The organism is Dyella sp. 2RAB6 (assembly GCF_052115385.1).
Lineage (GTDB): Bacteria > Pseudomonadota > Gammaproteobacteria > Xanthomonadales > Rhodanobacteraceae > Dyella_D.
Window position 1 is genome coordinate 1 of the sequence record NZ_JBFRGP010000009.1, and the last position, 170,128, is coordinate 170,128.

Annotated in this window: 140 protein-coding genes and 2 tRNA genes; 62 read left to right on the plus strand and 80 right to left on the minus strand. The window is 66.5% G+C overall.

Annotated elements, in window-relative coordinates; all coding sequences use genetic code 11:
- Positions 1-123: 123 nt before the first annotated feature.
- Positions 124-546, minus strand: a complete 423-nt coding sequence (locus AB4083_RS14110; RefSeq protein WP_441608670.1) for a hypothetical protein — start codon at positions 544-546, stop codon at positions 124-126.
- The gene (locus tag AB4083_RS14115) at positions 546-1,286 is read right to left on the minus strand and encodes a hypothetical protein (RefSeq protein WP_441608671.1); all 741 of its coding nucleotides are present in this window, start codon (positions 1,284-1,286) and stop codon (positions 546-548) included. The genes AB4083_RS14110 and AB4083_RS14115 overlap by 1 nt, the downstream gene beginning before the upstream one ends.
- 364 nt (positions 1,287-1,650) lie before the next feature.
- Between AB4083_RS14115 and AB4083_RS14120 the strand changes: the two genes are divergently transcribed.
- The gene (locus tag AB4083_RS14120; RefSeq protein ID WP_441608672.1) at positions 1,651-2,661 is read left to right on the plus strand and encodes an AAA family ATPase; all 1,011 of its coding nucleotides are present in this window, start codon (positions 1,651-1,653) and stop codon (positions 2,659-2,661) included.
- Positions 2,662-2,707: 46 nt separating this feature from the next.
- Positions 2,708-5,251 (plus strand): S8 family serine peptidase, encoded by a 2,544-nt coding sequence (locus AB4083_RS14125; protein ID WP_441608674.1) that lies wholly within the window; start codon positions 2,708-2,710, stop codon positions 5,249-5,251.
- A 177-nt stretch (positions 5,252-5,428) separates the two neighbouring features.
- Here the strand turns inward: AB4083_RS14125 and AB4083_RS14130 are convergent, their stop codons facing one another.
- The 4 genes from AB4083_RS14130 to tpiA all read right to left on the minus strand — a co-directional run bounded on the left by AB4083_RS14130 (position 5,429) and on the right by tpiA (position 7,806).
- Positions 5,429-6,304, minus strand: coding sequence for a tyrosine-type recombinase/integrase (locus AB4083_RS14130; RefSeq protein ID WP_441608675.1), 876 nt, complete (start codon positions 6,302-6,304; stop codon positions 5,429-5,431).
- A gap of 176 nt (positions 6,305-6,480) precedes the next feature.
- Positions 6,481-6,565: transfer RNA gene (locus tag AB4083_RS14135), tRNA-Leu, on the minus strand.
- 13 nt (positions 6,566-6,578) lie between these two features.
- Positions 6,579-7,034: a preprotein translocase subunit SecG gene (secG, locus tag AB4083_RS14140; protein ID WP_441608677.1), complete on the minus strand. Its 456-nt coding sequence runs from the start codon at positions 7,032-7,034 to the stop codon at positions 6,579-6,581.
- Positions 7,035-7,056: 22 nt separating this feature from the next.
- Positions 7,057-7,806, minus strand: a complete 750-nt coding sequence (tpiA, locus tag AB4083_RS14145) for a triose-phosphate isomerase (RefSeq protein ID WP_441608679.1) — start codon at positions 7,804-7,806, stop codon at positions 7,057-7,059.
- A 132-nt stretch (positions 7,807-7,938) separates the two neighbouring features.
- Here tpiA and AB4083_RS14150 point away from each other — a divergent pair, with 132 nt between their 5' ends.
- On the plus strand, positions 7,939-8,751 hold the full coding sequence (locus tag AB4083_RS14150; RefSeq protein ID WP_441608681.1) for an SDR family NAD(P)-dependent oxidoreductase: 813 nt from the start codon (positions 7,939-7,941) through the stop codon (positions 8,749-8,751).
- 1 nt (position 8,752) lies between these two features.
- Here the strand turns inward: AB4083_RS14150 and AB4083_RS14155 are convergent, their stop codons facing one another.
- The 5 genes from AB4083_RS14155 to orn all read right to left on the minus strand — a co-directional run bounded on the left by AB4083_RS14155 (position 8,753) and on the right by orn (position 13,608).
- Positions 8,753-9,238, minus strand: a complete 486-nt coding sequence (locus tag AB4083_RS14155) for a hypothetical protein (RefSeq protein WP_441608682.1) — start codon at positions 9,236-9,238, stop codon at positions 8,753-8,755.
- 136 nt (positions 9,239-9,374) lie between these two features.
- The gene (locus AB4083_RS14160) at positions 9,375-10,322 is read right to left on the minus strand and encodes an isopenicillin N synthase family dioxygenase (RefSeq protein WP_441608684.1); all 948 of its coding nucleotides are present in this window, start codon (positions 10,320-10,322) and stop codon (positions 9,375-9,377) included.
- Between the two features lie 123 nt (positions 10,323-10,445).
- Positions 10,446-11,798 (minus strand): phosphoglucosamine mutase, encoded by a 1,353-nt coding sequence (gene glmM, locus AB4083_RS14165; protein ID WP_441608686.1) that lies wholly within the window; start codon positions 11,796-11,798, stop codon positions 10,446-10,448.
- A 304-nt stretch (positions 11,799-12,102) separates the two neighbouring features.
- A complete protein-coding gene (folP, locus tag AB4083_RS14170; protein ID WP_441608688.1) occupies positions 12,103-13,014 on the minus strand; it encodes a dihydropteroate synthase in 912 nt (303 codons plus the stop codon).
- 33 nt (positions 13,015-13,047) lie between these two features.
- Complete coding sequence (gene orn, locus AB4083_RS14175; RefSeq protein ID WP_441608690.1) at positions 13,048-13,608, minus strand: oligoribonuclease; 561 nt, start codon at positions 13,606-13,608, stop codon at positions 13,048-13,050.
- Between the two features lie 119 nt (positions 13,609-13,727).
- Here orn and sbcB point away from each other — a divergent pair, with 119 nt between their 5' ends.
- Both sbcB and AB4083_RS14185 read left to right on the plus strand, forming a co-directional pair.
- On the plus strand, positions 13,728-15,179 hold the full coding sequence (gene sbcB / locus AB4083_RS14180) for an exodeoxyribonuclease I (protein ID WP_441608692.1): 1,452 nt from the start codon (positions 13,728-13,730) through the stop codon (positions 15,177-15,179).
- A gap of 12 nt (positions 15,180-15,191) precedes the next feature.
- Entirely contained in the window at positions 15,192-15,878 is a 687-nt protein-coding gene (locus AB4083_RS14185; protein ID WP_441608693.1) for a DUF2461 domain-containing protein, read from the plus strand.
- A gap of 109 nt (positions 15,879-15,987) precedes the next feature.
- On the opposite strand, the gene AB4083_RS14190 is transcribed toward AB4083_RS14185, so the two are convergent.
- Positions 15,988-17,301, minus strand: coding sequence for an MFS transporter (locus tag AB4083_RS14190; RefSeq protein WP_441608695.1), 1,314 nt, complete (start codon positions 17,299-17,301; stop codon positions 15,988-15,990).
- A 335-nt stretch (positions 17,302-17,636) separates the two neighbouring features.
- On the opposite strand from AB4083_RS14190, the gene aqpZ reads away from it, so the two are divergent.
- Entirely contained in the window at positions 17,637-18,335 is a 699-nt protein-coding gene (gene aqpZ, locus AB4083_RS14195; protein WP_441608697.1) for an aquaporin Z, read from the plus strand.
- A gap of 85 nt (positions 18,336-18,420) precedes the next feature.
- Here aqpZ and AB4083_RS14200 read toward each other — a convergent pair whose 3' ends face one another.
- The 3 genes from AB4083_RS14200 to ligA form a co-directional block, all read right to left on the minus strand.
- On the minus strand, positions 18,421-18,582 hold the full coding sequence (locus AB4083_RS14200) for a LiaI-LiaF-like domain-containing protein (protein WP_441608698.1): 162 nt from the start codon (positions 18,580-18,582) through the stop codon (positions 18,421-18,423).
- Positions 18,583-18,704: 122 nt separating this feature from the next.
- Entirely contained in the window at positions 18,705-19,691 is a 987-nt protein-coding gene (epmA, locus tag AB4083_RS14205) for an EF-P lysine aminoacylase EpmA (protein WP_441608700.1), read from the minus strand.
- Entirely contained in the window at positions 19,688-22,072 is a 2,385-nt protein-coding gene (gene ligA, locus AB4083_RS14210; protein ID WP_441608701.1) for an NAD-dependent DNA ligase LigA, read from the minus strand. Before ligA ends, epmA begins: the two co-directional genes overlap by 4 nt.
- Positions 22,073-22,196: 124 nt before the next feature.
- Here ligA and AB4083_RS14215 point away from each other — a divergent pair, with 124 nt between their 5' ends.
- Entirely contained in the window at positions 22,197-22,820 is a 624-nt protein-coding gene (locus AB4083_RS14215) for a phosphatase PAP2 family protein (RefSeq protein WP_441608848.1), read from the plus strand.
- Between the two features lie 130 nt (positions 22,821-22,950).
- Here the strand turns inward: AB4083_RS14215 and rnk are convergent, their stop codons facing one another.
- Positions 22,951-23,373 carry a nucleoside diphosphate kinase regulator gene (rnk, locus tag AB4083_RS14220; protein ID WP_441608703.1) on the minus strand — a complete coding sequence of 141 codons (423 nt, stop codon included), beginning with the start codon at positions 23,371-23,373 and terminating at the stop codon, positions 22,951-22,953.
- 173 nt (positions 23,374-23,546) lie between these two features.
- On the opposite strand from rnk, the gene AB4083_RS14225 reads away from it, so the two are divergent.
- The 3 genes from AB4083_RS14225 to AB4083_RS14235 all read left to right on the plus strand — a co-directional run bounded on the left by AB4083_RS14225 (position 23,547) and on the right by AB4083_RS14235 (position 26,889).
- Complete coding sequence (locus tag AB4083_RS14225; protein ID WP_441608704.1) at positions 23,547-25,025, plus strand: MFS transporter; 1,479 nt, start codon at positions 23,547-23,549, stop codon at positions 25,023-25,025.
- Between the two features lie 37 nt (positions 25,026-25,062).
- Positions 25,063-26,271, plus strand: a complete 1,209-nt coding sequence (locus AB4083_RS14230) for a cation:proton antiporter (RefSeq protein WP_441608706.1) — start codon at positions 25,063-25,065, stop codon at positions 26,269-26,271.
- Between the two features lie 222 nt (positions 26,272-26,493).
- A complete protein-coding gene (locus AB4083_RS14235; RefSeq protein ID WP_441608708.1) occupies positions 26,494-26,889 on the plus strand; it encodes a hypothetical protein in 396 nt (131 codons plus the stop codon).
- A gap of 33 nt (positions 26,890-26,922) precedes the next feature.
- On the opposite strand, the gene AB4083_RS14240 is transcribed toward AB4083_RS14235, so the two are convergent.
- The gene (locus AB4083_RS14240) at positions 26,923-28,338 is read right to left on the minus strand and encodes a cryptochrome/photolyase family protein (protein ID WP_441608710.1); all 1,416 of its coding nucleotides are present in this window, start codon (positions 28,336-28,338) and stop codon (positions 26,923-26,925) included.
- A 109-nt stretch (positions 28,339-28,447) separates the two neighbouring features.
- On the opposite strand from AB4083_RS14240, the gene AB4083_RS14245 reads away from it, so the two are divergent.
- Positions 28,448-28,537 (plus strand) — tRNA-Ser (locus AB4083_RS14245).
- A gap of 319 nt (positions 28,538-28,856) precedes the next feature.
- Positions 28,857-29,861 carry a DUF2268 domain-containing putative Zn-dependent protease gene (locus AB4083_RS14250; RefSeq protein WP_441608712.1) on the plus strand — a complete coding sequence of 335 codons (1,005 nt, stop codon included), beginning with the start codon at positions 28,857-28,859 and terminating at the stop codon, positions 29,859-29,861.
- A gap of 107 nt (positions 29,862-29,968) precedes the next feature.
- Here the strand turns inward: AB4083_RS14250 and AB4083_RS14255 are convergent, their stop codons facing one another.
- From AB4083_RS14255 to AB4083_RS14290, 8 genes are all read right to left on the minus strand, one after another.
- Positions 29,969-31,744, minus strand: a complete 1,776-nt coding sequence (locus AB4083_RS14255) for a S41 family peptidase (protein ID WP_441608713.1) — start codon at positions 31,742-31,744, stop codon at positions 29,969-29,971.
- Positions 31,745-31,786: 42 nt separating this feature from the next.
- Complete coding sequence (gene serS, locus AB4083_RS14260; RefSeq protein WP_441608715.1) at positions 31,787-33,067, minus strand: serine--tRNA ligase; 1,281 nt, start codon at positions 33,065-33,067, stop codon at positions 31,787-31,789.
- Positions 33,068-33,182: 115 nt separating this feature from the next.
- Positions 33,183-33,758 carry a hypothetical protein gene (locus tag AB4083_RS14265; protein ID WP_441608717.1) on the minus strand — a complete coding sequence of 192 codons (576 nt, stop codon included), beginning with the start codon at positions 33,756-33,758 and terminating at the stop codon, positions 33,183-33,185.
- Between the two features lie 89 nt (positions 33,759-33,847).
- Entirely contained in the window at positions 33,848-34,474 is a 627-nt protein-coding gene (locus AB4083_RS14270) for a 2-hydroxychromene-2-carboxylate isomerase (RefSeq protein ID WP_441608718.1), read from the minus strand.
- Positions 34,475-34,534: 60 nt separating this feature from the next.
- Positions 34,535-35,866, minus strand: a complete 1,332-nt coding sequence (locus tag AB4083_RS14275) for a replication-associated recombination protein A (protein WP_441608720.1) — start codon at positions 35,864-35,866, stop codon at positions 34,535-34,537.
- Between the two features lie 207 nt (positions 35,867-36,073).
- The gene (locus AB4083_RS14280) at positions 36,074-36,739 is read right to left on the minus strand and encodes a YoaK family protein (RefSeq protein ID WP_441608722.1); all 666 of its coding nucleotides are present in this window, start codon (positions 36,737-36,739) and stop codon (positions 36,074-36,076) included.
- Between the two features lie 10 nt (positions 36,740-36,749).
- Positions 36,750-37,409 carry an outer membrane lipoprotein chaperone LolA gene (gene lolA / locus AB4083_RS14285; protein WP_441608724.1) on the minus strand — a complete coding sequence of 220 codons (660 nt, stop codon included), beginning with the start codon at positions 37,407-37,409 and terminating at the stop codon, positions 36,750-36,752.
- 83 nt (positions 37,410-37,492) lie between these two features.
- Positions 37,493-39,823, minus strand: coding sequence for a DNA translocase FtsK (locus AB4083_RS14290; protein ID WP_441608725.1), 2,331 nt, complete (start codon positions 39,821-39,823; stop codon positions 37,493-37,495).
- Positions 39,824-40,118: 295 nt separating this feature from the next.
- On the opposite strand from AB4083_RS14290, the gene trxB reads away from it, so the two are divergent.
- From trxB to aat, 4 genes are read left to right on the plus strand one after another with little or no spacing between them, the layout of a single operon-like run.
- Positions 40,119-41,078 carry a thioredoxin-disulfide reductase gene (gene trxB / locus AB4083_RS14295; protein ID WP_441608727.1) on the plus strand — a complete coding sequence of 320 codons (960 nt, stop codon included), beginning with the start codon at positions 40,119-40,121 and terminating at the stop codon, positions 41,076-41,078.
- Positions 41,078-41,752, plus strand: coding sequence for a DsbA family protein (locus AB4083_RS14300; protein WP_441608728.1), 675 nt, complete (start codon positions 41,078-41,080; stop codon positions 41,750-41,752). The genes trxB and AB4083_RS14300 overlap by 1 nt, the downstream gene beginning before the upstream one ends.
- 24 nt (positions 41,753-41,776) lie before the next feature.
- The gene (locus AB4083_RS14305; protein ID WP_441608730.1) at positions 41,777-42,985 is read left to right on the plus strand and encodes a GNAT family N-acetyltransferase; all 1,209 of its coding nucleotides are present in this window, start codon (positions 41,777-41,779) and stop codon (positions 42,983-42,985) included.
- Between the two features lie 2 nt (positions 42,986-42,987).
- Positions 42,988-43,722: a leucyl/phenylalanyl-tRNA--protein transferase gene (gene aat / locus AB4083_RS14310; RefSeq protein WP_441608732.1), complete on the plus strand. Its 735-nt coding sequence runs from the start codon at positions 42,988-42,990 to the stop codon at positions 43,720-43,722.
- A 115-nt stretch (positions 43,723-43,837) separates the two neighbouring features.
- On the opposite strand, the gene AB4083_RS14315 is transcribed toward aat, so the two are convergent.
- Positions 43,838-44,482, minus strand: a complete 645-nt coding sequence (locus AB4083_RS14315) for a cysteine hydrolase family protein (RefSeq protein ID WP_441608734.1) — start codon at positions 44,480-44,482, stop codon at positions 43,838-43,840.
- Positions 44,483-44,592: 110 nt separating this feature from the next.
- Between AB4083_RS14315 and AB4083_RS14320 the strand changes: the two genes are divergently transcribed.
- Complete coding sequence (locus tag AB4083_RS14320) at positions 44,593-45,555, plus strand: GlxA family transcriptional regulator (RefSeq protein ID WP_441608735.1); 963 nt, start codon at positions 44,593-44,595, stop codon at positions 45,553-45,555.
- A 176-nt stretch (positions 45,556-45,731) separates the two neighbouring features.
- Here AB4083_RS14320 and AB4083_RS14325 read toward each other — a convergent pair whose 3' ends face one another.
- From AB4083_RS14325 to ispG, 3 genes are all read right to left on the minus strand, one after another.
- A complete protein-coding gene (locus AB4083_RS14325; protein WP_441608737.1) occupies positions 45,732-46,538 on the minus strand; it encodes an HD-GYP domain-containing protein in 807 nt (268 codons plus the stop codon).
- Positions 46,539-46,625: 87 nt separating this feature from the next.
- Positions 46,626-47,333, minus strand: coding sequence for a class I SAM-dependent methyltransferase (locus tag AB4083_RS14330; RefSeq protein WP_441608739.1), 708 nt, complete (start codon positions 47,331-47,333; stop codon positions 46,626-46,628).
- 18 nt (positions 47,334-47,351) lie between these two features.
- Positions 47,352-48,611: a flavodoxin-dependent (E)-4-hydroxy-3-methylbut-2-enyl-diphosphate synthase gene (gene ispG, locus AB4083_RS14335; protein ID WP_441608741.1), complete on the minus strand. Its 1,260-nt coding sequence runs from the start codon at positions 48,609-48,611 to the stop codon at positions 47,352-47,354.
- Positions 48,612-48,842: 231 nt separating this feature from the next.
- On the opposite strand from ispG, the gene AB4083_RS14340 reads away from it, so the two are divergent.
- Positions 48,843-49,574, plus strand: a complete 732-nt coding sequence (locus AB4083_RS14340; RefSeq protein ID WP_441608743.1) for a Crp/Fnr family transcriptional regulator — start codon at positions 48,843-48,845, stop codon at positions 49,572-49,574.
- 67 nt (positions 49,575-49,641) lie between these two features.
- On the opposite strand, the gene AB4083_RS14345 is transcribed toward AB4083_RS14340, so the two are convergent.
- From AB4083_RS14345 to AB4083_RS14355, 3 genes are all read right to left on the minus strand, one after another.
- Positions 49,642-52,089, minus strand: a complete 2,448-nt coding sequence (locus AB4083_RS14345; protein ID WP_441608745.1) for a heavy metal translocating P-type ATPase — start codon at positions 52,087-52,089, stop codon at positions 49,642-49,644.
- Entirely contained in the window at positions 52,086-52,511 is a 426-nt protein-coding gene (locus tag AB4083_RS14350) for a heavy metal-responsive transcriptional regulator (RefSeq protein WP_441608747.1), read from the minus strand. Before AB4083_RS14350 ends, AB4083_RS14345 begins: the two co-directional genes overlap by 4 nt.
- 196 nt (positions 52,512-52,707) lie before the next feature.
- The gene (locus AB4083_RS14355; protein WP_441608749.1) at positions 52,708-53,592 is read right to left on the minus strand and encodes an alginate export family protein; all 885 of its coding nucleotides are present in this window, start codon (positions 53,590-53,592) and stop codon (positions 52,708-52,710) included.
- Positions 53,593-53,603: 11 nt separating this feature from the next.
- Between AB4083_RS14355 and AB4083_RS14360 the strand changes: the two genes are divergently transcribed.
- Positions 53,604-54,134 carry a LysR substrate-binding domain-containing protein gene (locus AB4083_RS14360; protein WP_441608751.1) on the plus strand — a complete coding sequence of 177 codons (531 nt, stop codon included), beginning with the start codon at positions 53,604-53,606 and terminating at the stop codon, positions 54,132-54,134.
- Positions 54,135-54,221: 87 nt separating this feature from the next.
- On the opposite strand, the gene AB4083_RS14365 is transcribed toward AB4083_RS14360, so the two are convergent.
- Together AB4083_RS14365 and pdxR (AB4083_RS14370) are read right to left on the minus strand one after the other, a co-directional pair.
- A complete protein-coding gene (locus tag AB4083_RS14365; RefSeq protein WP_441608753.1) occupies positions 54,222-54,683 on the minus strand; it encodes a hypothetical protein in 462 nt (153 codons plus the stop codon).
- Between the two features lie 56 nt (positions 54,684-54,739).
- The gene (pdxR, locus tag AB4083_RS14370; RefSeq protein WP_441608754.1) at positions 54,740-56,218 is read right to left on the minus strand and encodes a MocR-like pyridoxine biosynthesis transcription factor PdxR; all 1,479 of its coding nucleotides are present in this window, start codon (positions 56,216-56,218) and stop codon (positions 54,740-54,742) included.
- Between the two features lie 122 nt (positions 56,219-56,340).
- On the opposite strand from pdxR (AB4083_RS14370), the gene AB4083_RS14375 reads away from it, so the two are divergent.
- A complete protein-coding gene (locus tag AB4083_RS14375) occupies positions 56,341-57,513 on the plus strand; it encodes a hypothetical protein (RefSeq protein WP_441608756.1) in 1,173 nt (390 codons plus the stop codon).
- A gap of 137 nt (positions 57,514-57,650) precedes the next feature.
- Here AB4083_RS14375 and AB4083_RS14380 read toward each other — a convergent pair whose 3' ends face one another.
- From AB4083_RS14380 to AB4083_RS14390, 3 genes are all read right to left on the minus strand, one after another.
- Complete coding sequence (locus AB4083_RS14380; RefSeq protein WP_441608758.1) at positions 57,651-60,092, minus strand: protease pro-enzyme activation domain-containing protein; 2,442 nt, start codon at positions 60,090-60,092, stop codon at positions 57,651-57,653.
- Positions 60,093-60,675: 583 nt separating this feature from the next.
- Positions 60,676-61,098: a hypothetical protein gene (locus tag AB4083_RS14385; protein ID WP_441608760.1), complete on the minus strand. Its 423-nt coding sequence runs from the start codon at positions 61,096-61,098 to the stop codon at positions 60,676-60,678.
- A gap of 12 nt (positions 61,099-61,110) precedes the next feature.
- Positions 61,111-61,326 carry a DUF3820 family protein gene (locus tag AB4083_RS14390; protein WP_441608761.1) on the minus strand — a complete coding sequence of 72 codons (216 nt, stop codon included), beginning with the start codon at positions 61,324-61,326 and terminating at the stop codon, positions 61,111-61,113.
- Between the two features lie 255 nt (positions 61,327-61,581).
- On the opposite strand from AB4083_RS14390, the gene AB4083_RS14395 reads away from it, so the two are divergent.
- The 5 genes from AB4083_RS14395 (at position 61,582) to AB4083_RS14415 (ending at position 66,715) form a co-directional block, all read left to right on the plus strand.
- Positions 61,582-62,565, plus strand: a complete 984-nt coding sequence (locus AB4083_RS14395) for an alpha/beta hydrolase (RefSeq protein WP_441608849.1) — start codon at positions 61,582-61,584, stop codon at positions 62,563-62,565.
- Positions 62,566-62,654: 89 nt separating this feature from the next.
- Positions 62,655-63,386, plus strand: a complete 732-nt coding sequence (locus AB4083_RS14400) for a DUF3348 domain-containing protein (RefSeq protein WP_441608763.1) — start codon at positions 62,655-62,657, stop codon at positions 63,384-63,386.
- A 10-nt stretch (positions 63,387-63,396) separates the two neighbouring features.
- The gene (locus AB4083_RS14405; protein WP_441608765.1) at positions 63,397-65,493 is read left to right on the plus strand and encodes a DUF802 domain-containing protein; all 2,097 of its coding nucleotides are present in this window, start codon (positions 63,397-63,399) and stop codon (positions 65,491-65,493) included.
- Positions 65,490-66,131 (plus strand): OmpA family protein, encoded by a 642-nt coding sequence (locus AB4083_RS14410; RefSeq protein ID WP_441608766.1) that lies wholly within the window; start codon positions 65,490-65,492, stop codon positions 66,129-66,131. Before AB4083_RS14405 ends, AB4083_RS14410 begins: the two co-directional genes overlap by 4 nt.
- Positions 66,132-66,142: 11 nt before the next feature.
- Positions 66,143-66,715, plus strand: coding sequence for a DUF2894 domain-containing protein (locus AB4083_RS14415; RefSeq protein ID WP_441608850.1), 573 nt, complete (start codon positions 66,143-66,145; stop codon positions 66,713-66,715).
- A 159-nt stretch (positions 66,716-66,874) separates the two neighbouring features.
- Here the strand turns inward: AB4083_RS14415 and AB4083_RS14420 are convergent, their stop codons facing one another.
- Positions 66,875-67,939 (minus strand): LacI family DNA-binding transcriptional regulator, encoded by a 1,065-nt coding sequence (locus AB4083_RS14420; RefSeq protein WP_441608768.1) that lies wholly within the window; start codon positions 67,937-67,939, stop codon positions 66,875-66,877.
- A gap of 338 nt (positions 67,940-68,277) precedes the next feature.
- Here AB4083_RS14420 and AB4083_RS14425 point away from each other — a divergent pair, with 338 nt between their 5' ends.
- Genes AB4083_RS14425 through AB4083_RS14460 form a run of 8 tightly spaced genes read left to right on the plus strand, consistent with a single transcriptional unit; the run spans position 68,278 to position 76,695 of the window.
- Positions 68,278-69,480 (plus strand): Gfo/Idh/MocA family protein, encoded by a 1,203-nt coding sequence (locus AB4083_RS14425; RefSeq protein WP_441608769.1) that lies wholly within the window; start codon positions 68,278-68,280, stop codon positions 69,478-69,480.
- Positions 69,477-70,679, plus strand: coding sequence for a nucleoside permease (locus AB4083_RS14430; protein WP_441608770.1), 1,203 nt, complete (start codon positions 69,477-69,479; stop codon positions 70,677-70,679). The genes AB4083_RS14425 and AB4083_RS14430 overlap by 4 nt, the downstream gene beginning before the upstream one ends.
- A gap of 49 nt (positions 70,680-70,728) precedes the next feature.
- Positions 70,729-71,610 (plus strand): TIM barrel protein, encoded by an 882-nt coding sequence (locus tag AB4083_RS14435; protein ID WP_441608771.1) that lies wholly within the window; start codon positions 70,729-70,731, stop codon positions 71,608-71,610.
- Positions 71,611-71,644: 34 nt separating this feature from the next.
- Entirely contained in the window at positions 71,645-73,342 is a 1,698-nt protein-coding gene (locus AB4083_RS14440) for a GMC oxidoreductase (protein WP_441608772.1), read from the plus strand.
- Between the two features lie 11 nt (positions 73,343-73,353).
- A complete protein-coding gene (locus AB4083_RS14445; protein ID WP_441608773.1) occupies positions 73,354-73,944 on the plus strand; it encodes a gluconate 2-dehydrogenase subunit 3 family protein in 591 nt (196 codons plus the stop codon).
- A gap of 3 nt (positions 73,945-73,947) precedes the next feature.
- Positions 73,948-75,003 carry a sugar phosphate isomerase/epimerase family protein gene (locus tag AB4083_RS14450; protein ID WP_441608774.1) on the plus strand — a complete coding sequence of 352 codons (1,056 nt, stop codon included), beginning with the start codon at positions 73,948-73,950 and terminating at the stop codon, positions 75,001-75,003.
- Positions 75,000-75,893 carry a hydroxypyruvate isomerase family protein gene (locus AB4083_RS14455; RefSeq protein ID WP_441608775.1) on the plus strand — a complete coding sequence of 298 codons (894 nt, stop codon included), beginning with the start codon at positions 75,000-75,002 and terminating at the stop codon, positions 75,891-75,893. The genes AB4083_RS14450 and AB4083_RS14455 overlap by 4 nt, the downstream gene beginning before the upstream one ends.
- 19 nt (positions 75,894-75,912) lie before the next feature.
- The gene (locus AB4083_RS14460) at positions 75,913-76,695 is read left to right on the plus strand and encodes a 3-keto-disaccharide hydrolase (protein ID WP_441608776.1); all 783 of its coding nucleotides are present in this window, start codon (positions 75,913-75,915) and stop codon (positions 76,693-76,695) included.
- 83 nt (positions 76,696-76,778) lie between these two features.
- Here AB4083_RS14460 and AB4083_RS14465 read toward each other — a convergent pair whose 3' ends face one another.
- Positions 76,779-77,675: a LysR family transcriptional regulator gene (locus AB4083_RS14465; RefSeq protein WP_441608777.1), complete on the minus strand. Its 897-nt coding sequence runs from the start codon at positions 77,673-77,675 to the stop codon at positions 76,779-76,781.
- Between the two features lie 100 nt (positions 77,676-77,775).
- Here AB4083_RS14465 and AB4083_RS14470 point away from each other — a divergent pair, with 100 nt between their 5' ends.
- On the plus strand, positions 77,776-78,588 hold the full coding sequence (locus AB4083_RS14470) for an agmatinase family protein (protein WP_441608778.1): 813 nt from the start codon (positions 77,776-77,778) through the stop codon (positions 78,586-78,588).
- Here the strand turns inward: AB4083_RS14470 and AB4083_RS14475 are convergent.
- On the minus strand, positions 78,579-80,528 hold the full coding sequence (locus AB4083_RS14475; protein ID WP_441608779.1) for a peptide-N4-asparagine amidase: 1,950 nt from the start codon (positions 80,526-80,528) through the stop codon (positions 78,579-78,581). The genes AB4083_RS14470 and AB4083_RS14475 overlap by 10 nt on opposite strands.
- Positions 80,529-80,936: 408 nt before the next feature.
- Between AB4083_RS14475 and AB4083_RS14480 the strand changes: the two genes are divergently transcribed.
- The 3 genes from AB4083_RS14480 (at position 80,937) to AB4083_RS14490 (ending at position 86,389) form a co-directional block, all read left to right on the plus strand.
- Positions 80,937-82,130: a phosphatidylinositol-specific phospholipase C1-like protein gene (locus tag AB4083_RS14480; RefSeq protein WP_441608780.1), complete on the plus strand. Its 1,194-nt coding sequence runs from the start codon at positions 80,937-80,939 to the stop codon at positions 82,128-82,130.
- 126 nt (positions 82,131-82,256) lie between these two features.
- Complete coding sequence (locus tag AB4083_RS14485; protein ID WP_441608781.1) at positions 82,257-85,001, plus strand: TonB-dependent receptor; 2,745 nt, start codon at positions 82,257-82,259, stop codon at positions 84,999-85,001.
- A gap of 56 nt (positions 85,002-85,057) precedes the next feature.
- On the plus strand, positions 85,058-86,389 hold the full coding sequence (locus AB4083_RS14490; protein ID WP_441608782.1) for a histidine-type phosphatase: 1,332 nt from the start codon (positions 85,058-85,060) through the stop codon (positions 86,387-86,389).
- Positions 86,390-86,492: 103 nt separating this feature from the next.
- On the opposite strand, the gene AB4083_RS14495 is transcribed toward AB4083_RS14490, so the two are convergent.
- A complete protein-coding gene (locus tag AB4083_RS14495) occupies positions 86,493-87,419 on the minus strand; it encodes a Dyp-type peroxidase (protein ID WP_441608783.1) in 927 nt (308 codons plus the stop codon).
- Between the two features lie 104 nt (positions 87,420-87,523).
- On the minus strand, positions 87,524-87,790 hold the full coding sequence (locus AB4083_RS14500) for a hypothetical protein (protein ID WP_441608784.1): 267 nt from the start codon (positions 87,788-87,790) through the stop codon (positions 87,524-87,526).
- A 210-nt stretch (positions 87,791-88,000) separates the two neighbouring features.
- Between AB4083_RS14500 and AB4083_RS14505 the strand changes: the two genes are divergently transcribed.
- Positions 88,001-88,903 carry an RNA polymerase sigma-70 factor gene (locus AB4083_RS14505; protein WP_441608785.1) on the plus strand — a complete coding sequence of 301 codons (903 nt, stop codon included), beginning with the start codon at positions 88,001-88,003 and terminating at the stop codon, positions 88,901-88,903.
- Positions 88,904-89,020: 117 nt separating this feature from the next.
- On the opposite strand, the gene AB4083_RS14510 is transcribed toward AB4083_RS14505, so the two are convergent.
- From AB4083_RS14510 to AB4083_RS14520, 3 genes are all read right to left on the minus strand, one after another.
- A complete protein-coding gene (locus AB4083_RS14510; protein WP_441608786.1) occupies positions 89,021-89,422 on the minus strand; it encodes a cupin domain-containing protein in 402 nt (133 codons plus the stop codon).
- Between the two features lie 27 nt (positions 89,423-89,449).
- Complete coding sequence (locus AB4083_RS14515; RefSeq protein WP_441608787.1) at positions 89,450-89,929, minus strand: carboxymuconolactone decarboxylase family protein; 480 nt, start codon at positions 89,927-89,929, stop codon at positions 89,450-89,452.
- Between the two features lie 112 nt (positions 89,930-90,041).
- Positions 90,042-90,806: an SDR family oxidoreductase gene (locus AB4083_RS14520; protein WP_441608788.1), complete on the minus strand. Its 765-nt coding sequence runs from the start codon at positions 90,804-90,806 to the stop codon at positions 90,042-90,044.
- 175 nt (positions 90,807-90,981) lie between these two features.
- Here AB4083_RS14520 and AB4083_RS14525 point away from each other — a divergent pair, with 175 nt between their 5' ends.
- The 4 genes from AB4083_RS14525 to AB4083_RS14540 all read left to right on the plus strand — a co-directional run bounded on the left by AB4083_RS14525 (position 90,982) and on the right by AB4083_RS14540 (position 94,192).
- Complete coding sequence (locus AB4083_RS14525; RefSeq protein ID WP_441608789.1) at positions 90,982-91,569, plus strand: TMEM175 family protein; 588 nt, start codon at positions 90,982-90,984, stop codon at positions 91,567-91,569.
- 119 nt (positions 91,570-91,688) lie between these two features.
- A complete protein-coding gene (locus tag AB4083_RS14530) occupies positions 91,689-92,687 on the plus strand; it encodes a LysR family transcriptional regulator (RefSeq protein WP_441608790.1) in 999 nt (332 codons plus the stop codon).
- Between the two features lie 223 nt (positions 92,688-92,910).
- On the plus strand, positions 92,911-93,672 hold the full coding sequence (locus AB4083_RS14535) for an SDR family oxidoreductase (RefSeq protein WP_441608791.1): 762 nt from the start codon (positions 92,911-92,913) through the stop codon (positions 93,670-93,672).
- 28 nt (positions 93,673-93,700) lie between these two features.
- Positions 93,701-94,192 (plus strand): Ohr family peroxiredoxin, encoded by a 492-nt coding sequence (locus AB4083_RS14540; RefSeq protein ID WP_441608792.1) that lies wholly within the window; start codon positions 93,701-93,703, stop codon positions 94,190-94,192.
- A 9-nt stretch (positions 94,193-94,201) separates the two neighbouring features.
- On the opposite strand, the gene AB4083_RS14545 is transcribed toward AB4083_RS14540, so the two are convergent.
- The 4 genes from AB4083_RS14545 to AB4083_RS14560 form a co-directional block, all read right to left on the minus strand.
- Positions 94,202-94,486, minus strand: coding sequence for a hypothetical protein (locus tag AB4083_RS14545; RefSeq protein ID WP_441608793.1), 285 nt, complete (start codon positions 94,484-94,486; stop codon positions 94,202-94,204).
- A 98-nt stretch (positions 94,487-94,584) separates the two neighbouring features.
- Complete coding sequence (locus AB4083_RS14550) at positions 94,585-95,001, minus strand: hypothetical protein (RefSeq protein ID WP_441608794.1); 417 nt, start codon at positions 94,999-95,001, stop codon at positions 94,585-94,587.
- A gap of 143 nt (positions 95,002-95,144) precedes the next feature.
- Positions 95,145-95,495, minus strand: coding sequence for a GIY-YIG nuclease family protein (locus AB4083_RS14555; RefSeq protein WP_441608795.1), 351 nt, complete (start codon positions 95,493-95,495; stop codon positions 95,145-95,147).
- On the minus strand, positions 95,495-95,827 hold the full coding sequence (locus AB4083_RS14560) for a DUF2239 family protein (protein ID WP_441608796.1): 333 nt from the start codon (positions 95,825-95,827) through the stop codon (positions 95,495-95,497). The genes AB4083_RS14555 and AB4083_RS14560 overlap by 1 nt, the downstream gene beginning before the upstream one ends.
- A gap of 221 nt (positions 95,828-96,048) precedes the next feature.
- On the opposite strand from AB4083_RS14560, the gene AB4083_RS14565 reads away from it, so the two are divergent.
- Both AB4083_RS14565 and AB4083_RS14570 read left to right on the plus strand, forming a co-directional pair.
- On the plus strand, positions 96,049-96,990 hold the full coding sequence (locus AB4083_RS14565; RefSeq protein WP_441608797.1) for a bifunctional helix-turn-helix transcriptional regulator/GNAT family N-acetyltransferase: 942 nt from the start codon (positions 96,049-96,051) through the stop codon (positions 96,988-96,990).
- A 35-nt stretch (positions 96,991-97,025) separates the two neighbouring features.
- Positions 97,026-97,631, plus strand: a complete 606-nt coding sequence (locus tag AB4083_RS14570; RefSeq protein ID WP_441608798.1) for a DNA-3-methyladenine glycosylase I — start codon at positions 97,026-97,028, stop codon at positions 97,629-97,631.
- Positions 97,632-97,749: 118 nt separating this feature from the next.
- Here the strand turns inward: AB4083_RS14570 and AB4083_RS14575 are convergent, their stop codons facing one another.
- Together AB4083_RS14575 and AB4083_RS14580 are read right to left on the minus strand one after the other, a co-directional pair.
- A complete protein-coding gene (locus AB4083_RS14575) occupies positions 97,750-98,544 on the minus strand; it encodes a MipA/OmpV family protein (protein ID WP_441608799.1) in 795 nt (264 codons plus the stop codon).
- Positions 98,545-98,591: 47 nt separating this feature from the next.
- Positions 98,592-99,143: a (2Fe-2S)-binding protein gene (locus AB4083_RS14580; protein WP_441608800.1), complete on the minus strand. Its 552-nt coding sequence runs from the start codon at positions 99,141-99,143 to the stop codon at positions 98,592-98,594.
- 169 nt (positions 99,144-99,312) lie between these two features.
- Between AB4083_RS14580 and AB4083_RS14585 the strand changes: the two genes are divergently transcribed.
- Both AB4083_RS14585 and AB4083_RS14590 read left to right on the plus strand, forming a co-directional pair.
- On the plus strand, positions 99,313-99,978 hold the full coding sequence (locus AB4083_RS14585; RefSeq protein WP_441608801.1) for a response regulator transcription factor: 666 nt from the start codon (positions 99,313-99,315) through the stop codon (positions 99,976-99,978).
- Positions 99,978-101,408, plus strand: coding sequence for a HAMP domain-containing sensor histidine kinase (locus AB4083_RS14590; protein WP_441608802.1), 1,431 nt, complete (start codon positions 99,978-99,980; stop codon positions 101,406-101,408). The genes AB4083_RS14585 and AB4083_RS14590 overlap by 1 nt, the downstream gene beginning before the upstream one ends.
- Before the next feature lie 114 nt (positions 101,409-101,522).
- On the opposite strand, the gene AB4083_RS14595 is transcribed toward AB4083_RS14590, so the two are convergent.
- Entirely contained in the window at positions 101,523-103,085 is a 1,563-nt protein-coding gene (locus AB4083_RS14595; RefSeq protein WP_441608803.1) for an alpha-N-arabinofuranosidase, read from the minus strand.
- A gap of 696 nt (positions 103,086-103,781) precedes the next feature.
- On the opposite strand from AB4083_RS14595, the gene AB4083_RS14600 reads away from it, so the two are divergent.
- A complete protein-coding gene (locus AB4083_RS14600; protein ID WP_441608804.1) occupies positions 103,782-104,753 on the plus strand; it encodes a hypothetical protein in 972 nt (323 codons plus the stop codon).
- Between the two features lie 134 nt (positions 104,754-104,887).
- On the opposite strand, the gene pdxR (AB4083_RS14605) is transcribed toward AB4083_RS14600, so the two are convergent.
- The 8 genes from pdxR (AB4083_RS14605) to wecB all read right to left on the minus strand — a co-directional run bounded on the left by pdxR (AB4083_RS14605) (position 104,888) and on the right by wecB (position 119,188).
- The gene (pdxR, locus tag AB4083_RS14605; RefSeq protein ID WP_441608805.1) at positions 104,888-106,321 is read right to left on the minus strand and encodes a MocR-like pyridoxine biosynthesis transcription factor PdxR; all 1,434 of its coding nucleotides are present in this window, start codon (positions 106,319-106,321) and stop codon (positions 104,888-104,890) included.
- A gap of 155 nt (positions 106,322-106,476) precedes the next feature.
- Positions 106,477-107,424 (minus strand): thioredoxin family protein, encoded by a 948-nt coding sequence (locus AB4083_RS14610; RefSeq protein WP_441608806.1) that lies wholly within the window; start codon positions 107,422-107,424, stop codon positions 106,477-106,479.
- Positions 107,425-107,524: 100 nt separating this feature from the next.
- Positions 107,525-110,614: a TonB-dependent receptor gene (locus AB4083_RS14615; protein ID WP_441608807.1), complete on the minus strand. Its 3,090-nt coding sequence runs from the start codon at positions 110,612-110,614 to the stop codon at positions 107,525-107,527.
- Between the two features lie 268 nt (positions 110,615-110,882).
- Entirely contained in the window at positions 110,883-111,362 is a 480-nt protein-coding gene (locus AB4083_RS14620; protein ID WP_441608808.1) for a YdaS family helix-turn-helix protein, read from the minus strand.
- Positions 111,363-112,033: 671 nt separating this feature from the next.
- Positions 112,034-112,930 carry a DUF4434 domain-containing protein gene (locus tag AB4083_RS14625; protein WP_441608809.1) on the minus strand — a complete coding sequence of 299 codons (897 nt, stop codon included), beginning with the start codon at positions 112,928-112,930 and terminating at the stop codon, positions 112,034-112,036.
- Entirely contained in the window at positions 112,927-115,824 is a 2,898-nt protein-coding gene (locus AB4083_RS14630) for an NfrA family protein (protein ID WP_441608810.1), read from the minus strand. The genes AB4083_RS14625 and AB4083_RS14630 overlap by 4 nt, the downstream gene beginning before the upstream one ends.
- Positions 115,821-118,058 carry a glycosyl transferase family protein gene (locus AB4083_RS14635; RefSeq protein ID WP_441608811.1) on the minus strand — a complete coding sequence of 746 codons (2,238 nt, stop codon included), beginning with the start codon at positions 118,056-118,058 and terminating at the stop codon, positions 115,821-115,823. The genes AB4083_RS14630 and AB4083_RS14635 overlap by 4 nt, the downstream gene beginning before the upstream one ends.
- A 17-nt stretch (positions 118,059-118,075) precedes the next feature.
- Positions 118,076-119,188, minus strand: a complete 1,113-nt coding sequence (wecB, locus tag AB4083_RS14640) for a non-hydrolyzing UDP-N-acetylglucosamine 2-epimerase (protein WP_441608812.1) — start codon at positions 119,186-119,188, stop codon at positions 118,076-118,078.
- Between the two features lie 403 nt (positions 119,189-119,591).
- Here wecB and AB4083_RS14645 point away from each other — a divergent pair, with 403 nt between their 5' ends.
- The gene (locus tag AB4083_RS14645) at positions 119,592-121,373 is read left to right on the plus strand and encodes a DUF2334 domain-containing protein (protein WP_441608813.1); all 1,782 of its coding nucleotides are present in this window, start codon (positions 119,592-119,594) and stop codon (positions 121,371-121,373) included.
- A gap of 70 nt (positions 121,374-121,443) precedes the next feature.
- On the opposite strand, the gene AB4083_RS14650 is transcribed toward AB4083_RS14645, so the two are convergent.
- Together AB4083_RS14650 and AB4083_RS14655 are read right to left on the minus strand one after the other, a co-directional pair.
- Positions 121,444-122,997, minus strand: a complete 1,554-nt coding sequence (locus AB4083_RS14650) for a right-handed parallel beta-helix repeat-containing protein (RefSeq protein ID WP_441608814.1) — start codon at positions 122,995-122,997, stop codon at positions 121,444-121,446.
- 229 nt (positions 122,998-123,226) lie between these two features.
- Complete coding sequence (locus tag AB4083_RS14655) at positions 123,227-123,697, minus strand: hypothetical protein (RefSeq protein ID WP_441608815.1); 471 nt, start codon at positions 123,695-123,697, stop codon at positions 123,227-123,229.
- Between the two features lie 601 nt (positions 123,698-124,298).
- On the opposite strand from AB4083_RS14655, the gene AB4083_RS14660 reads away from it, so the two are divergent.
- Entirely contained in the window at positions 124,299-124,766 is a 468-nt protein-coding gene (locus tag AB4083_RS14660; protein WP_441608816.1) for a nuclear transport factor 2 family protein, read from the plus strand.
- A gap of 49 nt (positions 124,767-124,815) precedes the next feature.
- Here the strand turns inward: AB4083_RS14660 and AB4083_RS14665 are convergent, their stop codons facing one another.
- A complete protein-coding gene (locus AB4083_RS14665; RefSeq protein WP_441608817.1) occupies positions 124,816-125,166 on the minus strand; it encodes a DUF3147 family protein in 351 nt (116 codons plus the stop codon).
- Positions 125,167-125,241: 75 nt separating this feature from the next.
- On the opposite strand from AB4083_RS14665, the gene AB4083_RS14670 reads away from it, so the two are divergent.
- The 4 genes from AB4083_RS14670 to AB4083_RS14685 all read left to right on the plus strand — a co-directional run bounded on the left by AB4083_RS14670 (position 125,242) and on the right by AB4083_RS14685 (position 131,171).
- Positions 125,242-125,625, plus strand: coding sequence for a hypothetical protein (locus AB4083_RS14670; protein ID WP_441608818.1), 384 nt, complete (start codon positions 125,242-125,244; stop codon positions 125,623-125,625).
- Between the two features lie 64 nt (positions 125,626-125,689).
- The gene (locus AB4083_RS14675; RefSeq protein WP_441608819.1) at positions 125,690-126,967 is read left to right on the plus strand and encodes a TolC family protein; all 1,278 of its coding nucleotides are present in this window, start codon (positions 125,690-125,692) and stop codon (positions 126,965-126,967) included.
- Entirely contained in the window at positions 126,964-128,061 is a 1,098-nt protein-coding gene (locus AB4083_RS14680; RefSeq protein ID WP_441608820.1) for an efflux RND transporter periplasmic adaptor subunit, read from the plus strand. The genes AB4083_RS14675 and AB4083_RS14680 overlap by 4 nt, the downstream gene beginning before the upstream one ends.
- Positions 128,061-131,171, plus strand: coding sequence for an efflux RND transporter permease subunit (locus AB4083_RS14685; protein ID WP_441608821.1), 3,111 nt, complete (start codon positions 128,061-128,063; stop codon positions 131,169-131,171). The genes AB4083_RS14680 and AB4083_RS14685 overlap by 1 nt, the downstream gene beginning before the upstream one ends.
- 140 nt (positions 131,172-131,311) lie before the next feature.
- Here AB4083_RS14685 and AB4083_RS14690 read toward each other — a convergent pair whose 3' ends face one another.
- From AB4083_RS14690 to AB4083_RS14700, 3 genes are read right to left on the minus strand one after another with little or no spacing between them, the layout of a single operon-like run.
- Complete coding sequence (locus AB4083_RS14690; protein ID WP_441608822.1) at positions 131,312-131,665, minus strand: hypothetical protein; 354 nt, start codon at positions 131,663-131,665, stop codon at positions 131,312-131,314.
- A 29-nt stretch (positions 131,666-131,694) separates the two neighbouring features.
- On the minus strand, positions 131,695-132,462 hold the full coding sequence (locus tag AB4083_RS14695) for a LytR/AlgR family response regulator transcription factor (RefSeq protein ID WP_441608823.1): 768 nt from the start codon (positions 132,460-132,462) through the stop codon (positions 131,695-131,697).
- Positions 132,455-133,699, minus strand: a complete 1,245-nt coding sequence (locus AB4083_RS14700; RefSeq protein ID WP_441608824.1) for a sensor histidine kinase — start codon at positions 133,697-133,699, stop codon at positions 132,455-132,457. The genes AB4083_RS14695 and AB4083_RS14700 overlap by 8 nt, the downstream gene beginning before the upstream one ends.
- 359 nt (positions 133,700-134,058) lie before the next feature.
- On the opposite strand from AB4083_RS14700, the gene AB4083_RS14705 reads away from it, so the two are divergent.
- Positions 134,059-136,011 (plus strand): MGH1-like glycoside hydrolase domain-containing protein, encoded by a 1,953-nt coding sequence (locus tag AB4083_RS14705; RefSeq protein WP_441608825.1) that lies wholly within the window; start codon positions 134,059-134,061, stop codon positions 136,009-136,011.
- A gap of 66 nt (positions 136,012-136,077) precedes the next feature.
- Here the strand turns inward: AB4083_RS14705 and AB4083_RS14710 are convergent, their stop codons facing one another.
- Positions 136,078-136,551, minus strand: coding sequence for an Lrp/AsnC family transcriptional regulator (locus AB4083_RS14710; RefSeq protein WP_441608826.1), 474 nt, complete (start codon positions 136,549-136,551; stop codon positions 136,078-136,080).
- Positions 136,552-136,715: 164 nt separating this feature from the next.
- Between AB4083_RS14710 and ald the strand changes: the two genes are divergently transcribed.
- Together ald and AB4083_RS14720 are read left to right on the plus strand one after the other, a co-directional pair.
- Positions 136,716-137,834 carry an alanine dehydrogenase gene (gene ald / locus AB4083_RS14715; protein WP_441608827.1) on the plus strand — a complete coding sequence of 373 codons (1,119 nt, stop codon included), beginning with the start codon at positions 136,716-136,718 and terminating at the stop codon, positions 137,832-137,834.
- A gap of 189 nt (positions 137,835-138,023) precedes the next feature.
- The gene (locus tag AB4083_RS14720) at positions 138,024-139,229 is read left to right on the plus strand and encodes a hypothetical protein (RefSeq protein ID WP_441608828.1); all 1,206 of its coding nucleotides are present in this window, start codon (positions 138,024-138,026) and stop codon (positions 139,227-139,229) included.
- 237 nt (positions 139,230-139,466) lie between these two features.
- On the opposite strand, the gene AB4083_RS14725 is transcribed toward AB4083_RS14720, so the two are convergent.
- The 10 genes from AB4083_RS14725 to AB4083_RS14770 all read right to left on the minus strand — a co-directional run bounded on the left by AB4083_RS14725 (position 139,467) and on the right by AB4083_RS14770 (position 158,242).
- Entirely contained in the window at positions 139,467-141,902 is a 2,436-nt protein-coding gene (locus tag AB4083_RS14725) for a GH92 family glycosyl hydrolase (protein WP_441608829.1), read from the minus strand.
- A gap of 46 nt (positions 141,903-141,948) precedes the next feature.
- The gene (locus AB4083_RS14730) at positions 141,949-143,397 is read right to left on the minus strand and encodes a glycoside hydrolase family 125 protein (RefSeq protein ID WP_441608830.1); all 1,449 of its coding nucleotides are present in this window, start codon (positions 143,395-143,397) and stop codon (positions 141,949-141,951) included.
- Complete coding sequence (locus tag AB4083_RS14735; RefSeq protein ID WP_441608831.1) at positions 143,394-146,045, minus strand: beta-mannosidase; 2,652 nt, start codon at positions 146,043-146,045, stop codon at positions 143,394-143,396. The genes AB4083_RS14730 and AB4083_RS14735 overlap by 4 nt, the downstream gene beginning before the upstream one ends.
- A 158-nt stretch (positions 146,046-146,203) precedes the next feature.
- Positions 146,204-147,559: an alpha-L-fucosidase gene (locus tag AB4083_RS14740; RefSeq protein ID WP_441608832.1), complete on the minus strand. Its 1,356-nt coding sequence runs from the start codon at positions 147,557-147,559 to the stop codon at positions 146,204-146,206.
- Positions 147,560-147,674: 115 nt separating this feature from the next.
- Positions 147,675-150,575 (minus strand): TonB-dependent receptor domain-containing protein, encoded by a 2,901-nt coding sequence (locus tag AB4083_RS14745; RefSeq protein ID WP_441608833.1) that lies wholly within the window; start codon positions 150,573-150,575, stop codon positions 147,675-147,677.
- A gap of 85 nt (positions 150,576-150,660) precedes the next feature.
- A complete protein-coding gene (locus tag AB4083_RS14750; protein ID WP_441608834.1) occupies positions 150,661-152,874 on the minus strand; it encodes a glycoside hydrolase family 20 protein in 2,214 nt (737 codons plus the stop codon).
- The gene (locus AB4083_RS14755) at positions 152,871-153,917 is read right to left on the minus strand and encodes a glycosyl hydrolase family 18 protein (protein ID WP_441608835.1); all 1,047 of its coding nucleotides are present in this window, start codon (positions 153,915-153,917) and stop codon (positions 152,871-152,873) included. Before AB4083_RS14755 ends, AB4083_RS14750 begins: the two co-directional genes overlap by 4 nt.
- Entirely contained in the window at positions 153,917-155,557 is a 1,641-nt protein-coding gene (locus tag AB4083_RS14760) for an alpha-L-fucosidase (RefSeq protein ID WP_441608836.1), read from the minus strand. Before AB4083_RS14760 ends, AB4083_RS14755 begins: the two co-directional genes overlap by 1 nt.
- A complete protein-coding gene (locus AB4083_RS14765; protein WP_441608837.1) occupies positions 155,532-157,124 on the minus strand; it encodes an alpha-L-fucosidase in 1,593 nt (530 codons plus the stop codon). The genes AB4083_RS14760 and AB4083_RS14765 overlap by 26 nt, the downstream gene beginning before the upstream one ends.
- On the minus strand, positions 157,124-158,242 hold the full coding sequence (locus tag AB4083_RS14770; protein ID WP_441608838.1) for a glucokinase: 1,119 nt from the start codon (positions 158,240-158,242) through the stop codon (positions 157,124-157,126). The genes AB4083_RS14765 and AB4083_RS14770 overlap by 1 nt, the downstream gene beginning before the upstream one ends.
- 305 nt (positions 158,243-158,547) lie before the next feature.
- Between AB4083_RS14770 and AB4083_RS14775 the strand changes: the two genes are divergently transcribed.
- The 6 genes from AB4083_RS14775 to AB4083_RS14800 are packed head-to-tail and all read left to right on the plus strand — an operon-like array spanning position 158,548 to position 164,711.
- Positions 158,548-159,576: an aldo/keto reductase gene (locus tag AB4083_RS14775; RefSeq protein WP_441608839.1), complete on the plus strand. Its 1,029-nt coding sequence runs from the start codon at positions 158,548-158,550 to the stop codon at positions 159,574-159,576.
- The gene (locus AB4083_RS14780) at positions 159,573-160,448 is read left to right on the plus strand and encodes an amidohydrolase family protein (protein ID WP_441608840.1); all 876 of its coding nucleotides are present in this window, start codon (positions 159,573-159,575) and stop codon (positions 160,446-160,448) included. The genes AB4083_RS14775 and AB4083_RS14780 overlap by 4 nt, the downstream gene beginning before the upstream one ends.
- 37 nt (positions 160,449-160,485) lie before the next feature.
- The gene (locus AB4083_RS14785; RefSeq protein WP_441608841.1) at positions 160,486-161,232 is read left to right on the plus strand and encodes an SDR family oxidoreductase; all 747 of its coding nucleotides are present in this window, start codon (positions 160,486-160,488) and stop codon (positions 161,230-161,232) included.
- 10 nt (positions 161,233-161,242) lie between these two features.
- Positions 161,243-162,109, plus strand: coding sequence for a fumarylacetoacetate hydrolase family protein (locus AB4083_RS14790; RefSeq protein ID WP_441608842.1), 867 nt, complete (start codon positions 161,243-161,245; stop codon positions 162,107-162,109).
- Positions 162,110-162,155: 46 nt separating this feature from the next.
- The gene (locus AB4083_RS14795) at positions 162,156-163,487 is read left to right on the plus strand and encodes an enolase C-terminal domain-like protein (RefSeq protein WP_441608843.1); all 1,332 of its coding nucleotides are present in this window, start codon (positions 162,156-162,158) and stop codon (positions 163,485-163,487) included.
- Positions 163,488-163,502: 15 nt separating this feature from the next.
- The gene (locus AB4083_RS14800; RefSeq protein WP_441608844.1) at positions 163,503-164,711 is read left to right on the plus strand and encodes an alpha-hydroxy acid oxidase; all 1,209 of its coding nucleotides are present in this window, start codon (positions 163,503-163,505) and stop codon (positions 164,709-164,711) included.
- 255 nt (positions 164,712-164,966) lie between these two features.
- On the opposite strand, the gene AB4083_RS14805 is transcribed toward AB4083_RS14800, so the two are convergent.
- The 3 genes from AB4083_RS14805 to AB4083_RS14815 all read right to left on the minus strand — a co-directional run bounded on the left by AB4083_RS14805 (position 164,967) and on the right by AB4083_RS14815 (position 169,678).
- Entirely contained in the window at positions 164,967-167,741 is a 2,775-nt protein-coding gene (locus AB4083_RS14805; RefSeq protein ID WP_441608845.1) for a TIM-barrel domain-containing protein, read from the minus strand.
- Between the two features lie 377 nt (positions 167,742-168,118).
- Positions 168,119-168,949, minus strand: coding sequence for a hypothetical protein (locus tag AB4083_RS14810; RefSeq protein WP_441608846.1), 831 nt, complete (start codon positions 168,947-168,949; stop codon positions 168,119-168,121).
- A 264-nt stretch (positions 168,950-169,213) separates the two neighbouring features.
- Positions 169,214-169,678: an SRPBCC family protein gene (locus AB4083_RS14815; protein WP_441608847.1), complete on the minus strand. Its 465-nt coding sequence runs from the start codon at positions 169,676-169,678 to the stop codon at positions 169,214-169,216.
- Positions 169,679-170,128: the final 450 nt, after the last annotated feature.

Sequence of the window (170,128 nt, forward strand, 5' to 3'; positions counted from 1 at the left end):
AACGAGATCTTCGGGCTTCTGATAGTTGGCTAACAGACTGCTAAGCAGCTCGTCGGGCACTTCGTGTTTGCGTGGACTCATGGTGTCTCCGGGTCAGATGGCAGTTTCCTGCCAATGCCCCGTTTACACAAAATCTAGGATAGGCCCCACAACGTCAACGACGTCCAGTAACTCCGAATCAGTCAAATTCTCCGCCACATCCAGTATGGAATCTTCAACAGCAGTTGGCTGCCTCTCTTCCAGCAGAAGAGTCGCAGTCATGATGCCAATCATTCGCGGCCCAACTTCTTTGGATCGAGACAGACATACGCGCCGATAGGCTTCAAATACCGCCTCGGTGTTGGCCTCTTTCGCCATCATGCGGTTCAGCACATCGTTCAGTTCTTCCTCGGGCACGCCATGATCCATTTCAAAGCGCACCGCCTCTACCAAGGCCTCCAAGAACCGATCAGCGCGGTACTTGGACCATCGAGCGATCACGCGATCTTTAATCAGAGCGGCTCCCGCCTTGAGCAGCTGCCCTCCCACCAGCGACGACAGTGTCATCAACCCTCCTCAACCACAGCACGAGATGGTCCGTTCTCTATCTGACGCATATCGCTCACCTCTAGAAAGGCAAAGTCGATAGTCTGCCTCACAACGCGAAGCGCGGTCTCATAGCACATAGTTCCAACACCGAAGAACAAGAAAATGAGGACGCCGCCAAACAGGCGCGCCGTTGCCTCTTGCCTTACCGCGTAAGATACATCGGTCGTGAACACCCAATGCGACGCCGCCCAAACAAGGCCAGCCCAGCCAATACCGAGAGCCCAGTTGATGCGCGTGATCCGCTGATTGGCCGCCGAATCCAAGGCCGCCACACCTGATTGGAGTAACTTGATCGTGGCCTCGTCCGCGGCGATGGCATGGATGTGCGCCGCCAGGCTGGCGATCTGCGGAGGGCGAATGCTCAGTCGGGTCGAGCGGCTGGGGAGACGGAAGATGACCGAGCCGGCGGCCATCAACCCAGCGACCATCCAACCGTCAGATGAGTGGAAGCTTGCTGGCGAACCACCTCCAGTCACCCAGATGATCGCAGCAAGGATGCACCACCAAACGGGCACCAAGAACAGGCCAAATCCGAGAGTTGCAAGGCGTTCCTGTACACCGACAAGAAGGAACCACGGCACATGCACGACAGCATCGAGCGTGGTTTCCACCGACTTCCAACGGGATTTGACGCGCGGACCAATCACCAAGCGCTCTGCCTCCCGCACGATGGAGACGGTTTCTTCAAAGATGCCCATGTCCCTTCCCCTGGCCTGTCTTCCTGTACAGCCCATGATGGGGTTACCCCCTCCAGGTTGCCATAGGGCGATCGCAGGTCTTGCGCCTGTTGGCCGGTAATGGCTCCAAAAGGACAAACTCCCCTTCAGATAGGGATACCGATGTCACCCAAGACGATGACGGCCTATCGAATGGAGCTCGGGAGCGACCCCGATCCTGTCTCCGGAATTGAGCGGCTCAGCCCCTACGCTGCCCGCCGCCCTCAATCCGGTTAAAATGCCCTGGCGAGGATGGGACCGTTCAGTTAGTGTTTTGAGCGCCCGACCCCGCCCTCAATGTGGCAGCAAACGGTGTTTTACACCCACAGAAACGAAGGAGGCGCCCATGTCCAATAAGCATCTGCTCGCGCTCCTGAATTCGCACATTGCGGGCGACGAAGAGCAGTTCCTTTCTATCGCTCTCCAAGCAGCCGCCCAAGAGGCACGCCAGGGGCGTGTGGACGAGGCCGAGAAACTCAAGCGCCTGGTGCAAAAGGCACGGGACCAGCAACGGACCGGCCGGCCAGCCGGCGGTCAAACGCCAATTCCGCTGGCTCGCCCGCGAGGTGAGTTGCAGGGACTGATCGAGAGCGCGTACCCCAAGATTGCCCTTTCGAGCATGGTGCTTTCTGATGAGGTGCGAGACCGACTGGTCCGCGCGGTCAATCAGCAAAAGCAGCGCGCCATGCTGCGAGACCACGGGCAGACGCCGACCACGCATATGCTGCTGGTCGGCCCTCCGGGCACCGGTAAAACCATGACCGCCGCCGCACTGGCGGGCGAATTGAACCTACCGTTGTTCACGGTTCGACTCGAATCGCTATTCAGTCGGTTCTTGGGTGAAACCGCCGGAAAACTTCGGTTGATCTTTGATCAGTTATCGCAGACACGTGGCGTCTATCTTTTTGACGAATTCGACGCGATCGGCGCGCGCCGCGGTGACCCGAATGATGTCGGCGAGATCCGGCGCGTCCTTAACTCCGTGCTCGCCTTCATGGAAGAGCCGAACAGCACGGACAGCCTCGTTCTTGCTGCCACGAACCACGTGGAGATCCTGGATGAAGCCCTCGCGCGCCGATTTGACGAGGTGATCGGGTACGAACTTCCCGACCGCGCTGCGGCACTTGCGATCATTGAACGTCGGCTCGGCAAGTTAAAGCCACCTACGCGCTCCTGGTCCTCGATCACGCCCGCCCTCGGTGGACTGAGCCAGGGCGAGCTTGTTCGCGCCGCTGACGCGGTGGTTAAGGACGCCATCCTCGAAGGGGCGCCCAAGATTTCGGCCGCCGCTCTCAAGCAAGCGCTTGAGAATCGCCAGACATTGAAGAATAGGTTCCGCCGTCATACACACAGCTAGGAGGCGTCGGCGTGAAGAGGACAGGGTCGTTCGGAACTAGGCTGGCATGACAGAACCCGAGGATTTTGGGGCGCGCGATCGCCAGCACCTTTCGATCAACGCATTTCGTGAGAGAGCGCAATACGAGTTCCCTTCGCGACAGATGCGGCGCACGCCGCTTCGTGACGATTACGCTGCGCACGCCAACGCGTTGCTTGGTCAGCTAACCCGGGCATTTGGCGATATCCCCGCACGCACGGACGCCCCCCGCCTTCACGTGGATGGGCTAAAGCCGGGCACGATGGTCGAACTGGCGACGCGACCACCTGCGGCAGGATCCCGGTCGAAGGCCGTGAAGATCCCGGCGAACCTGGACTTCCCTACCCAACAGATTGCTGTGCTTCGTACGGATCGCCGAGGCGACGGCTCAGAGAGTGCGGTCCTGTTCGTGCCCGACGATGCACGCGCCTTTCTTCAGCAGCGCATTGTCGCCTACGGCAACGACCCGGGCGAGGCGGCCAGGACCGATCTCGAGCGTTTCGAGGTCATCGAAACCATTGCCGCGGCGCCCATCGCCTCTTTGTTTGTCGGCCACGTCGATCTCAGCGATACCACCATCGCCTGGTGGGAACTCTGGCTTCCCGGTGGCCCCGACCGCGCGGCACGCATGGCGACACTCGCGCGAGACGCCAACTTGGACGTTCACTCCGACCAACTCGTCTTTCCCGAGACAACCGTCGTCTTTATTCACGCCTCGGCAGGAAACATTGCCGCGTTTGCAGAGCGTTTGCCCGGCGCCGTCACCGAGATTCGTCCGGCAACGGGCAGTATCGAGCCCTTCCTTGATCATTCGACCGGGGGAACGGAACCGGCAGACTGGATCGCGGAGCTGGTTCGGCGTGTGGTGCCGCCGCCTCACGATGCTCCCGTTGTTTGCGCACTGGACACCGGTGTGGCCGGCGCTCACCCACTCGTACAACCGGGTCTCCGAGGCGCATGGGCTTATGACGCCGCTTGGGGAACCGACGACCATGATCCCGATGGCGGCCACGGAACGGCGATTGCGGGGCTGGCCCTCTACGGTGACCTTGAGCCTCACATGAGCACGACAGGCCCCGTGGTCCTCAGCCACGGGGTGGAATCCATGAAGCTGCTTCCACCTCATGGATTTCCCGCCACAAAACCTCCGAGCTACGGGGTTGTGACTCAAGGCGCTGTGGCACTGGTGGAAGCCGAACAACCGGCTGCCAGGCGATCTTTCTGCCTCGCCACATCCGCCACCGACTTCTCGCCTGCCAGGCCATCCAGCTGGAGCGGCGCGCTCGATCAGATTGCGGCAGGCTCCCTGCCCGGTGACGTGGCTGAAGACGTCCCGGCAAGCCAATCGCCAAAACGGCTGCTCCTCGTTGCAACGGGAAATGTCGGCGGCGGTATGTTGGTGGACGTCATGGCATCACAGCCCATCGAAGATCCATCGCAGAGCTGGAATGCCCTGACCATTGGTGGCTTCACGCGCAAAGAGCAAGTCCCTACCCCGCCGCCAGCCTACCAACCAGTGGTACCGGCGAATCACCGCAGCCCCTACAGTCGCGGCTCTCAAGCACTACCCGACGACTTGACCCCGATTAAACCGGAAGTCTTGTTCGAAGCCGGCAACATGGTGTCGGACAACACCGGCTTCTGCGCGTGGCACCCGGCCGTTTCGCTGCTCGCACCAGGCTCGGATGTGACTAACGAGCCCCTCGTTCCGTTTTGGGCGACGAGCGCAGCAGCCGGTATGGCAGGACACTTCATCGGTCGCCTGCATGCGGCCCATCCGGATCTATGGCCGGAAACCCTGCGGGCCTTGACCGTGGATGCCGCCGCATGGCCGCAGCCCATTCGCAAACAATTGATCGGCACGGGCGCGCATTGGAAAACGGGAACGAAGAGTCAGAAGCAGAAGATTCTTCGTGAAGTCGGCTACGGCGTCCCCGATATTGAGCGGGCGATGTGGTCAGCTCGCAACGACATGAGCATGATCGCTCAAGCAGAGATTCAACCGTTCGCCATCGGCGCGGATGGTCGCACCGCCGTGTACAACGAGATGCACTTCTATGACTTACCTTGGCCAAGGCAAGCCTTAGAACAACTGGAGAATGAGGTTGTCACCATGAAGGTGACACTCTCCTACTTTATCGAACCCAACCTCACCGGGAAGGCCGCGACACGCCCCAATACCTATCGCTCGTTCGGCCTGCGATTCGCGATGAAGAAGCGTACCGAAACGGATGCCGCGTTTCGGGCACGCGTCAATGCAGCCCAAGAGCGCGATGAATCTACGAGCGAAGGTGAATCGGATTTCTGGTTGCTCGGATCCAAGGCCATACAGGCAGGATCCCTTCACAGCGACCTCTGGCGCGGCCATGCGATCGACCTAGCCGGTCACGATGCGATTGCAATCTACCCTGTCGGCGGCTGGTGGAAATCGCATATTGGCCAGCGCCGCATGGAAGACAAAGGTCGCTATTCGCTAATCATTTCGATTTCTGCCCCGGGGTTGGCCATCGATCTCCACACGGAAGTAGCCAACCTCGTGACGACCAAGGAGATTGAGATCGACCTTGGTTGAGTGTGGCATCACCGACCAGCCACCGCCCTCTAGCCAAGACGCTCCATGCGCACGCCATTCCAGGCCGCTCGTTTGATGCGCGCTCGCACGCATAAAAAACACTAAGGATCAATGACTTATAGAAAATCAGCGACTGATCTTAGGTGGCGACCGAGTGACGAACGTTGGCCCACGAACTCATGCGAGGCCAACGCCAACAGAGTTGGAGAAAACCCTGTCGGGACCGCCACGTGATCGAAACACTACTGCTGAATAGCCATCACCACGTATGAACACACCCTCTCGTCGCCGAACAAGCACATCGACCGAACCATCGCTGGGATGCGCATGAATGGCTCGCATAACCTCACCTAGCCTGCCGTCGTTATCGGTCACAGCAGGCATATGACCACTGCGGTATGCCGGCAGAATGCGATCGAGCCGCAAACGGCTTTCATCAGAACGCAGCCCCTCATTGATTGCATGATCAACGATGCTCCCAAGATACTGGCGCGCTTTGCGAGCCAATTGCGGAGTCTCTTGGACCATCCCCACCAGGACAGGGCGTACGTCTTTCGTCTCTAATCGACGCATGTCCAAACTACCTAGCTCGGGCACGAGGTACGAATCCAAGACAAGGCGTGCCTTTCGATAGGTTTCTGTCGCCCAAGTCAAACGCTTCTCGGCCATCCAGCGCCCAGATACAAAGCGAAATGAAGCGTGCTCAATCTCAGCGCGAAGCTCTGTCTCAGCCACCAGCCGTGAATCCGTCGCGGCATCTATCTCTTGGCGAGCCTTACGAAGGCCAGCGGTAGTCTTCCCATGCTTAGCATCGCGCTGCACTTCCACGGCTTTGACACGCGCTTCAGTTAACGACATTTCCGGGTAATGACCAACCGTCGCAGGTGCAGGACGCGAACCATCCGGTAGACGGTAACGCACGCGCCAGGCCTTCAGTCCAGCAGGACTAATCCAGAGCACCAGTCCGTTTCCGTCCGAGAGGAAGTACGGCTTGTCCCTGGGCCTAGCTTTCCGGACCTGGAGCTCTGTCAATGACGCGGCAAGACGCGGCATGGCTTGAGACCTATTTGGGTATATAGAGAGTAAATTGTACCCAAAATTATACCCACTGATCCTGGATTGCCCTGGACAGGTCAGAGCACCCCTGGACAACGGACAATAAAAAACCCCGCATTTACGCGGGGTTATCTACGATTCTGGACTGTTATGGACAGTTTCAAATCTTTCATTGGTGCCCAAGGGGGGACTCGAACCCCCACGACTTGCGTCGCTACCACCTCAAGGTAGTGCGTCTACCAATTCCGCCACCTGGGCAGGTGTCTTGCTGTTACTTCTTTTCCGGAGTCGCCGGCTTGGCCGGGGCGGTCGCCGCCGGGACGGTCGCGGTCTGGGCCGGAGTCGTCGCTGCGGGGACTTCGCCTGCCGGCTTGGTGGCCTGCGGGATTTCCGCGTTGGCCGGCGCCGAGGGCTGCGCATTCTGCGTGGCGGCCGGCGGGTTGGCAAGGCCGGACATCACGCCCAAATCCGCGCCGCTGTTCTGCGGCGTGCCGCCGTGACGGCTCAGGTAGATACCCATGCCGAGGCTGAGCAGGAAGAACAGCGCGGCGAGCACGGCGGTGGCGCGGGTCATGAAGCTGGACGAACCGCGTGCGCCGAAGACGGTGGCGGATGCGCCGCCGCCGAAACCTGAACCCGCGTCGGCACCAGCGCCGCGCTGCATCAGGATCAGCACGATCATCGCCGCGGCGATCAGGATGTAGAAGACGCTGAAGATGACGAACATGGTTTCCAGTGGGTCCGTGCGCTTAGTGCGCTGCGGCGCAGATCGCGAGGAAATCGGCCGAGGTCAGACATGCACCTCCGACGAGCCCCCCGTCTACGTCCGACTGCGCGAACAATTCCGCGGCGTTGGCCGGCTTGACGCTGCCGCCATAAAGCAGCCGAGTAAGACGGGCGATCATAGCATCCTCCCGGGCCAGTTGGCTACGGATGAATCCATGCACTTCCTGTGCCTGCTCCGGCGTGGCGGTGCGCCCGGTGCCGATGGCCCAGACCGGTTCATAGGCAATGACCGCGGTGTCGAAGCTGGCCACGCCATTGAGCGCCAGCACGGCATAGAGCTGGCGGGCGATCACGGCTTCGGTCTCGCCGGCCTCGCGCTGCGCCAGCGTCTCGCCCACGCACAGCACCGGCGTGAGGCCGCCGGCGCGGGCGGCGGCGAACTTGCGTGCGACCAGCTCGTCGCTCTCGTGGTGGTACTGGCGACGTTCGGAATGGCCGACCAGGGTCCACTGCGCGCCGACGTCCTGCAGCATCGCAGCGGAGACTTCGCCGGTATACGCGCCCTGCCCCTCATGCTCGCTCACGTCCTGGCCGCCGAAGCCAAGGCCGGAACCGGCATGCTGCGCGGCCAGCTCGGCGATATAGGGAAACGGCGGGAACACCACCACGTCGGCCGCTGCCGGCAGGCCGGCGGCGATCTCGCTCGCGAGTGCGGAGGCCATCGAGCGGCTGCCGTGCATCTTCCAGTTCCCGGCAACGAGCTTCTTGCGCATGGCGCGTCTCCCTTGGTTCAAAACGCGGCAGCTTAGCGAGCGCTCTTGAGCCCGGCAACGGCGCGCCGCGCTGGCGCGTTCGGCCGACTGCCAGCAAGATCGCGGTCTCCATAGCGCACCGAAGGAACCGGCATGCCGCAGTCCCGCCCCTTGAGCCTGATCACCGGCGCATCCGCCGGCATCGGCGCCGCCTTCGCGCGCGAACTGGCCGCACGCGGCCACGACCTCGTGCTCACCGCGCGCCGCACGGATCGATTGGAAGCGCTGGCGGAAGCCCTGCGTGGCAAGCATCACTGCACGGTGACGGTATTGACCGCCGATCTCGCCGATCCCGCCGCACCGCAACAACTCGCAGCCGCCCTGGCCGAACGCAAGCTCGACGTGGACTGGCTGATCAACAACGCCGGCTACGGCCTGCCCGGCACCTTCGAGGCGAATACCTGGGAGGACCATGCGGCCTTTATCCAGGTGCTGATGACCGCGCCCACCGAACTGGCGTGGCGCCTGCTGCCCGGCATGCGTGCACGGGGGCATGGCCGCATCGTCAACGTGGCCTCGCTCGCCGGCCATGTGCCCGGTACGGCGGGACACACGCTGTACGGCGCGTCCAAGGCCTATCTGATCAAGTTCTCGCAATCGCTGGCGCTGGAGAACCGCCACCTCGGCGTACATGTCTGCGCGCTGTGCCCGGGCTTTACCTGGTCGGAGTTCCACGACGTCACCGGCACGCGCGAGCTGATGAACCAGATGCCGCGCTTCATGTGGCAGACCGCCGAAGCGGTGGTGCGCGAAGGCTGCGATGCGGTCGAGCGCGGCGATATCGTGCGCGTCACCGGCCGCGTCAACCGCTTCATCAAGGGACTGGTGAAGCTGATGCCGGACCGCCTGGGGCTGGCCTTGTCGGCGCGCGAATCGCGGCGCTACCGGCAGACCGTCGGGCATTGATTCACTGGCGCTTGCAGGTCAGCGTATCGCCGAGCGCAAAGCTGCCGCCGCGCATCATTTGCCAATCCACGCGCAGCGTGCCATCGGCCGCACGCACGTAGACGAACTTCTGCGCCGGCTGCACTTCCGGTGCTGAAGTCCATGTCAAGGTGTCGCCATCCCAACCGGTGGCACTGAAGCGCCGCGCGCCGCCGAAGTTGTCGACGATGGCGGCGTTGAACAGCCTGGCCTTCGCGTCGTACGTCCACGCTTCCACCGCGCGATAAGTGTTCGGCGCGATGTCGTCGTGATGCTTGAGCACACCGGCACCGCCGAGGTCGGTGTCGAAGCGGATCGTCGAGGCGATAGTCTTGCCGCTGGCGGGAAATACGCCCGCGCAATGCCAGCTGCCCAGCAGGGGTTCCATCGCATGCATGGCCGGCGGCGCATCCGCGGCGCTGGCGACGCCACCCAGCAACGTCAAAGCGAACAACAGCGCAACACGCATCGCGGCATCCTCCACTCGAAGTGCCGCGAGGCTAGCGGACTCCCGGCCGGCGCGAACCGACCGGAAGTCATGCCTTGCCGTCAGATCAACCCGATCAAATCAGCCCGATCAAATCAACCCGATCAAATCAACCCGATCAAATCAGCTTGATCTCGCGCAAGCGCTCCAGCAAATACTCGTGCGAGGTGATCGAGGTATCGTAGCGGCGCGGATTGTCCGGCGTGATGCACTGCGGCAGCGGATCCAGCACCACGTCAGGATTCGGATGCAGGAAGTACGGCACCGAATAGCGCGGCTTGCGCGCATTGGCGTTCTGCGGGTTCACCACGCGATGGGTGGTGGACGGATACACATGGTTGGTCAGGCGCTGCAGCATGTCGCCGATATTCACCACGATGGCGTCGCCCTCGGTGGTGATCGGCAGCCACTCGCCCTCGCGGGTCAGCACTTCCAGGCCCTCGGCACTGGCGCCGACCAGCAAGGTGATGAAGTTGATGTCCTCGTGGGCGCCCGCGCGCACGTTCGGGATGTTCTCCTCGGTGATCGGCGGGTAATGGATCGGACGCAGGATCGAATTGCCCTGGTCGGTCTTGTCCTCGAAGTACTGCTCCGGCAGGTCGATATGCAGGGCCAGCGCACGCAGCACGCGAGTGCCGAGCTGGTCCAGCGCCTCGAACAGACCGTAGCCGTACGGCTTGAACGCCGGCACTTCCTCCGGCCACAGGTTCGGCGCCATCACCTCGGCGAAGCGGGAATCGCGCGGGATCTCGCGGCCGACGTGCCAGAACTCCTTCAGGTCGGCGTACTTGCTGTCCTTGGCGGTCTCCACCTTGAACGGGGTGTAGCCGCGCGCGCCGCCGCTGCCGGGCACGTGGTACTTCCGCTTGGTGTCGTCGGGCAGCGCGAAGAACTGCTGGAACGCCTGGTAGGCGTTATCGATCAAGTCCGGCGCGATGCCGTGGCCGCTGATGCCGCAGAAACCGTATTCGCAGTAGGCCGCGCCCAGCTCGGCGACGAAGGCCTCGCGGTCGGTGTCGTAACGGCGGATGTCGAGGGTGGGAACCCGTTTGACGGTCGTATTCATGTGTCGTGATCCACAGGTAGGCGTGCGGTCGATTTGTCGAACCCGCCACCGCAGGGGCGGGGCACGTCGGGCCAATCCTTGGCGACCTGGGCAGGGCTGGGCCTTACGACCTTCCCCGCTGGCTCACGAGCGTTCGGCTGCGGATTTTACGACCTCCGCCAGCTGCTCCGCCATCCGCCTTACTTCCGCCTCGTCGGCGGCCTCCACCGTCACCCGCACCAGCGGCTCGGTGCCGGAAGCGCGCAGCACCACCCGGCCGCGGCCGCGCAGGGCCTGCTCGGTCTCGGCCAGCGCCTGCTTCACCTCGTCGCTGTGCAGCGACTCGCGCGCGCCGTTGGCGCGGACGTTGATCATGATCTGCGGCATCTTGTACAAGCCCTGCCGCGCCTCGGCCAGGTCGCGCCCACCGAGTGCCTCCAGCACGGCCAGCGCCGAGACGATGCCGTCGCCGGTGCTGGCGCGGTCCAGGCACAGGATATGGCCGGAGGTCTCGCCGCCGAGCTGGCCGCCGTGCTCCTTCAGCTTCTGCAGCACGTAGCGGTCGCCGACGTTGGCGCGGATCAGGTCGACGTCGAGCGCGCCCAGTGCCTGCTGCAAGCCGTAGTTGCTCATCAAGGTGCCGACCACCGGCCCCTTCAGGCGGCCCTGCGCGGCCCAGGCGCGGGCCAGGATAAACAGCATGTCGTCGCCGTCGGCCAGCACGCCTTCGCGGTCCACCATCTGCACGCGGTCGCCGTCGCCGTCGAAGGCGATGCCGATGTCCGCGTGGTGTTCCAGCACGGCCAGTTGCAGGGTCTGCGGATGGGTCGAGCCGACGCCGCGATTGATATTGAAGCCGTCCGGCTTGTGGCCGATGGCGATCACCTCGGCGCCCAGTTCGGCGAACACCTTCGGCGCCACCTGGTAGGTCGCGCCGTTGGCGCAGTCCAGCACGATGCGCATGCCGCGCAGGGTGAACTCGCTGTCGATCAGGGTGCGCTTGCAGAATTCGATATAGCGTCCGCCCGCATCGTCGATGCGGCTGGCCTTGCCCAGGCGCTCCGGCGACTCGGTGGTGAACTCGGCATCGAGGCCGTGCTCGATCGCCAGCTCGACTTCATCCGACAGCTTCTCGCCGGTGGCGGAGAAGAACTTGATGCCGTTGTCCTGATGCGGATTGTGCGAGGCGCTGATCACGATGCCCGCCTGCGCGCGCAGCGAGCGGGTGAGAAAGGCCACCGCCGGGGTCGGCATCGGGCCGAGCAGGCCCACGTCCACGCCCGCCGCGACCAGGCCCGCTTCGAGCGCGGCCTCGAACATATAGCCGGACACGCGGGTGTCCTTGCCGATCAGCACCTTCGGCCGCCCTTCACGGCTGTCGCGCGCCAGCGCCATGCCGGCGGCGCGGCCCAGGCGCAGCATGAAATCCGCGCTGATCGGCCACTGGCCGACCGGCCCGCGAATGCCATCGGTGCCGAAATATTTGCGTTCGCTCATGGGGATCCTTTCATCGCGCCGGATGGCGCGGTTGGTTGCTTTGAGCCTGCTCAGTGTCTCCGCGTGGCCCGCGTTGCCATTGAGTGGCCGTCAGGTGGTAGTGCGTGGCGCCGGCTTGGCCGGCTGCCAGGCCAAGCCGCGCGCTGCCGCATGGCGGCCACTCAATGGCAACCCGGAGGGCAGGCTCTGGGTGCCCGCCATCCGGCGTCATCGCTCGGTCGTGTACGGACGTACACTCCGTCGCTCTTCCTTGTCTGGCGAGCACCCAGAGCCTGCGCGAGCCACGCGGAGACACTGAGCAGGCTCACTCGTCGTCCGGCCAGCGCGGCGCGGCCGGACGCGTGTCCTTGCGCACCGCGGGCTCCCCTGCAGCCACGGCGTGCCAGACAGCCAAAGCATCGACCGTAGCGGCCACATCATGTACGCGCACCATACGGGCGCCACGTTGCACGGCGATGAGCGCCGCGGCCACCGAGCCCGCCGCGCGCTGCGCCGGATCCTCGCGGCCGGTGAGCTTGCCGATCATCGATTTGCGCGACAGGCCCACATAGCAACCGCTGCCCAGGTTGCCGAAACGCTCCAGTGCGCGCAGCAAGGCCAGGTTGTGTTCCAGCGTCTTGCCGAAGCCGAAACCCGGATCGACCAGCACCCGCCGCTTGTCGATCCCCGACAGCTCGCAGGCGAACAGCCGGTCGGTGAGGAAGCGGTGCACTTCGCCGACCACGTCGTCGTAGCGCGGGTCGTCCTGCATGCCGCGCGGCTCGCCCAGCATGTGCATCAGGCACACCGGCACACGCAGTTCGGCAACCGCATCCAGCGCGCCGTCGCGGCGCAGTGCGTAGACGTCGTTGATCATGCCGGCGCCGGCGGCCACCGCCGCGCGCATCACTTCCGGCTTGGACGTGTCGATCGCCAGCGGCAGCGAAGTGCGCGCGGCGAGCTGCTCGAGCACCGGGATCACCCGGCGCAGCTCTTCTTCCAGCGGTACGTCGTCCGCACCGGGGCGGGTCGATTCGCCGCCGACGTCGAGCATGTCCGCACCCTCTTCCGCCAGGTGCAGGCCGTGCGCGACCGCCGCTTCGGTGGTGGCGTGGCTGCCGCCGTCGGAAAATGAATCCGGCGTGACATTGATGATGCCGACCACGCGCGGACGGTCCAGCACCAGGGGTCGGCCGGCGCAGTCGAGCACGGTGGCGAAAAGATCGGCGGCGGACATGGTCACTCCTGGCTCAAACCTGCGGCGCGGCGGTCAGCCCGCGCCGCCCAGCGCACCCATGAACTGGCGGTAGTAGCGCAGCTCCTCGATCGAGTCGCGGATATCCGACAGCGCGGTATGCGCAGATTCCTTGCTGAAGTTCTTGCAGATGCTCGGCGACCAGCGGCGCGACAGCTCCTTGAGCGTGGACACGTCGAGGTTGCGGTAGTGGAAATAGCGCTCCAGCCGCGGCATCTGCCGGTGCATGAAGCGGCGGTCCTGGCAGATCGAGTTGCCGCACATCGGCGACTTGCCGGCCGGCACCCAGGCCTTGAGGAAGTCCACGGTAGCCGCCTCGGCCGCCGCATGGTCGTCGGCGGAAGCCAGCACCTGCTCCCACAGGCCGGACTTGCGGTGCTGGTTGCGGTTCCACGCATCCATCGCCTCCAGGCGCTCCACCTCGTGGCGGATGGCGAACACCGGGCCCTCGGCCAGGATGTTCAGCTCCTTGTCGGTCACGATGGTGGCGATTTCGAGAATCGAGTCGTTATCGGTATCCAGACCGGTCATTTCCAGATCGATCCAGATCAGATTTTCTTCGTTCGCTAGGCTCATGCTCCCTCCTGGGCGCGCAGTCTAGCAGCAGCCGGCGCCCGCCCTGGGCGGTGTATGCCCATTGGCCTGCCGTCCTGTGCAAGCGGACACACCTGGACGGCCATGCGATCATCCCCGGCATGCAGACGTTCTTCTGGCACGACTACGAGACCAGCGGCGCCGACCCCTGGCGCGACCGACCCCTGCAGTTCGCAGGCATCCGCACCAGCATGGATCTTGAGATCGTCGGCGAGCCGGTGATGTTCTTCGGCAAGCCCCCGCGCGAGATGCCGCCCAGCCCCGAGGCCTGCCTGATCACCGGCATCCTGCCCCAGCAGGCCGAGCGCGACGGCGTGGGCGAGGCCGAGTTCGCCGCGCGCGTGCACGAGCAGCTGGCCGCGCCGGGCACCTGCGGGGTGGGCTACAACTCGCTGCGCTTCGACGACGAGTTCACCCGGCAGATGCTGTACCGCAACTTTCATGAGCCCTACGGGCGCGAATGGGAACACGGCAATTCGCGCTGGGACCTGATCGACCTGGTGCGCATGTGCGCCGCGCTGCGCCCCGAGGGTATCGCCTGGCCGACGCGCGAGGACGGCACGCTCAGCTTCCGGCTGGAGCACCTGGCCAGCGCCAACCACCTCACCCAGGAACGCGCGCACGATGCGCTTTCGGACGTCCACGCGCTGATCGACCTGGCCCGGCTGATCCGCGTGCGCCAGCCGCGGCTGTGGGACTGGCACTTCGCGCTGCGCCGCAAGCAGAAGGTGTTCGAGCTGCTCGACATGGTGAACATGACGCCGGTGCTGCACGTGTCCTCGCGCTACCCGGCCAGCCGCTTCTGCCTGGCCATGGTCGCGCCGATCGCGGCGCATCCGACCCGGCCCGGCGAGATCATCGTGTACGACCTGTCGGCCGATCCCGCGCTGCTGCTGGCGCTGGACGAGGAGGAGATCGCCGACCGCGTGTTCACCGCCCGCGCCGACCTGCCCGAAGGGGTCGAGCGCATCCCGCTGCGCACGGTGCGCGCCAACCGCTCCCCGGCACTGGCGCCGCTGTCGGTGCTCAAGGGCACCGACACGGCACGCCTGCAACTGGACGTCGAACGCTGCCTCGCCAACCGCGAGGTGCTGGCCGCCGCCGACGGCCTGGCCGAAAAGCTGCGCCGTGTATTCCAGCGCGCCGGCGACCTGCCGCCGCCGGCCGATCCGGAGCTGGCGATCTACGGCGGCTTCCTGCCCGACGCGGACAAACGCCTGCTGGCTGAGGTGCGCGCGACCCCGCCGGAGCAACTGGGCACGCGCGCCTTTCCGTTCCGCGATCCGCGGTATCCCGAGCTGCTGTTCCGCTACCGCGCGCGCAACTGGCCGCAGACCCTGGCGCCGGAGGAGCGCGAACGCTGGGATGCGTTCCGCCGCGACCGCCTGTTCAAATCCACGCCGCTGACTAACCTGACCCTGCCCGACTACTTCGCCCGCCTCGCGCAGCTGCGCGCCGAACTGGCGAACGACACCGGCAAGCTCGCCCTGCTCGATCAACTGCAGGTCTGGGGCGAACAGCTCGCCGCCGACCTCGCGCCCCTGCCCGCCTGACCCTCACCGACCATGGCCAACGCTTACTTCACTCCTGCCACGTTCCGTTTTCTGCGCGCCCTCGAACGCAACAACAGCCGCGAATGGTTTCTGGCGCACAAGCCGGAATACGAACGCGACGTGCGCGATCCGTTCCTGCAATTGATCGCCGACATGCAGGCGCCGCTGAGCAAGCTCAGCGCGCACTACCGCGCCGACTCGCGCAAGAACGGCGGCTCGCTGTTCCGCATTCATCGCGACACGCGCTTTTCCAATGACAAGCAGCCGTACAAGCCGTGGCAGGGTGCGCGCTTTTTCCACGAGCGGCGGCATGAGATTCCGGCACCGTCGTTCTATGTGCATATCCAGCCGGGCGATTGCTTTGCCGGCGGCGGCATGTGGCATCCGGAGTCGGATGCGTTGAAGCGCATCCGCGCCTTCCTGGCCGACAATCCGGCGGCGTGGAAGCGGGCGACGCAGAGCAAGACGTTCCGCGAGCACTTCACCTTCTGGGGCGAGGCGCTGACGCGTCCGCCACGGGGCTTCGATCCGGCGCACGAGCTGATCGAGGATCTCAAGCGCAAGGATTTCGCCGCGGGCGAAGGCTTCGACGAGAAGCTGGCGTGCTCGTCGGAGTTGCGGCCCTGGATGGTGGAAACCTATAAGCGCCTGGCGCCGATGATCGATTATCTGTGCGCCACCCAGGAATTGGATTTCTGACCAGACATCCGCGTAGGTTGGGGTGAGCCGCAGGCGAACCCCAACATGGCGATGCGGACGGTGATGTTGGGGTTCGCCTGCGGCTCACCCCAACCTACGCCGTGTGCCGTCAGCGCTCGTGGAACTTGCGCTGCGTCGTCAGCAGATACAGCGCGCAACCGATCCCGATCACCGCCGTCAGCGCCACATAATGCGCCGGCGCCATCGCCCCCAGCTTCACCGCCAGATAAGCGATCAACGGCGGCGTAGTCGCCCCGAACACCGCATACGCGATGTTGTACGAGAACGACAAGCCGGAGAACCGCACCGCCGGCGGAAACGCCGCCACCATCACCGCCGGCACCACGCCGACCACGCCCACGCTCAGCCCGGCCAGCGCATACAGCAGCATGAAATGCTGCGCGCCCTGCGCCAGATCGCGATACAGCAGATAGGTGGTGACCAGCAGCGCCGCCGACCCGACCAGCAGGGACCATCCGCGCCCGAACCGGTCCACCGCCACGCCACCGGCGATACAGCCGAAGCACAGCATCAGCGCGGCCAGGCTGTTGCCGTGGAAGGCCACCGTCTGCGGCAGGTGGAAACTGCTCTGCGCCAGGGTCGGCGTCATCAGGATCACTACCACCACCGCGGCGGTCAGCATCCAGGTCACCAGCATGCTCAGCAGCACGCCGCCCAGGTACTCGCTCATCACCCGCTTCAACGGCAACTCGCTGGCCAGCTCCTTGCGCTCGCGCATCTGCGCGAACACCGGCGTCTCGCTCAGCCAGCGGCGCAGCCACACCGCGAAGAAGCCGAACACGCCGCCCAGGATGAAGGGCCAGCGCCAGGCATAGGCCAGCACGTTCTCCGGGCCCATGCCGCTGATACCCGCGGCGACCAGCGAGCCGATCAGGATGCCGGCGGTAAGCCCCGAGGTGAGGCCGGCGCAGGCGAAACCCACGCGCCCGGGCGGTGCATGCTCGGCCACGAACACCCAGGCGCCCGGCACTTCGCCACCGATCGCCACGCCCTGCACCACGCGCAGCAGCAGCAACAGCATCGGCGCCAGTACGCCCAGTTGCGCATAGGTCGGCAACAGGCCGATGCAAAGCGTGGGCAGCGCCATCAGGAACACGCTCAGCGTAAACATCCGCTTGCGTCCCGTGCGGTCGCCGAAATGCGCCATCACGATGCCGCCCAGCGGCCGCGCCAGATAGCCCGCGGCAAAGATGCCGTAGACCTGCACCTGCGCCAGCCACGGCGGCATATCGGCCGGAAAGAACAGCTGGCCCAGCACCTTCGTGAAGAACACGAACACCACGAAGTCGTAGAACTCCAGCGCGCCGCCGAGGGCAGCCAGGGTCAGGGTGCGCAGGTCGTTGCGGTTCAAGCGGGGGGCGGGAGAGTCCAGCGGCGGAACGGACGGAGCGGCTTGCGTCATCGTGAAGACGGCGTGGCGGGAAGGAGTCGGCGGAACATAGCACCCGCCCTCGCGAAATACTCACCTCTCCGTCATTCCGGCGCAGGCCGGAATCCAGTAGCGAGGCGCTATGTGGCGGAGTGAAAGTCCCGACCGGGCTTCTGTACGTTTCCGCGACCATCCAGCGGTACCGCCACTGGATTCCGGCCTGCGCCGGAATGACGAGCCATGGGCCCATGTTCCAAAGACCGCACCATTTGCGTAGGCTAACGCCGCGCCGGACAGGACGACCGGGGCTGTAGGGGCAACAAGAATTCTTTGATCTTCCCTTCCCGCCTTCGCAAGGAGACCTGCTCATGAGCATTGGCAAGCGTTTGACCGCCGAATTCTTCGGCACTTTCTGGTTGGTATTCGGCGGCTGCGGCAGCGCGGTCATCGCTGCGGCGTATCCCGACCTCGGCATCGGCTTCGCCGGCGTGGCGCTGGCCTTCGGCCTGACCGTGGTGACCATGGCCTACGCCGTGGGCCATATTTCCGGCGGCCATTTCAATCCCGCCGTCACCGTGGGCCTGTGCGCCGGCGGCCGTTTCCCGGCCAAGGACGTGGTGCCCTACATCGTCGCCCAGGTGGTCGGCGGCATCGCTGCCGGCGCCGTGCTGTACCTGATCGCCAGCGGCAAGGCCGGCTTCGACGCCAGCGCGGGCTTCGCCTCCAACGGCTACGGCGAGCATTCGCCCAATGGCTATTCGCTGCACGCCGCGATCGTGGCCGAGCTGGTGCTCACCGCGTTCTTCCTGCTGGTGATCCACGGTTCCACCGACAAACGCGCGCCGGCCGGCTTCGGCCCGCTGGCGATCGGCCTGGCGCTGACCCTGATCCATCTGATCAGCATCCCGGTCACCAATACCTCGGTGAACCCCGCGCGCAGCACCGGCGTGGCGATCTTCCAGGGCAGCTGGGCGCTGCAGCAGCTGTGGGTGTTCTGGCTGGTGCCGCTGATCGGCGGCGCCATCGGTGGCCTGATCTACCGCCACCTGCTGGAAAGCAAGGACTGACAGCAAGGACCGACGGAAACGAGAAAGGCCGGGCGCCTGCGCATCGGGACGATGCTCCAGGCGCCCGGCCTTCGTTTTGTGCGGATCAGCTGGGGCGGCGGACCATCATGCCCACGCCCAGGGCGATCAGCACCAGCGGCCACCAGGTGGCGAACAGCTGGCCCAGGTGCAGGTCGAGGCCGAGGTTGCGCAGCAGGAACAATGCGCCGATCGCAATCAGGATAATGCCGGGTGCGCTGGGTTTCATCGAAGTCTCGCGGTGGTTAAGCGATGGCGGCCACTCTGCCACAAGAGCGTAGGTTGCGGTGAGCGCAGCGAACCCCAACACCTTCGCAACGTTGGGGTTCGCTGCGCTCACCCCAACCTGCGTCAGGCTTCGGCGAACGGAAACGCCAAGACGTCGGCGATGGCATCCGTCCCCGCCAGGCACATCAGCAAGCGCTCCATCCCCAGCGCCACGCCGGCGCAATCGGGCATCGCATCCAGCACCGCCAGCAGCGGTTCGTCCAGCGGGATCTCACGCAGCCCACGCTCGCGCCGCAGCGCATTGTCACGCTCGAAACGCTGGCGCTGCTCAGCGCCATCGTTCAACTCGTGATAACCGTTGGCCAATTCATAGCGCCCCAGGAACAGCTCGAAGCGCTCGGCCATCGGCGGATCGCCGGGGCGGATGCGCGCGAGCGCGCACTGGCTGGCGGGATAATCGTGGATCACCGTGATGCGGTCGCGCGGGAACGCCGGCTGCAGCTTGTGGGTGATCAGCAGGTCCAGCCAATCGTCGCGGCCCAGCCCGTCCGGGCCGATGCCGTACTCGGCCAGCGGCGCGCGCAGCTCGTCGATCGGCGCATGCAGCGGGTCCAGGCCCAGCTCGTCGAGGAACAGCTGGCGATAGCTCTCCACCACCACTTCGGCGCGCCGCCCGGCCATGGCCAGCGCGCACTCCACCAGCGCGATGCTTTCTTCCATCAGCTGGCGATGGTCCCAGCCCACGCGGTACCACTCCAGCATGGTGAACTCAGGGTTGTGCCGCCCGCCTGCCTCGCCGTTGCGGAACACCCGCCCCAGCTCGTAGCAATCGCCCACGCCGGCGGCCAGCAGGCGCTTGAGCGGATATTCAGGCGAAGTACGCAACCAGCGCTCGCGCGGGCCGGCATCGACATGCCCGCTGAAAGTAGCGCTGAAGCTTTCGATATTCGGATCGGTATTGCCGGCCGCCGACAGGATCGGCGTCTCCACTTCCAGCACGCCGCGCTCGGCAAAGAACTGCCGCAGCAATGCATTGAGCTGCGCGCGCAGGCGCAGCGAACCGCGGTCGAGCGGGAGCTGCACGACGCGCGCGGATTCCTTCGCCGTCATGCGCCGCCCTCGTGTTCGGCCAGCAGCGCCAGCAGGCGCTCCTCGTCCCACACGTCCACGCCCAGCTCCTGCGCCTTGTCCAGCTTGGAACCGGCCTCCTCGCCAGCGACCACGAAACTGGTCTTCTTCGACACCGAGCCGGAAACCTTCGCGCCCAGCGCTTCCAGCCGCTCCTTCGCTTCATCGCGGGTCAGGCCGGTCAAGCTGCCGGTGAGCACCACGGTCTGCCCTTCCAGTGGCGCCGCTTCGGTCTTGGCCGACTTCGGGATCGCATCCAGCAGCCGCTGCATCGCCGCCTCGGCATGTTCCAGGGCCTTAAGGTTTTCCTTGTCGGCGAGGAACTGCTCCAGGTTGGTCGCCGCCGCCGTCGGCACACCGGCCACCACCCAATGCGGAGCGCCCGCATCCACCAGCTGCTTCAAGCTGCGGTAGTGCTGCGCCAGCAGTTGCGTGCTCTTGGGACCGAGCTTGTGCACCTTGGCGGTATCCAGCAGCACATCCAGCCCCAGCTTGCCGCGCAGCTTCGGCGACGGCGCGCTCTCGTCGGCCAGCACGATGCCGGAGGCGAGCAGGTCGTCCACCACTTTCTGGTTGCCCTGCTGCGCGAAGAAGCCGTCGATGGAACGCGCCACTTCGTCGCCGACATCCGGCAGCACGCGCAATACCGGTGCGGGCGTCGAGCGCACCAGCTCCAGCCGGCCCAGCCAGAGCGCCAGCGTCTTCGCCGTGCTCTCGCCGATATGCATGATGCCCAGCCCGTACATGAAGCGCGGCAGCGTGCTTTGCTTGCTCGCCTCGATCGCCTCCAGCAGGTTCTCCGCCCACTTGGTGGCGACCTTGCCCTGCTTGACCGTCTCCGGCGTAGTGCCGTCGCGCTCGTCGGCGCGGCGCTTCATTTCAAGGAAATCGTCCAGGGTCAGCTGGTACAGATCGGCCGGCGTATGCACATAGCCGAAATCCACCAGCGCATCGACGAAGCGTTCGCCGATGCCTTCGATATCCATCGCACGGCGCGCGGCGAAATGGATCAGCGCCTCCTTGCGCTGCGCGGCGCAGATCAGGCCGCCGGAGCAACGCCACACCGCCTCGCCTTCCTCGCGCAGCAGCTCCGAGTTGCACACCGGGCAATGCGCCGGCATCTGCCACGGCTTGGTGTGCGGCGGGCGCAGCTCGGGCATCACCCGCACCACTTCCGGAATCACGTCGCCGGCGCGGCGCACGATCACCGTGTCGCCCACGCGCACGTCCAGCCGCGCCACCTGGTCGGCATTGTGCAGGGTGGCATTGCTGACCGTGACACCCGCCACCTGCACCGGCTTCAGCCGCGCCAACGGCGTGGCGGCGCCGGTGCGGCCGATATTGATCTCGATCGCTTCGACCGTGGTGGTCTGTTCCTGCGCCGGGAATTTGTGCGCGATGGCCCAGCGCGGCGCGCGCGAGACGAAGCCCATGTCGCGCTGGCCGGCGTAGTCGTCCAGCTTGTAGACCACGCCGTCGATATCGAACGGCAGGCTGTCGCGCTTCTCGCCGATGCGGCGGTAGTAGGCGAGCAGCCCCTTGAAGCCCTTGGCCGTGCCCACCTCATGCGAGACCGGGAAACCCCACTCGCGCAGCTTCTGCAGCGTGGCCGAATGGGTATCCGGGATCTGGCCGCCCTCGACCACCCCGATGGCGTAGGCGAAGAAACTCAGCTTGCGCTTCTTGGTGATCGCCGGATCGAGCTGGCGCAGCGAACCGGCCGCGCCGTTGCGCGGATTGGCCAGCACCTTCTCGCCGTGTTCGCGGGCCTGTGCGTTGAAGGCCTCGAAATCCTTGCGCAGCATGATCACCTCGCCGCGCACTTCCAGCACGCGCGGCCAGTCCTTGCCGTGCAGGCGCAGCGGGATGGCGCCGACCATGCGCAGGTTGGCGGTGACGTCCTCGCCGGTGGCGCCGTCGCCGCGGGTCGCGCCCTGCACGAACACGCCGTTCTCGTAGCGCAGGCTGATCGCCAGGCCGTCCAGTTTCAGTTCCACCGAGAACACCGGCTCGCGCCGCTGCAAGGTCTGCTCGATGCGCCGCTCGAACTCCGCCACCTCGCGGAAGCGCTCCAGCTCGGTGTCGCCGTCCTGCTCGAAGGCATTGCTCAGCGACAGCATCGGCAGCGCGTGCTGCACCTCGGCGAAGCCGCCCACCGCGCGGGCACCGACGCGGCGCGTCGGCGAATCGGGCGTGGCCAGTTCGGGGTGCTCCGTTTCCAGCGCCTCCAGTTCGCGCAGCAGGCGGTCGAACTCGAGGTCAGTGATCTGCGGATCGTCGAGCACGTGGTACTGGTAGTTGGCGTGCTCGATCCGCTCGCGCAGCTCGGCGGCGCGGACCTTAGGTTCAGATGAATGGCTCATGCGGGGCTCCTCATGCCGCGCAGTTTACTAAGACAACCGCAAGCCACGCGCTTTAGCCTCCATCCGGCTTCACCCATCCATCAGGGGCAACCAAGACCACCCGCAAGGAGGTCCGGACGTGCTCGTGTCCAAAACAGCTCCCGCCCTGCTCATCGCCGCCCTGGCCCTGCCCGCCGCCGCCCATGCCGCCGGCGGTCCGTTCGGGATCGACCACACCTTGCATTTCGACAACAGCGGGGTGTGGAAACGCAGCAACCAGCAGATCGTCTACTACGGCACCCTCGCCTCGGTCGCCGCTGGCGCCCTGTGGCTGGGCGACCGCGACGAGATGGGCGACACCCTGTGGCGCTCGGTCGACGCCATCGTCGTAGCCGGTGCCGGCGCCCAGGCCCTGAAATGGACGTTCCAGCGCGAGCGGCCCAGCCAGAGCCGCAGCCCCGACCGGTGGTTCAAGGGCTTGCATGCGCAGAGCTTTCCCAGCGGCGAAGTGGCGGCGATCAGCGCCGCGGTGACGCCGATCATGGTCCATTACGGCGACGAACACCCCGCCGTGTATGCGCTCGCCCTGCTGCCGGTCTATGACGCCGTGGCGCGCATGAAGGTGCATGAGCATTGGCAGAGCGACGTGCTGGTCGGCGCAGCGATCGGCGTCGGCGTGGGGCTATGGGCGGAGCACCGGAAGTCGCCGTGGATCGTGAGCTTGTTGCCGGGCGGGTTCCAGGTGGGGTTTGCCAAGCATTGGGATTGAGTGCGTTCACATGCCCTGCACGGACCTGGCTCGGGCGTAGGTTGGGGTGAGCCGAAGGCGAACCCCAACTTCGCTCTCAGGTGGCCGCATCGTTGGGGTTCGCTGCGCTCACCCCAACCTACTCCATCCCTCAGCGGTGGTAGTCGCCGGCCGCCTCCGGCTGGTATGCGATATCCACCACACGCAAGCGCCGCCGCTTGCCGTCCGGCATCGGCCAGTCGATGTGCTGGCCCTTGGCCAGCCCAAGCAAGGCGCTGCCCACCGGAGCGAGCACCGACACGTGCCCCGCCCCACCCGCCGCGGCCGGATACACCAGGGTCAGCTCCAGGCGCTCGCCATGGCGCTCGCCTTGGCTCTCGTCCTGCGCCGTCACGCGCGAATTCATCGTCACCACGTCCGGCGGCATGTCCTGGGGCGCGCGCACCTCGGCCCGCTCCAGTTCTTCGCGCAGGGCGGCATGGCCCTGGGCCTGTGCGGGCGTCATGCGCTCCAGCAAGGCTTCGATGCGATCCAGATCGCGGCTGGAGATGACGATGGGTGGCTTGATGCTCATAACAGTGCTCCTTGTACAGTGGCGTTCCCGGCGCGCAAAAAATTCGCGCCGGGCACTGGAAGCGCCCGGCGCGAGGGAATGGGTGGCCGTCGAGCGGCCGCATGAAACGGCGATGACTTTGGCCGCCGCAGGCATGAAAAGCAAGTTGCCATAGCAGCTATCATGTGCAGGTCATGTCCGATACCTCCGCAGCCACGGAAGTGCCGCCCGAACCGGGCACGCCCAACCCCGGCGTGCCGCCCGCTCCGCCCGCCGCTCAGCCTCCCGTGCCGTCGCGCGAGCGCTACCGCGGACTGATCTGGCTGGTCGCCGCCTCGTTCTTCATGCAGGCGCTCGATTCCACCATCGTCAACACCGCCGTGCCGGCGATGGGCGAGGCACTGGGCGTTGCGCCGCTGGGCATGCGCATCGCGCTGACCAGCTATGTGCTGACCCTGGCCATCTTCATTCCCGCCAGCCCGTGGATGTGCGATCGCTTCGGCACGCGCCGCATCTTCGCCGCGGCCATCGCCATCTTCACCATCGGCTCGCTGCTGTGCGGCATCTCGCAGACCCTGCCGCAGCTGGTGGCGGCGCGCGTGCTGCAGGGCCTGGGCGGCGCCGCGCTGATGCCGGTGGGCCGCTACGTGCTCGTGCGCAGCATCGACAAGCGCGACTTCGTCGGCGCGATGAGCACGGTCGCCACCGTCGGCCTGCTCGGCTCGGTGATCGGCCCGCTGCTCGGCGGCGTGCTGGCGGAATACACCTCGTGGCGTTTGATCTTCCTGATCAACGTACCGGTCGGCATCGCCGGCTTCTGGATGAACCGCCGCGAGATGCCGGACTACCGCCTGGCCGAGCCGCATCGCTTCGATCTCTCCGGCTTCATGCTGTTCGCGCTGGCCTCGGCCATGCTGCTGACTGCGTCCGAAGTGGCCAGCGGCGGCGGCGGGCAATGGCTGCAGATCGCGGTCAGCGGCGTGCTCGCGCTGGTCTTCGGCAGCATCTACGTGTGGCACAGCCGGCGCACCGAATACCCGGTGGCCGACCTGAACCTGTTGCGCGTGCGCAGCGTGTGGGTGTCGCTGGCCGGCAACCTGTTCACGCGGCTCGGCGTGTCCGGCATGTTCCTGTTGCTGGTGCTGTTCCTGCAGGTCGGTTGCGGCTGGTCGCCGACCATGGCCGGCCTGATGATGGTGCCGCAGGCGCTGGGCTCGATCTGCGCCAAGTGGGTGATCAACCGCCTGCTGACGCGGATGGGCTATCGCCGCTTCCTGCTCGCCAACACCTTGATCGTGGCCGTGCTGATCGCCTCCTTCGCCCTGCTGGGCAAGGACTCGCCGATGTGGGTGATCGCGCTGATGGTGTTCGTCTACGGCGGCTTCATGGGCCTGCAGTACACCGCGATGAACACGCTGATCTACAACGACCTCGACGTGAAGTACGCCTCGATGGCCTCGTCGATGGCCTCGACCGCGCAGTACCTGTCGATGAGCTTTGGCATCGCACTCGCCTCGCTGCTGATGGAAGCGCTGCTGCAAGGCCACGCGCACGACGACTACGTGCTGTCGTTCCGCTGGACCGTGCTGCTGCTGGGCATCGTCACCGCCACCGCGAGCTGGGTGTTCAGCCGGCTCGGCCGCGATGCGCCGAAACGCGGCGCGAGCGTGTAGCATGCCCCGGTCACGCTAGACCGGAAGGAATCGAAGCATGCACCACGCGGCCGACATCCTGCTTACGCTGTTCATCGTCTTCGTCGCCGCGCAGATCGGCGGGGAAATCGCGCAGCGCCTGAAGCTGCCCGGCGTGGTGGGCGAGATCGCCGCCGGCTGCGTGGTCGGGCCATCGCTGCTGGGCTGGATCACGCCCGAGCAGATCGCCACCGGCACGCCGCTCGACGTGCTTGCGGAAATAGGCGTAGTCCTATTGCTGTTTGCCGTGGGCCTGGAGACCCGGCTCGAAGATCTCAAGAAGGTCGGCAAGGTCGCCTTCCTGGTCGGCATCCTCGGCGTGCTGATCCCGTTCGGCCTCGGCGGCGTGTGGGCGCATGCGAGCGGCTACGACTGGGGCAAGTCGCTGTTTATCGCCGCTGCCTTCGTCGCCACTTCCGCCGGCATCACCGCGCGGGTGCTGCAGGAACTCAATGCACTGCAGCGCACCGAGAGCAAGGTGATCCTCGGCGCCGCCGTGATCGACGACATTCTGGCCATGCTGTTGCTGGGCGTGGTGGTGTCGATGCAGGGCGGCGGCGGCTTCAACGCGATGCACCTGGTCACCACCCTGGTCGGCGCGATCGGCTTTATCGCGGTGATCGGCTTCGGCGGCGCGCGCGCGATGCGCTGGAATTCGAGCTGGCTGGACAAGCCGCACAGCCAGCACTCCGCGCTGGGCATCGTGCTGGCGCTGTGCCTTGGTCTGGCGTACGTGTCCACCCTGTTCGGGCTGGCCGCGATCATCGGCGCCTTCCTGGCCGGCATGATCGCCTCGGAGACGCGCCAGCAGCACACCCTGGAAAAACAGGTGCAGCCGCTGCTGGCGCTGCTCACACCGTTCTTCTTCGTCATCACCGGCAGCAAGATCGACCTGCAGCAGCTGGCCAGCGCAGATGCGCTGCTCACGCTGACCATCGTCACCGTCATCGCCATCATCTCCAAGCTCGCCGGCGGCTTCCTCGGCGCGCTGTCGCTGGGCAGGCGCGGCGCCACCATCGTCGGCTTCGGCATGGTGCCGCGCGGCGAAGTAGGCGTGGTGATCGCCAGCCTCGGCCTGGCTGCCGGGGTGTTCAGCGATCGCACCTACGCGATCATCGTGGCGATGTCCTTGCTTACCGCGATGGTGACGCCACCGGTGCTGGCGGTGCTGCTCAAGCGTGGCGACGGTGCCGCCGCCAACGTGGCGGAGCCCGACACGCGCGGTTGACCCCGCCTCCTTGGCGTGGGCGTGCGCAATTCCACACGCCTCCGTGAAAGAAAGCACCCTATCGGAGCAGCTCCTTTGCCGCCAAAACGGCCGAACAGCGCGGCGAACCGCGCTTGATCGAGCTGGCACGGCTTTTGAATCCCTCCTTGGAAACCGCCGAGGGAACGGGAGTTCATGCCTTGGGGTGGATATCCATATGACTTTCAAAGGAGCAGAACAGCCGTGAGTAAATCCTGGAATTACTTCAGCAGGATCCCGGCGTCAGCCGCGGCCAAGCATCTCGCCGAAACCGCGGAGGAGGCCATCGACATCACCCTGGGTCGCAAAAACATTCCCCACACGAACTCCGTGATCAAGCCGACAGGCCATTACCAAAGCGGCGGATCCCACTATGTAAGCGGACGAGGCTGGAACGTGATCGCCGGCCCGAAAAAAAATTGGCAGCCCGAATTCGTGACCATAGAGGAGCGCGGGTATCAGATCGACAAGTTCAAGACCACCGGCCCCGGTCATCGCGAAGGTCCCGCCAATGCGATAACACCTTACGTACGCAAGCCGACCTCGATCGCCTTACGACATAGATCGACCGACCCCGACAACTTCGAGGAAGACACCTAGCGATGCTCTGATGGTTGCGCCCGGACCTTCAGCTCAGCCGCGCCCGCGCATGGCCTGATAGGCGGCCAGCGCGGCGTTGCGCGAGTCCGCCAGGTCGAGCATCGGTGCCGGGTAGCCGCTGCGCGACAGCAGCGAGGCGTCCTTCCACGGCTCATGCAGCAAGGGCAGCGGCGCGTCCTTCAGTTCGGGCAGCCAGCGCCGCAGATAATCCCCTTGCGGGTCGAACTTCTGCGCTTGCGCTACCGGATTGAACACGCGGAAGTACGGCGCGGCATCGGCGCCGCATCCGGCCACCCATTGCCAACCCAGCGTGTTGTTGGCCAGGTCCGCGTCGACCAGCGTGTCCCAGAACCAGCGCGCACCGTGATGCCAATGCTGGCGGAGATTCTTGGCGAGGAAGCTCGCCACCACCATGCGCACGCGGTTGTGCATCCAGCCGGTGTGCCATAGCTCGCGCATGCCGGCATCGACCAACGGAATGCCGGTGCGGCCGTGGCGCCAGCGTTCCAGCAGCGCGTCGTCGGTATCTGCCCAGCGGAAGTTGGCAAAACCGGGATTGAAGTTCTCGCTGGGCGTTTGCGGGAAATGGAACAACAGGTGATGGGCAAACTCACGCCAGCCCAGTTCGCGCAGGAAGGGTTCGAGATCCGGCCGGCGCTTCGCATCGCGCCCCTGTGTTTGTCGATGCAGGATGTGGTGGATCTGGCGTGGCGAGATCTCGCCGAAGTGCAGGTGCGGCGACAGCCGCGAAGTGCCGTGCCGGGCCGGCAGGTCGCGCAGGCGGGCGTAGCCGTTGAGTGCGTCGTCCGCGAACAGTTCCAGTGCTTCGAGCGCGCCCTGCTCGCCCGGCCTCCAGGCTTCGTGCAGACCACCATCCCAGCGGATCCGCGGCAGCAGTTCCAGCGACGCCAGCGACACCTTGCCTTGCGCGGACGCGAAGCGCATCGCCGGGACCGGCAGCGGCTCGTCCGGCGTCAAGCGTGGCCGTACCGCGCGCCAGAACGGAGTGAACACGCGATACGGACCGTTCTGCTTGGTGGCGACCTGCCAGGGCTCGACCCACAATCCCGCATTGAAACTCTTCGGCTCGATACCCTGCTCGCGCAGCGCCGTCTTGAGCCGCTTGTCGCGTTCGATCAACGCGGGTTCGTAGCAGCGGTTCCAGTACACGGCGGTGGCGCCGACGGCGCGGCATGCGGCGACGAGGTTGCCCAGGGTGTCGCCAGCGCGGATGTGCAAATCACCACCATCACGCTCCAGGGCAGCGGACAACGCGGCCAGCGAATGATGCAGCCACCAGCGGCTGGCCGCACCGCCCGCCCAGGCCCCCTCCTCGTCCGGCCCATGCACATAGACCGGCAGGATGCGCTCGTGCTCCGCGCAGGCGGCGGCGAGCGCGGGGTTGTCGGCCAGGCGGAGATCGCGGCGGAACCAGACGAGAGCGGTCATGGGGCGGAAGCCTGCGGAGGAGCGATGCTTATCGCCCAAAGCAAGCCCCGATGCCAATTCTGCTAGGATGTCGCCGCTTTCGCTGTCCTGGACAGCCGACAACGCTTACGGAGAGATGGCCGAGCGGTTTAAGGCACCGGTCTTGAAAACCGGCGAAGGGTCAAACCTTCCGTGGGTTCGAATCCCACTCTCTCCGCCAGATACGCAAAGGCCCCCGCACGGGGGCCTTTGCGTATCTGGCGGAGAGAGTGGGTACAGAGAACCGGTTGCTCGGCTCCGCCGAGCAACCGGTTCGACGAATTCGCCGGGAGCGAATTCGGACAGCCGCAGGCTGGCCCCGCAGCGCGCAGCGCGGAGGGGTTCGGCCCATGGATGGGCCGAACAATCCCACCCTCCACGATCACGCAAACTCCCCCGCACCGCACTCCGCCTCTAAACCCTCCAGCCTCGCCATGCATCCCACCCCGACGCCCATCCCCGGCGCCGCTGCAAGCCCGGACATCCTGGAGGAGAACAGCATGAAGCTCAGGCTCTACCTCACCGCCCTGTTGACTGCCATCGCGCTCGCATCAACCTCATGGGCCGCCACCCCACCCTCCACCCCACCACGCGTAATCGACGACGACCTGAACCGCTTCTGGGCAACTTACGACGCCATCCGCAACCTCGACGACCCAACCCAGCAACAAGCACAATTCCAAGCCCTCTACGTCGACAAAGGCACCCCCGGGCTAGCCGCCTTCATGCAAGCCAAAGGCTACACAGCAGCAACCTACGTGCAGGCGATCCGCCAATACCCAAAATACTGGGACAGCATCCGGCCACGCGTTCCACTCGTACGTCAATCGCTGGTCAGCCTTGACCGACATCTCGAACGCTTCCACCAGCTCTATCCGCAACTTCGCCCCGCCACCGTCTACCTGGAAATCGGCGCGCTACGCTCCGCCGGCACCACGCTCGACGACAAGGTGCTGCTCGGCGCCGAAATGATCGCCGGCAATGCCAATACCGACACCTCGCAGATGCCCGAACGCCTGCAGCGCTTCTTCGCCGGCTATTTCGCCAGCGGTCCGCTGGACAGCCTGGACCTGCTCGCCGTGCATGAATTCGTGCACACCCAGCAACGCGGCGAACGCCAGACCCTGCTCGCGCAAGCCGTGTATGAAGGCACCGCCGACTTCGTGGCCGAACGGGTGACCGGACGCCTGCCGAAACTCGCCTACATCACGTACGGCCCCTCGCACGACGCGGCGATCAAGGCGGCCTTCCAGCACGACATGACGGGCGAAGACTTCAGCCAATGGCTGTACAACTCGACCGAGAACCCGTTCGGCACCCGCGACCTTGGCTATTACGTCGGCTACGCCATCTGCGCGGGCTATTACCAGAAGGCGACCGACAAGCAGGCCGCGCTCAAAGCGATGCTCGAGCTGGACTACGCCGATCCCGCGGCGGTCAAGGCTTTCGTCGATGCATCGGGCTATTTCGACGCGATGGCAAAACCGGAGCATCGAGCCGGCTGATCGTTCAGCACCCGATCGCCGTCCAAAACAAAAGCCCGGTCAAACCGGGCTTTTTTCTATTGCCTGCTCATTGATTTTTTGAACCGGCGAATCTCCGCCCGCCCCTTTCACTTTGCCGCCAGCAATGCTCCTGCCGCGCGCTCCAGGGCGCTATCGCTGCCCCGCCGGATACTCTCGATCGTCGGTGAAACCGCGATGGCGGGGCGCAGCCCCACACCCTCGAAAGCCGTCCCATCCGGCGCACGGTCATTCCTGGTGCAGACCCGTGCACTGCCGCCACCGGGTAGCGGAAAGAACAGCGGCTGCCCGGTGCTTCCCGCTGTGGTCTCGCCCACGGTGATGCCACGATGCATCGCACCGAACATCGCGACGAAATCCTCCGCCGCCGAAAACGTCCGCGCACTGGTCAGCACCGCCACCGGCACGTCGACGTGATGCGCCGGATCGGCCGGCACCTCGAACGGAACCACGTCGGTCCATCCCGGCAGCACGCCACGCGCGCGGTCAGCCGCGGCGTAGCTTCGGGTGCGGATCAGCGGGCCGCGGATCGGTTCCCGCGCCAGCAGCTGCAGCAAGTCCACGGGGGTGCTGCCGCCGCCGTTGGCGCGCACGTCGATGACCAGGCCCTTGGCCGCATTGACCTGCGGCAGGTTCGCCAGCAGCGCCTTGGTGCCTTCGGTGTCCTCGAACTCATCGATGGTGAGGACCGCGATCCCGTCCGGCCTCAGCTTGAACGAAGCTCCGCTGGTCTTGAGTTTCGAGTGCTCCGCCAGCGTAAGCCGGGTCAGCACACGTTGTTCTTCCTTGCCCTCGGCATTCCTCGCGGTGACGTGGACCTGGCTGCCGGCGCGCCCGCTGAGCAACGCATAGTCGAAGCTGCGCACCTGCAGATCCTGCGCCGTCGAAGCGCTCTGGTAAGGCGCAATCTCGCGCTCCGCATAGCGGCGCGGGTCTTCGCCATCGATCTTCACCAGCACGTCGCCGACACGCCAATGCTGTGCGGATAACGCCGGATCATCGATCCCCGTCACCACGACGGCGTGCTCCACCCACTGCGTGTGCAGCCCGGGCCGGCCATAGAAGGCGTCACGAAGGGGCTCAGGCGGATAGACGTTGGTGTGGCCGTCCTTCAACAATGCGGCGAACTGCATCAGCACGCGGTAATACTGTTCGGTCGACGTCGTCGCGCGCACCTTGGGCAGGAAGTCCAGGTAGGTCTGGTTCCAATCCAGCTCGGGTTGGCGGTCGAAGAAGGCGAAGTTGAAGCGCGCCTCCGACCACACGCTGGACAGCCCCGCCACCTTCGCGTCGTCGCTCAGGTTCGGCGCGAACGGCAGGTCCTGGCCGGGCTGGCGCGCCCACAGCCGCTCCTGACTGCGTGCCGCCTCGACCAGTTGCTTGAAGCGCGGATCGTCATGCAGCGATGCCAGGTCGGCATTGGTGGCCAGCTGCTGCGCCGAAACGCTGCCGCCCCTGGCTTGCGCGGCCATGAGCGCATCCATGGCTTTTTCCTTCTGCCCGGCAAGCGCCGCATCGCATGCGAGCTGGTACATGGCGGCGTTCCAATGCCAGTCCATGCCGTTCGGGCCGGCCGTGTAGAACGGCTCGAGGATCGCCGCGGCCGCGGCGTATTGCTTGGCCTGATGCAGCTGCAGCGATTCGATATAGCGCCCTGGCAGGCTGGCCGGCGTCGCCGGCGATGGCTGGGCTGCGGCAGTGAGCACGGAGCCGCAGCTAATGAAAAATACAATCCGAGCCAAGCTTCGCATCTGCGTCTTGATCATGTCGTCTTCGCTGTTCGAATGGCTCGAAGCTTTGCCTGAGCCATCCCCAGCCGACGGCCCCCCTTCAACATCTTCCTTGAAAGCGATGTCGTGGCCCATAAGAAAAAAGCCCGGCGCAGGCCGGGCTTTCTCGTCACAGGCTCAGGCGATTTTCTCCGCCCCGTGCAGGTAAGGCTGCAACACATCCGGCACCGTGATCGAGCCATCCGCGTTCTGATAGTTCTCCATCACCGCCACCAAGGTACGCCCGACCGCCAGGCCCGAGCCATTCAAGGTATGCAGCAACTCCGGCTTGCCGGTGGCGGGATTGCGCCAGCGCGCCTGCATGCGGCGCGCCTGGAAATCACCGCAGTTGGAGCACGAGGAAATCTCGCGATAGGTGTTCTGGCTCGGCAGCCACACTTCCAGGTCGTAGGTCTTCTGCGCCGCGAAACCCATGTCGCCGGTGCACAGCAGCACCTTGCGATACGGCAGGCCCAGCTGCTGCAGCACCTTCTCCGCGTGGCCGACCATTTCCTCGAGCTGCGCCTGCGACTGCTCGGGCGAGGCGATCTGCACCATCTCGACCTTCTCGAACTGGTGCTGGCGGATCATGCCGCGCGTATCGCGCCCATAGCTGCCGGCTTCGGCGCGGAAGCACATCGAATGCGCGGCGAGGCGCATCGGCAGCGCGTCGGCTTCGACGATGCTGTCGGCGACCAGGTTGGTCAGCGCGACTTCGGCGGTGGGAATCAGGTAACGCTTGCTGTCGCCCACCTGGGTCGAGAACAGGTCGTCCTCGAACTTCGGCAACTGCCCGGTGCCCTGCATGGTCTCGGTGTTGACGATCAGCGGCACGCTGCATTCGAGGTAACCGTGCTTGCCGGTGTGCAGGTTGAGCATGTACTGCGCCAAGGCACGATGCAGTTGCGCCAGCTGGCCGCGCAGCACGGTGAAGCGCGCGCCGGACAGCTTGGCGCCGGCATCGGCATCGAGCCAGCCATGGCGGGCGCCGAGGTCGACGTGGTCCTTCACCGCGAAGTCGAACGCGCGCGGCGTACCCCAGCGCAGCTGTTCGGCGTTCTGGCTCTCGTCCTTGCCCTGCGGCACCGACTCGTGCGGGATATTCGGAATGCCCAGCGCGATCTGCGCGATCTTCGCCTGCACCTCGTCCAGCGCGTGCTCGTTGGCCTTGAGCTTGTCGCCCAGGCCGGCGACTTCCGCCATCAGCGCGCCGACATCCTCGCCCTTGGCCTTGGCCTGGCCGATCGCCTTGGAGCGGGTATTGCGCAGGTTCTGCAGCTCCTGCGTCTCGGTAGACAACCGCTTGCGTTCGCTTTCCAGCGCTTCCACGGCGGCTACGTCGAGTTCGTAGCCACGGGCATCCTTAAGGCGCGCGGCCGTATCGGCCAGGCGCGAACGCAACAGGGCGGGGTCCAGCATGATGGGTCCGGGTGATGGCTAGTGAACGGCGGATTATGGCGGCCGGGCCCGTATTGCCGCAATGCGGCAGGCCGCGGCGCGCCCGCGCCCGCCGCGGCTTGCGAGGTGGTGCGGCTTAAGCGCCGCGCCGCTCCGCGCGGCCCAGCCACCAGGCCATGGCGGCGCCGGCCAGCAGCCAGCCGATCACCTGTTCCGTCAGGGCGGCCAGGGTGAAGTCCAGCGGGAAGCGGTACCAGTTCCAGTACGGCACCATGGCGCTGAGCCAGGCGAACAGCGCCGCCGCCACCGCGACGCCTAAGCGCCTGCGGAAGCCGAAGGCGGCCAGCCCCATCACGAAGGCCAGGACCAGCGCGGACAGCGTGTCCGAGGCCCACTGCCGGCCGAGCTGCGGCCCCATCTGCATCAGGTCCTCACCCTGCGGCATGTAGACGATCCAGGCGTACGAGGAGGAACTGGCCTTCTCCGAATAAGCCTTGACCGCAGCAGGGTCGGACATCCTGGCCGGATCGAAGGCCGGCAGGATATAGACGCCGGCCTGCATCCCCAACCCCTGGTGCAGGCTGTCCAGCACCACGTTTTCGGCGGCCGGCTGGCGTATGCCGGTCTCGCCCAGACCCAGCGCCATATGCGCCACGGCGCCCCAGATAAACATCACGATGCCGCCGATCAAGGCAGCCACCAGTACGCGCATGTCCGTCCCTCCCCCGGTGAGTAGCGCTGCGGTGGCCGGAATCTATGCCCGCGCGCCGAAGCCTCGCAAGGGTGGCCGCAGCAGGCGGCTCAAAGGCGCGAGGCGCCGATCGGCAAGGTGGCGACGCGGTGCATTTCCGCTTCGTCCCACAGCGCCGGATCGCGCAGATAGGCCAGTGCGAAATCGTGCGCATCGCCGCCCCAGAACAAGCGGCCGTCGATGGCCAGGGTGGGCACGCCGAAGATCTCGTCGGCCATGGCGGCCTCGAAGTTGGCTTTGAGTTGCGCTTTCACCGCGGGATCGGCGATGGCCGCTGCCGTGTCCGCGATGCCAAGTTCCCTGGCAACCGGCGCGAGCGCTTCGGCCGTATCGGCCGCCCGCCCCTGCCCCCAGATCCATTCGAAGATCGCCTCGGTGGCGCGCGCATCGCTGCCGGCGGCGATGCACAGGCGCAGCGCGGCCAGCGGATTGAACGGATGCGTCGGCGGAAAGCACAGCGTCTGCCCGCTCTCGCGTGCGCGCCACAGCACGTGGCGATAGACGAATTCGCGCTTGGCGGGAATCTCCGCCGGCCCCTTCTGGCCGACGCGATCGAGCACGCCGGCGAACAGGATCGGGCGCAGCGTCACCGGGTGGGTCTGCATCAGTTCTTTGACGCGCGGCCACTGCAGCCAGGCGAACGGGGAGACGAAATCGAAGTACCAGACGATGGACATGCGATGGCCTCGAACATGGCGAAACGGAAGCGCCCGCGCGGGGCGCGGAAGGAAAACCGCCTACTTGCCGCGCGCCTGCCGCCGCGCTTCGCGCAGGCTCAGCAGTTTCTCGCGCAGCTTCAATTCCAAGCCGCGTTCGACGGGCGCGTAGAACTCGGTGCCGTCCAGCGCATCCGGCAGGCATTGCTGGTCGAGCGCGATGCCGCCTTCGGCGTCGTGGTCGTACTGGTAGCCGGTGCCGTAGCCCAGGCCCTTGAGCAACTTGGTCGGTGCATTGCGCAGATGCATCGGCACGTCCAGCGTGCCGGTTTCGCGGATCACCGCGCGCGCCTGGTTGTAGGCCATGTAGGCGGCATTGCTCTTGGGCGCCATGGCCAGCCAGATCGCCAACTGCGCCAGGCCCAGTTCGCCTTCGGGACTGCCCAGGCGCTCGTAGGTATCCCACGCATCCAGCGCCATGCGCCAGGCGCGCGGCTCGGCCAGGCCGACGTCCTCCACCGCCATGCGCGTCATGCGGCGCGCCAGGTACAGCGGGTCCACGCCGCCGTCGAGCATGCGGCACATCCAGTACAGCGCGGCATCGGGATCGGACGAGCGCACCGATTTGTGCAGCGCCGAGATCTGGTCGTAGAACTGCTCGCCGCCCTTGTCGAAGCGGCGGGTGCGATCGGCCAGCACCTGCTCCAGCGTGGCCTGGTCGATGCGGCCGTCCTCGGCCAGCTCGGCGGCGATCTCCAGCAGGGTCAGCGCGCGGCGCACGTCGCCGTCGGCGGCGCGGGCGATCAGCTGCAGCGAGGCATCGCTGATGGTCAGGCCCTGCCCGCCCAGTCCGCGCTCGGTGTCCTCCAGCGCGCGCTTGAGCGCACCGACGATATCGTCGACCGACACGGCTTCCAGCACGTGCACGCGGCAGCGCGACAACAACGCGGAGTTGAGTTCGAACGACGGATTCTCGGTGGTGGCGCCGATGAAGATGATCACGCCGCGCTCGATATGCGGCAGGAACGCGTCCTGCTGCGCCTTGTTGAAGCGATGCACCTCATCGACGAACAGCACGGTGCGCCGCCCCTGCGCGAAATTGCCTTCGGCCTCGGCCAGCGCCTTGCGCACTTCCGGCAGGCCGGACAGCACGGCGGAAATGGCGCGGAAATCGGCGTCGGCATAGCGCGCCACCAGCAGCGCCACGGTGGTCTTGCCACAACCGGGCGGGCCCCACAGCACCATCGAATGCACGCGCCCCGCTTCGAGCGCGCGGCGCAATGCCTTGCCCGGCGCGAGCACGCGTTGCTGGCCCACGATCTCGTCCAGGCTGCGCGGCCGCATGCGCTCGGCCAGCGGCTTCAGCTCGTCGGATTCGGGGAAGAGGTCGGGGGAGGAACCGCGGGCGGACATAGGGGGAATGATAGCGCGGGACGTGCGGCATGGCGCCGGCCGGATTCACCACCTCGTCATTCCGGCGCAGGCCGGAATCCAGTAGCGACGCCGTCTGATGTTCGTCGAAAGGCCCAGCAGCGGTGCCTTTGGGTGCGCTCACTCCATGTAGCTCTTCGCTGCTGGATTCCGGCCTGCGCCGGAATGACGGGCGTGGGTTGCCCCTTCCTAATCGGCCAGGTGGCGATGGCGATAGATCGCGTACGCCAAGCCGATCGTGCCGGTCATCGCCGCCGGCAACAGCAAGGTGCGCTCCGCCATCACGCCAAATGCCAACGCACCCACCGCGCTGCCCGCGATAAAGCTGCCGGCCACCAGCACGCATACCTGGATGCGCAAGCGGTCCACTTCCAGCCCGCGCAGGCGGTGGCCAAGGTAGATGCCGAGGTCGGTGAAGATGCCCGAGAGATGCGTGGTGCGGAACGTTGCGCCGCTATACGTGCTGGCCATGGCGTTCTGCAGACCGCAGGCGATCGAAGCGAGGTACAGGCCGGCATCGTTGCCGGCGTGGATCAACGGCACCGCGGCAAACAGCAGCGCCGATTCCACCATCAACGCGACGCCATACCGCCGCCCGAGCTTCAACGTGTGCTGCTGCACGATAAACCCGCTGAGCACCGCGCCGCCGAGAAACGCCAGGATCGCCAGGGCCCAATGCAGCAGCTCGCCGCGATTGCCTTCGGCCGCCGCCACGCCCATCAGCGTGGCAGTACCGGTGAGGTGGGTAATCGCCTGGTGGCGAAAACCCATGAAGCCCACCGCATTGATCATCCCGGCGATAAAGGCCAGCAAGCCTCCACCGATCCACGCCCAGCGTGGCAGCTGGCGCAGCATGGGAGCCGGATCAGTCCTTCAACGGCTGCGTCTGGATCACCGGCGCATCGCCGATCACATCCGCGCCCTTCGGCGGCACGAAGTTGAACGTGGCCGGCGCGATGCTGGGATTGCGCTGCCAGTTGGCGAAGCGGATCTCGGTCACCGCGCCGAGCTGGTCGCGGAAGGTCATGCGCGCCAGGCCGTTGGCGTCGAAGCCGAGGTCCGCGTAGTCGAACTGCGGATCCTTGGCGGTGGAAGTCAGGCGCAGCCAGGCCAGGCCGTCGTGCTCGCCCTGCTCGGTCACTTTGAAGTCGCGGTCCATCTGCTTGAGATCGGTGAGCACGGTCAGCGGGCTGTGCGCTTCCTCGGTGCTCTGCACGCGCACGGTGACCTGTTCCAGGTCCGGGTCGTACAGCCAGACGCGGCTGCCGTCGGCGACGATGGTCTGCTTGTACGGCGTCAGCGTCTCCCAGCGGAACTCGCGCGGCGCTTCCAGCGACAAGGTGCCGGAGCTGCTCTTGCCCTTGTTGCCATTGGCATCGGTGAGGACCTGGGTGAACTGGCCGGTCAGCGCATGCAGGCCGGTGGCGAAGCTGTCCAGGCGCGCGCGGGCCGGACCGGCGGCGGCATGGACGGCGCCGGCGGCGGTGAAGGCCAGCGCGGCGCAGAGAGCGAGAAAACGGTTCATGGGGGTCCCTGATTTTTCTGTCGCGTCGTGTGGCGAGTGGCGGCGGAGTGTGCGCCGCGCTCGCTTAATGAGCAGCTTAATGCTTACTTCGGCGGCGGCGGTGCCAGCACTTCGCGGTTGCCGTTGTGCTGCGGGGCGCTGACCACGCCGTCCTGTTCCATCTGTTCGATCAGCCGCGCGGCGCGGTTGTAGCCGATGCGCAGGTGGCGCTGCACGCCGGAGATGGAGGCGCGCCGCGATTCGGTGACGATGCGCACCGCCTTGTCGTACAGCTGCGCCTCGGCGTCGCCGCCTTCCTCGCCGTCCTGCGGCAGGCCGGAGTCGTTGATGAACTTGCCGTCGCTGGTCGCCTGCACTTCCTCCAGCACGCCTTCGATGTACTGCGGCGCGCCCTGCGCGCGCAGCCAGGCCACCACGTGGTGCACCTCGTGGTCGTCGACGAAGGCGCCGTGCACGCGCTCGGGCGTGGCGGTGCCGGGCGGCAGGTGGAGCATGTCGCCGTGGCCCAGCAGCGCTTCGGCGCCGGACTGGTCGAGGATGGTGCGCGAATCGATCTTGCTCGATACCTGGAAGGCGATGCGGGTGGGGATATTGGCCTTGATCAGGCCGGTGATCACGTCCACCGACGGGCGCTGCGTGGCCAGCACCAGGTGCACGCCGGCGGCGCGCGCCTTCTGCGCCAGGCGGGCGATCAGCTCTTCGACCTTCTTGCCGACGATCATCATCATGTCGGCGAATTCGTCGATGATGATCACGATGTACGGCAGCGGCTCCAGCGGCTCGGCCGCCAGGTTCGGCATCTCCGGGTTGGGGCGGAACAGCGGGTCCAGCAGCGGCTGGCCGGCGTTCTCGGCGTCCTTCACCTTCTTGTTGAAGCCGGCCAGGTTGCGCACGCCCACTGCGGCCATCAGCTTGTAGCGGCGCTCCATCTCGGCCACGCACCAGCGCAGCGCGTTGGCGGCTTCCTTCATGTCGGTAACCACCGGCGCCAGCAGGTGCGGGATGCCCTCGTAGACCGACAGCTCCAGCATCTTCGGGTCGATCATGATCATGCGCACGTCCTTGGCGCTGGCCTTGTACAGCAGGCTCAGCACCATGGCGTTCACCGCCACCGACTTACCGGAGCCGGTGGTGCCGGCCACCAGCAGATGCGGCATCTTGGCCAGGTCGGCCACCACCGGGCGGCCGGCGATGTCCTTGCCCAGGGCCAGCGCCAGCGGCGACTTCATCAGATCGTACTTCTCGGAGCGCAGTATCTCCGACAGGTACACGATCTGCTTCTTGGCGTTGGGAATCTCCAGGCCGATCACGTTCTTGCCCGGGATCACGTCGACCACGCGCACGCTCACTACCGACAGGCCGCGCGCGATGTCCTTGTCCAGGCTCGACACCTGCGAGCCGCGCACGCCGGCGGCGGGTTCGAGCTCGAAGCGGGTGATCACAGGGCCCGGATACACGCCCACCACCTTGGCCTCGATGCGGAAGTCCTTGAGCTTCAGCTCGACCTGGCGCGACAGCACTTCCAGGGTTTCCTCGGAATAGCCCGGACCCTGCGGCGGCGCCTCGTCCAGCAGCGACAGCGGCGGCAGCTCGCCGGCCTCGGAGGCGCCGGTGAACAGCGGGATCTGCGTCTCGACGCGGGCGCGCTCGCTCTTGGGCGCCGGCGGCGGCTGGGCTTCGATCCGTACCGGCTCGCGCTTGGCCTGCTTCACCGCCTCGACCTTCTTGACCACCTCGCGCTCGGCGCGCGCCTGGCGCGCGGCCAGCACTTCGGGGGCTTCTTTCAGCTTGCCGCCGAACCAGCCGGCGATCTTCAGCATGCCCTGCCCGGTCAGGTCCATCAGCTTGAACCAGGACAGGCCGGTGGCCAGGGTCACCGCGATCAGGAAGATCGCCAGCAACAGCAGCGGCGCGCCGGTACCGCCGAACGCCTGCAGCAGGCCGCGGCCCACCCACATGCCGATGATGCCGCCCACGCCCTGGGGCAGCACCGGCTCGTCGTGGAACTTCAGGTACAGCAGGGCCGGCGCGGTGATGAAGAAGAACACCGAGCCGATCAGCCGCAATGAGGGTTCCCACGGCTGCACCGTGCGCACCCCGCGGTGGCGCAGCACCTGCACACCCAGCCCCAGCAGCAGCAACGGGAAGCAGTAGGCGACCAGGCCGAAGATGTAGCGCAGCAGGTTGGCGATATTGGCGCCGACCGCGCCGCCGAAGTTGCGCGCGTGCTCCACCGTGCTGGCATGGCCCCAGCTGGGGTCCTGGTCGTTGTAGCTGAACAGGCAGACCAGCAGATACAGCGCCAGCGGCAGCAGCAGCAGCGCGCCGGCCTCGCGCAGACGGCGCTTCAGCTCCTCGCTGAGGCCGCTGGGTTCCTTGTTCTTGTCTTTCTTGACGTTCGCGCTACGCGCCACCGTATTCCTCACGTGCCGGCCCTTGAGGGACCAGCTTCTACTGCTTCGCCTGGGCAAAGGCCAGGACTCCAGATACCTCGCTACCGCCCCCCGCGGTCCCGCTACGGGCGGGGTGGGCCGCCAGGCCCGCCAACCGCCGGTTGCCGGTTCAGCCGCCTTGAATCACGCACCCGTCTTCCCCATCCTGTCGGGCTCCAACCTTTCGCCGGAGCCTTGAACCGGGGTGAGGAAACCGCCGTAAAGGGCGGATCGAATAGCAATTCCAAGCTGCTGATAACACCGAAGGATTATAACCATGAGCACCTCCAAGCACAGCCGCCTGCTGATTCTCGGTTCCGGCCCCGCCGGCTACACCGCGGCCGTGTACGCTGCCCGCGCCAACCTGAAGCCGACCCTGATCACCGGTCTGCAGCAGGGCGGCCAGCTGATGACCACCACCGACGTGGAGAACTGGCCGGGCGACAAGGCGGTGCAGGGTCCGGAGCTGATGCAGCGCCTGGCCGAGCATGCCGAGCACTTCGAGACCGCGATGGTGTTCGACCACATCCATAGCGCGGACCTGGGCCAGCGCCCGTTCCGCCTGAAGGGCGATTCCGGCGAGTACACCGCCGACGCGCTGGTGATCGCCACCGGCGCCACCGCCAAGTACCTGGGCATCGAGAGCGAGGAGCACTTCAAGGGCAAGGGCGTGTCGGCTTGCGCCACCTGCGACGGCTTCTTCTTCCGCGGCCAGGAAGTGGTGGTGGTCGGCGGCGGCAACACCGCCGTGGAAGAGGCGCTGTACCTGTCCAACCTGTGCAGCAAGGTCACCCTGGTGCATCGCCGCGACAAGCTGCGCGCCGAAAAGATCATGCAGGACAAGCTGTTCGAGAAGGCCGCGGCCGGCAAGATCGAGCTGGTGTGGAACCACGCCGTGGCCGAAGTGCTGGGCGACGCCAGCGGCGTCACCGGCGTGCGCGTGAAGGACGTCAACAGCGGCGCCACCCGCGACATCGAAGCCACCGGCTTCTTCGTCGCCATCGGCCACACCCCGAACACCGGCATCTTCGAAGGCCAGCTCGAGATGCACGACGGGTATCTGAAGATCCGCAGCGGCCAGGAAGGCCTCGCCACCATGACCTCGGTGCCGGGCGTGTTCGCCGCCGGCGACGTGGCCGACCACGTCTACCGCCAGGCCATCACCTCCGCCGGCTTCGGCTGCATGGCCGCGCTGGACGCCGAGCGCTGGCTGGACCAGCAGACCCCGGCATCCTGATGAGCACCTCGCCCGCCACCCTGCATTACGCCACCCTGCATTACATCCATGACCCGCTGTGCGGCTGGTGCTACGGCGCCCAGCCGCTGGTCAGCGCAGCGCTGGCCATGCTCGGCAACCGCCTGGAGCTGCGCCTGCACGGCGGCGCGCTGTTCGCCGAAGCGCAGGAGCTGACCCCGGCGATGGCCGAGCACATCGTGCGCGCCGACGAGCGCATCGAGGAAATCAGCGGCCAGCCGTTCGGCGAGGCCTACACCGAAGGCCTGCTGGCCGAGCAAGGCACCGTGCTGCATTCGCTGCCGCCGATCGCGGCGGTGCTGGCGGCCGGGCAGCTCCATCCCGATGCCGCCTACCCGATGCTGGTGGCGATCCAGCACGCGCACTACCAGCGCGGCCTGCGCGTGGTGGAAGCGGACGTGCTGGCTGAACTGGCGGAGGAACTCGGCCTCGACGCCGCGCGCTTCGGCGATGCGTTCGCCAGCGCGAACGGCAGCGCCACCATCGAGCATGTCCAGGCCAGCCGCCGCCTGCTCGGCGAAGTGGGCGGCCAGGGCTTTCCCACCCTGGTGCTGGAAGTCCAGGGCGTACGCCAGGTGCTGCCACACAGCCAGGACTACGGCCGTCCCGACGCCTTCGTCGACCGCATCGCGGCCCGCCTGCCGGCGGTGCACTGAATGAAGCGCGGCCATCGTTCCCCGATGGCCGCCGACCGGTCCGGCCTGCTCAAATCCGGCGTGCTCGAAGCCCGTTTTCATCCGCGGATCGAGGAGATCCCCGCAGCCGCGTGGGATGGCTTGCGCACGGACCGCAATCCGTTCCTCTCGCACGCCTTCCTCGCCGCGCTGGAACGCACCGGCTGCATTCGCGAGGACTGGGGTTGGCAGGCGCATCACCTGGGCCTGTACGAAGAGCAGCAACTGGTCGCCGCGGCGCCGCTGTACATCAAAGGCAATTCGCACGGCGAGTTCGTATTCGACTGGAGCTGGGCCGCGGCGTGGGAGCGCGCGGGCGGCGACTATTACCCCAAGCTGCTCAATGCCGTGCCCTACTCGCCCGTGCCGGGCCCGCGACTGCTCGCCGGCCATGGCCCGGAAGCGCCGGGCCGGCGCGCGCTGCTGGTCACGGCGATGCGCCAACTGGCCGACGCACATGGCCTGTCGTCCATCCACGCCAACTTTCTTGCGCCCGACGACCTGCCCGCTTTCGACCAGCACTGGCTGGCGCGTTCGGATGTGCAGTTCCACTGGCTCAATATTGATAAGAGCGGTCTTGATAAGAGCGGTCGCGGCTACGCCGGCTTCGAGGATTTCCTCGCCGCGCTCAATCACAAGAAGCGGAAAAACATCCGCCAGGAACGCGCCCAGGTGGCCCGCGCCGGCCTGCACCTGGAATGGCGCCGCGGCGACAGCCTGAGCGCGGACGAATGGCGCCAGGTGCACCGGCTTTACGAGCGCACCTTCGACGCCAAGGGCAACCACGCCGCGCTGTCGCGCGAGTTCTTTCATGCCCTGGGCGAAGGCGAACTGGGCGCCGCCACGCACCTGGCCCTGGCCCGCGACGGTGCGGGCATGGCCGCGATGGCGCTGTTCCTGCAAAGCGACGAAGCGCTGTACGGCCGCTACTGGGGCAGCCGTATCGAGGTGCCGGGCCTGCATTTCGAGCTGTGCTACTACCAGGGCATCGAGCATGCGATCCGCGCCGGCCTGCAACGTTTCGAACCCGGCGCCCAGGGCGAACACAAACTGGCGCGCGGCTTCCTGCCGGTGCGCACGCATTCGCGCCATTACCTGGCCGATGCCAGCTTCCGCAAGGCCGTGCACGCCGCGCTTGCGCGCGAGACCGAAGCAGTCGACGCTTACGCCGCCGACCTGCTCGAACACAGCCCGTACGCCCACCGCGACGCCTGACCATGATCCGTCTGCCCCTGCTCGACGCCGCCCATCCCGAGCAGTTCCCCGATCCCGGCCACGCCATGGCCGACCCCAACGGCTTGCTGGCCTTCGGCGGCGATCTCACCCCGCGCCGCCTGCTGGCCGCGTACGCGGGCGGCATCTTCCCCTGGTACAACGAGGACGAGCCGATCCTGTGGTGGTCGCCGGATCCGCGCTGCGTTTTTCATACCGACCGCCTGCAGGCCAATCGCAGCCTGCGCCGGCAGCTCGGGCGCAAGCCCTGGCGCATCACCCTCGACCATGCCTTCCGCGCCACCGTCGAAGCCTGCGCGGCGCCGCGCTCCGGGCAGCTCGGCACCTGGATCGTGCCGGCGATGGCGCACGCATATACCCAGCTGCACGACCTGGGGCATGCGCACAGCGTGGAAGTCTGGGAGGGCGAGCGGCTGGTCGGCGGGATCTATGGCGTGACCGTGGGGCGGCTGTTCTGCGGGGAGTCGATGTTCAGCCGTGAAAGCGGCGGCTCGAAGCTGGCCTTGCTCGCGTTGGGACAGTTGTTGCAGCGCTGGGACTATCCGTTGATCGATGCGCAGGTGACGAACAACCATCTGCTGAGCCTGGGCGCGGTGGAGTATCCGCGCGATCACTTCCTGAAGACGGTGCGGCAGCTGGTGAAGTTGCCGGGGCAGCCGGGGAGCTGGAAGGAATTTACGCCCTTGGTCGAAGAGACGATGGCGACCTTGCGCCGCTGATGTCCGGCGTAGGTTGGGGTGAGCCACAGGCGAACGCCAACGTTGCGATGCGTTTGGAGGTGGTCATGTTGGGGTTCGCCTTCGGCTCACCCCAACCTACGCCGGTCGATAAGGCTCAGGCTGCCTTCGCTGCGCGCAGCTTCCGCGCGTTCGCATACGACTCCAGAATATTCTCTCGCACCGGCGCTTCGCCGGTGGCCAGGCAACGCTCCCACTCTTCCACGCTCAGCACCGCAGCGAAACGCGATTGCTCCACCACCGCGAACACGCGATGGATTTCCTCGGCCGTCGCATAGCCCGCACGGTTGGCATACGACACCGCACCGGAGGCGTCGTGCAGGAATTCCACGGCGATGCCGCGATCGAAAGCGTGCTTGATGGTGGTGTCGTTGCAGTTGTGGGTCATGTAGCCGACCACCGTCAGCGTATCGATGCCCCGCGCCTGCAGCCAATCGCCCAGGCCGGTCTCGGCGAAGGCGCTCGGCAGCGGCTTGCCGAACAGCACGTCGCGCTGGCGGCGTTCCACTTCCGGATGCAGCGTCCAGCCGTGGCTGCTTTCGGCGAAGGCCGGCGCATCGGACGGCGAATCCTGGCGGATCACGATCACCGGCATGCCCGCGGCCGTGGCGGCGTCCATTGCGCGGACGATCTTCGGCAGGCTGTCGCTCACCGGCGGGTATTCGATCTGCAGGTTGCCGTCGAAATATTCGTTCTGCACGTCGATCACGATCAGTGCGCGGCGGGGATGCCTGGCAGTCATGGCACAACTCCTGGGTGTGGAAAAGGTGTGGCTATGCTGCGCTCCGGGCCACTTGTGCGAGAGTGGCCTGAAGGACAATCATCGCTGTGATCGGGCCAACCGGAATCCCCATGCGCAAGATCCGTATCGCCGTGGTGGCGTTCAACGACATCCTCCCCTTCCACCTTTCCGTGCCCTGCGGCGTGTTCGCCGCGGTGCTGCGCGATGAGAAGTCGCCGTTCCGCCTGCGCGTGTGCTCGGCCGAAGGCAAGCGCGTGCGCAGCGCCGCGGGCTTCATGATCGCCACCGATTACGGGCTGGAAGAACTGCGCAACGCCGATATCGTGATCGTGCCCTCCTGGCGCAGCGCCGAGGAACGCCCGCCGGAGGCATTGCTGGAAGCACTGCGCCGCGCCGCCGCGCGCGGCAAGCGCATCGTCGGCCTGTGCATGGGCGCCTTCGTACTCGGCCATGCCGGTCTGCTGGATGGCCGGCGCGCCACCACGCACTGGGTCGCCACCGACGAACTGGCGGCAAGCTTTCCCACCACCGAGGTGGACCCTGACGTGCTCTACGTCGACGCCGGCCAGGTCGTCACCTCCGCCGGCGTCGCCGCCGGCATCGACTGCTGCCTGCACCTGGTGCGCCAGCTGCTGGGCAGCGAGGCCGCCAACGGCATCGCGCGGCGCATGGTGGTCTCGCCGTTCCGCCATGGCGGGCAGGCGCAATTCATCGAGCAGCCGGTACCGAGCATGGCCGGCGACGAGCGCATGGCCAGGCTGCTCGACGACGTCCGCCGCAAGCTGCACCAGCCGCATAACCTCGATGAGATCGCTGAGCGCGCGGCCATGAGCCGGCGCAGCTTCACGCGGCATTTCCGCCAGCTCACCGGCAGCAGCTTCGGCGATTGGCTGATGGCGCAGCGGCTGAGCGAGGCGCAACACTTGCTGGAAACCACCGCGCTGCCGCTGGATCGCATCGCCAACGCGGTGGGATTGGGTTCGCCGGTGACGCTGCGGCAGCATTTCCAACGTGCGTTCCGTACCTCGCCGGCGAATTACCGGCGGACTTTCAATGCAGGCAAGGCTGCTTGATGTAGAGCCTCTCTCCCACCGGGAGAGGGGTTGGGGTGAGGGTACGGGCGGAGTGGTGCACTTCACTCCGCCCGTACCCTCATCCGGCTGCCGCCACCTTCCTCGCTCCTCAGAGCCGCGCACATCCCTGTGCGCTCCCCGCGTGCTCCCGGGGGGAGAAGGGTTTCAAAGGGGAATTAGTCCTCCAGCCCCACCCGCTTGACGCTCTCGTAGTTGGCCAGAAACAGATCGACCAGCGCCGGATCCAGCTGGCTCCCCGCGATCTTGCGCAGATACGCGATCACTTCGTCTTCCGGCCACGCCGGCTTGTACACCCGCGGAAAACTCAGCGCGTCCCACACATCCACCACGCTGAACACCCGTGCCGCCAGCGGGATCTCCTCGCCGCGCAAGCCGCGCGGATAACCGCCGCCATCCCAGCGCTCATGATGGTTGTGCGGAATCTCGCTCGCGTCGCGCAGGAAATCCACCTGCTGCAGCAGCTCGAAACCCACCTGCGGATGCGTGCGCATCACCACGATCTCTGCCTCGGTCAACGGACCGGGCTTGATCAGGATCGCGTCCGGCAACGCCAGCTTGCCGATGTCGTGCAGCAGTGCGCCGAAGCGCGCCTTGCGCAACTCCTCGCCGCGCAGCCCGGCCAGCCGGGCCAGCGCCACGGTCATGCGCATCACCCGGTCGGAGTGGTCGCTGGTCTCCTTGTGGCGGATGTCCATCGCGTGGACCAGGGCGCGCAAGGCCTGTTCGTTGCCCTTCAGCAGCAGCCGGTTGGCGCGGCCGAGGCTGCGCAGGTCGCGGTCGATCAGGATATAGAGCAGCACGCCGGTGACGATGACGAAGAGCGTTCCTTTCAGGCTCTGCATCAGGCTGAGCGTGTCGGTGTCCTCCACGAACAGACGCAATACCCGGTTGGACAACCAGATCCACAGGCTGGCCACGATCACGTACGCCAGCACGGTGCGTGCTTGAGGCTTCAGTCTCATCCGACTTCCCCTTGCCGCCCCGGGATACTCCGTCCCGGTAAGCGAGAGGTTCGAGCTTACCGCCATCCGCGCAGGAAGGAACGTGCGTCAGCTGCTGGCGGGCGGGCGCCGGGGCGGCAGGGGCTCGAGCACGAAGACGATCGAGGCAGGCCGCCCGCTGTGCGGATGCATGGGCTCATCGATGCGCGCCACGCGCAATCCGCACGCCGCGAAGGTATCGAGCCAGCCACCGAGCGTGCGGAAGTACCACGGCGCCGCGCGGCCGAAGCCGTCGCCGCAGCCGGCCCAGGAACCCTCGCGCCAGCCGTCCTGGTAAGGCAGCTCGCCGCAGGCGACCAGCGGATGCAGCGTCTGCACCAGCAAGGCGCCGGCGGGTTCGAGCAGGCGCGGCACCGCGGCCAGCACGGCCTCGGTGGATTCCTTGCCAAGCAATGAAAAGTTGCAGATCACCACGTCGGCCTTCGCCGCCAGTTCGCCCGCCGCGATCCGCGCATAGCTCATCGTCTCGAAGCGTCCGCCGCCCTGCGCACGCGCGGCCTCCACCAAGCCAGGCACCGCGTCGACACCCAAGACCTCGACACCATGCACCGTCAACGCGCGGGCCAGCCAGCCTTCGCCGCAGCCGAGGTCGATCGCACGGCGCGGCGCGCGCGACAGCACGGCTTCGACGATGGCGCTGTCGGTCACCAGCCGGCGGCTTTCGATGCGCCGCTCGCGCACGGCATCGGTCCACGGCCCGGCGTTGCGGTGCCAGACCTCCAGGATGGTTTCTTCCGGCGGCGGATGGTCGCTCAAGGCATCCGCTCCGGCGGCTCAGGCGCCGCGCGCGGCGTAGCGCCTGGCCACGTAGTCGTCGAGGATGCCGATGAACTCTTCGGCGATGCGTTCGCCGCGCAAGGTCATCGCCTTCTCGCCGTCGATGAACACCGGCGCGGCCGGTGCCTCGCCATTGCCCGGCAGCGAGATGCCGATATTCGCGTGCTTGGATTCACCCGGGCCATTCACCACGCAACCCATCACCGCCAGGGTGAGGTTCTCCACGCCGTCGTACTTAACGCGCCACTCCGGCATGCGCTCGCGCACATGCCCCTGCACCGCCTTGGCCAGTTCCTGGAAGAACTCGCTGGTGGTGCGCCCGCAACCGGGGCATGCGGTGACCAGCGGGGTGAACGCGCGCAGGCCCATGGTCTGCAGCAGCTCCTGCGCCACCACCACTTCGCCGGTGCGCGGGGCGCCCGGTTCCGGCGTGAGCGAGATGCGGATGGTGTCGCCGATGCCTTCCTGCAGCAGCACCGCCAGCGCGGCGCTGGACGCGGTGATGCCCTTGGAACCCATGCCGGCCTCGGTCAGGCCCAGGTGCAGCGCGTAGTCGCAGCGCCGGGCCAGGTCGCGGTACACCGCGATCAGCTCCTGCACGCCGGAGACCTTGCAGGAAAGAATGATGCGCTCGCGCGGCAGGCCCAGTTCCTCGGCGCGCATGGCCGAATCCACCGCCGAACGGATCAGCGCCTCGCGCGCCACCAGCGCCGCGTCCCACGGCTGCGCGCGCGTGTGGTTCTGGTCCATCAGCGCGGCCACCATGCTCTGGTCCAGCGAACCCCAGTTGGCGCCGATGCGCACCGGCTTGCCGTACTGGATGGCCTTTTCGATGATCGCGGCGAACTGGCTGTCCTTCTTCTTGCCGAAGCCGACGTTGCCCGGATTGATGCGGTACTTGGCCAGTGCCTCGGCGCAGGCCGGCTCCTGCTCCAGCAGCTGATGGCCGTTGTAGTGGAAGTCGCCGATGATCGGCACCTCCACCCCCATCATCTCCAGCCGCTCGCGGATGCGCGGCACCGCGGCCGCGGCGGCCGGCGTATTCACCGTGATGCGCACCAGCTCGGAGCCGGCGCGAGCCAGCTCGGCGATCTGCCTGGCGGTGCTGGCCGGGTCCTCGGTGTCGGTATTGGTCATCGACTGCACCACGATCGGCGCGCCGCCGCCCACCGTCACCTTGCCGATGCGCACGCCGACGCTGGGGCGGCGCTGCTCGGGCTCGGCGGTGCGGGGGGTGGGAGAAGACTGGTCGCTCATGGGGAAACCGGCTGGATAGCTGAAGAAGGCGGCCGCGGCGTGGAACCCCGGCAACTGGCTTGCAAGGATACTTCAAGCCGGCTGGCGGCTTCATGACCCTGCCGTCGCCATTTAGGTGCTGTCCCAGGGCTTGGCGCGGCGCGAAGCCGCGCGGCATAAGCGCGCACAGGCGCGGCGCGGCGGCCTGCGCGGCTCATCATTCACGGCATTGCGGAATGAGGAGAAACCGGCATGCCGGTCGCCGATGCCATGCAAATGCCCGCGGCCGAACTCGCGCCGACCCGCTGCAGCGGCTGCGCCCATCTGCCGGCCTGCCAGGCCGCCGGCTATGGCCGGCCGGAACTGCACGGCCTGCGCTGCATCGCCGAACGGGTGGGCCTGCTGCGCGACGGGGAATATCTGTACCGCCCGCTCGCACCGTTCCATGCGGTGTATGCGGTGCAGGCGGGCATGGCCAAGACGGTATCGGTCGACCGCGCCGGCCGCGAGCGCGTGCTGGCCTTTCATCTGCCGGGTGAGCTGTTCGGGCTGGATGCGATCTGGCTCGGCCAGCACGACAACGCCGCCATCGCGCTGGGCCGCACCCAGTGCTGCCGTTTTCCGTTCGCCGCGCTGCGCGACCTGGCCAACCGGCAACCGGAGGTGCAGGCGCATCTGCTCGGCGCGATGAGCCGGCTGATCCATCGGCAGTCCCTGGATGCCGCCGACCGCTCGGCCGAGGAGCGCATGGCGGCGTTCCTGGTCGATCTGCATGAGCGCCGCGTGGCGCTCGGCTGCGCCGGTGCACTGCTGCCGCTGCCGATGTCGCGTGCGGACATCGGCAACCATCTGCGGCTTGCCACCGAAACGGTGAGCCGGCTGTTGGCGCGGTATCGCGATGCGGAGTTGTTGCGGGTGACGCGCACCGGCGTGGAGCTGCTCGACGTCGATAGGCTGCGACAGGTAGGTTGGGGTGAGCCCTAGGCGAACCCCAACGTAGCGATGGCCGTACCGGTGGCAATGTTGGGGTTCGCCTGTGGCTCACCCCAACCTACGCAGGCTTGGCTCGGCTCAGGCGCAAGGCATTGCCTACCACCGACACCGACGACAGGCTCATCGCCAGCGCCGCTACCATCGGCGACAAGCTCAGGCCCAGCCACGGATACAGCACGCCCGCCGCCAGCGGCACGCCCAGTGCGTTGTAGACGAAGGCGAAGAACAGGTTCTGGCGGATATTCGCCACCGTGGCCTGCGACAGCGCACGCGCGCGCAGGATCGCGGTCAGCTCGCCCTTTACCAGCGTCACCTGCGCGCTCTCGATCGCCACGTCGGTGCCGCCGCCCATGGCGATGCCGATATCCGCCGCAGCCAGGGCCGGCGCATCGTTGATGCCATCGCCCGCCATCGCCACGCACCGGCCTTGCGCACGCAGCTCGTTCACCACCGCGGCCTTGTCGGCCGGCGAGACATCGGCATGCACCGCGTCGATACCCAGCGTCTTCGCCACCGCCTGTGCGGTGACCTTGTTGTCGCCGGTCAGCATCACGATGTGCAGGCCGGCTTCGCGCAAGGCCGCGATCGCCTGCGGCGTACTCGCTTTCACTGGATCGGCTACGGCCAGCAGTCCGGCCAGCGCGCCATCCACGGCGAGGAACATCACGGTGGCGCCCTCCTCGCGCAGTACATCGGCGCGCTGTTGCGCGTCTTCGCCGATCACGATGCCCAGCGTCTCGAACAAGCGCGCATTGCCCAGCGCCGCTTCGCGACCCAGCACCCTGCCCTGCACGCCACCACCGGTGAGCGTGCGGAATGCCTCCACCGCCGGCACCTTCACCCCACGCGCCTCGGCGCCGGCCAGGATCGCGCGGGCCAGCGGATGTTCGCTGGGACGTTCCAGCGCCGCCGCCACCGCCAGCAGCTGATCCCACGGCAGCGCGCCGGTGCTCAGCACATCTTTCAGCGTGGGCTTGCCCTCGGTCAGCGTGCCGGTCTTGTCCAGCACCAGCGTGTCGACCTCGCGCAGCGTCTCGATCGCCGCCGCGTCCTTGAACAGCACGCCTTCGTGCGCGCCACGCCCGCTCGCCACCATGATCGAGATCGGCGTGGCCAGGCCCAGCGCGCACGGACAGGCAATGATCAGCACCGACACCAGCGCGATCAGCGCATGCGCCAGGCGCGGTTCCGGTCCCCACACGGCCCAGGCCGCGAAGGCCAGCACGGCCACCGCCACCACCGCCGGCACGAACCACGCGGCCACGCGATCGGCCACGCGCTGCAGCGGCGCCTTGCTGCGCTGCGCCTGCGCCACCAGCGCGACGATGCGCGACAACAGCGTGTCCGCACCTACTTTTTCCGCGCGCATGGTCAGCGCGCCATCCTGGTTGACCGTGCCGCCGGTGATGCGGTCCTCCGCGCGCTTGGCTACCGGCAGCGCTTCGCCGGTGAGCATCGCCTCGTCGACATGGCTTGCGCCGTCCAGCACCACGCCGTCCACCGGCACCTTCTCGCCGGGCCGCACGCGCAGCACGTCGCCGGCCTGCACGTCTTCCAGCGGCACGTCCTGTTCGCTGCCATCGCCGTTGACGCGGCGCGCGGTCTTCGGCGCCAGGCCGAGCAGCGCTTTCAACGCCGCGCCGGTGCGGCGGCGCGCGCGCAGTTCCAGGAAATCGCCCAGCGTGACCAGGGTGACGATCACCGCGGCCGATTCGAAATACACGCCAACCCGTCCGTGCGCATCGCGGAAGCCGGCGGGGAACGTGTCCGGCAGGAAGAACGCCACCATGCTGTACAGCCACGCCACGCCGGTGCCCAGCGCAATCAGCGTGTACATATTGGGCGACCACGGCCGCAGCGAACGCCAACCGCGCACGAAGAACGACGCGCCGCCCCACAGCACCACCACGCTGGACAGCAGCGCCTCGGTCCAGGCCGCCACGGCGTCCCACGGCATCGGCAGATGCCAACCGAACAAGTGCGGCCCCATCGCCAGCAGGAACACCGGCAAGGTAAGCGCCAGCAGGGTCCAGAAGCGGCGCGACAGGTGGCGCAGTTCGCCGCCGTCGTCCGCGTCCAGGCTGGGCATCATCGGCTCCAGCGCCATGCCGCACTTGGGGCAGTCGCCGGGGCCGATCTGCTGCACTTCCGGATGCATCGGGCAGGTGTAGATCGTGCCGGGCGGCGCGGCGGGCGCCTTGGGGCGTTCGCCCAGATAGCTGGCCGGGTCGGCGAGGAATTTTTCGCGGCAGCGGGCGGCGCAGAAGTAATAAGTGTGGCCTTCGAAATCCGTGCGGTGCCTGGCGGTATGCGGGTCGACGGACATGCCGCAGACCGGGTCTTTCACGCTGTGGTGCGCGTAGTGGTCGTGCGAGTGATCGTGGTGCGCATGGTTATCGTGAGCCGACGGCTTGGCGTGGCAACAACTCGCGCTTGCCGATTCCGCTGCCGCCACTTCCGCCACCTCTGCCTGCGCGCCGCAGCAACTCTTTTCCTGCGCGCTCATGCCTGATCCTCTGCGTCCGACAGCGCACGCAGGATCGGGCACTGGTCCGGCGAACCATGCCCCGGACAGGCCTCGATCAATTCCTCCAGCCCGTTGCGCACGCGCGTCAACTCGGCAATGCGCGCATCGATCGCCGCGAGGCGCTCCTGCGCCCGCTGCTTTACCGCCTTGACGCCACGATGCCGATCCGCCGACAGCGCCAGCAGGTCGCGGATCTCCTCCAGCGTAAAGCCCAGATCCTTGGCGCGCCGGATAAACCGCAGCTGCCGAACCGCGCCTTCGTCGTAGCTGCGATAGCCGGAAGCCCGCCGAACAGGCTCCGGCAGCAGTCCTTCGCGCTCGTAGAAGCGGATGGTGTCGATATTCACACCGACGCGCTTGGCGACGGCACCGATGGTCAGGGAGGGGGTTTGGGTGTCCATGGGGCAAAGTCTAGACCATTGATCAAGGTCTAGAGTCAAGCCTCATCGAGCGATCCAGGTGTCTGTCGAAAGCCCCTGACCCTGGCACTGGCACCTTTAACCTTGGCACTGGCCTTTAACGATGGCACTGGACTGCTGTCGGACGGGATATGTCGAGAGCCCTTAGAGACGGCCTTGGACGTCAGCAGCCGCACGGCTAGAACCTGAAGGTCGCCTGGGTACCGGCCATCCTGATCGTGCGCGCTGGCCCGGTGTCACGAATGAATGGACCGGGATCAAAAACACTAAGCGACGCGGTCAAGTTGAGCTCTGGTGTCGCCTGCCAGCTTGTGGCCAGTTCGATCTGTTTGCCGATAAAGCGGGAGTCGCTTTGCCGACCGCTGCGCACCAGCAACCCCGAGATTGCGTAGATTCCATCAGCGGTACTCTGACGCCAGTAGGCCACCGCGGTGAGCGATACTGCGACATCCTTGTGCGGATGCATCGAGAACGAAGGGCGCACGTGAATGAGATTCCGCGGGCCGATCGGCGATAGCGCTCCAAAATACTTCCCGTTCGGAAAAAGCGAGTTCAGCGTTCCCAACCTCGGATCGTTTGGATCCTCGTCACCCGAGACGATATCGGCGGTGAGAGCAATCTCCGGTCGCAGCGGAGTGCTCCGGAAGCGATACCCCGTCTCGGCTCCTGCACCCCACGCCTTCGAGCGGTGACCTGCAAATGTGCCGAGCTGTAACGCCGCCTCGAGGTTCCAGTGCCAGGCGCCGTCGTCTCCGAAGATTCTGGAACCAAAGGTATGCGCCAACTGCTTGCCAGCGCCCTGGTCGAAAATAGCGTTTCGGTCGCGCAGACCGATGTAATAGACGTCGAACCCGTTCAAATGCATCGGGTCGAGCCACTGCGTGGCGTAAATCCCCCAAACTGCTTTGTTGTGCGAGCGCCGGTCGTTGAATCCCCCGAGTCGCGTGTCGACCGGTTGAAGGTAGAAGCCGGATAACTGACGCGTCTCGCCGGTGAGGATCGCTTCAAATCCGTCAAAGGGCAGCGGAACGCCGGTTCCATAACCGCCACGGCCCGCGATCACGCTCTCCTCAGGTGCATCTCGACATCGTCAGTGACGGCAGGCTCAGCGATATCACTGCAGGGGGCTTCGATGCAGGCATCCGCTTGGCGGAAGCCGTTCCACAGGACATGGTGGCCATCCCCGTCTCGAAAGAGGTGCGCTTTGCGGCCATTGCCTCGCCCGAGTACTTCGAACGACGCGGATACCCCCAGGTCCCGCAAGATCTGTATCACCACGATTGCATCCGCTTCCGGTTTGAAAGTGGTGCCATCTACCGATGGGAGTTGGAGTGCGAGGGCGTGGTTGAAAGGATCAACCCTTCCGGGCCGCTTACCTTGACGGACCAACCGCTGATGGTGGAGGCCGCCATCGATGGCATCGGCATCGCTTTCGTGCCTGACCACCTGTCGACCGCGGCACTCAAGGACGGCCGGCTCCAACGCGTTCTGGAGGAGTGGTGCCCGTCTTTTCCAGGCTTATGCCTGTACTACTCAGGACATCGCCACTTATCGTCCGGCCTGCGAGCGCTGATCAACATGATGATGGAAGCGTTGCCAGGCTAATAGACACGCTTGCAGACGGGAGCAGTCAAGCCGGCGACATTCCACCTCCCGCACGCTTTTTGCGCGTCTCGAAGGACTGCGAAAAACTCAATCAAAGAAGAATCCGGCTTTTCTCAATATGTCCCCGACACCCTGCTGGCTCAGATAGCAGCGACCGTCGGCCTGGATGACCTTTCCCGAGTAGCTGTAGACCAACGACGCCTTGTCGCCGATCTCGACGAGTACATCTTCCTGCCCCACGGGGCAGTCGCCAGGTGTTGCGCCGGACAGGTGATCCAGCAAAGGCTTGAGGAACATGCGGCAGTTTCCCCCGCAGCTTCGGAAAACCCGCAGCGTCGAAGCTTTCTTGAAAGCCTCGCCTTGAAGCGAGTACCTGCCTGCACTCGCGACTACGTAAAAAGATACCGACTGGACATCGCCGGCGATGGCGCCGAGTTGCACCGCTTCATCCTTGGCTGTTCGATACTCGGCATGAGCCGTCGCTGCCAGCAAGGAAGCGACCAGCCAACCGGCGAACATCAACATGGGTTTGTGGTCGTAGGGCTGCACCTGGTCACCTTACCGCTTCTGCACCTTTCCAGTGAATCGGATCAACATCAGCCACCTTATGCCGTCGGCGCCACCCACGCCCGCGAACGCAGGCGCTGGAGTGCCCTGGCCATGCGCCGTACCGCTTCGTCCAGTTCCTGCTCGTCATGGTAGGAAAAGCCCAGACGCATGAACGAATCGTCACGGTGCGAGCAATCGAACTCGCGCGAGCCGCGGAACGTCACGCCTTCGCGTTCGGCCTCGCGCGCCCATGCGGCGACATCGATTCCATCCTCCGCGTGCACCCAGAGCGCCAGGCCGCCCTCCGGAACGCGAAACTCGACGGCGCCGGCCAGATGCCGCGTCAACGAAGTCGCGAGCGCATCGCGGCGGCAGCCATAGGTGTGTCGCATACGGCGCACGTGGCGCAGTAGTTCGCCGTCCGCGAACAACTCCGCGATCGCGCACTCCACCGCCGCATCGCCCTGCGCATCGGTGGTGGCGCGCAGCGCGACCAACCGCTGCAGCACCGCGGGCGGCGCAACGACGAAGCCGGTGGCCATGCCTGGCGCAAGCAGGTCCGCCATCGAGGCGACATAGATCACGTTGGCACGCGCGGGCCCCGCGGCCATCGGCAGAATGGGCTCGCCCTGGTAATGAAACTCGTGATCGTAGTCGTCCTCGATGATGGCGAAGCGATGCCGCAGCGCCAGTTCGGCCAGGCCAGCACGTCTCGATGGCGACATCACCGCCGCGGTGGGAAATTGGTGGTGCGGCGTTACCAGCACCGCGCGCACGCGTTCGTGGGCCAGCACGGTCTCCAGCGCATCGACGTCCAGCCCATGCTCATCGACGGCCACCGGCAACAGCCGCGCACCGGCCAGCTGCATGATGTTTCGCGCCGGCGGATAGCCGAACGCCTCGATCACTACGTTGTCGCCCGGCGTAATCAGGGTGCGCGCTACCAGGTCCAGGCCCTGCTCGATGCTGCGCGTGATCAGGATGTCGTCCGGCGAAGCCAGCAGGCCGCGGGTCCGCGTGAGCATCGCCGCCAGTTCGGTGCGCAAGCGCAGGTGACCACGTGGATCGGTGTAGGTCAGTACCCAGCGGCCGTTCTGCGCCACCGCACGCCGGAACGCACGCGCCAGCGCTTGTGACGGCAGCAGCCGCACGTCCGGCGAACTGCATGAAAGCGCCAGCATGCCCGGGGGCAAATTCTGAACAGGTGTGGGCGCCAGCCATGAGGGCGCCAGCCCGTAATTGGGTAGCGTCACCGGCTCGCCTCGCGACTGCGGCACCACCGGCTGCATCGCCACGAACGTGCCACTGCCGACGCGCGTCTGCAGCAACCCCTCGGCGACCAGTTCGTCATAGCCGGCGATCACGGTGTTGCGGTTGACGCCAAGGTAGTCCGCCAGCTCACGCGATCCCGGAAGCAGATCGCCGGGTTTCAGCCGCCCGCGACGGATGTCCTCGGCGAGCAGGCCGGCCAACTGCAGGAACAGGGGCTGTTCCAGGCGCGGATCAAGCCTAAGCGTGAGTTCCCAGCGGCGCATGCACTCAAGTCTAGCGGATGCCGGTTGCGTACCGGACCAGCTGCAATAGCGAAAGTGGAGCTCCCGGTTGCCGCATACCGGACGCAGGCTCAGCGCCCCAACCAACGCGCAAGGGGACGGTCATGAAACGCAAAACACCGGTTGTGCTGGCAACCGCCTTGCTGGCCTGCATAAGCCTGCAGGCGGCAGCGAGAACGCCACCGCGCTATACCGTCGTCGAACTTGGCTCGCTGGGCGGCGCGTCAAGCCAGGGCAACAGCATTAACCGTTTTGGCCTGATCTCCGGCTTCTCCGTGCTCTCCGATGGCCGCACGCACGCGACCTTCTGGTTGCACCATGCCGCTCACGACATGGGCACGCTCGGTGGCGCCAACAGCCAGGTGGTCTGGCCGGTGAAAAATGCGCTGGGCGTGCTGTCCGGCATCGCCCAGACCGCCACGCCCGACCCGCGGGGCGAGGCCTGGAGCTGCTCGGCGTTCATCCCATCGACCGGCACCACCTGCTGGGGATTCGTGTGGGCTTTCGGAAAAATGCATGGGCTACCGCCGCTCCCGGGCGGCAACAACAGTTTCGCTACCGGCACCAACGATTTTCTGCAGACCGCCGGCTGGGCGGAGACCGGTATACCCGACCCGAGCTGCAATCCCAAAAGCCACCAGGTGCTTCAGTTCCTGCCGGTGGTCTGGAGCGATGCGGGCAAGCATGTGCGACGGCTGCCGCTGCTGTATGGCGACACCAGCGGCGCAGCCACGGCCCTCAACGATCACGGGCAGATCGTCGGCATCTCCGGCATCTGCGATCAGGCCGCCGGTCGCTACACCGCCGCGCATATGGTGCTGTGGGAGAACGGCCATGCCACGGACATCGGCACGATCGGCGGCGACGCGTGGAACACACCGATGGCGATCAACGAAAACGGGGTGGTGGTCGGTTTCGCCAACGTCGTTCCGGGTGCCGCCCTGAAAGAACATGCTTTCCTGTGGCGCAAGGGCTCCCCGCCACGCGACTTGGGCACACTGCATGCGAACGACGTCCACAGCCAGGCACTGGGCATCAATAATCTGGCGCAGGCGGTGGGTGTGTCCTGCACGGCAGGTTTCGCCAGTTGCCGCGGGTTCCTGTACGAGGATGGCGTGATGACCGACCTCAACGACCTGGCGCCGGATTATCCGGGCGTCGTCGTCGATGCACAGGACATCAATGACCAGGGTGTGATCACCGGACAGGCGGTCACCGCGAACGGCGAAGCGGTGGCATTCCGCGCTTATCCGGCCGGGACGTCGCCCGGCCCCTGAAATCGAACCTGGTTGCAAGTCGAATGGCCCGCGTCCTGCGGCCATCCAAAGAAGAACCCGGCCACGCGGCCGGGTTCTTTTTTGTAGCGAGTATCCGCAACCGCCGCCAGCTCCCGGCGGCGGTGCGAAACGCGTGCTTACTGCACGTTCAAGGTCACATCGTCCAACACGAACGAGGTCTGCAGCGACGAGTCTTCCGCGCCGGTGAACTTGATCGTCACCGTCTGCCCGATGTACGCGGCGAGGTTGGCCGTGTGCACCGTATAACCGCTGGCGGCGTTGAGGTTGGAGTACGTCGCCAGGGTCGCCAGCACCGTGCCGGAGCTGTTGAGCACCTGCACCTTCAAGGTGTCGTAAGCGGTGCTGGTGGTGGTCTCCGCCGTATCGACATGCAGGTAGTACTGCAAGGTGGCGCTGGACTTGCCGCTGGGGATGGCCACCGACTGCGACACCGTGTCGGTATGGCTGGAACCATAGCCGTTCATCCATGCGAACCAGGTGCCGGCATGCGCCGTCTGGCCGGAGCAGCTGCTGTTGCTGCACAGCACGCCGGAACTCATCGACCACGGCGAGGCCGCACCGCTTTCGAAGCCGGTGTTGCCGAGCAGCTGCGATGAACCGCCACCGCCGCCACTCACCGTCACCGACTGCGTCTTGCTGCTGGTGGCGCCGAGGTTGTCGGTCACGGTCAGCTTGACGCTGTAGGTGCCGGCCGCGGCATAGGTGTGGCTCGGGTTCTTGCTGGTGGACGTGCCGCTGTCGCCGAAGGTCCACGCATACGAGCTGATGGTGCCGCCCGTATCTGTCGAGCTGTCGGTGAAGTTCACCACCAGGCCGCTGATGGTGTCGCCGAAGTTCGCCACCGGCGTGCTGCCGCCACCGCCGCCGGAACCGGCCAGCGAGCTGACCAGCGCAGCCTGCGGGCTACCCCAGCCGGTCGCCAGATCGTAACCGGCCACGGCGCTGAAGCCGTTGCTGCCGCTGGTGACGTCGTGGAAGTTGCTGGTGTAGCTGGTGCCGATACCGACGTTGTAGAGCGCCGGATTGACGAAGCCCACCGTGGCATGGCCGTTGGTCACCGCCTGCTGATTCACCAGCGCGAGGAAGCCCGCCCAGCGCGGCGCGGCAAAGCTGGTGCCGCCGTAACCGGTCTGGAAGGTGCCGTTGCTCACGGTGGGGTTATCGAAGTTCGCTTCGGCCGCGACATCCGGGTCGTTGCGATAGGTGGTCGAACCCTTGTTCGCCGAGGTGATCACGCCGGCCAGCTTCTGATAGCTCGGGGTGCTTTCGCCGGAGGCGCTGGTGTAGCCGCCACCGCCATCGGACCAGACCGTTTCCGACGACCAGGCGCCGCCGGTGCCGGTGGTCAGATCGGTGCCGCCGACTTCCAGCACGTTGGAATCGGCCGAGGGCGGATCGTAGGCGCTCGACGAAGCGTTATACGAACCGCTGTCGCCGGTGGCGTTGACGAAGGTCTGGCCCTGCGCCGCCATTTCCTGGTAGATCGGATCGTCGGTGGCATTGTTGAAATCGCCGCCGCCCCAGGAGCAGCTCAGCACCTTGGCCTGGTTGTCCGAGACCATCTTGTTGAGGATGTCGGTGGCGCTGTCGCCCTCGTAGAACAACACCTTGGTCAGGCCCGGCGCCATGCCGATCACGTTGACGATATCGAGGATCTGCTCGCCGTCGTCGCAACTGCTGCCGACGTGTCCGCACTTGCCGTCGAAGCCGCTGACCAGCACGTTGCTGACCGGCACGCTGGAGCTCATCCCCGTCTGCGAGTAGTAGTAGGCGATGTCGCTGGTGACGTAGCCATCGAACGAGAAGATGCCGACCGTCTGGCCGGAGCCGGTCAGCGAACCGCTGCCGTAGTACGCGGTGCGCATATCGCTCGGCAGGTACTCGCCGCCAGGGCCCGAACCGCTGTGGTGAACCGGCGCGGCGTTGGCGCTGGTGTTCTTGTGGTAGTTGGTATGCGGCAGGCGGAAGTTGTCGAGTCCGGAAACGTGCAGCAACGGCACGCTCAGGCCGGCGGCAACCGGTTCGCGATCCGCCGCGAAGAACGTGCGGTTCTCGGTCGGATGGTTGTAATTGCCCATCTTCACCTTGAACGCGCGGTTGATCGTGTCCACCGGGCCCTCGACGTCGACCAGGCGGCGGTTCGCCGGGGTGCCGGTGACCGTCAGGCCATTGGCCTGCGCCCAGGCAACCACGGTGTCGTAGTCCTGCTGCGTCGGCGCGAAGCGCGCGGTGTATTCCTCGACGCTGAGGTACTGGTGGTATTGCGGGCTGCGCGGGTCCTGCAGATCGTGCAGCAGCTGATCGAGTTCGGCCTGGTTGCGCTGCGGCAGGCTCAGCGCAAGCTTCAGATGCTTCTGCGTATCCAGGTTGCTGACCAGCAGCGCGGCACCGTTTCTCACGGCCAGTGGCACGTGTTGCGTCGCCATCGATCCGATGGCTGTCAGCGCGGGGGCGTCGGCCGCGCTGGCGGCGGGAACCACGCACAGACCCGATGCTGCAACCAGCACCGACAGGCCCAGCACCAGCCGGATCCGGCTGGCGAGCCCCTGGTGTTTCAAGGAACGATCGTGCTTCATGACTTTGTGGCGGAAATGGCTTGGCATGCAATGCTCCGAAGGATCTTGAGGACAAACGAACCCCATGGGGTTGCGAGAACCTCATTAATGAAAGCCGTGAACAGGCACGGCAGCTGTGGTTTTTCCCGGAATTGCCCAGCGATCCAAGGCGCGTTGCAGCCCCTGCCATCTCCTGCACGAAACACGCACTTCCAAAGTCTAGAAGGGCGTTGGTCATAACCCGCGCTAGTCACAGGATCATTCATCAGCTCCCGACTGATGAATTCATCAAACGTAGGGCGAGACGTTGTGAGGCGTCAATAGAAAATCCCGTGATTTAAATCACGAATCCATGGCGCATTAATCAAGACTTAGTGAAAGCGATCAAATCCGCCGGCGCATTATATCGAGGCAATATCGATACATTTACCGGCGCATCAGAAGCTTATAAATATATTCGTAGAAAATAGCCGGGGCCGGCGCAATTAATTACCTTCGAGTAATTAATTGCGAATATCGATGCAAAATCTATCGATATATCTACCCGTGATATTCCTGCGCCGAGCAGCAAGGAGTTACGAAAACCTCAAGCCTCGGCGGCCGCAGGGTCGCGCCGCCAAGGCACCCCGGCCACCAGGCAGAACACACCGGCAACCAGCAAGGACGCGGCCCCACCGAGCAGGATGGCAACCCCGATCTCCACCCCGCCCTCGCGGTAGTGGGCGTAAGTCAGCGCTGCCGCAACAGCCCCGAGGAGGCTGCCCAGCAGCGCGCAAGGCAGGACGGTCAGGCGCCGGGCCAGCAGCAGGCCGACGATCACCGGCACGCCGAGCACGTAGCTGGCCGCGTAGCAGACGCAGGCCACTGCGACGAAATCAAGGAAGAACGTCTGCGGATGCCCCGCCGCTCTGGACGGATCGCCCGAGAACAGCAGCAACAGCAGCATATAAGCCACCGGCAACGCCAAGGGCGCCAGCGCAATGCCGAGGATCAGGCGCGATCGCTTCATGGCTGCATCCGCCTACTGAGGCTTGCGCAGCGGATCGAGCAGCCGCTTCAAGCCGTTGTGATCGAGTTCGAGCGCCAACGCCAGCAGGTTTCCCAGATCGCCGGGCGGGAAACCCTTGCGGGCGTACCAGGCCAGGTAAGCGCCCGGCAGATCGGCGATAAGGCGGCCCTGGTACCTGCCGTAGGGCATGGCGACGGTGACCAGCCGCTGCAGGTCTTCAGGCTTCAAGAGGCGATCCGCCGCGCGTCGTGCGTGCTTGCTTCGTGGCCTTCACCAGGCGTCTCCAACGATCCATCGACGGCCCAGTGTAGCTGCTGGCGCGGTCGTCCTCAGCGCCGCGTAGCCGCGTTGCAAACGGCATCGCAACGCCGCCCGGTTGCCCTTTCTTTTCCGCCATTCGACATCCGCCTGCCCGTCTGCGCCCGAAGCGCGGCCTTTCCCGTGGTCACCCTCACGGTTCCGTCCCGATCGAGCCACGCCGTCATGCACAAGCTCTTTCTCAGCACGCTTCTGCTTGCCCTCGCCGGCGGCACGGCACATGCGCAAACTGCCGTCTGGCAACCCTCGGCCGGCCACACGCAGCTGCCGATCTGGCCAGGCAAGGTGCCCGACGCGTTGCCGATCACCAAGCCTGAATCGGTCGGCAAAGACTGGGCCAGAATCGAGAGCGTCAGCCAACCGACGATGACCTTCTACGCTGCGCAGGGCCGCAACACGGGCGTGGCCGTGGTGGTGTTTCCCGGCGGCGGTTACCAGATCCTCGCGATGGATCTGGAGGGCACCGATATCTGCGCCTGGCTCGTCTCGCGCGGCATCGCCTGCGTGCTGCTGAAATACCGCGTGCCCGATTCGGGACCGACCTGGAAGAACGACCGACGCTATTACCCGAAGGTGCAGACGGCCTTGCAGGATGCGCAACGCACGCTGGGCCTGGTGCGCCAGCATGCGGCGGAATGGAAGATCGATCCGCACAAGATCGGCGTGATCGGTTTCTCCGCCGGCGGCCATCTGGTCGCGGCGGTCAGCACGCATTTCGACCGGCGCACCTATCCGCCGGTCGATGCCGCGGACCAGCTCAGTTCGCGCCCGGATTTCGCCATCGCCCTCTACCCCGGCCATCTATGGCTGCACGAGGACGAGGACCGCGCCACCCGCCTGCAGACCGATCTGCGCCTGCGCCCGGATATCCGCGTGCGCCCCGATACGCCGCCGACTTTCCTGCTGCAGGCCGAGAACGATCCCACCGATACCATCGAGGGATCGCTGGCCTACTACGTCGCGCTGCAGAAGGCCGGCGTGCCCACCGAGATGCATCTGTACGCACAGGGCGGCCACGCTTTCGCCCTGCGCCCGACCCCGCTGCCGATCGGCCGTTGGCCTGAACTGACGGAGCGATGGTTGAGGACGATCGGCATGCTCGAGGCGGATCAAGCGCCCATCCGGGACAAAGTCGATATCAGTCAATAGCTTGCCCTGGAAGCAGCCCCATTCCACCCCCGCTTAATCAACGTGTCCTGGGCCACGTGTAGAATTGTCGTCTTTTTTCAGCCAGTCGCATGTCGCAAGCCCTTCCCCGGACGCTTGTCCGCGGTCCGACGTTCATCCGCCTGCTCGCCAGCCTGACGGACGCCGCCGCCCCGTCCACCCCGCCCCCGCTGCCGGACCGGTTGAGCCAATGGCTCGACTGGAACCAGGCCATTGCGCTGTCCACGGCGCTGGACGGACGGCCGGCGGTCGCGGACGGCACGCCATTCAGCGGCGAGGACGAGGACGAATGCGCGCGCCTGCGCGCCGCCCTGGCCCAGGCCATCGTGAGCGACCAGGCCTTGGCGCTTGCCGCGGAGCGCGATGAAGTTGGCATCGATGCCGCCATCGTCCGCCAGCGCTACCTCACCCATCAGCGCGCGATGCAGGCCGCCACCGGACGCTTGCGCGGCAAGTTGCGCGACCGGCTCGCCGCGAAGAACACGCCGATGGCGCAGCTCGCGGCCCTGGATGCGGCGATGGAAGTCGCGCTGAGCCCGCGCGAACACGCATTGCTGACCGCCGCGCCCAAGCTGCTCGGCGTGCATTTCGAACATTTGCGCCAGACCGCGGATCACACCCCGGATCACACCGCGGATCACACCGGGGATGGCGGCGCAGCGGGAGCGGAGCTCCCGGCTGGGGGAACGTCGGCCGCGTGGCTCGACGTCTTTCGCAAGGACATGCAGAGCGTGCTGCTCGCCGAACTGGATGTTCGTTTTCAACCGGTCGAAGGCCTGCTTGCAGCCCTTCGCGCCAGCTAATTGGGACGTCATGTTCAGAAGTCTTCTTTACCCCCTCGTTTTCGCCGCCGGCCTCACGGCCGTGTGCTGGATCGGCGCCGGCTATGTCGGCTCCAATCCGCTCGGCGCCGCCATCGCTGCCTTGATCGGCGCCTGTTATCTGGCCGGTGGCTTCGAACTGTTCCGCTATCGACAGGCCACGCGCACGCTGGGCGACGCGGTTGCCAAGCTCTCAATGGCGCCGCCCAGCCTGGGTGACTGGCTCGCGCAACTGCATCCAAGCCTGCGCAACAGCGTGCGCCTGCGTGTCGAAGGCGAACGCGCGGCGCTGCCGGCGCCGGTGCTGACGCCATACCTGGTCGGCCTGCTGGTGCTGCTCGGCATGCTGGGCACCCTGCTCGGCATGATGGCCACCTTGCGCGGCACCGGCCTGGCGCTGGAAAGCGCCGCCGACCTGCAGGCCATGCGCGGCTCGCTGGCCGCGCCGGTGAAGGGACTCGGTTTCGCGTTCGGCACTTCGATCGCCGGCGTGGCCAGCTCGGCGATGCTGGGCCTGTTGTCCGCGTTGTGCCGCCGCGAGCGCATGCAGGCGACGCAACAGCTCGATGCGCATGCCGCCACGACTCTGCGCATCTTTTCGCAGGCGCACCAGCGCGACGAAGCGTTCCGGCTGTTGCAGCGCCAGGCCGAGCTGATGCCGACGCTGGTCGATCGCCTGCAGGCGCTGATGCTCACCATCGAGCAGCAGAACCTGAGCGCGCACGAGCGCCAGCTCGCCGGTCAGGAGGCATTCCATGCCAGGACCGAGACCACCTACGCGCGCCTTGCCGACTCCGTCGGGCAGTCGCTGCAGCAGGGCGTGGCCGACAGCGCACGCGCGGTGAGCGCGTCGATCCAGCCCGCGGTGGAAGCCACCATGGCCGGCCTGGCATGCGAGACGGCGGCGCTGCGCGAGACGGTCGAACAAGGCGTGCAGCGCCATCTCGACGGCCTGTCGGCAGGCTTGGAGGCGACCACCGCCAACGTGGCGCAGCTGTGGAAGGATGCGCTGGCCGAACATCGCCGCGCCGGCGAAGCGCTCACCGGCGATCTGCGCCATTCGCTCGAGCAGTTCACGGGCACCTTCGAACAGCGCTCGGCTGCCCTGGTCGGCGCGGTTTCCACGCGCCTGGATACGGCCGCGAACAGCGCCGCCGATGCCTGGCAGCAGACGCTGTCGCAGCAGCAAGCGGGCAACGATCAACTGGCCACGCGCAACCAGCAAGCGCTGGCCGCAGCCGCCGCGACGTTCGAGCAACACGCCGCCTCGCTGGTCGGCACCGTGCGCCAGTCGCACGAGGACCTGCATGCGGCGCTCACGGCGCGCGACCAGGAACGCCTCGCCGCCTGGACGCAATCCATCGGCGCCATGTCCACCGCCCTGCATGCACAGTGGGAACAGACCGCCACGCATGCCGCGGACCGCCAGCGCGATATCTGCGACACCCTCGCGCAGACCGCAGGCGAGATCACCGCACAGACCCGGACCCACGCCGGCGAAACCATCGCCGAGATCTCCCGCCTCGTGCAGGCCGCCTCCGAGGCGCCGAAGGCCGCCGCCGAAGTCGTCGCCGAGCTGCGCCAGAAGCTGTCCGACAGCATGGTGCGCGACACCGCGACGCTGGAAGAACGCAGCCGCCTGCTCGCCACCGTGGAAACCCTGCTCGATTCGGTCAATCACGCATCGACCGAACAGCGCGCCGCCATCGACGGCCTGATCGCCACCTCGGCGGACCTGCTTGACCGCGTCGGCACCCGCTTCCAGGACCATGTCGAAACGCAGACCGGCAAGCTCGGCACCGCCGCCGCGCACGTCGCCGGCGGCGCCGCCGAAGTGGCCAGCCTGGGCGAGGCGCTGGGCGTTGCGGTGCAGCTGTTCGGCCAGTCGAACGAGGCGCTGATGGAGCACCTGCAGCAGATCGCCGGCGCACTGGACGCCTCGCTCGCGCGCAGCGACGAGCAGCTGGCCTACTACGTGGCCCAGGCCCGCGAAGTGGTCGACCTGAGCATGCTGTCGCAGAAGCAGATCATCGAAGAGATCCAGCAGCTGGCGGATGCCCGCGCCGCGGCCGGAGCCGAAACCGCATGAGCGGCGAGATCGAAGCCGACACCGAGTCGACGCCGATCTGGGCTGCCTTCGGCGACCTGATGTCGGTGCTGCTGGGCGTGTTCGTGCTGATCCTGGTCGGCATGATCGGCATGCAGATGCAGCTGTCGAACCAGCTCGAAGAAGAAGTGAAGCGGCGCCAGGCTGAGGCGCAGCGCCGCCAGACGCTGGAACAGGCGCTGGCCGCACCGCTCGCCGCCGGCCGCGTGACCCTGGTCGACGGCCGCATCGGCATCCGCGGCAACGTGCTGTTCGCGCTGAACTCCGACCAGTTGCAGCCGGAGGGCCGCGAGGTGCTCAAGAGCCTGGCCGGCCCGTTGACGGGATACCTCAAGTCGCGCGACGAGATCCTGATGGTCAGCGGCTTCACCGACGACCGCCAGGTGCGCGACGGCAACCGCCAGTTCGCCGACAACTGGGAGTTGTCGGCCGAGCGCGCGCTGACGGTGACGCGCAGCTTGATCGCCGAAGGCGTGCCTGCGTCGTCAGTGTTCGCCGCCGCGTTCGGCGCGGAGCAGCCGGTTGGCGCGAACACCAGTGAGGAAGGACGCTCCAGGAACCGGCGCGTGGAGATTGCGCCGGTGCCGCGTCCGGCCCAGAGCGGCCCAGACCGGCCATGAAAGCGCAGCGCATGAGTGAGCAGCCGGCGCAGGCGCGAGCAAGGCTCGATGCGTGGCGCGAGCAAGGTGCCCACGGGCTCGATCCGGTCCGCTTCCATGTGATGGAGGCGCTGGAGCAACGCGCGGCGACGCATGCCGGCGAAGTACGCCGGCTGCTCGACGCGCGGCTGTCCGCCCTGCTCGATGGCTATGCCGCCGTCGTCGAAAGCGCGGCCGCGCAAGCCGAGCTTGCCGCGGATACAGCAAGCGATGGCTCGCTGCGCGCCCTTGCGCAAACCATGGCCAATCGGGGAACCAGCGCCTTCCCCGAGCTGAGCATGCTTGGCGATTTCCGCCAGCTCTGGTCCGGCCTGCGCACCGAAAGCCAACTGCGCCAGTCGCTGCAACCGGCCCCCGCCAATACCGGACCGCTCAATTCCAGCGCACTCGCGCATCGCTCGATCGCGCTGATGCGCGAGCTGTCGCCCGGCTATCTGCGGCATTTCCTTGAATACGTCGATGCCTTATCGTGGATGGAGCAGATCCAGGCCGATGGCGCCGTCGCGCCTGTCCGTAAGCGCAGCCGAGAGAAGAAAGCGACGTAGGTTGGGGTGAGCCGCAGGCGACTGCGAAGGCAGGATGCCGTAGCGAACATCCGCGTAGCGGATGGCCCGAAGGGCTGGCTGCTGATGCAGCCAGTAACCCCGACATCGCGACCTTCAACCATTGCGCATCGTTGGGGTTCGCCTGCGGCTCACCCCAACCTACGCCGACCGCCTGCGCGCGGTCGAACCGCGCACCACCAGGTCCGCCGACAGCACGCGCTTGCGCGGCGGCACGTCGGCATCGTTGAGCAGTTCCAGCATCATGCTCATCGCCTCGCGCCCCAGCGCATTCTTCGGCTGCGCCACCGTGGTCAACGGCGGCGAGGTGTAGCGCGCAAAGCGGATGTCGTCGAAGCCGACCACCGACACCTCGTCCGGCACGCGCAGGCCGTGCGAGCTGAGCGCACGCAAGGCGCCGATCGCCATTTCGTCGTTGGAACAGAACAGCGCGGTGAACGATTGTCCCTGCGCCAGCAGTTGCTCGACCGCACGCTCGCCCGCCTCGATCGAGAAATCGCCGGTCACGATCAGGCCTGGATGCACGGGCAGCTTCGCCCGCTGCAAGGCCAGTCGATAACCCTGCTCGCGATCGACGCAGATGGGGCTGGACGGAGGGCCCGCGACGAAGGCGATCTCGCTATGCCCCAGCATCGCGAGGTAATCCACCGCCACGCCCGCCGCCGCGACGTTGTCGATATACACGCTGGAAATCTGCCCGTCCTTGACGTACTCGCAGGCATTGACCACCGGCAGGCGACCCTGGATCGGGATCGCCGGCACCCGCGGCGACATGGTGATGATGCCGTCGGCGCGGCGTGCCGCGACCATGTCGGCATAGGCCTGCTCGCGGACCAGGCTGCCCTGGGTTTCGCCAAGCAATACCGAATAGCCGTTCTCGTGCGCCACCTGCTCGATGCCGCGGATCACTTCGGAGAAGAAGGGGTTGGCGATGTCCGGCAGCAAGGCCACGATCAGCCGCGTGCGCGCGGTGCGCAGGTTGCGCGCCAGGGCGTTCGGCGTGTAGCCCAGGCGCTTCACCACTTCGTGGATGCGCTGGCGCGTGCTCTCGCTGACCACCTCCGGCCGCTGCAACGCGCGCGACACGGTGGCCACCGACACTTTCGCGATGGCGGCGATCTCCTTGACCGTACTGACGCGGGCCGGCGGCGCCTCGAGCGCTGCGCCCTTGCTCTTGCGAGCGCCCTTCGATCCCTTCCCGCTCACGTATGCCGGCCTCCCGTGCCGCCGATTGGTGCGGGACGATACCACCCCGGCGCGCGCCAGCAAGCGCTTCGTCGATGCCGTGGCGGCCATCCATGCTGCGCCGCAATGTAATGGATTACATGAAATCGTTGCATCGGCATTTCCAAGTCTGTTACATACCAGCGCAGTTTTTCCGCGGTCCTGCTCCATCCCACTTGCGTGGCCTGCATCGCACTTTTCCCGGTTGTGCCTTGGAAGTCCAGTCTGCATGCGGATGTAATCGAATACATTTTCAGTGGTAGCGATACCTTGGAGGGGGACATGCCTAGCCAGTCCATAGCGACCCGCGGATGCGCCACATGCCGATGAAGCGTCTCGGCATGGGCCTGGTCGGCCCCGGCTTTATTGCCGCCCATCATCTGGATGCGGTGCGTCGCCTGGGCGACGTCGATATCGTCGGCATCGCCGGCTCCAGCCTCGAATCGGCGCAGGCCCGTGCCCGCGAACTGGGCGTCGACCGCGCCTATGCCGACTACCGCGAACTGCTGGCCGATCCGGCCGTACAAGTGGTGCACAACACCACGCCCAACCATTTGCATCGCGAGATCTCGCTCGCCGCCCTGCAGGCCGGCAAGCACGTGATCTCCGACAAGCCGCTGGCCAGCAACCTGGCAGAAAGCCGCGAGCTGCACGAAGCGGCGCGCACGGCCGGCGTCGCCCACGTGGTCACGTTCAATTACCGCGGCTACCCGCTGATCCAGCAGGCCCGCGCGATGATCGCCAAGGGCAAGCTCGGCGCGCAGGTGTTCGTGCACGGCTGCTATCTGCAGGATTGGCTGACCGACGAGCGCGCCTATTCCTGGCGGCTCGATCCCAAGCGCGGCGGTGCCAGCTCCGCGCTGGGCGATATCGGCTCGCACTGGTGCGACCTGGCCGAACACGTCACCGGCGCGCGCATCGTCGCCGTGCTGGCCGACCTGCATACCGCGGTGCCGGTGCGCGAAGTGCCCGCCGCTTCGCCGAAGGCCTTCGCCAAGGCCGCCAAGACCGCGCCGCGCAAGAAGATCAAGATCGCCAGCGAAGACCTGGCCAGCGTGCTGCTGCGCTTCGACAACGGCGCGCGCGGCTGCGTCACCATCGGCCAGGTGCTGCCCGGCCACAAGAACGACCTGCGCCTGGAAGTGAGCGGCCGCGAAGCCTCGCTGGCCTGGCGGCAGGAGCAGCCGAACGATTTGTGGATCGGCCATCACGCGCAGCCGAACACGGTGCTGACGCGCGACCCTGCCCTGCTCGATCCGGCTGCACGCGCCTACGCGCACCTGCCCGCCGGCCATCCGGAAGCCTGGCCCGATGCCTTCCGCAATCTGATCGCCGATGCCTACGCCTGGATCCGCCACGGCGGCGCGCCGGCCAAGAAGCCGTCCGCCCTGCCCACCTTCGCGGACGGCTATCGCAACAGCCTGCTGGTCGACGCCATGCTCAGGAGCCACGCCGCGGGTGGCGTGTGGCAGGACGTCGACGACCTGATCGCAACACCACGCAAAAGGGGAACACGGGGATGAAGTGGCGCCTTAGGTTGATGATGCTGTTCGAGTACGCGATCTGGGGCGCCTGGTACGTCACCGTCGGCACCTGGCTGGGCAAGACCCTGCACTTCAGCGGACAGGAGATCGGCGCGGTCGCCGGCACCACCGCGATCGGCGCGATGATCTCGCCGTTGTTCGTCGGCCTGCTGGCCGACCGCCTGTTCGATACCCGCCGCGTACTGGCCGCCTTGCACGTGCTCGGCGCGGTGCTGCTGCTGGTGGCGGCGAAGCAGACTTCGTTTGCGGCGCTGTACGGCTCCCTGCTTGCCTACAGCCTCTGCTACATGCCGACCCTGGCGCTGACCACCTCGCTGGCGATGCGCCACATCACCGATCCGCAGGAGGAATTCGGCGGCATCCGCGTGCTGGGCACGATCGGCTGGATCGTGGTCGGCCTGATCGTCGGCGCCTGGGGCGTCGAAGCGAGCGCCACGCCGCTGCACCTGGCCGCCGGCCTGTCGGTGGTGACGGCGCTGTACTGCCTCACCCTGCCACCCACGCCGCCGCTGGCGTGCAACCAGCGCTTCGAGATCCGCCACGCGCTGCCGCTGGAATCGCTGCACCTGTTGCGCAATCGCTCGATGGCGGTGTTCGCGCTCGCCTCCTTCCTGATCTGCATCCCGCTGCAGTTCTACTACGCCTTCACCAACCTGTTCCTCAACGAAGTAGGCGTGGTCAACGCGGCCGGCAAGATGACCGGCGGACAGATGTCCGAGATCCTCTGCATGCTGCTGATCCCCTGGTTCTTCCGCCGCCTGGGCGTGAAGTACATGCTGGCGGTGGGCATGCTGGCGTGGGTGCTGCGCTATGCGATGTTCGCCTTCGGCGCGCCGGGCGAGCTGATGTGGATGCTGTGGCTGGGCATCGTGCTGCACGGCATCTGCTTCGATTTCTTCTTCGTCGTCGGCCAGATCTATATCGACCGCGAAGCGCCGACCGCACTGCGCGCGGCGACCCAGGGCCTGATCACCTTCCTCACCTATGGCTTGGGGATGTTCGTCGGCTCCTGGCTGTCCGGCGTAGTGGTCGACACCTACGCCGCGCAAGGCACCCACGACTGGCGTTCGATCTGGCTGATCGCCGGCGGCTGCGCCGCGGCCGTGCTGGTGCTGTTCGTGCTCGCCTTCAAGGATCGCAGGAGCAGCGCCGGCCAGCCCGTCGCCGTTACCGACTGATCCCCTTCTCCTCAAGCTACCCACCGGCCGCCCCGAGAGAATCCACATGATGATGAATCGCAGGCAGTTCCTCGCTCGATCCGCAATGTTCGGCGCCGCCGCATGGCTCGCCGGCAGTCCCTCCGGCCGGCTGCTCGCCGCCGGTGCGCAGGGCAAGGCGCTGGGCATCCAGCTGTATATGGTGCTGAAGTCCTACCAGGCCGACCCGATCGGCACGCTCAAGACGCTCAAGAGCATCGGCTATACCGAGATCGAGGCGATCGTCACCACCACCGCCGCCACCTTGCGCGACCAGCTGAAGGAAACCGGCCTGAGCTGCCCCAGCATGCACTTCGACAGCCTGGGTTTCGACCCCGGCGTGGAGGCCGCGCATACCCTGGGCGCGAAGTTCATCGTCAGCAGCATGCTGCCTTCGATCATGCAGAAGGAACAAGGCGCCAACGCGCCGGAGCCGGCGTATTCCCTCGACGAAGCCAAGCGCACCGCCGAGTACGCCAACCGCCTCGGCGAGAAGGCCAGGAAGGCGGGCCTGCAGTACGCGTATCACAACCACCATCGCGAGTTCACCGACGTCGGCGGCGGGCAGACCTTCTACGACGTGCTGCTGAAGGAAACCGACCACCAGCTCGTGCAGTTCGAGATGGACTGCGGCTGGGTGCATGTGGGCGGCAAGAATCCCGCCGATTACTTCAAGGCCAACGCCCACCGCATTGCGCTGATGCACGCCAAGGACTTCCTCCCCGGCGCCGGCGGCAAGGATTTCCCGGGTGCGGAGCTGGGCCGCGGCACGCTCGACTACAAGCCGATCATGGCCGCCGCGGACCGCGCGGGACTCAAGCACTGTTTCGTCGAACAGGAAGGGCCGTTCAGCCGCATGAGCGACCTCGAGGCCGCGCGTATCGACTACGCCTACCTCAAGCCGCTGCGCTGATTCCGCGTCCTCCACCTTCGCTCTAGGGAAACACATGGACAACAAGCACGTATACGACGCCATCGTCGTCGGCACCGGTGTCAGCGGCGGCTGGGCCGCGAAAGAACTGACCGAGAAAGGCTTGAAGACGCTGGTGCTGGACCGCGGCCCCATGGTCAAGCACGGTGACTACCCCACCGCGATGAAGGCACCGTGGGAGCTGCCTTACGGCGACGAACCGACGCGGCACGATATCGAGCGCCACCCGATCCATACCCGCCCGTCGTTCTACGGCATCACGCAGTCGACCAAGCACTGGTTCGTCGACGACATCGACAACCCCTACTCGGAAACGCGCCCGTTCGACTGGTTCCGCGGCTACCACGTCGGCGGACGCTCGCTGATGTGGGGGCGCCAGAGCTATCGCCTCAGCCCGATGGACCTGGAAGCGAACGGCAAGGAAGGCGTCGGCGTGGACTGGCCGATCCGCTACGACGACATCGCACCGTGGTACGACTACGTCGAGCACTTCATCGGCGTCAGCGGCTCGGTCGAGCACCTGCCGCAGCTGCCGGACGGCGATTTCCTGCCGCCGATGGAGCTGACCTGCGTGGAGAAGGATTTCCGCGACAAGATCGCCGGCAAGTTCGGCGGCCGCAAGCTGATCATCGGCCGCACCGCCAACCTGTCCGGGCCGCTCAAGCACGACAAGAGCCCGCAGCGCGCGCCCTGCCAGTACCGCAACCTGTGCATGCGCGGCTGCCCGTTCGGCGCCTACTTCAGCAGCAACTCCTCGACCCTGCCGGCGGCCGAGAAGACCGGCAACATGACCATGGTGACCAATGCCATCGTCTACGAGCTGATCTACGACAACGACAAGGGCAAGGCCACCGGCGTGCGCGTGCAGGATGCCGAGACCGGCCACCAGACCGAGTACTTCGCCAAGGTCATCTTCATGTGCGCGTCGACCTTCGGCAGCACGCACATCCTGCTGAACTCCACCTCCAGCCGCTTCCCCAACGGCTTCGGCAACGACAGCGGCGAGCTGGGCCACAACATCATGGACCATCTGTTCGGCAGCGGCGCGCGCGCCATGGTCGACGGCTACGACGACCGCTACTACTCCGGCCGCCGCCCCAACGGCTTCTATATCCCGCGCTACCGCAACGTCGGCAACGACAAGCGCGGCTACCTGCGCGGCTTCGGCTTCCAGGGCGGCGCCAGTCGCCAGGACTGGACGCGCCTGGTGAACACGCCGCTGATCGGCGGCGACCTCAAGCGCGCCGCGCAGGTGCCTGGCCCGTGGAGCATCTCGATGATGGGCTTCGGCGAGATGCTGCCTTCGCACCGCAACAAGGTGACGCTGGACCGCAACCGCAAGGACAAGTACGGCATGCCGCTGCTCAACTTCGACGCCGCGCACGAGGAGAACGAGCTGGCGATCGGCAAGGAGATCGTCGACGACGCGCTGGAAATGCTCAGCGCCGCCGGCTACCGCGACGTGCGCTCGTTCAAGGTCGAAGCGAACGTCGGCGCCGGCATCCACGAGATGGGCACCGCGCGCATGGGCCGCGACCCGAAGACCTCGGTGCTCAACGGCTGGAACCAGATGCACGCCTGCAAGAACGTCTACATCACCGACGGCTCGTTCATGGCCTCCTCCGGCTGCCAGAACCCGTCCCTCACCTACATGGCGATGACCGCGCGCGCGGCCGGCCATGCGGTGGAAGAACTCAAGCGCGGCAATATCTGAGGAGACCGCCCATGAACCGTCGCGAATGGTTGAAAAGCATGACCACGCTGGCCGTCGGCGCCGTCGCCGCGCCCTCGCTGCTGGCCGTGTTCGACGCGCATGCCGCCGCGCTGAAAGGCGGCCCGGCCCCGCAGTTCTTCAGTACGCCGCAGCACGATACGCTGACCGCCGTGGTCGACATCATCGTGCCGCGCACCGACACGCCCGGCGCCGTCGATGCCGGCGTGCCGCGCTTCATCGACCAGATGTTCAAGGACGTCTACACGCCGGAAGAACAGAAGCGCTACCTCACGGCGATGGCCGCGTTCGAGCAGGAAGGCGGCAAGCCGTTCGCCCAGCTCGACGCCAAACAGCGCCTGGCGCTGGTGACCAAGCTGCACGAGCAGGCGTTGATCAAGGGCAAGGACCTCGATCCGCAGTCCGCGCAGGCCTTCGTGCTGATGACCAAGAAGCTGGCCACGTCGGGCTTCTTCATCTCCCAGCCCGGTTGCACGCAAGTCATGCAGTACGTGCCTGTACCTGGCGCCTACCATGGCGATATCCCGCTGTCCGAGGCGGGCAATGGCCGGGCCTGGGCGGTCGAGACCGTGCTGAGGATCTGACCCATGAAGACACTCAAGGGCCCCGGCATCTTCCTGGCCCAGTACGCGGGCGATGCCGAGCCGTTCAATTCGCTGCCGGCCATCGCTCGCTGGGCGGCGTCGCTCGGCTTTGCCGGCGTGCAGATTCCGTCCAACGACAAGCGCCTGTTCGATCTCGAACAGGCCGCGTCGAGCAAGGGCTACTGCGACGATATCGCCGGCACGCTGGCCGAACATGGCTTGGCGGTGACCGAGCTTTCCACGCACCTGCAAGGCCAGCTGGTGGCTTCGCATCCGGCGTACGACCGCTTGTTCGATGGGTTCGCGCCGCCGGAGCTGCGCGGCAAGACGCAGGAGCGCCAGGCCTGGGCAGTCGAGCAACTGAAGCTCGCCGCCAAGGCGAGCCGCAACCTGGGATTGACGGCGCACGCGACCTTCTCCGGCGCGCTGGCCTGGCATCTGTTCTATCCATGGCCGCAGCGTCCCGCCGGCCTGGTTGAAGAAGCCTTTGCCGAACTCGGCAAGCGCTGGCGCCCGATCCTCGATGCCTTCGACGAGGCTGGCGTCGACGTCTGCTACGAATTGCACCCCGGCGAAGACCTGCACGACGGCGCCACCTTCGAACGCTTCCTCGAAGCGGTCGACAACCATCCGCGCGCCAACATCCTGTACGACCCCAGTCACATGGTGCTGCAGCAGCTGGACTATCTGGAGTTCATCGACTTCTACCACCAGCGCATCCGTGCCTTCCACGTGAAGGATGCGGAGTTCCGGCCGAACGGCCGCGCCGGCGTGTATGGCGGCTACCAGAGCTGGATCGACCGGCCCGGCCGCTTCCGCTCGCTGGGTGACGGGCAGATCGATTTCGGCGCGATCTTCAGCAAGATGGCGCAGTACGGCTATCCGGGCTGGGCCGTGCTGGAATGGGAGTGCTGCATCAAGGACGCCCAGCAGGGCGCGCAGGAAGGCGCGGTGTTTATCCGCGATCACATCATCAAGGTCACCGAGCGCGCGTTCGACGATTTCGCCGCGACCGGCGCCGACCGTGGCTTCAACCGCCAACTGCTGGGGCTCGAATGATCAACACCCGAGGCATCACCCGCCGCGCCATGCTCGGCCAGCTCGCCGCCGCCGCGGCCTTCGGCGCCACCGCGGCGCTGGCGCCGGCCGACAGCGCGTCCGCCGCGCCACAGAAAAGCGGCCCCGGCCGCCTCAAGCAATCGCTCAGCCGCTGGACTTCGAAGGCGCCGCTGCCGGAGTTGTGCAAGCGCCTCAAGAGCCTCGGCTTCGCCGGCGTCGACCTGTTGTATGCGGACGAGTGGGCGGTGGTCAACGACAGCGGCTTGAAGGTCACGATGGGCTACCCCGCCAAGCGCGACAACTTCATCAGCATGGGTTTCAACGATCCGGCCAATCACGCCACGCTGCTGAAGGAGCTGGAAACCACCATTCCGCTCGCGCAGAAAGCCGGCGTCACCAACGTGATCACCATGTTCGGCAACCGCGTTGCCGGCATCGACGAGAGCAAGGCGCGCGACAACTGCATCGCAGGCTTGTCGAAGATCGCACCGCTGGCGTCGGAACATGGCATCACCCTGTGCGTGGAGCTGCTCAACAGCAAGGTGGACCACCACGGCTACCAGGGCGACAGCACGCGTTTCGGCGTCGAAGTGATGAAGGGCATCGGCTCGCCCAACGTGAAGCTGCTGTACGACATCTACCATATGCAGATCATGGAAGGCGATGTGATCCGCACCATCCGCGACAACATGCAGTGGATCGGCCATTTCCACACCGGCGGCGTGCCGGGCCGCCACGAGATCGACGGCACGCAGGAACTGAACTACCACGCCGTGGCCAAGGCGATCGCCGACCTCAATTACCAAGGCTACATCGCGCACGAGTTCATGCCGGCCGGGCCCGATCCGTTCGCCGCCTTCGCCGACGCCTACAAGATCTGCACCGTCTGATCGCCCACCGGACCCGCCCATGAATCCGCGCCACGTTCTCGCCCTGCTTCTCTTCGCCCTCGCCGCCGGCGGCGCTTGCGCACAGAACGCGCCACCGGCCGGCGATCCCAAGGCCACCGAGCAATGGGAACCGGTGCCGCCGGTGGTGACGCCGGGCCAGCGCGATGCCGCACCGCCTTCCGATGCGATCGTGCTGTTCGACGGCCATAACCTCGAACAGTGGGAAGCCTCGAAGGATCAATCGCCCGCGCATTGGAAAGTCCACGATGGCGTGGCCACGGTGGACAAGACCACGGGCAATATCCAGACCAGGCGCCGCTTCAAGAACTACCAGCTGCATCTGGAATGGCAGGTGCCGAAGAACATCAGCGGCGAAGGCCAGGCGCGCGGCAACAGCGGCGTGTTCGCCGCCTCGACCGGTCCCGGTGATGAAGGCTACGAGATCCAGATCCTCGACTCGTACCGCAACAAGACCTATGTCAACGGCCAGGCCGCCGCCATCTACAAGCAGACGCCGCCGCTGGCCAATGCGATGCGCCCGCCGGGCGAGTGGCAGGCCTATGACATCGTGTGGACCGCCCCGGTATTCGCCGCCGATGGCAGCCTGCAATCGCCGGCCTATGTGACGGTGTTGCATAACGGCGTCGTGGTGCAGAACCACAGCAAGCTCACCGGCGAGACGCTGTACATCGGCAAGCCGGTGTACAAGGCCTACACCGACGCACCGATCAAGCTGCAGGCACATGGCGACCCGTCGGCGCCGATCAGCTTCCGCAACATCTGGGTGCGGCCGCTCGATTGAGCGGCGTAGGTTGGGGTGAGCCGCAGGCGAACCCCAACAATGCGATGCGTTTGAACGTGGTGATGTTGGGGTTCGCCTGCGGCTCACCCCAACCTACGCCGTCGCCTCAGTTCGTCCAGCAACGCGCGCAACAACGGCGATGCCGCCAAGCCCGCGCGCGTGACCACCTGGATCTGCCGCCGCAACGTCATCTGCTGCGGCGCGCGCACAGCCACCTTCGTCTTTGCCGTGCCCAGCGCCAGTTCCGGTACGAAGCCGACGCCGAAACCTTCCGCCACCATGTCCAGCATCAGCCCGTAGTCGTCCACCCGATGAGTGATGCGTGGAACGAAGCCGGCCAATGCACAGGCGCGCTCGGCCAGCTGGACATCGTCGGCGCCGCGCGAGCCGACGATCCATTCCGCATCGGCCAGCTTGCGCAAGTCGAGCGCGCCACGCTGCCTGCGCCAGGCCGGCGGCAGCGCCAGCACGATCGGCTCGTCCGCCACCGGCAGCACCATCAGCTCCTCATCGATCGCGCGCGGCGCCAGGCTGTAGGTGAAGCTCACCGCCAGCTGGCAATCGCCGCGGCGCACGGCCGCGATGCTGTCCGCGGGTTCCAGCTCGTGGATCACCACGCGCAGATCCGGCACCCGTTGGCGCAACCGCGCGATGGCTGGCAGCAGGCGCCAGCGCGCATAGGTGGAGAAGGTGGCGATCGCCAGGCTGCCGCCAGGCGCAGCCGCGCTGCGCAGATCCAGCTCGGCCAGCTCCACCGTGCGCAGGATCGCTTCCGCATGCGCCGCCAGCCGCATGCCTTCGGGTGTCAACTGCACGCCACGCCCCACGCGCTCCAGCAGGCGCATGCCGCTTTCGCGCTCCAGTGTGGCCAGGTGCTGGGAGACGGCGGACGAGGTCATGCCGAACGCTTCGGCGACCGCGGTCATGGTGCCGCGGCGGGCGAGTTCGCGAAACAGGCGCAGGCGGGTGAGATCGAACATGAAGCCAAGCTTATATAACAGTTCAGTTCGATGAAGTAGACCTGCGAGGTTTGGCACCCTAGCCTTTCGCTGCGCACACAACCCACCGGACTTCACCGCCATGACCCGCCTTGCCCTGCTCGGCGTTCCGCACGACGAGAACTCGTCCTTCCACCAAGGCCCCGCACAGGCGCCGCCGGCGATCCGGCGCGAGCTCTACTCCGACGCATACAGCATCTGGAGCGAGACCGGCATCGACCTGGGCGTCCCTGGGCGGCTGGTCGACCACGGCGATCTCCACTTCGACGGAAGCGAGGACGCCTGGACGCGCATCGAACGCGAGGCCGGCGCGATCCTCGCCACCGGCACGCCGCTGATCAGCCTGGGCGGCGACCATGCCATCACCCATCCGCTGCTGCGCGCGGCGCATGCGCACCATCCGTCGCTGACGCTGCTGCACATCGATGCGCATGCGGATATCTACCATGCCTATCAGGGCAACCCGCGCTCGCACGCCTCGCCGTTCGCGCGAATCATGGAGGAAGGATTGGCGAGCCGGCTGATCCAGCTGGGCCTGCGCACGGTCAACGACCACCACCGTGAGCAATGGCAGCGCTTCGGCGTCGAAGCGATCGAGGCCGCGGCCTGCGGCGAGCGGCTGGCGCTCGATATCCGCACGCCGATCTACCTGTCCGTCGATATCGACGCCTTCGATCCGGCCTACGCGCCGGGCGTGTCGCACCGCGAACCTGGCGGGCTCACGCCGCGCCAGGTGATCGGCTGGATCCAGGCCTTGCAGCAACCGGTGATCGCCGCCGATATCGTCGAATACAACCCGCGCCGCGATTGGGACGGCATCACCGCGACGCTGGCGGCGAAACTGCTCAAGGAGATCGCCGGCGTGATGCTGCGCAACCGCCCCACTCAGGGATAGGGCAACCACCCCAGCGCATCCGGCGAACCATCCGGCCGGCTCTGCCACGACAGGCGGTTCTGCCCGTCCGTGCAGTTGCCGCCGGTCGCCCAGGTGGCCAGCTTGCCGTCGCGCGTGGTCAGCATGGCGTCGTAGCAGCTGCCGACCGAATCGTTGAAGCGGAAGGTCTGCCAACCGCCGCGGTCGTTGACCTTGGTGAACACGCGATAGGGGAACAGACCGGTGGTGACGTCGAGCGTGGCACCGGTCAGGTTCTGCGTCACCGCGCTATAAAGCGTGCTGCCGTTGGCGCGGCGCACCCGTTGCAGGCCGACGTCCTGGCGGAACTTGCGGATCTCGCGTTCCACCGTCGGGTCGTGCCACAGGTAGTAGTAGCTCGATGCCGGATAGCCGTAGTTGGTGATGTGCTCATTAGCCAACACACCATTGAGGTAGGTGCGCGTCTTGCCGGTCTCGGTGCTGTGCTGGGTGATGGTCTTCTCGAAGATGCGCCGCGGCTGCGTACCGACCTTCTCGCTGGACACGTCGAAGTCCTGGGTGTTGTCGAAATTCACCCAGCGCTCCACCCGATGGCGGATGCGCCCCTTGGAGCCGTTGACGTAACCGTCGATCACGAAATGCCGCTGCAACGCAGTGACCACGCTGCCGCGCAGATGGCCCTGGCGGTCCAGCGCGACCGTGCTGCGCTGGCTGGGCAGCGGCGGCTGTCCGGCCAGGTCGTTGCGGGTGAGCATGCCGGTCACCTGCTTCACGCGGCGGTCCTGGTACAGTAGCAGGTTCGCCGAGGCCCAGGCGCCGGCCACCGGATTATTGGTCAGCCCAGGACGGCTGTTGCTGGCGATGCGCACCGCGATGGTATGCGGCGCGCCATCGCTCAGCCGCGCGGCGAACGGACTCAGGTCCACGCGATGCGGCACGTACAGCAGTTCCTGCGGCTGCAGCGCCGGCCGCCACAACTGCGCATCGCGCTCGCTGGTGGTCGGATAGGCGGGATACAGCGGCACCACGCCGGCGGGCTGCTCGTCGATGCTGACCTCGGCCTCGCGGAACGCGCCGCCGATGCATTGCGCGGCGAAGTTGTGCTTGTCGTCCAGCAACAGGCGCGGCAGCACAACCGCCAGTGGCGCCGGCAGGCAGCTGTACCAGGGATCGTTGGCATCGAGGCGGCCCGTCGTCGGGCTGGTCGGCACGTAGTTGTAGGCGGACGGGCGCACGGTCACGTCCAGGTAGGCGCGCTCGATGTTCCTGGGCAAGCTCGCCTGCCCCGAGGTGTTGAAGCTCGTCGCCAGGCGGTCGCTGGTGCTGCGCAGATCGGCGAGCACACCGGTGAAGTAGCCGCCGCTGAAAAAGTTGCCGGCCCCGAGCGGCAACACCGCATCGGGCACGCTTGGCAACGGTTCGGTGACGGTGCGCGGATAGTATTTCAGGCGGGCGATGCCGACGAAGCTGGGGCCGGTGTGTGTTTTTTCGTTGCCCAGCCCGGCGCTCCAGTTGCCGCCCCCGCGCTGCACCGGTCCTTGCCAGCGCAATACGGAGGCGTAGTCGGTGACGTCGCGCTCCACATGTCCGCAGTACGCCTCGTAGCACGGTGCGATGACGTCATGGTTACCTGTCAGGGCGATGCTGCCCGAATACAGGTTCACGCCGTTCAACCACAGGTTCAGCGGCAACGGCACGCTGTTCCCCACCCGGTCTTCTTCCAGGACGAAATCCATCTCCAGCACGATCTTGGCCCAGGGGCCGACGCCGCAGTGGTAGGGCGAGTAATTGAAGCTGCCTTGGCTTTCGCCGATGGCGGCAACCTCGGCCAGCTGTTCCGTGCACGGGGTACTCGATGGACGCGGCACCAGCGGATCGGCGCGCACGATGAAGTCGGTGCCCGGCACCGGCGCATCGGCGGCGCTGAGGTTGCAGGCGAGACAGGCAAGCAGGACAGACACGGCGATGCGACCGGAAATTCCGGGGAACATGACGACCTCCAGATGGCTCCCCCCTGCGCCGGCGATGGTAAGAAACGCACTCGAGGAAAAGCGTGATAGGCCCCGCAGCTAGACGACTCGTTGCGTTCACGCAGGCGCCGTAAGTCACGCGAAAGTTGGCGTTGTTCTTCGGCGTCTGCGCTTGCGTGACGATCGACACACATCGCCTGGAACCGTCACCGTTCCCGCTCGCAAGATGACAACCCTGTCATTTGGACGTCCAAACGCAAGTAAAAGACTTCACACTGTCGTCACCTGATTGCAAAACCCATGTTTCTAAAATCCCTGGACTTGGATCGATCCAATTCATCCTGGTGTTATACCGCGCTCCCCTGGCGCGGCCGTTCCGTTCCGCCAACGAGCCCTGCCATGTCCGCTACGCGTCCTTCGCCCGAGCTGCGCCAGCCCTCTGCCCGAGCCCACCGCGGCCTCGATGTGCTGGCCATCGCCACGCATGCCTGTGCCGCCCTGCTCGCCGTGGCGGTGCTGCCCTCGCTCGCCGCCGAGTCCGCGCCGCTGCGGCTCAATCAACTGCAATACATCGGCAGCCACAACAGCTACCACGCCGGCCTCGCCCCTGGCGAAGCGGCGGTGTGGAAGCGCACGGACCCGGCGCTGTTCGCCAGGATCGACTACGCCCATCCGCCCTTGAGCAAACAGTTCGACGACGGCGTGCGCCAGATCGAGCTGGATATCTATGCCGACGCCAAGGGCGGCCGCTATGCGCATCCGGCCATCGTCGAGCAGGTGGCAAAGGCCGGCCGGCCGGCGGACCCGCCATTTGCCAGTGCCGGTGCCGCTGCGGACGCGATGCGCCGCCCCGGTTTCAAGGTGATGCATATCCAGGACCTGGACCAGCGCAGCACCTGCCAGCCGCTGCTCGCCTGCCTGCGCGAAGTGAGCGCCTGGTCGCAGGCGCATCCGCGCCATCTGCCGCTGTTCGTGCTGCTGGAAACGGAGGAGACGCCGCTGCAGCTGGCTTTCCCCACCGTGCAGCCCGAGCCGTTCGACAGCAAGGCGCTGGATGCGCTGGACGCGGAAATCCGCTCGGTATTCGCGCGCAAGGAATACATCGCTCCCGACGACGTGCGCGGGCGCTTCGCCACCCTCAATGCCGCCATCCGTGCGCAGGGCTGGCCTGCGCTGGACAGTGCGCGCGGCAAAGTGATCTTCCTGCTCGACCAGCGCCACGTCGGCCCGGCCTATCTGCAAGGCCATGCCTCGCTGCGCGGCCGCGTGCTGTTCACCAACGCCAAACCCGGCGACGACGATGCCGCTTTCACCGAACTCAATGACGGCAGCGCCGAGGACATCACGCGCCTGGTCAAGCAGGGTTACCTGGTGCGCACGCGCACCGATGCCGACCTGAAGGAGGCGCTGCGCAACGACGGCACGCGCCGCGACGCCATGCTGGCCAGCGGCGCGCAGCTGCTGAGCACCGACTATCCCGACGGCGAGGCGGCCGCCAACGGCTATGTCGTCGGCTTCGCCAACCACCAGCGCGCACGCTGCAATCCGCAGTTCGCTGATGCGCGCTGCAGCGAGGCCGATCTCAAGCCCTGATCGCCGCGCCCTGATCCCCCGCGCACGGAAGCGCACGCCATCCACGCCGGTTCGCCCCGGCCGCGCCTGCGCGCGGCATGGAAGCGGCTTGCCCACTGCCTGCCTTCCCCACTCGAAGCCATCCCCATGCGCCAGTTCCATCGCCACCACCTGCTCGCCGCCTCGATCCTGCTCGGCCTGGTGCTCAGCCCCACCGGCCACGCCGGCGACAACGACGACGTCGAGAAAAACTCCAATCCCGCCAACCCGAGGACCCTCTCCGCCGTCAGCGTCAGCGCGGACTCCATGCCGCAGATCGGCACGATCGACGAGCAGCGCCTGTCGGTCAGCGTCAACACCGTGATGAGCAAGCAGGAGATGAATGCGGTGCCCTCGGCGAATATCGCCGACGTGGTCGCGCGCATGCCGGGCCTGTCCGCCTACAGCGACATGCACCTGGGCCAGGCGGCCACCGGCGAGAACGAGTACGTGACCATCCGCGGCCTCGACTCCAGCTACAACGCCTACACCCTCAACGGCTTCGCCCTGCCCGAGACCGATGCCTCCACGCGCGCCATCTCGCTGAACATGCTCGCGCCGTTCGGCATCCAGTCGGTGAAGGTGTCCAAGGCGCCGACGCCGGATCAGCCCGGCGACTCGATCGGCGGCAGCATCGACATGCGCACGCCCACCGCGTTCGACTTCAGCAAGGACGGCTACGCGCGCACCACCGTGCAGGGCCAGATGAACAGCCTGGCCTCGGACCTTGGCGTGTCCAGCAAGGGCGGCACGGTGCAGCAGGAATTCGCGCGCCGCTTCGGCCCGGACCAGTCGCTGGGCCTCTACGTGGCGGCCTATTACGGCAAGAACGACAACGCCGCCGAAGCGGTGGCGCCGAACTCTTCGTACAAGCCGATCGATCCGGCCCAGGCCAAGAACCCCGACCTCAGCACCGCCGGCCCGCTGCAAAGCTCGCAGTACAAGTACAGCATCTACACCAACTGCATTAAGCGCTACGGCGCCAATACCTCGCTGGACTGGCACGGCGAGTCCACCTCGCTGTATGCCCGCGCGATCTACGGCGTGTACCGCGTGGCCGGCGAGCAGAACCAGGCTTCCGCGCGCAACCCCAACGCGGCGAATGCCCAGCGCGGCGGCTACTTCAACACGCGCGACCTGCGCGAGAAGACCGCGGCGCTGCAGCTCGGCGGCAGCAGTACGGTGGACGGCTGGGTGATCGACTACGGCACCTCGTACGGCTACGGCGCGCGCAAGCGGCCGAACTACGTCGAGGCCAGCCTGTACGGGCCGGTGCCCACCGGCCAGTTCGCGTTCGACCTGGGCGACCCGACCTACCCGAGCATCGCCGGCAGCTCCGCCGCGCTGAAGAACTACTTCTACAGCCTCAATTCCAACAGCTTCTGGAAGGTGCAGGGCCACGACGCCGGCAGCACCGACACGCGCGTCAACGCGCATGCCGATGCCACTTACCGCTTCGAGGACGGCCCGGTCGAGAGCGTGAAGTTCGGCCTGTCCGGCGACACCTCCAAGCGCGACGCCTACGATCATCCGTTCTTCCACGACGACAACAACTTTATCTATGGCGGCCCGTACTTCGGCGGCCCGAAGTATCCGTCCACCGCGCCCGGCGGCCCCACCCTCGGCGCGCTGCCGGGCCAGGTCGTCAACGCTGCATTCGACGGCCGCTATGCCGGTCCGTTCAAGCTGATCGACCGCAACTGGGTGTTGGCCCAGGCCGTGCCCTACAAGTTCGTCAACGATCCCAACGGTGCGGGCAACTACACCGCCAACGACTACAACGCCAACACCACGTCGAGCCGCGAGAACATCTACGCCGCGTATTTCATGACCACGCTGCGCTTCGGTGCGCTGAGCGTGCTGCCGGGCCTGCGCTACGAGCGCACGCACTACTCGGCCGACTCGTGGCAGTCCAACGGCGACGACGCCACCGGCCGCTTCGTCGGCATGGGCCGCAGCTACGGCGAGTTCCTGCCGGGCATCAGCCTCAACTACCGCCCCGACGAGCTGAGCGTGTACCGCGCCTCGCTGCGCCGCAGCTTCAGCCGTCCGGCGTTCGGCCTGATCTCCGGCCAGACCAACTATTCGATCGACGACATCAGCGGCCAGGTGCTGGGCATCTCCAAGCCCAATCCGGACCTCAAGCCCAGCACGGCGGACAACCTCGACCTGTCCGCCGAGTTCTACGACGCCCAGGGCGGCGTGCTGAGCGCCTCGGCGTACTACAAGCGCATCAACAACTTCATCTACACCTCGCAGTCGGCCACCAGCAACGACAGCACGCTGGGCGGCAACGTGCCCACCGGCACGGTGATCACCGACGGCATCCCGATCACCACGCCGGAGAACGGCGGCACCGCGCGCCTGTACGGCCTGGAGCTGGCCGGTCGCCGCCAGTTCGTCGAACTGCCCGGGGTATGGAGCCACTTCGGCGCCAGCGCCAACCTCACCCTGCAGCACAGCTCCGCCGACAGCCAGCGCCCCGACCACGAAGGCCGCAAGAGCTGGCTGCCACGCGCGCCGCAGCGCATGTACAACCTCGGCCTGTTCTACGACGACGGCAGCCTGCGCGCCGACCTCACCTACAACTACACCGGCCTGCAGCTGCTCGGCCTGACCGGCAACGGCCTGGACTACTACCTGCAGCCGACGCGCACACTGAATCTCGCCACCACTTATCACCTGCCCTACGGTTTCGACGTCGGCTTCGCGGTGAAGAACCTGCTCGACAACAGCACGTTCCACGAGACCCAGGGCAAGTCGCGCCGCTACCTCGCCTACGATCCGGGCGCGGACGGTGCGTACCTGCAGACCGGGCGCATCTATATGCTCAACCTCAGCTACAACTTCTGAGGCGGGGCGGCCCCGCGCCGCCTGGCGCGGGGTGGTCCGTCCAAGGAACCGATGCAATGACGATGCAAATCGCGATATACCGCCGGCTGCCGCACGTGGCGGCCTGGCTGTTGCTGGGCCTGTGCATGGCACTGGTCACCTCCCGCGCGTCCGCCGCCACGGACGGCATGCAACCGGAACGTGTGGTGCTGCTGTACCGCCATGGCGTGCGCACGCCGCTGCCCGGCGAGATCCAGCTCGACGAAGCCAGCGGGAAACCGTGGCCCGCCTGGAAGCAGCCGCCGAGCCAGCTCACGCCGCACGGCATCGCCGGCGTCAAGCTGATGGGTGCCTACGACCGCCAGCGCCTTGCCGCGCTGGGCCTGTTCGCGCCGCGCGGTTGCCCATCGGCCGGGCAGTTGTGGTTCTGGGCCAATACCGACCAGCGCACCATCGACAGCGCCGCCGCGTTGGCGGAAGGCTTCGCGCCGGGTTGCCATATCGGCGTCGGCCATAAGCCTCAAGGCAGCGAGGACCCGCTGTTCCATCCGATCGAAGCGAAGACCACCGAGTGGAACGCGGCCGATGCGGTGGCCTCGATCCAGGGTGCGACCGGCGGCCCCGATGCGCTGACTGCGCCACACGCCGATGCGCTGGCGGCGCTGGCGCAGGTCATGGGTTGCGGCGGCGCGCACGATCCGGCCTGGTGTGCGCCCGGCCAATGGCATGGCAACCTGTCGCTCGCCAGCGGCACGGGACACATGCTGCTCACCGGCCCGATCGCCACCACCTCGGGCACGGCCGAAGCGATCCTGATGGCTTACGCCGAAGGCCGTCCCTTGCCGGAAGTCGGCTGGGGCCGCACCGATGCGCAGCGGCTGCAGCAGCTCTCGCAACTGCATGCGCTGCTGTTCGATATCCATGCCCGACCGGGCTATATGGCCGAACGCGTGGCGTCGTCGATGAGCCGCCGCCTGCTCGAACTGTTGAGCGACCAGGACGCGCCACGGCTCAGCGTGCTGGTCGGCAGCGACAACAATATCGTTGCGCTGGCTGCGGTTCTGGGTTTGCACTTTCAGCTCGGCGGGTATGCCAAGGACGATCCGCCGATTGGCGGGGCGCTGGGGATCGAGTTGTGGAAAGACGCTGCGGGCAAGCGTTTCGTGCGCTTGTTTTATCAGGCGCAGAGCCTGGATCAGTTGCGTGAGTTGCGGGCTTTGAGTGACAAGGCGCCGCCGGCGATCGTGTTGCTGGTGCCGGCGGGTTGTGAGGCGGACAAGCCTTGTCCGTTGGAAACGGTGTTGCCCGCACTTGAGCGCGCCGCCTCGCATGCGCGTGAAGCGCACCTGGCCTGGACGCCGCAGTACACGGGCACCTTGCTGTGGCCATCGTCCACCCCGCGCCCATGACGACGTAGGTTGGGGTGAGCCGCAGGCGAACCCCAACGATGTGACGCGCGGGGCGGGGGATTGTTGGGGTTCGCTGCGCTCACCCCAACCTACGGGTGGCGTCTTATTCGAGGCTGTCCATAAACCCTGCCGACGGCACGAAATACAGCGAGCCTGTCACCGCCCGGCTCACATCCAGCAGCCGGTCGTAATTCCCCACCGGCTGGCCGATGAACATATTCACCAGCATCCGCTCGATCCGCGACGGCGAACGCGCATAGCCGATGAAATACGTGCCGAACTCACCCTTGCCCACCTCGCCGAACGGCATGTTGTCGCGCACGATATCCAGCTCCTCGCCGTTCTCTTCGATCACGGTGAGCACGTTGTGCGCGTAGCTGGGCTTGGCCTCTTCGGCCAGCTCGATATTCGACGCCTTCTTGCGCCCGATGATCTTTTCCTGCTGCTCCACCGGAATCGCATTCCACGCCTTCAGGTCGTGCAGGTATTTCTGCACGATCACATAGCTGCCGCCGGCAAAGCCCGCATCCTCGTCGCCGACGATGGTGGCGTCGACGGCATCCTGCTTCACCGGGTTCTCGCTGCCGTCGACGAAACCCAGCAGGTCGCGCGCATCGAAGGACTTGAAGCCATGCACCTCGTCTTCCACCGCGGCGAACTCGCCGAGGCGGGACATGATTTCCGTAGCCAACTCGAAACACATGTCCATCTGGGTGGCACGGATATGCAACAGCAGGTCGCCCGGCGTGGACGGCGCATGGTGTACGCCCTGGAGTTCGCGGAACGGATGCAGCTCGGCCGGACGGGGCTGCCCGAACAATCGGTCCCACGCCACCGAGCCGAAGCCGGTCACGCAGGACAGATGACGCTCCGGGTAGCGGAAGCCGATCGAGCGCACCACGCCGGAGAGGTCGGCGCATACTGCGCGCACGACCGCGTCGGCTTGCGGGTCGGGCTTGAGCGTCACCACCAGGAAGATCGCCGCCTGGGTCAGCGGCGCGGTCACCGCTTGCGTCATGACAGAAGACACATCGAATCCTTATGAATAAATTGCAGGCCTTGCCACGGTGCCGGGTTCGCGCACCGCGAAGGAGCGCGAACATTGCGGCCCGCTCCCGGGCATGTCAATTCGCTTCAGGGCTGCCAGTCGTTCATCCAGGCGGCGAACAAGGCAAGCTGGGCTTCGTTCCAGCCGGGGCCACCCGGGGGCATCCGCGGGGTCCGGCTTCCATCCAGCCGCGCCAGCACGTGCCGCGCATTGGCATGGTCGGCAAATACGGCATCGCCCGTGGGGTTGGCCATGTAGTCGTACTCGCGCAGATGGACGCCCATCCCGCCCATGCAACGCACGTCGCCATCGGTGAACAGCGGGGCGATGTCTTTGGCAAACGAAACGGTCATGGCTTGCTCCGGGCAGGAATGAAATAGAGGATGCTGGCGGGAGCTGGCAGCATGGTCACGGGCGCGGCAGCACTGTAGGCCTGCGCAGGACGCCACGGTGTTTCCGCGCGAGCACCACCCCGCGGTCCGCTTCTGCGCCAGAATGCGCGGTGGCGCAGCTTCACTGTCACGGGCGAGGGACCGCTCCCACGCAAAAGGTAACCGCAGCGCATGGCCACGAACGACCTCAATACCGTCTTCCAGGGGCTGCGTCCGCGCCTGCAAAGCATCGCCTACGGCATGCTCGGCAGCGTGGCCGACGCCGAGGACGTGGTGCAGGACGTGTGGCTGCGCTGGCATGCCGCCGAGCAGTCGCGGATCGAAAACCTCGAAGCCTGGCTGGTGACCGCCACCACGCGCACCGCGATCGACCGCCTGCGCGCGCTGAAGGCGCGCCGCGAGCACTACGTCGGCATGTGGCTGCCGGAGCCCTGGCTGACCGAAGGCCCGGACACCCCCGAACAGATCCAGGAGCGCTCCAGCGAGGTGTCGATCGCCCTGCTGGTCCTGCTCGAACGGCTGTCACCCGAGGCGCGCGCCGCCGTGCTGCTGCGCGAGGTGTTCGAGCTGGGCTATCCCGAGATCGCGCTGATCATCGACAAGAGCGAGGCTGGCGTGCGCCAGATCGTGCATCGCGCGAAAGCCCAGCTGCAGGACGGCCGCCCGCGCTACACGGTGTCCACCGAAGCGCACCTGCGCATCGTGCGGCGCTTCGCGCAGGCCATGGCGAACGGCGAATTCAAGCTGCTGACCGCCCTGCTCGCCGACGATGCGCAGCTGATCGGCGACGGCGGCGGCCGCACCACCGCGATGCCCAGGCCGATGCCCGGCGGCAAGCGCATTGCGCAGCTGCTGTATGCCGGCAAGTTGCGCTTCAAGAGCGAGCTGGGCATCGAGCTGGCGCAGATCAACGGGAAGCTGGCGATCCTGCGCTTTATCGGCGGCAAGCTGGAGTCGGTGATGGCACTGGAAACCGATGGCGAGCGGATTACCGATGTATCCGTGCAGCGCAATCCGGAGAAGCTGGGGGGCGTGGCGGCAGGGCTGGGTGTCGAGCTGCTGACCCCGCTCTGAGCACAGCCCCACCGCACGGCGCAGGTTGGGGTGAGCCATCGGCGAACCCCAACGGATCCCCGCACCGGCACGACGTTGGGGTTCGCTGCGCTCACCCCAACCTGCACTGGCCGGGGCTCAATGCACCGGCGTCAACAACGGCGCCCCGCGATCCTTCAGCAACCACACCACGAACTTCGCCGGCTCCGTCTGGCTGGCATTGCGGCCGACGGTATGCACATCGTCAGGCCCTTCATAGAAGGTATCCCCCGCCTTCAACGTCACCGTCTTGCCACCCTTGACTCCCATCACGATCGAACCTTGCAGCACATACACGAAGGCATGCGCATCGTGACGATGCACGGGGTCGACGGAACCCGGCGGGTAATCCACGGTGATCATGGTGACCTCCTTGCTGGGGTAGTCGCTCAAGGCCTTGCTCGTCAGCGTCGCCACGCTGGCATGCGGCGCCGCCTCCTGCGCAGCGACCGCACCGGCGGCGGACAGCAGCACGGCCGCAAGGATTCTGGAAACGCTCATGTGTTTCTCCTCATTGCCGATGGATGATCAGGCCAACCCGGCCTTGTCCAGGCCGAACGCCTTGTCGAACGCGCCCGGCTGCGGCCGGAACGCCACGTTGATGCGGTTCCACGCGTTGATCGACATCACCAGGTAGGTCAGGTCGGTGATCTCCTGCTCCGACAACTGGGTGCGCACGCGCTCGTAGATCTCGTCCGGCACGCCGTCGCGCGGCAACAGGGTCAGCACTTCGGTCCAGGCCAGGGCGGCGCGCTCGCGCGGCGAGAAAAACGGGGACTCGCGCCAGGCGGCGACGTGGTACAGGCGCAGGGCGCGCTCGCCGCGCAGGGTCGCCTCTTTCACGTGCATGTCCAGGCAGAAGGTGCAGCCGTTGATCTGCGAGGCGCGGACATTCAACAGGTCGTGGATCGACTCCTCGATCGAGGAATGGGTCAGGGCATTGCTGAACTCGGCGAACTTCTTGAACAGTTCGGGCGACTGCTGCTGGTAGTTGAGGCGCTGGCTCATGGTCTTTCCTCGTCGGTGGTGGAATGCGTCGGCACAAGACTGGAACAGCCGCCTGGCGCCCGGTAGGCATGCGCAGCGGCGCACGCTGTTGCCTGTCCGGCATCAATCCGCCTTACCAGCTCGCGCCCCAGTACTCGGATTGATTGAGCCAGGCGCCGAAGTCCATCGCGCACAGGTGCGCGTCCGTGCCGGGCAACAGGGAATCGCTGGCCAGGCGCGCGCCGAAGTAAGGCGCCAGCGCGTCGGTGACCACCTCGTACGGCGCTTCGATCTGGATCAGGAAGCGCTGGATGATCTCGGACATCGGCTCGCGCTCCGGCCCGGCCATCTCGATCACCCCGTTCAACGCCGGCCGCAGCGCCAGTTCGGCCAGGCATGCGGCGACATCGGCCGAGGCCACCGGCTGGATATAGGCCGGCGCCAGGCGCAGGGCCTGGTCGTAGACGCTGACCTCGACGATATCCAGCAGGAACTCGAAGAACTGCGTCGCATGGAGCACCGTAAAGGGGATGCCGGACGCGCGGATGCATGCTTCCTGGAAGGCCTTGCCGCGGAAATAAGGGCTGTCGTCGAGCCGCTCGGTGCCCACGACGGAGAGCGAGACGTGATGCCGCACGCCGGCCGCGGCTTCCGCTTGCAGCAGGTTGGCGATGGCGGCCTTGAAGAATTCGCACGGCGCCTCGCCGGTGAGCACGGACGAGTTGCTTACGTCGACCACCACTTCGGCACCCTCCAGCGCCTGCGCCAGTCCTTCGCCGGTGACGATGTCCACACCCGAAGCGCGCGACGCCGCGCTCACCTCGTGCCCCTTGGCGCGCAGGCGGCGCACGACGTTCCGGCCGACCAATCCGTTACCACCCACCACGACGATATTCATGCGCTACCTCAGCAGGCGATGCCGATGTCCAATGGCCATGCCACGTTTCGATGCTAGGCCCGTGCGCGCGGGCCCGGCAGGCATCGGCAAGGACATAGCGCGTTGCCGGAAGCGCACCAATGCCACGGCGCATTCTGGCCGAACATGCAGGCCTGGCCGGGCCGTGGACAACGCGATGGAAAAGGGACGACTGGAAGCCTTCACCGACGGCGTCATCGCCGTGGTGATCACCGTGATGGTGCTGGAACTGCACGTGCCGTCCGCGGCGACGTGGGCGGCCCTGCTGGAGGACGGCACGGTCTTCCTCAGCTATATCCTCAGCTTTATCTATGTGGGCATCTACTGGAACAACCATCACCACTTGTTCCAGCTGGTCCGGCGCGTCAACGGCACGGTGCTGTGGGCGAACCTGTTCTTCCTGTTCTGCCTGTCGCTGTTTCCGTTCTCCACCGCGTGGCTCAACAAGGCGCAGCCGGGGCCGGCCGCGGTGCCGACGGTGTGCTATGGCGTAACCCTGCTGCTCACCGCGCTGTCGTGGGGTTTGCTGGCACGCACGCTGATCGCCGCCAACGGCGGCGCGGAATCGGAACTGCGCAAGGCGCTGGGGGCGGACCGCAAGACGCGGATCTCGATCGCCATCCATAGCGTGGCCACGGCGCTGGCCTTCCGCAGCCCGGTGGCCTCGTGCGTGCTGTACGCGGTGGTGGCCGCGATGTGGTTTATCCCGGACCGGCGCATCGAGCAGCGACTGGGCAGCGTCTAGCCGATCATTTTTTTCGAGCTCGATGTCACAACCGCCCAGCCTCGTACGACTAGGGGACATGGACCGGCCGGCGCGTGCGCCGGCATCCGCCCGGATCCCATCCACGAGGCCAGCCGCGCATGAGCTTGAACTTCCCCGACAAACCCCAGCACGAGGCCGACGCTCTCGCCTCGAGCTTTACCGCCAGCTATGCCGGCGTGGTCGCCTTTATCGCGGTAGCCGCCGAGGGCAGCTTCGCCCGCGCCGCGGACCGCCTGGGCGTGGGCCGCTCCGCGGTCAGCCGCAGCGTGCAGAAGCTGGAGGCGCAGCTCGATGCCCGGCTGTTCCAGCGCACCACGCGCAACACCTCGCTGACCCGCGAAGGCGAGCTGTTCTTCCGCAACTGCCACCCGGGCGTGCAGAGGATCGTGCAGGCGTTGGAGGAAATGCGCGAACTGCGCGAAGGCCCGCCGAAGGGGCAGTTGCGGATCAGCGCGACGGTGGGCTTCGGGCGCCGCGTGATCGCGCCACTGCTGGCGGGGTTCCGCGCGCGTTATCCGGAGATCGCCATCGACCTGCTGCTGGACGACCGCTTGACCGACTTCACCTCGGACCGGGTGGATGTGGCATTCCGCGACGGGCAGCTGGAAGACAGCCAGGTGATCGCCAAGCGGCTGGTGCCGATGCAGATGCTGGTGTGTGCTTCGCCCGCCTACGCCAAGGCACATGGCCTGCCGCGCCAGGTCGACGAGCTGGAGGCGCATGCGTGCATTCATTACCGCACGGTGGCGGGGCGGATTGCGGAATGGGAATTCAAGGTCGACGGACAGCGGCGCAAGCTGGTGCCGCCTTCGCAATGCTCGTTCAACGATATGGATCTGGTGCTGGAGAGCGTGCTGCGTGGCGAGGGCATCGCGCAGCTGCCGGGGTATCTGGTCTGCGAATACCTGCGCGAGGGACGCCTGGTGGCTTGCCTGGCGCAGTATGCGCCGGACGATCGGGGCCATTACCTGTGTTACCTCAGCCGGCAGCAGTTGCCGACGCGGGTGCGGGTGTTTATCGATTACATGACGGAGGCGGTGCGGGGGTTGGACACGATGTATATCCCTGGTCTTTCCGCCACGCACGAGCCCGCGTAGATTGGGGTGAGCCAACGGCGAACCCCAACAATATGGTGCGCATGGAACCAGCGAATGTTGGGGTTCGCCGTTGGCTCACCCAAACCTACGCCGTCGCTGCGTACGCGGGGCGATTGATGCGCCAGACGCAACACCATGCGCCCATCGCCGCGCCTACCGCCCCCTTGCCCCGCTGCCTAGCATCCCCCCGACGCGCTATCGGCGCCCCCAGCGGAGACTCCCCATGAAAATCCTGGTCATCGGCGGCACCGGGCTGATCGGCAGCAAAGTGGTCGCGCGCCTGCGCAAGCGCGGGCACGAGGCGATCGCCGCCTCCCCGGCCTCGGGCATCAACACTCTCACTGGCGAGGGTCTGGATGCGGCCATGGCCGGCACCGACATCGTTATCGACCTGGCCAACTCACCCTCGTTCGAGGACCAGGCCGTGCTCGATTTCTTCCGCACCGCCGGCAGCAACCTCGCTGCCGCGGAGCAGAAGGCGCGCGTGAAGCATCATGTGGCGCTGTCGGTGGTGGGCACCGAACGGCTCAAGGACAGCGGCTATACGCGCGCCAAAGTCGTGCAGGAGCAGATCATCCGCGCATCCGGCATCCCCTACACGATCGTCCACTCCACGCAGTTCTTCGAATTCCTCAGCGGCATCGTCAAATCCGCCGCCAAGGGCAACCAGGTGCACGTGTCACCCGCGCTGATCCAGCCGATCGCCTCGGACGACGTGGCCGACGCGGTCACCGACTACGCGCTGGGCAAGCCGCTCAACGGCATGGTCGAAATCGCCGGCCCGGATGCGTTCGGCCTGTCCGCGCTGGTCGAGCGCTTCCTCACCCTCACCCATGATCCGCACGAAGTGCTGGCCGACGCCGGCGCGCCGTACTTCGGCGCCATCCTGCAGCGCGACTCGCTGCTGCCCGCATCCGGCGCACGGCTCGGCCCGGTGAACTTCCAGACCTGGTTCGATCGCTCTGAATTCGCGCAGTCGGCATGAGCACCGCCGCTGCGCGCATCGCGCCGCCATGACCAAGCCGGCGCGCCCGCCCACCTCGCTGCTCGACAAATACCACGGCGCCGATTTCCATCCGCTCTATACCGGCACCGTATGCGTCACCGGCGGCACCGCCCGGCATGCACGCGCGTCCGGCGTCGCGCGCTCGGACGATGGCCACCTGGATGTGCAGTTGCGCATGCCGCAGGCGCTCGGTGGACAAGGCGAAGGCACCAATCCCGAGCAGTTGTTCGCGGCCGGCTATGCCGCTTGTTTCCACGGCGCACTGACCCTGCTGGCCGCGCGTGCGGGCGTAGCGCTGGAGGATGCCACCGTCACCGCCGCGGTGACCTTCGGCCGCGATCCGGTCGACGGCTTGTTCACCTTGATCGCGCGAGTGCGCATCAGCCTGCCCGGGGTGGAACGCGCCGTTGCGGAAGAGTTGGTGCGCAACACCGAGTGCATCTGTCCCTACGCGAAGATGGCGCGGGAAGGTATCGACTGCGTGGTGTCGCTGGAATAAAGCCCCGGCTCAGCCGGCGGCACGTACCGGACGCGGCGCCGGTCCGTCTTCGCCGCCATCCTCGCGACGGTGGCGAGCCAGCAGGCGGGTACCGCCGTAGGTGATGCGCAACGGGATGGTCTTGCCGTTGCGTTCCATCTTCGCCGGCGCCAACGCGGCGCAGCCGGCTTCGAGCGGAGCGAGATAACCCATCAGCATCAGGCGCGCGGCGCGGCGCGTCTCCACCACTTTCAGCCGGCCGGCGTGGATATGGCGCAGCGTGTCGATGTCGGCCTGGTCGAGTTCGATGGACATCGCCATCCTCTTCTTTTTATGTACTGGTGCTTGCGGGAGGCGCAGGCTCGCATATGGATATGACATAACCGCGACGCGCATCACACTCCACACCGTCTTCACGCCGCCAGTTGGCGCAGAGCAATGCCCATGGCGATGCGATAGCTGGTCGACAGATCGCCGTTGATCACGATGGTGGCGAGCGGCGCATGCCGTGCAGGCCCCGGTGGCGCGAGCGCGGCACCGCTGTCGTCGTGGATCTCGATATACGGCGACGGCAGCGCATCCAGCGCTTCGTCCAGGCCATCCGGTTGCGCGCGCACCTGTTCCGCCAGTTCGCCGGCATCCAGCACTACGAATTCGGTGTCGTCGGCGCGCAGCTCGCGGATACGCCCGACCAGGTCCTTCACGCCGCCGCATTGGCAGACGGCCAGCGTATGTCCTGCCGCCTGCACCGCGCGCTGCAGCGCGGCCACGAATTCGCCGCCGACGGCGTGTCCTTCCGCGTGCGGGCCTTGGACGATCAGGATGCTCATCAGCGTTGGACCTCGGTGTGGGAGCGAGGCCATCTTGGCGTCGATGCGGATAAAGACTCCACCAAGCGCAGGCGCCGGCGCATAAATTCCGCGCATATTTTTTCGCGGCGCCGGTGTCCGGCGTGGAATAGATCAGGGCATCCCTAGCGATATGAATCCTTCGAGCCGGGCGGTATGCGTCTGCGCCAGGCGTCGAGCAACTCGATGCGCTCGGCGGTGTAATCGAAGGTGGGCTCCGCGCGCTCTTCCTGCGTCTGCAACACCTCGAAGGCAAACGCGTGCTCGCCCTGCTCGTGCCAATCCTGCTGCAACTGGCGGTTGCCATGCAGACCCAGCCGCAACTGGGTGCGATGGCGGTTGAGCGCACCGGTGGTGTTGGCGCTCTGGTCGATCAGCATGCGTCCGCTGCCGAGATGGCGAATGGCGTAGATGCCCATCGGCGGAAAGGCCAGCTTGTAGGCCTGCAGCATGGCCTTGCGTTTCGCACGGTCCATCACGCGCCGCCCAGCATGGCTTCGATGCGCGTGCGCACTTCCTCCGGCCAGGCCGCGATGCATTGGCGCAGGCGCGAACGGTCGTCGGCAAACAGGGCGCGCGCCGCTTCCTCGAACTGCGGCCGGTCTCCGGCCGCGTCGCGCATATGGAAGTAGCAGGCCTCTTTCGCCGCGGCCTTGCGGTAGTGGCCATCGATATCGCGGCAGGCGCGCTCGACCAGGCGGCGCAGCGTGGCGCCGGCGCCAATCGGCTGCGCTTCGAGCCAGGCCCAGTGGCGGTCGAACAAGCGGATATGGCGGGCGGGATGCAGTGGGTTGTTGGGAGGCGACATGGGGATCGATCCTTGAAGAGGAGTGCATATATACCCGGATAAATAAGCATGGTCAATATGTGCCGGATAAAATATGGATGGCCTCCCGCAGCCGAAATAACCCGGCAAAAATGTACTAAATAGTTATTTTCTATCAGAGGTTTGCAGCAACTACTTACCAGCCGTGGCTTCGCAGCCTTAAAGTTGTATATTGCAACTAATACTCAGCAACGAGCCTCAACATGACCGACCTCATCGACAGCATCCGCGCCGCCTCGCGCCAGATGGCGCGCGAATGGGGCTTCCTGCGCCCTACCCTGGCCGGCACCACTTATTCGCCCTCGGCCGTGCACGCCATCGTCGAACTCGGCCGGCGCGGCACGCTTACCGCGGTCGACCTGGTCGAGGTGCTGGGCCTGGACAAGTCCAGCGTCAGCCGCCTGCTCACCAAGCTGACCGAGGCCGACGAGATCGGTGTGCTCGACAGCGATGGCGACGCCCGCTGCAAACCGCTGGTGCTCACCGAGAAAGGCCGTCGCACGCTGGCCGCCGTCGATGCTTTCGCGCGCAAGCAGGTGACCGCCGCCGCCGCCCACTTCGCACCGGCCCAGCTCGATACCGTATGCGCCAGCCTCGGCGCCTATGCGCAGGCACTGCGCGCGAATCGCCTCGGCGTCGCGCCGGTACAAGAAGAGATCCGCATCGAAACCGGTTACGCGCCCGGCGTGATCGGCGACGTCGCCTCGCTGCATATGGCGTACTACGCGCCGACGGTCGGCTTCGGCCAGGTGTTCGAAAGCCGCGTCGCAGCCGCGGTGGCCGATGTCACCTCGCGCCTGGATCGCCCCGGCAACCAGATCTGGCGCGCGATGCTCGGCGACGCCCTGGTCGGTTCGGTGGCCATCGATGGCGAGGGCATGGGCCCGGGCATCGCCCATCTGCGCACCTTCATCGTCGACGGCCGCATGCAGGGCCGCGGCGTGGGCCGGCGGCTGCTGGACGAGACGCTGCGCTATTGCGACGAGCAAGGCTTCCGCGAAATCCGCCTGTGGACGGTGAAGGGCCTGGACGCCGCACGCCATCTCTACGAGCGGTCCGGTTTCCAGCTGGTGTCGGAAGCGCTTGGCGAGCAGTGGGGCAAACCAATGGTCGAGCAGTGTCTGGTCCGCCAGCGGCCGCAGTGACATGATCGCCGGCAGCCTTTCGCAAGGAACGGCCCATGAGCGACACCATCGCCGGCCCCGACGGCAAGCCGCGCTGCCGCTGGAGTGCATCCGCGCCGGATTTCATGCATTACCACGACACCGAATGGGGCTTTCCGGTCGGCGCTGACGTGCGCCTGTTCGAGAAGCTGAGCCTGGAAGGTTTCCAGGCGGGGCTGAGCTGGCGGACGATCCTGACCAAGCGCGAGAATTTCCGCGCGGCTTTCCATGGTTTCGATTACCACCGCGTCGCGCGCTACACCGAGCGCGATGTGCAGCGGCTGTTGACGAACGAAGGCATCATCCGCCACCGCGGCAAGATCGAGGCGGTGATCAACAATGCGCGCCACGCGGTGGAGATGGCGGAGCGCGAAGGCTCGCTGGCCACCTACCTGTGGCGTTACGAAGCGGAGCGCGGCCGGCCGGCGCCGACGCAGGCCATCGCCACGTCGAATGAGTCGGTGGCGTTGTCGAAGGCGCTGAAAAAGCTGGGCTGGAAGTTCGTCGGGCCGACCACGATGTACGCCTTCATGCAGGCGATGGGACTGGTGGACGATCACGTGGCGACGTGTGCGATCCGGGCCAAGGTCGAAAAGGCGCGCAAGGCCTTCAAGCGCCCGTGACCCCGACAGCGTCCGGCGTAGGTTGGGGTGAGCCTCAGGCGAACCCCAACAATGCGATGCGCATCAACGTACCGATGTTGGGGTTCGCCTCCGGCTCACCCCAACCTACGCTGTAGCTTTAGAACCTGTAGAACGCATACGCCACATACGTGTTCTGCATGCGCTTGGCCACGATCGGACTATCCGCCGCATCGCCCTGCAGCCGCGCCGCGATCGCCCGCGCGCCGAGGGTCCAGCGCTCGCTCAGCCGATAATCCGCACCCAGCGAGAAGCGCACCGATTCAAGGCCCGAACCCGGACGATAAGCGGCATACCCGGAGCGCAGGCTCTGCGCATCGTCCACGCCATAGAACGTGCGATTGTGCTTGCCGTCGGACCAGCTCAGGCCCGGCCCCGCCACGAAACTCAGCTTGTCATTCCAGCGGTACTTGCCTTCCAGATCGAGCGACGCGGTGGTGCCCTGGTCCTTGCCGCCGATATCGCTGGAAACATTGCCGCGCACGGTAAACCAGTCGACGGTGTAGCTGCCGAACAAGGTGGCCCGCGCCGTGCGGTCGATGTCGCCCATGCCGTGCAGGCGCTTGCGGTCGTCGGACTCCTTGCGTGGCTGCACGAAGTCATAGGCCAGCGACACACCCGCACGCCACTGCTGGTCCTGATGGAAATACATACCCAGCCCCGCCGGCGAACCCGAGCCCGGCGCGCCACCGAGAAAGAAGCGGCCATAGCTGGCGCTCACCATCGGCACCAGCTGGCTGCGCCGCTCCGAGCTGCCCGGATAGCGCGGCATATCCAGCCCGCCGGCGCCGACGATCACATGCCAGCCGTCGTCCGCCGCAAACACGGCGCCGCTGCCGGACAGGAAGAAAACCAGGGACAACGCACGGGCACGACCACGCGCACGATGATGCATGGGGGAACTCCAGGGTGGGTGGGGGGATAAGGAATCGTTGCAAACGCTCACCAGGAACGCAGGCGCTCCGCCAGCGAACGCACCGCGCGCAACACGTGCGGCCGCGCGCCGCAACCGCAGTCGAGGAACATCGCGGCCTCGATCTCGGCGGTGCCCGGATCGGGGTTGTCCATCAGCAAGGCAGCGGCGGCCATGATCATGCCGGCCTGGCATGGGCACGGCGGCACGCCGCATTCGGCCCAGGCCCGCTGCACCGCATGCAACTGGCCCGGCGGCAGGCCTTCGCGCGCGGCCAGGCCTTCGATGGTGACGATCTGCGCGCCCTGCACCACGTATACCGGCACGCGGCAGGCGCGGGTCGGCCGATCGTCGACGTGCACCGTGCAGGCGCTGCAGCGGCCATTGGTGCAGGCAAAGCCCGCGCCCTTGAGGCCCAGCTCCTGGCGCAGCACGCGCAGCAAGGGCATGTCGGGGTCCGCATTGATCGTATGGACCTGGCCGTTCACACTCAGCCGCATCGCGCAGCTTTCCGGCGCGGGTTCGGCGGTAGCGGCGGCATGCGGCGCATCGATGGGCAGGCGGCTGGATTGGGCGCTCATGGCATCGTCTCTTGTGCGGAGGGAGCCGGCCGCTTCCCTGTCCGCCGATGGGGGTGGCGCGGACCGTGCCGGATGCATGGCAGTCTGGCCAGCCGGATTTAAGAATTCTTTAAAGCCGCACGCCTAGGCTGCATGACTCATGACACAGCACTAGCTCCACGAGGGGACCTTGCCCAACATCCTGCTAGTCGAAGACGACCGCATGCTGGCCGACGCCATCGCCGCGGCCCTGCGCCAGGACGGCTGGCACGTGGACTGCGCGCACGATGCCGCGGCGGCGCGCATCGCCCTCACCGACCATGCCTATACGGCCGCCCTGCTGGACCTCGGCCTGCCCCGCGGCTCCGGCCTCGACGTGCTGCGCGCGATGCGCGAGCGCTACGACACCACCCCGGCGCTGATCATCACCGCGCGCGACCAGCTCGGCGACCGCATCCGCGGCCTCGACGCCGGTGCCGACGATTACCTGGTGAAGCCATTTCAGATCGACGAACTGCTGGCGCGCCTGCGCGCGGTGATCCGCCGCAGCGAAGGCCGCGTCGCGCCGGTGCTGAGCTGGAAAGACATCGTGCTGGATCCGGCGCGGCGCACCGTCACGCGCAACGGCGAATCCATACGGCTGGCCGCGCACGAATACCGCACCCTGCTCGCACTGATGGAGCGCCAGGGCCGCGCGGTGGCACGCGACCTGCTGGAAGACCTGGTCTACGGCGGCCAGGGCACCATCGAGAGCAACACCATCGCGGTCTATGTGCACCAGCTACGCCGCAAGCTCGGCGAGGACGTGATCGCCACCGTGCACGGCTACGGCTATCGCCTGGGCGAGGAACGCTGATGGGGCTGCGCGTACGCTCGCTGCGGCGGCGGCTGTTCGTGGTGATGCTGGCTATCTTCGTGGTGGCCTGGGGCATCACCCTCACCGTCCTGGGCGTGCGCTATTCGAAGGAGCGCACCGGACTGTGGGACAGCAACCTGAGCGACATCGGCCGCGAGATCCTGGTCTCGATGCCCGCCGACGTCAGCCGCCTCGACGGCAATGCCAACCTGCGCCTGCCCGCGCACAGCGCGCCGCCGCCGGAGCATCGCGGCAAGCTCGGCCGCCTGATTTTCCAGGTCTGGATCAAGGACCGCCACCACCTGGTGGTGCACTCGCTCGAACCGTTCCGCATGCCGCTGCGCCCCGACTTCGCCGACGGCTTCGTCACTCGCCAGATCGATGGCGAGGAGTGGCGCATCTTCGCCATCACCGACGCCCACGGCGAAGTGCAGGTACAGGTCGGCAAGCCCACCGCGGATCTGGCCAACGACCTGCGCCAAGGGGTGCGCATCGGCCTGATCACCACCGCCCTGCTCCTGCTGGTGCTGGCGGTGGCGATCCAGCGCGTGCTGTACTGGTCGCTGCGCCCGATCACGCGCATCCGCCAGGCCATCACCGCGCGCGACACGCTGGACCTGCAGCCCCTGCCTGACCACGACCTACCGAACGAAGTCCGTCCGCTGGTCGAATCCTTCAACCGCATGCTCGCCCGGCTGGACCGCGCGATGCACAACGAACGCCAGTTCCTGGCCGAAGCCGCGCACGAGCTGCGCACGCCGCTGGCCGCCCTGCTGACCCACGCGCAGGTGGCCTTGCGCTCGCGCAGCCTGGAAGAAGCGCAGGCGCCGCTGCGGCAACTAGTGAAAGGCGTGGAGCGCAGCGCACGCCTGTCGCAGCAGCTGCTGGATTCCGCACGGCTCGATGCCGACCTGCCCAGCGGCGAGCGCGGGCCGGTGGAGCTGGCCGACCTGGTGGCGATGCTGACGCGCGAGTTCGAGACCATCGCCTCGACCAAGCAGCAGTCGATCGTGCTCGATACCTGCCCCAGCCCGATCGAGGGCGACGTCGACGAGCTGGGTATCCTGATCGGCAACCTGATCGACAATGCGCTGCGCTATACGCCAGCCGGAGGACGCGTCGCGGTGAGCTGCGAGCGCGCAGCTGACGGTGTGCGCCTGCATGTGCAGGACAACGGGCCGGGCGTGGCGGAAGAAGACCGGCCGCGCATCTTCGACCGCTTCTATCGCATTGCCGGGAGCAACGAGCGCGGCAGCGGGATCGGACTTTCGCTGGTGGCGCGGATCGCGCAGTCGCATCGGGCGAGGATCGAGATCGGTACGGGACTGGATGGCAAGGGTTTCGGTATCACTGTGGTGTTTCCCGCCTGCCTTCAAACCAGTACCGAATCCTCAATCAACGTCATCCCGGCGCAGGCCGGGATCCAGTAGCGCCGCCGTTCGGTTCTCGCGAAAGCGCTGAAGAGCGAGCCTTTAAGCGCATTGCTATCCATCAGGCGCATCGCCACTGGATCCCGGCCTGCGCCGGGATGACGAGCCAGGGCGTTAACGCAACTCCAATGTCACGATGGCTTTCGCCGGCAACGACACGGCGAGAACGCCGGCGTCGCCGATCCTCGCTCCCTCGAACGCCACGGGTTTCACCGCATCCGGCCGATCGAAGCTGTTGACGGTGTTGATCGCAGGCGCCGTCAAGACGCGGCCACTCACCTTGCCGACCTTCATCCCGGGCAACGCCACCGCCACGCGCAGCGGATGCTCCGGATCGGGATTGACCAGGGCGACATGCACCGCGCCATCCGCGCCTCGCGCCGCGGTAACGAACAAGCCCGGCACCTGCACACCGCCATGCGCGTACTCACCGGCGCGCACCTCCACCGGCAGCGACGTCGCGCCCTGGAACACCTGGTACAGATCGAACACGTGATACGTGGGCGTCAGCACTATGCGACCCGTGCTGGCTTTGTCGGTCAGGATCATCGCCTGCAGCACGTTCACCATCTGCGCGATATTGGCCATGCGCACGCGCTCGGCATGCGCATGGAAAATGTCCAGCGTGATCGCCGCCACCATCGCATCGCGCAGGCTGCTCTGCTGGTATAGCGCCGAGTCGCCGGGCTCGGTGTCGTACCAGGTGCCCCACTCGTCCACCGCCAGGGCAATGCGCCTGGCCGGGTCGTACTTGTCCATGATCGCGCTGTGCCGCGCGACCAGTTCGTCCATGCGCAGCGCCGCCTTCAAGGTGGCGATCCAGGCCTTCTCGTCGAACGCCACCGCCGAACCCTTGTGCTTCCAGTCGCCGGTGGGCAGCGTGTAGTAGTGCACGCCATAGGCGTCGATCTGCTCCGCCGCGCCGGCCATCACGGCTTCGGTCCAGGCGTAGTCGTCGGCATTGGCGCCGCTGGCGACCTTCAGCATGGTCTGCCCGCCCATGGCGCGCGCAAAGGTGGCGTACTGGCGGTACTGGTCTGCGTAATACGCGCCGCGCATATGGCCGCCGCAACCCCAGCTTTCGTTGCCGATGCCGAGATAGGCCACTTTCCATGGCTCCTTGCGGCCGTTCGCACGACGCTCGCGCACCAGGTCGGTCTGCCCGTCGCCGGTGACGTATTCCAGCCAATCGCTCATCTCGCGCGGCGAACCGGTGCCCATATTGGCGGCCAGATAGGTCTGCGCGCCGACCAGCTCGGCGAAGTCCATGAACTCGTGCGTGCCGACCGCGTTGTGTTCCTCGCCACCCCAGGAATGATTGGGCCGTACCGCGCGCTTGTCGCGCGCACCGATGCCGTCGCGCCAGTGGTATTCGTCGGCGAAGCAGCCGCCGGGCCAGCGGATCACCGGCACGTGGATGGCTTTGAGCGCATCGACCACGTCCTTGCGGAAACCATGCACGTTGGGAATCGGCGAACCTTCGCCCACCCACAGGCCTTCGTCGATGCCACGTCCCAGCTGCTCGGCGAACTGGCCGTAGATCTCGCGATGGATCAACGCCCCCGGCCGATCCACATGCACCGTCACCTGTGCGGTGGGCGGCGCAGCCAACGCAACGCCGCCTACCCCGAACGACACGCAACACCCCAACGCCACCACCCATGTGCGCAACGCCATCGACTGCTCTCCCTCAGTTCGGCTCGACTGCCGTCCCGCATCTTGGGCAACAGCGGCTTGCGATTTCCGGTATCGGCGCTTGCGTTTTTTCCGAGCGTGATGTCGCGCACAAGCGCGGCTCGCGGCTTGTGAATGCGAGTGTCACAGGGTGACGTAACATGAACGAATCGCGTGTCACATGGACGATACAGTGGCTTCACGCACACTCACGCAAGTCACTGAAAGATCGTGCACCGGCCGCTTCAATGTAAGGCCTGCGAAGGTCTTCGGCATGGATTGAATGCTTTGACTCGATCCATTGCATTCATCCTAACCAAAATTTTATCACTTGCCATCATCAGCAACTAGACTTCCCACCGTCAGCGAAGCCCGGTGCGTTGTCTCCCGGGTGTTACGGTCCGGCCCGCTCTCCAGGACGGGCGGAGCCACGCGGAAGGGATGAGAGTTCCGCGCTGTGCTCCTGGTGGTTCCTGCCGTTTCGCCGGCACTCCCAGCGTCGATATCCGTCGCTGCCCCAGGGCCACCACGCCCAGGGGCTGGGGGTTGCGTTGTACGGACGACCTTCACCAGTGCGCGGATCGCACGACTTAAGCCCGGCCGCCCGACTTTCGGGGGCGACCGATGTATTGCTGCGGATTTTTTTCCGCAGCTCACCAGGGGAACGGATCGCCCACGCAAGCGAACTCAATCGAACTAATGAACAAGACCGCCGCAAAAACCTTCCTTGCTTCACTGCTCGCCTCGGCCGCGCTCTACGCCGGCTCGGCACCGCTGTCGTCCGACGTGCACGCCCAGGCCGCCACCACCATCAAGGCCCCGATCTACGGCGTGACGGTGGACGACATCTCCAACGTCAACGCCATCGTGACTTCGCTCAGCAAGTTGCCGTACCGCCCGACGGTACGCGTGGTGTTCGATCCGGATACCAGCACCGCCGACTACTACGCCGCCCTGGTCAAGCTGCACACCGTGGCTTACACCATGGGCGAGATCATGGACTCGTACTACTTCCCCACCGACATCAACACCTACACCGCACGCACCAAGGAGCTGGTCGGCAAGCTCAACGGCCTGGTCGACGTGTGGGAGATCGCCAACGAGATCAACGGCGAGTGGCTGCGTCCGAACCCGAATGGCAGCAACTCGGTGGTCAACGCGCAGGAAACGCAGATCGGCCAGATGGTCGCCGCCGCCCACCAGATCGTGAAAGCCGCCGGCGGCAAGACCGCCATCACGCTGTACTACAACGACGACAGCAAGGGCACCAACTGCTGGGAAAAGCCGGTCGACAACTGGAAGACCTGGCCGACCACCTTCCTGCCGCTGAGCGTGCGCCAGAACACCGACTACGCCCTCTTCAGCTACTACCCCTACCAGGACTGCCCGGGGCTGTCGCCGTCGTGGCAGGCTGACTTCACCGCACTGGAAGGCATCTTCCCGAACGCCAAGGTCGGCTTCGGCGAGATCGGCACCTCGAGCCTGAGCGCACCGGCCTCCGTGCAGACCAACCTGATCAAGACCTACTACCCGATGATCAACACGATGAAGGATCCGCGCTTCATCGGCGGCGTGTTCTGGTGGAACTACGCCGAGCAGATGGTGCCGTACACCAAGACGTACTGGGGCACGCTGAACCAGACGATCTCGCCGCTGAAGGTGCCGCAATAAGGCCGCAGCCCTACCGTAGGTTGGGGTGAGCAAAGCGAACCCCAACAACCGCCCGAACGAGAAAACGCCTCCTCCCGGAGGCGTTTTCTTTTGCTGCTGGCAACGCTTAGATCAAAACCCTGCCGAACGCATCTTCATGCCGGAACAGCATCCAGGCATTCCCCGAACAACTGCATCGCATCGCGCAACTCTGCCACCGACAAACTGCAATAACCAAGCAGCAGCCCCGGCCGCTCCGGCGGCACGAAATAATGCGGCGCCATCGGATACAAGCCCAGCCCGCGATCGTGCGCATACCAGATCAAGGCCTCGGCCCGCTCGTAGTCGTAACCATTCAACCACGCCACCACATGCATGCCCGCCGGCGAATGCACGATCTCCACGCGGTCGCCGGCATGCCGGCGCAGGCCGGCGATCAGCGCCTCGCGGCGCGCGTGCAGCTCCTTGCGCGCATGGCGCAGATGCCGCTCGAAGCCGCCGCTTTCCATGAAATGCGCCAGCGCGGCCTGTTCGATGCCGGGCGAGGAGACGTCGCTGAGGTATTTGGCGGTGGTGAGGTCCTCGCGCAACGCTTCCGGCATCACCAGATAGCCCATGCGCAGCGCGCCGAACAAGGTCTTGGAAAACGTGCCCGCATAGATCACCCGGTCGCCTTCGTCGAGCGAGCGCAGCGCGGCCAGCGGATGGGCGTCGTAGCGGAACTCGCCGTCGTAGTCGTCCTCGATGATCCAGCACTGCTTGCGCGCCGCGTAACGCAGCAGCTCCAGCCGGCGCGGCAGCGACAACACGGCGCCGGTGGGAAACTGATGCGAAGGTGTGACGCAGATCAGCTTGGGCGCCTGCTCCGGCAACTCGTCGCAGACCAGTCCGTCATTGTCGCAGCGCACCGGGCATAGCTGCGCCCCGTGCGCGCTCAGCACGTGATAGGCGCCGAAATAATGCGGCTCCTCCAGCACGGCCGTATCGCCCTCGTCGAGCAGCACGCGCGCGCACAGCGTGTAAGCCTGCTGGGTGCCGGTGACGATCAGGATCTTGTCCGGCTCGGTCAGCAGGCCGCGCCGGCGCGCCAGGTATTCGCAGATCTGCTGGCGCAGCGCCGGCAAGCCCCAGGAGCCGGTGATCCCCAGCGAGGAATAAGCCGCCGCACGCGCCAGTTCGCGGCCCCAGGCGGCATTCAAGGCCGGGTTGGTCAGCGGGTCGCCGAAGCGCAGTTCGTAGCGCAGGCCGAAATGCAGGCGCGCCAACCGCCGGTTGCGGAACAGCCGGGCGCGCTCCGCGTAACGCGAGCCGGCGGTGTCGGCGGTGCTCTCGACCCGCGGCAGCGACGGCGTGAGCTGCAGGCCGCTCACATAACTGCCCGACCCGACCCGGCCGTTGATAAAACCTTCCGCGCGCAGCTGCTCGTAGGCCGCCAGCACGGTGGTGCGCGAAACGCCGAGGTTGAGCGCGAATTCGCGCGTCGGCGGCAGGCGCGAACCGGCGATCATGCGCCCATCGAGAATGGACGACTTCAGCGCGCGGACCAGCTGCGCGTATTGGGGGCCTTGACCGTCGAGCTCGAGGAACATGCCAGCGCACTCAGGGGCGTCGGCGGTAAGGGTTGCGCACAACCCGGGTGCGCAGCAATCCCGGGCGGTGGCACGGCGCGGCGGCCCGGCGCCGGTCGCCGGGTTTGTGTAGAACATGTGCACTGCGTCACGCGCCACGGCGCCGGGCTCCTGGCTCAGCCGAAGGTGAAGGAGTAAACCCGCAGGCCCGCTTGTGGAATGCGCAGGCGCAGCAGGTGCTCGCGGTCGTCATGGCTGTCGAACAGCGTGTAGAGCCGGCTGCCCTGCACCGCCACCGGCGGTTGCGGGTTGCCGTCGACGGTCACTTCGAGCGGGAGCGGCTGATCGGCGCTGGCGACCATGTACAACTTCGCCGCCTTGAAACGCAGTTGCAGTTCGACCTCCGTGCCCGCCGAGCGGGCGTACTGGCGCGTGATTTCCCAGGAGCCGCCCAGTGCGAACTTGTGCATCGCCAGCGACGCGGGAAGGCTGAAGTGCCGCGTCCCGGCGCTGCCGCTTTCCATACCGCCGTAGCCTTGCTGGCCCGAGCTGCCCAGGTGCAGTTCCGGCGTGTCGTCGGGGCCCGGTTTGAAAAGCTTGGCGTTGTTGTCAGCCGCCTGCATGTCCAGGCCGAGCAGCAGCTGGATCGCGTTCTCCATCTTGTCGTAGCCGCCCTCGCCGTAGTGATGGCCGATCAGCCGGCCATCGCGGTCGACCAGGTACTCCGCCGGCCAGAACTGGTTGTGCCAGGCGTTCCAGGTCGACAGGCCGCTGTCCATCGCCACCGGATAGGTAACGCCGGCGCGTCCGATCGCGGCCTGCACGTTGGCCGGATCGTGCTCGAAATCGAACTCCGGCGAATGCACGCCGATCACCACCAGGCCCTGGTCCTTGTAGGTCTCGTACAGATGCTCGACATGCGGCATGGCGCGGATGCAGTTGATGCACGAGTACGCCCAGAAATCGATCAGCACCACCTTGCCGCGCAGGCTGGACATACTCAGCGGCGGCGAGTTGAACCAGTGGTCGATGCCGGTGAATTCCGGGGCCTGGGTGGTGCTGGACGCCACCACGCTGCCGGTCGCGATGCCGAGCAGTCCAGCAAGCAAGATCGACTTTTTCATGGCCGTGATTCCCGGAGTCAGGCGCGCCGATGCCCGGATGGGGCATCGGCGCGGTTCCACGGGTGTCCGGCGCGCAGCGCCGGACGCCGGGTGCAAGTACTCAGTAATCGTAGGTAATGCCGAACTGCACGTAGCGCGGCGACTGCGTGGACAGCGGCAGGTTGTAGGTCGGGCGCACGGCGGTCGAACTGCCATAACGCCCGTTGGTCTGCGTGATCGCCTGCTTGTTGAGCACGTTGTAGATCTGCACGCTGAAGCCCAATCGCTGGCCCGCCCATTGCGGACGGTACTGCGCGCCGAGGCTGAGCAGGTAAGTCCATGGCTGGCGCTTGTAGCCGGGCACGACCGGTACACCGCCGCAGAAGTGATAGAAGGAGCCGTAGCCCAGGCCCGGGTTGGTCTGGCCCGCGCCATACAGACCCAGGCAGCTCTTGGGTGCGCCGGACAGGATCGCGACGTTGCCCGACACCATCCACTCAGGCGCGACCTGGTAGTAGCCGTAGGCTTTGATCTGGTGCGTGCGATCGTTCGACAGCGCGCCGTTGGCGTAATCCATGACCTGGGTGTAGTCCCAGTCCACCGTCGCCGACACATCGGTCTGGCCGATATCCGAACGCACCTGGCCTTCCGTATTGCCGTAGTTGCGCGAGAACAGGTAATCGAGCTTGCCGTACCACTTGCCGTCGAACGGATGCTCCAGGTACATCTCCAGCGCGTAGTACTTGCGCTTGAGCGAGGTGTTGAAGCCCATGTCCTTCTTCCAGTCCAGCGGCACGTCGTAATAGCCGCCGGACAGTTTCGGCACCTGGATGATCGGGTTGCTGCCCGGGTTGATCAGATAGCTGCCCTGGATGCCGTTGACCTTGTCGTAATCGTTCATGCCCAGCTGCGCCATCTTGGCGGCGATGCGGCCGGTGTCGCCCCAGTCGTCAATGGCGCGGCCGAGTTTGCGGTAAGTGGCTTTGGCGCCATACGCCCAGGCGTCGCCGAGCTTCTTGTCGAAGCCCAGGATCAATTCGTCCTGGTACTCGGACTTGATATTGGTGGCGGCGGCGGTCTTCGGATCGCGCGGCTGGCCGTATTCGAGATTGGCCGAGATCGGCTGCTCCAGGCCGCGATAGGTATCGATCGGGGTCAGCCCGGTCGGATAGCCGGTCTTCGGATCGATGCCGGTGTAGGTGTAGTACACGTTGGTAAAGGTCGAGGAACCCGCCGAGCGCAAGGCCACCGACGCCGGCACCGCGAGATAGTAGCGGCCGGCGTTGCCATACACCTTCAGGCTGGAATCGCCGTTGACGTCCCAGCTGAAGCCCAGCCTTGGCGCCAACTGCGAATGGGTAAGCCGCAGATAAGGCGCGCCGCCGGCGTTGTAGTTGGTGAATTCGTCATTGCGCAGGCCGATCTTGACCAGCCAGCGGTCGTTGATCTGCCAGGCGTCCTCGATGTACTGCGCCTGCTGCTTCACCCGCACCGAAGCGCTGTTGGCGAACACCTGCCTGGAGACGTAGTAGCCGGTCGAGCCGCCCGCATAAGCGCCCGGCGGGCGCACCCACGGATAACCCTGCCAGCCCGGTCCGTTCGCGTCCGGGCCGCCGGCGATCCAGGTATTCGGATCGCCGGAGGCATACGCCCATCCGAAACCAGGGCCGGAGGTGAACTGGCCATCGTGGATGTCGCGCACGTCCTGGTTGTCGATGCCGGCGGTCAGGGTGTGGTCGCTGAGCTTGTAGCTCAGGTCCAATCGCAGGTTGGTGTTCTTGGTGATGTGCTGCGGATCGAACAGCTGCACCACCGTCTGCGCGTTGCCGAACGACTGCCCGCCGGTCAACGCGGGATTCTGCGAGGATTGCCCGATGATCGGGCTCAGCGCGGGATCGTAGCCGGGCAGCTCGTTGTAGTGCGTGCCCTTCATCTTGCCGTACAGCACGGACAGGGTCAGCGAGTCGGTGAGGTAGCTGGTGAACTTGGCCAGGTACAGATCGGAACCGTCCTTGATATTCAGATCGTGATGATCGAATGGCCCCTGCTTGCCGGTGGCATAGTCGTATTGGTAAAGGCTGCCGCGATAGGACGACTTGTTCGACGCGCCGGTAAGTTCGAACAGGTTGCTGTCGGTGATATTCCAATCCAGCTTGGCGTACCACTTCGGGTCGTTCAGCCGGCTATGGTTGTTGTAGCTGGGCGCCAGGTTGAAGCCGACACCCGCCACCGAACCGACCGCACCCGACGGCATGCCCGCGGACGCGCCCGTACCCTGGATGCGCTCACCCTCCACGGAAGCGAAGATGTACAGCTTGTCCTTGATCAGCGGACCGCCGACATAGGCATCGGCCGTGGTGGTGGTGGACTTGTTGTCGCCGCGCCGCCAATACAGCTGCCCCGCCTTCGGACTGCCTGCGCCGTAATAGATATCGCGCGGATCGCCCTGCAGCCCCTTGGGCTTCCACAACACCTGCCCGCCGAAATGCCACTCGTTGGTACCGCGCTTGCCCACCTGGCTGATCACGCCGCCGTCCGAACGCCCGAAGGCCGCGCCGTAGCCGCCGCTGAGGATCTCCTCCTGGTCGATCGAGCCATAGGGCAAGGTCAGGCCGCCGAAGCCGCTGATCGGATCGGTCGTGTTGAATCCATTGATGTAGTACGCGTTCTCGGTCACCGACGAACCGCCGAACGATACGAACTTGCGCGGCGACGACGCGCCCATGCCCATGCCCATGAAGGTATCGCTGCCCTCCACTGCCCCCGGCGCCAGCAAGGCGATCGCTTCGGCGCTGCGCGCCAGCGGCAACCTGGCCAGCTGTTGCGAGGTGACCACGGTGCGCGAGTCGACCTGGGTGACGTCGATCGCCGGCAGGCTGTTCGCCGTCACCGTCACCGAGGCCAGGTTCTGCGCATTCGCCGGCACGAACGAAACTTCGGTACCCGCGCCGACGTGCAGCTCGACGTCGCTGCGCGTGTCGACGGTCTGCCCATCGCGCTGCAGGGTCACCGTGTAGGTGCCCAGCGGCAAGGAGGCGATCGCGTAGCGCCCCGCCGCATCGACCGCCACCTGCCGGGTGACGCCCGACGCGTTCTGCACCTTCACCGTACCGCCCGCGGCAGCGGGGGCCTGGCCGAAGATGCTGCCGGTGGTGGCCTGCGCGTATGCCGGCGGCGCCAACGAGCCGTACAACGCGAGCGCGAGGGCCATGCCGAGACTGGATGTATACCGTGCCGCACAAGTCGTGCGGATCCGACGCTGGTCGTTCATGCAACTCCCCTTGAATAGTTTCATGGATACCTGCGGCATCGGGCCAGGCGGGCCTGTTCGCCGCGAAAGACACTGCTGAAGGTGCCGTCGGCACCGCTTGCGGCCACTCCGGGCTGCAACTACCTGGAGTGGCGGTTTCGGCCCACGCGGCTCCGCAACCTCCCGTGCGGAAGCCGGTGCGCACCAACACGCGGGTGATCGCGGGCGATCACGCGTTCGACGCCTGGCGGTTGCCGTGCAGATAGCCGGCAAGCGTCTTGTGGAAGGCCATCACACGCGCGGCCTCGGCTGGCCCGGGGCCGGCGAGCATGCCGTACAGATCGACCACCAGTTCGGCGCGTTGCGCGATGCTCAGCGAGCCGCCGGCCAGCACGATGTACGACTGCAGCACCTGCAAGGCGGCGGCGAGCCGCGCGGGATCCAGGCTGCCGCGGCGCGCGGGCGCATCGATGGCTGGCGGCGCATGCATGGCCTCGCCATCCGTCATGCCGCCCTCCCCGCTGACCAGCCACAGCGGCGATATGCGCAGCGCACGCGCCAGCACCACGCAGCGATGGCGCGAGATATCGCCGCGGCCACGGCTCCAGTTGTTCACCGTGCGCGCGGTGACGCCGCAGCATCGGGCGAGTGCGCCGACGCCTCCGACCCGCTCGATCAGCAATTGGATGCGTTCGGAAAAATCATGCACCGCGGCTTGCGCAGATAACGCAAGTTTCGTGTCAGCTTCAACCCGGCCATGGCTACGGCCGCCGGCAAGTTCAAAAGGATAGGCAGACAAAGCGGCAGCGGCCGGCTGGTTTCTCGCCGCCACCGCCAACGCATCTTCGGACACGGATACCAAAGCGGACACAGGGGTTCACTCCGGATCAACTGGGCTGGAAGAGGGACTCGCACGGAAGTGGGGAGCTTCCGGCGAGCCAAGGTGGCAGCGTTAAACAGTTGAGTGTGGGGACATCAACTTTTCGTTATCGCCGCCGGGGGCCAAGATAGGCGTGAGCGTCTTGGGTGGTACATAGCCAATTTGGACAGATTCGTAGAGGCCAATTTGTCCACTTGCCGGGAATGCCTCGATGAATGCGGGCGTGGTTGGTCCGGTTTGCAGGGGCGAGGCAAATAAAAAGCCGGCTCGAAGCCGGCTTGTATCGAGCCCCCTCAACACTCGCTGCCCCCCTCTCCCCGCGAGGGGTGAGGGTGCAGGCGGAGGGTCGAAGTGACGATGAGCCCCTCTCCCACCGGCGACCCGAAGGTAGTCCCCGTGGGAGAGAGGGGTTGGGGTGAGGGTACGGGCGGAGTGAAGCGCACCACTCCGGCCGAACCCTCATCCGGCTGCCGCCACCTTCTCCCGAAGGGAGAAGGGATTCAGCGGCGCAGCGCTTCCATCTCTGGCAAATAACGCAACTCGAAAAACGCGGTATCCCCACCGCACGGCGCCCGCTGCAACAACGCCGCATCGGCATCGCGCAGCTCCAACGGCTCCGCCTTGAACGACGCATCGCTGCCGGTCTGCCGAAACACTTCGTACACCACACCGGCAGCGCCTTTCTGGTCGCACGACATCGCCGCGCCCAGATACACCGCACTTTCGCCACGGCTCAAGCGCGCCGTTCCCGCTCCATCCTGCACCCACGCCTGCACGCCACTGCCCCGCACATCCGCCACCAGCTGCGCGTACGCCGCCGGCGCCATATGCCCGGCGAAGAAGCTGCTCACGAACACCGGCCGCGCCAGCACCCGATCCAGCTGCCGCCGCTCCAGCGCCAGATAATCGCGCAACACCTCGCGCGCCTCCGGCTCGCGCCAGCGCCGGTCGTCGATCTCCATCGGCAGATACCAGCCGGCGATGGCGGCGTCGCCCAGTTCGCCGCTCCAACGGCGCGCCGCCTCGGCATCCTGGCGGGCCAGTGAACGCAGGTAGTCGTCCAGCGCCGTTGCCGGCATTTCCTGGCGCTGGAAGAACGCCGGATCGCTGTGCAGCCCCAGCACGATGCGCAACCCGGCGGCGTGCGCTTCGCGAACCCGCTGCAACAGCCATGCATGCCCCGCCGGATCGGCGAAGGCATCGCCATACTGCGTCCACTGCACCACCAGGGTGTCGAAGCCACGCGCACGCAACTGCGCAAACCACCCCGGCCACTGCGCCACCGCCAGTTCGCGGTCGCGCGTCTGCGGCTGGTAGAACACCGCCGTGGTCGCATGCGCCAGCCACGGCGCCAGCAGCAGCGCCAGCAGCACACACCACACCGGTGCGCGCCTCACCACGCGGTCCTCACGATCAGGAACAGCGCGTTCTTCTCGCGCAGATAGCTGCTGAAGGCGTGCTGCCCTTCCACCGCCACGCTGAGGCGATGCGGATACGCGTCGTAGCGCGTCTGGCCGAACCACAGATTCCATTGCACACCCAGGCCCACACGGGCATCGCGCTGGAAACTGCCCCGGTTGCGGTCGATGCCGGTGAACTGCACCCGCGCATACGGTTCGATCGACTGCCCCTCGGCCAGCTTGCGATGCCAGCCGAGCTGGTAGTCGGCGGTCAGCACCGTCTGCTTGGCGCGCAGGTAGCGCGCCACGTCCACGTAGAAATTCTGCGACCACCAGCCGCGGCCGGCGGCATGCCAGTCATCGTTGAGGTGCGGGCCGAACGACCACGAGCCGGCCGCGCGCAACAAGGTGTCGTTGCGGGTGAAGCGGCTGCCGGAGACCGGCGTCTGCTGCTCGGCCGACAGCACGATGTTCTGCGTGGTCAGCGGCTTCCAGTGCACGCCCACGCCCAGCATCCAGCCGTGGATCGGCCACACCGAGCCGCCATTGCCGCTGCCGGCGAACACGCGTGCATAGGCCGCCAGCGTATTGATGTCGGCGCCGTTCCACAGCGGATCGAAACGGTACTGCCCTTCCATCTGCAGATAGCTGCGGTACGACTGGCCGGGATTGGCCGCGTTCGCCGCCGAGGACACCGTATCGCCCAGGGTCATGTCGGCATTGAAGCGCCACTTGCGCCCCAGGTCCTCGTGCAGGCGGCGCAGGTCGAAACGCTGCTGGCCTTCGTCCTGCGCGGTATCCGCCGTAGCGACCGCGCCGGTGCCGCCGGCGTCGAGCTGGTCGATCGCCTGTGCGGCGTAGCTGCGCGCCTGCGTGTTGTCGCCCAGCTTCTGGTGCACGTACAGCAACTGCCAGGTGAGCTTGGGATCGTCCGGGTTGGCGCGGTGCGCGTGTTCGAATTGCACCACGGCCAACTCCGGCGAGCCATTCTGCAGATAGGCATAGCCAAGCTGCGCGGCGAGCTTGTCGTCGTCCGGCGCCAGCACGGCGGCGCGCTGCAGCGAGAGCAGCGCCGGATGGGTTTCGCCGGCCTGGGTCTGCAGCGCGGCCAGGCGCTGGTAATAGCGCGCTTCCGGATGCAGGGCGATGGCGTTGTCCAGGTCGGTGCGCGCCAGCGCCGGATCGCGCGGTTCGTCGGCCTGCGCGCGCAACCACCAGTAGCCATGGTCCTGCCGCCCGCCCTGCGCCGCGTAGCTGTCCAGCCAGGCGCGGGCGACGCCGGGCTGGTCGGCGCTCATCGCGGTGGTGGCGGCGGCCAGCAGGTCATCCGGCTTCATATGCTCGACCGGCACCGCGCGCCAGGCCTGCAAGGCGGTGGCGTAGTCGCGCGCGCCGTAGGCCTGGTAGGCCAGGGCACGCGTGGTGTCGGGATCGGGCTTGCGCTTGTTCGCTTCCGCGTAGGCGTATTCGGCCAGGCCGGGGCGGTCGTTGCCGTAGCAGTCGCCGAGCTGGCGCCACAGTTCCGCCGGATAGTCCGGCGAGAGGTCCGACATCACCTGGCGGATACCGTCGCAGTCGCGCAGCGCGGCCAGGATCGGCACCTGCACGATGCGCAGCGGCACGCTTTCCAGCGGACGCGCCAGGCGCGCGCGGTCGGCGGAGGAAAACGCCGCCGTCTGCTTCGCAGCGAGCACGGCCAGGCGGGCGAACAAGGTGCCGGCCTGCGGGTTGCCGCCGAACGGATACGAGGCGAGCAGCAGGCGTTCGGCTTCATCCGGTGCGCCGGCATCCATCAGGCGATAGCTCAGCGGATCGAGCAGTCGATGCCCGTCCGGCTGCGCCACCAGCGCCTCGGCCTGTTCGCGCGCTTCCGCATGGCGCCCTTGCGCCAGCGCCAGCGAGAAGCGCTCTTCGCGATAGCTGTCCTTCGGCAGGCGCGCCAGCAGGCGCTGCGCCGCGCCGTCGTCGTGGCGCGCCAGCGCCAGCGGCAAGGACGAACGCGCCTGCCAGGCCGCATTGGCGGGAAAACGCGCGGCGTACAGATCCAGCAACTCAGGCCGCGCGCGCCCGACCTGCGCCAGCAGGTTCACCCACTGCCGCTCGTCCTTCTCGTCGTCGAAGGCCGGCTGGTGCACCGCCAGGTAATCCTCCAGCGCCTTGCGTTCGCCCGCGGCGGACAAGCCCAGCGCCACGGCCAGTTCCTGCGCCGGGGCACCGAGGCCGCCGCGCGCCTGCAGCTCGCGCGCCTCCAGCGCCTTGCCCTGCATCAGCAGCAGGTTGAACCACTGCGCGCGCTCGTCCGGACCCAGCTGCCCGAGTTGATCCAACGCCGCCAGCTGCCCGCCGGCGCGCGCAGGGTCGCCCAGGTAGATCGAGCGCTGCACCAGTGCGCGGCGCAGGGCCAGGCCTTCGGTCGAGCGGGCGAAATCCGCCGCGGCCAGTTCCGCCTGGGTGCGATCGAGCGCACCCGCCTGCAAGGCGTCGAAGCCGCGCTGCGCACGGCAGATCGGACGGTTGTCGACCTTGCAGTCCACCGCCGCCTGCGCCGGTGGCGGCGCGCGCAGGCGCGGGTCGTCCGGCGTATAGCGGCGCTGGTCGGCCAGCACCGTGCCGGCCTTGTCGGCGTGCCCGAAGTGGCGATACGCCTCGGCCAGGTCCAGTGCGGTGTCGATGCTCTGCGGCGCCAGCGCGCGGGCACGCTCGAACTCGGCCAGCGCGGTGCGCTCGTCGTTCGCGCGCAGCGCGGCGAAGCCGGCCTGGCGATGGGGATACAACAGGAATTGCTGATAGCGGCTGGCGCTGTCCGGCTGCTGGCCTACCGCGCAAAGCGGCAAGGCCGGTGCCATGGCGAACAGCGCGGCCGCACAACGAGTCGGCCATGGGCGTTTCATGCCACGCGCTCCGTCCACTGCTTGACCAGCTGCACCGGCGGCAGCGCTTCCTTCTTCAGGAGCGATGCGATGCTCGGTTGCAGCGCCGTTTGCAGGGCGAGCAGGCTGTCGAGCGTGTCCTGCCCGATGACGCCTTGCGCCACCAGGAATTCGCCCAGCGGCTGTCCGCTGCGCGCATGGCTCAACAGCAATGCCTTGAATGCCACTTCGTCCAGGTGCCCCTGCGCCACCAGGATCTCGCCCAGCAAGACCTGCCGGGATACGTAGCAGTCCCACAACAACCGTGCGCGCTCCGCGCCGATGCGTCCGCTGCGCGTGGCCGCCTCCAGCAGGCCGCGCGGATCGTGCTCCTCCGACTTGACGTACCAGCGGCGCAGCCCGACCGTGACCTGGCCCTTGTGCGCGATCACGTAGCGCACCGGGCGATCGAGCTTGCGCGCGATCGCCGCCAGCGACACCGGGTCGAGATAGGACTCGCTGGCCAGCACCAGCGTGCCGCCGTCGATGCGCAGCGGCAGCACGGCGTATTGCAACGCCACCGCCACCGACAACGCACTGATGAGTTCACTGCCCAGGGCTTCCGCATCCAGCGCCTCGCAGGCCACCCCGGCCTGCTCGGCGATCGGCCCCGCCAGCTGCTCGGCGGTGATCACGCCCTGGTGCACCAGGGTGCTGCCCGCATGCAGACCGTCGATGGCATGCTGGCGCGCCTCGCGCAGCCGCGCCTCGGTCAACGCGCCCTGGGTCACCAGCAATTCGTCCAGCGAGCGCTTGGAGCGGTTCTCGCCGCCGATGCTGGGGAAGTCGTGGGTGGTCTTGTCCCACGCCACGCGGCGCGGATCGCCGGTCTGCAGGATCTGCTTGATCGCGCGCCAGTTGGCCAGGAAGTTGACCAGGTTGCTCCACAGCAGCCGCGGGATCGCCAGCAGGCCCTGCTTGATGCCGTAGTAGGCGGTGACGAACACGATGCGCTGGAGCATGCGGTTGGCCATCAGGCCGGCATTGGCATACAGCAGCGTGTCCAGCCAGTGCTGCCCTTCGAAGACCGACAGGAAGCGCGGCGCGCCCAGCCATAGCTGCTGCACCAGCCCGATGACCAGCAACTGCGCCAGCACCAGCATCGCGCCGAAGCTGACGAAGTTGGCGATCGCGCCCTTGCGGTCGCGCCACAGGAAATAGTTCAGCACCAGGCCGTGCCGCCACTTCCAGCCATGCGTGCGGTAGCCCTGGTAGACGATGCCGATGATCCAGCGCGACTTCTGCCGCACCGCCGTGGACAGGCGGTCCGGGAAATACTCGCGCACGCAGATCACATTGGACTCGCGCCGGCTCTGCCCGAACGGCGGCGGCTTCTGGTGCTTGCGGTAACGCAGCACCGGGAAGCGCACGAAGACCTCCTGCATGCCGCGCGCCTTCAGGCGCAGGCCGATGTCGTAGTCCTCGGTCAGGCTCTGCACGTCGAAGGCGATGCCATTGCCTTCCTCGATCAGCGCCAGCACCGCGCGCCGGCTGAAACAGGTGCCGACGCCAGCGCTGGGCACCTGGCCGGCCAGCGCCTCGCGCACCGGCACGTCCTTGCCGTGCAGTTCGGCGAATTCGTCCAGGTAATGCAGGCTGGTGAAGTTGTTCCACTGCCGCTCGAACGGATACACCGGGATCTGGATCAGGTCCTTGCGGCCCACCAGGTAATTGAACAGGCGCAGCTCCATCGCGCAGACCACGTCCTCGGCGTCGTGCAGGATGAAGCCCTCGAAGCTCAGCTTGGCGCGGCGTTCGAACTGCAGGATGGCGTCGAGCACGTTGTTGAGGCAGTCCGCCTTGCTGGTCGGCCCCGGCCGCGCGCACACCACTTTGTGCACGTTGGGGAAGCGCGCGCTCACTTCGTCCACGTCGCGCTGCGTATCCGGGTCGTTCGGATAGGTGCCGACGAAGATATGGTAGTTCTCGTAATCCAGCGTGCTGGCGGCCAGCTCGGCCATATGCCCGATCACGCCGGTTTCCTGCCAGGCCGGCACCATGATGGCCAGCGGCTTTTCCGCCGGCCGGTACAGCTCGTGGTAGTAGGTGCGCTCATGCCGGCGGTACACCACCAGCGCCTTCCAGCTGCGCCGCGTCCAGTACACGAGATCGATAAACAGATCGTCCATGCCGCTCAACAGCATCAGCACGGCGATCACCGATACGGCTACGCTCAGGCCGTACAGGTATGTTGTGAATGCATCCAGCCACCACATCCCAGTGCTCTCCCCTGTCAGACCGCTTCGCGCCGGCGCTCGCCGCCCTCCAGCGCCCCCTGCAACAGATCCACGATGCGCTCGCTGGCCTGGCCGTCGCCGAACGGATTGCCGGCGCGCGCCATCACGCCGTAGGCCGCGCCGTCGTCCCACAGGTCCTCGATCTGTTTCACGATCGAAGCACGCCGCGTCCCCGCCAGCCGCGCGCAGCCGTTCTCGATCGCCTCCGGCCGCTCCGTTTCGGTGCGCAGCACCAGCAGCGGCACGCCGAAGGTGGGTGCCTCTTCCTGCAGGCCGCCGGAATCGGTCAGCACCAGCCAGGCGTCGATCAGTGCCTGCTGCATGCGCAGGTAGTCGAACGGGCCGCTCAGGTGCACGTTGCCCAGTTCGCCCAGGATCGCGTGTACCGGCTTGCTCACCGTCGGGTTCAGGTGCACCGGGAACAGGATCTCCAGTTCCGGGTGGTGGTTGGCGATGTCGGCGATGGCGTAGCAGATTTCGCGCAGGTCGCTGCCCCAGTTTTCTCGGCGGTGCGCGGTGACCAGCAGATGTCCGCGCCCCTGGTGGCCGCGCTGCAGGCGGCGATGCCGCGCCACCCAGTGCTGCGCGTCGATCACCGTATTGCCGGTGATGAACACGCGCTCGTCCGGCACCGCCTCGGCCTGCAGCGCCTGCGAGGCGCGTGCGGTCGGCGCGAAATGGAAACTGGCGATGCGGCTGACCATCTGCCGCAGGCCTTCTTCCGGGAACGGCCGCGACAGGTCGTAGGTGCGCAGGCCGGCTTCGACATGCGCCACCGGCACGTGGTGATAGAACCCGGCCAGCGCGCCCAGGAAGGTACTTTCGGTATCGCCCTGCACCATCACCAGCGACCATGGCCGGCTGGCCATCACGCCGTCGAGCAGCTCGCGGCAGCGGGTGCTGAACTGGGCAAGACTGTCACCTGCGCGTGACAGTTCGATATCTGGCTCAATCTCGAAACAGGCCAGCATCTGGCGTGCCATGTCGCCGTGCTGGCCGGTGTGCAGCCATACCGGCCGCGCCCAGCCGCTCTCGCGCAGCGCATGGTAGACCGGTGCCAGCTTGATGATTTCCGGACGGGTACCGCAGATGATCAGGATGTCCTGCATGGCTCCTTCCCCCTAAGGATGGCGACGCGTGTCCTGGCCCAGAAGTCCGGCGCCGCACGCTCCCCGTTTGAACGGAGAGCAGAGCGGTCGTCCGGGGTCCCTGGCGCCCGGATAGACGTGTCGGCTGAGGAGTCTGCGTGGTGGTTGTCGGCTCGCGATCAGGTGTTGCGTTCGGGTCGCATATTGGCGTTGCGCCGGGCCACCTGACGATTGACTAAAAGCCATACCTCGACAGACCAATAAAAACGCGCAGGGCGGCCCCGTAAGCTTCAACTTGGGGGCGATGCCTCTCCACTCTCGGGAACAGGGACCTGGGCTTCGGAAAATCGTTCTCCGCCATGCACGCAAGCACGGGGGCTCCCGGCGCTTGCGTCGATTCCATCGCAGCATGTGAGGAACTCCCATGACCAGGTCCCGTTTCAAGCCCTCCGTCGTGAGGTCTCTTTTCGCCAGTGCCGCCCTGGTGTTGACCACGGCAGCCGGCTTGACCTCTCCGGTCTATGCACAGCTCGCCGAGCACGCCGACATGAGCCTGCTGCCGGCGCCGCCGCGCTCGTTCGTCACCGCACCCACGGTGAAGAAAGTCCAGGCCGCCTTGCCGACGTCGATCAAAACCGCTTCGGTGCAGAGCAACCTGAGCCTGATCATCAATCTCGGCCCGCCGGCCAATGCGTTTGCCGGCGCACCGGGCGCCAATGCCGCGCAGAACACCCTGGTGCTGTACGACAGCACCGGCCCCTACGCCTGGCTCGGCGAGGCGTATGCGGTGATGGCCGCCAACCTGGTGTCGCACGGCAGCAAGTTCACCATGCACACCGCGGCCAGCTACACCGCCGGTGAACTCAACAGCTACACCGGCCTGGTCTACGTCGGTTCGACGTATGACGAACCGCTGCCGACCGCCATGCTCGACGACGTGCTGGCCACCACCAAGCCGGTGCTGTGGATGAACGACAACATCTGGCAGCTCGCCGCGCGCTCGCCGAATTTCGGTGCGCAGTACGGCTTCACGCCGATGTTCTTCGACTTCAGCAATACGCTGACGGTGACCTACAAGAGCGTGGCGATCCAGCGCAACGCGCTGTCGGTGCCGTCCGGCCTATTGCAGACGACCATCGTCGATTCGACTAAGGCAACCGCCGTGGCGGTAGCGGCCAACGACGTCGGCGGCACGGTGAACTGGGCGACCAAGGGCGCGAACCTCACCTATATCGGCGAGATTCCCTTCAGCTATATCGGCATGAACGATCGCTACCTGATCGCCGCCGACCTGATTGGCAAGGTCTCCAATCCGACCATGCCGGCGCGCAAGCGGGCGCTGGTGCGCATCGAGGACGTCAATGCCACCGATGACCCGGTCGCGCTGCGGGCGATCGCCGATTACCTGTCCAGCAAGGGCGTGCCGTTCACGGTGGCGGTGATTCCCTACTATCTGGACCCCAAGGGCTTCTACAACAACGGTGTGCCGCAGGCGATACATCTGTCGCAGGCGCGCAACGTGGTCAGCGCGCTGAAGTACATGCAGTCCAAGGGTGGCACCTTGCTGATGCATGGCTATACGCACCAGTACTCCAACGTGGCCAACCCTTATAGCGGCGTGTCGGCGGACGATTTCGAGTTCTTCCGCTCGCACATCAGTGCCGACAACTACGTGATCTACGACGCGCCGCCGGCCGAGGATTCGGCCAGCTGGACCCAGGGCCGCATCGTCAAGGGCCTGCTGGATTTCGCCGCCGCCGGCTTCCTGGCGCCGACCATCTTCGAACCGCCGCACTACGCCGCCTCGGCAGCGGACTACAAGGTCTTCAACAGCATGTTCGCCGCGCGCTACGACCGTGGCCTGTATGCCAGCGGCTGGTGCCCGAACGGCGCCTGCGGCACGGGCACGCCCGACTACACCAGGATCTACGGGCAGTTCTATCCGTACCTGGTGCGCGACATCTACGGCACGGTGGTGATCGGCGAGCAGTTGGGCAACGTCGAAACCGACGCGTTCAACCACAACCCGGCACGCTTCCCGGCAGACATCCTGGCCAGCGCCAACGTCAATACGGTGGTGCAGGACAGCGTGCAGAGCTTCTTCTTCCATCCCTATGTCGACATCAACTATCTGAAGCAGATTGTCGAGGGCTTGCAGGGGATGGGGTATACGTTTGTGCCGGCGAATACGATCAAGCAAGGTTGATCACGATCAACCCCGCCAACCGGCGTAGGTTGGGGTGAGCCAAAGGCGAACCCCAACCTACGTCATCGCATCAAGGTTGCTGGTAGGCGCCGATATCGATCTTGCCCGCCCCGCTCAAGCGCGGCTGCCCATCGAAATCCACCGCACCCACCGTCGACGCCGGCAGCACCAGCCCTGCCCCGCGCGCCGCCGACCCGCTGCCCACGTGCAGATCGGGCAGGGTCAGGCTCGCAAACGCCGGATTGACCAGCAGGGTGAGCTTGTCTGCCGCGCTGGCCGTGCGATACGCGGCGATCCCGGTATAGCTCTTGCCCAGCCACACCCAGTTGGCATTCCCTGCCCCGCCGTCGGCGAAGTACAGGTTGTGCTCGATCGTGCCCGGGTTGGCATAGCCGGCGTTGTTGATGGTCTTCGGCCAGAAGTTCACCAGCAGGCCGTCGCTGGTGGCGTACAGCAGGTTGTTCTCGAACACCGTGCCGCTTACGTGGAACTGGATCTGGAACTCGCCGCTGCCACTGGCCTGCTGGTCGTTGCGGAACAGCGTGTTGTTGACGATGGTGGCGTTCTGCATGCCGCCATTGCCGGACGCCGCGCCGCCGATGGAAATACCGGTGATATTGGAGAACATCACCAGGTTGTTGCGCACGGTCACGTCGCTGCTGAACTTGTTCTTGATCTCGCTGGCCAGCTCGATGCCCAGGTCGGCCTTGTTGACCAGGTTGCGTTCGATGGTGACCCGCGTGCCGCCTTCGACATAGATGCCATCGGCGGAGAAGTCACCCGCCGGATACGCCGCATTGCCCTGCGAGCTGATGTTGTAGACCGAGTTGCCGCTGATCACGCCGTCGCGCGCCTGGCTCTGGAAGCTGCCGCCGTTGCGGCCGGACATGCTCTCGAAACCCAGTGCCGCGATGCCGATATTGTCGTTGTCGTGCACAGCGTTGTTGCTGATCGTCCACTGCTCCACATTGCCGGTGAGCGACAGCGATTCGCTGCAACCGGTGCGCAGGTGGTCGACTTCATTGCCATCGATGGTCAGCTGGTTGATCGAATTGGCCGCGTCGTTGGCATAGACCTCGATGCCGAAGGCATTGCCATTGGGGCAGCTCTCGATCTTGTTAGCGATGTCGTGCACGCGGTTGCCGAGAATCTTGACCTGGGTGCCGCCGCCATTGAGATAGATGCCCACCGGCGTGGCCGAGGTGCTGGAGGTGCTGTAGTTGCCCACGTCGAAACCCTGCACCGTCACGTAGCTGACGTTGTTGAGGTTCCACAGGCCGCGCATCGCATTGGCGGGCACGGTGAGGCCGGTGCCGCTGACCGCGGCTTTTTCGCCCGGATAGCTGGCGAACACGATGGGGCCGGCCGCAGCCGAACCCGAAGTGTTGACGTCTATGGTCTCGGTGTAGGTGCCGCCACGCACATACACCGTGTCGCCGGCGATCACGCCGCGCGCGGCACGGCCGATGCTATGCCACGGGGCGTCGAGCGTGCCGGCGGCGTTGTCGTTGCCGTTAGTGGCGACGTAATAGGTATGGCCATCGGCGCGAGCCTGGGCATAGGGCAAGGCGGCGAGCAAGGCGCAGACGATGGGAGCGAACTTCCATGCGGGGGAATGCTTCATGCAGGTCTCCGTAGGGTGCGGACAGGGGACGTCCGGATTGGACGAGCCACGCATGCAAACCCGGATGAAACCGCAACTGCCGGAGCGTCCACGCGTGGACGGCGCAGTCTGCCCGCCCGCGGTCGCGCCATTGTTGATCGGCGTCGCAAGAGATCGTGCATGTAGTGAAGCCATGACCTCGTGTCCTCGTTGCACGAAGGCCATGGCCGTGTCGCGCCGACATCGGCGTTCAGGCGTAGCGGCGCTGGGTCGACTTCTCCACGATCAGCTTCAGCGCGTCGGCCAGCACCAGGATGTGCGCGGTGTCTTCGCGCCGCACCACCACGGCCGCGAGTTTGTCCTCGAAGCTGTCGGGCAGCATCATCACCTCGCATCCGCGCGCGGCGACGATCTCGTCCAGCCATTCGAAGTAATCGTCCGACCAGAAATCCCGGCGGTCGCTGGGAAACGGCGGCAGCGCTTCGCCGAAACTGCCGCTGATGCGTTCATGCAGGGTGTCGAGCTGGTCGCTGGTCAACAGCACGTCGGTGAGCTGCAACAGCAGCGCGGCCTGCATCAGGCGCGGCCCGCCCTCGTCGTGCAACCAGGCCAGTGCCGTATCGTTGGCGGCGCCATGCACGTGCGCCGCTCGGCGCGCCAGCTCGGCGCGTTCAAGCTCACCGCGGGTGAGCAGATCGATCAGGGTCTCGAGTTTATCCATCGCGGGCCAATAGCTCCTTGAAGGCTAGATGGGATGACAGGCAACACCGTGCGGGTTGAACGTGTGCCAACGAGACCGGTGCAGACGCAGCACATGCCAGCGTGCCCGGCGCGACGCGCGCGTGACGACAACGTGATATCCAGCGACACGTGCACGGCAGCTCCTGCGCAGGCGGAACCGCATCCCTGGTGCGGCCGCGATGGCGGGCACTAAACCACAGCCTGAACCCCGGCGAAAGTAGCTATGCAGGGGAGAGCACGCATTTCCGTGCATCTTCGGAACAGTCAAGCGGAAACATTCCTATTTCTTAGGGTTTGTTGTTGGGAATGGCGCGTCGCATGTTGGTGTGGTGGCTTATCTCAGCGCCGTAAACAGTCGCGCGCCGGCGCCTTATGCCAATGCGATGTTGCCGCGAGGTTTAGGCAAACCGGTGATCGTGAGAATCGATGCGGAGGCAATGCATCGACAGGGATTTGCCTTTTTTCAGGCGGATAATTGAGGGGTGGTTGACGGAGAGCGTGCCGGTGGCATTCCTGCGCCAGAACCCAGCTCCGGTGTCCATTGGATAAGTGCAGCCAAACCCCCATTGCCGAGGTGCCCCATGAACAGCCGTCCTCCCCTCCCCCCTTTCACCCTCGAAACCGCACGGCAGAAAGTGCGTCTGGCCGAGGATGCCTGGAACACGCGCGATCCCGAGCGCGTCGCCCTGGTCTATACGGAAGACACGCATTGGCGCAATCGTGCGGAGTTTCTCGACGGGCGCGAGGCGGTGAAGGCGTTTCTGCGGCGCAAGTGGGATCGCGAGTTGGATTACCGCTTGATCAAGGAGCTGTGGGCGTTCGGCGAGCATCGCATCGCGGTGCGTTTCGCCTACGAGTGGCATGACGATGCGGGGCAGTGGTATCGCAGTTATGGCAATGAGAACTGGGAGTTCAACGATGACGGGCTGATGATCAACCGTCATGCCAGCATCAATGACAAGCCGATCGCCGAGGCGGAGCGCAAGTATCACTGGCCGCAGGGGCGCAGGCCGGATGGGCATGCGGAGTTGAGCGAACTGGGGTTCTGAGCCTGGTCGTGAATCCTTCTCCCCTGCGGGGAGAAGGACGCCGGCGCCGCTACAGCAGCTTGATACCGAATGGCCGTACCGCCAGGGCAAACAGTGCGAACGACAGCAGCGTGATCACGGCGCTGCATCCGAGCGCCGGCCAGAAGCCGAAGCGGTTCAACAATCGCGGAAAGGCCAGGAACATCGGCAGGGTCGGCACCACGTACCAGAAGGTATACCAGGCGTGGTTGGCGAGCTTGGACACCGGCTGCTTCTCGATGTGCAACCAGATCAGCGCCAGCAGGGTGACCAGCGGCAGCGATGCGAGCAGCGCGCCCAGGCGGTCGCTGCGCTTGGCCAGTTCCGACACGGCCACCACGACGGCGGCGGTAATGAGGTATTTGGTGATGATCCAGGGCATGGTGGTTCCCATCGGTGCGATAGGTGGGTCGATGAAATTGTCTAACACAAGGCCTGCCCTCTACGATCCCAGCTTATGCATCGTCCGTCCCGACCATGGTTGACCCAGCTACGCCGCTATCGCGGCCTGTGGTTGCTGGCCGTGTTCGCGCTGATGATCAAGCTCGTCGGCGGCTCGCTGTGCGCCAGCGACGGCCTGCGCTACGCCGCCGGTACGGACGCGCAACGCTCCTCCATGGTCCAGTCCATGACCGCGGCCACGGCTGACGAAGGCAGTGGCGATTGCGTGCTTGGCGAAGGCAGTTCCTGCCATTGCGCCTGCACGCACGCCGTGCCGCTGCCGGCGATGATGACGCTGCATGTCGCCGCCAACCTGCTTCCCTCCGAGCTGCCTTCCGCCTCGTTCGGCCATCGCGCCGAACCCACGGCAACCCTGCTGCGCCCACCCATCGCCGCCTGAAAACCCTGGATCCCGCCGCGCGTTTCGTGCGCGGCGTTCTGATGGTTTTTAGGAGACGTTACTCATGTCCGTGCTACGTGCAGCCCTGCTGGGGGTTGCTTGCATGCTTTGCGCCGGTGCCGCCTGGTCCGCGCCCGCGCAGGAAAACACTGCCGATCCGGCCCCCTTCGCCAACCCGTCGCTGCGGCAGGCTGTCCGCTCGGTGTGGGACAGCAGCCCCGAGGTGCAAGTCGCGCGCGCCGAGCTCAACGCCGCACAGGCCCGGGCACGCGCGGCGGCGCAACCGCTGTACAACCCCACGCTGGCGCTCGATGCCGAGAATGCCGACGTCAACCGGCGCACGGCGGGGCTGAGTCTGGCGCTCGATCTGTCCGGCAAGCGCCGCGCGCGTGCCGAACAGGGCAGCGCCGAGTTCCAGGCCAGCCAGGCCGGTTACGACTTGCTGCGCCGGGATACCGCCTCGCGCTGGCTGAAGGCGTGGTCCACCCTGGCGCTCGCCGCCGAGCAACGCCAACTCGGCGAACGCCGGGTGGAACTGATGCGCCGTTTCGACGACCTCGCCGCGCAGCGCCTGAAAGTCGGCGACATCAGCAGTCCGGAACGCGACCTCGCCGGCTTGGCGCTGGGCGAGGCGCAGATCCAGCAGGCCTCGCTGGTCGGCAACCAGGCGGCGGCCATGGCCACGCTGGCTTCGATCAGCCAGGACGCCGCCGCCAACGCGGGCGACCTGCCGAACGCCTTGCCACCCGCTTCGGCCACCCTCGCACCGCTGCCGCTCGACGACTATCCCGAACTGGTCAGGGCCCGCGCGCTGCAGACCAGCGCCGAAGCCGGCGTGCAGGTGGCGCGGCGCGCGCGCATGCCCGACCCCACCGTCAGCGTCACCGGCGGCCAGGTGCGCAACGGTCCGGTGAACGATCGCGTGATCGGCCTGAGCGTTTCCATCCCGCTGCCCGTGCTCAACACCGGCCGCGCGGAAGTGGATGCCGCGCGCGCCGGGGCCGATGCGGCCGCGGCCGGCGTGCGGGCGCAACAGCTCGGCGCCACGGCGCGCCTGCGCGAAACCCAGGCGCGCTACGACGCACTGCTCGGCGCCGCGCAAGCATTCCGGATCAGCCGCGCTGCCGCGTTCGACGAACGCACGGCGTTGCTGGAAAAACTCTGGCGCGCCGGCGAGCTCGGCACCTCGGACTATCTGGTCCAGCTCAAGCAAAGCCTGGACACCGCGCTGTCCGGCCTCGAACTGCAAGCCCAAGCCTGGCAGGCCTGGTTCGACTATCTCTCCGCCGCCGGCCGCCTGACCGACTGGATCGACGGCGGCAACAAGGATGCCTCCCGATGAGCCGCCCCCTGCTCCGCTATGCTCTGTTGTGCTTCGCCCTGACCACCGCCGCGGCCTACGCCGAAGACGGCAAGCCGGCGCCGGGCGCCAATCCGCTCGCGCTCGATGCGCAAGCGATCAAGGACGCCGGCATCGTGCTGGCCAAGCTCGGCTCGCGTCCGCTGACCGATGAAATCAAGGCACCCGGCGAGGTCAAGGCCGACGCCTACTCCACCGTGCTGGTCGCGCCGCGCATCGAGTCGATGGTGCTCAAGCGCCTGGTCAAGCTGGGCGATGTAGTGAAGTCCGGCCAGCCGCTGGTGGTGCTGTCCAGCGTGCAGGTGGCCGAAACGCAGGGCGCGCTGATCGTCGCCGAGCAGGATTGGCAACGCGTCGCTTCGCTGGGTGCGCAGGCCGTCTCGGGTCGCCGCTACACCGAAGTGAAGGTGCAGCGCGACCAGGCCCAAGCCAAGCTGCGCGCCTACGGCCTGTCGGATGGACAGATCCGGAGCGTGCTGCGCAACGGTTCGGCCAAGGCCGATGGCGGCTACGAATTGCTCGCGCCCACGGATGGCCGCATCACCACCGACCAGTTCCTGGTCGGTGAACGTGTCGATGCCGGCCGCATGCTGTTCACCCTGGTCAAGGAAGACTCGGTATGGGTGGAAGCGCAACTGCCGCCCGCCGACGCCGAGCGCGTCAAGGCCGGCGGCGACGCACGCATCCTGGTCCACGGCAGCGCCCTGCCCGGCACCGTGGTGCAGCGTTCGCACCAGACCGACGAACGGACGCGCACGGTGCCCGTGCGCATCGAAGTCGACAACCGCGACGACTTGCTGCACCAGGGCGAGCTGGTCGAAACGCGGCTCGCCGTCGGCACCGGCAAAGCCGTACTGGCGGTGCCAGCCGAGGCGGTGATCCTGCTGCAGAACCAGAGCACGGTCTTCGTCGCCAAGGGCAACGGCCAGTTCGAGCCGGCGCCGGTGATCGCGGGCGAGACCCGCAATGGCTGGGTGGAGATCAAGGATGGCCTCAAGGCCGGCGCCAATTACGTGAGCAAAGGCGCTTTCGCCCTGAAAGCACGGCTGCTGCGTTCGCAGCTGGGAGAAGAGTGATGCTCGAGCGTCTCGTCGAACTCTCCCTGCGCTACAAGGTGCTGGTGCTGATCCTGTTCCTGATCGTCGGCGCGATCGGCTACCAGGCCGTGCGCTCGCTGCCGATCGATGCCTTCCCGGACGTGACGCCGGTGCAGGTCAACGTGTACACCGAGGCCTCCGGCCTGGCCGCCGAGGACGTGGAGCAGTTGCTGACCACGCCGGTCGAATCCGCGCTCGCCGGCCTGCCGAAGGTGCAGGAGATCCGCTCCGTCAGCCTGTTCGGCCTGTCCTATGTGTCCGTGTACTTCGAAGACAGCATGGGCATCTATTTCGCGCGCCAGCTCGTCAATGAACGCCTGCAGCAGGTCGGCGACCGCCTGCCCGCCGGCTACGGCAAACCGGAGATGGGCCCCAATACCTCGGGCCTGGGCCAGGTGTTCTGGTACACCGTCGAGCGCGCGGACGACCAGCTCAAGAACGCGCCGAACGATATGGACCTGCGCACCCTGCAGGACTGGAACATCCGGCTGATCCTGCGCACCGCACCCGGCGTCGACGACGTCACCTCGTGGGGCGGCCAGGAAAAGCAGTACCAGGTGCGCATCGACCCGATGAAGCTGATCGCGCACAACCTCGGCTTCAAGGAAGTGATGCAGGCGCTGGAGGCCAACAACGCCCAGGTCGGCGGCAACTTCGTCGACGTCGGCCGCGAGCAATACCTGGTGCGTGGCCTGGGGCTGGTCAAGGATGCGCGCGACCTGGGCAATATCGTGCTGAAAACCGAAGACGGCACGCCGGTCTATGTGCGCGATGTCGCCACCATCACCGAAGCCGGCGCCCCGCGCACCGGCGCAGTCACCCGCGACGGCAAGGAAGTGGTGATGGGCCAGGCGCTGGCGCGCATCGGCGAGAACGCCAAGGACGTGGTGGATGCGGTCAAGGCCAAGCTCGCCACGGTCGAGCAGGCGTTGCCGGAAGGCGTGGTGGTCAAGCCGGTCTACGAGCGCACCGAGCTGGTGAACAAGGCGGTGGGCACCGCGATCCGCGCGCTGATCGAAGGCTCGATCCTGGTGGCGATCGTGCTGTTCCTGTTCCTGGGCGAACTGCGCAGCGCGCTGGTGGTGGTGATCGCGCTGCCGCTGGCGATGCTGATCGCGTTTATCTGCATGGAACAGGCCGGGCTGTCGGCCAACCTGATGTCGCTGGCGGGGTTGGCGATCGGCATCGGCATGATGGTGGACGGCGCGGTGGTGATGGTGGAGAACGCGTTCCGCATCATGGCCGAACGCAAGGCGCACGGCCTGCCGGTGGACCGTACCGCGGCGGTGCTGGCGGCGGCGCGCGAAGTGGCCAATCCGATCGCGTTCGCGATCCTGATCATCATCGTGGTGTTCCTGCCGCTGTTCAGCCTGCAAGGGCTGGAAGGCAAGATGTTCAAGCCGATGGCGTTCAATATCAGCTTCGCCATGGCCGGCTCGCTGGTGCTGGCACTGACCCTGATCCCGGTGCTCGCCGCGCTGGTGCTCAAGCCCAAGGAGGAGAAGGACACGCGGCTGGTGGCCTTCCTCAAGCGCCACTACGCCAGGCTGCTGGACTGGTCGCTGGCGCGGCGCCGCACGGTGGTGGCGATTGCGCTCGCCGCGCTGGTGGGCAGCCTGGCGCTGTTCCCTTTCCTGGGCAAGGAGTTCATGCCCAACCTCAAGGAAGGCTCGATCATGTGGCGCATCACCTCGATCCCGTCCGCTTCGCTGGACGAATCGATCGCCATCTCCACCCAGGTCGAGGCGCTGATCAAGCAGAAATTCCCCGAGGTCGACACCACCCTGGCGATGATCGGCCGCGCCGAGAAAGGCGAGACGGCGGACGTCAACTACATGGAGGTGTACACCCCGCTCAAGCCGAAGGAGCAGTGGCGCAAGGGCCAGACGCTGGAGAGCATCGAGGCGGCGATGCAGCAGGAGCTGAGTGCCGCGCTGCCCACCGCGGTGGTGAGCTACACCCAGCCGATCCAGATGCGCATCGAGGAACTGATCTCCGGCGTGCGTGCCACCCTGGCGCTCAAGCTCTACGGCGACGACCTGGGCGAGCTGGATCGGATGAGCGGCCGCATCAAGGACGTGCTGGCCAGCGTGCCCGGCGTCGCCGACCTCGCCCTGGAAGCGAATCTGGGCAAGCCGCAGATCCGCATCCGCGTCGACCGCGACGCCCTGGCCCGCTACGGCCTCAACGCGCAGGACGTGCTGACCGTGGTCAAGAACGGCATCGGCGGCGAGCCGGTATCGACCTTGCTCGACGGCATACGGCGCTTCGATATCTCGGTACGCCTGGACGATGCCAGCAAGGCCTCGCTGCCGGCGATCGAACGCATTCCGATCCGCTCGGCCAGCGGCGCCCTGGTGCAGCTGGCGCAGGTGGCGGAAGTCAACCAGGCCGAAGGCTATTCGTTTATCCGCCGCGAGCAGCTGCAGCGTTATGCGGTGATCCAGATGGACGTGCGCGGCCGCGATATCGACGGCTTCGTGCGCGACGCCAACGCCGCCATCGCGCAGAAGGTGAACTTGCCCACCGGCTATTACACCGAATGGGGCGGCGCGTTCGAGAACCAGCAGCGGGCGTTGAAGCGGCTGTCGCTGATCGTGCCGGCGACGATCTTCTTCATCTTCATCCTGCTGTATACGGCGTTCAATTCGGTGAAGTACGCGGCGCTGATTCTCGCCAACGTGCCGTTCGCCACCATCGGCGGCATCGTCGGCCTGGCGATCACCGGGCAGTATCTGTCGGTGCCCTCGGCAATCGGCTTTATCGCGGTGTTCGGCGTGGCGATGCTCAACGGCATCGTGCTGGTGAGCTTCCTCAACGAGCAGCGCGACAAGGGCCTGTCGGCGCGCGAGGCCGTGGTCCGCGGTACGGCCTTGCGCCTGCGCCCGGTGCTGATGACGGCCAGCGTGGCCATCCTGGGCCTGGTGCCGATGCTGCTATCGAGTGGCGTCGGAGCAGAGACGCAGCGCCCATTGGCAACCGTGGTGGTCGGCGGCCTGATCACCTCGACCCTGTTGACGCTGGTGTTGCTGCCTACCTTGTATGAATGGCTGGAGTTGCGGGCGGAGCGGAGGGAGCGCAACGCGTAGGTTGGAGTGAGCGCAGCGAACCCCGACGGACGCCGCGCCGTTGGGGTTCGCCTCCGGCTCACCCCAACCTACGCAGGGTGGAAGACGCGTGCAGTCGATCCCCGGCCCGTAGCGGTGTTGCGCCGACGGGTGGCGTCCGCTCAAGGGGACGTCTTGCAATCGGGGCGCGCCGGCTCCCCTTGCGCGCTCACGCAAGGACGGAATCCTGCCGGCAAACCGACGATCTCGCGGCTCGCGCCCTGCGCCAGGGCAAAGCGCTCCGGCGGCTTGTCGCAACTTGCCGCCGGAGCGACGCAGGCCGGATCGAACAGCGCGAAATGGCATTGCCCGCTGGCGCTAGCCAGGCATTCGAATTTCGCCACGCCGGCGCGCAACTCGATCTTGCCGTGCACGATGTCGCGTCCGTCGGCTTCGCTATGGATGTCGGTGACGTTGCCGCCGGTACAGCCGACCACGGCGAGCAGGTAGTAAAGCAGGGCCAGTACGTTGCGCATGGTTCGCTCTCCGGCGGCGGCGCGCCGCGTCACATGTTGCGGAAAAGAAGCATGAAGGGCTGGCTGACCAGCAAGGTCTCGGGACGCTGGCGCAGGCGCAGCGTGCCCTTGCCGCTGTCGTCGCGGATCACCGCCGCCACGGCTTTGAGGTTGACGATGGTGGAACGGTGGATCTGCTTGAACACGGCCGGGTCGAGCAGGCCAAGCAGTTCGCGGATCGGTTTGCGCAGCAGCGCTTCGCCTTCGGCGGTGACCACGGTGGTGTATTTGTGGTCGGCGCGGAAATAAGCGACGTCGTCGATCATGATCAGCCGTGTCTCGCGGCCGGCGCTGGCGGTGATCCAGGTCAGCGGCTGCCGCGCCTCGGCGAAGCGGCCGGCATCGAGCTGGCGCACCAGCGCCGCCAGCGCCTCGCCCGCCAGGCCTTCGCCCGCGCTGCGCAGCTTGATCCGCTGCACGGTGGCGGCGAGGCGTTCGGGCGCGATGGGTTTCAACAGGTAATCCACCGCGCCGCGTTCGAACGCATCGACGGCGTACTGGTCGTAGGCGGTGACGAACACCACCTGGGTGGCGGGGCTGGCTTCCGCGGCGGCGCCAGCCACTTCCAGGCCGGTGAGGCCGGGCATGCGGATATCCAGGAAGGCGACCTCCGGACGATGCTCGGCGATCGCTTCCAGCGCGGCGGCGCCGTCTTCGCATTCGGCGACGATCTCCAGCTCCGGCCACGCCTGCTCCAGCTGTTCGCACAAGGCCTGGCGCAACAGCGGTTCGTCTTCGGCAATGACGGCTTTAGCCATGACCCACCGCCTTGCTCGGTACGGTCAGCGTCGCTGCGACGCCGGTGGGAAAGTTGGCGAGGATGGCCAGCGTAGCGGTATTGCCATAGACCAGCCCCAGCCGCTCGCGCACGTTCTTCAAGCCGATGCCGGTGCCGCTGCCCGCTTCCGAGAAACCCTGGCCGTCGTCCGCCACGGTAATCGCGACCGTGTCTTCCTTGGCGCGGCCGAGCAGCCAGATGGTGCCGCCGCCGGGCTTGGGTTCCAGGCCATGCTTGACCGCGTTCTCCACCAGGGTCTGCAGCATCATCGGCGGCAGCGGCGTGGCCAGCAGTTCCGGCGCCACGTCGATCTCCAGCTTCAGGCGATCGCCCATGCGGATGCGCAGGATCTCCAGATAGGCGCGCGAACGTTCCAGCTCGTCGGCCAGGGTGGACAGCGCATCGCCGGTGCGCGGCAGCGAGTGGCGCAGGTAGGCGATCAGGTGGCCGAGCATGTCGTCGGCGCGGGCCGGATCGGTGCGCGTGAGGTATTGCGCGCTGGCCAGCGTGTTGTAGAGGAAGTGCGGTTCCACCTGCGCATGCAGCAGGTTCAGGCGCGCCACGGTGAGTTCCTTCTCGGTGGCGGTCTGTCGCGCCGCGGCCTGCTCGCCGCGGCGGCGCTCGGCCACGCGGCGGGTGATCGCACGGGTGATCGCCTCGGCGTTCTCCAGGTTGGTGCCGTCGTCGACGCGGAACCAGTCGCTCCACGCGCCGCTGCACGGCTCGCAGATCAGCGTGACGCTGCTGCTGCCGTCGCCCGGCGCCACCGTGGCGAGGATCTGGTTGTCGCGATGATTGAACCAGCCGAACAGCGAATAGCGGCGCGGCAGCTTGTTGCCGTAGGGATCGAGGCGGCGCACCTTGGCGCGCAGCTGCAGGCTGTCCGGCGCACTCTCGACGTTCTCGCTGCGCGGCAGTTCGCGCACCGCGGCGTCGAGCAGGCGGAACGCCTCGCCGGCTTCGAACGGAATCTCCACCTGGCGCCGCTGGCGGCTGCTCAGGCTGCCGCCGTCCACGTGGCCGGTGATCAGCCGCACGCGGCGAACGTGCGAGAACGCGCCGGTGATCACCATGCCCAGCAAGGCCATGCAGATCAGCACGAAGGGCCAGGCCGGGCCGTTGTAATGCTCGTTCAATACGTTCCACACGATCACGCCGAGCATGAAGGCGAGGAACCAGGCCAGCGTGAGGCGGATGACGAAGAAGAAACTGGTCATGGAAGGCTTTCCCCGGCAGCGATGACGGGGCGGAGCATAGCCGGGGTGTCGAGGGTTGGGACTTCGGCTGCGACGGAAGTGCCGCTGGCGCCGACGAAACTGTGGGATCGACGGATAAAAAAGCTCGTCATTCCGGCGCAGGCCGGAATCCAGCAGCGACAGCCTGTATATGGGAGAGGCGTCCAAGAGCTCGCCTTTGGGCCTTGCAGCGAAAGCCAGGCGGTATCGCTACTGGATTCCGGCCTGCGCTGGAATGACGATTGGCGGGGCGAATCCCGCTCGCGGATCAGCGAACGGCACAGGACAGCGCACGGCGTTTGCGGCAAAGATCGCCGGTTCCCTGCCATGAGTGCCCACGGATGCGCCGACCGCTGTTCACCCTGCTGCTGGCTGCGGCGTTCGCCCCTGGCGTGCATGCCGCAACGCCGCAGCAGGCCCGCTACCTGGATCTGCTGGACCTGCACGGCACGCCGATCTCGGCTACCGATCGGCGCTTCAACCTGTTCTTCGACGCAGGCGCCTGGCACAGCTACAGCCTGCCCGCGCGCGACGAAGGCACCGGCTTCAGCGGCCCCTTCGTGCACAGCCTCGACGGCGGACGCTGGGCCGGCCGCCGCTTCGCCGCGTGGACGCTGGCCAGCGTGGCCGGCAAGCCGCTGCTGCTGGCGCCGCAGGAAAGCCACGCCGGCCCCGGTTTCCTGGAGCGCACGCATGCCGGCGCCGGCCTGTCGGTGCGCGAGACCTTGTTCTTCGCCGATGCCTGGCATGCGGTGGCGCGCATCGAACTGAGTTCGATGCAAACCCGCGAACTGCGCCTGAGCGTGGAAGGCGAGACCATGGGCGGCGCGCCGCGCGCGGATGACGGCGGCATCGTGCAGACGCTGGGGCGCCGCTCCTTTCTCGCCACGCGGCTGTTCGCCGGACGCGCGGTGGTGGCGAAGGCGGAGGGGCCGCACTATCGCCTCGAGCCGGCCGGCAGCGTGCTCGTGGAGGCTGGAAAGCCGATCACGCTGTATGTCGAGCAGACGCTGGTCGTCGACAACGCGCGCGAGCAACCATCGCTGGTCGACCACGCCGATGCATGGCGGCGCAACCGCGCGCGCTGGGATGGCTATCTCGCCTTCGCCGACACGGCGCATCTGTCGGGCCTGGACGATGACGACGCACGCCGCATCACCGCCAAGGCCATCGTCACCCTGCTGGCCAACTGGCGCGCCGCGCGCGGCGATCTCGGCCACGACGGCGTGATCCCTTCGTATTCCAACCCCGACTTCAACGGCTTCTGGGCCTGGGATTCGTGGAAACACGCCGCCGCGCTGGCGCGCTTCGCGCCGGAACTGGCGCGCGAGCAGATCCGCGCGATGTTCGAGCGGCAGCGCGCCGACGGCATGCTGCCTGACTGCGTCTATCTGGATGCGAAGGACAACAACTGGCGCAACACCAAGCCGCCGCTTGCCACCTGGGCCGTGCTCGCCGTGTATGACGCCACCGGCGACCGCGCCTTCCTCGCCGAGATGTACGACAAGCTGGCGCGCTATCACCGCTGGTGGTGGGCCTCGCGCGATCACGACCGCGACGGCCTGGCGGAATTCGGTTCCACCGATGGCACGCGCATCGCGGCCGCATGGGAAAGCGGGATGGACAATGCGGTGCGCTTCGATGGCGCGAAGATGCTTTCGAATGGACCGGGCGCGTGGTCGCTGGATCAGGCTTCGGTCGATCTCAATGCGTATCTCTATCGCGAGGCGGTGGATCTGGCGCGCATCGCCGAAGTGCTGGGCAAGCCGGATGACCATGCGGCGTGGCTGAAAGAAGCCGAACGCGTTCAAGCGGCGGTGCGTGCGCGCATGTTCGACCGCAAGCGCGGCTATTTCTTCGATATGCGCTTGAGTGACCATTCGCTGGTGCGCGTGTATGGCGCCGAAGGCTGGACGCCGCTATGGGCTGGCCTGGCTGACGCGGCGCAGGCGCGCGCGGTGAGCCAGGTGATGCTCGATCCGAACAAATTCGCCACGCGCATGCCGTTCCCCACGCTTGCCGCCGACGATGCGCATTTCTCGCCGATCAAGGGTTATTGGCGCGGGCCGGTGTGGCTGGACCAGGCGTATTTCGGCGTGGAGGGGTTGCGGCGTCATGGCTATGCAAAGCAGGCCGATGAGATGGCGCGGCGGTTGGTGCTCAATGCGCAGGGGCTGACGGCGCAGGCGCCGTTCTATGAGAACTACGATCCGCTGACCGGCAACGGCTATCAGTCCCCGAACTTCAGCTGGTCGGCGGCGGCTTATGTGCTGATGCTTACGCCATCACCGTAGGTTGGAGTGAGCGCAGCGAACTCCAACGTGGCGCCATGTTGGGGTTCGCCTGCGGCTCACCCCAACCTACACCGGCAGCGCTGTCGTCCTTTTCACCGTGCGCAAGGCCAGGGTCGACTGCACCCTCACCACGCCGGGCAACTGCGTGAGGATGTCGGTGTGGATGCGCTCGAAGTCGGCGGAGTCGGCATACACCACGCGCACCATGTAATCCGCCGCGCCGGCGAGCAGGCAGCACTCCGTCACCTCGGGGTGGCGCTGGATCGCGGCCTCGAACGCATCCAGCGCCGCGCGCCCCTGCTGGTCCAGCGTCACCAGTACGAAGGCGGTGCCGGCCAGGCCGGCCGCCTTCTCGTCCAGCAGCATCACGTAGCGCGCAATCAACCCGCGCTCCTCCAGCAGCTTGACCCGGCGCAGGCAGGCCGAGGGGGAGAGATTGATGCGCGTGGCCAGTTCCAGATTGGTCAGCCGGCCGTCTTCCTGCAGCAGCTTGAGAATGGCGCGGTCGCGGTCGTCGAGGCTTGGATCGAGGCTTGGCATAAAAACCCGCACATTTGGCGATATGTAGAACAAGGTTCGACATCCTAGCGCGAACCCCGCCCAAATGAGCGAGAAATTGCTCAGTGCACCGAGCATACTGCTGTGCCTCCGGCGCCTGCGCCGGAACCAGCCGAAAACCTCACTTTCCAGAGAGATTCCCAGCCATGCGCATCGGTGTACCGAAAGAGATCAAGAACCACGAATACCGCGTCGGCCTCGTCCCGTCGTCGGTGCAGGAACTGGTACACCATGGGCACGAAGTGCTGATCCAGGCGGGCGCCGGCCTTGGCGCCGGGCTGACCGATGCGGACTACATCGCCGCCGGCGCCAGGATGGTCGAGGGCGCGGACGCGATCTTCGCCGAGGCCGACATGATCGTGAAGGTGAAGGAGCCGCTCGCGGTGGAGCGCAAGAAGCTGCGCAAGGGCCAGATCCTGTTCACCTACCTGCACCTGGCGCCCGACGCCGAGCAGACCCACGACCTGATCGCTTCCGGCGCGGTCTGCATCGCGTATGAAACCGTCACCGCCGCCAACGGCGCGCTGCCGCTGCTGACCCCGATGTCCGAGGTCGCCGGCCGGCTCGCCCCGCAGGTGGGCGCGCATTCGCTGGAGAAGGCCCAGGGCGGCCGCGGTGTGCTGCTCGGCGGCGTGCCGGGCGTGCCGGCGGCGGAAGTGGTGATCCTGGGCGGCGGCGTGTCCGGCACCCATGCGGCCACCATCGCCGTGGGCATGGGCGCCAAGGTCACCGTGGTGGACCGCTCGGCCGACGCGCTCAAGCGCCTGGCCACGCAGTTCGGCACCTCGATCTCCACCGTGTTCTCGACCCGCTCGGCGATCGAGGAACTGGTGCGCCGCGCCGACCTGCTGATCGGCACCGTGCTGGTGCCGGGCGCTGCCGCGCCGAAGCTGGTGACGCATGACATGGTGCGCACCATGAAGCCGGGCTCGGTGATCGTCGACGTGGCGATCGACCAGGGCGGCTGCGTGGAGACCTCCAAGGCCACCACCCATTCCGACCCGACCTACGTGGTGGACGGCGTGGTGCATTACTGCGTGGCCAACATGCCGGGCGCCGTGGCGCGCACTTCGACCTTCGCGCTCAACAGCGTCACCCTGCCCTTCACCCTGGCCCTGGCCAACAAGGGTTGGCAGAAGGCGCTGGCCGACGACGCGCACCTGCGCAACGGCCTGAACGTGATCGACGGCAAGGTGGTGTGCGAGCCGGTGGCCCAGGCGCACGGCCTGCCGTACGTGAAGGCGGAGACCGCGCTGGGCCTGTAAGCCCGAGCGTTCGCTGCGATACCCGAAGACGGCGCCGCGAGGCGCCGTCTTTGTTTGCGTTACGCGGCGTTACATGAACGCCCGGCGCGAAAGCATGAAATCGCCCTGAACTCCTCCCGCGCGCCGGTCAGCGCAACCGCGTCCGCGCCGTTTTCAGCACCGCAACGACGCTGCTGACGAGGAGTCGCCATGTCCTTCGCATCGAACCGCGCTTCGCCCCTGCGCACCCGCCTGTCACATGGCCTGCTCGGACTGGCCCTGCTGGCCGCTGGCGTCGTCGCGCTGCCTTCGACCGCCACCGCCGGCGTGTTCGTCTCCGTCAACATCGCCCCGCCGCCGCTGCCGGTCTACGTGCAGCCGGCGATCCCCGCACCGGGCTATCTATGGGTGCCGGGCTACTGGGCCTACGACGATGACGGCGGTTACTACTGGGTGCCGGGCACCTGGGTGGAGCCGCCTTATTCCGGCGCGCTGTGGACCCCGGCCTGGTGGGGCTGGAGCGGTAGCGCCTACGTGTTCCACATCGGCTACTGGGGGCCGCGCGTCGGCTTCTACGGCGGCATCAACTACGGCTTCGGCTATACCGGCGTGGGTTATGCCGGCGGTTACTGGAATCGCAACCGGTTCTATTACAACCGCAGCGTCAACAACATCAACACGCACATCACCGACGTCTACAACAAGACGGTGATCAACAACATCACGGTGAACCACACCAGCTACAACGGCGGCCCGGGCGGCATCGCGGCGCGCGCGACGGCGCAGGAGCTGCAGGCCGCGCGCATGCAGCGCCAAGGGCCGGTGGCGGCGCAGCGCCAGCAGATGACGATGGCGGCGCAGAATCGCGAGCTGCGCGCGAGTGCGAACCATGGCATGCCGTCGGTCGCGGCCACGCCGCGTGCGGGTGCGTTCGCTGGACGCGAAGCGATGCCTGCGCGTGCGGCAGTGGCGCCGGGCAACGCCGCGGCGCGTGTGCCGAACGGTGGCCTGCCGTCAGCGGGGTTCGCTCCGCATCGTGGCGGTTCGGCCGTACCGCAACCGCGCAATCTCGATACGGCGGCTGGCGCGCGGCCGATGAACCAGCCCGCGCCGCATAGCGCCAATGCAACACTGCCTTCGGCTTCGTTCGCACCGCATGGCAACCGTACGGCGACTGCGCAACCGCGTGGCATGGATGTCGCTACGCCGCGGCCGGCGCGTAACGCGGCGCCGGCGTATCGCAATGGGGCTCCGCAACGTGCTTCGTATGCGGGTCCGCGTGAGATGCCGCGACCGCAACAGCCGGCGTATCACGCAGCGCCGATGTCAGCGTACCGGCCGCAGGGGGGCGGGCATGCGCAGCCTGCGGCGCATGCCCAGGCGCCGCGGGGGCATGAGGAGCATCAGGGGCATTGAGGCGTAAGCCCCTCTCCCATCGGGAGAGGGGTTGGGGTGAGGGCACGGCCGAAGTGGTGCACCCCACTCCGCCCGTACCCTCATCCGGCTGCCGCCACCTTCCTCGCTCCTCCACGCGAAGAGGGCACAGGGATGTGCCCGGCTTTGATGAGCGAGGAGAGCCGCGCACATCCCTGTGCGCTCCCCGCGCGCTCCCGGAGGGAGAAGGGTTTCATCGGTTGAGACTGACTCTAAGGTTCAGGCCTTCATGCTCGAACCAAACGACGGCGGCCGATCCGCCGGCGCCGCGCCGAACTGCTTGTTCGGCGTCTTGCCCATCTGGAACACCAGGGTGCCGCCGGCGGCCAGATCCGCATGCGCGATCCAGCTCTTGCTCCACGGCTTGCCGTTCCAGGTCACCGACTGGATATACGGACTGTCGGCGCCGTTGCCCTTCACTTCCACCACCAGCTTCTTGCCGGCGACATCCACTTCTGCGCGATCGAGCACCGGGCTGCCGAACACGTAGTGCGTGCTCACCGGGTCGACCGGATACAGGCCCATCGCACCGAGCACGTACCACGCGCTCATCTGCCCGCAATCCTCGTTGCCTGCAAGACCATCGGGGTCCGCGCGATACATGTCGGTCAACAGCATGCGCACGCGCGACTGCGTCTTGTAGTGCGCGCCGGTGTAGGCATACAGATAGGCCATGTGATGCCCGGGCTCGTTGCCGTGCGCGTACTGGCCGACCAGGCCGGCGATATCCGGCGGCGCATCGGCCGGCAGCTCGGAGCTGGTGGTGAACAGCTCGTCCAGCTTGTGCTCGAACGCGGGCTGGCCGCCGAACAATTCCATATAGCCGTACAGGTCGTGCTGGTTGAGGAAGGTGGCCTGCCACGCATTGGATTCGGTGAAGTCGCGCCACTGCTTGCCATGCCCGATGCTGCGTGGATCGAACGGTTCCAGCCACCGTCCGTGCTCGCCGCGCGGACGCATGAAGGCGACGCTCTTGTCGAACACGTTGCGGTAATTGCGCGAGCGCTTGCGCAGCGTTTCGGCATCGTCCTTGGCGCCGGCGGCATCGGCCAGGTGCGACAGTGCCCAGTCGTCGTAGGCGTATTCCAGCGTCTTGCTGACGGCTTCCCATTCCTTGTCGGCGGGGATATAGCCGAGCTTGCGGTAGTACGCCAGGCCGCGATAGTCGTCGTCCATCGCGCGCTTGCGGAACAGCGGCCAGGCCTGTTTCGGATCGACGCCGGGGAAACCCTTCGCCACCGCTTCGGACACCACCACCGCGGAGTGGTAGCCGATCATGCAACCGGTCTCCACACCCTGCAGCGGCCATACCGGCGGGCCGTCGGGGCTTTCCGCAGCCATGCGCAGCAGGCCGTTGACCAGGTCGGGCACGCGCTCGGCCTGGTACAGCGTGTACAGCGGGTGCGCGGCGCGATAGGTGTCCCACAGCGAATAGGTGCTGTAGTTGTGGCTGCCTTCGGGCAACTGGTGGATCTTCAGGTCCATGCCGCGATAGCGGCCGTCGACGTCGCTGAACAAGGTGGGCGCGAGCATGGTGTGGTACAGCGCGGAATAGAACACCTTCTTGGTGTCTTCCGACGCGGCATCGGCACGGATGCGGCCGAGTTCCTTCTCCCACGCTGCCTCGGCACTGTGGCGCGTGCCGTCGAAATCCCAACCGGGGACTTCGGCGTCGAGATTGCGCAGCGCGCCATCGATATCCACGCCGGAAATGCCCACCTTCACCAGCAACGGCGCCTGCCCCGGCTGCTTGTAGTGCAGCGTGGCCTTCAGATGGGTGCCGCTCGCATCCTTGGCGCCGGCCAGCGGCGCGTCCTCGCTGTACAGCACGGCACTGTCGAACGGGCGCGAGACCTTCAGCGCGAAATGGATATGGCGGCCGTTCGCCCATTGGTGCACGCGACGGCTGCCGACCAGGGTGTCCTTGCCGACCAGACGCAGCGTGGCGTCGCTGACCTTGCTGGGCTTGGCCGGGTCATCGTGGAAGCCATGCGCGAAATCGACCAGCAGATGGCCTTCGTCGTTGCCATGGAAGGTGTAGCGATGCAGGCCGGCGCGCAGGGTGGCGGTGAGTTCGGCCAGCACGTCGTAATCTTTCAGGCGCACCTGGTAATAGCCGGGGCGCGCATGCTCGTCGGCGCTGTCGTAGCGCGAGCGATAGCCGCGCGTGGCCGGCTGGCCCTGCTTCGAGGGCGTGGGCGTATTGGTGGGCGGCACGCCGTCGTAGCGCGAGCGGTAGTTGGTGCCGCGGTATTCGCGGTCGCCCGGCTGCAGGCGCACGGGGCCGGTGCACGGCATCACCAGCACGTCGAGCATGTCGCTGGCGCCGGTGCCGCTGAGGTGCGTATGCGAGAAACCCATGATCGAGCCATCGCCCTGGTGATAGCCGGACGAGGCGTCCCACTGCGCGTCGTAGGTATCGGGGCTCAGCTGCACCATGCCGAACGGCAGCGACGGACCGGGAAACGTATGGCCATGGCCACCGGTGCCGATAAACACATCGACGTAGCGCGACACGCCGGCGGCTGCCTCACCGGCGCCGCCGCCTTTGGCACCGGCGGCACGTGCCTGGGCGATGCCGTTGAAAGGATCGAGCTGGTTGCCGAGCAGGGCTGCGGCCACTGCGCCTTGCAGGAATCGCCTGCGTGTCACCATGGTGGAAACTCCAGAGGGGGATGGAGGGGGAAAGGCAGGATACGCCTCAAGCGCGCAACAAGGCCGGCCGCTGCTGCGCCAGTTCGACGATCAATTCGCCGAACAGCGTATTGGCCCAGGCAAACCAGGCCCGGGTGAAATGCGCGGGATCGTCCTGGTCGAACGCCTCGTGCATGAAGCCGCTGCCGGCATGCGTGGTCTTCAGCCACTGCAGGCACTGGCGTGTCTGCGCATCGTCGGTGCTGGTGAAGGCGCGCATCATCAGCGACATCGGCCAGATCATGCGCAGGCCTTCGTGCGGCCCGCCGATACCTTCGGCGGCCTTGCCGGCGAAGAAATACGGATTGCGCTTGCTCCACGCCAACTCGCGCGTGCGGCGATAGCGCGCATCGTCCAGCGGGCAACAGCCCAGATACGCCAGGCTCAGCAGGCCCGGCGCGTTGGCGTCGTCCATGAACAGCTGGTTGCCGTAGCCGTCCACTTCGTAGGCCCAGAATTCCCGGCCCTGCTCGTCGCGCATCACGCCGTATTGTTCCGCGGCTTGTTGCACTTCGTCGGCCAGCGCCTTGCACTCCGCCGCGAACGCGGTGTCGTTGAACAGGCTCTGCGTCATCGCGCCCAGCTCGCGCAGCACATGCACGGCGAACAGGTTGGCGGGAATGAACAGCGGATACAGGCAGGCGTCGTCGGAAGGACGGAACATCGAATGGATCAGGCCGACCGGCCTGGCCGGGCTGCCGTAGCCGGCGAGGAACAGGCTTTCGGTGGGAATCAGCGACTGCCGCTGGAAGCGATACGGCCCGGGGCCATCCTTGCGCTGCTGCTCGCGGAAGGTCTGCACCACCAGGCGCATCGCGGCGCGCCAGTCGTCATCGAACGGCTCGCGGTCCCCGGTGGCTTTCCAATACGCCGTGGCCAGGCGCACCGGATAGCACAGCGAATCGATCTCCCATTTGCGCTCGGCCACGCCGGGGCGCATCTCGGTGACGTCGTGCTGGGCCCAATCGAGGTTGGTCTTCGCGGTGGGATCGGGCAGGAAGGCGTTGGCGTACGGATCGATCGCGATGCACACGGCCTGGCGGCGGATCAGGCCGCGGAACAGCCGGCGCAGGTCGGCATCCTGTTTAGCCAGGGGCACGTACGGCCACACCTGCGCGGAGGAATCGCGCAGCCACATGGCGTCGATATCGCCGGTGACCACGAAGGTATCCGGCTTGCCGCGCAAGCTGCCCAGTTCGACCGTGGTGTCCAGCGTATTGGGGTAGCAGTTCTCGAACAGCCAGGCCAGTTCCGGATCGGCGATCTTCGCCTTGGTACGCGCGATCACCTGCTCCACGGCCTTGCTGACGAACTTGCGCTTGGCCAGCGGCGGACGCTTGCTGGCGAAGCCGGCGGCGCCAGCGCGCGCGTTCGCGACCAGAGCCGGCCCGCCGACAGCGGCGGCACCGAGTGCGAACGACATCATCTTCAATACGTCGCGGCGGGAGGCTGTCATGGCTTGGCGTCTCCCTTAGTGGCACCGGCGAGCGAGCGCACGTGCAGCGCGCCGCGCAAGGCATCGATGCCGGCCTCGCTGGTGATGCGCAGTTCGCGCGTCTCGCCGGGCAGCAGGTTGAAGGCGTTGTCTTCCGGCGTCGCGTCGAGCGTGCCGAAGTCCACCCACACTTCGCGCGCCAGATGCTTGGCACTGACCACGAGCACACCGCCCTGCCCGTTGTCGCGCAGTTCGGCCTTCAGGTCCGGATCGGGCAGCTTCAGCTCGATCGGCGGCTTGACGAACAACAGGTGGCGCGACAACGCCTTGCCCTTGTCGTCGAGCAGCTCGTACACCACAAAGGTGGCGGCCGGGTCAGCCTTGCGCAGCAGCTCGGCGTCGGTCGGGCTGGCCAGCTTGGTGCTGGCCAGCGGCTCCACCTTCAGCGCCTGCTTGCGCTCGCGCAGCACCTTGCCTTCCATGTTCATCACGAGGCTGCGCAAGGTGGCCTGGAACGGCGCGGTGCGGTCGGAGACCACGAACACCTCGCTATGCCCTTCGTTGTGGATCGCCACCACCCGCACCGGCGCATAGAAGCGGCGGGCGTGGAACTGCAGCGCCTTCCAGCGGCCGAAGTAATCCACGCTGGACCAGGACGCACCCGGCCACACATCGTTCAACTGCCAATATAGCGAGCCCATCGCCTGCGGCCTCACGCTGCGCAGATGCTCGGCGGCCAGCTCGATGCCCTCGGCCTGCATCACCTGGCTCAGGTACACGAACGACTCGAAATCCTTCGGCTCGCCGTAATACTTGCGGATATACAGCAGCAGGCGGTCGTTGCCGTCGCCGTTGGCGAACTTCTGGTGCGCGCGCATCACCGGCGAGTTCGGCTCCAGGTCGCGGTCCTCGGCGAAGGCGCGCACGGTGGCCATCACCGGGAAGGACTGCAGGCCGTACTCGGACTGGAAGCGCGGCGTCTCGCTCAGGTACTTCTCGATCGGCTTGGAGCCGGACCACACACTCCACGAATGGTAATCGCCATCGGTGAGCTGGTTGGCGGCGCCTTCGTAGTCGGTGCTGGGCGAGCTGGCCCAGTACGGCACATCGGGCGCGTTCTCGCGCACCACGCTGCGCAGGGTCTCGCCGAACAGCGCCTTCATGCCGCTCTCGATGCGCGCCAGTTCCTCCGGCGGCAGCGATTGCTGGAACTTCTTGCGGTCGTCCCAGGCTTCCCAGCCGGTCTGCACTTCGTTGTTGCCGCACCACAGGACGATGCTCGGATGATCGCGCAGGCGGCGCACCTGCTCCACCGCTTCGACGCGGGTGTTCTCGCGGTACGCTTCGTCATACGGCGGGATCGCGCCGCCGAACATGAAGTCCTGCCAGATCATCAGGCCAAGCTTGTCGGCTTCCTCGTAGAACGCATCGCTCTGGTAATGCCCGCCGCCCCACATGCGCAGCATGTTCATGTTGGCGTCGCGCGCGGAACGCAGGATCTGCGCCATGCGCTCGGGTGTCACGCGATTGGGAAAGCTGTCGAACGGAATCAGGTTGGCGCCCTTGGCGAAGATCGGCACGCCGTTGACCACGAAGGCGAAGCCGCGGCCCCACTGGTCCTTGTCGCGGCGCAGCTCGACGCTGCGCAGGCCGGTGGCGCGGCTGGCGCTGGCCAGGGTGTCGCCGTCGCGGCTCAGGCTCACTTCGAAGCGGTACATGTCCTGCGCGCCGTAGCCCACCGGCCACCAGCGGCGCGGATGCTCGATGCGGATCGGCAGGCTGAGCGCGTTGTCGCCCTTGCGCAGTTCCACGTCCTGGCTGGCCTGCTGATGGTTGCCGTCCGGATCGGACCAGCTCACCGTCAGCCTGGCCTTGCCCGGCTGGTCGGCCTGCACGCTGGCTTCGGCCTGCAGCTGGGCGAGGTCGGCATCGACGTGCTGCTGCGCGATATGGACATCGCTCATGCGCACGTCGTCCCAGCTTTCCAGCCGCACCGGCTGCCAGATGCCGAGCGTGACGTAGCGCGGGCCCCAGTCCCAGCCGTACTGATAGTTGGCCTTGCGGATGTAGTTGGCGGTCTGCTTGGCCTTGGGTTCGTCGCCGAAGGCGGAGTCGAACTCGCCCGGCAGCGCATAGGGCTGTTTCAACAACCACGGCTGCAGGCGTGCGATCGGCGAATGCAGATGCACTTCCAGCTTGTTCTCGCCGGAGCGCAGCGCACCCTTCACCGGCACGCGCCAGCGGCGGAACATATTGTCCGCGGCGAGCAGCTTGCGGCCGTTGAGGGTGACGTCGGCGTAAGTGTCCAAGCCGTCGAACACCAGCTCCAGGTGGCCGCGCTTGAGCGTGGCCGGATCGACCTTGAAGCTCAGCCGGTAATCCCAGTCGGCCAGGCCGATCCATTGCAGCCGCGCCTCGTTGTCGCGATAGAACGGGTCGGTGATGACGCCGGCCGCGAGCAGGTCGGTCTGCACGCTGCCGGGCACCGCGGCGGCGCGCCATTCGGCGGCTTCCGGATGCGCCTTGGCCTCGGCCGACTTCGGCGCGATGTGGAATTGCCAGGCTTGCTCGAGGGATTGCGTGCTTAGTTGCGCTGCGGTGGCAGGGCCAGCCAGCAGCAATGACACCGCCAATGCGGACCAATAGGGGAACGTTGCGCTTCTCTGCATGAAAGGTTCCGATTTAATAGACAGTTTCCGATGGGGAGCCCTTCTCCCTCCGGGAGAAGGTGGCGGCAGCCGGATGAGGGTACGGGCGGAGCGGTGCGCCCCACTCCGCTCGCACCCTCACCCCAACCCCTCTCCCGACGGGAGAGGGGCTCACGCATCTAGTGACCGCGGGCGTCAAACACCTGGAATTCGCGGATGCGCGCGACGCCCGCGCTGGACAGGATATGCAACCGTACCTTCTGTGCCGTGACGGGCGCAAAGGTATCGATCTTCTTGTGTCCGATCGCCTCGGCCCGCGCCACCGCCTTCCACGCCTGGCCGTCCCAGATCTCCACCGCATAGCGGCGCACCGCCTGCCCTTCGTCCAGCCATTCCATCGCCAGCGTGCGGTCGAAGGTGACCGGCTTGCCGAAGTCCACTTCCAGCGTGGCGCTGCGCGCATCGGCGGGGGCGGACCAGAAGCTGTCGCGGTTGCCATCGAGCGCGCGCTCGGTGTTCTCGTCGGCCTTCACATGCTGGCGCGCCAGGTTGGCAGCATTGCCGTAGCGCGCTTCCAGCGCCTTGCCGAACGCTTCCAGGCGCTTGACGTCGGCGTCCGGCAGCAGGCCGTGCTTGTCCGGCGCGATGCCGAGCATGAGCTGGCCGCCGCGGCCCACGCTGCTTTCCCAGATATCCATCAGCTCGGGCACGCTCTTGAGCGTGGCTTCGTCGTTGGCATGCCAGAACCAGTGCAGCTTGTGCAGCGGCGTGTCCACTTCCACCGGACGCCAGCGCTGGTAGCCGTGGCGGTCGATCACGTTCCAGTTCTCGTAACGGATATGACCGTCTTCCTGGCCCACCCAGCGGGCGTCGCCGTATTCGAACAGCGCCATGTCGGCGAACACCACCGCATTGGGCTGGTAGGTGCGCAGTTCCTCGATATAACGCTTGAAGTCGTAGACGTGGCCACCGCTGCCGGCGCCGTCCAGCCACCATTCGGTGAGCATGCCGTAGTGCTGCACCAGTTCGCCGAGCTGGGCCACGTAGTAGTTGTCATAGGCCTTGGAGTCCGCGTAGCGCGGCTCGTGGCGATCCCACGGCGACAGATAGATGCCGAACTCCATGCCCTCCTTGGCGGCGGCATCGGAAGCCAGCCGCACCAGGTCGCCCTTGCCGCCCATCCACGGGCTGCTCTTCACCGAGTAGTTGCTCTGCTCGGTCGGCCACAGCGCGAAACCGTCGTGATGCTTGGCCACCATCACCATGTAGGTGGCGCCGGCCGCGCGGCTGGCGCGCGCCCATTGCACCGGGTCCACCTGATCTGGATTGAATACCTTCGGGTCGGCCTTGCCGTCGCCCCATTCGCGGTCGAGGAAGGTGTTGGTGCCGAAGTGCACGATCACGCCGAACTCCAGGTCCTGCCAGTGCGATTGCTGCGGCGAGGGCGTCAGGCCGGCGGCGTTCTGCGCGTTGGCGGTGAAGGCCAGGCCCGCGCCGAGCGCCAGGCAGAGGAGACGTTGCGACCACTTCGACATGGGTTGTTCCTGCATTGTTGTGAGTTACCGGCCGGGGCAGCCGGACGAACCGGCGGGGCGCCAAGCAGCGCCCCGCCGTCTTGCCTTAGTCGAGCTTGATTCAGTCGAGCCGGATTCAGTCGAGTTTGTACTCCACCTGCAGCGAGATCTCGCGGCCGTTGTAGTTGGCACCCTGCAGCGTCGGGATGAACTCGAAGCCGCCCGCGTAGTACGGGATGCTGCCGACCTTGTCGAACAGGTTGGTGACCGTCAGGCCGATCCGCAGCTTCTCGTCGAAGCGGTAACCCACGGTGCTGCTGAAGGTCACCCACGGCGAGGTGTAGGCGCGATAGACCACGCAGGACGGATCGCCCAGCCCTGGCGTGATGCCGTTGGCCAGCACTTCGCAGCCACCGTAGTGCGGTGCACGCACGCCGCCCTGGCGCTCGCCGTAGACCGTCACGTCCCACGGCCCGTTCAGCCAGTTCAGCGTGGCGCGGGTGCGCGTGGCCACGCGGTCGTAGCGGGTGTTGAGCAGCGGGTCGCTGGCGTACTTCTGCAGCTTGTACGAGAGGTTGTCGGTCCAGTCCAGCGAGAAGTTGAACGCACCCCAGTTCTGCGTCTTCCAGCGATAGCTGACGTTGGCGTCCACGCCGCTGACGTACAGCTTGTTCTGGTTGATCGGGCCGGTGTAGACCGCGGTGATGTTGCCCTGCGCGTCGCGTTTCACGTTGGCGATGATCTGCTTGCAGTACTCCGAACCCTGCGCATGCAAGGTGTACGGCGCGCCGCCCACCTGCAGGCCGGTACGGCAGCCGGCCTCGTCCTTCAGCACGTCGTCCTCGCCGACGTTGTCGATGGCGTTGTCGATGCCCATGTGCCAGTAGTCGGCCGAGATCGACAGACCCTCGACCCCGTTGACGTCCCACACGAAGCCATAGGTCCAGGCATGGCCTTCTTCCGGCAGCAGGTTATGGCCGCCGGCGGCATGCAAGGTGTAGTAGGTGGTGTGCTGGATGGCCGGACACACCGCCTGGTTGCCGTTGATGCACTGGTAGTAGTCGGAGTAGATGCCCTTGGTCGACAGCGAGTCCTGCTTGTACAGGTACTGCATGTCCGGCGCGTGGAAGTTGGTGCCGTAGGTGCCGCGCAGCAGCAGGCCTTGCAGCGGGCGCCATTCGATCGCGGTGCCCCAGGTGCGGGCGATGTCGGCGCTGCTGGCGTCGCGGTACTTGTCCAGGCGGCCGGACAGGCTCCAGGTCAGCGTATCCGACAGCGGCACGCGGAACTCGGTACCGGCCGACAGACGCATGCGCGTACCGCCGCCGGCGTTGTAGTCCTGGAAGGGATCGCCGAAGGTGGTGGTGTTGCCGCGCGCATCGGGCGTCAGCTTGTAGCCCTGGTGGTTGGCTTCCAGCACGCCGGCGAAACCGACCGGGCCGGCCCAGGTATTGAACAGGTCGCCGGTGAGGTTCAGCGAAGCCTGGTCCATCCACGACACCGCGGTGTTCTGGCCGGTCACCGCGAACGTGCGGTAGTCGGCGGTGGAGATCGGATTCCAGAAGCGCTGCTGGTTGATCGTGTACACCGGGTATTCGTTGCCGCCCACCGTGGTGGTGCCCTGCTGCGGGCCGAAGAAGTAGTTGAACATCCCCTGCTCGTTCAGGCCCGTGTAGCTTTCGCGCACGATGTACTTGGCGTGGCCGAGGTTGAGGTCCCAGTTGAAGCGGTTGTCGAACAAGGTGCCGCGCAGGCCGGTGTGGATGTCCCAGTTCTTTTCGTCGTCGTGGGTATTGCCGTAGCCGCCCATCTCCGCCGGGGTCAGCTGGCGGAAGTAGTTGGTGATCACCTGGCCGCTGCCCTGGTCGTAGAACGAACCGGGGATGCCGCCCATCGGATACAGGAACGGCAACTGCGTGTTGGACACGCCATGGGTTTCCCAATAGCCGACCGAGCCGTAGGCCTGCAGGCCGCCGCCGAAGTCGTAGGTACCGGACACGAAGGCATCGCGATCGTCGCGGCCTGGTGTCAGCACCCAGTTGCCGAACAGGTCGTTCTGCGCGCAGTAGCTGCCGCCGTCGGTGATGTTGGTGGGATCGACCGTGTTGCCGTTGGTCGCCACCGTCTGCTTGTGATACTGGCTGAAGTTGTTCTTGAAGCCGCGCTGGTTGCAGGAGCCGGCCGGCGGCGTGATGTAGTTGCCGTTGGCATCGGCCAGCATCAGGCCGGTATAGCGCGGATAGCCGAACATGCGCGCGTTCTGGTCCCAGGCGCCGTAGCCGGCGTCGGCATCCGAATCGCTGTAGCGGCGGTCGCGGCCCCACAGCGGCGTGCGGTGGCTGCGCTGCAGGTTGTACACCACGCTCCAGTTGTCGCCCGAACGGCCGCCGACGAAGTTGATGTCGCCGAAATCGCGCCCGCCGCGGGTGGAGCTGCCGAGCTGCACCTTGATGTCGTCACCCTGGTAGTTCTTCTTCAGGATGATGTTGACCACGCCGGCGATGGCGTCCGAACCGTAGATCGCCGAGGCGCCGGTGGCCAGCACCTCGATGCGGTCGATCATGCCGGTGGGGATGTTGTTGTAGTTCTGGAAGTTGGTCTTGCCGTTGGCCGGCATCGGGTAATCGGTGACGCGGTGGCCATCGATCAGCAGCAGGCTGCGGTTGGAACCCATATTGCGCAGGTTGAGCTGGCGCGCATTGACCGAGGTGCTGCCCCAGCTCGGCGGCGTTTCGGCGATGCCGGCCTGGGTGATCGAGTTCATCACCTCGAACACGGTGTTGAAGCCCTGCTTCTGGATGTCCTCGCCCTTGATGATATTGACCGGCGCCGGCCCCTCGACCTCGGCGCGCGCGATGCGCGAGCCGGTGACGACGACCTTGTCCAGCGTCTTGGCCTTTTTCTCCGCTTGCGCGGACGGGTCCTGGCTTGCTGCCTGGCTTGTGCCGGCGTCCTGCGCGTGCAGCGCGAACGTTGGCAGCAGCACCAGCGCGAGTGCGCTGGCGAGCCGGTGACGGCGTAGTGCGATGTGCGACATGGTTTAACTCCTCCCCGTTAGATGGATTGCCTTCCCCCGAAGGCGAGACGTACCGCTTATTGCTCCTGTTGCCCGGCGCGCTCCCTCAGCGCGCCAGGATTTCATCGACGAACGTCCAGGTGTGACGTCCGTCCTCCGCGGCATGCCGCGTCAATTCGATCCGCAGATAGCGTGCGCGGAACGGCCGCGCGGCCGTATAGGCCACACGCTGTATATGGCCGAGGTTGTCGCGCGCGATCGGCTTGATCTTCAGCTCGCGCAGGGTGGTCCAGTGCTTGCCGTCCTCCGAGGCGGCGAAGCGGACCTTGCGCGGCCACCAGATCCAGGATTCGGCTTGCTGCAGCACACCCACGCTGACTTCGTGCAGCTCGGTGACACTGCCCAGATCCAGGCCCAGTTTGGGATCGATTTCCTCCCAGCCCAGCCAGGCGCCGCTCTTGAACTCTTCGCTGCCCAGTACGCCGTCGGTGAGCGTGGCGGCGCCGTGGCCGCTGTAGCTCGAATCAGGCGCCGGATCGACGCTGGCGGCAGCGCCGAATGCTGCACTGCGTTCGAGCTGGAACGAACGCGGATGGTCGTAGGCGCGGCCGCGGCGGAACGGCACCACGCGAAGCGTGCCGGGCTGTTTCAAATCCAGTACGTCGGTGAACGAAGGCGAGGTCGCGGTCGGTTCGCTGCCGTCGGTGGTGTAGTGGATGACGAGGTCGTCGAAGCCGCGTTGCGTGCTGACCTGCCAACCGTCGTGGGCGGCGTTGGCGCTCACCGTGTAATCGACGGTGTTGCGGTCTTCCGGTCCATACGCCACCTGCCAGGCGTCCAGGCGCGGATACTGCGCAGCCAGGCGCTGGTGGAAATCCGCATAAGCCGCCGCATCGGCCGCGCCGCCGCGCCACAGGCGTTCGGCGAAGGCGAGCAGGCGCGGATACAGGCGCTGCTCAGCGTTCAGCGGGTCGGCGCGCTCGCTCCACAGCGGCGCTTCCGCGCCCAGTACCAGCTTGCTCTGCGCGAAATCGGCATCGCCCAGCGGATCGACCATATACAGCTTTTCCACGGTCAGGCGCGCCAGCGGTGAGTCGAGGTAGTACGGGCTGGCATTGATGATCCGGTTGCCATTGGCGAACGCCTTGTGCGCCCCGGCGTCGCCGCGCCAGACCTCGACCACGGCGGCGGAATCCACGCCGCCTTCGAGGATCTCATCCCAGCCGATCATGGTCTTGCCCTTGCCGGCCAGATACACCTGCATGCGCCGGATGAAGTAGCTCTGCAAGCCCGCTTCGTTCTCCAGGCCCTGCTCGCGGATCAGCTTGTCGCAGGCCTCGCAATGCGCCCACGCGCCGGCCGGCACTTCGTCGCCGCCGATATGCACGTAGGGCGACGGGAACAGCGGCAGCACTTCGTCCAGCACGTTCTGCAGGAAGACGTAGACGTTCTCGTCGGCCGGGCAGAACACGTCACTGAACACGCCCCAGCCGATCTGCACCGGGATCGGCTTCTTCGCGCAGGACAGCTCCGGGTACGCCGCGATCGCCGCCGAGCTATGGCCCGGCATCTCGATCTCGGGGATCACCATGATGTTGCGCTGGCGCGCGTACTCGACCACCTCGCGGATCTGGTCCTGCGTGTAGAAGCCGCCGTAGCGGCTGCCGTCGGCCTCGGTGCGCCACGCACCCACTTCGGTGAGCTTGGGGTAGCGCTTGATCTCGATGCGCCAGCCCTGATCCTCGGTGAGATGCCAGCGGAACACGTTGAGCTTGTAGTAGCTCATCAGGTCGAGCTGTTTCTCGATGAAGGACACCGGATAGAAATGCCGGCCCACGTCGAGCATGTGGCCGCGGTAGACGAAGGCCGGCTGATCCTCGATGCGCACCGTTGGTATCGTTACCTTGGGTGACCCGGAAATATTCAGCGGCAGCAGCTGGCGCAGCGTCTGCACGCCCCAGAACAGGCCCTTGTCGCTGGATGCGCGGATCTCGATGCCGTGCGGATTGACGTCCAGGCGATAAGCCTCGTCACCGGCGACGGTCGGATCCAGGCGCAGCGCAATGCGCCGTCCCCTGCTGCCCGCATGCAGATCCAGGCCGGCCTGCGCCTGGATCGCATCGTGCAGGAAGGCGGCGATCTCCTTCGAGCGCGCATCGGCCGGCGCTTCGATGGCGACTTTCTTGTCGAGCACGAAACTGCCCTTGCCCTCTTCCACCTGCTTCGGATACGGCACCAGCGCCAGGCTGGCATGCGCGAACGCACACCAGGCCAGCGCCAGCGCGCCGAGACAAACGCGCAAGACCCTGGCCTTCCTCATCGTGTCGCCTCCGGCAGTTCGTCCCATACTTTCGGATCCTCGGCGCCCAGCACCCACGAGCAATAACCCTGCAGGCCGTACTGCTTGACCAGCGCCACGCGGTCGCGGAAGGCGCGCGCGTCGGGCAGGAACACCCATTCGCGCATGCCGTCGCGGTAGAACCAGAACCAGCTTTCGTGCTCCACCGGATCCCACTGGATGGTGGCGCCGTACTGCTTGGCGAGCGGGAAGGATTCGTCCGCGTCGATGTAGCTGGCGGCGATATTGGATTGCTCCTTGCCATCCTCGCGGCGCGGATCCTCGGCGTACCAGTGGTAGCCGTAGGTGGGAATGCCGACCGACAGCTTGTCCTTCGGCACCAGGGTCAGCGCGTACTCCAGGTGCTGCACGGTCCACGGCATGCCGGCCACCGGGCCTGGCGTGGTCCAGCGCGTGTGCTGGTCGTAAGTCATCAGGCAGATCAGGTCGGCCGACTGGCCCAGCGCCTTGAGGTCGTAGGCGCCGCGCCAGTACTTCCACATCCACTGCGCGAAGCCGCCGGCGCCCGCATAACCCGGCGCATTCGGCACCACCGCGATGGACAGCTGCATGCCGTGCTTGTGCAGTGCTTCGGCGGTCTGCTTCGTCATCAGGCTGAGCGCGTCGCGGTCGTTCCAGTCGATGTTCTCGAAGTCGAACTGGAAGCCCAGGTAGCCATGCTTGGCGCCCTGCTCCACCAGTGCGGCGATCATCGCCTTCTTCGCCGCCTCGTCGTGCAGCAGCTGGTGGAATTTATCGCGCACGCCGCCGATCGAGAGGATCGGCATCACCGGCATGCGCCGTTCCCTGGCGATCTTCATCACGTAGGGATTGGGCTCGCCCGAGACCAGGCCGCTCTCGTCCACGTGATACCAGGTGGGCACCACCACGCCGATCTTGTCGGCGTGCGCCTCGAACGAAGCCATCGATTTGGGCGTGCCCATCAGATAGAACATCGCGCCGGGAATGCGCGCGCTGGCCAGCGCGGGCAGCAGCAACAGGGCAAGCAGCAACAGACGCCGCATCACGGGGCCCCCAGTTCGATGCGCAGCACGTACGCATATTCGCCGACCGCCTTGGTCGGCAGGCTCAGGTGCAGGCCGTCGTCTTCCTGCTTGAACGGCACCGGCTTGCCGTTGGCGAGCAGGGTCACCGCTTTCACGTTGTCGGTGGCCTTGAGCGCGTGGATCACCGCCTTGCCATCGGCCGGCCAGGCCAGCTCGATCGCGTAGAGCTTGTTGCCGTGCCGGGTAAAGCGGAAATCCTGCGCGGTATTGGCCTTGGACTTGGTGTCCTGGAACGAGCCGCCCACCACCTCGGTCGGGCCCTCGCCGAACTGGCGCCACGGGCTGGTGCCGTAGACCGCCTCGCCATTGGTCTTCAGCCAGCGGCCGATCGAACGCAAGGTGTCCTGCGCAGCCTTCGGGATGCTGCCATCCCCGCGCGGGCCGATATTCAGCAGCAGATTGCCGTTCTTGCTGACCACGTCGACCAGCAGCTGGATGATCTCCTGCGGCGGCTTGTAGGTGTCGTGCTCGACGAAGCCCCAGGACTCGTTGCTGATCGAGGTATCGGTCTGCCAATGGGTGGGATTGATGCCGGTGAGGCGGCCGCGCTCCACGTCGTAGGTGCCGGCGCCGTCGGCGAACTCGCCAAATTTGTAATTGACCACCACGCCGCCGCGCTGGGCGCCCTGGTTGTAGTAGTAGGCCAGCATCTTCGGCAGCGAGTTGCGGAAGGTGGGATGGCCGATCCACCAGTCGAAGTAGATCAGGTCCGGGTGGTAGTCGTCGATCAGCTCGGTGGTGCGCGCCAGCCAGTCGTCCAGCCAGGCCTGCGAGACGTAGGTGAAGTCGCCGGAGAGGTTGTCGCTGTCCGGGCCGCTCATGCGCAGCTGCGCGGGGCCATAGAACTCGGCGTACTTCGGATCGTTGACGTCGGAAGCGAACTCGCGGCCGTTGCCCATGAACCAGTTGTGCTCGGCTCGATGCGAGGACAGGCCGAAATGCAGGCCTTCGGCGCGGATCGCCTTGGCCAGCTGGCCGATCACGTCGCGCTTGGGACCCATCTTCACCGCGGTCCAGTCGCTCAAGCGCGAGTCGTACATGGCGAAGCCGTCGTGATGCTCGGCCACCGGCACCACGTAGCGCGCGCCGGCTTCGCGAAATAGTTTCGCCCACACGGCGGGGTCGAACTTCTTCGCCGTGAACATCGGGATGAAGTCCTTGTAGCCGAACTTCGCCTGCGGGCCGTAGGTCGCCACGTGGTGGGCGAATTCCTTGCTGCCCTGCACGTACATATTGCGCGAGTACCACTCGCTGCCGAAGGCCGGCACCGAGTACACGCCCCAATGGATGAAGATGCCGAACTTGGCGTCGTCGTACCACGACGGCGAACGGTAAGCCTGCAGCGAGGCCCAGTCGGCGCGGAAGGGACCGGCGCCATCGCCCTTCGCCACCTCGCCCAGCAATGCCTGGCGCTGCGGTTCGAACTTGGCACTGGCCTGCTCCCACAATTCGCTGTTGCGCTGCGGGCTCTGCGTCTTGGCGGTAGGCGCGGTGGCGTCCTGCGCGTGCGCGGCGAAACCTGCGCAGGCGCACAGCAGGGCGGCGGCGAGGCGGCGGCGCAGCGGGCGCGGCTCAGTGCAGTTCGATGCGATAGGCATAGGCGTGCGGTCCAGTGGGGAGGGTGGGAAGGCGCAGGTGCAGGCCGTCAGCCTGCTGCTCGAAAGGAATGTCGGCGCCGCTCGCCAGCAAGGTGACGCGGCGTACGCGCTGCCCGGCGCCGATCGAATGGATCACGGCGCGGCCGTCCTGCGGCTGGCCCAGCTCGATCGCATAGAGCCGGCCGTCGCGCGTGGTGAAGCGGAAATCCTCGGCAGTGAACGGCTTGGTCTTGCTGTCCTGCATGGTGCCCGCCGCCACTTGCGTCGGGCCTTCGCCGTAGCGCTGCCACGGCCGCGTGCCGTAGATCGCCTCGCCGTTGGCATGCAGCCAGCCGCCCACCGCGTGGAGGATCGCCACCGCTTCCGGCGGCATGCTGCCGTCGCCCTTGGGGCCGACGTTCAACAGCAGGTTGCCGTTCTTGCTGACCACGTCGGCCAGCAGGTGCACGATCTCGTCCGGATCCTTGTAGCTGTCGTGCTCGACATAGCCCCAGGATTCGCGGCTCACCGAGGTCTCGGTCTGCCACGGCTCGGGACGGATGTCCGCGGCCTGGCCGCGCTCGATGTTCAGCGTGCCGCTGCCGGTGCGCATGCCGTCGAGCTTGTAGTTGAGCACCACGCCCTGCCCCTGCGCCGCGGCCTGGTTGTAGTAGAACGCGGCGAAGCGGGCCAGCGCGCCGCGGAAGCGCGGCTGGTCGACCCACCAGTCGAAGTACATCAGGTCGGGCTTGTAGTCCTCGACGATCTCGCCGGAGCGCGCCAGCCAGTCGTCCAGATAGGCATCGGAGACGAAGCTCCAGTCGTGTTCCTTGCCGTCCTCGCCCTTGGCGCCCTGCAGCGGATGCGCGGGGCCGTACAGCGCGGCATAGCGCGGGTCGTTGACGTCGGAATCGAACTGGCGGCCGTAGGCGAAGAACCAGTCGTGCTCGGCGCGATGCGAAGACAGGCCGAGCTTCATGCCCTCGGCGCGCACGGCCTTGGCGAGCTGGCCGATCACGTCGCGCTTCGGGCCCATCTTCACCGCGGTCCAGTCACTGAGCCTGGAGTCGTACATGGCGAAGCCGTCATGGTGCTCGGCCACCGGCACCACATAACGCGCGCCGGCTTCGCGAAATAGTTTCGCCCACGCAGCGGCATCGAACTTTGTTGCCGTGAAGCGCGGGATCAGATCCTTGTAGCCGGCCTGCGGGCCGTAAGTGTCGAGCTGGTACTGGCGGTAATCGGCGTACTTGCCCTCGCGTTCGTACATATGGCGCGGATACCACTCGCCCTTGTACGCCGCCACGGAATACACGCCCCAATGGATGAACACGCCGAACTTGGCGTCACGGTACCAGTCCGGCGCGCGATAGTTGGCCAGCGCTTCCCAATCGGGCGAGAACGGCCCTTGCCAGGCCTGCGCGTCGACCTGCCTCAGCACGGCGGCGCGCGCGGCGTCGTAAGGGCGGTTCGCTTCGCGCCACTGCGCCTCGATCGTGCGCGCATCCGGCGCACCGGCGCCGGCCGCGGCGGAGGCGGCGATCAACGCAAGCGCGAGCGCGCCGCGATGGAGCGTCGATGCCCGCATCAGCGCTGCGCCGACTGGTCCAGCAGCCAGCTGGCGGCGCCGATCACGCCGAGCTGGCCATGATCCACCACGCGCACCGGCACGTTGTGCAGGAACGGGCGCATCACGCCCTTGTCGAGGAAGCGCTCGACGAAGCTGCTCGCGCGCACGTAGCCGGAGATGCGCGAAAGGAACCCGCCGGCCAGATAAATGCCGCCGGTGGCCTGGTACAGCATGGCCAGGTCGCCGGCGAAGGAACCGAGCCAGCCGCAGAACAGGTCCAGCGTTTCCTTCGCGCGCGGATCGCTGCCTTCGATCGCCGCGGCGGTGACCGCCGCCGGTTCGGCGCAGGCCGGCACCCTGCCCTGCTCGCGGCACAGCGCCTCGTAGACGCGCAGCACGCCGGGGCCGGACAGCACCGCCTCGTAGGAGGTATGCGTATCGCGGGCGGCGAGCAGGCGCATCACGTCCTGCTCGCGGCCGACGCGCGCGGCCAATTGCATCTGGCCGGCTTCGCTGGGCAACACGACGGGCGGCGAACCGGGCAGGCGCACCGCGGCGCCCAAGCCCGTACCCGGGCCGACCACCACGATGGGTCCGGGCGTCGAGGTGGCTCGTGCAGCGTGCACCAGCGGCGAACGCGCGCTGTCGATGTAAGGCGCTGCGTGAGTCAGTGCGACGAAATCGTTGATCAGATGCACTTCGTCCAGGCGCAGCTCGGTCGCAAGCGCTGCCGGCTCGATGCGCCACGGCAGGCTCTCGTTGATCAGCACGCCTTCGTGCGCGCAACCGGTGCAGGCCAGCACCAGCTCGCGCGGGCGTGTGGCCAGCCCGTCGAGGAAGGCGCGCACGATCGCGGCGAAGCTGGCGTGCTCGCCGCAGCGGAAGATCCGATACGCCTGCACCACCGGGCCACCGGCGCCGGTACCCGGCGCCATCAGCGCCAGGCGTGCGTGCGTGCCGCCGACGTCGGCGGCGAGGAATGGGGCGCGAACGACGCCCGCATGCGATGTGGGCGCACCATCCGGGGCGGCGCCGGGACGGCCCGGGCCGCGGCCTGCCGCGGGCAGCGCGCCGAGCACGCCATCCGCGGGCCAGGCGGCGCCAGCGTGCGCTGAAGTGGTTTCGTGCCGGTCCACGCCAAGCCTCCCCTCATCCCCAGATGCCGCTGCGGCGGCGATTGCGCCCGCCAGCGGAAGATCGCCGGCTTCACCGGCAAACCGATGGTTCATATTTAATTAGATCGTTTCAAGTCGCGTTGCAACACAAATTTCATCGATCTTACGGACTAGCCGATTTCCACTTGTAAATACACAATTCATAGGTGCACACTGATTCGATACCCTGCGCGGGCATTTGAGAGGGGACCTGCGCATGGGCCAAAGTCCCTTCCGAGCCCCACCGAGGCCGGTTTCCAGGGGCGCCCAGCGAGCGGAGTTTCTGCATGGCCGATCCAGGCATTCCCAACCCGCAAGATGCCGAACAGCGCCTGCCCCGGCGCGGTCCCGCGGTATCGCGGCTCGCCTTCGGCGGCGCTCCGATCGGCAACCTGTACGCGGGGGTGGACGAATCGATCGCCCGCCTGGCGGTGGAACACGCCTGGCGGCACGGCATCCGCCACTTCGATACCGCCCCCTATTACGGCTACGGCCTGGCCGAGGAACGCCTCGGCGCCGCGCTGGCGGGCATGCCGCGCGCCAGCTACACCCTGTCCACCAAGGTCGGCCGGCTGATCGAGGACGCGCCCGGCCGCGACCCGCTGGCCGACGGTTTCGACGTGGCCGGCAAGCGCGCCGTGTTCGACTACAGCCGCGACGGCGTCCGCCGCGCGGTGGACGCCAGCCTGCGCCGCCTGCGCGTGGACCACGTCGACGTACTGCTGTTGCACGACATCGGCGCCCTCACCCACGGCGCCGAACATCCGCGCGTGCTGCGCCAGGCCCTGGACGAAGCCCTGCCGACGCTGGCCGAACTGCGCGCGCAAGGCGTATGCGGCGCGATCGGCCTGGGCGTGAACGAGGAAGCGGTGTGCCTGGAGGTGATGCCGCGCTTCGAGCTGGACGTGATCATGCTGGCCGGCCGCTACACCTTGTTCGAACAGGAACACGGCGCGCGCGTGATGGCCGAAGCATTGGCACGCAACGTCGCGATCTTCGCGGCCGCGCCGTACAACTCCGGCCTGCTCGGTGGCGACCGGCCGGGCGACACCTACAACTACGCGCCGGCCGATGCGGCGGTGCGTGCCCGCGCCCAGCGTTTCTACGACATCTGCGCCGAAGCCGGCGCCAGCGTCGGCGCCGCGGCGCTGCAGTTCCCGCTATGGCATCCGGCCGTGGCCACCGTGGTCTGCGGCATGCGCACGCCGGACGAAGCGGACGCCGCCGCCGCTCGCCGCGATGCGGCACTGCCCGCCGATCTATGGCCGCGCCTGCGCGCCGCCGGCCTGCTCGGCGAGCACGCGGTGACGCCATGAACTCGATCGATGCCCACCAGCACTACTGGCGCATGCAGCGCGGCGACTACGGCTGGCTGGCCGACGCGCCGCACGTGCTGCGCCGCGACTTCCTGCCGTTCGAACTCGACCCGCACCGCGCTGCGGCCGGCGTGCAGCGCGCGATCCTGGTGCAGGCCGCGCCGACCGAGGCCGAAACGCGCTTCCTGTTCGAGCTGGCCCACGCCGATCGCGCGGTGGCCGGCGTGGTGGGCTGGGTGGATTTCGAAGCCGCGGATGTCGACACGCGCATCGCCGCCCTGGTGCGCGATGGCGACGGCCTGCTGCTCGGCCTGCGGCCGATGGCGCAGGACATCGACGATCCGGACTGGCTGGCGCGCCCCGCACTCGACGCCGCCTTCGCCAGCCTGCAGCGCCACGGCCTGGCCTACGACGCGCTGGTGCGTCCGGACCAGTTGCCTGCGCTGCTCGCGCGCCTCGAACGCGAACCGCAACTGCGCGCCGTGCTCGATCACGGCGGCAAGCCGGTGATCGATGGCGTCGCCGATTTCGACACCTGGGCCGCGCCGATCGCCGCGCTGGCCGAGCGCACTTCGCTGCGCTGCAAGCTCTCCGGCCTGCTCACCCAGCTCGCACCGAACCTGTCGGAACAGGCGCTGGCACCCTACGTCGAGCACCTGTTCGCCTGCTTCGGCCCCTCGCGCCTGCTATGGGGCAGCGACTGGCCGGTGCTGACCCTGCGCGGCGACTACGCGCACTGGTTCGCCCTGGCGCGCGCCTACGTGCAGCGCCTCGCTCCCGGCCACGAGGACGCGATCTTCGGCGGCAACGCCGCCGCGTTCTACCGCCTCGCGCCGATCACTCATCCGCACCGCAAGGAGATCACGCCATGATCGCTCGCCTTCTTCGTTCCACGCCGGAGCAGCCGGCATGAGCGGCCGTCTCGCCGGCAAGCATGCGCTGGTCACCGCGGCCGGCGCCGGCATCGGCCGCGCCACCGCCCTCGCCTTCGCCCGCGAAGGCGCGCGCGTGCTGGCTACCGATATCGATGAGAAAGCGCTGGCCGCACTGGCCGCCGAAGCGCCGCAGCTGCGCACCGAGCGGCTGGACGTGACCGATCCGGCGCAGATCGACCGCCTGGTCGCCAGCCATCCGCCGTTCGACGTGCTGTTCAACTGCGCCGGCTTCGTGCACGCCGGCACCATCCTCGACACCGACGACAGCGCGTGGAAGCGCTCCTTCGCCATCAACGTCGACAGCATGTTCCACCTGTGCCAGCGCGTGCTGCCGGCCATGCTGGAGCGCGGTAGCGGCAGCATCGTCAACATGTCCTCGGTGGCGTCGAGCATCAAGGGCGTGCCGAACCGCTTCGCTTATTCGACGACCAAGGCGGCGGTGATCGGCCTGACCCGATCCATCGCTTCCGATTTCGTTGCACGCGGCATCCGCTGCAACGCGATCTGCCCCGGCACGGTGAAGACGCCGTCGCTGGGCGACCGCGTGCGCGCGCTGGGCGGCGACGAGGACGCGGTATGGCGCGGCTTTGTCGAGCGCCAGCCGATGGGGCGCCTGGGCGACCCCGAGGAGATCGCCATGCTCGCGCTGTATCTCGCCTCCGACGAAGCGGCCTTCACCACCGGCACCGTGCACATCGTGGACGGTGGCTGGTCCAACTGAGGAATCGAACATGAAACTGGTTCGCTACGGCGCCCACGGCAACGAGAAACCTGGCTTGATCGACAAGGACGGCGTGCTGCGCGACCTGTCCGAGCACGTTGCCGACATCGACCCCTACGTGCTCAACCGCGACAGCCGCGCGCGCCTGGCGGCCATCGATCCGGCCACCCTGCCGGCGGTGGAAGGTACACCGCGCTTCGCTGCGCCGGTGGCGCCGGTGAGCAAGCTGATCTGCGTCGGCATGAACTACGCGCGCCACGCCGCCGAAACCGGACAGGCCGTGCCGGAGCAGCCGGTGCTGTTCATGAAGGCCACCACGGCGATCATGGGCCCGAACGACGACGTGGTGATCCCGCGCGGCTCCACCCGCACCGACTGGGAAGTGGAGCTGGGCGTGGTGATCGGCGAGACCGCGCGCGATGTATCGATCGACGAGGCGCTGGCGCACGTAGCCGGCTATATCGTGGTCAATGACCTGTCCGAGCGCGAGTTCCAGTTCGAGCACGGCGGCCAGTGGGTGAAGGGCAAGAGCTGCGACACCTTCGGCCCGCTCGGCCCCTGGCTGGTCACCACCGACGAAGTGCCCGACCCGCAGAACCTGCGCCTGTGGCTGGAAGTGAACGGCCACCGCTACCAGGACAGCAACACCAGCGACATGGTGTTCGGCGTGGCCAAGCTGGTCAGCTACATCAGCCGCTACATGACCCTGCTGCCCGGCGACGTGATCAGCACCGGCACGCCGGCGGGCGTGGGCCTGGGACTGAAGCCGCCGACCTACCTGCGCGCGGGCGACGTGATCGAGCTGGGCATCGACGGCCTCGGCCAGCAGCGCCAGCAGGTCCATGCCCATCCGGCCGACGCGCACACCACGCGCTGAGCCCCGACCACCTCCATTTTTCTACCGGCACAGGGAGGCCGGCCGCATGGCGACACACGCCCCAGTGAAGATCATCGCGCTAGACACCTACGACATCCGTTTCCCGACCTCGCGCCAGCTCGACGGCTCCGACGCGATGAACCCGGATCCGGACTACTCCGCCGCCTACGCCGTGCTGCGCACGGACGACCCGGCGGGCCTGGCCGGCCATGGCCTGGCCTTCACCATCGGCCGCGGCAACGACGTGCAGAAGGCCGCACTCGATGCGCTGCGCCCGTATGTGGTCGGCCTGACGCTGGACGAAGTCACCAAGGACCTCGGCGGCTTCGCCGCGCGCATGGTCGGCGACTCGCAGCTGCGCTGGCTGGGGCCGGAAAAAGGCGTGATGCACATGGCCATCGGCGCGGTGATCAATGCCGCCTGGGACCTGTCCGCGCGCCGCGCCGGCAAGCCGCTGTGGCGCTATATCGCCGAGCTGACGCCGGAGCAACTGGTCGCCACCATCGACTTCCGTTATCTCAGCGACGTGCTGACCCCGGACGAAGCCCTGCAGATGCTGCGCGACGCCGAGCCTGCCAAGGCCGCGCGCATCGAACAGCTGCTCACCGAAGGCTATCCCGCCTACACCACCTCGCCCGGCTGGCTCGGCTACACCGACGAGAAGATGCTGCGCCTGGCGCGCGAAGCGGTGGCCGACGGCTTCCGCACGATCAAGCTCAAGGTGGGCTTGAGCGTGGAAGACGATGTGCGCCGCTGCAGCCTGGTGCGCCAGACCGTGGGCCCGGACGTGGCCATCGCGGTGGACGCCAACCAGCGCTGGGACGTGCACGCGGCGATCGACTGGCTGCGCCGCCTGGAAGGTTTCGACCTGGCCTGGATCGAGGAGCCGACCAGCCCGGACGACGTGCTTGGCCACGCCGCGATCCGCCGCGCGGTGTCGGTGCCGGTCTCCACCGGCGAGCACACCCACAACCGCGTGATGTTCAAGCAGCTGTTCCAGGCCGGCGCGGTCGACCTGGTGCAGATCGATGCCGCGCGCGTCGGCGGCGTCAACGAGAACCTGGCCATCCTGCTGATGGCGGCGAAGTTCGGCGTGCGCGTATTCCCGCATGCCGGCGGCGTGGGCCTGTGCGAACTGGTGCAGCACCTGGCGATGGCCGACTTCGTGGCGATCACCGGCCGCAAGGACGACCGCGCGATCGAATTCGTCGACCACCTGCACGAGCATTTCGAGGATCCGGTGACGATCCGCAACGGCCATTACCTCGCGCCCACCAAGCCGGGTTTCTCCGCGCGCATGCACGAGCGTACGCTGGTGGAGTACGCCTTCCCCGATGGCCCCGTGTGGCACGAACCGGCCACCGCCGCCGTGCACTGAGCAGGAGCGCAAGGCATGGCCACGCCGATCACCAACGTGCTGGACCTGCGCGAACTGGCGCGCCGCCGCGTGCCGCGCGCCTTCTTCGAGTACGCCGACCGCGGCGCCTACGACGAGGTGACGCTGCGCGACAACCGCGCGGCGTTCGAACGCCTGAAGTTCCGCCAGCGCGTGATGATGGACGTGGACCAGCGCTCGCTCGCCACCACCGTGGTCGGCCAGCCGATCTCGATGCCGCTGGCCATCGCGCCCACCGGCCTGACCGGCCTGCAGCACGGTTCGGGTGAAATCCTTGGCGCGCGCGCCGCGGCCAAGGCGGGCATTCCGTTCTGCCTGAGCACCGTGTCGATCTGTTCGATCGAGCAGGTGCGCGCGGCCGTGGGCGCGCCGTTCTGGTTCCAGCTCTATGTGATGCGCGACCGCGGCTTCGCCCGCGAGCTGATCCAGCGCGCCAAGGACGCCGGCTGCTCGGCACTGATGCTCACCGCCGACCTCACCGTGCAGGGCCAGCGCCATCGCGAGATCAAGAACGGCTTGAGCGTGCCGCCCAAGGTCACCCTGCGCAATCTGTTCGACGTCATGAGCAAGCCGCGCTGGGCGTGGAGCGTGCTGCGCGCGCCCAGCCGCTCGTTCGGCAACCTCGCCGGGCGCATCCAGGGCACTGACAGCCTCACCACGCTGGCGCAGTGGATCGCCAGCCAGTTCGATCCCACGCTCAACTGGAAGGACCTGGAATGGATCCGCGAGCTGTGGCCGGGGAAGTTGATCCTCAAGGGCATCATGGACGAGGAAGATGCGCGGCTCGCCGCGGCGCATGGTGTGGATGCGATCGTGGTGTCCAATCATGGCGGGCGACAGCTCGATGGTGCGCCGGCGAGTATCGAGGTGTTGCCGCGGATTGCCGATGCGGTGGGCGATGACCTCGACGTGTTGTTCGATGGCGGCATCCTCAGTGGGCAGGATGTACTGAAGGCATTGGCATTGGGTGCGCGCGCGGGCCTGATCGGCAAGGCGTTTTTGTATGGCCTGGGGGCGATGGGCGAGGAAGGCGTGACGCGGACGATCGAGATCATCCGGCGCGAGTTGAGCGTGAGCATGGCGCTGACGGGGCAGACGGATGTGCGGAAAATTGGACGCGATGTGATCTGGCGCGACCCATGGCCGGCTGCAAGGCCGATGTTCCTGCCGTTGCCGGTCGGATGCGGGCCGCAAGGCGCGAGCTGACCTTCAACGCACGCGTAGGTTGGGGTGAGCCGCAGGCGAACCCCAACGTTGCAAGGCGCATCAACGGGATGTTGGGGTTCGCCTGCGGCTCACCCCAACCTACGCCGATACCGCCCAGGCCACGCCATCTTCAAGTGGCGGCCCATACAGGCGCCGGTGCGCGCGCGCCGACGATCCCGAGCAGACGATCACAGTCTGCTGCGGTTACGACATCGGCAACGATGGCATAACCCCGTGCGGCAAACTCGCTCTCGCTCAACGCCAACTCAAGCGCACCGCTTCGCGCACCGACCGCGCCGGCACCGTCACCGTCGCCACGCCTTCCTTCGCACTCCACCGCCACGCCGGCCCCGGCTTGCCGTCAACCATCAACCCGCCGGGCTTCTTCGCGGCATGCAGGCGCAACTCATACGCGCGCCGCTGCACCTGCCCCTTGAACTCGCCCTGCGCCGCGTCGATCGTCAACTCGTTGGCGCCGTCCTGGCCGGTGCTGTGATGCATGGCGGTGATGGCATGGCCACCCTGGTCGTAATCCAGCGACACGCCATCGTCCTCGTACAGCGAGAAACTGCCATCGCCATCGCCGAACACATGCAGGATCAGCGTATCCAGCGGCTTCGCGTCCGAGTAATCGCTCGGCGGCTGCATCGGCACGATGGCGCCGGCGCGGGCGAACACGGGCATGTCGTCGGTGGCATAGCGTGCGGTGAAGGTGGTGTCGCCCTGGTAATGCTTGCCCTTGAAGAAATCCACCCACTGCCCAGGCGGCAGATAGACCGTGCGCTGGCCGCTGGTGTCGAGCACCGGCGCGACCAGCAGGTCGTTGCCGAAGAAGTATTCGTACGGTTGCTTGTAGGCCTCTTCCAGCTCCGGATGCTGCAGGTACAGCGGGCGCAGCAGCGGCAGTGAATCGGTGTGCGCGATCCAGGCGTACGAATAGATGTAGGGAATGAGCTGGGTGCGCAGGGTGAAGTACTTGCGCATCAGCGCCAGGCCCTTGTCGCCATACATCCACGGCATCCGCGTATTGCCCTCGCGCGGGTTGGCGTGGGCGCTGTGCATGCGCAGCAGCGGGCTGAAGGTGCCGAACTGGATCCAGCGTGCGTAGAGGTCGAAGTCGATCTTCGCGCCGTGGAAACCGCCGATGTCGTGGCTGATGTACGGCACCAGCACATTGCCGCCGCGCGCGGTGAACGCCACTTCGTAGGCCAGCACCGGCCACTCCGAATAAGTGTCGCCGGTAAAGAAGCCCGCATAGCGCTGGCTGCCCCAATCGCCGTAGCGGCCGAGGACAAAGCCGCGCTTGCCGCTGGCCTGGGCGGTGAAGTCGTAGAACACCTTGTTGGTCCAGAACTGCGGATTCAGGCCCGGCATGGTGGTGGCGCCACTGCCGCCGTCCACCCACCACAGGTCCACGCCCTGGCGCATCAGCGGCTCGTGCAGGCGGCGCATGAAGATCTCCGCCTCGCGCTGGCTGGACAGATCGAAAGCAATGCGCTCCGGCGGATGCACGTCGCGCAGCGCCACCGGCCCGCGCAACAGGCCGCCGCCGCCGCGTCCCGGTTCCACCCGCAAGGCGATATGGAGCATGTCGCCGGGCTTCGCCAGCGCGGCGACGTCGGTATAGGTAAGCCGCTGCGGCCACTGGATCTGGCTGTGCTGCAGTTCCTGGCCGTTGACGAAGACGCGATAGCTCTGGTCGACCTCGCCGAGCACGAGGTAGAGCGTCTTCGGCAGGTCGGCCGGCAGGCGCACGTCGCTGCGGTACCAGGACACTCCTGCGTAGTTCGGCTGGCCCTGCACCTGCCAGGAGCGGTCGGCCTGGATCGCCCGCCAGCCGCGCGCATCGAAATCCGGCGCATACCATTTGGCCTTGATGCCGGCATCGCGCGGATCGATCGCGAAACGCCAGCGCGCGGACAGGTCCAGGTCGAACGACGGCCTGACCAGCGGCGGCTTGCCCAGCGCCTCCAACACCGCGGGCGCGTGGCTGTCGTCGAAGGACAGGATGCTTTCCTGCGTATTGGCATAGCCGGGGTGATCGTTGAGGCCCAGCTTCACCCCGCGCCCGTGCAGCCAGGTGATGAAGCGGTCCGGTTGCGGGATCAGCGGGCTCCAGTCGTAGCCGCCGTCCCAGCCGTAGTTGTGCCAGGCGAAATCCAGCACCAGGGTGTCGAACGGGATGCGCGCCGTGCGCAGGCGCGTCACCTCGTCCTCCAGCATCTTCTGGTTGTAGCGCTGGAAGGCCGGCTGCTTCGCCTCCGCCGTGCCGGGGAAGTATTCGAAGTTGAAATCGGTGATCCACGGACCGAGCACGTAGCGCGGGATCATCGGGATCTGGCCGCTCAACTGGGCGTATTCGCCCAGCGCCTTGCGATAGTCGCTGCCGTAGGCGAACAGGTACCAGTCCTGTCCGCTGCGCTCCTTGCGCGGCTCGATCCACTGCGCCGCCTTGTTCCACAGCGGCGTGCCGCTGTCGTCGACGAAGGCATAGCCGCTGCGGCTGAGCAGGCCCGGCTTGGCTTTCTCCAGCTTCACTTCGATGCCGGGAATCACGTTGTTCACCGGGCTTTCCAGCGGGTTGCCGGTGAGGTTGGCCTTGCTGATGTTGTCCAGCGAATAGGTCAGGCCGCCGAGATTCTGCGGGTCGTCGGCACCGGGATGCCATTCGCCGGGCTTGCCGGAAGCCCACGTCACCTTCAGGTTGTCGGCATGGAAGGGGCCGGAATTGAGGCGGTAGCGCAGGGTCATCGCCTCGGTGCCGGCGATCAGCCAGCCCTTCTCGCGCGACACGTGCACGGTGACCGGCGCCCAGTCGCGCTTCTGCATCACCGCGGTGGGCGCGTCCACGAAGGCGCCGCCGGGCGAGTACTCCATGCGGACCAAGGTGGGGGTAAGAAAGGAGAACCGCGCATGGTCGGCCACCACCACCGGCTGACCGGATTTCACCGGCGCCTGGGTACAGGCGGCCAGGCACAGCGAAACCAGCAGCACCGGCCAGGCGGGCCATCTCGGACTGCGAACGAGCATCTTGGTCTTCCCCCTACTTCATGTCGGCGCGCGATGACACGGATGTCGGCGTCGGCCCAGGCAACGATGGGCCGGCGCCGAGGGCGCGCATGGATACCGGGCGGAAGCTAACCCAACGGCGGCAAGGAGTGGAGATGCCGGATCGTTCATGACAGGCATCTGCTGGCCTCGTCACATTCCTGGCGATACCGCCCTGCCCCTGGCGGAGGCCAAAAAAAACCCCCGAGAAATCCTTCCCTCGGGGGCTGAATGACTGCGGCCTTGGGGCGCCGCAGGAACGCACGGGTAGTGGTCCACGGCATCGGGGTGCCAGGACCCGTACAGGATGCTGAAACATGGCGCCGCGCACCATGCGGCGAACTCCGAATCGGTGGATTTCACCCGCCCATGCCGGGCACCGCGTCGGCGACGTAGTCGCGGCTCGGTGGGCGGTGGTCTCCGCGCGCTTCCGTTGCATAGGTGGACGCATCGCCGCCGTCCGCAGCGGACATCGCGGAAACGGCGCGGTTGCGCGGATCGCGCGCGCTGCGTTCGTCGATCTTCACCATCAGGCCGTCGGCGATATCCAGCCTGGCCGCGATGCGGCTGCCGTCGGTGAATTGCACCTGCACGCTGACCACCGGACTGCGCGCGCCGTCGATGGTGTGCAGATAGGCCAGGCTGCGCCGGGTGATGCCCAGATCCAGCGGGATCCGGCGCAGGATGTCCGCCTGCACATAGCCCTCGAAATAGCGGCGCTGGCGCACGTTCTCCAGCACGTCGTAGACCGAGACGCCGGGATCGGGATAGTCGAATACCGGGATGGCCTGCCGGTTGAAGTAGTCCGTCGCCTCCCTGGCCGAGTCGACGATGCGCAGCGTATAGGCCTTCTTCCAGCCCTTGGGCGCCGCGTCGTGAAAGCGCAGCAGCTGCGCGAACGCCGATTCGACCTCCGGCTCGGTCCATTTGCGCCGCACGTCGTACGGCAGCGTCTGCCCCCAGCTGCGCGCCACGCCGTATTTATGCAGGGTGCGCGTGGCGGGATCGCCTACATAGACTTCGGACCAGGTCCCACGGTGTTCGATCCGCCCGAGCATGGCTTTCTCCTGCTCCGGCGTACATCCGTCGCACCAGTACAGATCGGCGGCCAGGGCCGCGCCGGAAAAAGACAGACAGCCTCCCAGGGCCATCGCCGCCAGCCGGCCGATCAAGAATCTGCTCGTTCGCATGCCGATGACCTACAACGCCTTTCCTGCTCGCCTACAGCAACGTTCCATCAGCGGTGCGCGGAAAAGCAATCGGCGCAATCCAGAACACTAGGAAATGGATAAGGAATCGTAAGCCGGTAAAGCAGGAAAACTCGCAGGAAAACTAAGCCGGGTATTCGCTGCGTGGATTTATCCGCTCAGTAGATTCTGACTTCTTAAGAACTTCACGCGTGTTTTTCGGAGTCGGGCCGATGAGCCGATGAAACCGGATGGTTTCGGCGGTGGCTACGCTCCGGTGGAGGTCGTGCTTTCCTTGTGGCGGGCTACTGCCTGTCGCGCGATCGCGTCGAGCGTGCCGCCCCAATAGAACGCCAGGTGGCGGAAGATCACCTCGGTGGGGAAGCCGTGGGCCTCGAACTCGAGTCGGGTCTGTTCGCCGATCGATGTCAGGCGGAACTCCAGGACTGTGTAGCTTGCGGGCTCGTCGGGCAGTCGGGATACCGAACTCAGGTGCGTGTAGCTCAAGCGGGTTTCGGGTTCGAAGGCCAGTACGGTGCCGCGGTTCTCGAAGCGGCCGGTGTGCACGCCGCGCACGGTGATGGTGCCGCCGAGGCGCCAGTCTGCGCTTACTTCGAGGTTCATCGCCGGCTCGCCCATCCAGGCGCGCATGAGTTCGGGCTGGGTCAGGCTTGTCCAAACGATGGATGGGGGCGCATCGATGTTGATGGATTCGAAGATTCGGGCTGACATGGAATGGTCTGATTTAGTGATTCGAAATGTCTTAGCACACTAGACGATATATAAGAGCATGCCTTGTAGTCCTTCGCCCCTATGGACGCCACCTGACGTGCTCCGTCCACAATGTCTCCGGTCCATACACTTGCCCAAAGAAGAAGTACCCAAGAAGAAAAGGCACCCTGCTTGGCGCCAAGGGGATCCGGTAGATCAAGAGCAACGTCAAAAGCGCGCCAGCGGAACGCCGCGGCTGCGCCGCTTGCTCTTGGCTCTTCGCGAGAACGGACGGACGCCCTCTCCCCGCCGGGGAGAGGGTTGGGGCCTATCCTAGATTTTGTGTAAACGGGGCATTGGCAGGAAACTGCCATCTGACCCGGAGACACCATGAGTCCACGCAAACACGAAGTGCCCGACGAGCTGCTTAGCAGTCTGTTAGCCAACTATCAGAAGCCCGAAGATCTCGTT

What these genes read in the sequence shown, in the direction of transcription:
- AB4083_RS14110 (WP_441608670.1), bottom strand. Translation starts at nt 546, where the DNA reads ATGACACTGTCGTCGCTGGTGGGAGGGCAGCTGCTCAAGGCGGGAGCC.
- AB4083_RS14115 (WP_441608671.1), bottom strand. Translation starts at nt 1,286, where the DNA reads ATGGGCATCTTTGAAGAAACCGTCTCCATCGTGCGGGAGGCAGAGCGC.
- AB4083_RS14120 (WP_441608672.1), top strand. Translation starts at nt 1,651, where the DNA reads ATGTCCAATAAGCATCTGCTCGCGCTCCTGAATTCGCACATTGCGGGC.
- AB4083_RS14125 (WP_441608674.1), top strand. Translation starts at nt 2,708, where the DNA reads ATGACAGAACCCGAGGATTTTGGGGCGCGCGATCGCCAGCACCTTTCG.
- AB4083_RS14130 (WP_441608675.1), bottom strand. Translation starts at nt 6,304, where the DNA reads ATGCCGCGTCTTGCCGCGTCATTGACAGAGCTCCAGGTCCGGAAAGCT.
- secG (WP_441608677.1), bottom strand. Translation starts at nt 7,034, where the DNA reads ATGTTCGTCATCTTCAGCGTCTTCTACATCCTGATCGCCGCGGCGATG.
- tpiA (WP_441608679.1), bottom strand. Translation starts at nt 7,806, where the DNA reads ATGCGCAAGAAGCTCGTTGCCGGGAACTGGAAGATGCACGGCAGCCGC.
- AB4083_RS14150 (WP_441608681.1), top strand. Translation starts at nt 7,939, where the DNA reads ATGCCGCAGTCCCGCCCCTTGAGCCTGATCACCGGCGCATCCGCCGGC.
- AB4083_RS14155 (WP_441608682.1), bottom strand. Translation starts at nt 9,238, where the DNA reads ATGCGTGTTGCGCTGTTGTTCGCTTTGACGTTGCTGGGTGGCGTCGCC.
- AB4083_RS14160 (WP_441608684.1), bottom strand. Translation starts at nt 10,322, where the DNA reads ATGAATACGACCGTCAAACGGGTTCCCACCCTCGACATCCGCCGTTAC.
- glmM (WP_441608686.1), bottom strand. Translation starts at nt 11,798, where the DNA reads ATGAGCGAACGCAAATATTTCGGCACCGATGGCATTCGCGGGCCGGTC.
- folP (WP_441608688.1), bottom strand. Translation starts at nt 13,014, where the DNA reads ATGTCCGCCGCCGATCTTTTCGCCACCGTGCTCGACTGCGCCGGCCGA.
- orn (WP_441608690.1), bottom strand. Translation starts at nt 13,608, where the DNA reads ATGAGCCTAGCGAACGAAGAAAATCTGATCTGGATCGATCTGGAAATG.
- sbcB (WP_441608692.1), top strand. Translation starts at nt 13,728, where the DNA reads ATGCAGACGTTCTTCTGGCACGACTACGAGACCAGCGGCGCCGACCCC.
- AB4083_RS14185 (WP_441608693.1), top strand. Translation starts at nt 15,192, where the DNA reads ATGGCCAACGCTTACTTCACTCCTGCCACGTTCCGTTTTCTGCGCGCC.
- AB4083_RS14190 (WP_441608695.1), bottom strand. Translation starts at nt 17,301, where the DNA reads ATGACGCAAGCCGCTCCGTCCGTTCCGCCGCTGGACTCTCCCGCCCCC.
- aqpZ (WP_441608697.1), top strand. Translation starts at nt 17,637, where the DNA reads ATGAGCATTGGCAAGCGTTTGACCGCCGAATTCTTCGGCACTTTCTGG.
- AB4083_RS14200 (WP_441608698.1), bottom strand. Translation starts at nt 18,582, where the DNA reads ATGAAACCCAGCGCACCCGGCATTATCCTGATTGCGATCGGCGCATTG.
- epmA (WP_441608700.1), bottom strand. Translation starts at nt 19,691, where the DNA reads ATGACGGCGAAGGAATCCGCGCGCGTCGTGCAGCTCCCGCTCGACCGC.
- ligA (WP_441608701.1), bottom strand. Translation starts at nt 22,072, where the DNA reads ATGAGCCATTCATCTGAACCTAAGGTCCGCGCCGCCGAGCTGCGCGAG.
- rnk (WP_441608703.1), bottom strand. Translation starts at nt 23,373, where the DNA reads ATGAGCATCAAGCCACCCATCGTCATCTCCAGCCGCGATCTGGATCGC.
- AB4083_RS14225 (WP_441608704.1), top strand. Translation starts at nt 23,547, where the DNA reads ATGTCCGATACCTCCGCAGCCACGGAAGTGCCGCCCGAACCGGGCACG.
- AB4083_RS14230 (WP_441608706.1), top strand. Translation starts at nt 25,063, where the DNA reads ATGCACCACGCGGCCGACATCCTGCTTACGCTGTTCATCGTCTTCGTC.
- AB4083_RS14240 (WP_441608710.1), bottom strand. Translation starts at nt 28,338, where the DNA reads ATGACCGCTCTCGTCTGGTTCCGCCGCGATCTCCGCCTGGCCGACAAC.
- AB4083_RS14250 (WP_441608712.1), top strand. Translation starts at nt 28,857, where the DNA reads ATGAAGCTCAGGCTCTACCTCACCGCCCTGTTGACTGCCATCGCGCTC.
- AB4083_RS14255 (WP_441608713.1), bottom strand. Translation starts at nt 31,744, where the DNA reads ATGGGCCACGACATCGCTTTCAAGGAAGATGTTGAAGGGGGGCCGTCG.
- serS (WP_441608715.1), bottom strand. Translation starts at nt 33,067, where the DNA reads ATGCTGGACCCCGCCCTGTTGCGTTCGCGCCTGGCCGATACGGCCGCG.
- AB4083_RS14265 (WP_441608717.1), bottom strand. Translation starts at nt 33,758, where the DNA reads ATGCGCGTACTGGTGGCTGCCTTGATCGGCGGCATCGTGATGTTTATC.
- AB4083_RS14270 (WP_441608718.1), bottom strand. Translation starts at nt 34,474, where the DNA reads ATGTCCATCGTCTGGTACTTCGATTTCGTCTCCCCGTTCGCCTGGCTG.
- AB4083_RS14275 (WP_441608720.1), bottom strand. Translation starts at nt 35,866, where the DNA reads ATGTCCGCCCGCGGTTCCTCCCCCGACCTCTTCCCCGAATCCGACGAG.
- AB4083_RS14280 (WP_441608722.1), bottom strand. Translation starts at nt 36,739, where the DNA reads ATGCTGCGCCAGCTGCCACGCTGGGCGTGGATCGGTGGAGGCTTGCTG.
- lolA (WP_441608724.1), bottom strand. Translation starts at nt 37,409, where the DNA reads ATGAACCGTTTTCTCGCTCTCTGCGCCGCGCTGGCCTTCACCGCCGCC.
- trxB (WP_441608727.1), top strand. Translation starts at nt 40,119, where the DNA reads ATGAGCACCTCCAAGCACAGCCGCCTGCTGATTCTCGGTTCCGGCCCC.
- AB4083_RS14300 (WP_441608728.1), top strand. Translation starts at nt 41,078, where the DNA reads ATGAGCACCTCGCCCGCCACCCTGCATTACGCCACCCTGCATTACATC.
- AB4083_RS14305 (WP_441608730.1), top strand. Translation starts at nt 41,777, where the DNA reads ATGGCCGCCGACCGGTCCGGCCTGCTCAAATCCGGCGTGCTCGAAGCC.
- aat (WP_441608732.1), top strand. Translation starts at nt 42,988, where the DNA reads ATGATCCGTCTGCCCCTGCTCGACGCCGCCCATCCCGAGCAGTTCCCC.
- AB4083_RS14315 (WP_441608734.1), bottom strand. Translation starts at nt 44,482, where the DNA reads ATGACTGCCAGGCATCCCCGCCGCGCACTGATCGTGATCGACGTGCAG.
- AB4083_RS14320 (WP_441608735.1), top strand. Translation starts at nt 44,593, where the DNA reads ATGCGCAAGATCCGTATCGCCGTGGTGGCGTTCAACGACATCCTCCCC.
- AB4083_RS14325 (WP_441608737.1), bottom strand. Translation starts at nt 46,538, where the DNA reads ATGAGACTGAAGCCTCAAGCACGCACCGTGCTGGCGTACGTGATCGTG.
- ispG (WP_441608741.1), bottom strand. Translation starts at nt 48,611, where the DNA reads ATGAGCGACCAGTCTTCTCCCACCCCCCGCACCGCCGAGCCCGAGCAG.
- AB4083_RS14340 (WP_441608743.1), top strand. Translation starts at nt 48,843, where the DNA reads ATGCCGGTCGCCGATGCCATGCAAATGCCCGCGGCCGAACTCGCGCCG.
- AB4083_RS14345 (WP_441608745.1), bottom strand. Translation starts at nt 52,089, where the DNA reads ATGAGCGCGCAGGAAAAGAGTTGCTGCGGCGCGCAGGCAGAGGTGGCG.
- AB4083_RS14350 (WP_441608747.1), bottom strand. Translation starts at nt 52,511, where the DNA reads ATGGACACCCAAACCCCCTCCCTGACCATCGGTGCCGTCGCCAAGCGC.
- pdxR (WP_441608754.1), bottom strand. Translation starts at nt 56,218, where the DNA reads ATGCGCCGCTGGGAACTCACGCTTAGGCTTGATCCGCGCCTGGAACAG.
- AB4083_RS14375 (WP_441608756.1), top strand. Translation starts at nt 56,341, where the DNA reads ATGAAACGCAAAACACCGGTTGTGCTGGCAACCGCCTTGCTGGCCTGC.
- AB4083_RS14385 (WP_441608760.1), bottom strand. Translation starts at nt 61,098, where the DNA reads ATGAAGCGATCGCGCCTGATCCTCGGCATTGCGCTGGCGCCCTTGGCG.
- AB4083_RS14395 (WP_441608849.1), top strand. Translation starts at nt 61,582, where the DNA reads ATGCACAAGCTCTTTCTCAGCACGCTTCTGCTTGCCCTCGCCGGCGGC.
- AB4083_RS14400 (WP_441608763.1), top strand. Translation starts at nt 62,655, where the DNA reads ATGTCGCAAGCCCTTCCCCGGACGCTTGTCCGCGGTCCGACGTTCATC.
- AB4083_RS14405 (WP_441608765.1), top strand. Translation starts at nt 63,397, where the DNA reads ATGTTCAGAAGTCTTCTTTACCCCCTCGTTTTCGCCGCCGGCCTCACG.
- AB4083_RS14410 (WP_441608766.1), top strand. Translation starts at nt 65,490, where the DNA reads ATGAGCGGCGAGATCGAAGCCGACACCGAGTCGACGCCGATCTGGGCT.
- AB4083_RS14415 (WP_441608850.1), top strand. Translation starts at nt 66,143, where the DNA reads ATGAGTGAGCAGCCGGCGCAGGCGCGAGCAAGGCTCGATGCGTGGCGC.
- AB4083_RS14425 (WP_441608769.1), top strand. Translation starts at nt 68,278, where the DNA reads ATGCCGATGAAGCGTCTCGGCATGGGCCTGGTCGGCCCCGGCTTTATT.
- AB4083_RS14430 (WP_441608770.1), top strand. Translation starts at nt 69,477, where the DNA reads ATGAAGTGGCGCCTTAGGTTGATGATGCTGTTCGAGTACGCGATCTGG.
- AB4083_RS14435 (WP_441608771.1), top strand. Translation starts at nt 70,729, where the DNA reads ATGATGAATCGCAGGCAGTTCCTCGCTCGATCCGCAATGTTCGGCGCC.
- AB4083_RS14440 (WP_441608772.1), top strand. Translation starts at nt 71,645, where the DNA reads ATGGACAACAAGCACGTATACGACGCCATCGTCGTCGGCACCGGTGTC.
- AB4083_RS14445 (WP_441608773.1), top strand. Translation starts at nt 73,354, where the DNA reads ATGAACCGTCGCGAATGGTTGAAAAGCATGACCACGCTGGCCGTCGGC.
- AB4083_RS14450 (WP_441608774.1), top strand. Translation starts at nt 73,948, where the DNA reads ATGAAGACACTCAAGGGCCCCGGCATCTTCCTGGCCCAGTACGCGGGC.
- AB4083_RS14455 (WP_441608775.1), top strand. Translation starts at nt 75,000, where the DNA reads ATGATCAACACCCGAGGCATCACCCGCCGCGCCATGCTCGGCCAGCTC.
- AB4083_RS14460 (WP_441608776.1), top strand. Translation starts at nt 75,913, where the DNA reads ATGAATCCGCGCCACGTTCTCGCCCTGCTTCTCTTCGCCCTCGCCGCC.
- AB4083_RS14465 (WP_441608777.1), bottom strand. Translation starts at nt 77,675, where the DNA reads ATGTTCGATCTCACCCGCCTGCGCCTGTTTCGCGAACTCGCCCGCCGC.
- AB4083_RS14470 (WP_441608778.1), top strand. Translation starts at nt 77,776, where the DNA reads ATGACCCGCCTTGCCCTGCTCGGCGTTCCGCACGACGAGAACTCGTCC.
- AB4083_RS14480 (WP_441608780.1), top strand. Translation starts at nt 80,937, where the DNA reads ATGTCCGCTACGCGTCCTTCGCCCGAGCTGCGCCAGCCCTCTGCCCGA.
- AB4083_RS14485 (WP_441608781.1), top strand. Translation starts at nt 82,257, where the DNA reads ATGCGCCAGTTCCATCGCCACCACCTGCTCGCCGCCTCGATCCTGCTC.
- AB4083_RS14490 (WP_441608782.1), top strand. Translation starts at nt 85,058, where the DNA reads ATGACGATGCAAATCGCGATATACCGCCGGCTGCCGCACGTGGCGGCC.
- AB4083_RS14500 (WP_441608784.1), bottom strand. Translation starts at nt 87,790, where the DNA reads ATGACCGTTTCGTTTGCCAAAGACATCGCCCCGCTGTTCACCGATGGC.
- AB4083_RS14505 (WP_441608785.1), top strand. Translation starts at nt 88,001, where the DNA reads ATGGCCACGAACGACCTCAATACCGTCTTCCAGGGGCTGCGTCCGCGC.
- AB4083_RS14510 (WP_441608786.1), bottom strand. Translation starts at nt 89,422, where the DNA reads ATGAGCGTTTCCAGAATCCTTGCGGCCGTGCTGCTGTCCGCCGCCGGT.
- AB4083_RS14515 (WP_441608787.1), bottom strand. Translation starts at nt 89,929, where the DNA reads ATGAGCCAGCGCCTCAACTACCAGCAGCAGTCGCCCGAACTGTTCAAG.
- AB4083_RS14520 (WP_441608788.1), bottom strand. Translation starts at nt 90,806, where the DNA reads ATGAATATCGTCGTGGTGGGTGGTAACGGATTGGTCGGCCGGAACGTC.
- AB4083_RS14525 (WP_441608789.1), top strand. Translation starts at nt 90,982, where the DNA reads ATGGAAAAGGGACGACTGGAAGCCTTCACCGACGGCGTCATCGCCGTG.
- AB4083_RS14530 (WP_441608790.1), top strand. Translation starts at nt 91,689, where the DNA reads ATGAGCTTGAACTTCCCCGACAAACCCCAGCACGAGGCCGACGCTCTC.
- AB4083_RS14535 (WP_441608791.1), top strand. Translation starts at nt 92,911, where the DNA reads ATGAAAATCCTGGTCATCGGCGGCACCGGGCTGATCGGCAGCAAAGTG.
- AB4083_RS14540 (WP_441608792.1), top strand. Translation starts at nt 93,701, where the DNA reads ATGACCAAGCCGGCGCGCCCGCCCACCTCGCTGCTCGACAAATACCAC.
- AB4083_RS14545 (WP_441608793.1), bottom strand. Translation starts at nt 94,486, where the DNA reads ATGTCCATCGAACTCGACCAGGCCGACATCGACACGCTGCGCCATATC.
- AB4083_RS14550 (WP_441608794.1), bottom strand. Translation starts at nt 95,001, where the DNA reads ATGAGCATCCTGATCGTCCAAGGCCCGCACGCGGAAGGACACGCCGTC.
- AB4083_RS14555 (WP_441608795.1), bottom strand. Translation starts at nt 95,495, where the DNA reads ATGGACCGTGCGAAACGCAAGGCCATGCTGCAGGCCTACAAGCTGGCC.
- AB4083_RS14560 (WP_441608796.1), bottom strand. Translation starts at nt 95,827, where the DNA reads ATGTCGCCTCCCAACAACCCACTGCATCCCGCCCGCCATATCCGCTTG.
- AB4083_RS14565 (WP_441608797.1), top strand. Translation starts at nt 96,049, where the DNA reads ATGACCGACCTCATCGACAGCATCCGCGCCGCCTCGCGCCAGATGGCG.
- AB4083_RS14570 (WP_441608798.1), top strand. Translation starts at nt 97,026, where the DNA reads ATGAGCGACACCATCGCCGGCCCCGACGGCAAGCCGCGCTGCCGCTGG.
- AB4083_RS14575 (WP_441608799.1), bottom strand. Translation starts at nt 98,544, where the DNA reads ATGCATCATCGTGCGCGTGGTCGTGCCCGTGCGTTGTCCCTGGTTTTC.
- AB4083_RS14580 (WP_441608800.1), bottom strand. Translation starts at nt 99,143, where the DNA reads ATGAGCGCCCAATCCAGCCGCCTGCCCATCGATGCGCCGCATGCCGCC.
- AB4083_RS14590 (WP_441608802.1), top strand. Translation starts at nt 99,978, where the DNA reads ATGGGGCTGCGCGTACGCTCGCTGCGGCGGCGGCTGTTCGTGGTGATG.
- AB4083_RS14595 (WP_441608803.1), bottom strand. Translation starts at nt 103,085, where the DNA reads ATGGCGTTGCGCACATGGGTGGTGGCGTTGGGGTGTTGCGTGTCGTTC.
- AB4083_RS14600 (WP_441608804.1), top strand. Translation starts at nt 103,782, where the DNA reads ATGAACAAGACCGCCGCAAAAACCTTCCTTGCTTCACTGCTCGCCTCG.
- pdxR (WP_441608805.1), bottom strand. Translation starts at nt 106,321, where the DNA reads ATGTTCCTCGAGCTCGACGGTCAAGGCCCCCAATACGCGCAGCTGGTC.
- AB4083_RS14610 (WP_441608806.1), bottom strand. Translation starts at nt 107,424, where the DNA reads ATGAAAAAGTCGATCTTGCTTGCTGGACTGCTCGGCATCGCGACCGGC.
- AB4083_RS14615 (WP_441608807.1), bottom strand. Translation starts at nt 110,614, where the DNA reads ATGGCCCTCGCGCTCGCGTTGTACGGCTCGTTGGCGCCGCCGGCATAC.
- AB4083_RS14630 (WP_441608810.1), bottom strand. Translation starts at nt 115,824, where the DNA reads ATGAAACGCCCATGGCCGACTCGTTGTGCGGCCGCGCTGTTCGCCATG.
- AB4083_RS14635 (WP_441608811.1), bottom strand. Translation starts at nt 118,058, where the DNA reads ATGTGGTGGCTGGATGCATTCACAACATACCTGTACGGCCTGAGCGTA.
- wecB (WP_441608812.1), bottom strand. Translation starts at nt 119,188, where the DNA reads ATGCAGGACATCCTGATCATCTGCGGTACCCGTCCGGAAATCATCAAG.
- AB4083_RS14645 (WP_441608813.1), top strand. Translation starts at nt 119,592, where the DNA reads ATGACCAGGTCCCGTTTCAAGCCCTCCGTCGTGAGGTCTCTTTTCGCC.
- AB4083_RS14650 (WP_441608814.1), bottom strand. Translation starts at nt 122,997, where the DNA reads ATGAAGCATTCCCCCGCATGGAAGTTCGCTCCCATCGTCTGCGCCTTG.
- AB4083_RS14655 (WP_441608815.1), bottom strand. Translation starts at nt 123,697, where the DNA reads ATGGATAAACTCGAGACCCTGATCGATCTGCTCACCCGCGGTGAGCTT.
- AB4083_RS14660 (WP_441608816.1), top strand. Translation starts at nt 124,299, where the DNA reads ATGAACAGCCGTCCTCCCCTCCCCCCTTTCACCCTCGAAACCGCACGG.
- AB4083_RS14665 (WP_441608817.1), bottom strand. Translation starts at nt 125,166, where the DNA reads ATGCCCTGGATCATCACCAAATACCTCATTACCGCCGCCGTCGTGGTG.
- AB4083_RS14670 (WP_441608818.1), top strand. Translation starts at nt 125,242, where the DNA reads ATGCATCGTCCGTCCCGACCATGGTTGACCCAGCTACGCCGCTATCGC.
- AB4083_RS14675 (WP_441608819.1), top strand. Translation starts at nt 125,690, where the DNA reads ATGTCCGTGCTACGTGCAGCCCTGCTGGGGGTTGCTTGCATGCTTTGC.
- AB4083_RS14680 (WP_441608820.1), top strand. Translation starts at nt 126,964, where the DNA reads ATGAGCCGCCCCCTGCTCCGCTATGCTCTGTTGTGCTTCGCCCTGACC.
- AB4083_RS14685 (WP_441608821.1), top strand. Translation starts at nt 128,061, where the DNA reads ATGCTCGAGCGTCTCGTCGAACTCTCCCTGCGCTACAAGGTGCTGGTG.
- AB4083_RS14690 (WP_441608822.1), bottom strand. Translation starts at nt 131,665, where the DNA reads ATGCGCAACGTACTGGCCCTGCTTTACTACCTGCTCGCCGTGGTCGGC.
- AB4083_RS14695 (WP_441608823.1), bottom strand. Translation starts at nt 132,462, where the DNA reads ATGGCTAAAGCCGTCATTGCCGAAGACGAACCGCTGTTGCGCCAGGCC.
- AB4083_RS14700 (WP_441608824.1), bottom strand. Translation starts at nt 133,699, where the DNA reads ATGACCAGTTTCTTCTTCGTCATCCGCCTCACGCTGGCCTGGTTCCTC.
- AB4083_RS14705 (WP_441608825.1), top strand. Translation starts at nt 134,059, where the DNA reads ATGCGCCGACCGCTGTTCACCCTGCTGCTGGCTGCGGCGTTCGCCCCT.
- AB4083_RS14710 (WP_441608826.1), bottom strand. Translation starts at nt 136,551, where the DNA reads ATGCCAAGCCTCGATCCAAGCCTCGACGACCGCGACCGCGCCATTCTC.
- ald (WP_441608827.1), top strand. Translation starts at nt 136,716, where the DNA reads ATGCGCATCGGTGTACCGAAAGAGATCAAGAACCACGAATACCGCGTC.
- AB4083_RS14720 (WP_441608828.1), top strand. Translation starts at nt 138,024, where the DNA reads ATGTCCTTCGCATCGAACCGCGCTTCGCCCCTGCGCACCCGCCTGTCA.
- AB4083_RS14725 (WP_441608829.1), bottom strand. Translation starts at nt 141,902, where the DNA reads ATGGTGACACGCAGGCGATTCCTGCAAGGCGCAGTGGCCGCAGCCCTG.
- AB4083_RS14730 (WP_441608830.1), bottom strand. Translation starts at nt 143,397, where the DNA reads ATGACAGCCTCCCGCCGCGACGTATTGAAGATGATGTCGTTCGCACTC.
- AB4083_RS14735 (WP_441608831.1), bottom strand. Translation starts at nt 146,045, where the DNA reads ATGCAGAGAAGCGCAACGTTCCCCTATTGGTCCGCATTGGCGGTGTCA.
- AB4083_RS14740 (WP_441608832.1), bottom strand. Translation starts at nt 147,559, where the DNA reads ATGTCGAAGTGGTCGCAACGTCTCCTCTGCCTGGCGCTCGGCGCGGGC.
- AB4083_RS14745 (WP_441608833.1), bottom strand. Translation starts at nt 150,575, where the DNA reads ATGTCGCACATCGCACTACGCCGTCACCGGCTCGCCAGCGCACTCGCG.
- AB4083_RS14750 (WP_441608834.1), bottom strand. Translation starts at nt 152,874, where the DNA reads ATGAGGAAGGCCAGGGTCTTGCGCGTTTGTCTCGGCGCGCTGGCGCTG.
- AB4083_RS14755 (WP_441608835.1), bottom strand. Translation starts at nt 153,917, where the DNA reads ATGCGGCGTCTGTTGCTGCTTGCCCTGTTGCTGCTGCCCGCGCTGGCC.
- AB4083_RS14760 (WP_441608836.1), bottom strand. Translation starts at nt 155,557, where the DNA reads ATGCCTATCGCATCGAACTGCACTGAGCCGCGCCCGCTGCGCCGCCGC.
- AB4083_RS14765 (WP_441608837.1), bottom strand. Translation starts at nt 157,124, where the DNA reads ATGCGGGCATCGACGCTCCATCGCGGCGCGCTCGCGCTTGCGTTGATC.
- AB4083_RS14775 (WP_441608839.1), top strand. Translation starts at nt 158,548, where the DNA reads ATGGCCGATCCAGGCATTCCCAACCCGCAAGATGCCGAACAGCGCCTG.
- AB4083_RS14780 (WP_441608840.1), top strand. Translation starts at nt 159,573, where the DNA reads ATGAACTCGATCGATGCCCACCAGCACTACTGGCGCATGCAGCGCGGC.
- AB4083_RS14785 (WP_441608841.1), top strand. Translation starts at nt 160,486, where the DNA reads ATGAGCGGCCGTCTCGCCGGCAAGCATGCGCTGGTCACCGCGGCCGGC.
- AB4083_RS14790 (WP_441608842.1), top strand. Translation starts at nt 161,243, where the DNA reads ATGAAACTGGTTCGCTACGGCGCCCACGGCAACGAGAAACCTGGCTTG.
- AB4083_RS14795 (WP_441608843.1), top strand. Translation starts at nt 162,156, where the DNA reads ATGGCGACACACGCCCCAGTGAAGATCATCGCGCTAGACACCTACGAC.
- AB4083_RS14800 (WP_441608844.1), top strand. Translation starts at nt 163,503, where the DNA reads ATGGCCACGCCGATCACCAACGTGCTGGACCTGCGCGAACTGGCGCGC.
- AB4083_RS14805 (WP_441608845.1), bottom strand. Translation starts at nt 167,741, where the DNA reads ATGCTCGTTCGCAGTCCGAGATGGCCCGCCTGGCCGGTGCTGCTGGTT.
- AB4083_RS14810 (WP_441608846.1), bottom strand. Translation starts at nt 168,949, where the DNA reads ATGCGAACGAGCAGATTCTTGATCGGCCGGCTGGCGGCGATGGCCCTG.
- AB4083_RS14815 (WP_441608847.1), bottom strand. Translation starts at nt 169,678, where the DNA reads ATGTCAGCCCGAATCTTCGAATCCATCAACATCGATGCGCCCCCATCC.